At 68.5% G+C, this 230686-nt stretch carries 179 protein-coding genes and 2 tRNA genes (2 of these 181 running past the window's edge); 102 read left to right on the forward strand and 79 right to left on the reverse strand.

Annotation, left to right across the window (positions count from 1 at the left end; translation table 11 throughout):
- Positions 1-71: the 3' portion of an LURP-one-related family protein gene (locus HEP74_RS05045; protein ID WP_185815474.1), read on the forward strand. 517 nt of this gene lie to the left of the window's left edge; 71 of the gene's 588 nt are visible here — the last part of the coding sequence; its start codon lies off the left edge, out of view; its stop codon occupies positions 69-71.
- A 44-nt stretch (positions 72-115) separates the two neighbouring features.
- Here the strand turns inward: HEP74_RS05045 and HEP74_RS05050 are convergent, their stop codons facing one another.
- The 4 genes from HEP74_RS05050 to HEP74_RS05065 all read right to left on the reverse strand — a co-directional run bounded on the left by HEP74_RS05050 (position 116) and on the right by HEP74_RS05065 (position 2910).
- Positions 116-1324, reverse strand: a complete 1209-nt coding sequence (locus HEP74_RS05050) for a sensor histidine kinase (RefSeq protein WP_185815475.1) — start codon at positions 1322-1324, stop codon at positions 116-118.
- 68 nt (positions 1325-1392) lie between these two features.
- Positions 1393-2130, reverse strand: coding sequence for an arsenical resistance protein ArsH (arsH, locus tag HEP74_RS05055; protein ID WP_185815476.1), 738 nt, complete (start codon positions 2128-2130; stop codon positions 1393-1395).
- On the reverse strand, positions 2120-2545 hold the full coding sequence (arsC, locus tag HEP74_RS05060) for an arsenate reductase (glutaredoxin) (RefSeq protein ID WP_185815477.1): 426 nt from the start codon (positions 2543-2545) through the stop codon (positions 2120-2122). Before arsC ends, arsH begins: the two co-directional genes overlap by 11 nt.
- A gap of 32 nt (positions 2546-2577) precedes the next feature.
- Positions 2578-2910 (reverse strand): ArsR/SmtB family transcription factor, encoded by a 333-nt coding sequence (locus HEP74_RS05065; RefSeq protein WP_185815478.1) that lies wholly within the window; start codon positions 2908-2910, stop codon positions 2578-2580.
- Between the two features lie 385 nt (positions 2911-3295).
- Between HEP74_RS05065 and HEP74_RS05070 the strand changes: the two genes are divergently transcribed.
- From HEP74_RS05070 to HEP74_RS05080, 3 genes are all read left to right on the forward strand, one after another.
- Positions 3296-3661: a DUF2946 family protein gene (locus HEP74_RS05070; protein ID WP_185815479.1), complete on the forward strand. Its 366-nt coding sequence runs from the start codon at positions 3296-3298 to the stop codon at positions 3659-3661.
- Between the two features lie 68 nt (positions 3662-3729).
- Complete coding sequence (locus HEP74_RS05075; RefSeq protein ID WP_255423678.1) at positions 3730-5790, forward strand: TonB-dependent receptor; 2061 nt, start codon at positions 3730-3732, stop codon at positions 5788-5790.
- On the forward strand, positions 5790-7277 hold the full coding sequence (locus HEP74_RS05080) for a PepSY-associated TM helix domain-containing protein (RefSeq protein ID WP_185815480.1): 1488 nt from the start codon (positions 5790-5792) through the stop codon (positions 7275-7277). The genes HEP74_RS05075 and HEP74_RS05080 overlap by 1 nt, the downstream gene beginning before the upstream one ends.
- A 402-nt stretch (positions 7278-7679) precedes the next feature.
- Here the strand turns inward: HEP74_RS05080 and HEP74_RS05085 are convergent, their stop codons facing one another.
- From HEP74_RS05085 to HEP74_RS05095, 3 genes are all read right to left on the reverse strand, one after another.
- Positions 7680-8420: a phosphoadenylyl-sulfate reductase gene (locus HEP74_RS05085; RefSeq protein WP_185815481.1), complete on the reverse strand. Its 741-nt coding sequence runs from the start codon at positions 8418-8420 to the stop codon at positions 7680-7682.
- Complete coding sequence (gene cysI / locus HEP74_RS05090; RefSeq protein ID WP_185815482.1) at positions 8417-10141, reverse strand: assimilatory sulfite reductase (NADPH) hemoprotein subunit; 1725 nt, start codon at positions 10139-10141, stop codon at positions 8417-8419. The genes HEP74_RS05085 and cysI overlap by 4 nt, the downstream gene beginning before the upstream one ends.
- A gap of 129 nt (positions 10142-10270) precedes the next feature.
- On the reverse strand, positions 10271-12142 hold the full coding sequence (locus HEP74_RS05095; protein WP_185815483.1) for an assimilatory sulfite reductase (NADPH) flavoprotein subunit: 1872 nt from the start codon (positions 12140-12142) through the stop codon (positions 10271-10273).
- Positions 12143-12364: 222 nt separating this feature from the next.
- On the opposite strand from HEP74_RS05095, the gene cysD reads away from it, so the two are divergent.
- The 3 genes from cysD to HEP74_RS05110 all read left to right on the forward strand — a co-directional run bounded on the left by cysD (position 12365) and on the right by HEP74_RS05110 (position 15855).
- Positions 12365-13273 carry a sulfate adenylyltransferase subunit CysD gene (gene cysD / locus HEP74_RS05100; protein WP_185815484.1) on the forward strand — a complete coding sequence of 303 codons (909 nt, stop codon included), beginning with the start codon at positions 12365-12367 and terminating at the stop codon, positions 13271-13273.
- Positions 13273-15258, forward strand: a complete 1986-nt coding sequence (gene cysN / locus HEP74_RS05105) for a sulfate adenylyltransferase subunit CysN (protein WP_185815485.1) — start codon at positions 13273-13275, stop codon at positions 15256-15258. The genes cysD and cysN overlap by 1 nt, the downstream gene beginning before the upstream one ends.
- A 171-nt stretch (positions 15259-15429) precedes the next feature.
- Positions 15430-15855, forward strand: a complete 426-nt coding sequence (locus HEP74_RS05110; RefSeq protein ID WP_255424004.1) for a hypothetical protein — start codon at positions 15430-15432, stop codon at positions 15853-15855.
- Positions 15856-15968: 113 nt separating this feature from the next.
- On the opposite strand, the gene HEP74_RS05115 is transcribed toward HEP74_RS05110, so the two are convergent.
- Both HEP74_RS05115 and HEP74_RS05120 read right to left on the reverse strand, forming a co-directional pair.
- Positions 15969-17090 (reverse strand): glycosyltransferase family 4 protein, encoded by a 1122-nt coding sequence (locus HEP74_RS05115; RefSeq protein WP_185815486.1) that lies wholly within the window; start codon positions 17088-17090, stop codon positions 15969-15971.
- The gene (locus tag HEP74_RS05120) at positions 17087-17833 is read right to left on the reverse strand and encodes a polysaccharide deacetylase family protein (RefSeq protein ID WP_185815487.1); all 747 of its coding nucleotides are present in this window, start codon (positions 17831-17833) and stop codon (positions 17087-17089) included. Before HEP74_RS05120 ends, HEP74_RS05115 begins: the two co-directional genes overlap by 4 nt.
- A gap of 249 nt (positions 17834-18082) precedes the next feature.
- Here HEP74_RS05120 and HEP74_RS05125 point away from each other — a divergent pair, with 249 nt between their 5' ends.
- From HEP74_RS05125 to HEP74_RS05135, 3 genes are all read left to right on the forward strand, one after another.
- Positions 18083-18637, forward strand: coding sequence for a GNAT family N-acetyltransferase (locus tag HEP74_RS05125; protein WP_185815488.1), 555 nt, complete (start codon positions 18083-18085; stop codon positions 18635-18637).
- A gap of 573 nt (positions 18638-19210) precedes the next feature.
- A complete protein-coding gene (locus tag HEP74_RS05130) occupies positions 19211-20050 on the forward strand; it encodes a C1 family peptidase (protein WP_185815489.1) in 840 nt (279 codons plus the stop codon).
- Between the two features lie 494 nt (positions 20051-20544).
- The gene (locus HEP74_RS05135; RefSeq protein ID WP_524540787.1) at positions 20545-22005 is read left to right on the forward strand and encodes an alanine/glycine:cation symporter family protein; all 1461 of its coding nucleotides are present in this window, start codon (positions 20545-20547) and stop codon (positions 22003-22005) included.
- An 83-nt stretch (positions 22006-22088) separates the two neighbouring features.
- Here HEP74_RS05135 and HEP74_RS05140 read toward each other — a convergent pair whose 3' ends face one another.
- Positions 22089-23153, reverse strand: a complete 1065-nt coding sequence (locus HEP74_RS05140) for a hypothetical protein (protein ID WP_185815491.1) — start codon at positions 23151-23153, stop codon at positions 22089-22091.
- 581 nt (positions 23154-23734) lie between these two features.
- Between HEP74_RS05140 and HEP74_RS05145 the strand changes: the two genes are divergently transcribed.
- Both HEP74_RS05145 and HEP74_RS05150 read left to right on the forward strand, forming a co-directional pair.
- Positions 23735-24574, forward strand: coding sequence for a TrmH family RNA methyltransferase (locus HEP74_RS05145; protein ID WP_185815492.1), 840 nt, complete (start codon positions 23735-23737; stop codon positions 24572-24574).
- Entirely contained in the window at positions 24571-26076 is a 1506-nt protein-coding gene (locus HEP74_RS05150; protein ID WP_255424005.1) for a carboxylesterase/lipase family protein, read from the forward strand. The genes HEP74_RS05145 and HEP74_RS05150 overlap by 4 nt, the downstream gene beginning before the upstream one ends.
- 527 nt (positions 26077-26603) lie before the next feature.
- Here the strand turns inward: HEP74_RS05150 and HEP74_RS05155 are convergent.
- The 5 genes from HEP74_RS05155 to HEP74_RS05175 form a co-directional block, all read right to left on the reverse strand.
- Complete coding sequence (locus HEP74_RS05155) at positions 26604-27674, reverse strand: LacI family DNA-binding transcriptional regulator (protein ID WP_185815493.1); 1071 nt, start codon at positions 27672-27674, stop codon at positions 26604-26606.
- Positions 27675-27740: 66 nt separating this feature from the next.
- Complete coding sequence (locus HEP74_RS05160) at positions 27741-29153, reverse strand: M28 family peptidase (RefSeq protein WP_185815494.1); 1413 nt, start codon at positions 29151-29153, stop codon at positions 27741-27743.
- 63 nt (positions 29154-29216) lie between these two features.
- On the reverse strand, positions 29217-29636 hold the full coding sequence (gene mscL / locus HEP74_RS05165; RefSeq protein WP_185815495.1) for a large-conductance mechanosensitive channel protein MscL: 420 nt from the start codon (positions 29634-29636) through the stop codon (positions 29217-29219).
- Between the two features lie 102 nt (positions 29637-29738).
- Complete coding sequence (locus tag HEP74_RS05170) at positions 29739-30446, reverse strand: fumarylacetoacetate hydrolase family protein (RefSeq protein ID WP_185815496.1); 708 nt, start codon at positions 30444-30446, stop codon at positions 29739-29741.
- A gap of 120 nt (positions 30447-30566) precedes the next feature.
- On the reverse strand, positions 30567-30839 hold the full coding sequence (locus HEP74_RS05175; RefSeq protein ID WP_185815497.1) for a hypothetical protein: 273 nt from the start codon (positions 30837-30839) through the stop codon (positions 30567-30569).
- Positions 30840-31036: 197 nt separating this feature from the next.
- Between HEP74_RS05175 and HEP74_RS05180 the strand changes: the two genes are divergently transcribed.
- Complete coding sequence (locus HEP74_RS05180) at positions 31037-31378, forward strand: Rieske (2Fe-2S) protein (protein ID WP_185815498.1); 342 nt, start codon at positions 31037-31039, stop codon at positions 31376-31378.
- Positions 31379-31385: 7 nt separating this feature from the next.
- On the opposite strand, the gene HEP74_RS05185 is transcribed toward HEP74_RS05180, so the two are convergent.
- The 4 genes from HEP74_RS05185 to thiS all read right to left on the reverse strand — a co-directional run bounded on the left by HEP74_RS05185 (position 31386) and on the right by thiS (position 35190).
- Positions 31386-33254, reverse strand: coding sequence for an SLC13 family permease (locus tag HEP74_RS05185; RefSeq protein WP_185815499.1), 1869 nt, complete (start codon positions 33252-33254; stop codon positions 31386-31388).
- A 122-nt stretch (positions 33255-33376) separates the two neighbouring features.
- Entirely contained in the window at positions 33377-34129 is a 753-nt protein-coding gene (gene trmB / locus HEP74_RS05190) for a tRNA (guanosine(46)-N7)-methyltransferase TrmB (protein ID WP_185815500.1), read from the reverse strand.
- Positions 34130-34139: 10 nt separating this feature from the next.
- The gene (locus HEP74_RS05195) at positions 34140-34934 is read right to left on the reverse strand and encodes a thiazole synthase (RefSeq protein ID WP_185815501.1); all 795 of its coding nucleotides are present in this window, start codon (positions 34932-34934) and stop codon (positions 34140-34142) included.
- Between the two features lie 55 nt (positions 34935-34989).
- Positions 34990-35190, reverse strand: a complete 201-nt coding sequence (gene thiS, locus HEP74_RS05200) for a sulfur carrier protein ThiS (protein ID WP_003477142.1) — start codon at positions 35188-35190, stop codon at positions 34990-34992.
- A 154-nt stretch (positions 35191-35344) separates the two neighbouring features.
- Between thiS and HEP74_RS05205 the strand changes: the two genes are divergently transcribed.
- Both HEP74_RS05205 and HEP74_RS05210 read left to right on the forward strand, forming a co-directional pair.
- Positions 35345-37165, forward strand: coding sequence for an autotransporter domain-containing protein (locus HEP74_RS05205; RefSeq protein WP_185815502.1), 1821 nt, complete (start codon positions 35345-35347; stop codon positions 37163-37165).
- 271 nt (positions 37166-37436) lie between these two features.
- A tRNA-Gly gene (locus HEP74_RS05210) sits at positions 37437-37510 on the forward strand.
- 409 nt (positions 37511-37919) lie between these two features.
- Here the strand turns inward: HEP74_RS05210 and HEP74_RS05215 are convergent.
- Positions 37920-39080 carry a serine hydrolase domain-containing protein gene (locus tag HEP74_RS05215; RefSeq protein WP_221893161.1) on the reverse strand — a complete coding sequence of 387 codons (1161 nt, stop codon included), beginning with the start codon at positions 39078-39080 and terminating at the stop codon, positions 37920-37922.
- 274 nt (positions 39081-39354) lie between these two features.
- Between HEP74_RS05215 and HEP74_RS05220 the strand changes: the two genes are divergently transcribed.
- Positions 39355-41442: a phosphocholine-specific phospholipase C gene (locus HEP74_RS05220; protein WP_185815503.1), complete on the forward strand. Its 2088-nt coding sequence runs from the start codon at positions 39355-39357 to the stop codon at positions 41440-41442.
- Positions 41443-41810: 368 nt separating this feature from the next.
- On the opposite strand, the gene HEP74_RS05225 is transcribed toward HEP74_RS05220, so the two are convergent.
- The gene (locus tag HEP74_RS05225) at positions 41811-44135 is read right to left on the reverse strand and encodes a TonB-dependent receptor family protein (protein WP_185815504.1); all 2325 of its coding nucleotides are present in this window, start codon (positions 44133-44135) and stop codon (positions 41811-41813) included.
- Between the two features lie 295 nt (positions 44136-44430).
- On the opposite strand from HEP74_RS05225, the gene rimK reads away from it, so the two are divergent.
- From rimK to HEP74_RS05245, 4 genes are all read left to right on the forward strand, one after another.
- The gene (rimK, locus tag HEP74_RS05230; protein ID WP_046978031.1) at positions 44431-45324 is read left to right on the forward strand and encodes a 30S ribosomal protein S6--L-glutamate ligase; all 894 of its coding nucleotides are present in this window, start codon (positions 44431-44433) and stop codon (positions 45322-45324) included.
- Between the two features lie 265 nt (positions 45325-45589).
- Positions 45590-46048: a hypothetical protein gene (locus HEP74_RS21890; RefSeq protein WP_255424006.1), complete on the forward strand. Its 459-nt coding sequence runs from the start codon at positions 45590-45592 to the stop codon at positions 46046-46048.
- Between the two features lie 14 nt (positions 46049-46062).
- The gene (locus HEP74_RS05240) at positions 46063-46740 is read left to right on the forward strand and encodes a response regulator transcription factor (RefSeq protein WP_046978044.1); all 678 of its coding nucleotides are present in this window, start codon (positions 46063-46065) and stop codon (positions 46738-46740) included.
- Positions 46733-48079 carry a sensor histidine kinase gene (locus HEP74_RS05245; protein ID WP_185815505.1) on the forward strand — a complete coding sequence of 449 codons (1347 nt, stop codon included), beginning with the start codon at positions 46733-46735 and terminating at the stop codon, positions 48077-48079. The genes HEP74_RS05240 and HEP74_RS05245 overlap by 8 nt, the downstream gene beginning before the upstream one ends.
- Before the next feature lie 247 nt (positions 48080-48326).
- On the opposite strand, the gene coaE is transcribed toward HEP74_RS05245, so the two are convergent.
- Genes coaE through HEP74_RS05260 form a run of 3 tightly spaced genes read right to left on the reverse strand, consistent with a single transcriptional unit; the run spans position 48327 to position 51090 of the window.
- The gene (gene coaE / locus HEP74_RS05250; protein ID WP_185815506.1) at positions 48327-48947 is read right to left on the reverse strand and encodes a dephospho-CoA kinase; all 621 of its coding nucleotides are present in this window, start codon (positions 48945-48947) and stop codon (positions 48327-48329) included.
- 13 nt (positions 48948-48960) lie between these two features.
- Positions 48961-49824, reverse strand: coding sequence for a prepilin peptidase (locus tag HEP74_RS05255; RefSeq protein ID WP_046978035.1), 864 nt, complete (start codon positions 49822-49824; stop codon positions 48961-48963).
- A 6-nt stretch (positions 49825-49830) separates the two neighbouring features.
- Positions 49831-51090, reverse strand: coding sequence for a type II secretion system F family protein (locus tag HEP74_RS05260; RefSeq protein WP_185815507.1), 1260 nt, complete (start codon positions 51088-51090; stop codon positions 49831-49833).
- Positions 51091-51475: 385 nt separating this feature from the next.
- Between HEP74_RS05260 and HEP74_RS05265 the strand changes: the two genes are divergently transcribed.
- From HEP74_RS05265 to pilB, 3 genes are all read left to right on the forward strand, one after another.
- Positions 51476-51883: a pilin gene (locus HEP74_RS05265; protein ID WP_185815508.1), complete on the forward strand. Its 408-nt coding sequence runs from the start codon at positions 51476-51478 to the stop codon at positions 51881-51883.
- Positions 51884-51971: 88 nt separating this feature from the next.
- A complete protein-coding gene (locus HEP74_RS22015; RefSeq protein WP_185815509.1) occupies positions 51972-52382 on the forward strand; it encodes a pilin in 411 nt (136 codons plus the stop codon).
- A gap of 37 nt (positions 52383-52419) precedes the next feature.
- The gene (gene pilB, locus HEP74_RS05275; protein ID WP_185815510.1) at positions 52420-54159 is read left to right on the forward strand and encodes a type IV-A pilus assembly ATPase PilB; all 1740 of its coding nucleotides are present in this window, start codon (positions 52420-52422) and stop codon (positions 54157-54159) included.
- Positions 54160-54313: 154 nt separating this feature from the next.
- Here the strand turns inward: pilB and HEP74_RS05280 are convergent, their stop codons facing one another.
- Entirely contained in the window at positions 54314-55702 is a 1389-nt protein-coding gene (locus HEP74_RS05280) for a sigma-54-dependent transcriptional regulator (protein ID WP_185815511.1), read from the reverse strand.
- 73 nt (positions 55703-55775) lie between these two features.
- Positions 55776-57389 (reverse strand): sensor histidine kinase, encoded by a 1614-nt coding sequence (locus tag HEP74_RS05285; protein ID WP_185815512.1) that lies wholly within the window; start codon positions 57387-57389, stop codon positions 55776-55778.
- Between the two features lie 299 nt (positions 57390-57688).
- Between HEP74_RS05285 and sucC the strand changes: the two genes are divergently transcribed.
- From sucC to HEP74_RS05305, 4 genes are all read left to right on the forward strand, one after another.
- Positions 57689-58852 (forward strand): ADP-forming succinate--CoA ligase subunit beta, encoded by a 1164-nt coding sequence (gene sucC / locus HEP74_RS05290; protein WP_179566646.1) that lies wholly within the window; start codon positions 57689-57691, stop codon positions 58850-58852.
- 173 nt (positions 58853-59025) lie between these two features.
- A complete protein-coding gene (gene sucD / locus HEP74_RS05295) occupies positions 59026-59898 on the forward strand; it encodes a succinate--CoA ligase subunit alpha (RefSeq protein ID WP_179566644.1) in 873 nt (290 codons plus the stop codon).
- A 435-nt stretch (positions 59899-60333) separates the two neighbouring features.
- The gene (locus HEP74_RS05300; RefSeq protein WP_185815513.1) at positions 60334-62433 is read left to right on the forward strand and encodes a pyrroloquinoline quinone-dependent dehydrogenase; all 2100 of its coding nucleotides are present in this window, start codon (positions 60334-60336) and stop codon (positions 62431-62433) included.
- A gap of 634 nt (positions 62434-63067) precedes the next feature.
- Positions 63068-64708, forward strand: coding sequence for an NAD+ synthase (locus HEP74_RS05305; RefSeq protein ID WP_185815514.1), 1641 nt, complete (start codon positions 63068-63070; stop codon positions 64706-64708).
- Positions 64709-64915: 207 nt separating this feature from the next.
- On the opposite strand, the gene egtD is transcribed toward HEP74_RS05305, so the two are convergent.
- Together egtD and egtB are read right to left on the reverse strand one after the other, a co-directional pair.
- Positions 64916-65899 (reverse strand): L-histidine N(alpha)-methyltransferase, encoded by a 984-nt coding sequence (egtD, locus tag HEP74_RS05310; RefSeq protein ID WP_185815515.1) that lies wholly within the window; start codon positions 65897-65899, stop codon positions 64916-64918.
- The gene (gene egtB, locus HEP74_RS05315) at positions 65896-67185 is read right to left on the reverse strand and encodes an ergothioneine biosynthesis protein EgtB (protein ID WP_185815516.1); all 1290 of its coding nucleotides are present in this window, start codon (positions 67183-67185) and stop codon (positions 65896-65898) included. Before egtB ends, egtD begins: the two co-directional genes overlap by 4 nt.
- A 154-nt stretch (positions 67186-67339) precedes the next feature.
- Here egtB and HEP74_RS05320 point away from each other — a divergent pair, with 154 nt between their 5' ends.
- Complete coding sequence (locus HEP74_RS05320) at positions 67340-68536, forward strand: aminotransferase class V-fold PLP-dependent enzyme (protein WP_185815517.1); 1197 nt, start codon at positions 67340-67342, stop codon at positions 68534-68536.
- Between the two features lie 849 nt (positions 68537-69385).
- Here the strand turns inward: HEP74_RS05320 and HEP74_RS05325 are convergent.
- The 4 genes from HEP74_RS05325 to bamD form a co-directional block, all read right to left on the reverse strand.
- Entirely contained in the window at positions 69386-70873 is a 1488-nt protein-coding gene (locus HEP74_RS05325) for an ABC transporter permease/substrate-binding protein (RefSeq protein WP_185816510.1), read from the reverse strand.
- 8 nt (positions 70874-70881) lie between these two features.
- Positions 70882-71619, reverse strand: coding sequence for an ATP-binding cassette domain-containing protein (locus HEP74_RS05330; RefSeq protein ID WP_185815518.1), 738 nt, complete (start codon positions 71617-71619; stop codon positions 70882-70884).
- A gap of 61 nt (positions 71620-71680) precedes the next feature.
- On the reverse strand, positions 71681-72643 hold the full coding sequence (locus HEP74_RS05335; RefSeq protein ID WP_524540768.1) for a glycoside hydrolase family protein: 963 nt from the start codon (positions 72641-72643) through the stop codon (positions 71681-71683).
- Positions 72644-72980: 337 nt separating this feature from the next.
- Complete coding sequence (gene bamD / locus HEP74_RS05340) at positions 72981-73859, reverse strand: outer membrane protein assembly factor BamD (protein WP_185815519.1); 879 nt, start codon at positions 73857-73859, stop codon at positions 72981-72983.
- Between the two features lie 115 nt (positions 73860-73974).
- Here bamD and rluD point away from each other — a divergent pair, with 115 nt between their 5' ends.
- From rluD to HEP74_RS05360, 4 genes are all read left to right on the forward strand, one after another.
- Positions 73975-74982: a 23S rRNA pseudouridine(1911/1915/1917) synthase RluD gene (gene rluD / locus HEP74_RS05345; protein WP_185815520.1), complete on the forward strand. Its 1008-nt coding sequence runs from the start codon at positions 73975-73977 to the stop codon at positions 74980-74982.
- A gap of 238 nt (positions 74983-75220) precedes the next feature.
- On the forward strand, positions 75221-75994 hold the full coding sequence (gene pgeF / locus HEP74_RS05350) for a peptidoglycan editing factor PgeF (RefSeq protein WP_185815521.1): 774 nt from the start codon (positions 75221-75223) through the stop codon (positions 75992-75994).
- The gene (locus HEP74_RS05355; RefSeq protein WP_255423682.1) at positions 75979-76521 is read left to right on the forward strand and encodes a DUF4166 domain-containing protein; all 543 of its coding nucleotides are present in this window, start codon (positions 75979-75981) and stop codon (positions 76519-76521) included. The genes pgeF and HEP74_RS05355 overlap by 16 nt, the downstream gene beginning before the upstream one ends.
- Positions 76508-76951, forward strand: a complete 444-nt coding sequence (locus HEP74_RS05360; protein WP_185815522.1) for a thiol-disulfide oxidoreductase DCC family protein — start codon at positions 76508-76510, stop codon at positions 76949-76951. Before HEP74_RS05355 ends, HEP74_RS05360 begins: the two co-directional genes overlap by 14 nt.
- Before the next feature lie 71 nt (positions 76952-77022).
- Here HEP74_RS05360 and HEP74_RS05365 read toward each other — a convergent pair whose 3' ends face one another.
- From HEP74_RS05365 to otsB, 5 genes are all read right to left on the reverse strand, one after another.
- Positions 77023-78879, reverse strand: coding sequence for a methyl-accepting chemotaxis protein (locus HEP74_RS05365; RefSeq protein WP_185815523.1), 1857 nt, complete (start codon positions 78877-78879; stop codon positions 77023-77025).
- A gap of 316 nt (positions 78880-79195) precedes the next feature.
- Positions 79196-81625, reverse strand: coding sequence for a membrane-bound PQQ-dependent dehydrogenase, glucose/quinate/shikimate family (locus HEP74_RS05370; RefSeq protein WP_185816513.1), 2430 nt, complete (start codon positions 81623-81625; stop codon positions 79196-79198).
- A gap of 303 nt (positions 81626-81928) precedes the next feature.
- A complete protein-coding gene (gene otsA, locus HEP74_RS05375; RefSeq protein ID WP_185815524.1) occupies positions 81929-83296 on the reverse strand; it encodes an alpha,alpha-trehalose-phosphate synthase (UDP-forming) in 1368 nt (455 codons plus the stop codon).
- On the reverse strand, positions 83293-85074 hold the full coding sequence (locus HEP74_RS05380; RefSeq protein ID WP_185815525.1) for a glycoside hydrolase family 15 protein: 1782 nt from the start codon (positions 85072-85074) through the stop codon (positions 83293-83295). Before HEP74_RS05380 ends, otsA begins: the two co-directional genes overlap by 4 nt.
- A 68-nt stretch (positions 85075-85142) precedes the next feature.
- Positions 85143-85895: a trehalose-phosphatase gene (otsB, locus tag HEP74_RS05385; RefSeq protein WP_185815526.1), complete on the reverse strand. Its 753-nt coding sequence runs from the start codon at positions 85893-85895 to the stop codon at positions 85143-85145.
- A 700-nt stretch (positions 85896-86595) separates the two neighbouring features.
- On the opposite strand from otsB, the gene HEP74_RS05390 reads away from it, so the two are divergent.
- Both HEP74_RS05390 and HEP74_RS05395 read left to right on the forward strand, forming a co-directional pair.
- Positions 86596-87156 (forward strand): hypothetical protein, encoded by a 561-nt coding sequence (locus HEP74_RS05390; RefSeq protein WP_185815527.1) that lies wholly within the window; start codon positions 86596-86598, stop codon positions 87154-87156.
- A gap of 119 nt (positions 87157-87275) precedes the next feature.
- Positions 87276-88058 (forward strand): hypothetical protein, encoded by a 783-nt coding sequence (locus HEP74_RS05395; protein ID WP_185815528.1) that lies wholly within the window; start codon positions 87276-87278, stop codon positions 88056-88058.
- 164 nt (positions 88059-88222) lie between these two features.
- On the opposite strand, the gene HEP74_RS05400 is transcribed toward HEP74_RS05395, so the two are convergent.
- The gene (locus HEP74_RS05400) at positions 88223-90661 is read right to left on the reverse strand and encodes a TonB-dependent receptor plug domain-containing protein (RefSeq protein ID WP_185815529.1); all 2439 of its coding nucleotides are present in this window, start codon (positions 90659-90661) and stop codon (positions 88223-88225) included.
- A gap of 237 nt (positions 90662-90898) precedes the next feature.
- On the opposite strand from HEP74_RS05400, the gene HEP74_RS05405 reads away from it, so the two are divergent.
- The 5 genes from HEP74_RS05405 to HEP74_RS05425 all read left to right on the forward strand — a co-directional run bounded on the left by HEP74_RS05405 (position 90899) and on the right by HEP74_RS05425 (position 95818).
- Positions 90899-91378: a DUF3574 domain-containing protein gene (locus HEP74_RS05405; protein WP_185815530.1), complete on the forward strand. Its 480-nt coding sequence runs from the start codon at positions 90899-90901 to the stop codon at positions 91376-91378.
- A gap of 46 nt (positions 91379-91424) precedes the next feature.
- On the forward strand, positions 91425-91886 hold the full coding sequence (locus HEP74_RS05410) for a GNAT family N-acetyltransferase (RefSeq protein WP_255427893.1): 462 nt from the start codon (positions 91425-91427) through the stop codon (positions 91884-91886).
- A 107-nt stretch (positions 91887-91993) separates the two neighbouring features.
- Positions 91994-93592: a hypothetical protein gene (locus HEP74_RS05415; protein WP_185815531.1), complete on the forward strand. Its 1599-nt coding sequence runs from the start codon at positions 91994-91996 to the stop codon at positions 93590-93592.
- A 52-nt stretch (positions 93593-93644) separates the two neighbouring features.
- Entirely contained in the window at positions 93645-94829 is a 1185-nt protein-coding gene (locus tag HEP74_RS05420; RefSeq protein ID WP_185815532.1) for a lysozyme inhibitor LprI family protein, read from the forward strand.
- 155 nt (positions 94830-94984) lie between these two features.
- The gene (locus HEP74_RS05425) at positions 94985-95818 is read left to right on the forward strand and encodes a DUF3014 domain-containing protein (protein ID WP_185815533.1); all 834 of its coding nucleotides are present in this window, start codon (positions 94985-94987) and stop codon (positions 95816-95818) included.
- Positions 95819-96225: 407 nt separating this feature from the next.
- On the opposite strand, the gene HEP74_RS05430 is transcribed toward HEP74_RS05425, so the two are convergent.
- Entirely contained in the window at positions 96226-96930 is a 705-nt protein-coding gene (locus tag HEP74_RS05430; RefSeq protein WP_185815534.1) for a glutathione S-transferase, read from the reverse strand.
- A gap of 304 nt (positions 96931-97234) precedes the next feature.
- On the opposite strand from HEP74_RS05430, the gene clpB reads away from it, so the two are divergent.
- Positions 97235-99820 carry an ATP-dependent chaperone ClpB gene (gene clpB, locus HEP74_RS05435; protein WP_185815535.1) on the forward strand — a complete coding sequence of 862 codons (2586 nt, stop codon included), beginning with the start codon at positions 97235-97237 and terminating at the stop codon, positions 99818-99820.
- Positions 99821-99922: 102 nt separating this feature from the next.
- On the opposite strand, the gene HEP74_RS05440 is transcribed toward clpB, so the two are convergent.
- Positions 99923-100672 (reverse strand): hypothetical protein, encoded by a 750-nt coding sequence (locus HEP74_RS05440; RefSeq protein ID WP_185815536.1) that lies wholly within the window; start codon positions 100670-100672, stop codon positions 99923-99925.
- A 195-nt stretch (positions 100673-100867) separates the two neighbouring features.
- On the opposite strand from HEP74_RS05440, the gene HEP74_RS05445 reads away from it, so the two are divergent.
- Together HEP74_RS05445 and HEP74_RS05450 are read left to right on the forward strand one after the other, a co-directional pair.
- Complete coding sequence (locus HEP74_RS05445) at positions 100868-102154, forward strand: O-acetylhomoserine aminocarboxypropyltransferase/cysteine synthase family protein (RefSeq protein ID WP_185815537.1); 1287 nt, start codon at positions 100868-100870, stop codon at positions 102152-102154.
- Positions 102155-102506: 352 nt separating this feature from the next.
- Positions 102507-103610 (forward strand): sterol desaturase family protein, encoded by a 1104-nt coding sequence (locus HEP74_RS05450; RefSeq protein WP_185815538.1) that lies wholly within the window; start codon positions 102507-102509, stop codon positions 103608-103610.
- Positions 103611-103672: 62 nt separating this feature from the next.
- On the opposite strand, the gene HEP74_RS05455 is transcribed toward HEP74_RS05450, so the two are convergent.
- Positions 103673-103987, reverse strand: a complete 315-nt coding sequence (locus HEP74_RS05455) for a PsiF family protein (protein WP_185815539.1) — start codon at positions 103985-103987, stop codon at positions 103673-103675.
- Positions 103988-104202: 215 nt separating this feature from the next.
- Complete coding sequence (locus HEP74_RS05460; protein WP_185815540.1) at positions 104203-104952, reverse strand: SDR family NAD(P)-dependent oxidoreductase; 750 nt, start codon at positions 104950-104952, stop codon at positions 104203-104205.
- A 97-nt stretch (positions 104953-105049) separates the two neighbouring features.
- Here HEP74_RS05460 and HEP74_RS05465 point away from each other — a divergent pair, with 97 nt between their 5' ends.
- Positions 105050-105421 carry a winged helix-turn-helix transcriptional regulator gene (locus HEP74_RS05465; RefSeq protein ID WP_185815541.1) on the forward strand — a complete coding sequence of 124 codons (372 nt, stop codon included), beginning with the start codon at positions 105050-105052 and terminating at the stop codon, positions 105419-105421.
- A 95-nt stretch (positions 105422-105516) separates the two neighbouring features.
- Here HEP74_RS05465 and HEP74_RS05470 read toward each other — a convergent pair whose 3' ends face one another.
- The gene (locus tag HEP74_RS05470) at positions 105517-106296 is read right to left on the reverse strand and encodes an AraC family transcriptional regulator (RefSeq protein ID WP_255427894.1); all 780 of its coding nucleotides are present in this window, start codon (positions 106294-106296) and stop codon (positions 105517-105519) included.
- Positions 106297-106389: 93 nt separating this feature from the next.
- On the opposite strand from HEP74_RS05470, the gene HEP74_RS05475 reads away from it, so the two are divergent.
- Both HEP74_RS05475 and HEP74_RS05480 read left to right on the forward strand, forming a co-directional pair.
- Positions 106390-107619 (forward strand): MFS transporter, encoded by a 1230-nt coding sequence (locus HEP74_RS05475; RefSeq protein ID WP_185815542.1) that lies wholly within the window; start codon positions 106390-106392, stop codon positions 107617-107619.
- 104 nt (positions 107620-107723) lie between these two features.
- Positions 107724-108614, forward strand: coding sequence for an AraC family transcriptional regulator (locus HEP74_RS05480; protein ID WP_185815543.1), 891 nt, complete (start codon positions 107724-107726; stop codon positions 108612-108614).
- Here the strand turns inward: HEP74_RS05480 and HEP74_RS05485 are convergent.
- The 8 genes from HEP74_RS05485 to ybaL form a co-directional block, all read right to left on the reverse strand.
- Positions 108611-109807: a type III PLP-dependent enzyme gene (locus HEP74_RS05485; protein WP_185815544.1), complete on the reverse strand. Its 1197-nt coding sequence runs from the start codon at positions 109805-109807 to the stop codon at positions 108611-108613. The two genes, HEP74_RS05480 and HEP74_RS05485, sit on opposite strands and share 4 nt — an antisense overlap.
- Positions 109804-111567, reverse strand: coding sequence for an IucA/IucC family protein (locus HEP74_RS05490; RefSeq protein ID WP_185815545.1), 1764 nt, complete (start codon positions 111565-111567; stop codon positions 109804-109806). The genes HEP74_RS05485 and HEP74_RS05490 overlap by 4 nt, the downstream gene beginning before the upstream one ends.
- Entirely contained in the window at positions 111545-112714 is a 1170-nt protein-coding gene (locus HEP74_RS05495) for an MFS transporter (RefSeq protein WP_185815546.1), read from the reverse strand. The genes HEP74_RS05490 and HEP74_RS05495 overlap by 23 nt, the downstream gene beginning before the upstream one ends.
- A complete protein-coding gene (locus HEP74_RS05500) occupies positions 112711-114531 on the reverse strand; it encodes an IucA/IucC family protein (protein WP_185815547.1) in 1821 nt (606 codons plus the stop codon). The genes HEP74_RS05495 and HEP74_RS05500 overlap by 4 nt, the downstream gene beginning before the upstream one ends.
- Positions 114528-115754 carry an ATP-grasp domain-containing protein gene (locus tag HEP74_RS05505; RefSeq protein ID WP_185815548.1) on the reverse strand — a complete coding sequence of 409 codons (1227 nt, stop codon included), beginning with the start codon at positions 115752-115754 and terminating at the stop codon, positions 114528-114530. Before HEP74_RS05505 ends, HEP74_RS05500 begins: the two co-directional genes overlap by 4 nt.
- 253 nt (positions 115755-116007) lie before the next feature.
- A complete protein-coding gene (locus HEP74_RS05510) occupies positions 116008-118059 on the reverse strand; it encodes a TonB-dependent receptor family protein (RefSeq protein ID WP_255427955.1) in 2052 nt (683 codons plus the stop codon).
- Between the two features lie 97 nt (positions 118060-118156).
- A complete protein-coding gene (locus HEP74_RS05515; protein ID WP_185815550.1) occupies positions 118157-118888 on the reverse strand; it encodes an HpcH/HpaI aldolase family protein in 732 nt (243 codons plus the stop codon).
- A 187-nt stretch (positions 118889-119075) separates the two neighbouring features.
- Positions 119076-120755 carry a YbaL family putative K(+) efflux transporter gene (gene ybaL / locus HEP74_RS05520; protein WP_185815551.1) on the reverse strand — a complete coding sequence of 560 codons (1680 nt, stop codon included), beginning with the start codon at positions 120753-120755 and terminating at the stop codon, positions 119076-119078.
- 667 nt (positions 120756-121422) lie between these two features.
- Here ybaL and HEP74_RS05525 point away from each other — a divergent pair.
- Positions 121423-122940 (forward strand): MASE1 domain-containing protein, encoded by a 1518-nt coding sequence (locus HEP74_RS05525; protein WP_185815552.1) that lies wholly within the window; start codon positions 121423-121425, stop codon positions 122938-122940.
- On the opposite strand, the gene HEP74_RS05530 is transcribed toward HEP74_RS05525, so the two are convergent.
- The 4 genes from HEP74_RS05530 to HEP74_RS05545 form a co-directional block, all read right to left on the reverse strand.
- A complete protein-coding gene (locus HEP74_RS05530; protein ID WP_185815553.1) occupies positions 122930-123364 on the reverse strand; it encodes a hypothetical protein in 435 nt (144 codons plus the stop codon). The genes HEP74_RS05525 and HEP74_RS05530 overlap by 11 nt on opposite strands.
- A 313-nt stretch (positions 123365-123677) precedes the next feature.
- Positions 123678-126065: a TonB-dependent receptor plug domain-containing protein gene (locus HEP74_RS05535; protein ID WP_185815554.1), complete on the reverse strand. Its 2388-nt coding sequence runs from the start codon at positions 126063-126065 to the stop codon at positions 123678-123680.
- 309 nt (positions 126066-126374) lie between these two features.
- On the reverse strand, positions 126375-128759 hold the full coding sequence (locus HEP74_RS05540) for a TonB-dependent receptor plug domain-containing protein (RefSeq protein WP_185815555.1): 2385 nt from the start codon (positions 128757-128759) through the stop codon (positions 126375-126377).
- A gap of 247 nt (positions 128760-129006) precedes the next feature.
- Positions 129007-131397 (reverse strand): TonB-dependent receptor plug domain-containing protein, encoded by a 2391-nt coding sequence (locus HEP74_RS05545; protein ID WP_185815556.1) that lies wholly within the window; start codon positions 131395-131397, stop codon positions 129007-129009.
- Between the two features lie 283 nt (positions 131398-131680).
- Here HEP74_RS05545 and HEP74_RS05550 point away from each other — a divergent pair, with 283 nt between their 5' ends.
- Both HEP74_RS05550 and HEP74_RS05555 read left to right on the forward strand, forming a co-directional pair.
- A complete protein-coding gene (locus tag HEP74_RS05550) occupies positions 131681-133537 on the forward strand; it encodes an ABC-F family ATP-binding cassette domain-containing protein (RefSeq protein ID WP_185815557.1) in 1857 nt (618 codons plus the stop codon).
- A 117-nt stretch (positions 133538-133654) separates the two neighbouring features.
- On the forward strand, positions 133655-134167 hold the full coding sequence (locus tag HEP74_RS05555; protein ID WP_185815558.1) for a YcxB family protein: 513 nt from the start codon (positions 133655-133657) through the stop codon (positions 134165-134167).
- Positions 134168-134335: 168 nt separating this feature from the next.
- Here the strand turns inward: HEP74_RS05555 and HEP74_RS05560 are convergent, their stop codons facing one another.
- Positions 134336-134626 (reverse strand): hypothetical protein, encoded by a 291-nt coding sequence (locus HEP74_RS05560; RefSeq protein WP_185815559.1) that lies wholly within the window; start codon positions 134624-134626, stop codon positions 134336-134338.
- Between the two features lie 317 nt (positions 134627-134943).
- Between HEP74_RS05560 and HEP74_RS05565 the strand changes: the two genes are divergently transcribed.
- The gene (locus HEP74_RS05565) at positions 134944-136194 is read left to right on the forward strand and encodes an alpha/beta hydrolase (RefSeq protein WP_185815560.1); all 1251 of its coding nucleotides are present in this window, start codon (positions 134944-134946) and stop codon (positions 136192-136194) included.
- A gap of 87 nt (positions 136195-136281) precedes the next feature.
- Here HEP74_RS05565 and ampR read toward each other — a convergent pair whose 3' ends face one another.
- The gene (gene ampR, locus HEP74_RS05570) at positions 136282-137160 is read right to left on the reverse strand and encodes a LysR family transcriptional regulator AmpR (RefSeq protein WP_185815561.1); all 879 of its coding nucleotides are present in this window, start codon (positions 137158-137160) and stop codon (positions 136282-136284) included.
- 98 nt (positions 137161-137258) lie between these two features.
- On the opposite strand from ampR, the gene bla reads away from it, so the two are divergent.
- Both bla and HEP74_RS05580 read left to right on the forward strand, forming a co-directional pair.
- Positions 137259-138149, forward strand: a complete 891-nt coding sequence (bla, locus tag HEP74_RS05575) for a class A beta-lactamase (RefSeq protein WP_185815562.1) — start codon at positions 137259-137261, stop codon at positions 138147-138149.
- A gap of 252 nt (positions 138150-138401) precedes the next feature.
- Positions 138402-139376 carry an alpha/beta hydrolase gene (locus tag HEP74_RS05580; protein WP_185816516.1) on the forward strand — a complete coding sequence of 325 codons (975 nt, stop codon included), beginning with the start codon at positions 138402-138404 and terminating at the stop codon, positions 139374-139376.
- Positions 139377-139460: 84 nt separating this feature from the next.
- Here the strand turns inward: HEP74_RS05580 and HEP74_RS05585 are convergent, their stop codons facing one another.
- Positions 139461-141611, reverse strand: a complete 2151-nt coding sequence (locus HEP74_RS05585; RefSeq protein ID WP_185815563.1) for a phosphocholine-specific phospholipase C — start codon at positions 141609-141611, stop codon at positions 139461-139463.
- An 84-nt stretch (positions 141612-141695) separates the two neighbouring features.
- Entirely contained in the window at positions 141696-144086 is a 2391-nt protein-coding gene (locus tag HEP74_RS05590; RefSeq protein ID WP_185815564.1) for a TonB-dependent receptor, read from the reverse strand.
- A gap of 322 nt (positions 144087-144408) precedes the next feature.
- Here HEP74_RS05590 and HEP74_RS05595 point away from each other — a divergent pair, with 322 nt between their 5' ends.
- On the forward strand, positions 144409-145659 hold the full coding sequence (locus HEP74_RS05595) for a cation:proton antiporter (RefSeq protein WP_185815565.1): 1251 nt from the start codon (positions 144409-144411) through the stop codon (positions 145657-145659).
- Positions 145660-145802: 143 nt separating this feature from the next.
- A complete protein-coding gene (locus HEP74_RS05600; protein ID WP_185815566.1) occupies positions 145803-146138 on the forward strand; it encodes an FmdB family zinc ribbon protein in 336 nt (111 codons plus the stop codon).
- Between the two features lie 113 nt (positions 146139-146251).
- Here HEP74_RS05600 and HEP74_RS05605 read toward each other — a convergent pair whose 3' ends face one another.
- The gene (locus HEP74_RS05605; protein ID WP_185815567.1) at positions 146252-147220 is read right to left on the reverse strand and encodes a DUF3011 domain-containing protein; all 969 of its coding nucleotides are present in this window, start codon (positions 147218-147220) and stop codon (positions 146252-146254) included.
- A gap of 159 nt (positions 147221-147379) precedes the next feature.
- Here HEP74_RS05605 and aspS point away from each other — a divergent pair, with 159 nt between their 5' ends.
- The 19 genes from aspS (at position 147380) to HEP74_RS05700 (ending at position 163382) form a co-directional block, all read left to right on the forward strand.
- Complete coding sequence (aspS, locus tag HEP74_RS05610; RefSeq protein ID WP_185815568.1) at positions 147380-149137, forward strand: aspartate--tRNA ligase; 1758 nt, start codon at positions 147380-147382, stop codon at positions 149135-149137.
- 3 nt (positions 149138-149140) lie between these two features.
- The gene (locus tag HEP74_RS05615; RefSeq protein WP_185815569.1) at positions 149141-149665 is read left to right on the forward strand and encodes a GNAT family N-acetyltransferase; all 525 of its coding nucleotides are present in this window, start codon (positions 149141-149143) and stop codon (positions 149663-149665) included.
- A 94-nt stretch (positions 149666-149759) separates the two neighbouring features.
- Complete coding sequence (locus HEP74_RS05620; protein ID WP_185815570.1) at positions 149760-150071, forward strand: I78 family peptidase inhibitor; 312 nt, start codon at positions 149760-149762, stop codon at positions 150069-150071.
- A complete protein-coding gene (locus tag HEP74_RS05625) occupies positions 150043-150729 on the forward strand; it encodes an esterase/lipase family protein (protein WP_185815571.1) in 687 nt (228 codons plus the stop codon). Before HEP74_RS05620 ends, HEP74_RS05625 begins: the two co-directional genes overlap by 29 nt.
- A gap of 82 nt (positions 150730-150811) precedes the next feature.
- Entirely contained in the window at positions 150812-151543 is a 732-nt protein-coding gene (locus HEP74_RS05630) for a YebC/PmpR family DNA-binding transcriptional regulator (RefSeq protein ID WP_185815572.1), read from the forward strand.
- Between the two features lie 142 nt (positions 151544-151685).
- Entirely contained in the window at positions 151686-152198 is a 513-nt protein-coding gene (gene ruvC / locus HEP74_RS05635; RefSeq protein WP_185816517.1) for a crossover junction endodeoxyribonuclease RuvC, read from the forward strand.
- Between the two features lie 124 nt (positions 152199-152322).
- Entirely contained in the window at positions 152323-152907 is a 585-nt protein-coding gene (gene ruvA, locus HEP74_RS05640) for a Holliday junction branch migration protein RuvA (RefSeq protein ID WP_179566538.1), read from the forward strand.
- Between the two features lie 52 nt (positions 152908-152959).
- Entirely contained in the window at positions 152960-154879 is a 1920-nt protein-coding gene (locus tag HEP74_RS05645; RefSeq protein WP_179566537.1) for a potassium transporter Kup, read from the forward strand.
- A 131-nt stretch (positions 154880-155010) separates the two neighbouring features.
- On the forward strand, positions 155011-156045 hold the full coding sequence (gene ruvB / locus HEP74_RS05650) for a Holliday junction branch migration DNA helicase RuvB (protein ID WP_185815573.1): 1035 nt from the start codon (positions 155011-155013) through the stop codon (positions 156043-156045).
- Positions 156042-156542: a tol-pal system-associated acyl-CoA thioesterase gene (gene ybgC, locus HEP74_RS05655; protein ID WP_524540769.1), complete on the forward strand. Its 501-nt coding sequence runs from the start codon at positions 156042-156044 to the stop codon at positions 156540-156542. The genes ruvB and ybgC overlap by 4 nt, the downstream gene beginning before the upstream one ends.
- A complete protein-coding gene (tolQ, locus tag HEP74_RS05660; RefSeq protein WP_003478956.1) occupies positions 156539-157315 on the forward strand; it encodes a protein TolQ in 777 nt (258 codons plus the stop codon). Before ybgC ends, tolQ begins: the two co-directional genes overlap by 4 nt.
- A gap of 40 nt (positions 157316-157355) precedes the next feature.
- Positions 157356-157793 (forward strand): protein TolR, encoded by a 438-nt coding sequence (gene tolR / locus HEP74_RS05665; RefSeq protein WP_179566534.1) that lies wholly within the window; start codon positions 157356-157358, stop codon positions 157791-157793.
- Positions 157783-158784, forward strand: a complete 1002-nt coding sequence (tolA, locus tag HEP74_RS05670) for a cell envelope integrity protein TolA (protein WP_058362288.1) — start codon at positions 157783-157785, stop codon at positions 158782-158784. The genes tolR and tolA overlap by 11 nt, the downstream gene beginning before the upstream one ends.
- 228 nt (positions 158785-159012) lie before the next feature.
- Positions 159013-160332 carry a Tol-Pal system beta propeller repeat protein TolB gene (tolB, locus tag HEP74_RS05675; protein WP_185815574.1) on the forward strand — a complete coding sequence of 440 codons (1320 nt, stop codon included), beginning with the start codon at positions 159013-159015 and terminating at the stop codon, positions 160330-160332.
- A 71-nt stretch (positions 160333-160403) separates the two neighbouring features.
- Positions 160404-160922, forward strand: a complete 519-nt coding sequence (gene pal, locus HEP74_RS05680; protein ID WP_185815575.1) for a peptidoglycan-associated lipoprotein Pal — start codon at positions 160404-160406, stop codon at positions 160920-160922.
- A 3-nt stretch (positions 160923-160925) separates the two neighbouring features.
- Entirely contained in the window at positions 160926-161738 is an 813-nt protein-coding gene (gene ybgF, locus HEP74_RS05685; RefSeq protein WP_185815576.1) for a tol-pal system protein YbgF, read from the forward strand.
- 46 nt (positions 161739-161784) lie between these two features.
- The gene (queE, locus tag HEP74_RS05690; RefSeq protein ID WP_185815577.1) at positions 161785-162462 is read left to right on the forward strand and encodes a 7-carboxy-7-deazaguanine synthase QueE; all 678 of its coding nucleotides are present in this window, start codon (positions 161785-161787) and stop codon (positions 162460-162462) included.
- Between the two features lie 115 nt (positions 162463-162577).
- Positions 162578-163243: a 7-cyano-7-deazaguanine synthase QueC gene (gene queC / locus HEP74_RS05695; RefSeq protein WP_185815578.1), complete on the forward strand. Its 666-nt coding sequence runs from the start codon at positions 162578-162580 to the stop codon at positions 163241-163243.
- Between the two features lie 63 nt (positions 163244-163306).
- Positions 163307-163382 (forward strand) — tRNA-Lys (locus tag HEP74_RS05700).
- Between the two features lie 258 nt (positions 163383-163640).
- Here the strand turns inward: HEP74_RS05700 and HEP74_RS05705 are convergent.
- Positions 163641-164549, reverse strand: a complete 909-nt coding sequence (locus HEP74_RS05705; protein ID WP_185815579.1) for a LysR family transcriptional regulator ArgP — start codon at positions 164547-164549, stop codon at positions 163641-163643.
- Positions 164550-164651: 102 nt separating this feature from the next.
- Between HEP74_RS05705 and HEP74_RS05710 the strand changes: the two genes are divergently transcribed.
- A complete protein-coding gene (locus HEP74_RS05710) occupies positions 164652-165269 on the forward strand; it encodes a LysE/ArgO family amino acid transporter (RefSeq protein ID WP_185815580.1) in 618 nt (205 codons plus the stop codon).
- A gap of 99 nt (positions 165270-165368) precedes the next feature.
- On the opposite strand, the gene HEP74_RS05715 is transcribed toward HEP74_RS05710, so the two are convergent.
- Positions 165369-166001, reverse strand: a complete 633-nt coding sequence (locus HEP74_RS05715; protein ID WP_185815581.1) for a TetR/AcrR family transcriptional regulator — start codon at positions 165999-166001, stop codon at positions 165369-165371.
- A 187-nt stretch (positions 166002-166188) separates the two neighbouring features.
- On the opposite strand from HEP74_RS05715, the gene HEP74_RS05720 reads away from it, so the two are divergent.
- Positions 166189-168297, forward strand: coding sequence for a TonB-dependent receptor (locus tag HEP74_RS05720; protein ID WP_185815582.1), 2109 nt, complete (start codon positions 166189-166191; stop codon positions 168295-168297).
- Between the two features lie 307 nt (positions 168298-168604).
- Here the strand turns inward: HEP74_RS05720 and HEP74_RS05725 are convergent, their stop codons facing one another.
- The 4 genes from HEP74_RS05725 to HEP74_RS05740 all read right to left on the reverse strand — a co-directional run bounded on the left by HEP74_RS05725 (position 168605) and on the right by HEP74_RS05740 (position 172472).
- Complete coding sequence (locus HEP74_RS05725) at positions 168605-169105, reverse strand: hypothetical protein (RefSeq protein WP_185815583.1); 501 nt, start codon at positions 169103-169105, stop codon at positions 168605-168607.
- A 175-nt stretch (positions 169106-169280) separates the two neighbouring features.
- A complete protein-coding gene (recQ, locus tag HEP74_RS05730) occupies positions 169281-171089 on the reverse strand; it encodes a DNA helicase RecQ (protein WP_185815584.1) in 1809 nt (602 codons plus the stop codon).
- A 59-nt stretch (positions 171090-171148) separates the two neighbouring features.
- Positions 171149-171685, reverse strand: coding sequence for a hypothetical protein (locus HEP74_RS05735; protein ID WP_185815585.1), 537 nt, complete (start codon positions 171683-171685; stop codon positions 171149-171151).
- 220 nt (positions 171686-171905) lie between these two features.
- The gene (locus HEP74_RS05740) at positions 171906-172472 is read right to left on the reverse strand and encodes a Dps family protein (protein ID WP_255423692.1); all 567 of its coding nucleotides are present in this window, start codon (positions 172470-172472) and stop codon (positions 171906-171908) included.
- 94 nt (positions 172473-172566) lie between these two features.
- Here HEP74_RS05740 and hrpA point away from each other — a divergent pair, with 94 nt between their 5' ends.
- Positions 172567-176754, forward strand: a complete 4188-nt coding sequence (hrpA, locus tag HEP74_RS05745; protein ID WP_185815586.1) for an ATP-dependent RNA helicase HrpA — start codon at positions 172567-172569, stop codon at positions 176752-176754.
- A gap of 261 nt (positions 176755-177015) precedes the next feature.
- Here hrpA and HEP74_RS05750 read toward each other — a convergent pair whose 3' ends face one another.
- From HEP74_RS05750 to pqqA, 7 genes are all read right to left on the reverse strand, one after another.
- Positions 177016-178767, reverse strand: a complete 1752-nt coding sequence (locus HEP74_RS05750; RefSeq protein WP_524540788.1) for a chloride channel protein — start codon at positions 178765-178767, stop codon at positions 177016-177018.
- Between the two features lie 40 nt (positions 178768-178807).
- Positions 178808-179320: a hypothetical protein gene (locus tag HEP74_RS05755; RefSeq protein WP_185815588.1), complete on the reverse strand. Its 513-nt coding sequence runs from the start codon at positions 179318-179320 to the stop codon at positions 178808-178810.
- 151 nt (positions 179321-179471) lie between these two features.
- Complete coding sequence (pqqE, locus tag HEP74_RS05760) at positions 179472-180593, reverse strand: pyrroloquinoline quinone biosynthesis protein PqqE (RefSeq protein WP_185815589.1); 1122 nt, start codon at positions 180591-180593, stop codon at positions 179472-179474.
- Positions 180590-180868, reverse strand: a complete 279-nt coding sequence (gene pqqD, locus HEP74_RS05765) for a pyrroloquinoline quinone biosynthesis peptide chaperone PqqD (RefSeq protein WP_185815590.1) — start codon at positions 180866-180868, stop codon at positions 180590-180592. Before pqqD ends, pqqE begins: the two co-directional genes overlap by 4 nt.
- Positions 180865-181611: a pyrroloquinoline-quinone synthase PqqC gene (gene pqqC, locus HEP74_RS05770; protein WP_185815591.1), complete on the reverse strand. Its 747-nt coding sequence runs from the start codon at positions 181609-181611 to the stop codon at positions 180865-180867. Before pqqC ends, pqqD begins: the two co-directional genes overlap by 4 nt.
- Positions 181612-181636: 25 nt before the next feature.
- Positions 181637-182536 carry a pyrroloquinoline quinone biosynthesis protein PqqB gene (pqqB, locus tag HEP74_RS05775; protein WP_185815592.1) on the reverse strand — a complete coding sequence of 300 codons (900 nt, stop codon included), beginning with the start codon at positions 182534-182536 and terminating at the stop codon, positions 181637-181639.
- A 62-nt stretch (positions 182537-182598) separates the two neighbouring features.
- A complete protein-coding gene (pqqA, locus tag HEP74_RS22090; protein ID WP_206230721.1) occupies positions 182599-182724 on the reverse strand; it encodes a pyrroloquinoline quinone precursor peptide PqqA in 126 nt (41 codons plus the stop codon).
- 210 nt (positions 182725-182934) lie between these two features.
- Here pqqA and HEP74_RS05785 point away from each other — a divergent pair, with 210 nt between their 5' ends.
- Both HEP74_RS05785 and HEP74_RS05790 read left to right on the forward strand, forming a co-directional pair.
- Entirely contained in the window at positions 182935-185091 is a 2157-nt protein-coding gene (locus HEP74_RS05785) for a RelA/SpoT family protein (protein WP_185815593.1), read from the forward strand.
- A 179-nt stretch (positions 185092-185270) separates the two neighbouring features.
- Entirely contained in the window at positions 185271-186683 is a 1413-nt protein-coding gene (locus tag HEP74_RS05790) for a hypothetical protein (protein ID WP_185816519.1), read from the forward strand.
- Between the two features lie 349 nt (positions 186684-187032).
- Here the strand turns inward: HEP74_RS05790 and HEP74_RS05795 are convergent, their stop codons facing one another.
- Complete coding sequence (locus tag HEP74_RS05795; RefSeq protein WP_185815594.1) at positions 187033-189129, reverse strand: glycosyltransferase; 2097 nt, start codon at positions 189127-189129, stop codon at positions 187033-187035.
- A gap of 93 nt (positions 189130-189222) precedes the next feature.
- On the opposite strand from HEP74_RS05795, the gene mrcB reads away from it, so the two are divergent.
- The 5 genes from mrcB (at position 189223) to HEP74_RS05820 (ending at position 196064) form a co-directional block, all read left to right on the forward strand.
- The gene (mrcB, locus tag HEP74_RS05800) at positions 189223-191667 is read left to right on the forward strand and encodes a penicillin-binding protein 1B (RefSeq protein WP_185815595.1); all 2445 of its coding nucleotides are present in this window, start codon (positions 189223-189225) and stop codon (positions 191665-191667) included.
- 16 nt (positions 191668-191683) lie between these two features.
- Positions 191684-192208 (forward strand): tetratricopeptide repeat protein, encoded by a 525-nt coding sequence (locus HEP74_RS05805; RefSeq protein ID WP_185815596.1) that lies wholly within the window; start codon positions 191684-191686, stop codon positions 192206-192208.
- Positions 192209-192370: 162 nt separating this feature from the next.
- Positions 192371-194371, forward strand: coding sequence for a DNA repair helicase YoaA (gene yoaA, locus HEP74_RS05810; RefSeq protein ID WP_185815597.1), 2001 nt, complete (start codon positions 192371-192373; stop codon positions 194369-194371).
- Between the two features lie 77 nt (positions 194372-194448).
- Positions 194449-195150: a tRNA (adenosine(37)-N6)-threonylcarbamoyltransferase complex dimerization subunit type 1 TsaB gene (gene tsaB, locus HEP74_RS05815; RefSeq protein ID WP_185815598.1), complete on the forward strand. Its 702-nt coding sequence runs from the start codon at positions 194449-194451 to the stop codon at positions 195148-195150.
- Positions 195147-196064, forward strand: a complete 918-nt coding sequence (locus tag HEP74_RS05820; RefSeq protein WP_185815599.1) for an ADP-ribosylglycohydrolase family protein — start codon at positions 195147-195149, stop codon at positions 196062-196064. The genes tsaB and HEP74_RS05820 overlap by 4 nt, the downstream gene beginning before the upstream one ends.
- A gap of 63 nt (positions 196065-196127) precedes the next feature.
- On the opposite strand, the gene HEP74_RS05825 is transcribed toward HEP74_RS05820, so the two are convergent.
- From HEP74_RS05825 to gshB, 3 genes are all read right to left on the reverse strand, one after another.
- Positions 196128-199124, reverse strand: coding sequence for a TonB-dependent receptor (locus HEP74_RS05825; protein ID WP_185815600.1), 2997 nt, complete (start codon positions 199122-199124; stop codon positions 196128-196130).
- 817 nt (positions 199125-199941) lie between these two features.
- The gene (locus HEP74_RS05830; protein ID WP_185815601.1) at positions 199942-200823 is read right to left on the reverse strand and encodes an energy transducer TonB family protein; all 882 of its coding nucleotides are present in this window, start codon (positions 200821-200823) and stop codon (positions 199942-199944) included.
- Positions 200820-201770: a glutathione synthase gene (gshB, locus tag HEP74_RS05835; protein WP_185815602.1), complete on the reverse strand. Its 951-nt coding sequence runs from the start codon at positions 201768-201770 to the stop codon at positions 200820-200822. The genes HEP74_RS05830 and gshB overlap by 4 nt, the downstream gene beginning before the upstream one ends.
- A gap of 243 nt (positions 201771-202013) precedes the next feature.
- Between gshB and pilG the strand changes: the two genes are divergently transcribed.
- The 12 genes from pilG (at position 202014) to HEP74_RS05895 (ending at position 222305) form a co-directional block, all read left to right on the forward strand.
- Positions 202014-202415, forward strand: a complete 402-nt coding sequence (gene pilG / locus HEP74_RS05840) for a twitching motility response regulator PilG (RefSeq protein ID WP_003472648.1) — start codon at positions 202014-202016, stop codon at positions 202413-202415.
- Positions 202416-202432: 17 nt separating this feature from the next.
- Positions 202433-202795: a response regulator gene (locus HEP74_RS05845; protein WP_179566488.1), complete on the forward strand. Its 363-nt coding sequence runs from the start codon at positions 202433-202435 to the stop codon at positions 202793-202795.
- A gap of 1 nt (position 202796) precedes the next feature.
- Positions 202797-203327 (forward strand): chemotaxis protein CheW, encoded by a 531-nt coding sequence (locus tag HEP74_RS05850; protein ID WP_185815603.1) that lies wholly within the window; start codon positions 202797-202799, stop codon positions 203325-203327.
- 40 nt (positions 203328-203367) lie between these two features.
- Positions 203368-205404 carry a methyl-accepting chemotaxis protein gene (locus tag HEP74_RS05855; protein WP_185815604.1) on the forward strand — a complete coding sequence of 679 codons (2037 nt, stop codon included), beginning with the start codon at positions 203368-203370 and terminating at the stop codon, positions 205402-205404.
- A 112-nt stretch (positions 205405-205516) separates the two neighbouring features.
- Positions 205517-212647, forward strand: a complete 7131-nt coding sequence (locus HEP74_RS05860; protein ID WP_185815605.1) for an Hpt domain-containing protein — start codon at positions 205517-205519, stop codon at positions 212645-212647.
- A complete protein-coding gene (locus tag HEP74_RS05865; RefSeq protein WP_185815606.1) occupies positions 212634-213992 on the forward strand; it encodes a chemotaxis protein CheB in 1359 nt (452 codons plus the stop codon). The genes HEP74_RS05860 and HEP74_RS05865 overlap by 14 nt, the downstream gene beginning before the upstream one ends.
- 44 nt (positions 213993-214036) lie before the next feature.
- The gene (locus HEP74_RS05870) at positions 214037-214510 is read left to right on the forward strand and encodes a chemotaxis protein CheW (protein ID WP_185815607.1); all 474 of its coding nucleotides are present in this window, start codon (positions 214037-214039) and stop codon (positions 214508-214510) included.
- Between the two features lie 133 nt (positions 214511-214643).
- Entirely contained in the window at positions 214644-219341 is a 4698-nt protein-coding gene (locus HEP74_RS05875; protein ID WP_185815608.1) for an RHS repeat-associated core domain-containing protein, read from the forward strand.
- Entirely contained in the window at positions 219341-219664 is a 324-nt protein-coding gene (locus HEP74_RS05880) for a hypothetical protein (protein ID WP_185815609.1), read from the forward strand. The genes HEP74_RS05875 and HEP74_RS05880 overlap by 1 nt, the downstream gene beginning before the upstream one ends.
- Positions 219665-219724: 60 nt before the next feature.
- Positions 219725-220300: a HEAT repeat domain-containing protein gene (locus tag HEP74_RS05885; RefSeq protein WP_185815610.1), complete on the forward strand. Its 576-nt coding sequence runs from the start codon at positions 219725-219727 to the stop codon at positions 220298-220300.
- A 221-nt stretch (positions 220301-220521) separates the two neighbouring features.
- Complete coding sequence (locus tag HEP74_RS05890; RefSeq protein WP_185815611.1) at positions 220522-221571, forward strand: glycosylasparaginase; 1050 nt, start codon at positions 220522-220524, stop codon at positions 221569-221571.
- A 14-nt stretch (positions 221572-221585) separates the two neighbouring features.
- The gene (locus HEP74_RS05895) at positions 221586-222305 is read left to right on the forward strand and encodes a copper homeostasis protein CutC (RefSeq protein ID WP_185816520.1); all 720 of its coding nucleotides are present in this window, start codon (positions 221586-221588) and stop codon (positions 222303-222305) included.
- 463 nt (positions 222306-222768) lie between these two features.
- Here the strand turns inward: HEP74_RS05895 and HEP74_RS05900 are convergent, their stop codons facing one another.
- A complete protein-coding gene (locus HEP74_RS05900) occupies positions 222769-223860 on the reverse strand; it encodes a sialidase family protein (protein WP_185815612.1) in 1092 nt (363 codons plus the stop codon).
- A gap of 449 nt (positions 223861-224309) precedes the next feature.
- Here HEP74_RS05900 and HEP74_RS05905 point away from each other — a divergent pair, with 449 nt between their 5' ends.
- From HEP74_RS05905 to HEP74_RS05925, 5 genes are all read left to right on the forward strand, one after another.
- Positions 224310-224552: a hypothetical protein gene (locus HEP74_RS05905; protein ID WP_221893163.1), complete on the forward strand. Its 243-nt coding sequence runs from the start codon at positions 224310-224312 to the stop codon at positions 224550-224552.
- 37 nt (positions 224553-224589) lie between these two features.
- Complete coding sequence (locus HEP74_RS05910) at positions 224590-226791, forward strand: hypothetical protein (RefSeq protein WP_185815614.1); 2202 nt, start codon at positions 224590-224592, stop codon at positions 226789-226791.
- A gap of 23 nt (positions 226792-226814) precedes the next feature.
- Positions 226815-227042, forward strand: a complete 228-nt coding sequence (locus tag HEP74_RS05915) for a hypothetical protein (protein WP_185815615.1) — start codon at positions 226815-226817, stop codon at positions 227040-227042.
- Between the two features lie 251 nt (positions 227043-227293).
- Entirely contained in the window at positions 227294-227857 is a 564-nt protein-coding gene (locus HEP74_RS05920; RefSeq protein WP_185815616.1) for a sigma-70 family RNA polymerase sigma factor, read from the forward strand.
- A gap of 158 nt (positions 227858-228015) precedes the next feature.
- Complete coding sequence (locus HEP74_RS05925; RefSeq protein WP_145702145.1) at positions 228016-228249, forward strand: RebB family R body protein; 234 nt, start codon at positions 228016-228018, stop codon at positions 228247-228249.
- A gap of 46 nt (positions 228250-228295) precedes the next feature.
- Here the strand turns inward: HEP74_RS05925 and HEP74_RS05930 are convergent, their stop codons facing one another.
- Positions 228296-228823, reverse strand: a complete 528-nt coding sequence (locus HEP74_RS05930) for a hypothetical protein (protein ID WP_185816767.1) — start codon at positions 228821-228823, stop codon at positions 228296-228298.
- Here HEP74_RS05930 and HEP74_RS05935 point away from each other — a divergent pair.
- From HEP74_RS05935 to HEP74_RS05945, 3 genes are all read left to right on the forward strand, one after another.
- Positions 228795-229226 carry a hypothetical protein gene (locus HEP74_RS05935; RefSeq protein WP_255423694.1) on the forward strand — a complete coding sequence of 144 codons (432 nt, stop codon included), beginning with the start codon at positions 228795-228797 and terminating at the stop codon, positions 229224-229226. The two genes, HEP74_RS05930 and HEP74_RS05935, sit on opposite strands and share 29 nt — an antisense overlap.
- A gap of 40 nt (positions 229227-229266) precedes the next feature.
- On the forward strand, positions 229267-229836 hold the full coding sequence (locus HEP74_RS05940; RefSeq protein ID WP_185815618.1) for a hypothetical protein: 570 nt from the start codon (positions 229267-229269) through the stop codon (positions 229834-229836).
- Between the two features lie 543 nt (positions 229837-230379).
- Positions 230380-230686, forward strand: partial view of a RebB family R body protein gene (locus tag HEP74_RS05945; RefSeq protein WP_185815619.1) — the 5' portion only. 20 nt of this gene lie beyond the right edge of the window; 307 of the gene's 327 nt are visible here — the first part of the coding sequence; it begins with the start codon at positions 230380-230382; the stop codon falls past the right edge of the window.

Raw genomic sequence — 230686 nt, forward strand, 5'->3', positions numbered from 1 at the left:
CGGCCGAGGACGACGTGCGCATCCTGATCATGGCCGCGGTGCTGTGCATCGACATGGTGCTGAAGGAATAACCCGCAGTGCCGCGCGCGCTACGGCGCGCGCGGTGCGGCCGCGCTCAGGCGTTGGCCGCGCTCGCCAGCGGCAGGGTCACCGAGAAGCGGCTGCCCTGGCCCGGGCGGCTGCGCACTTCGACGCTGCAGCCCAGCGTTTCGGCAGTGCGGCGCACGATCCACAGCCCCAGGCCGAGGCCTTCGCTGCGCGGATCGGCCTGGCGAAAGGCCTGGAACAGGTGGCGCAGGCTGTCGCCGTCCATGCCGATGCCGCTGTCGATGATCTCCACCAGCACCTGGTCTCGGCGGCGTCGGCAGCCGATCAGCACCGAGCCGTGCCCGGTGTATTTGACCGCGTTGCCGAGCAGGTTGCCGAGCAACGTGGCCAGCAGCGTGGCATGGCTGCGCACGCGCAGCGTGGTCGGCACGTAGCGCAGCCGCAGTCCCTTGGCCGCGGCCTGCGGCCGCCAGGTGTCCAGGATCGGGCCGAGCAGGTCGGCCAGGGCGACGTCGCGCAGCACCGGCAGGCTGTGCTCGCCGCCGGCGACCGCGCTGGCGGCGAGTTCGTCCAGGCCGGCGGCGACCTGGTTCAGCGCCTTGCGCGCTTCGTCCAGCGGCACGCCGCTGACCGCGTCGAGCTGGCGCTGGACCTTGGCCAGCGCGTAGGAGGCGGTGCGCAATGGCGTCTTCAGGTCGTGGCCGGCGATGGCCAGCAGGCGGCTGCGGTAGTGGTTGGATTCCTGCGCCAGGGCCAGCGCCTTGCGCAGTTCCAGCTGCGCCATCGCCTGCCGCGCCAGCGCGCGCAGCGCTTCGATCTGCTCGTAAGTCAACTGCCGCGCGCGCCGGTCGAGCACGCAGACCGTGCCCAGCGGCAGGCCGTCGGAGGTCTTCAGCAAGGCACCGGCATAGAAGTGCAGGCGCTCTGCGCCGGTGACCAGCGGATTGGAGGCGAAGCGCGGATCCTCGCGCGTATCCGGTACCAGCAGCAGGTCGTCCTCGAGCAGCGCATGCGCGCAGATCGAGGTGGCCAGCGGCGTCTCCCTGGCGCCCAGGCCGATCTCGCTCTTGAACCACTGCCGCTCGCTGTCGATCAGGTTGACCACCGCGATCGGGGTCTGGCAGATCATCGCGGCCAGGCGGGTGATGTCGTCGAAGGCCGGCTCGCGCGGCGTGTCCAGGATCGCGTAGCTATGCAGCGCGTCCAGGCGCAGCGTTTCGTTGCCGGGCTTGGCGGCGCAATAGACCGGGCCGGCAGCGGATGCGACGGAAGACATGCGAACGGCTCGGCGGCGGTAAGTCGCTCAGTCTAGGGTACCGGGCACACATCTCGACGACGCCGTCTTCACGTCGGCGCAACGACCGCAGGCGGTGCCGCGCCCGATGCCGCGGCCAGGGAGTCGGTGCCCGGCCGGCGTTCGCTGTAGCGGTCGACCAGGTACGGCGCCAGGTCGCGGGTGAGCAGGGTGAACTTGAGCAGTTCCTCCATCACGTCCACCAGCCGGTCGTAATAGGGCGAGGGGCGCATCCGTCCGGGCGTGTCGAATTCCTGCCAGGCCTTGGCCACCGACGACTGGTTGGGGATGGTCAGCAGGCGCATCCAGCGGCCGAGCACGCGCATCTGGTTGAGCGCATTGAACGACTGCGAACCGCCGGACACCTGCAGCAGCGCCAGGGTCTTGCCCTGGGTGGGGCGCAGCGCGCCCTGGCTGAGCGGGATCCAGTCAATCTGCGCCTTGAGCACGCCGCTCATCGCGCCGTGCCGTTCGGGAGAAGACCAGACCATGCCCTCGCTCCACAGGGTCAGCTCACGCAGTTCCTGCACTTTCGCATCGCTGTCGGGGGCGGCGTCGGGCAGTGGCAAGCCGCTCGGATCGAACAGGCGCGTGTCCGCGCCCATCGCCTGCAGCAGTCGCGCCGCTTCCAGCGCCAGCAGCTTGCTGTAGGAACGCTCGCGCAAGGAGCCGTACAGCAGCAGGATGCGCGGCAGATGCGTGGCACGGGCGGCGCCCAGCGCCAGCGGATCCGGGCGCACGAACGCGGCCGGGTCCAGGTTCGGCAGCTCGGACAGGTCAACCGACACGGCGGCCGTCCGCGTCGATCAGGGGTGCGCCGTCTTCCTTGGCGAAGGCGCCGCGCTGCGGCGAGGGCAGGATCTCCAGCACCGTTTCCGACGGCCGGCACAGGCGCGTGCCCAGCGCGGTAACCACGATCGGCCGGTTGAGCAGGATCGGGTGCTGCAGCATCGCGTCGAGCAGTGCGTCGTCGCTCAGCGTGGGGTCGTCCAGGCCCAGTTCGGCGTAGGGCGTGCCTTTCTGCCGGATCGCCTCGCGCAGCGGGATGCCCAGCGCCGCGATCAGTGCCTGCAGGGTGGCGCGGTCCGGCGGGGTCTTCAGGTATTCGACCACGGTCGGTTCCGCGCCGCTGTTGCGGATCAGTCCGAGGACATTGCGCGAGGTGCCGCAGGCGGGGTTGTGGTAGATCGTGATGGCGCTCATCGGGGGACTCGGTGCGACAAGGGGGGGCCGCGCTATGGCGTGTGCGCGGCGGCGGGTGCTGCAGCGTCGGTGGAACAGGCGCCGTTGCCGCAGCAGTTCTCGGTCAGGAAGCCGATCAGCGCGTACATGCGTGCGTAGTCGGCGCGTAACCGGATCACCCGGCCCTGGCGTTCGTCGGCGATCAGGCCGGCGCCGCGCAGCACGTGCAGGTGTGCGGTCAGCGTGGCTGCGGGCAGCCCCAGTGCGGCGCGCAATTCGCCCACCGCCATGCCGTCCGGCCCGGCCTGGACCAGCGCACGGTAGGCGGCCAGGCGGTGCCCGTGGGCGAGCGCGCGCAGGGCGGAAACGGTGCTGTCGGCGTTCATCGTTTCGATAATTCCAGAAATTACGAAATGAGGCAAGCGACTGCAGTCAGGTTGCGGCCGGCATGTGGCGTGCTGTGCCCTGTCGGGTGGGACGCGGGGAGCTAGCGTGCGTCGAGCCTCGCGTGGCATGCGGCAGGCGGGGTTGCTTCGAAGGCGCCATCCGGTTCGTTCACGCTTCGCGCGCCGCTGCAATGCGGACGAATCAATTGCGGATGACCAAGCCAGCGGATGGAGGACCGTAGCTGGCCTTGGTGCCCACGGCCGGCGGATGTTCCGCGTGCCGGAAGATGCGCGCTTATGTCGCGTTGGCGTGCCGCGAGGTCTCGACTAGACTGCCGCGGTGATCCGTCGCCGCCAGCCAACGTCGTTCTGGGCAACGCTCGCCATGCTGGCGATCGTGCTGATGCTGGCTGCGCCGTTGCTGAGCCGCTGGCAGCAGGCGCGCTCCGGCGACTGGGCCGCTGCCGCGGCCGGGGCGCTGTGCACCAGCAGCGGCCTGCAATCGGTGCTTGCGTTGCCTGCGGTGTCGTCGCCTGCCCACGCCGGCGCCCATGACGGCGGCGGCATGGCGCACGAACAGGCATGCGATTACTGCCTGCTGGCCGCGCGCCTGCTGCCTTTGCTGGCTGTGCTGTTGCTGGTGTTGCCGTGGTTGCGCCCGCACGCGCCGCTGGCCGCGCCGCGCGCGCCGGTGGTGGACTCTGGCGTCTGGCGCGCTCACGCCGCACGCGGGCCTCCTTTGTTCTCCTGAAACACGAACGGCTGTTCTTTCGTGCCGTGGCATCGCCGCGGTACGTCTTCGTGCTGATGGAGCCATCGATGATCCGTTTCTTTTCCCTGCCGCGGATGGCGGCGTACAGCTGCGTGTGTCTCGCGGCCAGCGTGACCGCGCCGACGCGCGCGGCCGATAGCGGCGTGCAACCTCCCCCCGGCGATTCCGCCCTCACCCTGGGCAAGGTCCAGGTCAGCGCCGATCCGCTGTCCTTGCCGACCGCGCGCAGCGTCCTGAGTTCCGTGGACATCCTCGGCGGCGACCTGCTGCAGGACCAGCACGTGGACTACAGCTGGGAGCTACTGATGCGCGCGCCCGGGGTGCAGGTCACCCAGTTCAAGATGGGTACCGACGCCGGCCGCTTCTCGTTCCGCGGCTTCAACGGCGAAGGCCGGGTCAACGCGGTCAAGCTGCTGATCGACGGCATTCCCAGCAACGACAACGCCGGCGGCATGCCGTACCTGGATGCGGTGTTTCCGCTGGACATCGCCGCGATCGAGATCGTGCGCGGCACCAACGATCCGCGCTACGGCTTGAACGCCATCGCCGGCAATGTCGATGTGCTGACCCGCAGCGGCGGCAACGACGGCCGCGCCAGCGTCACCGCCGGCAGCTTCGGCACGCGCGAGGTGCAGGCCAGTCAGGGCATCGAGCGCGGCGGCTGGAGCCAGAACTACTTCGCCGCGTGGCGCGACGGCGACGGCTACCGCGACCATGCCGACGCGCGCAAGCGCGCCTTCGCCGGCAAGTGGTTCTACACCGCGCCGGACGCCACCTGGCGCGCCGGGCTCAGTGCGCGCTATTACCGCAACGCAGCGCTGGAGGCGGGCTATCTGGACTACGCCAGTGCGCAACGCGCGCCGCGCAGTTCGCCGGACTATGCGCGCGACGACCGCAGCGAACGCCAGACCGGGCAGGTGAGCCTGCATCTGGATGCGCAACTGGCCGATGCCGTGCAGGGCAGCGCCAAGCTGTACTGGAATCGCTACCAGAACCAGCGCTGGGTGCGCTTCACCGAAGCCGGCGCGCAGCAGGAACGCGATACCGACGAAACCCAGCGCGGTTTCCTGGCCAAGGCCAGCTGGCGTCCCGAGGTGGACTGGGCGACGTCGTTCGCGCTGGAAGGCGGCATCGACGGGCAATGGCAGGACAACACGTCGCAGCGCTATCGCACCGTGGCGCGGGTGCGCACCGCGCCGTTGCGCGACTGGGATTTCGATCTGGACACGCGCGGCGCCTATGTGCAGGCGGTGATCCGCCCGTTCGAGCGCCTGCAACTGGTGCCGGGCTACCGCGTGGACTGGGTCGATGGCAGCTTCCTGGATCGCCTTGGTGGTGCGCGCTACCCGGCCTACGCCTATGGCGCGATCAAGCAGCCCAAGCTCAGCGCAGTGTTCGCGCTGACCGCGCAGACCAGTGCTTACGCCAACATCGGCCGCACCTTCCAGATCGGCAGCGGCAACGGTGCTTATCGCAGCCAGCCCGGCAACCTGGCACCGTCGTACAACGACGGCTGGGAAGCCGGATTGAAGTTCGCCGACGCCAAGCGCCTGAATGCGCGCATCGCCTATTGGGAGCAGCGCGCCTCCGACGAGGTGGCGACCATCCTCGGCGTCGACGGCACGGTCGGCACCGGCGAGGTCGGCAACGTCGGCAAGACCCTGCGCCGCGGCTGGGACGCGCAGCTGAACCTGCGTCCGGACGAGCGCTGGACGCTGTGGCTGGCGTATTCGCGGCAGCGCGCGCTGATCGTCACGCCCGACCCGAGCGCGCCGGCCACGCGCGGCAAGGAGATCGAGAACGTGCCGCACTACCTGGCCAGCGCCGGTATCGACTGGCAGGCCACGCCGCGGCTGAAGCTGTCGGCCTGGGGCAATGCGCAGGGCGATTACTACGTGGAGCGCAGCAATACGCTGGGGCGCTACGGCGGTTACGCGCTGGCCAACGTCGGCGCGAGCTGGGCGTGGCGCGCGCAGCGCGAACTGTCGCTGCAGCTGAAGAACCTGACCGACCGTCACTACGTCTACGCCTGGTACGACAGCGGCTCCTCCGGCTATTCGCCGGGCGACGGCCGCGCGCTGTACGCCAGCCTCAGCTGGGGCTGGTGATGGCCATGCCGAACCCGGCAGCGGCGCCGCCGGCGCGCTTCTACCGCGCCGTGTGGCGCTGGCATTTCTACGCGGGCCTGTTGGTGTTGCCGTTGCTGGCGTGGCTGGCGCTGACCGGTGCCGCCTTCGTCTACCAGCAGCCGATCGATGGCTACTTCCATCGTGCGTTGAAGACGGTCGCGGTGCCGGCACAAGCGCAGGCTGTGGCGCCGCAGCGCTTGCTCGCCGCTGCGTTGGCGGCGCAACCGGGACAGGCGCTGCGCTACACCACACCCGCGCAGCGCGACGCGTCGGCAGAAGTGACCGTGGGCACCGCCGATGGACGTCGCGCGGTGGTGTACGTGGATCCGTACCGGGCGCGGGTGCTGGGCAGCTTGCCCGAGCACGGCACCGTGGCGTGGACGATCCGGCGCCTGCACAGCCTCGCCCTGGTCGGGCCATGGGCCAGCGCGCTGATCGAAGTGGCCGCCGGCTGGGCGATCCTGCTGGTGCTGACCGGTGCGTATCTGTGGTGGCCGCGCGGCCGCGGCGGCGGCGTCACCACGGTGCGCGGCCGGCCGCCGCAGCGCGTGTTCTGGCGCGATACGCATGCGCTGACCGGCAGCGTGGTCGGCGCGATGCTGCTGTTCCTGGCGCTGACCGGGATGCCGTGGTCGTGGTTCTGGGGCGCGCAGGTCAACCGTCTCGCCAATGGCCACCACTATGGCTATCCGGCTGGCTTGCGCGTGGACGTGCCGATGTCCACGCAGCGCCTGAGCGACGCAGAGGTGCCGGCCTGGTCGCTGCGCCAGGCGCGGTTGCCGCAGTCGCAGCTGCCGCAGACTGCATCGATGCCGATGCCGATGCCGATGCCCGTGGCGGCGGATGCGGATGGGCCTTCGGCATCGAACGTGGCAGACAACGGCCATGATGCGCATGCGGAGCATGCCGCGCATGGCGGCATGGCGATGGATGCCATGGATGCGATGGCGCCGGAGCCCGGTGCGATCGGCCTGGACGCGGCGGTAGCGCGGTTCCAGGCGCGGGGGATCGCCGCCGGCTACAGCGTGGCGCTGCCGCGCGGCGCGCGCGGCGTCTACACCGCATCGGTGTATCCGCCGGACCTGGCGCAGCAGCGGGTGATCCACCTCGACCAGTACAGCGGCAAGGTGCTGCTGGACATGCGCTACGCCGATTACGGGCCCATGGCGAAGGTCTTGGAATGGGGCATCAACGTGCACCTGGGGCAGCAATACGGTACGTTCAATCAGCTGCTGCTGATCGTCTCGTGTCTTGGCATCCTGCTGTTGTGCGTCAGCGCGGGGCTGATGTGGTGGAAGCGGCGCCCGGCCGGCGGATTGGGCGTGCCGCCGCTGCCGGCGGACCGGCGCACCTTGCGCGGCGTGCTGGTGTTGCTGGCGATCGGCGGCGTGCTGTTCCCGCTGGTCGGGGTGTCGTTGTTGCTGATGTTGGCGCTGGATTGGTGGTGGGTACTGCGGCGGGAGTGAGGCGGTGTTGTTTGGGCACGAGTGGCTCGCGGCCAACACGTTTGATGCACTGTGGGAGGGCTTCGGTCACGATGGCATCGGAAATCCGGGGCGTTCCTCGTTCCGCTCGTCACGACTGAAGTCGCTCCCACAAGGGGCTTGCGGTCAGCTTACCCGGTGCCCTGTGGAAGGGACTTCAGTCTTGACGGTATCCGAAGTGGGAAGGTTCACCGCTTCGTTCGTCGCGGCTGAAGCCGCTCCTACAGGGGAGGCTGCGTGAGGTGCCTCTGGGTGCACTGTAGGAGGGACTTCAGTCCCGACTGTGTCCGAAGCCGGGATATTCGTCGCTTCGTTTGTCGCGGTTGAAACCGCTCCTATAAAAAAGCTTGCGCGGGTCCGCCGAAGACCCGCGGCGCGCCCGCTTCAGATGTCCTCGTGGATGCCGCACTCGCGCTTGAGGCCGAAGAAGCGGGTGTCTTCCTCGCGCATGCCCGGTTCCCAGCGGCGCGTGGTGTGGAAGTCGCCGATCGACACGTAGCCTTCTTCCCACAGCGGGTGGTAGGGCAGGCCGTGCTGCTGCATGTACTGCCACAGGTCGCGGTCGCTCCAGTCGGCGATCGGGTTGATCTTGTAGCGCTCGCCACGCTTCTGCACGAACGGAGTCTGCGCGCGGCTATCGGACTGGCTGCGGCGCAGGCCAGTGAACCAGGTGCCGACCTTCAGTTCGTCCAGCGCGCGGCGCATCGGCTCGACCTTGCGCAGGTTGTTGTACTGCTCGATGCCGACCATGCCCTGTTCCCACAGGCGGCCATGCCGCGCTTCCATCCACGCGCGGCTGACCAGCGGCCGGTACACCTTGAGGTTGAGCTTGAGCTTGTCGGTGAGCGCGTCGGCGAAACGGTAGGTCTCGGCGAACAGGTAGCCGGTGTCGATCAGGATCACCGGGATCTCCGGCAACTGCTGGGTCAGCAGGTGCAGCGTCGCCGCCGACTGCGCACCGAAGCTCGACGACAGCGCGGCCTCGGCCGGCCCGTGTTCGAGCGCCCAGGCCACGCGCTGCACCGCGCTCATCGGCGCCAGCAGCGCGTTGACCGCATCGAGGTCCCAAGCCGTCGCCGGCGCATTGGCGGAATCGTGGTGGGCGGAGGCGGGCAGGGCGCTCATGCGTGCAGTTCCGAAGGAATGAGATGGCGGTGGGTGGGGTAGCCGGGCAGCGCGACCAGGCCGCTGCGGTGCAGGAAGTCGCCGAAGCCCTCGTCGGCGTCGCGTTCGCTGGCGTAGCGCGCGAACAGCGGATCCAGCGCGTCGAGGATTTCCGGCTCGCCGATGTTTTCGCGGTACAGCGTGTTCAGGCGCTGGCCGCGGTGATCGGCGCCGAGCATCAGGTTGTAGCGGCCGGGCGCCTTGCCGACCAGCGCGATCTCGGCCAGATACGGCCGCGAGCAGCCGTTCGGGCAACCGGAGATGCGCAGCAGGATCGGCGCCTCGCGCAGCCCGTGCCGCTCCAGCAACGGTTCCAGCTTGCCGGCGAAGTCGGGCAGATAGCGCTCGGCCTCGGCCATCGCCAGGCCGCAGGTCGGCAGCGCCACGCAGGCCATCGCCGCGCGCGCCAGCGCGGTGCGCGCCTGGTTGCCGGTGTCCAGCGCATGCGCGCGCACCAGGGTGTCGATCGCCTCGCGCTGCGCAGCCGGAATTCCGGCGATGACCAGGTTCTGGTTGGATGTCATGCGGAAATGCGCGCCATCGCCGTCGCGCTGCAGCAGGTCGGCGATCTCGCGCAGGCCGCTGAGATGGCGCGCGCCATCGTCATGGTCGGCGATGCGCCCGGCCGGCAGCGACAGGGTCAGGTGCGCGCGGCCGTCCTCGCCGTCGCTCCAGCCGTAGCGGTCGCCGTTGTGCTCGAACGCGAACGCGCCGGTCGGCTGCAGCGCGATGCCGGCGCGGCGCTGGATCTCGGCGACGACGACCTCCAGGCCATGGTCGTCGATGGTGTACTTGAAGCGCGCGCGCTTGCGCACGGTGCGGTTGCCGAGATCGCGCTGGGTGGTGACCACCGCGGTGGCGACATCGAGCAACTGCTCGCGCGCGATGAAACCGATCACGTTGGCCACGCGCGGGTAGGTCTCGGCGTCGCCGTGGCTGGCGCCCATGCCGCCGCCGATGCTGACGTTGTAGCCAGCCAGTTCGCCGTCCGCGCCGAGCACACCGATGAAGCCCAGGTCGTTGGCGAACACGTCCACGTCGTTGATCGGCGGCAGCGCGAAGCCGATCTTGAACTTGCGCGGCAGGTATTTTTCGCCGTAGATCGGTTCGTTTTCCTGGCCGCTGCCGACCACCTGCTCTTCGTCCAGCCAGATCTCGTAGTAGGCGCGGGTATTGGGCAGCAGGTGTTCGGACACGCGCGCCGCATCGGCGTACAGCGTGGCGTGCGCGCGCGAGGCCAGCGGGTTGGCGGCGACCTGCACATTGCGGTTGACGTCGCCGCAGGCGGCCAGGGTATCGATCAGCGCGGCGTTGATCGCCTGCATCGTCGCCTTCAGTTCGCGCTTGATTACGCCATGGAACTGGAACGCCTGGCGCGTGGTGACGCGCAGCGAGTGGTTGCCGTAGGTGGTGGCGATGGCGTCGAGCTTGAGCCACTGCTCAGGCGTGATCACCCCGCCCGGCGTGCGCGTGCGGATCATGAACTGATAGGCCGGTTCGAGCTTCTGCCGGCGGCGCTCGTCGCGCAGGTCGCGATCGTCCTGCTGGTAGCTGCCGTGGTACTTGATCAGCGTCTGATCGTCCTCGCGCAGCGCCCCGGTGACCGGATCGGCCAGGCTCTGCAGCAGCGACCCACGCAGGCGGCGGCTTTCGGCCTTGATGTCTTCGACGGAGTGGCTCATGGCAGCAGGGATTCGTGATTTGGGATTCGGGATTGGCAAAGCAGACCGACGGGTGAGCACAGCAAAGGATCGCAACACTCCAGAAATGCGCTCTTGCGAATCCCCAATCCCGAATCCCCAATCCCGGCTTCAATACACATCGCGCGCATACCGCCCCTCCCGCTGCAGCGAAGTGAGGTAGGCCGCTGCGTCTTCGGCACTGCGCGCGCCGTGTTCGACCACGATCTGCTGCAGCGTGGCGTGCACGTCCTTGCCCATGCCGATCGCGCCGCACACGTACAGGTGCGCGCCGTTCTGCAGCCAGTCGTAGACGTCGCGGCCGTGTTCGCGCAGGCGCTGCTGCACGTACACCTTGTCCGGCACGTTGCCGTCGCGCAGCGGTTGCACGTCGCGCGAGAACGCCAGGTCCAGGCGCTGCAGTTCGCCGCTGCGCAGCGCCTGCTGCCACTCGGCCTGGTACAGGAAGTCCTGGTTGAAGTGGCGGGCGCCGAAGAACAGCCAGTTGCGGCCGCCGGCACCGCTCTCGGCGCGTTCCTGTACGAAGCCGCGGAACGGCGCCACGCCGGTGCCGGGACCGATCATCAGGATGTCGCGGCTGGGGTCGGCCGGCACCCGGAAGCGTTCGTTGGGTTCGATGTAGACCGGGGCGCTGTCGCCTTCGGCCAGGGCGGCCAGAAAGCCGCTGGCCGCGCCGCCATGGGCGTGGCCGTGCGCCCGGTAGTCCAGCACATCCACGGCGAGATGGACTTCGTCGCCGACCCGCTTGCGGCTGGAGGCGATCGAATACAGGCGCGGGGCCAGGGGCCGCAGCGCCTCCAGCAGCGCACTATGGTCCCAATCCGCCGGCCAGCGTCGCAGCACGTCGATCACTTGGTGATCGGCCAGCAACGCCGCCAGACCGGCGGTCTGGGTAGGATCGAGCAGCTGTTCCAGCGCGGTTGCGGCTGAGCGGCGGGCGACCGCGGCCAGGAACGGCCGCGAGGCCCGGGTCAGTTCGCGATGCGCGGCGAGCCACTCGTGCAGGGGCAGAGTCTCCGCATCGACGGTGACGTCGGCATGACCGTCGAGTCGCGTCGCCGTCAAAATGGCCTCGATCAGCGCCGGCGGATTGCGGTGGCGGATGCCCAGCGCGTCGCCAGGCTCGTAGTGCAGGCCGCTGCCGGCCAGCGACAGCTCCAGGTGGCGCACGTCCTTGTCGGCGACGCCATGCGCGGCATAGCGCGGACCCTTGAAATCGCGGCCGCTGATGCGCTGGTTGGCCAGCACCTCGGCGGCGAACGGGCGCTCGTGGTTCCAGGCGGCCGCGGCGGCGCTGCGCAGCGGGGTCACCGTCGCCGACGGCGCGGCCGCGCTCTTCAGCAGCTCGCGCGCCTGCGCCAGCGCCTGCGTGCGCCACGGCGCGGCCACGCTGTCGATGTCCAGGTCGGCCTCGCCCAGCGGCAGTAGCCGCTGCGCGCCGAGTTCGGCCAGGCGCGCATCGATGCGCTTGCCGATGCCGCAGAAGTCGGCGTAGCTGGAATCGCCCAGGCCGAGCACCGCGTACTTCAGCTCGGGCAACTTGGGCGCGCGGCGGCCTTGCAGGAACTCGACCAGGCCGATCGCGTCGTCCGGCGGATCGCCTTCGCCCTGGGTGCTGATGACCACGTACAGCAGGCGCTCGCTGGCCAGTTCGCGGGTCGGGTAGGCATCGGCACGCAGCAGGCGGACCGTCAGCCCGGCGGCCTCGGCATCGGCCGCCAGTTGTTCGGCGGCGCGGCGGGCGTTGCCGGTCTGGCTGCCGTAGACGATGCTCAGCCGCTGCGCGCTGTGGCTGGCCGCCGCGCCACCCGGCAACACCGCCAGCGACGGCGGCGCATGGCCCTGGCCCTGGGCCAGGCCGGCGGCATAGCCGGACAGCCACCACAGGCTGGCCGCATCCAGCCCCTCCACCGTCCGCGCCAGCAGCGCCTTGCGCTCGTCGGGCAAGGGGCTGGGCGGCAACGCGGGCGAGGCGGCGGTCATGACCGGTCCGGGTGGGAAGAAGGGATGACCGATGTTAGGGATTCGTTGCGCGGGGCAGAAAGGAGCAGGGGTTATCGGCTTATGCCCCCCGCTTATTTCAGTGCCTGCCCGGCCCATCACACACTGCCGGCCCCGGTCGCCCCGGTCGCCCCGGTCGCCCCAGGCGCCGCGGGCACTGTTACCCTCGGCACGCCCCTTCCCATGAGCCTTGCGTTGTCCCCGATGCGTTCTTCCGCCCTGTCCCACCTCGACCGGCTCGAGGCCGAAAGCGTCCATATCCTGCGCGAGGTGGCCGCCGAGTTTCGCAATCCGGTGCTGCTGTATTCGGTCGGCAAGGACAGTTCGGTGCTGCTGCACCTGCTGCTGAAGGCGTTCGCGCCGGCGCCGCCGCCAATCCCGCTGCTGCACGTGGACACGCGCTGGAAGTTCCGCGAGATGATCGCGTTCCGCGACCGCCGCGCCGCCGAGACCAGGGTGGACCTGCGCGTGCACATCAATCCCGACGGCATCGCCCAGGACATCGGCCCGTTCACCCACGGCGCGACCGTGCATACCGACGTGATGAAGACCCAGGGCCTGAAGCAGGCGCTGGACCAGGGCAGGTTCGATGCGGCGATCGGCGGCGCGCGCCGCGACGAGGAGAAGGCGCGGGCCAAGGAGCGGGTGTTCTCGTTCCGCAACGACAAGCATCGCTGGGACCCGAAGAACCAGCGTCCCGAGCTGTGGAATCTGTACAACGCCCGGGTCCATGCCGGTGAGAGCGTGCGCGTGTTCCCGCTGTCCAACTGGACCGAATTGGATATCTGGCTGTACATCTACCGCGAATCGATTCCGGTGGTACCGCTGTATTTCGCCGCCGAACGCCCGGTGGTGGAGCGCGACGGCGCGCTGATCCTGGTGGACGACGCACGGCTGCCGCTGCGCGAGGGCGAGGTGCCGCAGCTGCGGCAGGTGCGCTTCCGCACGCTGGGCTGCTATCCGCTGACCGGCGCGGTCGAGTCGCAGGCCGACACGCTGGAAAAGATCATCGCCGAGATGCTGCTGACCACCACCTCGGAGCGGCAGGGACGGGTGATCGACCAGGATCCGGGCGCGTCGATGGAGAAGAAGAAGTTGGAAGGGTATTTCTGATGGGCCGGGATTCGGGATTCGGGATTGGGGATTCGCAAGAGCGGCGCGTCGCGGCGAACGCGGTAGCGGGAGGGGACGCCGTTGCGAATCCCCAATCCCGACTCCCCAATCCCGGCGGCGACGCAGTCGCCGCCTACCTGCAGCAACACGAACACAAGCCACTGCTGCGCTTCATCACCTGCGGCAGCGTCGACGACGGCAAGAGCACGCTGATCGGGCGCCTGCTGTACGACAGCAAGCGCCTGTTCGACGACCAACTCGCCGCGCTCAGCGCCGACAGCAAGCGCCATGGCACCCGCGGCGGCGAGATCGACTACGCGCTGCTGCTCGACGGCCTGGCCGCCGAGCGCGAGCAGGGCATCACCATCGACGTGGCCTACCGCTACTTCGATACGGACAAGCGCAAGTTCATCGTCGCCGATTGCCCCGGCCACGAGCAGTACACCCGCAACATGGCCACCGGCGCTTCCACCGCCGACGTGGCGGTGGTGCTGGTCGATGCGCGCAAGGGCCTGCTGACCCAGACCCACCGCCACAGTTACATCGTCTCGCTGCTGGGCATCCGCCACGTGGTGCTGGCGGTCAACAAGATGGACCTGGTCGATTTCGACCAGACCAGCTTCGATGCGATCGTCGCCAGTTACCGCGCGCTGGCCGCGCAACTGGGCATCGCGCAGGTGCAATGCATCCCGTTGTCGGCGCTGGACGGCGACAACCTGTCGCAGCGGTCGGCGCGCACGCCGTGGTACGGCGGTCCGGCCTTGCTCGAATACCTGGAAGGCCTGGACCTGGCCGCGCGCGATGCCGACAGCGGCCTGCGCCTGCCGGTGCAATGGGTCAATCGCCCGAACCAGCAGTTCCGCGGTTTCGCCGGCACGCTCGCGGCCGGCCAGGTGCGGCCGGGCGATGCGGTGGTGGTGCTGCCCTCGGCGCGCCGCTCCACCGTCGCCAGGGTGCTCGACGGCAACGGCGACGTGGACCAGGCCGTGGCCGGGCAGGCGGTGACGCTGACCCTGGCCGACGAGATCGACATCAGCCGCGGCGACGTGATCGCCGCCGCCGACGACCCGCCGGAAGTGGCCGACCAGTTCGCCGCGCATGTGCTGTGGATGGACGATGCCGCGCTGCTGCCGGGGCGCCCGTACTGGCTGAAGCTCGGCACCCGCACGGTGTCGGCCAGCGTCAGCGAGATCAAGCACCGCATCGACGTCAACACGCAGGAGCGGCTGGCGGCCAAGCGCCTGGAATTGAACGAGGTCGGCTACTGCAACCTGTCGCTGGACGAGTCGATCGTGTTCGAGCCGTACGCGCGCAACCGTGCGCTCGGCGGCTTCATCCTGATCGACCGGCAGAGCAACGCCACCGTCGCCGCCGGCACGCTGGATTTCGCGCTGCGCCGCGCCGGCAACGTGCACTGGCAGCACCTGGACGTGGACCGCGCCGCGCGCGCGCGGATCAAGGGACAGGCGCCGAAGGTGCTGTGGTTCACCGGCCTGTCCGGCGCCGGCAAGTCCACCGTCGCCAACCTGGTCGACAAGCGCCTGCATGCGCTCGGCTATCACACCTTCATCCTCGACGGCGACAACGTGCGGCACGGGCTGAACCGCGATCTGGGCTTCACCGACGAGGACCGGGTGGAGAACATCCGCCGCGTCGCCGAGGTGGCGCGCCTGATGGCTGACGCCGGGCTGATCGTGCTGGTCAGCTTCATCTCGCCGTTCCGTGCCGAACGGCGCATGGCGCGCGAGCGCTTCGCCGCGGGCGAATTCGTCGAGGTGTTCGTCGACGTGCCATTGCACGTGGCCGAGGCGCGCGACGTGAAGGGGCTGTACGCCAAGGCCCGCGCCGGGCAGATCCCCAACTTCACCGGCATCGATTCGCCGTACGAGGCGCCGGAGCAGCCGGAACTGCACCTGCGCGCCGACGGCGACAACGCCGAGGCGCTGGCGGCGCAGGTGCTGGGGTGGCTGGACGCGCACGACTGAGCGCGGACGCCGCCTCTCGGCGGCTCCAGCCGTGCATGCTGCCGCACGCTGGCCTGCGCGGCGGGAGTTGCCTGCGGCCGCTCCGGTGCGCATCCTATGCGTGCAGGGAGGCGGTGTGGATCCAGGGGCACCCTGGGGCCGAATTCTTGCGGCAACGTTCAGGGGGAACGTGTGGATCCGAAGATGCAGGCCTTGCTGGCCAAGACGAATGTCACCGAGCTGGTCGCGCCAGTAGCGGTGGAAGAGGTGACTCACCAGCCGGTGCGGCCCGAGCCGCCGCCAGCGCAGCGGCCGCTGTATTCCACGGCCGATCCGTTCCAGTACCACCTCGCTACGACCGAGATCGTGGGCAAGCTGCAGGACCGTAAGACCAAGCCGGCAGTGCGGGCGTTCGGCTGGCTGGTGTTCGGCGTGCCGATGGCGCTGTTCGGGCTGATGCTGTTGCAACTGGTCTGGTACGACGCCGCGCTGCATGCCTGGAAGATCCCGCACACCGTCGGCGACGCGCTACGCACGCTGTTCGGGACCGCTTCTGCGCTGGCATTCATCGTGGCGTACCCGTATTTCACCCGTCGCCGCGGTTCCGCCGCCGGCTGATGCATGCGGCGCGTATGCGCGCCGCGTCGCTACTGCTGAGGCTGGCAAGGCGAAGCGGCGCTGGTTGGCGTACGGCCCGTCACGGTTACGCCGCTGGTCGCCGGCGGTCGGCATCAATGCGCGCCGGGTTGCGCCTGGGTCAGCCGCTGCGGCGCGCGCCGCGGCGCTTGCAGCGCCTGCACGAACTGCGCGGCGATCACCGCGCCGGCGAAGTGGCGCTGCACGAACTGGCGGCCGGCCTGTCCCATGCGCTGGCGGCGCTGCGCATCGCACATGCGCAGGATCGCGTCGCGCCAGGCGCGCACGTCGCCCGGTGGCAGCAGTTCGCCGCTGACGTCTGCATCCAGCGTTTCCGCCACGCCGCCGACGCGGCTGGCGAGCACCGGCACTTCGCTGGCCTGCGCTTCCACCGAGACCCGGCCGAAGGTTTCCGGCGCCAGCGAGGGAAACGCCAGCATCGACATCGCGTTGTAGTAGGGCGTAGCGTCGTTGACCCAGCCGACGAAGCGGTGCCGTGTGGCCGTGGCCTGGCCACCGGCCTGCGCGTGCAGGCGCGCCGCATCCGGGCCGTCGCCCAGCCACAGGCAGTGCAGCGCCGGTTCGATCGCCATCGCCGTGGACGCCGCCTCCAGCAACGGAAAGATGCCCTTGCCGTGCTGCAGGCGGCCGCTGTAGCCGATCACGATTGCGTTCTCGGGCAGGTCGAGCAGGGCGCGCATCTCGCGGCCGCGGCGCGGGTCCGGACGCAGGTTGCCCATGTTCACCGGGTTGTACAGCACCTGTACCAGCGCCTCCGGCACGCCGCGGTCCAGGTAGGCCTGCCGCGCATAGCGCGACACCGCGAAGAAGCGCGAGGCCAGGCGCGGGATCGCATAGCCGGAGAAGGCGCGCATCGCCGGCGCGCGGTGCCGGAACAGCGCCACGCGGATGCCGAGCGCGCGGCCGACCAGCAGCAACGGCCAGTATTCCTTGCCGAAATTGCCGACCAGCCAGTCCGGTTGCAGGCGCCGCGCCAGGCGCAGCAGCGGCGCGTAGCCGGCCGGATCCAGCGCGTTGCGGAAGTGGCCGAAGTGCACGCCGACCCCGCTGCGTTGCAATTCCTCGGCGATCAGCCCGCCTTGGCAGGCGATCACCTCGACGCGATGGCCGGCGCCGGCCAGCGCCTGCGCCAACGCCACGAAGTGCGTCGCCGCGCCGGTGTTCTCGGGATTGGTGCCGACGAACAGGAACTTCATGCGCGCCGATCCTCGTAGCCGGTCAAGGCACGCAGCGCGAACTGCGGCAGCAGGTGATGCCGCGCCACCTGGATGCGCGGATAGCGCCAGGGATCGGAGCCAGGCACGGCACGGCCGCGGCGGGTGGTGGTCGCGGCGACATAGCCGGCCTCCTGCACGGTCGCGGCGACGCGCGCGTCCACGTCGCCGTATGGGTAGCAGAACTGGGTGACCGGCTCGCCGAGCCGATCTTCCAGCTCGCGTTTGCAGCCGCCGATCTCCTCGCGCAACTCGGCATCGCTGCACGCGGTCAGTCGCGGATGCGAGCGGGTGTGCGCGCCGATCTCCATGCCGCCGCGGCGCCATTGGCGCAGTTCGGCCAGGCTCATCAGCGGCTTTTCGATGCCGAGCTTGCGCGCATCCCAGGTGTTGTGGCGGCCGATGCTGCCGCTGACCGCGTACACGGTGGCGCTGAAGCCCAGGCGTTGCAGTACCGGCAGCGCCGCATGCAGGTTGTCGAGGTAGCCGTCGTCCAGGGTGACCACCGCGATCCGGCCGTGGCGTTCGCCGCGCAGGTAGGGCATGGCGTCGGACATCGACACACCGCGGTAGCCCAGCCGCTGCAGCAGGCGCATCTGCCGTGCGAAACGCGCAGGCCTGACGTACAGGCTGCGGTACACCTGCAGCTGCCGTGGCGCCTGCGCGATGTTGTGGTACATGAAGATCGGAATACGTGCCGCAGCGGGGGAGGTCGCGGAATGCATCGGGACGGCTCGGGACGATCGCGGAAGGAGGGACGCGTTGCATTAGCGCGCGCGAACCTTTCGGCGGCCTGTCGTGTGCGCCGGCATCGAGTCAGCGCGTGGCAAGACGCACCGCGGCGGCGCATCGTTGCGCTCGTTTGTCGTTGCGCGGTTCTGCGCGGCGCGCACATGCCGCGCGGGAATCGGTGATGCTGCAGGTGAGCGCGATCGCCGGGTATGCTCGGCTGCCGATCTGCAGGAGTGCGGCCTATGTCCGATGACCCCAACGCCATGGCGTGGCGCGCACTGCGGCTGAGCATCGACGGGATGCAGCTGCGCCGCTGGCGCGGCGACGATCTCGACGCGCTGCTGCGGCATGCCGACGATGCGCAGGTGGTGCGCGGCCTCAGCGAGCGGTTTCCGCATCCCTACACCCGTGCCGACGGCGAGGCGTTCCTGGGCGGACGCGTGGTGGACCTGGCGCATCCGGTGCTGGCGATCGAGATCGATGGTGAGGCCTGCGGCAGCATCGGCCTGCGTCCCGGCCGCGGCGAGCGCGCGCACGTCGCCGAGCTGGGCTATTGGCTGGGGCGCCGCCACTGGGGGCAGGGACGGATGACGCGGATCGTCTCCACGTACTTGGACTGGGCGGTCCCCGCGCTTGGGCTGCTGCGCATCGAGACCAGCGTGCTGGACAGCAATCCGGCGTCGATGCGGGTGCTGGAAAAGAATGGCTTCGCGCGCGAAGGCGTACGCCGCAGCGCACTGCGCAAGCTCGGCCGCTTGCACGATTTGCACTTGTTCGGCCGCATACAGGCGCCTTAGTGGGGGTGCCGTACCGCCGCCGGCAATGATGGACGCCTGGATGCGGGTTTTCCGGCTCGCTATGCGGCTGGCGAGGGCGCATGGGCGTGACCACGGGTGCCAGACGCTCTAGGGTCGGCGCGCGTCGCCCGCGCGACGCGGAGGCTTCTGTGGCGGGCGATCGCGTGCGGACAGTGAGCCGGTGCGCCTGTCGAGATGGCTGGGAGTGTCACTTGCGCCCGTCGCATGACGGTTCAGTGCTGTCCGTTGTTGCGGTGTCGCGCGACTTCAAGCGAACACGGCGTTGCCGCCTGCGGCGAGCGCGGCCGTGGCATTTGTCTACGGTTTGTTTCGCATGGGCGTGACGCCAGTTGCGAAGTCGTCGTGACGATATCTCGATTTGCGGAAGTTGTGCTGAATTATCGCGTTTCAAGGCGTATTCGGCCAATCCTTCATTTCGCGCTTCCGCCACGCTTCGCCGCGCCGGCCATGTGCGCGCTCAGCGACGAGGACATGCATGGCCGTTGCGACCGCGACACCTCCTCTGGCAACCGCCGGTTGTCGAAACAATGACTTTTCAACGGAGAGAACATAATGAAGAACACACGTCTGACCTGGTCCGGCCTTATCTGCCTCGCGGGCTTGTCTTGCGCGAGCCTGGCGATGGCCGACAACGCGCGACACGGCATGGGCGCAATGCTGCCGAAGCTGCGGCAGCCGGTGACCATGCCCGAGATGAGCGCCGCGAACATCGCGTCGGCACCGCCGAGCAGCGTCGACCTGAGCCGCTGGGCGGTGGCGATCGGCGATCAGGGCGCTGTCAACTCATGCGTGGGGTGGACCGTCGCCCACGACCTCGCCGGTTGGTATGCCAATTTCAATGGCAAAAGCGTCAACCTGTTCGCCCCGATGTACGTCTATTCCCAGATAAACGGCGGCGTCGACGAGGGGGCTGATCCGATGGACGCGTTTCGTCTCTCGGTCAAGCAGGGGATCGACACCGAGCAGGACTATTTCCAGGGCAACTACGACTGGAACGATCTGCCGACCGACGCCGAGCGCGCGAATGCGGCAAGATTCAAGCCGCAGTTGTTCAAGGACTATACCGTGCTGTTCTCCGACGGCAACGCCAACGGCGGCAGTGCGCTCAGCAACGCGCTGAAGGTGGCGCTGGCGAATCGTCAGCCGGTCGCGATCAGCTTTCCGGTGCGCCCCGGATTCGACAATATGTCTCCCAGCAATCCGGTCGATCGAGACAGCAGCGGCACGATCCGGGGCTATCATGAAGTTCTCGCGGTCGGCTACAACGCCGATGGATTGCTCATCCAGAACCACTGGGGCACGCAGTGGGGCAACAAGGGCTACGGCATCCTCGCCTGGAGCGTGGTGGAGCACGATATCGATCAGGCAATCGTCGCCACAGCGAATCATTGAAGTGAATGCCACGGCTGGTGCATTGCGCACCGGAGCACCGTGCTGAGTACACGCTGTGCATGCGGGATGCGGAAGGATCGGCGCAGGCACGATCCTTCCGTCCGGCCGGTCATGCCGGAGCCGTGATCGGGGGCGTTCCTGCGCTGTCTCGCCGGTTTGGTGAGCGTTCGTGCGGCGGTCTGCCGCGAGCACGATTCCTATCCCGTCTCTCCGCGGCATGCGCATGTGGCCGGATCGCGCGAGCTGGTTGAGTGCCAGGCACGCTTCGGACGCACGAGGATGCGGCGGCGGCCTATGCGCAGCTCGCACTGGCACGGTAGCGCCCGCTCACCGCGTGCACCTCTGGAGCGAGATACGTTTCGCAGTCAGCACCGATTCATGCACAATCGAGCCAGCCCCCGCTCGCGGGGCGTCCTTCTTGTGCTTCGGGGAACTGCGTGGAATCGATCATCACTGCATTGAATGGCTTGATCTGGAGCAAGGCGCTGATCTTCATGTGCCTGGCGGCCGGCCTGTACTTCACCATCCGCACCCGCTTCATGCAGGTGCGCGGCTTCGCCGAGATGCTGCGGCTGACCATCGGCGGGCAGAAATCCGATGCCGGCGTGTCCTCGTTCCAGGCGCTGGCGATGTCGATGGCCGGGCGCATCGGCATCGGCAACATCGCCGGCGTGGCCACCGCCATCGCCTTCGGCGGGCCGGGGGCGATCTTCTGGATGTGGGTGATGGGCTTCTTCGGCGCCTCCACCTCGTACATCGAATCGACCCTGGCGCAGATCTACAAGGTCAAGGACGCCGACGGGCGCTACCGCGGCGGCCCGGCGTACTACATCGAAAAGGCGATGGGGCTGAAGTGGTACGCGCTGCTGTTCGCGCTCGCCACCATCGTCGCCACCGGCTTCCTGATGCCCGGGGTGCAGGCCAACGCGATCGCCGACAGCGTGGTCAACGCCTGCCGCGGCGGTCCGCTGTGCGGCCCGCTCGACGGACTGTGGATGGGGTTGCCGGCGGTGCAGGCGCTGAAGCTGGGCATCGGCGTGACGGTGGCGCTGTTGCTGGCGGTGATCATCTTCGGCGGGGTCAAGCGCATCGCCAACTTCGCCGAGATCGTGGTGCCGTTCATGGCGCTGGGCTACATCCTGATGGCGGTGGTGGTGATGGTGCTCAACGCCGAGCGGGTGCCGGAGATGTTCTCGATCATCTTCCGCAGCGCGTTCGGCTCGCACGCCGCGTTCGGCGCGCTGCTGGGGCTGGCGGTGGAATGGGGCGTCAAGCGCGGCATCTACGCCAACGAGGCCGGTCAGGGCACCGGCCCGCATGCGGCGGCCGCGGCCGAGGTCTCGCATCCTGCCAAGCAGGGCTACGTGCAGGCCTTCGCGATCTACTTCGACACGATGATGGTGTGCACCGCGACCGCGTTCCTGATCCTGGCCACCGGCAAGTACAACGTGTATGCGCCGGGCGGCGGCGAGCCGCTGTTCTCCGGCCTGCGCGGCGTGCAGGAAGGCCCGGGCTATGCGCAGGCCGCGGTGGACGCGATCCTGCCCGGCTGGGGCGCCGGCTTCGTGGCGCTGGCGCTGTTCTTCTTCGCCTTCACCACGATCATGGCCTATTACTACATGGCCGAGACCAACCTCAACTACATCAACGGCAACCGCCGCCGTCCGCTCAGCGTGCTGGTGCTGCGGCTGGGCATCCTCGGCATGGTGGTGTTCGGCGCGTTCCACGACGCCAAGCTGGCGTGGTCGCTGGGCGACATCGGCGTGGGCCTGATGGCCTGGCTCAACATCATCGCCATCCTGATCCTGCAGAAGCCGGCGCTGCTGGCGCTGCGCGACTACGAGCGGCAGAAGAAGGCCGGCCTGGATCCGGTGTTCGATCCGCTGCCGTTGGGCATCAAGAACGCCGATCTATGGCGCGAGCGGCTGGTGCCGCCGGCGCCGCGCGGCGAATGATCGCCACGCGGCAGTAGGTGCCGTGATGACACGCTGCCGGCCTGTGGCCGGCAGCGGTGTCTTGCCCTCGGGACAGGGCGCGATCAGTAGAAGATCGTCGCCGAGGTGGAGGTGGTCTGCACATCGTAGTTGCACTGCACGTCCAGGCCGGAACTGTCGCTGTACGAAACCCATGCCGGCGACGGAACGCGTCCCAGTTTGTAGTCGTACACGCCGATCGAGTTGAAGGTGATGCGACCGTCGGGCGGATACTGGTCGCAACTGTCCACCGAGTACACCTCCAGCGCGCCACCCATCACCAGGTGCGTATTCGAATTGATGTCGTAGGTGGTGCTGAGCCGGACGCTCCTGCCGCTGGTGATGTTGCGTGTGTCGACGTTCCAGTTCGCGCAGGGCCTGCCGTTGTTGCAGGTGGCGTAGGTGTCGCCCACGATCTGGTCGCCGGCTTTGGCCGGAATGAAATCGCTGGACCACACCATGCCATTCTGGCAGCAGTTCCAACTGCTCAGATCCCAGGTGTTGCTGTCGCCGCGGTAGCCCAGCACCGGTTGCAGGATCGTCGGATCGTCGCTCTGCATGCCCGGGAAGAAGTACACCGTCTGATGCGCCACGTTGGTCGGATTCTGCGGCACTTTCCAGCTCGCGACGATGCGGCCCATCTTGGCGCCGGTCACGTCGATAGCCGACTGGACCCAGTCGTGCGTGATCGGTGGCGGCACCGCGCCGCGTGCGCTGGACGCTGTCAGCGCGGCGCTGCTGCGGACCTGCCGACCATCGCTGCCGCGGCCGTCGGGCCGCACCCGCGCGCCGCTGGGAGTGAAGTTGTCCTGGCTACAGGCCTGCGTCTGTTCGCGCACGCCATTGACGTGTTGCAGGCTGCCGTCCTCGAGGATGCGCTCGCCGCTGTGGACTTGGCGGACGCAGGCCGGCGCGAAGTAGCCGAACGGGGTCGCGACGTAGTCGTCCGGGATGCCGGCCGGCTTGTGCATTGCGCTCATGCTGCCGACTCGCGCGAGCCGGGCATCCGGCGCGCCGTCCTGGGTCGCCGCCGACGCGGCGCCGGCCACGCCGAGCAGGGAGAGCAGCATCAATGCGGTGGTGGAACAACGACGCAGTGTCCAGCTTGCGTTGCGGACAGAGGATTTCATTGGGATCGCCTTGTGATGATGAGGCAGAGAGGATTGTTGTGGGATCCCGTTCGGCTCGCTGCATCCGCCTGCACTGAAGCGGTGGTGTCGATGTCGAGGCGATGGTGTCCCGCGATGCGAAGCCGGGTGTTGCGGTCGTGGTTATGGTCGATAGCGTTGTCCGTTGTCGTGCCGAGGTGCGGCGACGATGTGCCTTGCCGCAGCGGCGTGATTGTGAGAATTCGTCGCCTATCGCCGCGAATGCGGCATGGTGCCGGGCAACGGCGAACGGCTTCACGGTCTCAGTCGGGCCGCTATTCCTCTTCTCGGCGCGCTGGGTAGACAATCGATGCGCCGCCGCCGGAAGCCGCCGCCGCGACGGGCGGAAATGCCGGGCCGGACTCCGCGGTCGAACCCCGCTGCGCAGGTTTTGGTCGCGCGAACGACGCCAACCGCACCTACAGGGCAGGGATGAGCGAAAATCACCGGGTCGCGCCGGTACGGTGCGTTGCCATTGCGGTCCAGGAGACCTTTCCCATGCGTCATGACCTTTCTTTCCCGCGCCTTGCCGCCGCATGCGCTGCGCTGCCGAGCGTGCCGCGATGAACAGTCCCTGGGGCAAGAGCCCGCGCGGCCCGCGTCCGCCCGCGCCGCCCGAACGCGCCGCGCCGGTGCCGCGCGCGGCCGACGCCAACCGCGGCGAGCTGCGCCTGTACGGTCTCAACGCGGTGCGCGCGGTGTACGCGCGCCGGCCCGAGGCGATCCGCAAGCTGTACCTGGCCGAGGCGCGGATTCCCGCGCTGCAGCCGTTGCTCAAGTGGTGCGCGGCCAATCGCGTCGGCTACCGGGTGGTGGAGGAGGCCGATCTGAACAAGCTCGCGGCCAGCGCGCACCACGAAGGCGTGGTCGCCGACGTGCTGCGCGCCGAACCGCTGCCGCTGGCGGCGTGGCTGCAGGGGCTGGCGCCGGGTCCGGCGCTGGCGTTGTGGCTGGACGGCGTGGGCAACCCGCACAACTTCGGAGCGATCCTGCGCTCGGCCGCGCATTTCGGCGCCGCGGCGATCCTGCTGCCTGACACCGCGACGCTGGCCCTGTCCGGCGCTGCCACGCGCGTGGCCGAAGGCGGCGCCGAGGCGCTGCCGCTGGTGCGGCTGCCGCCGACGGAACAGGCGCTGGCGCAATTGCGCGCGGCCGGCTTCGCGCTGGCGGCGACGCTGGTCGACGGCGGCGACGACGTGTTCGCCGCCGCGCTGCCGCCGCGCCTGGTGTACGTGATGGGGGCCGAGAGCGAGGGCATGGACCGCGACTTCGCCCAGGCCTGCGAACTGCGCCTGTCGATCCCTGGCAGCGGCGCGGTGGAAAGCCTCAACGTCGCCGCCGCCACCGCGGTGCTGCTCGGCGCCTGGCGCAGCCGCGTCGCGGCGTCGGGAGCCGCGCGGTGAAGCCGGCGCTGCTGTGCCTGCTGCTGGGCCTCGCACCGCTGGCGAATGCGCGCCAGGCGCCCGCCGCCGCCGTGCCTGCGCCGCAGGTGACGCTGGCCGCGGGCAGCGTGCGCGGCCAGGTCCAGGCCGACGGCAGCTTGCTGTTCCGCGCGATCCCGTTCGCCGCCCCGCCGACCGGCGCGAACCGGTGGCGGCCGCCGCAGCCGCCGGCGCGTTGGCGCGGCGTGCGCGACGCCAGCCAGCCGGCGCCGACCTGCGCGCAGCCGGCGATCGGCTGGAACAATGCGCTGGCGCAGCGCTCCAGCGAAGATTGCCTGTACGTGGAAGTGCAGACGCCGCGCCTGGACCCGGCGGCGAAACAGCCGGTGATGGTGTGGATCCACGGCGGCGCCAACGTCGCCGGCGGTGCCGACGTGTTGCCGTCGTCGCTGGCGCAGCAGGGCGTGGTGCTGGTCACCGTGCAATACCGGTTGGGCGTGTTCGGCTTCCTGTCGCTGCCCGAGCTGAGCGCCGAGTCCGCACGCCATGCCTCCGGCAACTACGCCCTGCTCGACCAGATCGCGGCGCTGCGCTGGGTGCGCGACAACATCGCCCGCTTCGGCGGCGACCCGGCGCAGGTGACCATCTTCGGCCAATCGGCCGGCGCACAGAACGTGGGCCTGCTGCAGCTGTCGCCGCTGTCGAAAGGGCTGTTCCGCGCGGCGATCGAACAGAGCGGCACCGCCGGCTTCGGCCTGCCGGCGCGCAGCCTGGGCGAGAACGAGGCGCTCGGCGCGGCGATCGCGCAGCGTGCCGGGATCGGCGCGACGCAGCGCCTGCCGGCATTGCGGCGCTTGCCGTTCGCGCAGTTGTTGAAGGCGGCGCAGGGCGTCGACGTGCCGGCATTGGACGACGACGGCTACATCTGGCTGCAGGCGATCGTCGATGGCCAGGTGCTGCCGCGCGCACCGGCGGCGCTGCTGGCCGACGGCGCGCAGCAGCGGGTGCCGCTGCTGCTCGGCAGCGTGGCGCAGGAACTGACCTATGGCGGCGCTGATGGCGCCGAGGCGCGGCTGCGTCGCGATTATCCAGCCCGTGCCGCGCAGGTGCTGGCGCCGTATCGCGACGCGGCGGCCGAGCCCGATCCGCGCTATGGCGATGCGGCGGTGCGGTTGGCCACCGACCTGACCTTCCGCTGCCCAGCGCTGGCGGTGGCGCGCGCGCAGGCGCGGCAGGGCGTGCCGGTGTGGCACTACGAGTTCGACCTGGCCGCGCCCGGCGGCCGCGTGACCCACAGTGCCGAGCTGCCGTTCGTGTTCAAGGGCCTGCCGATCGGCCAGCCGCCGCTGAACCTGCAGCGCTACTGGGCCGCGTTCGCGCGCAGCGGCGATCCGAACGTCGCCGGCCTGCCGCGCTGGCCGGCGTTCGCGCCGACCCAGGCATCGCTGCGCTTCGACCAGGACGGCGCGCAGGCAGTGACAGGTTTGCGTAGCGAGGTGTGCGCGCTGCTCGATCTGCCGTAGGCGAGATTGCCGCTGCTGCTCATAGCGGCTTGCCGTCGGGGCGGTCCGCCGTGGCCCTTTAATGCGGGTTGCGGCGCCGTGGCCCGATCGCGATGCGTGCGGATCAGATGCAGTTGGATCGCTGCACAACTGGAGTCGACTGTGCCTTGAGCATTTTCGACCCGGATATTCGCAGTCGACCGAATCTTGTGAGCGACGTCAGTCGCGACGAGCGAAGCGGTGGAGGTGCCGCGACCGGACAGTGTCGGGACTGAAGTCCCTCCCACAGTGCACCCAGCGGGCGTCCCGCAAGGTCCTGTAGGAGCGGCTTCAGCCGCGACCAACGAAGTCGGGAACCCTGGCGGTTTTGCTTTTCTGTCGCGGCTGAAGCCGCTCCTACAGTGCACCCTGTGAGCAATCCGCAAGTTTGTTGTGGGACTTCAGTCGCGACGGGCTTTACCAGGAAAGCGCATCGCGACTGATGGCCCGAAGCCACCTGCCGTCGCGCCTACGACGTGCGTCGCCTTTAAACACAGCGAAGAAAAGCGCTAGCCCGCCGCCTGCGGCAATGCCGGGTCCGCCGGCGGCGCGGTCGAGCCGCGGGTCACCAGCGTGTACTTCATCACCTGGTGGATGCCGCGGTTGGGCAGGCCGTCGCGGCGTTGGCGGATCTCGCCGAGCAGCAACGCGACCGCGGCGCGGCCCATTGCGGTGACGGGCTGGTGGATGGTGGTCAGCTCGGGCCAGATCGTGGTCGCCACCGGGGTGTCGTCGAAGCCGGCGATCGACAGGTCCTCGGGCACGCGCAGGCGCAGGCCGTAGGCGATGGCGACCGCGGCGGCGGCCATGTCGTCGTTGCTGCACAGCAGCGCGGTCGGGCGCGGCGCGGCGTGCAGCAGCGCGGTCGCGGCGACCAGCCCGGAGCGATAGGTGAACAGGCCTTCGGCCACGCGCGTGTCGGCGACCGGCAGTCCGGCCGCGGCCATGGTGTCGAAGAACGCGCGGCTGCGCAGCGCGCTCGGGGTGTGCTTGGGATCGCCGCTGATGAAGCCGATGTCGCGATGGCCGAGTTCGATCAGGTGCCGGGTGATCGCGCAGGCGGCCTGGTAGTCGTCGATGCGCACCGAACTGACGCCCTGCATCGGCGTGCCGGTGGCCACGGCCACGACCGGGATGCCGCGCGCGTCCAGTTCCTCGATGGTCTGCCGCGAATCGCACAGCGGCGGCGGCAGGATCACCCCGTCCACGCCGGCGTCGAGCAGGCGCTCGGTGGCGGCGCGCTGGCTGCCCATGTCGTCGCTTTTTTCCACCAGCACCTGGCTGCCGTCCAGGCTGCTCTGCTCGAGGATGCCGAGCATGAACTGGTTGAGATAGGCCGCGCTGGGATTGCTGTACAGCACGCCGATCCGCGCCAGGCTGGCGGTGCGCAGCGAACGCCCGGCCAGGTTGGGACGGTAGCCGAGCGTCTTGATCGAGGCCTCGACGCGCTCGCGCATCGCCGCGCCCACGCGCGGGTGGCGGTTGATCACGCGTGAGGCGGTCATCGGCGAGACGCCCGCGTGCCGCGCCACATCCAGCAGCGTCACCGCGGAGCCTGCACGACCTTGCCGTTTGCCCATCGTGGGTCCTGGCGATGCTGCGAAAGAGGGAAAGCCTGCGCGCATCCCCGCGGCAGGCCAGCCAGCTTACTCCTTGGGCGGTTCCACTGTCTTGGCCTGGCTGCCGAAGCCGCCGTCGGCCTCCGCGGCCAGGTAGGCGAACACCGCGTAGGCGGCGACGTTCTGCGCCAGCGCCTTGGGGTCGATCTTGTCCAGGGTGTCATCGGCGGTGTGGTGCAGATCGAAGTAGTCGCTGCCGTCCTGCGCCAGCCACGCCCAGGCGGCGCCCTTGGCCGCGAGCGGGCCCACGTCGGGGCCGGGGCCGCCGGTGTCGGGCGCGTAGGCGATGCCGAGCGGCGCCAGCGCCTCGGCGATCTGCCGGGTCGCCTCGCGCGAGCCCGCCGCATCGCCCGAGCCGGTGTTGAACGCATAGATGCGGCCGGCGCCGAAGTCGCTCTCGGCGGCGATCTGGTGCAGCGCCACGTCCTTGGCATGCGCCTGCGCATAGGCCTTGCCGCCGTACAGCCCCTGCTCCTCGTTGGCGAAGGCCACCACGCGGATCGTGCGCTTGGGCGCGCGCTTGAGCTGGCCGATCAGGTGCCCGGCGGCCATGCTGATGCCGACGCCGGCCCCGTCGTCGATCGCCCCAGTGCCCAGGTCCCACGAATCCAGGTGGCCGCCGATCACCACCACTTCCTTGGGCTTGCTGCGCCCGGTGATCTCGCCGATCACGTTGTACGAGGTGGCCTGGCCGTCCCAGCCGCAGTCCAGCGCCAGGCGCAGCCGCACCGGGCCGCGCGCGACCAGCCGCGCCAGCTGGTTGGCGTCGGGCACCGCCAGCGCCGCCGCCGGCACCGGGGTCAGGCCCTCGTCGAACCGGGTGATGCCGGTATGCGGCACGCGGTGCGAATCGGTGCCGGCCGAGCGCATCACGAAGCCGATCGCGCCCTTGCGGATCGCCTCCGATGGCCCCTTGCTGCGCACCGCGCCGCCGTTGCCGTAGTCCTTGCCATCGCGCGCCTTGACCATCTGGTAATCGACGAAGGCGATCTTGCCGCGCAGCGAACCGGCGGGTGCGGCCTGCAGCGCGGCCAGATCGGCGAAGCGCACCACGTCGGCCTCGACCGTGCCGGCCGGGCTGCCGCCCAGCGCAGTGACGCTCAGCGGCTGCGCATTGGCGCCGAGCACTTGCGCGTGTTCGCTGCGCCGCTCCCATTTCGGGAACGTCACCGGCTCGGTCCACACCTTGTCGAAGCCCAGCGCCTTGAACTTGGCGGTGGCCCACGCGACCGCGCGCGCATCGGCCTCGCTGCCGGCCATGCGCGGGCCGACTTCGGTGGTCAGCGATTCGACCACCTTCCAACCGGTGTCGTCGGCCAGCGCCTGCTCGCGCAGCGTGGCGGCGGTGGACAGCGCCGCATCCGGGATGCGGGTGGTCTCGGCCGCGGCGGCGGACGCGGCAGCGAGCATGGCGGCGATGACGACGGCAAGACGGCGCATGGAGGACTCCGCGACAGGGGGAACCACGAGCTTAGCAGCGCGTGGCGCGCCTGCGCACGGCACTTACTGCGGGGTGGCGTCGTTCTTCAACGCATCGCGGATCTCGCGCAGCAGCAGCACTTCCTCGCTCGGCGCCTTGGGCGCAGGCGGTTCCTTGCGCGCGATGCGGTTGATCGCCTTGACCACCATGAAGATGGCAAAGGCCACGATCACGAACTGGAGGATGGTGTTGAGGAAATCGCCGACGCCGATCACCACCGGCGGCACTTCCTTGCCGGCCGCGTCCACCGTCGCCGCCTTCAGCGTCCACGCCCAGCGCGAGAAATCCACGCCGCCGGCAAGCATGCCGATCGGCGGCATGATGATCTTCTCCACCAGCGCGGTGACGATCTTGCCGAACGCGGCGCCGAGCACCACGCCGACCGCCAGGTCCAGCACGTTGCCGCGCATGGCGAATTCCTTGAACTCGCGGATCATGCCCATTGGAGCTTCCTCGAACGTTGCGCGGGCCTGTCGCCGCGGTGCAAGCCTAGCGCAATCGCCGTCGTCCGCGGATCACGCTGCGCAACGCAGCCGCGCGTTCGCTCACGCGACGATCGTGCCGTGGCGCTCGGCGACGTTCTCCAGCCGCGCGCTGAAACGATCGCCGGGTTGCAGTGCGGCCACGCCGGCCGGCGTGCCCATGAACACCAGGTCGCCGGCGCGCAGCGCGAACAGCTTGGACAGTTCGTGCAGGATCTCCGGCACGTTCCAGATCATCTGGTCGAGCAGCGATTGCTGGCGCACCTGGCCGTTGACCTCCAGCGACAGGTTCAACGCCTCCAGCGCGCCGACTTCGCCGGCCGGGATCAGTTCGCTGATCGGCGCGGAATGGTCGAAGCCCTTGGCGATGTCCCACGGCAGGCCCTTGGCCTTGGCCGCGGCCTGCAGATCGCGGCGGGTCAGGTCCAGGCCGACGCCATAGGCCAGCACCAGCGACGCCGCATCCTCGACGCCGAGCACGCCGGCCGGCGCATCCTGGCCGAGCGCTACCACCAGCTCCACTTCGTGGTGCAGGTCCTGGGTCGCGGACGGGTAGGGAATGGATTCGCTGCCGATCACCAGCGCATCGGCCGGCTTCATGAAGAACGTCGGCTGGCCGCGCTCGGCCTTGGAGGCCGGAGCGCTGGCACCCATCTCGCGTGCATGGTCGGCGAAATTGCGACCCACGCAATAGATGCGATGCACCGGAAACAGCCCCAGCCCACGCACGGGCACGCGCGGAGCTTCGGCAGCGGCGAAAAGGTCTTTCATGGGCACGCATCCAGAGAAGAACGGGATGCGGCAGTTTAGCGCGTCAGGTTCGACCCGACTCCGGCAGGCGTGCGGATGTCGCTTTCACGAATCCCCAATCCCAACTCCCCAATCCCGGCTTTACAACGGCAACGCCGGCTTGCGCAACACGCGGTACTCGCCATCGACCACATGCTGGCGCGCCGCGGACGGGCGCTTGCCGCGCTGGCTCAGCAGCTTCATCGCGATGCCGCCGAGGATCATCGCCGCACCGACGAACACGCTGACGAACACCAGCCCGGCGAGGATCGCCAGGCCCAGCAAGCCGACGGCCAGTTTCACCAGCGGATGGCGCGGCTTGCGCGGCGCGAAGACATGCCGGAACTGATCGAAATTGAAAGCGCGTACACGCATGGCAGAAGTCTGTGTCAGTTGGAACCGAGGGCGCAGTATCGACGCAGTCTTCTGTGACGGAGTGAAAAGTTCGTTAAGCGAAAAATTAACACTTGCCCGGTCAATGTGTTGCATGTCGTCGCCAGGTGAAGCGCGATGCGGGCGCGAACCGCGGACATGCAAGAATGGCGGCCCTTTCCGCGTTGCCGCCGTTTCCCATGACCGAGTCATCTTCCGCCGTGCTGGCGCAACTGGAGCAGATCGAGTCTGGCAGCCTGGTCGAAGCCGAGGCCTCGATTGGCGGCGAGATCGAATCGCTGCTGCTGTACCGCGACGGCGACGGCGTGCGCGCCTGGTTGAACGTGTGCCCGCATGCGGGACGGCGGCTCGACTGGGCGCCGGGGCAGTTCCTGAAGAGCCGCGAAGGGCACGTGGTCTGCGCCGCGCACGGCGCCACGTTCGAATTGCAGCACGGCAGCTGCGTGTCCGGGCCGTGCCGCGGCCAGAGCCTGCTCGCGGTGCCGGTAGCGGTGCGCGAGGGTCAGGTGTTCCTGGCGTGAGTGGTGCCTAGAACGCGCCCCACCAGGCCATCGACATCAGGTTGACCATCAGCACCACCACCGAGGTGTAGATCAGCGACAGCGGCGCGCCAACGCGCCACAGTTCGCGCGGCTGGTAGTTGGCCGGGCCGGTGATCATCGAGATCACCGGGTTGGACGCGGTCATCAGGTTGTTGGACGCCGACAGCGCCACGATCAGCGCGAACGCGGTGGGATTGCCGCCGGCGGCCAGCGCCAGGTTGACCGCGATCGGCACCATCACGATGGTCGCGCCGACGTGGCTGATGACCAGCGAGAACGCGGTGGTCAGCAGCGCCAGCGCGATCTCCAGCGCCCACACCGGCACGCCCTCGGGTAGCCGCGCGATGGTGTGGCCGGCGACCCAGGCCGCCGCGCCGCTGCTGTCCATCGCCCAGCCCAGCGGGATCAGCCCGGCCATCATGAAGATGGTCTTCCAGTTGATCGAGGCGTAGGCCTCGTCCATGCGCAGCACGCCGGTCAGCAGCATGCCGGCCACGCCGGTCATCAGGGTCAGCGCCACCGGCAGCTTGCTGGTCAGCGCGATCAGGATGGTCAGGGCGAAGATCGTCATCGCGATCTTGAACTTGTGCGGACGGTGCTCGCCCTTCGGATAGTCGGTGACGACGACGAAGTCGCGGCTCTCCGAGGCCTGCGCCAGGTCCTGCCAGATGCTGTGGAACACCAGCATGTCGCCGGCGCGCAGCGGCACCTTGCGCACGTCCTCGCGGATCACCTGCTTGTCGCGGTTGATCGCCAGCAGGCTGATCCCGGCCTGCTTGCGCAGGCGCAGCTCGGCCGCGCTCTTGCCGATGAAGCGCGAGGTCGGCGGGATCACCGCCTCGGAGATGCCGGCGCGGCTGGGATTGAACAGGTCGCCGAGGTTGCGCAGCCGCGAGGACAGACGCAGGAACTGGTTCTGCGCGAAATCGGCGACCTGCTGCCGCGCGCCCATCACCCCGAGCACGCTGCCGACCCAGATGCGCATGTCCGCCGGCGGCGCCAGGCGGGTGTCGTTGCCAGTCTTCAATGCGAGCAGCAGCGGCGCGTCGTGCACCGTCTCGGCCTCGCCCAGGGTCATGCCGACCAGCGGGCTGTCGGCGCTGACGATCAGCTCGAACACGTCGCCTTCGATGCCGTAGGTGCGTGCGAAGTAGCTCTCGGTGCGCGCCGGGGTGACCCCGTTGTTGATCAGCTGTTCTTCTTCCATCAGCGTGCGGTCGCCGCGCACGCGGAAGTAGATCAGCGAGGCCAGCAGCAGCGCCACGCCGATCGGCAGCGGCGCGAACATGCGCAGCGGCTCGATCGTGGCCATGCCCGAGGGCAGGTTGTTGTTGGCCGACTGCAGCAGGTCGTTGAGCAGGATCAGCGGCGAGTTGCCGACCATGGTCAGCGCGCCGCCCATCACGATCGCCGCGGCGATCGGCAGCAGCAGGCGCTGCAGGGTCAGCCCGGTGCGCGCGGCCAGGCGCGAGGCCACCGGCAGGTACAGCGCCATCACCGAGGGGTTCTGCATGAACGAGGAATTGAGCCCGGCGATGCCGGTGGTCAGCAGCATCAGCCGCTCTTCCACGCCGTGCGCGCGGCGCAGCAGCCACGACGCCAGCCGGTTCAGCGCGCCGGTGCGCTCCAGCCCGGCGCCGAGGATGGTGGTGGCGATGATGCTCATCACCGCGTTGCCGGAGAAGCCGCTGAACAACTCTTCCGGCGCGATCAGCCCGGTGACGCCGAGCACCACCAGCACCACCAGCGCGACCACGTCGGCGCGGATGCGCTCGAACACGAACATCGCCATCGTGAAGCCGACCAGCCCGAGCACGAGCTTCATATCGGTGGTCAGCGTCAGCGCGGTGTCCATGGGCGGCCGGGATTGGGGATTGGGGATTCGGGATTAGCTAACGGCGGGAATCGGAGCCGGCCGCGGCAATGGCGTGCCGTGGATGCATCCCGTCCGGAGGGTGGCGGCTTCGCTCTTCATCCCTAATCCCGAATCCCCAATCCCGGCTTGTCGTACAGCAAATCCCACACCCCATGGCCCAGCTTCTGGCCGCGGGTCTCGAAATGGGTCTGCGGGCGCCAGTCCGGGCGCGGCACGTGGCCGCGCGGGCCGGCGCGGTTGACCAGGCCGGCGGTGGCATCGAGCACGTCCCACATCTGCTCGGCGTAGTCGGCCCAGTCGGTGGCCGCGTGCAGGCGGCCGCCGTCGCGCAGCTTGCGCACCAGCAGCGCGGCGAAGGCCGGCTGCAGCAGGCGGCGCTTGTTGTGGCGTTTCTTGTGCCACGGGTCGGGGAAATAGATGCGCACTTCGTCGAGCGCGCCGTCGGCGATCTCGTGCTCCAGCACTTCCACCGCGTCGTGGTGGTACAGGCGCACGTGCTCGCTGCCGTCGGCGGCCAGCGCGTTCAGCACGCGGCCCACGCCGGGCGCGTGCACTTCGATGCCGATGTAGTCGCGGGCCGGATCGTGGCGTGCGGCGAAGCGCAGCGCCTCGCCGTTGCCGAAGCCGATCTCCAGCACCTTGGGCGCGGTGCGGCCGAAGGTGGCGTCGAGATCGCGCGGCTGGCCGCTGTAGTCCAGGCCGAAGCGCGGCCACAGCTCGTCGAACGCGCGCTGCTGGGCAGGCGTGAAGCGGCCCTGGCGCAGCACGAAGCTGCGTACCTGGCGGCGGCCTTCCTCGATGGTGAAGGGCTTGGGCGGGGTCTTGGCGCCGGCGCTGGAGAACGGATCGGTCATGCGCGCGGCCTCAGCCGATCAGCCCGTCGACCGGCGACGACGCACTGGCGTAGCGCTTGCGCGGGATGCGCCCGGCCAGGAACGCCTCGCGCCCGGCCTCGACCGCCTTGCGCATCGCGCTGGCCATCAGCACCGGGTTGCGCGCGCCGGCGATGGCGGTGTTCATCAGTACGCCGTCGCAGCCCAGTTCCATCGCGATCGCCGCGTCCGAGGCGGTGCCGACGCCGGCGTCGACGATGATCGGCACGTTGGCGTTTTCGATGATCTCCAGCAGGTTATAGCGGTTCTGGATGCCCAGCCCGGAGCCGATCGGCGCGGCCAGCGGCATCACCGCCACGCAGCCGATCTCTTCCAGGCGCTTGGCCAGGATCGGGTCGTCGCTGGTATAGACCATTACCTCGAAGCCGTCGGCGACCAGGATCTCGGCGGCCTTCAGGGTCTGCACCACGTCCGGGAACAGGGTGCGCTGGTCGCCGAGCACCTCCAGCTTGGTCAGGTTGTGGCCGTCGAGCAGTTCGCGCGCCAGGCGGCAGGTGCGCACCGCGTCCTCGGCGCTGTAGCAGCCGGCGGTGTTGGGCAGGATGGTGTAGCGCTCCGGCGGCAGCACGTCGAGCAGGTTGGGCTCGCCCGGGTTCTGGCCGATGTTGGAGCGGCGGATCGCCAGGGTAACGATTTCGGCGCCGGCGGCCTCGGTGGCCTGCCGGGTCTGTTCCAGATCGGCGAACTTGCCGGTGCCGGTGAGCAGGCGCGAACGGTAGGGCTTGCCGGCGATCACCAGCGCGTCGTGGGGGGCATGAGCGTTCATCGCCGGATTATCGCCCATCGCACCCGGCGCTGCCGAGTCGGACACCGCGCGGAATTCAGCCGCCGCCCAGCGCGTGCACGATCTCGACCCGGTCGCCGTCGCGCAGCGCGTGCTCGGCATGCGCGCCGCGCGGCACGATCGCGCCGTTGACCTCGACCGCGACGCGGCGCTGCGCCAGCCCTTCCTCGAGCAGCAGGGCGGCGACGGTGGTGTGGGGCTGCAGCGGGCGGACCTGACCGTTCAATTCGATGTTCATGTCATCATTGTGCAGTGCGTGCCGTCTGGCGCGCGATGTATTGCGGCAGTGCAACGTGAGCGTGAGGGGCAGAGGTGAAATCATGCCTGCCATGCGGCTGCGTATGTTCTGGCCGTGCCCCGAGTCACCTTCATTATCGCCCGGGAGGGCATCCATGACTTCGTCCATCCGTCCACTCCGCTCGCTGCTGGCCGCCGCGATCGTGCTCGCCGCTGCGCCCGCGTTCGCGCAACAGACCTATAGCCGCACCGTGTTCTTCGGCGACAGCCTGACCGACGCCGGCTACTACCGGCCGCTGCTGCCGGCCTCGGCGCAGGCGGTGACCGGCCAGTTCACGACCAATCCGGACTGGGTCTGGGCGCAGTACATCGCCGACTACTACCACACCGACGGCCACGCCAACGGCAACGGCCAGATCGGCGACAACTACGCGGCCGGCAATGCCCGCGTCGGCGTGGCCAACCCCAGCGCGCTGGGCGTGGCGCCGTCGCTGGCGACGCAGACCAGCAACTACCTGTCCGCCAACGGCGGCAAGGCCGACCCGAACGCGCTGTACAGCGTGTGGGGCGGCGCCAACGACCTGCTCGCGGTCGCGGCCGGCGCACCGGCCCAGGCCACGATCGGCAACTCGGTGGCCGCGCAGGTGGGCATCGTCGCCAACCTGCAGAACGCCGGCGCACGCTACGTCATGGTCACCACCATCCCCGATGTGGGCCTCACCCCGCGCTTCCGCGCCGGCGGCGCCACGACGATGGCACAGGGCACCGCGCTGGCCGGCAGCTACAACAGCGCGCTGTTCGCCGGGCTGAAGAGCGCCGGGCTGCAGGTGATTCCAGTGGATACCTTCCACCTGTTGCAGGAAGTGATCGCCAGCCCGTCCACCTACGGTTTCAGCAACTCCACCGGCACCGCCTGCCAGCCGCAGATCACCGCGCAGTCGCTGACCTGCAACCCGACCAGCTACGTCAGCGCCGACGCCGCCGACAGCTACGTGTTCGCCGATGGCATCCATCCCACCGGCCGCACTCACGAGCTGCTCGCGCAGTACGCGCTGTCGATCCTGGAAGGCCCGCGCCTGCAGCAGGTGCTGAGCCACTCGGCCGAGGTCACCGGCCGCTCGCGCGCCGACCAGGTCGCCTGGCACGTCGATGGCCGCCCGGAAGCGGACGGCATGCGTTGGTGGGGCAACCTGCGCGGCGACATGCAGCGCTATTCGCACGGCGACCTGTACGACGGCCTGGCCCCGGCCGGCCTGTTCGGCGTGGACTGGTCGCGCGGCGAGTGGGTGTTCGGCGGCTTCGGCGGCTTCGGCCGCGTGGATGCCGACTTCGGCAACCGCGGCGGCGACTACACCCAGGACGACAGCACCCTGGGCGGCTTCGCCGGCTGGTATGGCGAGCACGCCTGGGTCAACGCGCAGGTCAGCTACAGCTGGCTGAGCTACGACGTCAAGCGCAAGGTCAATCTGGCGGCGGCCACCATCGAGCACAACGGCTCGCCGGACGGCAGCAACCTGACCGCGGCACTGCAGGGCGGCTACGAGTTCGGCGAGGGCGCGTTCAAGCACGGCCCGGTGGCCGCGGCGATCTGGCAGAAGGTCAAGCTCGACGGCTACACCGAGAGCAACCCGAACTCCAGCGCGCTGGGCTATTACGACCAGGACGTCGAGTCGCTGGTCGGCCGCGTCGGCTGGAAGGCCAGCCTCGACGCCGGCGCGGTGAAGCCGTACCTGCAGGCGACCTACGACCACGAGTTCAAGAAGGGCGAGCAGGCCACCGCGTGGCTGCAGACCATGCCCGACCTGGGCGCCTACGCGGTGCCGGGCCTGGCCATCGACCGCAACTACGCCTCGGTGGTGCTGGGCGCGCGGACCAAGGTGTGGGGCCTGGAGAGCAATGTCGGCATCGCCGCCACCACCAGCCAGAGCCGCGCGCACGACACCTCGCTGTTCGTGAACTTCGGCGGCAGCTTCTAAGCACGGCATCGCTGCTGCCTGTCGTGCCCGGCCATGCGCCGGGCACGACGGGGACAGCACACCCAGCGACATCGAAAACGCCGCACTGTAGGAGCGGCTTCAGCCGCGACGCTTTACCGATAAGGCGTCGTGGCTGAAGCCGCTCCCACAAAAATCCCATCTGCAAGTATCGGCATTGCGATAGCGTGGGTGCTGGTGCACCATCGCTGCCGCTGGGTCACACCGATTTCTTGCGCAACCGCCGGCCCACCGAATAGACTGCATCGGCGACGCGGGCGTAGCTCAATGGTAGAGCTGTAGCTTCCCAAGCTACTGACGAGGGTTCGATTCCCTTCGCCCGCTCCAGTCGTTGCAAGGCACTCGGCAAATCTGCGCGCTCCGCAATTCGCTGCCAGGCGCGCCCTTGGAACCTAACTTCGTTTCGCACTCGGATCTCGGTCGTATTGATCGATGAATGCCTGCGCTGGGCCTGCGCATCGCGCATGTCTTGAGCCGAATCCGCTTGTTCGTGCCCGATCTTCCCAGTGGGCAGCCCGGCTTGGCCGCGAGAAGCTGGCGGCTTGAGCGTTTTCCTGGTCTGGCTGCGTGCCGCATCGATTACGGGCCTCGAATACGTCGTCAATGGCGGCACAGTGCCAGCGCCCACCGCCTCGTGCTTTCGAAGGCGTTCTCGATCACAGGAAGCCGGCCTGCATTCCACACTGGTGCTCCGGCGTGTCGCGGGATGCGCGCCGCAACTGGCGAGCGCTCGCGCTCAGGACTGCGTAGCGATCGCGAACTCGTCGAGCTGGCGCTGCGACATGCTGCTGTTGTTGAGTATCACCACCGTTTCGCGCGTGTCCAGGCGGTGCGCGAGCAGCGAGCGATAGCCGGCGGTGTTGCCGGTTTCCCAGGCATAGGTGCGGCGCTTGCCCTGTAGCGTCAGCGTCTTCACTCGGCCGCCGAGCGCATATTCCTCCGGCATTTCCACCGTGTTGAGTTGGTGCAGCGACGCTGGCGACAGAAAGCCCTTGTCGTAGACGCGGTGCGCGGCCTGCATCAGGTCCTGTGCATTGCTGAAATACCCGCCCGCCGCGGCGATGAAGCCTGGCCGGTCGTAGGTGCGACGCTCGGGCGGCGACAGCGTCCGATAGGAGGGCACCGTGGTCGGCGCGGTCGCGATCGCGGGACCGGTGCCGGTATGGTGCAGCTCCAGCGGGTCCAGGACCAGGCTGCGGATCGCGTCCACGAAGAGCATGTCGGCGACCGCTTCGACGATGGCGTAGACGACGATCCAGTTGGCGAAGATGTAGTCGAACTTCGCGCCCGGCTCGAACGCGAGGTCGGCGCTGGCGAACCGGCGTACCGCCTCGGCGGCCGGCAGCTCGAGCGTCAGCAGCGATGGATCGGCCTTGGCGGCCGGGCCGTACTGCTCGGTCAGGCCGCTGCTGTTGGACAGCAGGCGCCGCAGGTTGATGCGGGCGCCGGTGTCGGCACGATAGTCTGGCAGCCAGGCGGTGATCGGCCGGTCGAGGTCGAGCCTGCGCCGTTCGACCAGGCGCAGCACCGCCAGCGTCGTGAGCCATTTGGAGATCGAGGCGATGCCGTAGACGTCGTCGAGCTTCGCCGGCCGCTGCGCTTCCACGTCCACGATGCCGAAGGGCCGCGCGTAGGCGACCTTGCCGCCGCGGGCGAGCAGGACCACGCCCTGGAAGGCGTTCGCCTTCGCCCACGTGTCGATGATGGCGGGCGCGTCCTTCGCGGCCGCCGATGCGCGGCCAGGCAACGCGGCCAGCAGCAGCGCCGCACCGGAAGCGGCCAGGAAGGATCGCCGCGGTATCGGCGCAATGATGGGGGCATCGCTCATGGCATCGTCTCCGGATGATCGGTGCCGGCGAAGCACGCTGCGCCGGACGCGACAGTTACTGGCGTCCATGGCGCCAATCGCGCTGCTGCGAGCGGCGCTGTCAGCCAGGCGATGGCGCCAAACATGATGGCAGTACGGGCACCCACTTCCATTCGGTTCCCCTCATCCGGTCTCGGTCCAGCGCAGTAAGCCGACGATGCGCCGATGGCCAAGAGCATAACCGGACCATGGCGCGCGTCGTTGCCCTGCGCGTCCGCCGCGGCGCGGCCTGTCAAACCCGCTTCATCTGCGGCGCCTACGCTGGCCGGTCAGTGAGCGCATGCTCGTCGCCGGTTTCTCCCCCATGGTCGAACACAGTCGTCGCCGTTTCCTCGCCAGTGCATCGCTGGCCCTAGGTGCGGGGGCGGTCATGCCGCTGCTGCCCGGCGCCATTCGCAGCGCGCTGGCGGTGCCGCCGGCGCGGGTCACGGGTACCGTGCAGGACGTGCAGCACGTGGTGATCCTGATGCAGGAGAACCGCTCGTTCGACCATTACTTTGGGTGCCTGCGCGGGGTCCGCGGCTTCGGCGATCCAAGACCGCTGCAGCTACCCAGTGGACGCCCGGTCTGGTACCAGCCCGAGGCTGGCGCCAGCGATCGCTATGTGTTGCCGTTCCGACTAAACGGCAATACCAGCAGCGCGCAGTCGATGGAGGGCCTCGACCACCACTGGAAGGGCTCGCACGAGACCTGGAAACACCACGACGCGTGGATCGCGCAGAAGACGGCGATGACCATGGGCCACTTCCAGCGCGAGGACCTGCCGTTCTACTACGCGCTGGCCGACGCCTTCACCATCTGCGACGGCTACCACGCCTCGCTGTTCGGCCCGACCAATCCCAATCGCATGTACATGTTCACCGGCACCAGCGGCCTGAGCCTGGGCAACGATGGCGAGCAGGCGGTGAACAACCTCGACGACGGTAACTGGACCGCCGACATGGCGCGCGACAATCCCGCGTTTCCGGGCTACACGTGGACCACTTATTCCGAACGCCTGCAGCAGGCCGGGGTCAGCTGGCAGGTGTACCAGGAATTCGACAACTACGGCGACAACAGCCACCCGTACTTCGCCAATTTCCGCAATCTCGACCGCAGTTCGCCGTTGTACCAGCGCGGGCGCGCGATCGTGCCGGGGTCCACCGCCGACAACGCCAAGGCCTCGCGCGGCGAGCACCTGATCGCGGCGTTCGAACGCGACGTGCGCAGCGGCAACCTGCCGCAGGTGTCGTGGATCGTGGCGCCGTACCTGCTCAGCGAGCATCCTCAGGGCACGCCGGCGTATGGCGAATCGCTGAGCGCGCGCCTGCTGGAGACGCTGGCGGCTTCGCCGGAGGTCTGGTCCAAGACCGTATTCCTGATCAACTACGACGAGAACGACGGCTTCTTCGACCACGTGCCGCCGGCGCTGCCGGCGACCGATCCGGCCATCGGCGCCAGCAACGTGGATCTGCGCGGCGAGAACTATCACGGCGTTCCGGTCGGCCTCGGTCCGCGCGTGCCGATGCTGGTGGTGTCGCCGTGGAGCCGCGGCGGCTGGGTCGATTCGCAGGTGTTCGACCACACTTCGGTGATCCGTTTCCTGGAGCGCCGCTTCGGCGTCGCCGAGCCCAACATCGGTCCGTGGCGCCGCGCGATCGCCGGCGACTTGACCTCGGCGCTGGATTTCGCCGGGCACGACGACGCCCGCGTCGCCTTGCCGGACACCCGCGACTTCATCGCCCGGGTCGATGCGACCGCGGCCTTGCCGGTGCCGAAGCGACCCGAGCAGCAGGCCTTGCCGGTGCAAGAGCCGGGCCAGCGCCCGGCGCGCGCGCTGCCTTACGATTTCGACGTGCGCTTGCAGGCGGGAGCGCAGAAACCGACGTTGCGCATGGCCAACCGCAGCAGCGTCGGCGTCGCGCTGAACGCCTATGCCGATGGCGGCAGCGCCGGCCCGTGGTTCTACACGATCGCGGCGGGCAGCGAGTTGCAGGATGCGCGCGACTGGCTCGGCGCGGCTACCGATCCCGGTTACGCGTTGCGCGTGCATGGCCCCAATGGGTTCCTGCGCGAGTTTCATGGCGATGGCGTGAACGATGTCGGGCTGCAGGCCGATGCCGACTACGACGCCGTGAGCCAATGCCTGCTGTTGGAGCTGCGCAATGCCGGTGCGCAGGCGTGCCGGCTACAGATCCGCGATGGCTATCGCGATAGGGCGGAGCAGGCGCTTGAACTCGCGGCCGGCGCACGTCAGCTGCTGCGTTTTCCCTTGGCGGCGCAGCATCATTGGTACGACCTGGAGATCGCGAGTGCGTCCATGCCGCAGTGGCGGCGGCGCCTGGCCGGGCATATCGAGACCGGCCGTCCGAGCATGAGCGATCCGGCGATCGGCCGCGCTGTCGCCGGTTAGCCTCGGTCCATTCAATAAGGCGGCGGCCAGGCCGTGTGTCGCGGCTGAAGCCGCTCCTACAAGGGCGCAGTGTCTGGCTCTTGTGGTGCTGCGCTTGCTCTCCGGTACCCATTCAACACTGCGGCGTCCAACGCCGTTGGTCGCGGCTGAAACCGCTCCTACAAGAGCGCGCGGTGCGTTGGCTCTTGTAGGAGCGGCTTCAGCCGCGACCGATGTCGCCGTCGGCGCGACCTCCAACATCACCACGCACAATCGAAAAAGTCGCCAGATGGCGGCTTCATGCGTGCGATTTTGCAGCGCTCAAACGCAAGGCGCCGCCGCTGCTTCCGCAACGGCGGCGCGATCGCCTTCCCTGGCGAGGCGTCAACTCAGAACTTGCCACTGAAGGTGACGAAGAACTGCCGCGGCGCGCCGGCCATCAGCGTCTGGTTGTAGCCGTTCGGATCGGAGACCACGTAGCCGTTGGTGCCGACGGTGGCGAAGTAGCGCTTGTCGAGCAGATTGGTGACGTTGGCGCTCAGGCCCAGGTTCTGGAACATGCCGACTTCGCCGAAGTCGTAGCCCGCGCTCAGGTCGAAGCGCCAGTAGCTCGGCACCGACGAGTCGTTGAGGTAGCTGATGTAGCGGCGGCCGGTGTACTTGCCGTCCAGCGCCGCATGCCAGCCGGCGTTCTCGTAGGCCAGGCTGCTGGAGAACATCCATTCCGGAATGCCGACCACCCGCTTGCCCGAGGTCGGCACCACGCCGCTGTTGAGGGAATTGCCCTGGTAGGCGGAATCGAGGTAATTGTCCTGGTAGGTGGAGTCGTCGTAAGACAGCGAGTTGAGCCAGCGCAGCTGCGCGATCGGACGCCACATCACCGCCAGATCGGCGCCCTGGCTACGTACCGAGCCGACGTTGTTGAGCGTGGCCGCGCAGGTCTGGATCGCGGTGCACGGCGACGTCACCAGCAGGCGGTCGTCGAAGGTGGTGTGGTACAGCGCCAGCGATGCCTCGACGGCATCGCCGCGCACGCGGTAGCCCAGTTCGTAGGTCTGCGCGGTCTCCGGCTCCAGCGAGCTCTTGATCGCGTCGAATGCCGCCTGCGATTCCTGGAACGGAGTGAAGCCGAAGCCGGCCATGTTCTTGTTGTAGGACGCGTAGATTTCCTGGTGCTCGTCGAGCTTGTAGTTCACGCCCACCTGCGGCAGCAGGTCCGAATCGGCCTTGATCTCGCCGACCGCGTACGAGGTGGTCGGCACCAGCGACTGCGAGGTGGTGTCCACCTGCAGCTTCTTGGCGCCGAAGTTCACGGTCAGGCGGTCGTCGAGCAGGCGCAGCGTGTCCTGCGCGTAGAACATGCGCGTGTCGGTTTCGTAGTGCTGGGAGAAACCGCGCGCGAACCGGGTGCCGGCCTTGTTGAAGTAGAACAGATCGGTGAACGGGCCATCGAGCAGGAAGTAGTTACGCTCCTGCACGGTCTTGGCGTTCTGGTACCAGCCGCCGATCTCGATCTCGTTGCCGGCGACGGTGAAGTTCAGCGACGCGGTGACGCCATGCCGGTTGAGGCGATAGTCGGTGGTGCGCATCGACAGCGGTACCGTGGCCGAGGACGCCAGGTACGGCGTGGTCCATTGACCTTCGCCATTGTTGTCGTGGTAGTAGCCGGTCAGGTTCAGCGTGGCGTTGCCGCCCAGGTTGAACGCGCCGCTGAGCGCGGCCAGGTTGTCGTCGCGCAGGCCGGCGCCGGAGTAATAGGTGGCGTCGGCCTTGCCGTAGTCGGCGGGCAGGGCGTTCAACGACGCCGGGTAGCTGCCGTTGCCGTTGAGCGCGTTGGCGATCTGCACCGCACTGTTCCAGTCCGGCATCAGGTAGTCCCAGTTCCAACCCAGCGCTTTCTGCGAGGTCAGCGACAGGTCCATGATGTCGTATTCCTTGCGCTTGGAGCTGTCCAGGAACAGGCTGACGCGGTTGCCGTCGCCCCACTGGTACAGCGCCTTGACGTTGGCCTGGTTGTACTCGTTGTTGCCGTAGCCTTTCCACTTGTCCACTTCGCCGTGCACGATCGAGGTGTACATCGAGAAGCCGTTGATGTCGCCGATGTCGCCGCGCAGGTAGGTGCGGCGGGTGGAATCGGAGCCGAAGGTCTGGCTGAAGCGGATGCCCGGCGTGGCGTCCGGATCGTCGGAGTAGTAGCGCACGGTGCCGCCGAGGTTGCTGCTCGAGGCGGTGCCCAGTGCGCCGGCGCCCTGCGACAGCTCCACCGAGCCGACATTCTCGGAGATGATCGCGCGGGTCACCTGCAGGCCGTCGCTGACGCCGTAGTTCATGGTGCCCAGCGGCACGCCGTCCAGGGTGAAGCCGAGGCGGCTCTGGTCGAAACCGTGCAGGGTGATCGCGGTCGACCACTCGTAGGAACCCCACGCATCGGCCGACTGGAACTGCACGCCGGGCAGCTTGTCCAGCACCTTCAGCGCGCTGGTGCCGGGCGCGGTGATGCCGATGTCCTCGCGGGTGATGCGCTGCACCTGGCGGGTGGTGCCGGTGGACACCACGGTGATCGCATCGAGCATCGTCGCATCGCTGCTGCCGTTGGTGGCCGTGGCATCGGCGTCGGCCGGTGCGGTCTCGGCCAGCGCGGCAAAGGCCGGCAGCGCGGACGCGACGGCGAGCACCAGCGCATGCAGGCGCAAGGATCTGGAGGTGGGGGTCATCGAAATTCACCAATAAAATAGGGGGAGGCGTCGGGGCCTGGCGTGCGATGCGTGACAGCCAACACACGGCCTTGCGGCCCGCTCGCCACGATGCAACGGTTTTGTGAACGTTTCGGGGCGGTTCCGTGTCGTCTGTGGGACAGCGTGTCTGCAGATGCCGGCGGCCGAGCGGGCATGCCAACGCCGGTCACGCGCCGCCGCCACGTTCGCGCGCGAGCTATCCGGCATGGCGCCGGCCCCGCAGCGCCGATGGCGCAACGTATGATGCCGAGCCAGCCACCGCCGTCGCGCCTCGATGAAGCTCGCCATCCTGTCCCGCAACACCAAGTTGTATTCGACGCGGCGCCTGGTCGAGGCCGGCCGCGAGCGCGGGCATACGGTGCGCGTGCTCGACCCGCTGCGCTGCTACATGCGCATCGCGGCCGGTGCCTTCACCATGCATTACAAGGGCAAGCCGATCACCGGCTACGACGCGGTGATCCCGCGCATCGGCAACTCCGTCACCCGTTACGGCACCGCGGTGCTGCGCCAGCTGGAGATGATGGGCGTACGTACGCCCAACCCGTCCGACGCGATCCTGCGCGCCCGCGACAAGCTGCGCGCGCACCAGTTGCTGGCGGCCAAGGGCATCGACATGCCGATGACCGTGTTCGGCGACAACCCCGACGACACCGGCGATCTGCTGTCGATGCTGGGCCCGCCGCCGCATGTGGTGAAGTTGAACGAAGGCACCCAGGGCACCGGCGTGATCCTCACCGAGAAGACCAGCGCCTCGCGCGGGGTGGTCGAGGCGTTGCGCGGCCTGTATGCCAATTTCCTGGTGCAGGAGTTCATCGGCGAGGCCGAAGGGGCCGACCTGCGCTGCTTCGTGGTCGGCAATCAGGTGGTCGCGGCGATGCGCCGGCAGGCGCCGGAGGGGGACTTCCGCTCCAACCTGCATGTCGGCGGCAGCGCGCAGTTGGCGGTTGCCAGCCGTGGCGAGCAAGAGGTGGCGGTGCGCTCGGCCAAGGCCCTGGGCCTGGGCGTGGCCGGGGTCGACCTGATCCGCTCGCGGCGCGGCCCGCTGGTGCTGGAAGTCAACTCCACCCCCGGCCTGGAAGGGATCGAGGCGGTCTGCGGGCTGGACATCGCCGGCAAGGTCATCGAGCATCTCGAAGCCAGTCTGATTCGAAAGAAATCAGTTACTTAGAGCGATGTTCCGCCCTTCGTTCTGGCTTAACGCGGGTTTAATTCCTGCCTGCGTATGCTTCGTCGGACCGCAGCTCTGCCCTCCTCAGCAGGAACGGTAATCGGGATATATCTTTCGGCCCAAGCGGCCTTGCCGCTTGGGTCTTTTTCTTTGCGCGGGGCATTGCTGTCGGCACAACCCCGAGCCTGAGTCGTACGCAACTTGCGGCCCCGTTCGCGGGGCGGCTACATTGTGATTCACACCACCAATCGCATAGGGGACGGGGATGAAGAAGGTGATCGGTTTGATGCTGGGGATGGCGCTCGCGTGCAGTGCGGCGGCGGCACCGAAAGGTGAGGCGCCCATGAACGTGAAGAAATCGTTCGCACAGCAACTCAGTACAATTCGCCAGCAGTTGGACGATGGCAAGACCTACTCCGAACTCAGCGCAGAAAATCGCAGCAAGGTGGAAGCCGCGCTGTCGCGCATGGCGACGGTGCTCAATTCCCATCCCGACGTCGATACGCTGCGCGAGGAAGACAAGGTGGTGCTGTTCAACGATCAGGAAACGGTCAACACGCTGCTGTCCAAGGCGTCGTCGGACAGCCGGATGATCTGCAGGCGCGAAGCGGTCCTCGGATCGCTGCGTACCACAACGCAATGCAAGACCGTGGCGGAACGCCGCCGCGACAACGAGGATGCGCAGGAATTGATGCGGCGCAATCCAACTGGCAAGTACGACTGACGGGGTAAATGTTGGTGCGAATTCTAGTGATCGAAGACAACAGCGATATCGCTGCCAACCTGGGCGACTACCTCGAAGACCGCGGGCACACGGTGGATTTCGCCGCCGATGGCGTCACCGGCCTGCATTTGGCGGTAGTGCACGAATTCGATGCCATCGTGCTCGACCTCAACCTGCCGGGCATGGACGGCATCGAAGTGTGCCGCAAGCTGCGCAACGAAGCGCGCAAACAGACCCCGGTGCTGATGCTCACCGCCCGCGATTCGCTGGACAACAAGCTGGCAGGCTTCGATTCCGGCGCCGACGACTACCTGATCAAGCCGTTCGCGCTGCAGGAAGTGGAAGTGCGGCTCAACGCGCTGTCGCGCCGCGGCAAGGGCGTGCACACCCGCGTGCTGGAGACCGGCGACCTGGAATACAACCTGGACACGCTGGAAGTGCGGCGCCAGGGCAAGCTGCTGCAGCTCAACCCGACCGCGTTGAAGATCCTGCAGGCGCTGATGGAGGCCTCGCCTGCGGTAGTGACCCGGCAGGAACTGGAAACCCGCGTGTGGGGCGAAGAGCTGCCGGATTCGGACTCGTTGCGCGTGCATATCCACGGCCTGCGCGCGGTGGTCGACAAGCCGTTCGAGGTGCCGATGATCCAGACCCGCCACGGCATCGGCTACCGCATCGCCGCGCCCGATGCCTGAAGCTGGAGAGTTGCCGCGGGGGGTGCGGCGGCGCGGACGCTACCGCCGCCGCCTGCGCAGCCGCATCATCCTGTCCTTCGTGCTGTTGGGCTTCGGCCTGACCGCACTGTTCGCGTTCGCCACCAACTGGGCGCGCGCGCGGGTGGAGAACCAGCTCGTCGAAGTGGTGTTGAACCGCAACATCGACGAGTACTCGCACCGGTATTTTTCCGAACCCTCCAAGAATCCCAATCCCGATCTGCCGGTGCAACAGATGGTCGGCCGGGTGGTCAAGAGCGACCGTTTCGAGGCGCTCAAGCGCGAGCAGCCGGAGTGGTACAACTTCTCCGACGGCATCCACACCGTCTCCGGGCGCGACGAATCGGGCAAGCCGTTCTCCTACAAGATCGCCGTGCGCAAGACGCCGGAGGTGTGGTTCTTCCTCGCCTACGACATGACCCAGACCATCCAGGGCGAGGTGCAGCTCAATCGCACCCTGATCCTGTCGGTACTGGTGTTCAGCGCGCTGTCGCTGGTGATCGGCTGGTGGTCGGCGTCGCGGGTAATGCGCCCGGTCTCCGATCTGGCTGCGCGGCTGCGCGCCTATCGCGGCAGCAGCGATCCCAAGCCGCTGGCGCCGCATTTCCCCGACGACGAAGTCGGCCAGCTGGCCGAAGCGCTGGACGACTATTCGGGCCGGCTCACCGAAGTCGTGCAGCGCGACCGCGAGTTCAACGCCGACGTCAGCCACGAACTGCGTACGCCGCTGGCGGTGATCCGCGGCGCCACCGAACTGCTGCTGACCCGTCCCAATCTCGACGAGAAGGTGTTGCAGCGCCTGCAGCGCATCCAGCGCGCCGAACAGCAATGCAGCGACCTGATCGGCTCGCTGCTGCTGCTGTCGCGCAACGAGCGTGGGCAGGGCAGCAGCAACGTGGCCAAGGTCGCCGAGCAGCTGATCGAATCGCACCGCGCGCAGCTGGGCGGCAAGCCGTTGCAACTGTTGCTGGAAGGCGAGCGCAACCTGACCATCGACGCACCGGAGTCGGCGCTGTCGGTGGCGCTGGGCAACCTGATCGGTAACGCGGTCAAGTACACCCAGGAAGGCCAGGTGGTGGTGCGGGTGCTGAGCGATGCGGTGCAGGTGATCGACTCCGGCCCAGGCCTCAGCGCGGAAGACGCCGCCAAACTGTTCCAGCGCGGCTATCGCGGCACCCATGCCGGACACTCGCAGGGCGGCGGCATCGGCCTGTCGATCGTCAGCCGCCTGTGCGATCTGTACGGCTGGCAGGTCAACGTGCGCCCGGGCGTGTCCAAGGGCGTGGTGGCGACGCTGTGGTTCAGGCCGGCGGCGGGGTGAGGTAGGCTTCGCAGGACCAGTCCGCGGCGTGCTTGGGGGCTTGCTGCCGCCGCACTTGATGCAGATAGATCTAAGGACTCCGATTGGCCTTGGGGTATCAGCTCCGACTTTGTCCGAAGCCGTCGGGTAGACCGCTTCGCTCGTCGCGACTGAAGTCGCTCCCAAAAGCGCTCGCGGTCATCTCGCTGGGTGCACTGTGGGAGGGGCTTCAGCCCCGACGCTCGCAAGGCCTACCGATCGGAACGGCCTAAGCGATCTTCGCCGCCGCCAACGCGCGATAACGCCGATCCAGCGCATCCACCGCGTCCTGCAGCCGCTCGGCGTCGCCATCGTTCGCCACCACATCGTCGGCGATCGCCAGCCGCGCCGCGCGCGTGGCCTGCGCCGCAATCATCCGCTGCGCCAACTCGGCGGTGATGCCGTCGCGCTGCATCAGGCGCGCATGCTGCAACGCTTCTGGCGCATCGACCACCACGATCCGGTCAAGCCACGGATACGCGACGCGCGCACCTATCTCGGTCAACAACGGGATCGCCGCCACGGCATAGGGGCTGGCGGCCTCGCGGCATGCCTGCTGCATCAGCGTGCGAATCGCCGGGTGCGTGATCGCCTCCAGGTCGCGGCGTGCCACTGGATCTTCGAAGATGTGTTGGCGCAACGCGGCGCGATCGAGGCTGCCATCCTCGCGCAGAACCTGCGTGCCGAAACGAACCACGATCTGCGCCAGCGCCGGATGCCCGGGCGCGACCACCGCGCGGGCGGCTACGTCGGCATCGGCCACGACGATGCCCTTGCCCTCGAAGCGGCGGCTCAGCTCGCTCTTGCCCGAGGCCACGCCGCCGGTGAGGCCGACGATGAAATCGCTCACCGCGCCGCTCCGCTCAGCGCAGCCCGGACCAGCGCATGTAGGTATCGATGATTTCCGTGCCCCAGAAGAACACGATCCAGCCGGCGATGGCCAGATACGGCCCGAACGGAATGGGCGTGGCCCGGTCGCGGCCCTTGGCCGCCAGCCAGATCGAGCCGAGCACCGCGCCGACCAGCGAGGAGATCAGGATCGTCGGCAGGATGCCCTTCAGTCCGCACCAGGCGCCGATGGCCGCCAGCAGCTTGAAGTCGCCATGGCCCATGCCTTCCTTGCCGGTGATCTGCTTGAACAGCCACCACACCGACCACAGCGACACATAGCCGACCGCCGCGCCGAGCAGCGCCGGCTTGGCCGGCATGTACAGATTGTCCATGCTGCCGACCAGGCCGAGCCACATCAGCGGCAAGGTCAGCTGGTCCGGCAGCAAGCGAGTGCGCAGGTCGATCCCCGACATCGCGACCAGGAAACAACTGAACACGATCGCGCCGAACCCCTGCCAACCGAAGCCGAAGCGCCAGACGCTGGCGACCACCAGCAGGCTGGTCAGCATCTCCACCAGCGGGTACTGGATCGAGATCGGTGCATGGCAATGCCGGCACTTGCCGCGCAAGGCCAGCCAGCTGAACAGCGGGATGTTCTCGTACCAGGACAGCTTGTGCTTGCAGTGCGGGCAGTGCGACGGCTCGACCACGATCCCGGGCGGTGGCGGATCGTAGATGTCCGGCAGCTCCAGGATCTCGCGCGAATCGCGCTTCCACTGCCACTCCATGCGCTTGGGCAGGCGCAGGATCACCACATTGAGGAAACTGCCTACCAGCAAGCCCAGCCCCGCCGCGGCGGGAAAGCCGAGGCCGGGGTGTTGATCGAGAAATGCCATTAATGCTTATCCAACGACGGAGGCCAGCTTGAAGATGGGCAGATACATGCCGATCACCATGCCGCCGACGATGGTACCAATGAACACCATGATCAGCGGCTCGATCAGGCTGCTCAACGCATCCACCGCATTGTTCACTTCCTGCTCGTAGTACTCGGCCACCTTGAACAGCATCGCATCCAGTGCACCGGCCTCTTCGCCGATGGCGGTCATCTGGATGACCATGTGCGGAAACAGGTTGGCCTGCTTCATCGCCACGTTGACGGGGTAGCCCACCGACACGTCGTCGCGCATGCGCAGCACGACTTTCTCGTAGACGCTGTTGCCAGTGGCGCCGGCAACGATGTCTAGCGCCTCCACCAGGGGGACGCCGGCGCGGAAAGTCACGCCTAGAGTCCGCGAAAAGCGCGCAATCGAGCTGTTGTGCATGATCTGGCCGATGATCGGTACCTTCAGAATCAACCGGTCCATGCCGTGCTGCATCGATGGCGAGCGCTTGTAGGAGAAGATAAAGCCGGCGATGCTGCCAACCAGGATGATCAGCACGATCCACCAGTACGAGACCATGAACCGCGACGCGGCCACGATCATCTGGGTGAACGCCGGCAATTCCGCGCCAAACCCCTTGAATACGTCCTCGAACTGCGGGACTACCCACACCAACAGGATCGAACTGACCAGCAGGGCGACTGCCATGACCATGGCGGGGTAGAACAAGGCTTTCTTGATCTTGCCCTTCAGTGCTTCGATGTTTTCCTTATAAGCCGCAACCGTCTCCAGTACTGTTTCGAGTACACCGGCACCTTCGCCTGCCTTGACCAAATTGCGATAGAGCTCATCGAACTGGACCGGGTGCTTGCTGATCGCCTCATAGAGCGACGAGCCGCCTTCGATGTCGGTACGGACCTGATCCACCATCTTTTTCATGCGGGGGTTCTTATGCCCGCTGCCGATGATCTCCAGCGATCCCACGATGGGGACGCCGGACTTCATCATGGTCGCCATCTGGCGACTAAAGAAAGCAATGTCCTTGGGGGTGATCTTGCTGCCAGTAGAGCCGAACAGAGGTTTGGGCTTCGGCTTGACCACCGAAGGCGTGATGCCTTGGCGGCGCAACTCGGCACGCAACAGATTGGCGTTCCTGGCGGTCTGCTCGCCCTTCATCTTGATGCCGCGCTTGTCCGTCCCCTCCCAGACGAACGGCACCTGCTGGCTGGTATTGCGCGCGATGGGTTCTTTGGGTACTGCGCTACGAGTTGCGGACATCAGATGGGCTCCCCGTCCAGCCATCCCCAGGCGGACATGTAGGCATGGTATCGGTTTCCTTAGCGTCTGGCATCCGTGCCGTGTGGCCAAACTGTGTCGCCGGGGACGTGGGAGCCAAAATTCCGTCGAAGTGACGTTGTGCGTCACTTTATGACATGTCCGGGCACAGGGGAAAGCGCGTCGCAAATCTCTTATTTGCCCATGTCGGGCAGAATTCAATGAGGCATCATGCGCTCCGGGGAGCATAGGGTGGGCGTGAGGAGGTTGGCACGCAGCCTGCTTGTATCACCCGCACGTGGCGCTCTGCCGCGCGGCGTCCGAGGGGGTAAAACGCCCTGCGGGCGGAGTGTCTGCCAACTTAAACACCATCTCTAGGGGATTTACTATGAAGAAGCAGCAGGGCTTTACTCTGATCGAACTGATGATCGTGGTCGCGATCATCGCCATCCTGGCCGCCATCGCGCTGCCGGCTTACCAGAACTACGTCGCCAAGTCGCAGGTCGCCGCTGGTCTCGCTGAAATCACCCCCGGCAAAACGCAGTTCGAAGTGATGGTCAACGACGGTAAGGTCGCCACCATCACCCCCGATCTGATCGGCCTGAAGACCTCCGATCGCTGCACTGTTACCGTGAATGCTACGGAAACCGGCAGCATCACGTGCACCTTGGTGAATTCCAGCCCGAAGGTGAACAATGCAACCATAGTCTGGACCCGTGCTGCTGACGGTACCTGGGCTTGCAGCACGACGGTCAGTGACAAGGCCAAGTGGGCGCCGGCTACTTGCCAGGGCTAAAGCTTAGGCAGTGGTAGAAAAAGCCCCGCAATTGCGGGGCTTTTTTTTGGCACGCAATTTGTAGGGTAATGTGCAGGGGGGACATCAAATGCGCACAAAAGGCTTTACATTGGTCGAAATAATGATCGTTTTAGCGATCGTGGCCGTTTTGGCTGCCATCGCGATCCCGATCTACCAAAACTTCGTAGCCAAGGCGCAATTGACCACAGCGCTTGCGGAGATCGAGCCGGGCCGCTCGATGGTCGAAACTGCTCTGGCAGATGCTGCCGACCCGGCGTTGGTGACTGCCGACTACATTGGGCTTTCAGCCGCTACTGCGCGCTGTGCAAGTATTTTGGTTTCATTGAATGCAGATGGCCAGGCCACGCTGAGTTGCGATGTGATTGGTGGGAGTGTAGTGAATGGGAGAACCCTCTCCCTTCAACGTACAACCGCAGGTGTTTGGGAGTGCGACGCCTCCGCTTTCGACGCAAGATATCGCCCGAGCGGTTGCGAATGAAGCTACTCTAATGAAAGATTTCTAAGGGTTGTTAGCGATGAATGTAGCGACTTCTGCCAATCTCGTCGGCATCACCGGCATCGCGCGCCGCCTGGTTCAGGACGGCGCGCTGGAGGAAGCGGTCGCGCGCACCGCCATGGCGCATGCCGCCGAGGCCAAGATCCCGCTGCCGCAGTGGTTCTCCGAGAAGAAGCTGGTCACCGCGGCGCAGCTGGCTGCCGCCAACGCGGTGGAGTTCGGCATGCCGTTGCTGGATGTCTCGGTGTTCGACGCCAACCAGAGCGCGATCAAGCTGGTCAGCGAGGAGTTGCTGCAGAAGCATCAGGTGCTGCCGCTGTTCAAGCGCGGCAACCGGCTGTTCGTCGGGGTCAGCAATCCGACCCAGACCCGGGCGCTGGACGACATCAAGTTCCATACCAATCTGACGGTGGAGCCGATCCTGGTCGACGAGGACCAGATCCGGCGCACGCTGGAGCAGTGGCAGGCGCGCAACGATACGATCGGCAATTCGCTGGGCGGCGACGACGAGGGCATGGACAACCTCGAGGTCGGGGCCGGCGACGAGGACATGGGCGGCGGCGGCGATACCGGCGTCGATGCCAAGGGCGACGATACGCCGGTGGTCAAGTTCGTGAACAAGATGCTGGTCGACGCGATCCGTCGCGGCGCCTCGGACATCCACTTCGAGCCGTACGAGGACGACTATCGGGTGCGCTTGCGCATCGATGGCCTGCTCAAGAGCGTGGCCAAGGCGCCGGTCAAGCTCAACCAGCGCATCGCGGCGCGGTTGAAGGTGATGTCGCAGTTGGACATCGCCGAGAAGCGCGTGCCGCAGGACGGGCGCATCAAGCTCAACCTGTCCAAGAGCAAGCAGATCGACTTCCGCGTCAGCACGCTGCCGACGCTGTTCGGTGAGAAGATCGTGCTGCGTATCCTCGACGGCAGCGCGGCCAAGCTGGGCATCGACAAGCTCGGCTATGAGGAAGAGCAACAGAAGCTGTTCCTGGACGCGATCCACAAGCCGTATGGCATGGTGCTGGTGACCGGCCCGACCGGTTCGGGCAAGACGGTGTCGCTGTACACCGCGCTGGGCATCCTCAACGACGATACCCGCAACATTTCCACCGCCGAAGACCCGGTGGAAATCCGCCTGCCCGGGGTCAACCAGGTGCAGCAGAACAACAAGCGCGGCATGACCTTCGCCGTGGCGCTGCGTTCGTTCCTGCGCCAGGATCCGGACATCATCATGGTCGGCGAAATCCGCGACCTGGAGACTGCCGAGATCGCGATCAAGGCGGCGCAGACCGGCCACATGGTGCTGTCCACGCTGCACACCAACGATGCGCCGCAGACCATCGCGCGCCTGATGAACATGGGCATCGCGCCGTACAACATCACCAGCTCGGTGACGCTGGTGATCGCGCAGCGCCTGGCGCGGCGGCTATGCAACAACTGCAAGCGGCTGGCCCCGGCCATGCCGGAGAACGCGCTGTTGAAGGAAGGCTTCACCGAGGCCGAAATCGCCGCCGGCATCCAGCTGTACGAGGCGGTGGGCTGCGACGAATGCACCGAGGGCTACAAGGGCCGCACCGGCATCTATCAGGTGATGCCGATGAACGACGAGATCGCGGCGATCGTACTGCAGGGCGGCAACGCGATGGACATCGCCGATGCGGCGCAGAAGATCGGGGTCAAGGACCTGCGCCAGTCGGCGCTGATCAAGGCGCGCGCCGGCATCACCAGCTTGGCCGAGATCAATCGCGTCACCAAGGACTGAAAGGCCGGGATTCGGCATTCGGGATTGGGGATTCGTAAGAGCGGAGCTGCGGCTCCCCCATCCCCGATCCGGCTTCTACCAGGCCGAATTAGCAGAGGAATGGGGCGTCGTGGCTTTTACGAATCCCAATCCCAACTCCCCAATCCCCGCTCCTCTACTCCATCCCCAACTTCTTGAGCTTGTAGCGCAGCGCACGAAACGTGATGCCGAGCTGGGCCGCGGTGCGGGTCTTGTTCCAGCGGTTCTCTTCCAGCGCCTTCTGGATCGCGGCGCGCTCGAGTTGCTCGATGTAGGAGGGCAGGGCGGAGGAGGTCGGGTCGATGTCGACCACGCCGGGCGGCAGCGCGGGAGCGGCTTCGGCCGCGGCGCGGGCGCTATTGCCGGGCTGCGGCAGGTGCAGGTCGGCGGCGCTGATCTGGTCGTCTTCGGCCATCGCCAGGGCGCGTTCGAGGATGTTCTCCAATTCGCGCACGTTGCCAGGGAACGCGTAGCGGTTCAGCGCGTCCAGTGCCGACGGCGACAGCAGCGGAGTGACCCGGCCGTGGCTCTTGGCCAGCCGCGCCAGGATCGCCGCGGCCAGTTGCGGCAGGTCGCCGCCGCGGTCGCGCAGCGGCGGCACGCGCAGTTCGATCACGTTGATGCGGTAGTACAGGTCGTGGCGGAAGCGGCCGTCGGCGACCAGGTCGGCCAGGTCCTTGTGCGTGGCCGAGAGGATGCGCACGTCGGTCGGCACTTCGATCGAGGCACCGACCGGGCGCACCGACTTCTCCTGGATCGCGCGCAGCAGCTTGACCTGCATCGGCAGCGGCAGCTCGGCCACTTCGTCGAGGAACAGGGTGCCGCCGTGCGCGGCCTGGAACAGGCCGGCCTGGTCGGCATGGGCGCCGGTGAAGCTGCCCTTCTTGTGGCCGAAGAACTCGCTTTCCATCAGTTCGGCCGGGATCGCGCCGCAGTTGACCGGCACGAACGGCCCGGCCGCGCGCGCGCCCTGTTCGTGGATGGTGCGCGCGACCAGTTCCTTGCCGACCCCGGACTCGCCGAGGATGTAGACCGGCGCCTGGCTGCGCGCGACCTTGGCGATGGTGGCGCGCAGCACGTCCATCGCCGCCGAGGCGCCGAGCAGGCGACTGGCCTGCTCCGGCGGCGGCGCCGGCGGCGCAGCGCGTTCGTTGTTGTTGAGCTCCAGCGCGTGCCTGACCAGGCCGCGCAGCACGTGCAGGTCCACCGGCTTGCTGACGAAGTCGAAGGCGCCCGCCTTCAGCGCTTCCACCGCCAGGTCCATGCTGCCGAAGGCGGTGATCATCGCCACCGGCGTGCGCGGGTAGTGGCGGGCGATCTCGCTGACCAGTTCGATGCCATTGCCGTCGGGCAGGCGCATGTCGGTGATGCACAGGTCGTAGGGATTGCTGGCCAGCAGTTCGCGGGCTTCGGCGAGGTTGGCGGCGGTGCTGATGCGCAGCCCCATCCTGCCCAGGGTCAGCACCAGCAGCTCGCGGATGTCGCGTTCGTCGTCGACGACCAGGGCGCTTCGGGTTTCGTTCATGTGCGGAAAAGATAGCCCAGGTGCGGGGGTAGCGCCAAATTATCGACGCGACCGGGTCTTGGTGACGTGCGTCTCAACCGGAGAGCATGGTGTGCGGACCAGGCAGGACGACGCGGAAGCAGGCGCCGCCGGCCGGCACCGGGACGTACTCCAGGCGGGCCTGGTTGGCCCGGCACAGTTCGCGGGCGATATACAGGCCCAGCCCGGTGCCGTGCTCGGAGGTGGTGAAGAACGGGCGGAACAGCTGCGCGGCGACCGCTTCGGGAATGCCGGGACCGCGGTCCATCACGTCGACGATCGCGTTGCGCTCCTGCACCGCCACGCGCAGCCGCACCCTTGCTGGTTCCTCCATCACCCGGCCGTACTTGAGCGCGTTGTGCACCAGCGCGCTGAGGATCTGGTGCAGGTGCTTGGGATCGACCAGCGCGTGCACCGGCTGCGGAGCGAGGATGGCCTCCAGGCTGTCGGTCTCGATCGACAGGGTCTGCCGGTATTCGAGCACGAAGCGGCGCACGAACACGCCCAGGTCCAGGTTCTCCGGATTGGAGCGCTCGCGCCGGGCCAGCCCCAGCACGCTTTCGACGATGCCGTTGGTGCGCTGGCACTGCATATGGATGATCTGCAGCAGGCGGCGGTCGGCATCGCCGATCGCCGGCGACTCCTCGAGCAGCTGCGAGGCGTAGCTGATCGCGGCCAGCGGGTTGCGGATCTCATGCGCCAGGCTGGCCGAGAAGCGGCCCAGCGCCGACAGGGTCAGCGATTCGGCGCGCCGCGACACCACGGTCGCATCGTCCAGGAACACCAGGGTCAGGTCGCCTTCCATCAGCAGCCGGGCGAAGCGCGGCTGCACCTCGGGCTGGTCCGGCGACAGCTGCAGCGGGGTCTCTTCCTGGTTCCAGCCGTTGCGCCAGCGTTGCAGCCGCCTGCCCAGCTCGGGCGCGGCGCTGAGCAGGTCCAGGCGGCCGCTGGCGCTGTTGCCGTCGGCGTCGCCGAGCAGGGCCGAGGCGGCCTCGTTGGCCAGGGTGACGCGGTTCTGGGCGTCCACCACCAGCACCCCGGTGCGCATGCGGCGGATGATCAACTCGTTGATTTCGTAGAGATTGGCCACTTCGGCACCGCGCCGGTCGGCCAGCGTCTGGCTGCTGCGCGCGCGCTGCCCGATCTGGTAGCAGATGTAGGACACCGCCAGGTAGCTGGTGGCGAACATGGCCAGTTCGGCCAGGCTGCGGGTGCTCTCGCCGCCGTCCAGCGAGGTCCACAGGTATTCCAGCAGGGTTGCCGCAGCGGCGGTCAGGGCGACGCCGAAGCCGTAGCGCAGCGGCAGCAGCATCGCCGCGGCGGCGACATTGAACAGCAGCATCATCGCGATGCCGGCGCTGGCCGCCGGCAGCGCGTGCGCGGCCAGGGTGGCGGCGGCGATGTCCGCGGTCGCGCTGCAGAACACGATCGGGATCAGGTGGCGTTCGTTGCGGCCCCACAGCAGGAGCAGCAGCGCCACCAGCAGGTAGGCGCCGGCCAGCCCGGTCGCCAGTTGCGGGAAGCGCGGCGCGCCGACCAGCACGCTCAACGGGCTGAACACCAGCGCGGCGATCAGTCCGGCCACCAGCACCCGGTACAGCGCGAAGAAATACAGTTCGCGGCGCGGGATGGATTCGATGCGGTCGATGAGCGAGGCGCTTGTGGGCAAGCCGGACTCCAGCCAGGCGACGGACGGCGCGAGTATAGGCGTCGCGCCGGGGAATGCGATGGCAGGGGCGTACCGGTGGCGGCCGGCGCATGGCCGGGGACGGGCTGCTAACTACCGCCCGAGCCGTGTTGCGACCTCGCAGGGCAGGGTCTGCAGGGCCGCCCGCGGCGGCGCCCGGACCGGCGCTTTTGCGCCGCCGCCCAGGGTCGGCCACAATATGCGGCCCGTCCGTACCATTCCGGCCGCCCTTCCAGGCCCGGATCGCTGCGGGACGGTCGTTCCTCTTCCCACGGTGACGCATGAATTTCCACGAATACCAGGCGAAACAACTGTTTGCCGACTACGGCATCCCGGTCCCGGCCGGACGCGTCGCGTCCACGCCCGAAGAAGCTGTCGAAGCGGCCAATGCCTTGGGCAATGGCCCCTGGATGGTCAAGGCCCAGATCCACGCGGGCGGCCGCGGCAAGGCCGGCGGCGTGAAGTTCTGCAAGACCACCGACGACGTCAAGGCCGCTGCGGCCAAGATGCTCGGCACCTCGATGGAAACCTACCAGTCCGCTGGCGTGGCCCTGCCGATCAGCCTGGTGCTGGTCACCGAGGCCGGCGAGATCGCCAAGGAACTGTACCTGTCGGTGCTGGTAGACCGCGGCACCCAGTCGATCACCTACATCGCCTCGTCGGAAGGCGGCGTGGACATCGAGCAGGTCGCAGCCGAGACCCCCGAGAAGATCCAGACCCTCAACGTCAACTTTGTCGAAGGCCTGCAGCCCTATCAGGCGCGCGAGATCGGCTTCAAGCTCGGCCTCAACGCCAAGCAGGCCAACCAGCTGGCCAAGATCATGGGCGGCCTGTACACCCTGTTCAACGAAAAGGACCTGGCGCTGGTCGAACTGAACCCGCTGGCGATCCTGGACAGCGGCGACCTGTACGCGCTCGACGGCAAGGTCAACTCCGACGACAACGCCACCTTCCGCCACAAGGATCTGGCCGCCATGCGCGACAAGACCCAGGAAGACGAGGCCGAAGTGCGCGCCAGCGAGTACGACCTGAACTACGTGACCATGGACGGCAACATCGGCTGCATGGTCAACGGCGCCGGCCTGGCCATGGCCACCATGGACGTGATCGCGCTCAACGGCGGTTCGCCGGCCAACTTCCTGGATGTCGGCGGCGGCGCCACCAAGGAACGCGTGACCGAGGCGTTCAAGCTGATCCTGTCCTCGGACAAGGTCAAGGCGATCTTCGTCAACATCTTCGGCGGCATCGTCCGCTGCGACATGATCGCCGAGGGCATCATCGCCGCGGTCAAGGAAGTGGACGTCAAGGTGCCGGTGGTGGTGCGTCTGGAAGGCACCAACGTCGAGGCGGGCAAGAAGCTGCTGGCCGAATCCGGCCTGGCCATCACCCCGGCCGACGACATCAACGATGGCGCCAAGAAGGTCGTCGCAGCCGTCGCTGCCTGACGCATTCCTGGTTCGGGACGGAGCCATCTTGCCCCCTTGAGTCAAGGGGGCGGCAGCGCCGCGCAGCGGCGTTGCGGGGGTTGTGGAAGTACGCCTGAGCGGCGTTTCGCATCGCGAAATGCCGCATCGTTCCGAAGCCGACCAAATAGCAGAACTCTCAAGGACTCAAACGAATGTCTGTTTTGATCAACAAGAATACGAAGGTCATCGTGCAGGGCTTTACCGGCCAGCAGGGGACTTTCCACGCGACCCAGATGGTCGAGTACGGCACCCAGGTGGTCGGCGGCGTGACCCCGGGCAAGGGCGGCACCACCCACATCAACCTGCCGGTGTTCAACACCGTGCGCGAAGCGGTCGACGCCACCGGCGCCGATGCGTCGGTGATCTACGTGCCGCCGCCGTTCGCGGCCGACGCGATCCTGGAAGCGGCCTCGGCCGGCATCAAGGTCATCGTCTGCATCACCGAAGGCATCCCGGTGCTGGACATGCTGCGGGTCAAGAACGTGCTGAAGTCGCACCCGGACGTGACCCTGATCGGGCCGAACTGCCCCGGCGTGATCACCCCGGGCGAGTGCAAGATCGGCATCATGCCGGGCCACATCCACATGCCGGGCAAGATCGGCATCGTGTCGCGCTCGGGCACGCTGACCTATGAAGCCGTGAAGCAGACCACCGCTGCCGGCCTGGGCCAGTCCACCGTCATCGGCATCGGTGGCGACCCGATCAACGGCCTGAACTTCGTCGACTGCCTCAAGCTGTTCAACGAAGACCCGCAGACCCAGGGCATCATCATGGTCGGCGAGATCGGCGGCGACGCCGAGGAAGCCGGTGCCGAGTACATCAAGGCCCACGTCAAGAAGCCGGTCGTCGGTTTCATCGCCGGCGCCTCGGCCCCTCCGGGCAAGCGCATGGGCCACGCCGGTGCGATCGCCTCGGGCGGTTCGGGCACCGCTGCCGGCAAGTTCGCGGCGATGGAAGCCGCCGGCGTCAAGACCGTCCGCTCGCCGGGCGACCTGGGCGCGGCGATCGCTTCGCTGGTGAAGTAAGCGACACGGCGGTTGCGGCCTGCGGCGCTCAGGTGCCGCATGCTGCGACTGTTCGCTGGCGGCAATGCCGGTCGGCGTCGAACGGGGCCTCGCGAAAGCGGGGCCCTTTTTTTGTGCCGGCGTTTTTCGGTGGCGCAGCGTTTGGCGGGGGGCGCCACTAGCTTTCAGTTGGGCGGGGCTTCGCCTCCGTACCCTCACCCCAACCCCTCTCTCCCACGGGACTTCCTTCGGTCGCCGGGGGGAGAGGGGCTTGAGGCTGCAGACATTTGCGCGTGGTGTGCGGCGCTGCACTTGGCCGTATGTGTCCGCGCACCAGTCGTCCCTGAGGGACCGCCACTGGTCACTGCCGTGGCTGCCGCCGTCCCTTGGCCGCGGCGGGCGGAGGGGCGCTACGCATACTTGCCGCTCCTTCAAGCGATGACAGGAGCGGTACCGGTGAGCAGCAGATGGCGGGCAGCGATGTGTGGTGCGGGACTGGCGCTCGGCGTCGGCGGGATCTGCGCGGCGGCGCCGGGCGACTGGCCCAGCTATGCCGGCGCGCCCGGCGGCGGCCAGCATTCGCCGTTGACCCAGATCACCCCGGACAACGTGGGACGGCTGCGCATCGCCTGGTCGTTCCGGACCGGCGAACTCGGCGTGGGCCTGCCGGATCCGGAACGGCGCCGCTTCGAGGCCAACCCGCTGGTGCTGGGCGGGCGCATGTACCTGGTCACCGGCACCGGCATCGCCTTCGCGCTGGATGCGGCCAGTGGCCGCGAACTGTGGTCGTTCGACGCCAAGGTGTCGCGCGGCAAGCACTACAGCGATCCGGCCTCGCGCGGGGTGAGTTTCTGGCGCGACACGCAGGCCGCGGCAGGCGCGTGCCGCGAGCGCATCGTGTTCGGCACCCTGGATGCGCGGCTGATCGCGCTGGACGCCGCCGACGGCCGGCCCTGCGCCGGGTTCGGCGCTGCCGGCACGATCGACCTGCATGCCGGCATCGACGTGCACGACAGGCCCAGCGATGATTGGGCCAACTATGCGGTGACCTCGCCGCCGGTGGTGGCGGACGATGTGCTAGTGGTGGGCAGCTCGATCGGCGACAACCGCGGGCATGCGCTGGAGCAGGGCGTGGTGCGCGGCTACGACGCGCGCAGCGGGCGCGAGTTGTGGCGCTGGGATCCGGTGCCGCGCGATCCGGCCGCCGCGGCCGCGGCCGGCTGGCAGCCGCAGCAGGCCGCCACGGTCGGTGGCGGCAACGCTTGGGCGCCGCTGGCGGTGGATCCGGCGCTGGGGCTGGTGTACGTGCCGACCGGCTCGGCCAGTCCCGATTACTACGGCGGCGAGCGGCTCGGCGACAACCGCGATGCGAATTCGCTGGTCGCGCTGGACCTGCACAGCGGCCGCCGGGTGTGGGCGCAGCAACTGGTGCATCACGACCTGTGGGACTACGACCTGGCCTCGCAGCCGGTACTGACGACGGTGCAGACCGCGCATGGGCCGCGCGAGGCGGTGCTGCAGGCGACCAAGACCGGCTTCCTGTTCGCCTTCGACCGCCGCGACGGCAGCCCGGTATTCCCGATCAGCGAAGTGCCGGTGTCGGCGACCGACGTGCCTGGCGAGCGCATCTCGCCGACCCAGCCGATGCCCGAGCCGGCGTTGCGCCTGGCCCGGCACACGCCGCTGACCGCCGCCGATGCCTGGGGGGCGACGCCGGGCGCGCGCCGCGAATGCGAGGCGCTGATCGCCGGGCTGCGTTCGGAAGGCCTGTTCACCCCGCCCAGCGTGCGCGGCACGATCGCGTTGCCGGGCTGGGCCGGTGGCGTGAACTGGGGCGGCATCGCGGTGGACCCGCAGCGCCAACTGGCGATCATGCCGGTGTCGGACCTGCCGATGCAGGTGGCGCTGATCCCGCGCGAACGTTTCAGCGAGGCCGATCACGCGCGGCATCCCGACCAGCAGTTCAACGACATGCAAGGCACGCCGTACTACATGCGCCGCGGCATGCTGGGTTCGTCGCGCGGCATTCCCTGCGTCAAGCCGCCGTGGGGGCGGCTGGTGGCGGTGGACCTGCGCACCCGCAAGATCGCCTGGGAACGCCCGCTCGGCACGCTGGAAGAGCGGCTGCCGTGGCTGCCGCTGGACGTGGGCACGCCGCTGCTCGGCGGCGCGGTGACCACCGCCAGCGGGCTGACCTTCATCGCCGCGGCTGCCGACTCGCGTCTGCGCGCGCTCGACAGCGCCAGCGGCAAGACCCTGTGGGACGTCAAGCTGCCGGCCGGCGGTCAGGCCACGCCGTCGGTCTATGCGGTGGACGGCAAGCAGTACGTGGTGATCGCCGCCGGCGGCCGCGAGGGCATGGGCACGATGGGCGATTACGTGGTCGCCTATACGCTCGACGGCGAGGGCAAGGAGGTGGTGTTCCAGCACGGTGTGGCCGCGCGCATGGCGACGCTGGGCCTCGTCGCGCTGGCGCTGCTCGCGGGCGTGGTGGCGCTATGGCGGCGCTGGCGTCGGCGGCGCCGTGCGCGGGCTGGCAGTCGTGGCAACGGATGAAGCGATGCGCGCCGTACGGCTCCTTGTAGGAGCGGCTTCAGCCGCGACGCGGAGTCTGTCAGTGACCGGCTTCGGAGCCAGTCGGGACTGAGGTCCCTCCTGCAGTGCACCCAGCCGGCACTCGACATGCCCCTCCTTGTAGGAGCGGCTTCAGCCGCGACGCGCGGTCCGTCCGCGACCGGCTCGGGAACCTGTCGGGACTGAAGTCCCTCCCACAGTGCACCCAGCCGGCACTCGGCATGTCGCTCGTTGTAGGAGCAGCGGCTTCAGCCGCGACGCGCGGTCTGTCCGCGAACGGTTTGGAAATCTGTCGGGACTGAAGTCCCTCCTACAGTGCACCCAGCGGGCATTCGACATGCTGCTCCTTGTAGGAGCGGCTTCAGCCGCGACGTGGGGTCCGTCCGCGAGCGGCTTGGGAATCTGTCGGGACTAAAGTCCCTCCTACAGTGCACCCATCCTGCGAAGGGCACAACGTGAGGCGGGCGAGCCGGATCGTCGGCCGCGGTGCGGCGCTACACTGCGCATTGCCGTCGTGCGCATGTGTCGGCTCCGCTGCTGCTGGCGTCGCGCCGTCGGCGGCTGGCATCGGCGCGGCCGCCGCGCTTTTCCCCCTCCCGCTTCTGCAAGGTTGTCCATGTTTTCTTCCCTTCGCATCGCCATGGCCCAGTTCGATTTTCCGGTCGGCGCCGTGGCCCAGAACACCGATCGCATCATCGCGATGATCGACGAGGCCCGGGACGAGTACGGCGCCGACATCGTGCTGTTCCCGGAACTGGCGGTCAGCGGCTATCCGCCGGAGGACCTGTTGCTGCGGCCCGGCTTCCTCGCCGATTGCGAACTGGCGGTGCAGCGCATCGCGGTGCGCGTGCACGGCATCGTGGCGGTGGTCGGCTGGCCGCAGAGCGCCGGCAGCGTGGTCTACAACGCGGCCAGCGTGCTGCGCGGCGGGCAGATCGAAACTACCTACCGCAAGCGCGAACTGCCCAACTACGCGGTGTTCGACGAGCGCCGCTATTTCGATGTCGATCCAGACGGCGGCAGCTGCGTGTTCGAGGTCAAGGGCACCCAGGTCGGCCTGGTGATCTGCGAGGACCTGTGGTTTCCCGAGCCGCTGGCCGATACCGCACGCCACGGCGCCGAACTGGTGCTGGTGCCCAACGCCTCGCCCTACGAGCGCGGCAAGCATGCGCAGCGCGACGCGCTGCTGGCCGAGCGCACCCGCGAGACCGGCGTGGCGCTGGCCTATCTCAACGTCGTCGGCGGCCAGGATGCGCTGGTGTTCGACGGCGCCTCGGTGGTCGCCGACGGCGACGGCAGCGTGCATCCGGCCGCGGCGGCGTTCACCGACCAATGGCTGGTGGTGGACTACGCGACGCAGACGCGTGCGTTCACCCCGTTGCGCTGGATCGACGACGGCGACGAGAGCATGGATGCGCTGGCCTGGCGCGCGGTGGTGCGCGGGTTGCGCGATTACTGCGGCAAGAACCGGTTTTCCAAGGTGTGGCTGGGCCTGTCCGGCGGCATCGATTCGGCGCTGGTGCTGGCGATGGCGGTGGACGCGCTGGGCGCGGACAACGTCACCGCGGTGCGGCTGCCGTCGCGCTACACGGCCGACATGTCCAACGACCTGGCCGACGAGCAATGCCGCGCGCTGGGCGTGAAACTGGAGACGGTGGCGATCGAGCCGGCGTTCGAGGGCCTGCTGCAGGCGCTGGGTCCGTTGTTCGCAGGCACCCAGCCCGATGTCACCGAAGAGAACCTGCAGTCGCGCAGCCGCGGCGTGATCCTGATGGCGCTGGCCAACAAGTTCGGCGGGCTGCTGCTGACCACCGGCAACAAGAGCGAGTACGCGGTCGGCTACGCCACTATCTATGGCGACATGTGCGGGGGCTATGCGCCGCTGAAGGACCTGTACAAGACCGAGGTGTTCGGGCTGGCGAAATGGCGCAACACGGTCGGCGGCGCGCCGGTGATTCCGCCGGCGGTGATCGCGCGGCCGCCGTCGGCGGAGCTGCGCGCCAACCAGACCGACCAGGATTCGCTGCCGCCGTACGACGTGCTCGACGGCATCCTGTATCGCTACGTCGACCAGGAGGAATCGCGCGACGAGATCGTCGCCGCCGGCTACGCCGCCGAGGTGGTCGATCACGTGGTGCGGCTGGTGCGCATCACCGAATGGAAGCGGCACCAGGCCGCGCCGGGGCCGAAGGTGTCGCGCCGCGCGTTCGGGCGCGAACGGCGTTATCCGATCACCAATGGGTATCATCAGGGCTAGCCAGGGCGGCGCGGCGGCCACGCGGCGTCTCTTGGTGGGGGGCGGATCGGCTGCGGTGGGTGTCGGTCGCGGCTGAAGCCGCTCCTACAGGGGGCGGCAGGGAGGCGGCCAACGCGTCTGCCTCGGTGGTCCGTGCCGGGCGGCGCGCTACCGGTTCGCGCGAATGCGCTTGCCAATCCCGACTCCCGATTCCCCAATCCCGGTTCTTCAAACCGCCTGCAGCAACCGCAACCCGAACGCATCGTCCTGCGCGTTCCAGCCGTGGCTGACGCGCAGGCCGGCGGCCGCGGCCATTTCGCCGAAGCTCTGGTCGCTGTACTTGTGGCTGTATTCGACCTGCATCGCTTCGCCGGCGGCGAAGTCGAAGCGGTGTCCGGCCACGTGCACCTGTTGTGCGCGCTGGCTGACCAGGAAGGTCTCGATGCGCTGGCGCTCGCGCGCGTACACCGCGTGGTGGCGAAACTGCGCCAGGTCGAAATCGCTGCCGATCTCGCGGTTGAGGCGGCGCAGCAGGTTCAAGGTGAACTCGGCGGTGACGCCGGCCGCGTCGTTGTAGGCCGCTTCCAACACCGCAGGATCCTTGTCCAGATCGATGCCGATCAGCGCGCAGCCGTCGTGGTGCATGGTTTCGCGCATCGAGCGCAGCAGCTGGATGCCGTCGTCACGGGTGAAGTTGCCCAGCGTGGAGCCGGGAAAGAACACCAGGGTGCGGCGCGCGCTGCGCTGCGGCGCCGGCAGCGCTACCGGTGCGGTGAAGTCGGCGCAGACCGGCAGCATCTGGATGCGCGGGAAGCGCTCGGCCAGGCGCGCGGTGCTGGACATCAGCATGTCGCGCGAGATCTCGATCGGGGTGTAGGCTACCGGCTCGCGCAGGCCTTCCAGCAGCAATTCGGTCTTGCGCCCGCTGCCGCTGCCCAGCTCCACCACGTGCGCACCTAGGCCCACCGCCTGCGCGATCGACGGCATCCGCGCTTCCAGCAGAGCCAGCTCGGTGCGGGTCAGGTAGTACTCGGGCTGGCGGGTGATCGCTTCGAACAGGCGCGAGCCTTCGGCGTCGTAGAAATACTTGGACGGCAATTGCTTGGGACTGCGCGACAGCCCGGCGATCGCGTCGGCGGCGATGTCGTCCGGTTGCGGATGCAGGTCGGTGAGCGCAGCTTCGGTCAGTGCGCGGGCGGTCGCAGCGTTCATGCGGGATCCTTGGCCAGGCGTACGCCGGCGAATTGCCAGCGCGCATCGGAGGGAAAGAAGTTGCGGTAGCTGGCGCGGATGTGGTCGTGCGGCGTCGCGCAGCTGCCGCCACGCAACACCCACTGCGCGTTCATGAATTTGCCGTTGTATTCGCCCAGCGCGCCCGACCACGGGCGGAAGCCGGGGTAGGCCAAGTAGGCGCTGCCGGTCCATTCCCAGACATCGCCGAACAACTGCTGCAGGCCGGCCTCGCCCTGCGCGGCGGACTGCGGATGCAGCGTGTCGGCATCGACGAAATTGCCGTCGATGGCCACACCGGTGGCGGCCTGTTCCCATTCGGCTTCGGTCGGCAGCCGGGCGCCGGCCCAGCGCGCGTAGGCGTCGGCTTCGAACAGGCTGATGTGGCAGACCGGCGCATGCGGATCGCGCTCGCGCCAGCCGCCCAGGGTGAACTCGCGCACGCCGTCGGCATGCCAGTACAGCGGCCGCTGCCAGTCCTCGGCGTTGCGCCGCGCCCAGCCATCGCTGAGCCACAGGGCGACGTTGAGGTAGCCGCCGTCGGCGATGAACTGCGCGTACTCGGCATTGCTCACCGGACGGCTGGCCAGCGCATGCGCCGGCACCAGCACGCGGTGCCGCGGCGACTCGTTGTCGTAGGCGAAGGCCGCGTGCGCCGGCCAGCCGGGCGCGCCGATCTCGCACAGCTGTTCGTCGCGCTGGATCCAGCGCAAGGTTCGCGCCGGCGCGTGCGCCATGGCCAGGTCGTCGCGATAGGCCGGGGCCAGCGGGTTGCTCCAGAACGCGTGCTTGATGTCGGTCAGCAGCAGCTCCTGATGCTGCTGCTCGTGGTGCAGGCCCAGTTCCAGCACCTGCAGCGTCTGCGCCGACAGGTCGCCGGCCTGCAGCCGCGCCAGCACCCGCGCCTCGACCTCGGCGCGGTAGTCGCGCACCTGCGCCATGGACGGGCGCGACAGCACGCCGCGGCGCGGCCGCGCATGCATCGGGCCGACGCTCTGGTAGTAGCTGTTGAACAGGTAGTCCCACTGCGGATCGATTGCGCGGTAGTCCGTGTCGGCGGCCAGCACGAAGCGTTCGAAGAACCAGGTGGTATGCGCCAGATGCCATTTCGCCGGACTGGCGTCGTCCATGCTCTGCACCATCGCGTCTTCCTCGCTCAGCGGCGCGGCGAGCAGGCTGGTGTGCTGGCGCACGCTGCGGAAACGCGTCGCCAGCGGCACGCTGGACGCTGCGGGCGAGGGGGATGCCGCCGGGGAGGTCGCTTGCATCCGGCAAGCTTAGGGGAAGACCGTGAACATGCCGTCATGCGTGGTGGAACGTCGCGTTACGCTAGCGCCTGTTCATGCGATGGGAGCCTTCCTCTCCCGATCGCGCCAACCGGCCCGACCGCACATGTCCACGCCAGACCCATCCCACGCATTCATGCCCGCATCCGCGGCCGGCGCCGCCGCGCCGGCCGGCTTGCTCGACCTCGCCGAGGCGGCGCAGGCCTTCGTCCTCCCCGAGGGAGTGCGCTATCTGGATACCGCCAGCAAGGGCCCGCGGCTGGCCAGCGTGCTTGCCGCCGGACAGGCGGCGCTGGCCGCTTCGATCGCGCCGTGGACGCTGTCGTTCGACGCCTGGCGCGCGCAGATCGAGACCCTGCGCGGCCTGGCCGCCGCCACGCTGTTCGAAGGCGACGTCGACGGCTTGGCGATGCTGCCCTCGGCCGCCTACGGCCTGGCCACCGCGGCGCGGCAATTGCCGCTGGCGGCCGGTGACGCGGTGCTGCTGCTCGACGGCCAGTTCCCGTCGAACCTGTTGCTGTGGCAGCAGCGCTGCGCCGAGACCGGCGCGCACCTGGCGGTGGTGCGGCGCGGGCCGCAACAGGACTGGACCGAAGCGGTGCTGGCGGCCTTGGACGCTGAGCCGCGGGTGCGCATTGCGACACTGCCCAATGCCTACTGGCGCGACGGCGCGCTGCTGGACCTGGACCGCATCGCCGCGCGCGTGCATGCGGCGGACGCGGCGCTGGTGCTGGACCTGAGCCAGAGCCTGGGCGTGCTGCCGGCGCGGCTGGCGGCGTGGCGGCCGGACTTCGTAGTGGCGGTCGGGCACAAGTGGCTGCTGGGGCCGATGGGGCTGGCTTGGTTGTGGGCGGCGCCGCATTGGCGCGCGCAGGGCGTGCCGATCGAACACCATTGGCAGGCCCGCGATCCCGGCGCCGACTGGAATTTCCCGGTCGAGGCGCCGCCGCCGTTCCGCACCGGCGCGCGCCGCTTCGATGCCGGCGGCGTGGCCGAGCCGCTACGGCTGGCGATGGCTACTGCGGCGCTGCAGCAGCTGCAGCATTGGCAGCCGGAACGGATCGCGGCGCGGCTGGGCGCACTCGGTGCGGCGTTCGAGGATGAGTTGCAGGCGCAAGGTGCCGGCGATTGGACCGTGCCTGGACATGCGCCGCACCTTGGCGCGCTGCGTCCGCCTGCAGCGGCGATGCAGGGGTTGCTGCCCTGGCTGCAGCGCGCGCAGGTGATCTGCACGCATCGCCACGGTGCGTTGCGCATCGCGCCGTACCTGCAGCTGACGCCGGAGGCGATGCGTGGGCTGGCGCGCGAGATGGTCGCTGCGGCGCGCGGGTGAGCGGTGGCTTTGATCGTTTCTGGAAGAATTTTTGGCTAGCCTGCTGGGTGAACTGTAGGAGGGGCTTCAGCTCCGACAGATAGCCGAAACCACGCGAGTTCCAACTTTGTTCGTCGCGACTGAAGTCGCTCCCACAGGGAGTTTGCGGTGGGCTTGTTGGGTTGCACTGGGGCGAAGGTTTTTCAGCCCCGACAGTGACCGGCCTGGGCAGGTCTGTCACTTCGTTCGTCGCGGCTGAAGCCGCTCCTACAGGGACTGCGGTGCCTGATGGTGCACTTGTAGGAGGGGCTTCAGCCCCGACAGATAGCCAAAACCACGCGGGTTCCGACTTCGCTCGTCGCGACTGAAGTCGCTCCCACAGAGGCTTGCAGTGGGCTTGATGGGGTGCGCTGGGGTGGAGGTTTTTCAGCCCCGACAGTGACCGCCTGGGCAGGTCTGTCACTTCGTTCGTCGCGGCTGAAGCCGCTCCTACAGGGACTGCGGTGCCTGATGATGCACTTGTAGGAGGGGCTTCAGCCCCGACAGATAGCTGAAACCACGCGGGTTCCGACTCCGCTCGTCGTGGCTGAAGCCGCTCCTACAGGGACTGCGGTGCCTGATGGTGCACTTGTAGGAGGGGCTTCAGCCCCGATAGATAGCTGAAACCACGCGGGTTCCGACTCCGCTGGTCGCGGCTGAAGCCGCTCCTACAGGGGGCCTGCGGCGAGTCGGCTGGGTGCACTGTGGGAGGGACTTCAGTCCCCACGGGTTCCGAAGCCGATGGCTCGTCGGTGCCATGGTGTGATCGATGGCCGAGCGCACGAGTGCTTTCGCTGTCGCGCCGATGAGCGGCGCCTGGACGCGCCGGCCTCAGCGCCGCGCCGCCAGGCGCAGGCCGCGCGGGGTCAGCCAGCGCTCCAGGCCCTCGAACAGCGCCTGCACCAGCAGCGCCAGCGCTGCCGCCGGCACCGCGCCTTCCAGGATCAGGCCGATGTCGTCCAGGCGGATGCCGGTGAGGATCGGCTGGCCGTAGCCGCCGGCGCCGATCAGCGCGCCCAAGGTGGCGGTGCCGACGTTGATCACCGCCGCGGTCTTGATCCCGGCCAGGATGGTGCGCAAGGCCAGCGGCAGTTCGATCCGCCACAGCCGGGTGCCCGGCGGCAGGCCGATCGCCGCGGCGGTCTCGCGCAACTCGCGGGCGATGCCGGTCAGGCCGGCATGGGTGTTGCGCACGATCGGCAGCAGGCTGTACAGGAACAGCGCGGCGATCGCCGGTTTGGCACCGATGCCGAACAGCGGGATCATGAACACGAACACCGCCAGCGACGGCAGCGTCTGCAATACCCCGGTCAGCGACAGCACCACCTGGCCGAGCCGCGGCCGATAGGCGGCGAGAATGCCCAGTGGCAGCGCCACCAGCAGGGCCAGGCCCAGCGACAGGCCGACCAGCGCCAGGTGTTCGCGCGTGCGTTGCAGCAGGCGCGTCAGCCTGGTGTCCTGCGCCGGCGCGGCGATGCCCAGCCAGCGCGCGGCGATCGCGCTTTCGGCGCGCTTGTCCAGCTTCGCCTCGGCATTGAGCCGTTGCATCGTCGCCGCGTCGATGCGCCCGCCCAGGCCATCCAGCGCCTGCACGAAGCGCGGCGCGCGCTGCGCCAGGTCGCTGCGATACAGGAACACCGCGGCGTAGCGCGGAAAGTAGCGGTGGTCGTCCTGCAGCACCAGCAGGTCGTGCGCCGGGATCTCGGCGTCGGTGCTGTACAGGTCGGTGAGGTCGATCGCGCCGCTGTCCAGCGCGCGGTAGGCCAGGTCGTGGTCCAGCCCGGTCGGCGTCTGCGGCAGCCGGTAGGCATCGCGCACCCCCGGCCAGCCGTCGGCGCGCGACACGAACTCGTTGCTGAGCCCGAGCTTCAGCGACGGATGCGCGGCCAGGTCGGAGATGCGGGCGATGCCCAGCGCCTGCGCGCGCTGCCGGCGCATGCCGAACGCGTAGGTGTTGTCGAAGCCCAGCGGCGCGCTCATCGCCAGGCCGCGCTGGGCCAGGGCGCGGCGCAGCGCGGCATCGTCGGCATCGGGCAGTTGCAGCAGTTCCGTGGCCAGGGTGCCGGTGTATTCGGCATAGGCGTCGATCGAGCCCTGCTCCAGCGCGCGCCACAGGATGCGGGTGCCGCCGAGCTGGCGTCGGTGTTCGACCTCCACTCCGGCCTGGCGTCCGGCGCCGGCGGCGATCTCGCCGAGCACCACCGCCTCGGTGAAGTTCTTCGAGCCGACCACCACCTTCTCCGGCGCCGCCGCAGCGCTGCCGGCGAGCAGGGCGAGCGCCGCCGCGAGCACGAGCAGCGCGGCAACGCGGCGTCGCATCGAGGCCATCACCGCGCATCCTCCAGCGTGCGCTGCGCGTGCAGGAACTGGCCGACGAACGGCTCCGCGGGCGCATCCAGCAGATCGCGCACGCTGCCTTCCTGCACGACGTGGCCGTTGCGCATCAGCACCAGGGTGTCGCCCAGGTAGGCGGCCTCGGCGACGTCGTGGGTCACCAGCACCACGGTCTTGCCGAGCAGCGCGAACAGTTCGCGCATCTGCGTCTGCAGTTCGTGGCGCACGATCGGGTCGAGCGCGCCCAGCGGTTCGTCCAGCAGCAGCACCGGCGGGTCCAGCAGCAGCGCGCGGATCAGGCCCACGCGCTGGCGCTGGCCGCCTGACAGTTCGGCCGGATAGCGCGCCAGCAAGGCCTCGGGCAGGCGGCACAGCGAGGCCAGCTCGTGCAGCCGCGCGTCGATCCGCGGCCGCGCCCAGCCCAGGGTCTGCGCAAGCAGGGCGGCGTTGTCGCGCGCGCTCAGGTGCGGGAACAGCCCGCCTTCCTGGATCACGTAGCCGATGCGGCGGCGCTGCGCCAACAAGGTGTCCCGGCGCAGCGGTTCGCCTTGGAAGCGCACCTCGCCGGTGTCCGGCCATTCCAGCCCGAGCAGCATGCGCAACACGCTGGACTTGCCGGCGCCGCTGGGCCCGATCAGCGCGGTGGTGCGGCCCGGGGCGATGCGCAGATCGACCCGGTCCAGCGCAAGTGCGTCGCCGTAGCGGCGGGTGACCCGATGCAGTTCGAACATGCGCCCAAGCATAGCCGGGCCGCGGCGCATGGCGCGCGAAGGCAGCGCGCGGCTGGCGCGCTCAATCGGCGAAATCGGTCAGCAGCTGCAACGTCGGCTTCGGCCGCGCCAGGTCGTACATCAGCCCGAAGTGGCTTTCCACGCCCTGCAGATTGGTCTGGTCGAGCAGTTCGTAGAGATTGATCTCGGCGACCACGTCGGCGTAGTCGCTCTGCAGCGTGCGCACGATCTGCGCCACGCTGTCGTAGCAGGCGCCGTCGCCGGCATGGCCGCCGTCGCTGTTGCCGGCGTAGACCTCGGCGCAGTTGACCTCGTTGAAGAACACCTTGCCGCCGTACTTCTGCGCCGCGCCGCGCATCTGCCCCAGGTACAGGTCCATCCAGTAACCGCGATCGTGGTGGAACGGGTAGTAGTGGAAGCTGATGTGGTCGAAATCGAAACCCGAGGCCTTGGCCATGTCCAGGAACCACAGCGAGCCGCGGCGGTCGCCGGGGCAGCGCGCGGTCGCCGAATGGTCGTCGCTGTTGCAGGCGGTGATGTTGATGGTGAATTCCAGGCCGGCGCCGAGTTCGTCGGAGGCCTGTTTCATGCCGCGGTACATCGCGGTCATCGCATCGATGCGCGCCTGCGCGCCGTCGCGGCTGTAGTCCTGCTCGTTGCCGATCTCCCACAGCTTGATGTCGGCGGCATAGCGCCGCGCCAGCTGGTAGCCGATCTCGCGCGACATCGGGTACACCATCGGCCGCAAGGCGATGCGGTACTGGCGCGACAGCGCCACCAGCCGGTCGAGCACGGCGAAGTTGCGCGGGTCCACGTCGAAGCGGTAGCTGCGCAGATTGCGCCGGTCGAGCAACTGGAACACCGCCTCGGCTTGGCTCAGCGGATAGGCGGGGCGGTCGTCGTGGCCGTTGATCCCGAACACGATGGCCGGCGCGGCGGCGCTGCGCTCGGCGGCGCCGGCGGGCAGGGCGCCGGCGGCGAGTGCGACTAACAGGAGTAGCAGTGGGGCGGACAAGCGGGGCATGGCGCGTCTCCTGGCAGGGCCGGCGAGCGCTGTGGCGACGGGCGGTGCCGTGGGGACACAGCGGCGGCGGGTGGGTCGGTCGAGCCTAGCAAGCGGCGGTTGCGCTCGGCGCGCAGCGGCTGGGCGCTGCACCACAGATCGCGCCACTGGTGTCGGCCTGCGCCAGTGGCCGGGGGCGCATGTCCAGGCCGCTGTCGCTGGCGGCTGCCCGGACAGCCGCGGTCCTGCCTGGACGCAGGCGGCGCAGCCGGGCCGGCGACCGCGCGCCGGCATGCCTTGGCGGCCAAACGAAAAAGGGGCCTCACGGCCCCTGTTTTCTTGCACCCGGCAGGCTGGCTCAGTTGGCCATCTGCGAGTTGGACTGCCCGGTGGAGGCGGACTTCTCGCCGGCGAACGGGTTCAGCTTGCGGATCATCCACGGGTACTTCGGCCAATGGCCGGTCAGCCACGGATGCTTGGGATCGTTGAGTTCCAGCACCCGGCGCGCGTCGTCGGCCAGCGGCTTGTTGCCCAGGTGGGTGTAGGCGTCGGCCAGCACCGCCACCGCGTCGTACTGGTAGGCGCTCTGCGGGTAGGTTTCCAGCAGGTAGGTGGCGCGGCCGGCGGCCGACACCCAGGCGTTGCGGCGCAGGTAGTACAGCGCGTTGTCCAGCTCGTGCTGGGCGAACACGTTGCGCAGCGCGATCATGCGCTGGCGCGCGTCGGCGGCGTAGCGGCTGTTCGGATAGCGCTCGGCGACGATGTTGAAGTCGGCGTAGGCCTGCTGCGGCGTGGACAGGTCGCGGCGGCTCGGGTCCAGCGACCACACCCGGCGCAGGAACACCGTGTCGCGGTTGGAGTTGGACAACCCGCGCAGGTAGTACATGTAGGAGATGTTGCGGTGGGTCGGGTAGGTGCGGATGAAGCGGTCGATGCTGGACACCGCGTCGTCGTGCTTGCCGGCCTTGTACTGGGCGTAGGCGGACTCGATCATCGCCTGTTCGGTGTACTGGCCGTAGGGGTATTGCGCGATCAGGCGCTTGAAGCTGCCTTCGGCGCCGGCCCAGTTGCCGGTCTGCATCTGCGTGTGCGCCTTCTGGTACAGCTGTTCCACCGGCATCCCTTCTTCGGGATTCTTGTTCTTCTGGCGGTGGCAACCCGTTGCCACGACGACCATGACCAGCATCAGGGCGATGAAACGGACGTGCGCGGAGAGCGGGACGGAGCGTCGGATCATGGGTTCGGGCAGGACACGTCAGGAATACGAAGGGGCGATGATAGCCTAGTGGCCTGTCCGGCGACTGACTATGGCCGCCGCGACCCTCCCTTTCCGACGTAGCCGTGCCCTTTTCATGCCCAATACCCTCCCGGACACCCCTGAGGACGCCGTCTCCGACGGCCCGCGCCAGGCGCGCGTGCCCGATCACGCCGCCGGCCGCCGCTTCGACGCGGTCCTGGCCGAGCTGTTTCCCGAATTCTCGCGTTCGCGCCTGGCCGAATGGATCAAGTCCGGCGACGCGCTGCTGGACGGCGCCCAGGCGCGGCCGCGCGACGCCCTGCGCGGCGGTGAGATCGCCAGCCTGCATGCGGTGCTGGAGACCCAGACCCATGCGCTGCCGGAGGACATCCCGCTGGAGGTGCTGTACGAGGACGACCAGGTCATCGTGCTGAACAAGCCGGCCGGGCTGGTCGTACATCCGGGCGCCGGCAACCCCAGCGGCACCCTGGTCAACGCCCTGCTGTACTTCGATCCGTCGCTGGCGTCGCTGCCGCGCGCCGGCATCGTGCACCGCCTGGACAAGGACACTAGCGGCGCCATGGTGGTGGCGCGGACCCTGCCGGCGCACACCTCGCTGGTGGCGCAGCTGTCGGCGCGCGACGTGCACCGCCAGTACCTGGCGGTGGTGGCCGGGCCGCTGGTCTCCGGCGGCACCGCCAATGCGCCGATCGACCGCCACCCGCGCGACCGCCTGCGCATGGCGGTGCGCGAGGACGGCCGCGACGCGGTCACCCATTACCGGCTGCGCGAGCGCTTCCGCGCGCATACCGCGCTGGAATGCCGCCTGGAGACCGGGCGTACCCACCAGATCCGCGTGCACATGGCGCATCTGAAGCACCCGATCATCGGCGATCCGCTGTACGGCGGCCCGCTGAAACTGCCCAAGGGCGCGACCGAGGAGCTGATCGCCGAATTGCGCGGTTTCAAGCGCCAGGCGCTGCATGCCGAGACGCTGGAGTTCAAGCACCCCACCCACGGCGAGCCGGTGCGCGCCACCGCCGCGGTGCCGGCCGACCTGCTGCGCCTGCTGGCCGCGCTGCGCGTCGATTCGCGGCTGGCCGCCGAGCAGGCGCGGCGCTGAGCATGGCGCCGGTAGGCGAGGGCAGGCCGGACGCCTTGCAGCCATTCCCGAGCGGACCTGCTTGGAAACGGGCGACACGACTTGGCGTGCCGGTGCAAAAGGCGGCCGCGCGTGGCTGGCGTAGTGGTTTCCGCTACGCCCGCGCAGCAGTCGTAGCGCGGGCGGTCGCCGCCGGGAGCGCGCCGCTGCGCCTGATCGCGGCGATTGCCGGCGCTGCCCCGACGCGGGCCGAACGCGCATGACCGACTTCGCCCTCGCCGCCGACTGGCCGGCATCGCCGCGGGTGCGTGCGCTGACCACGCTGCGCACCGGGGCCGGGACGTCGTCGCCGCCGTTCGACCGTTTCAACCTGGGCAACCGCAGCGCAGCCGACGGCGACGATCCGGCCACGGTGCAGCGCAACCGCGACGAACTCGCCGCGCGCCTGGCGCTGCCGTCGCCGCCGCACTGGCTGCGGCAGGTGCACGGGGTGCAGGTGCTGCGCTTCGAGCGGCCGCCCGCCGCGGCCGGCATTGATGCTGAGCCGACCGCCGATGCCGCGGTCACCGCGGTGCCCGGGGTGGTGCTGGCGATCCTGACCGCCGATTGCCTGCCGGTGACCTTCGCTGCCCGCGACGGCAGCGAAGTCGGCGCCGCGCATGCCGGCTGGCAGGGCTTGGCTGGCGGCGTGCTGGAAGCCACCGTCGCCGCCCTGCGCACGTCACCGGCGCAGTTGCAGGCCTGGCTGGGCCCGGCCGCCGGGCCGCAGGCGTACGAGATCGGCGAGAACGTGCGCGATGCCTTCCTCGGCCACGATCCGGCCGCGGCCAGCGCCTTCGTCGCCACCCGCCCCGGACACTGGCGGGTGGACCTGTATGCGCTGGCGCGGCAACGCCTGGCCGCCGCGGGGATCGACCCGGCGCAGGTGCACGGCGGCGGCCTGTGCACGATTTCCGACCCGCAGCGCTTCTTTTCTTATCGGCGCGACCGCCGCAGCGGGCGCATGGCGACGCTGGCGTGGATCGCGCACTGAGTACGCCGCTGTTCGCGCAGCTGCTGGGGCCGGCGTTCGCGCGGCTGCCGCCGGCGCTGCGCACGTTGCATTCGGTGCCGCAGCGGCAGCGCTACCGCGGCCAGGCCGAAGTGCGCCGCGGCCGGCATCCGTTGCTGCCGCTGTGCGCGTGGTTGGCGCGCCTGCCGCCGGCCAGCGCCACGCTGCCGATCGAGGTGACCTTCAGCGCCGACGCGCAGGGCGAGCGCTGGCAGCGCCGTTTCGGCACGCACGCGATGCCGTCGCGGCTATGGCTGCAGGACGGTCGGCTGCGCGAGCGCCTGGGCGCGGTCGAATTCGAATTCGCGCTGCGCGTGGACGGGGCCGCGATCGTCTGGAGCGCCGCGCGCGCCTGGGCGTTCGGCGTGTTGCCGCTGCCGCGGCGCTGGCTGGCCGGCGTGCATTGCCGCGAAAGCGAGCGCGACGGCCGCTATGCGTTTCTGGTCGAGGTGGCACTGCCGTGGATCGGCCCGTTCATCCGTTACGAGGGCTGGCTTGAGCCGGCCTGATCCCGCGCGCGACGCGGTGCCCGCGGCGGGCGCTGACAGCGCGATCGTGGTGTTCGACGGGGTATGCCTGCTGTGCAGCCGCTGGGTACGCTTCCTGCTGCGCTTCGACCGCCGCGGCCGCTACCGGTTCGCGTCGATCCAATCGGCCAGCGGCCGCGCATTGCTGGTCGGCAACGGGCTGGATCCGGACGACCCGCTGTCGTTCCTGTTGCTGACGCCGCAGCGTGCGTTGACCGATTCGGACGCGGCGATCGGCGTGATCGCCGGCCTCGGCGGCGCATGGCGCGTCGCGGCGGTGTTGCTTCTGTTGCCGCGACGCTGGCGCGATGCCGGCTATCGGGTGCTGGCGCGCAACCGCTACCGCTGGTTCGGTACTTCGACGCAGTGCTTCCTGCCCGATCCGGAGCAGCGGTCGCGGTTTCTGGAGTGAGCGGCGTGCGGCCGCTGCGGGTCTAGCTGCGCGACGTCGCGTCTGGACCCGCTTGCCGCATACGCCCCAGCTCAGCGGGCGCCGCGCAGCAGCGGGGTGACCTTGCCACCGCCCGGCTGCGCGCGATTGGTTTCGATCCGGAACACCGCCACCGCGGTGGCCAGGCCGCCGGCCTGTTCTTCCATGCTGCGCGCCGCGGCGGTGGCTTCTTCCACCAACGCGGCATTGCGCTGGGTCACTTCGTCCAGTTGCATCACCGTGCGGTTGACCTGCTCGATGCCGCTGGATTGTTCGGCGCTGGCGGCGCTGATCTCGCCGATCAGCCCGGTCACGCGCTGCACCGAGCCGACGATCTCGTGCATGGTGGCGCCGGCGCGGTTCACCAGCCCCGAGCCCAGCGTCACCTTGTTCGTGGAGTCCTCGATCAGGTGCTTGATCTCCTTGGCCGCATCCGCCGAGCGCTGCGCCAGCGAGCGCACTTCCGAGGCGACCACGGCGAAACCGCGGCCCTGCTCGCCGGCGCGAGCGGCCTCGACTGCGGCGTTGAGCGCGAGGATGTTGGTCTGGAACGCGATCCCGTCGATGACGCTGATGATCTCGCCGATGCGCCGCGACGAGGTGCTGATCGCGCTCATGGTGGCGACCACCTCGTCCATCACCTTGCCGCCGGACTGGGCGATCTCGCCGGTGCCGTGCACCAGGCCGTTGGCCTGCTGCGCGTTGTCGGCGTTCTGCTTCACCGCCGAGGTCAGTTCCTCCATCGAGCTGGCGGCTTCCTCCAGGCTGGCCGCCTGCTGCTCGGTGCGGTCGGACAGGTCGGTGTTGCCGGCGGCGATTTCCATCGCCGCGCGGCGGATCGCCTCGACCGCGCCCTGGATGCCGACGATGATCTCGGTCAGCTTGGCCACGGTGCGGTTGGTGTCCTCGCGCAACTGCGCGAACACGCCCTGCGCGTCGCCGTCGACGCGATGGGTGAGATCGCCTTCGGCCAGCGCCGCCAGCGCGCTGGCCAATGCCGCCAGGTTGCTCTCCACCGAATCGGAGATGCGGTTGACGCCTTCGGCCAGCGACTTGAGCACGCCATCCATCGACGCGGTATCCAGGCGGCGGCTGAAGTCGCCATGCGCGGCGGCGTCGATCACCGCGGTCAGCGCCTGCTCGGCATTGACCTGCGCGGTCACCTCTTCCCACTGCGCGATGGTGCCCAGGCGTACGCCGTCGGCGCCGGTGATCGGGCTGTAGACGAAGTCGATCTGGCGGCCGAAGAACGGCGCGCGCACGCGCTTGGAACCGGTCAGCGCGCGCATGCGGTCGATCGCGGCTTGGCTGTCCGGATAGATGTCGCCGATGCTGCCGCCGACGAACTGCTCGGCGCTGAATTCGGGGCGGAAGCTCTGCACGTCGGGCTCGATCGCGCGCAGCATCTGCAGCAGCTTGCGGTTGGCGAAGTGCACGCGGCCGTCGTCGTCGGCGATGCGGACCATGGTGTCCAGGTCGTCCAGCGCCTGGAGCACGAAGCGGCCGCGGCGTAGTTCAGCCTCGGTCTCGGCCTGGCGTGCGGCCAGCCGCGCCTGCGCCGTCTGTATCGCGCGCAGCAGCGCGGCGTCGGCCGCGTCGCCGGCGGGTTCGAGGCGTTGCTCGAAGCGGCCTTCGCCCAGCGCCTGCACCGCCTGCAGCGCGCGCTGCGACGGCGCCGCGCGCCGCGTGCCGGCCCAGGACAGCGCCGCCACCAGCAGCGCCGCGGCGGCCAGCGCCGGCGCCAGACGCGCCAGCGCCGGCCCGTTCGGCCCGAGCTGGCGGCCGAGGTGCAACGCGTACAACGCCATTGCCAACAGGCCCAGCGCATAGGCCAGGGCGAACAGCAAGGCGCGCGGGGGCAGGCGCGAGCCGCCGATTGGGCGAGGGGATGCGGCGTCTGGCAAGGTCATGGCGGCTACCGGCTGGAGAGATCGGCGCAATTCGTGCGCGTCGAAAAATAGATGAATGTGCCTTCCAGTATCGGCCGGCAGGGTCTCGGGCTTGACCGCGGTAAAGACCGCTCGTCGGAAATATCGCGCCTGAATAGGCGAGATAGGTCGCTGAAAACACTGTATTTTTTGCTGCAGTGCAATAGACCGCCCGGCGACGGCTGCGCCCGCAACGCGGACATGCGCGAACGCGCCGCCGCTGGCTGGCAGCGCTCCGGGCACAAAAAAACCGGCCGTCTTGCGACGGCCGGTCGGGTCCAGCGGAAGCGGGCCGACGTTACTTCGCCGGCGCGGCGTCCGGCAGGGTCCAGGCGATCACGCTGTCGCCGGGCTTGGTTTCCATGCGGTCGTGGCCGCCGATCGCGGCGACGATGTACTGCTTGCCGTTCACCGTATAGCTCAGCGGCGCGGCCTGCGGGCCGGCCGGCACCCGCACTTCCCACAGCAGCTTGCCGGTCTGGGTGTCGTAGCCGCGCAGGAAGTTGTCCAGCGCCGCGCCGATGAAGGTGACGCCGCCGCCGGTGGCTAGCGAGCCGCTGTTGTTCGGCGTGCCCAGCTCGAACTTCATCTTCGACGGGATGCCCATCGGGCCCTGGTCGTAGCCGGTGCCCAGCGGACGCCGCCAGATCACCTGCTGGGTGCGCAGGTCCACGCCGGAGACGTAGCCCCATGGCGGGGCGATGCATGGCGTGTTCAGCGGCGACATCCACGGTTCCTTGCGCGCGCCGTAGGCCAGGCCTTCCTGCGCCATGTAGCCGGGGGTCTTGCTCTTGCCGTTGAACACCGAGACCACGCCCAGTGCGTTCATCTCCTGCCGCGGGTAGACGTGTTCGGTGTAAGGCAGGCGGTTGCTGTTCATCACCATGATGCCGCGCTGCAGGTCCACCGATACGCCGCCCCAGTTGATGCCGCCGTGGTTGCCGGTGAACGACAGCGATCCCTGCAGGCTGGGCGGGGTGAACATGCCTTCGTAGCGCAGCTGCTTGAACTGGATGCGGCAGGCCAACTGGTCAAACGGGGTGATGCCCCAGGCGTCGGATTCGACGATGGTCTCGTAGCCCTTGCTCGGCGCGCCGACGGTGTTGGGCATGCCCGGCGACACCGGCTGGGTCTTGGCGGTCCAGTCGCCGTGGTCGGTGCCCTGCGGCACCGGCAGTTGCTGCACCGGCATGATCGGCTTGCCGGTCTCGCGATCGAGCACGAACACCTGGCCGGACTTGGTCGCCTGGATCACCGCCGGGCGCGTGCCGCCGCCGGGAACCGGGAAATCGACCAGGTTCGGCTGCGGGCCGATGTCGTAGTCCCACAGGTCGTGGTTGACCGTGCGGAAGTGCCAGCGCTCCTTGCCGGTGGCCGCATCCACGGCGACCAGCGAGGCGGTGTATTCCTCTTCCTGCGGGGTGCGGCCCTTGCCGAAGAAGTCGCCGGAGGCGTTGCCGGTGGGCAGGTAGACCAGGCCCAGTTCGTCGTCGGCGGCCATCAGCGACCACACGTTCGGGGTCGAACGGGTATAGGTCTGACCGGCCGGCGCCGCGGCGTCGATGGACGGATTGCCCAGGTCCCAGGCCCAGCGCAGCTGGCCGCTGATCGCGTCGAAGGCGCGCACCACGCCGGACGGCGCATCGCGTTCCTGGCCGTCGCGGACCTGGCCGGTCGGCTGGATCACCACGCCGCGCATCACCACCGGCGGCGAGGTCGGGCCGACGAAGCCGGGCTTGGTGTTGCCGGTGTCCTTGTTCAGATCCACATAGCCGTGGTCGCCGAAGCTCTCGCACAGCTTGCCGGTGGCGGCGTCGAGCGCGCCCAGGCGGCCATCGACCATCGGCCAGAAGATGCGCTTGGCGCATTCGGCGACCGGGGTGGTGGCCTCGAAATAGGACACGCCGCGGCAGGTGGTGGCGGCGACGCCGGCCATCGCCTTGGGGTTGGTCTTGGGATCGAAGCGCCAGCGCTCCTTGCCGGTGCTGGCCTCCACCGCGATCACCTTCTGCGTCGGGGTGCAGATGTAGACCAGGTCGCCGACCTTCAGCGGGGTGTTCTGGAACGCGTAGCCGAGCTTGGAGCCGGCGGGCTTGAGGTCGCCGGTATGGAATTCCCAGGCGATCTTCAGGTCCTTGACGTTGTCCGGGGTGATCTGCGCGCCGGGGCTGTAGTGGTTGGACAGGTTGGAGCCGGCGTAGGCGGTCCAGTTGCCGGCGTCGTGGTTGGCGGCGACGTTGCCGTCGGGGCTGCTCACCGTGGTGCGGCTGAAGGCGGCCTGCGGGCGTTGCGCGGCCAGCGCGGGGTCGGCCAGTTCGACGGTGCGCGGGAAGAACAGCGGCACGAACACCAGCAGCGCGCCGAGGACCGGCAGCACGCCGGTGACCAGTGCATACCCCAGCCCGGACAGCGGCGCCAGGCGCCGGCGCGCGACCTTCCAGAACGGCAACAGCAGCAGGCCCAGCACCGAGATCATCGCCAGACGCGGGATCAGCGCCCAGCCGTCCAGGCCGACTTCGGCCAGCGCCCAGGCGATGGTCGCGGCCAGGGTCAGGCCGAACAGCCACAGCCCGGCGCGGCGGCCGAGCGCCAGCAGCACGCCGGACACGGCCAGCGCCAGACCGGCCAGCAGGTAGTACCAGGAGCCGCCGGCGGCGACGAGTTGGCCGCCCATCGCGGCCAGGGCGGCGCCGATCAGGGCGATGACCACGGCATAGGCGACGAACAGCCAGCTGCCGGGTCCGTGTTTCGGAGAATGAGCGTTCATGGAATAGGGTCTGCAGAAGATCCGGCGGCGCCATGCTGGCGCAGGGAGATCGTGGAGGGGATCGAGCGCTGGTTCGGCTGCATCGGCGGCGACCTGGCGCTCAACGAGCACGCCACGCGCCCCTCCCAGGGTTCCGATGCGCGGCGTATGGGAAGCAATTTTAAAGGGATCCGCGTGGGCGTTCCGTGACCGCGCAGAAACCTGCGTTCTGCATGCGGTGGCGTGCCTGCCGCGAGCGGCGACAACCGCCGTGGCAGGCGCGGATCAGCGTCGCTCCAGCGCCTGCAGATAGCGCTGCCGCCACACGCCGATGTCGTTCTTGCGCAGGTGCTCCATCATCGTCTGCCAGCGTTCGATGCGCTTGGCCTTGGGCAGCGAGGCAGCGGTGGCGATCGCATCGGCGACGCCGTCCAGGTCGTGCGGATTGACCAGCAGCGCTTCCTTCAGTTCGTCGGCGGCGCCGGCCAGCAGCGACAGCACCAGCACGCCGGGATTCTCCGGGTCCTGTGCGGCCACGTATTCCTTGGCCACCAGGTTCATGCCGTCGCGCAGCGGCGTCACCAGGCCGACCTGGGCGGCGCGGTAGAAGCCGGTCAGGGTGGCGTGGGTGAAGTTGCGGTTGACGTAGCGCAGCGGCGTCCAGTCCGGCTCGGCGTGGCCGCCGTTGATGTGCCCGGCGATCTGTTCGAGCTGGTTGCGCAACTGCTTGTATTCGGTGACGTCGCCGCGCGAGACCGGGGCGATCTGCAGATAGGTCAGGCTGCCGCGCTGGTCCGGATGCCGCTCCAGGTAGCGCTCGAAGCCGAGGAAGCGTTCGGGCAGGCCCTTGGAGTAGTCCAGCCGGTCCACGCCGATCGCCAGTTGGCGATCGCGCAGGCTGTTGCGCAGGTCGCGCACCGCCGGCTTGGCCACCGCCGCGCGCGCCTGCTGCGCGATCAGTTCGGTGTCGATGCCGATCGGGAATTTCTCGGCGCGGAAGCGGCGCCCGCCCGGCGCTTCCAGCACGCCGTCCTTGATCACCTTGCCGCCGCCGAACAGGCGCACGTAGGCCTGGAAGCGGTCCACGTCGCGCTGGGTCTGGAAGCCGACCAGGTCGTAGGCGTAGAAGCCGGAGAACAGCCGCGCATGGTCGGGCAGGGCCTGGATCAGGTCGGCCGAGGGGAACGGCACGTGCAGGAAGAAGCCGATGCGGCAGCCGATGCCGCGCTCGCGCAGCAGCGAGGCCAGCGGGATCAGGTGATAGTCGTGGATCCACACCGTGTCGTCTTCGCGCAGCAGCGGCGCCAGCTTCTCGGCGAACATCGCGTTGACCCGGCGGTAGCCCTCGCGGGTGGCGCGGTCGTAGTCGACCAGGTCCAGGCGGAAATGCAGCAGCGGCCACAGCGTGCGGTTGGCGAAGCCGTTGTAGTACGCGTCCAGATCGGCGCGATTGAGGTCCATGGTGACGAAGCGGATGTCGCCCTGGGTCTGCTCGTGCATCGCGCCGCTGTCGCCGCGCACGGTCTTGCCGCTCCAGCCGAACCACACCCCGCCGCGTTCCTTCAACGCGGCGAGCAAGCCCACCGCCAGGCCGCCGGCGCGGTTCTCGCCGGGCAGGGCCACGCGGTTGGATACCACTACGAGTCTGCTCATGAAGCCTCCTGCCAGCTGCGCGACAATCGCATCGCGGCGATGATCAACCCGACATGCGAGTAGGTCTGCGGGAAATTGCCCCAGGCCTCGCCGTTGTCGAAGGCTAGATCCTCCGACAGCAAGCCCAGGTGATTGCGGCGCGCGAGGATGCGCTCGAACAGCTCGCGCGCTTCGTCCTTGCGCCCGATCGCGGCGAGCGCGTCGATGTACCAGAACGTACAGATTGTGAAGCTGGTTTCCGGCGCGCCGAAATCGTCCGGCGCCACGTAGCGGTACAGCGCGTCGCCGTGCTTGAGGTCGCGGCCGATCGCCTCGACCGTGGCGACGAAGCGCGCATCGTCCGGGGCGATGAAGCCGATGTCGGCCAGCAACAGCAGCGAGGCGTCCAGGCGATGGCCGTTGAAGGTGTCGGTGAAGTGGCCGCGCTCGGCGCTCCACGACTCGGCCAGCACCCGCGCGTGGATGCGGTCGGCGCGTTCGCGCCAGTACGCCACGCGTTCGTCCAGGCCCAGCCGCGCGGCGATCTTGGCCAGGCGGTCGCAGGCGGCCCAGCACATCGCGCTGGTGTAGGTGTGCACCTCGGCGCGGCCGCGGAATTCCCACAGCCCGGCGTCGGGGACGTCGTGCAGCGCGAACGCGTGTTCGCCCAGCGGTTCCAGGCGCAGGAAGGTGTCCTTGTCGCCGGGATCCTTCAGGCGCAGGTCGAAGAACAGTTGCGTGGACGCCAGCACCACGCTGCCGTACACGTCGTGCTGCTTCTGGATCCAGGCCAGGTTGCCGCGCCGCACCGGGCCCATGCCGCGGTAGCCGGCCAGCGACGGCACTTCGTGTTCTTCCAGCGCCGCCTCGAAGCCGATGCCGTACAGCGGCTGCAGGCTACCGTCGGTGGTGGCGATGTTGAAGATGTAGCCGAGGAACTGCTCCATGGTGCGGGTGGCGCCGAGCCGGTTCAGCGCGCGCACCACGAAGGCGGCGTCGCGCAGCCAGCAATAGCGGTAGTCCCAATTGCGCGGGGTGTCCGGCGCTTCGGGGATGGAGGTGGTCATCGCCGCGATGATCGCGCCACTGTCCTCGTACTGGCATAGCTTCAGGGTGATCGCGCTGCGGATCACCGCGTCCTGCCAGTCCAGCGGCACCGACAGGTAGCGCACCCACTCGCGCCAGTATTCCTCGGTGCGTTCCTGCGCTTCCTGGATGTAGCCGGTCAGCGAACGGGTCAGCGATTCGTCCACGCCGAGCATCAGGTTGACCGGGTGACTGAGCACGAACGGCAGTTCGTCGCGGATGAAGCGCACCGGCACGTCGGTGGTCAGGCGCAGGGTGAAATCCGGCAGCAGCCAGCGCACGTGGTTGCTGCCCCAGGTGCTTTCCGGCTTGCGCGCGCCCCAGTCGGCCAGCGGCCGCGCCAGCACGCGGATGCGCGGGTTGCCGGACAGCGGCCGCACCTGGCGGATGATGCTGACCGGGCGGTAGAAGCGGCCGTTGTTGCGCCAGCGCGGCGCGAAGTCGATCACTTCCACCGCGCCGCCGTGCGCGTCGCGCAGCACGGTGCGCAGGATCGCGGTGTTGGCCAGGTAGTGCTGTTCGCTGTCGGCGAAATCCTCCAGCTCGATGCTGAAATCGCCGCCGTCGTGGTCGCGCGGGGACAGCAGCGCGCAGAACGCTGGGTCACCGTCGAACGCCGGCAGGCAACTCCACACCACGCGGGCCTGCTTGTCGACCAGCGCGCCGAAACTGCCATTGCCGATCACGCCGAGGTCGAGAGTGGGGGAGCTCATGGAGGAAGCGGATCCTTGTGCGCGGTCGGGGAGGGGGCGAAGCGGGGCGTTGCCGCTGGGCGCGGTACTCATGCGGCGTTGTCGCGCAACCAGGCGTGTACGCCGTGCGGATCGGGCAAGGCGTACGTCGCCGCGCTGTGGTCGCGCGTACCGACCAGCACGCTCCAGCCGCCGGCGGCATTGGCCGCGGCGAAGCCGAATTCGTCGGTGAGGTCGTCGCCGACGAACACCGGGCGGCGGCCCTGGAATGGCGGCTGCTGCAGCAGCGCGGTCAGCGCCAGGCCCTTGTCGCTGCCCTCGGGCACGAACTCGACCACGTGGTCGCCGGGCTGCAGGCGGTAGCCGGGCAGCGCCTCGATCTGTGACTGGGCGAAGGCCAAGACCTGCGCGCCGGCTTCCGGCGCGGCGCGCCAGTGCAGCGCCAGGCTGGCGCCCTTGTCTTCGACCAGCACGCCGGGATGTGCCTGGCGCAGGTGCGCGGCGCGTTGGTGTAGGCCGTGCAGCCATTGCGAGGTATCGGCCGGCATCGCTGCGCGGGCATTGATGTCGCTGCGCAGTTCATGGCCGTGCAGGCCGGCGGCCGGCAGGCGCAGGGGCGCGAACAGCGCGTCCAACTGCGCCAGCGGGCGGCCGCTGACCAGTGCCAGCGCGCCATGCAGGCGGTCGCTGATGCGGCCGATCGCCTCGCGCACCTCGGGCAGCAGGTGCACGCCGTCGGGACGATCGGCGAATTCGATGAGGGTGCCGTCCACGTCCAGGAACAATGCGCAGGCATCGTCCAGGCGCGGCGGCGGCGGTCGGAGGGGGAGCGCGTCTGCCATCCGTTCATGATGAACGAGACAGCGTTAGGGCCAGGTGGAGTGGCCGGGATTGGGGGAGTGGCAGGGGCGAACGCGTGCCCAACTCGTGCCGACCTTGCAGGACGAAGAAGCGCACCCGCCCGCCGAACTGGAGGAGCAGGACTGCCTGGGCGTCATCCAGTCAAGCACCGACCAGGCTGCGACCGAAGCCAATCGCTATGACGACTGCCGAGACATCCGGCCTGGGCATTCCCAAATAAGTTTCATGCGGACTGTAATGCCGTGCTTCCCGGCTTGGGCGCAAATTGCACTTAGTAGGAAGACCGCTGCACGATTCCCAAATGAAGCGTCTGCGCACCCCGATTTCGCTGCACTGTTAACACTTGCATTCTGTGCGCTTCTCTAAATGGCTTGTCGCTCGCTTTCAGCGACAGCCGATGTCTTCTGCTTCCAAGCCGGCATGCCGCGCCTGGTGTGAGCGGCATGCCAGGCGCGATGACCAGGCCGCAAGCGTCCATGCCATCGCGCCAACCCGCAGCTTCTATCGGCTGCCTTGGGTCGTCTCCCGTCGTAGACAAATTGAAATTTCCGAGCCCATTCCAATTGTTTGCAGAAGTGCTCGCTAGTAGCGTTTTTCCGCCGGTTTGGCTGTCAGTCTGGCCGCTGCATGGCCAAGTTGGATAGTGGCTAATTTATTCCAACTCGTAGAGAAGGAGTTCTTATGAAATGGCAATTGACTGTCGCCTGTATGGTGTTGGGCCTCGGTATTTTTTTGGGCGATTCCGCCTCGTCGCAGGCGGCCCAGGTCGGCGATGGCGCCGCCGAGGATGTGGCCGCGCAGCTCAGCAGCAACTATAACGAGCAACAGAAAATCCTTCGAAAAAATGCTCCAGTGCATTCAGCGGCACAGCTTGCCGCGTACCTAGCTGGGCCCAAGAGCAGCGATTCGCCGCTCGATTCGCTTTCTCCCGCAGCGCGTGCGCGTTTCGTCGACTCGCTCAAGTTCAACGAAGGCGGCGTCACGTCGTTCTACTACGCCGACATCGAGTCGGAGCTGACCGGCAGCCAGGCATACGCGCTGTTGTCGCTGTTCGGCTTGCAGGGGACGCTGCAATTCATGCCGAACATCCGGGTCGACAGCGACAGCGACCGGGAGATCATGCGCGCCTTCGGTAGCGGCACGCCGGGCATTCCGCTCCCTGAGGACCATAACGACTACTGGTGCAGCGGCCGCGCCACCTGCTCGCGCAATATCGGTTCAATTTGCACGGGTAACTGCTGATGCGATTTGCAGCATGCGTTGGTGCCGCCATCTTCTGGGTGGCGGTGCTTTTCGCGTCCGCTGTATCCGCTGCGCCTGGGGATGCGCCTGCCGATACACTGTATGGGCAGTTGGCCGACTTGAACGCACAACTGCGTGGCGAGACCGGACAATCGCGCGGCGATGCGGTGGTGCGCCTCTATCGCCGGCTGACCGCCGATGTTCATCCGTGCACTCAGGCGGCGGCTGGCGATTTCAACAACGATGATCTCTTCAGGGCAACGGCGTTCGCGGAACTGTATTCCCTCGATGCCGCCGACGTCGACGCACTGGGCTGCCTGTATCGCAAATTGGCGGCTGCCGGCGTTTCGACCAACTGGCATGCGCAAGCCTATGCTGGCGCACTGGCGACCGTCTCGCGCTATGCCGAAGCCAACGCACTGCGTCAGCGTGCCGCGGCGCCAGGCTTGCCGGTGTTGCCGCAGTTGAAGGTTTCTTGGGCCGATGCCCGCCAGGGCTGGCGCATGCTTTCGATACAGGATCGTCTGCATGCACAGGTGCAGGCATGGAATCCGGACGCCCACCGTGCGCATATCGTTGCCGTGGTCCATCCGGCTTGCGCCTTCTCGGTCCGTGCCTTGTCGGAGATAGACCAGCGAGCGGAACTGCATTGGCTGCGCGACAATGTGCTGTTGGTCGTGCCGCCAGATGCATCGCTGCCACTCGACGGCATCCTTGCCTGGAACACGGCGCATCCGCGCCTGCCGATGCACCCAATGTACTTGCGTGCGGACTGGAAGGCCTTGGCCAGTCTGGATACGCCGACCTTCTACGTGGTTCGCGACGGACAGGTGCTCGAGTCTTTCGAGGGATGGCCGAACCCGGCAGGCGTGGCTGCGTTGCAGGCAGCCGTGTCGCGCTGACGGCGACACGGCTGTCAGCGCGCGATAGGGTCCGCGGCTGCGGCAACCGGCATGGAGAGCGGAAGCCAACATGCCGCTTTGCCGGATCCCCGGCGCTCACGTCGACGTATTACCCGCCGACGTGAGGCGCTCTTGCGAATCCCCAATCCCCAATCCCACCTTCGTCAGAAGGTAAACCGCACCCGCCCATAGTAATAAGCGCCATTGCTGCCGACCGGCGACAGCACGTCGTAGGGCAGGTTGCCGAAGTAGTAGATGTCGGTGTTGGAGCGGTCGGAGTAGTTGTCGGTGAGGTTCTGCCCGCCCAGCGCCACGCTCCACTGCGCGGTGATGTGGTACTCGACCTCGGCGTCGAGTTGCCACTCGGCGCCGTAGGTCTGCCGCGGCACGAAGCCGCCGCCGAAGTCGAACACGCGGGTGGCGCTGCCGTAGCGGCTGACCCGGGTCTGTAGCGCCCAGCGGTCGTTGTTCCAGTTCACCGCGAACTGGGCGCGGGTGCGCGGCGCGGCGTCGGTCAGGGTGTTGCTCTCCTCCACGCCGAACAGCACGTAGTCCGGATTCAGCGCCAGCAGCTGCGGCGGCGTGGCGACCAGGTTCTTCAGTTCGGTCTTGGCGTAGCTCCAGGTGCCGGTCAGCTGCAGTTGGCCGTCGCCCAGCGCCTGCCGCCAGTTGCTGACCAGTTCCGCACCGCGGGTGCGGGTGTCGGCGGCGTTGACGAAGAAGCTGGCGCTCTGCAGGCCGGTGACGCCGAAGTTTTGCGCCACGAATGCGGTCAAGGCATCGCCGCCGATGTCTTCGGATAGCGCGATGCGGTCGTCGATGTCGATCTGGAACAGGTCCAGCGACAGGTCGAAGTGCGGACCGATACGGCTGGTGAAGCCCAGGCTGTAGTTGACCGACTTCTCCGGCTTCAGTTCCTTCGCGCCCAGCGCCTGCGCGATCGGGTTGTTGACCGACAGCAGCCGGCCCTGCAGCAACTGGCCGGCCGCGTCGTAGCCGCTGGAGGTGGCTTCGTAGCCGATCTGGCTCAGCGACGGGGCGTGGAAGTTGTTGGAGATCGCGCCGCGCAGCGCGAACGCCGGCACGAACTCGTAGCGCGCGGCCAGCTTGCCGGTCAGTTCGCCGCCGAAATCCTGGTAGTGCTCGTAGCGCGCGGCCAGGTCGGTGGAGAACTTGTCGCCGAACTGGCTGGACACGCTGGCGTAGGCGCTGGCGACGTTGCGCGACAGGTCGGCGGCATCCTGCGGGGTCAGTCCGCCGCCGGCCTGGGCGCCGGTGGGGCGATCGGTGTAGGCGCCGGCGGCGTAGCTGGCCGGGTCGCCGGGACGGGTGCGGTAGTGCTCGCGGCGGAATTCCACGCCGCTGCCGACGGTGTGGGTGGCGCCGGCGGCGTCGAAGCTGCGGCTCAAGTCGAGGTTGGCCACGCTCTGTTCGAAGGCGTAGTCGCCGGTCTTGAAGCGGGTCGGGCTGCCCGGGCCGAGCGAGGCGTTGAGCGAATTCTTCAACCGGTAGGTGAAGTCGTTGCGGCCGTAGTCGAAACTCGCGTCGTAGGCCCACTCGCCCCATTGCCCGCGCGCGCCGACCACGCTCTGGATGTCGCGGTTCTCGCCCAGCGACACCGGGCGGTAGCCGTTCGGGTAGATCTCGGTCCAGTTGGCGTCGCTGTCGGGATAGCGGAAGTAGTTTGCGCCCTGCGTGTCGCGCTGGTTGTAGGTGCCGAAGAAATAGAACTCGCTGCTCTGGCCGAACGGCAGCTTGCCGTTGATCCAGGCGTTGAGGTCCTTGCTGGCGCCGTCGCCGAGCACGTAGTTGCGCTTGCCGGCCAGGGCCAGGTTGGCCGGCGTCTGCGCCTCGAACGGCGGGATCTGGTCGTAGCCGGCGCGGTTGGTGCCCTCGCGGTTCTTCAATTCCAGGCCGACCTTGAAGAAGCCGCCGTCGTCGCCGAGGCGGGTGCCGACCTTGGCGCTGGCGTAGCCGGTCTGGCCGTCGGTGACGGTGCGGTCGATCGGCTTCACGTCGGTGTGGTTGGCGCCGAAGCTGGCCTCCAGCGCGCCGCTGTCCGGATCGTCGTCGAGGATCACGTTGATCACCCCGGCCACCGCGTCCGAGCCGTACTGCGCGCCGGCGCCGTCGCGCAGCACTTCGATGCGCTTGATCGCGCTGATCGGGATCGAGTTGAAGTCCACCGGGGTGGTGCCCTTGCCGATCTTGCTGTCGGTGTTGACCAGCGCCGAGGTGTGGCGGCGCTTGCCGTTGACCAGCACCAGCACCTGGTCGGGCGAGAGCCCGCGCAGCTGTGCGGCGCGGATGTGGTCGGCGCCGCCGGAGTTGGACTGGCGCGGGAAGTTGAACGACGGCAGCAGCGCCTGCAGCGCGCTGCCCAGTTCGCCGTTGACCACGCCGGCCTTGCGGATGTCCTCGGCGCTGAGCACGTCCACCGGCGCGGTGGACTCGAGCACGGTGCGGCCGCTGGCGCGGGTACCGGTGACGATCACCGTGTCCAGATTGGTCGCGGTGCCGGGATCGGCTTGCTGGGCCAGGGCGGGGGCCGACAGGGCCAGTGCGATGGCCAGGCTCAGCGGGCGGGCGAACGGATACGACATGGGGGCTCTCTCCTGCGGTGACGCAAAGACCGCTGCAGCGGTCGTCCGTGCCGCGCAGGCGGAATAAAATTCGGGTACATCCATCCGGATGAAGCGATATATTATCTTATCGTTAACGTGGCGGCGAGCCGTCCGTGCCACCGCGTTCGGCATGAGCTGATGCCCGGCGGTTATCGGGCGCGCGCTGCCGCGGTCGCCTACCATCGCGTCCTTCCGTTCCGTTTCCGAGACTTGCCGATGCTGCTGCGTGCCCCCTTGCTTGCCGTGTTCCTGGCCCTGACCGCCTGCGCCAGCGTGGCGCCGTCCGCTTCCACCGCGCCGGCCAAGGTCGCTGCCGCCATGCAGGGCGATGCCGCGCGACCGGCGCAGGCCAGCGGCTGGGTGCGCAGCGAGCTGTACTTCGGCGTCGGCGAGGAGAGCGGCCCGGCCGATCGCCCGCAGGCCGAGCCGATCAGCGAGGCGCAATGGCGCGCGTTCCTGGACAAGCAGGTCACCCCGCGTTTCCCCGATGGCCTGACCGTGTTCGACGCCTACGGGCAGTGGCTGTTCCGCGGCGCCAAGGAGCCGAACCGGCTCAGCACCAAGGTGCTGGTGATCCTGCACGAGGACACGCCGCAGCGCCGCGCCGACATCGAAGCGATCCGGCTGGCGTGGAAGCAGGCGACCGGGCACCAGTCGGTGCTGTGGGCGCGCTCGCCGGTGGAGGTGTCGTTTTGAAGCTGGGATTCGGGATTGGGGATTGGGGATTCGGAACAGCGGGGCGGTGACGTTTTCGATCCGCCGGGACGATCTGTCTGGTGAGGCGGTGCGCGCGTTGCTCGCGTATCACCTGCAGCAGATGCATGCGCAGTCGCCGCCGGGCAGCGTGTATGCGCTGGACCTGTCCGGATTGCAGCGTCCGGATGTGACCGTGTGGAGCGCCTGGCGCGGCGAGGCGTTGGCCGCGGTCGGTGCGTTGCGCGTGCTCGACGACGGCGGCGGCGAACTGAAGTCGATGCGCACCCATCCGGATTTCCTGCGCCAGGGCGCGGCTGCGGCGCTGCTGGAGCACATCGTGGCCGCCGCGCGCGCCGCCGGCCTGCACCGGCTGAGCCTGGAGACTGGCAGCGGCGCGGCGTTCGAGGCGGCGCTGGGCCTGTACCGGCGACGCGGCTTCCGCAATGGATCGGCGTTCGCTGATTACGTGCCGAGCGCGTTCAACCAGTTCCTGCATCTGACGCTGTAGCCGCGTCGCACGCGCGCAGGCCGGGATGCTGCATCCCTGTTCGCGCGCCAATCCGCAAGCGCCGCTTCCATTACCATCCATCGATCCCTCACCAAGCCATCGCCCGCATGCCCAGCACTGCTCCTGTTTCGTCGCGCCCGCGCTGGTTCGTCGCCGGCGACCTCAACGGTTTCTTCGGCCTGGTGGTCGACAACCTGTCGATCCTCGGCTTCATCACCCTGGCCTTGGTCGGCCTGTTCCAGTTCCCGGCCGAGGTGATCTATACGCGGATGATTCCCGGCACCGCGTTCGGCGTGCTGATCGGCAACCTGCTGTACACCTGGATGGCGCGCCGGCTGGCCGCACGCAGCGGGCGCAGCGACGTCACCGCGATGCCGCTGGGCCTGGACGCGCCGACCAGCATCGGCATGGCGCTGCTGGTGCTCGGCCCGGCGTTCGTGCGCTACAAGCAGCAGGGCCTGGACCCGCAGGCCGCGGCGCTCGCCACCTGGCACCTGGGCATGGCCGCGCTGGTGGTGATGGGCCTGCTGAAGACCGTGCTGTCGTTCTTTGGCGACGCGGTGACCCGCGCGCTGCCGCGGGCGGCGCTGCTCGGCTCGATCGCCGGCATCGCGCTGGTACTGATGGGCTTCCTGCCGCTGCTGGAAACGCTGCGCGCGCCGCTGGTCGGGCTGGTGGTGCTGGGCCTGCTGCTGTACGTGCTGATCGCCAAGGGCCGGCTGCCGTATGGCCTGCCGGGCGTGCCGCTGGCGCTGGTGCTGGGCACCGCGCTGTACTACTGGTCGAACGCGGCCGGTTTCGGCATTCCCGGCTACCAGGCGCCGCAGTGGGTGGCGCCGCAACTGGTGTTGCCGTGGCCGAGCCTGGGGTTCGTCGCCGGCCTGGCCGACACCGTGCCGTTGCTGCCGCTGTTGCTGCCGTTCGGCCTGCTGATGGTGGTGGGCGGCATCAACGTCAGCGAAAGCGCGCGTGCCGCCGGCGACGACTACCGTACCCGCGACATCCTGCTGGTCGAGGCCTGCTCGACCCTGGTCGCCGGCGTCTGCGGCGGCGTCGCCCAGACCACGCCCTACATCGGCCAGCCGGCGTACAAGCACATGGGCGCGCGCAGCGGCTATACGCTGCTGACCGGACTGTTCATCGGCCTGGGCGGCATGCTCGGGCTGGTCGCCGGGCTGGTGCAGTGGCTGCCGCTGGCGGTGCTGGCGCCGATCATCGTGTACGTGGCCATCGACATCACCACCCAGGCGTTCCAGGCCACGCCCAAGCGCCATGCCGGGGCGATGGTGCTGGGCTTCCTGCCGTCGGTGGCCTATCTGCTGGCGATCAAGGCGCCGGGCTGGATCCCGGCGGACAAGCTGGCCGCGCTGACCACCACGCTCGACGGCCACGGATTGCCGGAACTGGCGGTGATCTTCACCCTGGGCAACGGCTTCATCATCACCGCGATGCTGTGGACCGCGGCGGTCGCGGCGATGGTCGATGGGCGCCTGCGCCGCGCGGCGGTGTTCCTGCTGGTGGCGGCCGCGCTGACGTTGTTCGGGCTGATCCATTCGGTGGATCAGCGCGGCGGCATCTACCTGCCGTGGACGCTGAACGGCCTGCCCAAGCTGATCGCCTGGCAGTTCGTCGGCGGCTACGTGGCGCTGGCCGCACTGCTCGGCCTGCTGTCGCTGCAGAAGCCGCGCGCGGTGCTGGTGGACTGAGCGTTCCGCGACCGGCATGCTCGTCCACCCAAACGCAACACGGACGTCGCCCATGACCCCACGATTCCATTCTCTGGTTGGCCTTGCCCTGGCGACCCTGCTGCTGGCGCCGGCCGCGTCGGCCGCCTCCTTCGATTGCGCCAAGGCGGCCAGTCCGATCGAGCGGCTGCTGTGCAGCGACGCGACCCTGGGCCACCAGGACGAGCAACTGGCCAACGGCTACGCCGCACTGCTGCAGAGCGCGCCGCGTGCCGAGGTCGCATCGCTGCGCAGCGCGCAGCGCGCCTGGCTCACGCAGCGCAACGCGTGCCTACAGCAGGCGCGGCCGGCGGCCTGTGTGCAGCGCGCCCTGCAAGTGCGGATGCAGCAGTTCGACACACAGACCGCCGCACAGGCGGCACGCCTGGACCGCATCGTCGCCGGTATCCCGGCCGCACCGGGGGCCGCCGCCGCGCAGCTGCGCGACTACGACGGCGGGCTGGCCTCGGCGTGGCTGGTCTATCTGCAGCGCTTCGAGCCCGGCGCCGGTGTGAGTGCCGATGAAGCGCGCAAACGCTATGCCAGTGCCGCCGCCGCGTTGCGCGCACAGGACGATTTTGCCGCATCGCTGCTGGACGATATCCGCAAGGATCCCAAGGAACCGGCGGGCAAGGCCGAGTTGATTCTGCTGCGCAACTGGATCGAACTCAGCGGCTACGACGGGCTGTCGCGGCCGTACGTGCATTGCTTCGTATTCGTACGCCAGGGCGAACTGGCTTACGCGGCGATGGGGCCGTTGTACGGCTCCACCCGCGACGGCAGCGCGCCGCTGTGCGCGCCACAGGGCGGCCTGTTCGATCTGCCTGCCTGGAAGCAGTTGCAGGCGGCGTTCGAGCCGGCGATCGGCAATGCCTCGCAGAACGCCGGCACGATCCGCTTCGCCAGCTATGCGGGGTGGAGCGCGCAGGAGCTGCGTGCGACGCTGTCGCCGCTGGATTTCCTGCAGGCCGCGAAGGTGCCGTTGGCGGCCGATCCGGCGCCGGCCATCGGCGCCATGCACGACGACAAGCTGTGGCCGTCCGCTGCGCGCAAGGCCGCGCTGGCGGCATTGCCGGCCGCGCGCGCCGCGACCGCGGCGTGGCTGCGGCAACACAAGGGGCTGCCGCCCAAACAAGCCGATGCCGTCGCCGCAGCGATCGTCGCCGACTGGGCCGGCTTGCGGCTAGGATTCATCGACGAAAATACGCAGGATCAGTAGCGTGCAGGCAGCGACGGGGTGTGCGCAGCGGTCGGCCGACACGGCGCCGCTGACGTCGCTGCGCCGGGCCTGGCTTAACGCAGCCGCACTCGCTGCGGAACCTCGGCGGCTGCGGCGGGTCACAGCCCTGTGTTCCCGACGAGACCTGGATGCCGATGCAAACCCAACAATCGCGCTGGCCTTGGGTGCTGGTGGCGTTCGCGGTGCTGGCCGCCGCGGCGTGGCTGTTCCGCGACAATCTGCGCGGGCTGATGCCGCCTTCCGCGCCATCGTCCGCCGCCACGGCGCCGGCTCCTGCAGCGAGCGCGGCGCCGCCCGCGCCCGTGGCGGCACCGGCAGCATCGCCGCCGCCGATCCAGCATCCGATCGATCCCGCCGCCGCGGCCGATGCGGCGATCCCGGCGCTGGCCGACAGCGATGCGGCGGCGTGGGCCGAACTGGCGACGCTGGCCGGCAGCGACGCGCCGCTGGCGCTGTTGATCCGCGACCACTTGATCCAGCGTGCGGTGACGATGATCGATAACCTGCCGCAGCGCCGCGTCGCTGCGCGCACCCTGGCGCTGAAGCCGGTGCCCGGGCAACTGCAGATCAGCACCGATGCCGCCGGCACCAGCGCCATCGCCGAGGCCAACGCGCAACGCTACGCCCCGTACGTGCAGGCCTTCACCCAGGCCGATGCCGGCGCGATGGTGGCCGCGTACCGGCGCTTCTATCCCTTGTTTCAGCAGGCGTATGTGGAGCTGGGCTATTCCAAGGGCTATTTCAACGACCGCCTGGTGCAGGTGATCGACCATCTGCTGCAGGCGCCGGTGCCGGCAACGCCGCCGGCGGTGGTCGCCGATGCGCGCACCGGCAAGTACCGCTTCGTCGATCCGGCGCTGGAGTCGCTGTCGGTCGGACAGAAGGCGCTGCTGCGCCTGGGGCCGACGCAGGCCGAGGTGGTGCGCAAGCAACTGCAGGCGATCCGTGTGGCGTTGGTGCGGACCTGAGGGCTGTTGGCTCGATAGGCACACGCCTTGCCGGTGGCAACACTGGACCGCAGCGACGATGCGGCTGACATGCGCGCACCAGCGGGCACCCCAGGCCCCATGTAGGAGCGGCTTCAGCCGCGACGAACGCAGCCTGTAAGCCGGCCGATTCCGGAAACGGTCGGGGCTGAAGCCCCTCCTACAGTGCACCCGGCCAGCGCACGCACAGCTCGTGTAGGAGCGGCTTCAGCCGCGACGAACGCAGCCTGTAAGCCGGCCGATTCCGGAAACGGTCGGGGCTGAAGTCCCTCCTACAGTGCATCCGGCCAGCGCGTGCTCAGATCCTGTAGGAGCGGCTTCAGCCGCGACAAACGAAGACGGCAACCGCATGCCGTCGACCAAGTGTCGATGCCGAAGGCCTGCAGTCATCACCCATCCAGCTCCGGATAACGCCGGAAAATCCCGTTGTCGTTGAACGGCAGGCGCCGCTCCGACGCCAGATACGCGGCGATGGCCGGGCGTTCGGACACGCGCTGCTGCAGCGCGCGCAGTTGCGGCAGCTTCGGCGAGAGCTTCTTCATCGCGCTGGGGAACGCGTAGTCCAGTCCGCTCATCAGCTGGAACAGCGACAGATCCACGTAGGAATGCTCGCGCAATGCATGGCGCCCGCCGCCCTGGCTCATGACCTGTTCGAAATAGCCGAGGAACTTGGGCAGCCGCTGCCTGCGCAGGTCCTCGGCGCGGCGCCGCGCCTCCGGCTTCTGGTCTTCGTAGTACAGCGCGCTGCCGATGGGATGGTGGCTGTCGTGGATCTCGGTCACCAGGTCGGCGATGGTCAGCTGCAATTGCAGCGCCTGCATGCGCCGCGACTCGCTGTCCGGCACCAGCCCCAGCGAGGGACCCAGGTAGTGCAGGATGTTGGCGACCTGCGCGATCACCAGCCGCCCGGCCTTCAGGAACGGCGGCGCGAACGGCCGCGCGCCCGGCTGCTCGCCGTCGAGAAAGGGCTGCAGCACCGCGTCGCCTTCCTCGCGGGCGACGTCGCGGTAGGCCGCGCCGGCATCCTCCAGCGCCAGTCGCACGAACTCGCCGCGGCCCTGGATGCCGGTCCAGTAGTAGAGGTCGTAGTGCATTGCGGCTCCTGTGCGGGAAGGTTCGAACGCCGAGGGTAGGGGCTGTAGCGGTAGCGGCGTGTGACCGTGCTGCGACTGGGCCAGGGAACCGCGCGCAGGATTAGGGTGCTGTGCCGGCCAGCGGCCCCGGCATGGCACGCGCGCATCGCAGCCGTCGCAGCGCACGGCGCGGAGCCCTTCGCCATGCGGTCCGCCAGGCGGCGCAGACGTATACAGACAGCCCCGCGGCCTTGAAACATGCCGCGCCAACCGCATTTGACTAGCATGCCGGCGCGGCCGGCCCCCTTTCCAGAGGAACTTCCCGATGCGGATGGACAAGCTCACGTCGCGTTTCCAGCAGGCGCTGGCCGACGCCCAGTCGCTGGCCGTGGGCCGCGACCACACCATCGTCGAGCCGGTGCACGTCTTCACCGCGCTGCTCGACCAGTCCGGCGGCAGCACCCGGCCGCTGCTGGCGCAGGCCGGCGTCAACGTGCCGGTGCTGCGCGAGCGGCTGGGCGAGGCGCTGGACAAGCTGCCCAAGGTCAGCGGTCAGCCCGGCAACCTGTCGATCGGCAACGATCTGAGCCGGCTGCTCAACCAGACCGACAAGCTGGCGCAGCAGCACAACGACCAGTTCATCGCCAGCGAGTGGTTCGTGCTGGCCGCGGCCGACGATGCCGGCGCGCTGGGCCTGGCGCTGCGCGCCGCCGGCGCCGACAAGAAGAAGCTCGAAGCGGCCATCGACAAGCTGCGCGGCGGCGAGACGGTGCAGTCTGAAGGCGCCGAAGACCAGCGCCAGGCGCTGGAGAAATACACCATCGACCTCACCGCGCGTGCCGAGAGCGGCAAGCTGGATCCGGTGATCGGCCGCGACGAGGAAATCCGCCGCACCATCCAGGTGTTGCAGCGGCGCACCAAGAACAACCCGGTGCTGATCGGCGAACCCGGCGTCGGCAAGACCGCCATCGTCGAGGGCCTGGCCCAGCGCATCGTCAACGGCGAAGTGCCCGAAGGCCTGCGCGGCCGCCGCGTGCTGTCGCTGGACATGGGCGCGCTGATCGCCGGCGCCAAGTTCCGCGGCGAGTTCGAGGAGCGGCTGAAGGGCGTGCTCAACGACCTGTCCAAGACCGAAGGCCAGGTCATCCTGTTCATCGACGAACTGCACACCATGGTCGGCGCCGGCAAGGCCGACGGCGCGATGGACGCGGGCAACATGCTCAAGCCGGCGCTGGCGCGCGGCGAGCTGCACTGCATCGGCGCCACCACGCTGGACGAGTACCGCAAGTACATCGAAAAGGACGCGGCGCTGGAGCGGCGCTTCCAGAAGGTGTTCGTCGGCGAGCCGACGGTGGAGGACACCATCGCGATCCTGCGCGGACTGAAAGAGCGCTACGCGGTACACCACGGCGTGGAGATCACCGACCCGGCGATCGTCGCCGCGGCCACGCTGTCCAACCGCTACATTGCCGACCGCCAGCTGCCGGACAAGGCCATCGACCTGATGGACGAGGCCGCCAGCCGCATCCGCATGGAGATCGACTCCAAGCCCGAGGAACTGGACCGCCTGGAGCGGCGCCTGATCCAGCTCAAGATCCAGCGCGAGATGCTGAAGAAGGAAAAGGACGAGGCCTCGCGGCAGCGTCTGGCCGATCTGGAAAGCGACATCGACAAGCTCGAGCGCGAGTTCTCCGACCTCGACGAAGTGTGGCGCTCGGAGAAGGCCACCTTGCAGGGCGCGACCAGGATCAAGGAGCAGATCGAGCAGGCGCGGGTCGAGCTGGAAGCGGCGCAGCGCCGCCAGGACTACGCCAAGATGAGCGAGATCCAGTACGGCCTGCTGCCGAACCTGGAGAAGCAGCTGGCCGCGGCCGGCGATGCCGAGCATCACGATTTCAAGCTGGTGCAGGACCGCGTTACCGCCGAGGAGATCGCCGAGGTGGTGTCGCGCTGGACCGGCATTCCGGTCAACCGCATGCTCGAGGGCGAGCGCGACAAGCTGCTGCGCATGGAGGACGAACTGCACCGGCGCGTGGTCGGCCAGGAAGAGGCGATCAAAGTGGTGTCCGATGCGGTGCGACGCTCGCGCGCCGGCCTGTCCGATCCGAACCGGCCCAGCGGCTCGTTCCTGTTCCTGGGCCCGACCGGCGTCGGCAAGACCGAGTTGTGCAAGGCGTTGGCCGAGTTCCTGTTCGACAGCAGCGAGGCGATGATCCGCATCGACATGAGCGAGTTCATGGAGAAGCATTCGGTGGCGCGGCTGATCGGCGCGCCTCCGGGCTACGTCGGCTACGAGGAAGGCGGCTACCTGACCGAGGCGGTGCGGCGCCGGCCGTATTCGCTGATCCTGCTCGACGAGGTGGAGAAGGCGCACAGCGACGTGTTCAACATCCTGCTGCAGGTGCTCGACGACGGGCGCCTCACCGACGGCCAGGGCCGCACCGTGGACTTCCGCAACACCGTCATCGTGATGACCTCGAACCTGGGCTCGCACCAGATCCAGGAACTGAGCGGCGACGGCTCGGCCGAGGCCTACACGCAGATGAAGGCGGCGGTGATGGGCGTGGTGCAGGCGCATTTCCGCCCGGAGTTCATCAACCGCCTGGACGACATCGTGGTGTTCCATCCGCTGGACAAGGCGCAGATCAAGTCGATCGCGCGCATCCAACTGGGTGGTCTGGACAAGCGCCTGGCCGAGCGCGGGCTGAAGATCGAACTCAGCGACCGCGCGCTGGAACTGCTCGGCAACGTCGGCTTCGATCCGGTATACGGCGCGCGGCCACTGAAGCGCGCGATCCAGTCGCAGCTGGAGAACCCGTTGGCGCAGCAGATCCTGTCCGGGCAGTTCCTCAGCGGCGATACCATCCATGTCGGCGCCGAAGGTGGGCGCCTGACGTTCGAGAAGACCTGAGGCACGGCGAAGCGCTGTTTCGCTCCCTCGCCGTCAGGTCCGCGAAGTCGACGCCGGCCATCATTCCGGCGTCGGCTTGCTGCAGGTAGCGGTACGTGGTGCCTATTTTTCCAGGGACAGCGTGATTTCCGCCACGCACGCCGCCTCGGGATGGGCGCGTTGTTCGACGAACCGTCCCTGCAGGCTCGCTTCGACGGCAACGTTGCCGCGCTGGAAGCTGGCGCTGACGCCGTAGTCGGATTCCGCAAACTGCCCGCTGGGCGGCTCCAGGGAGTCGTACTGTTTGGAGAATCCGGCAGCGGCGAGCTTTTCCGCCAATTGGCCGAGCCGCAACGGGCATGCCTGGCCCATGTCGCGATAGCGGTATCCCGGCTCGTCATCCGCAAACACCGGGGCGTCCTCGTGCGAACTGATGGACAGCGCGAGCGACGCCTGTTCTGGCGTGTAGGTCGCTTCGAGCCTTTGCTGAAACGTTGAGCCCGGCGCGTCCACGGATGCGAAGAAGACGCTGCCGACCGGTTGCGGCGGCGAGGGATTCCACGGCTCGGCGCGTGCGGGCGGCAGCACGCCAGGAAAGAAATCGACGTCGAAGCGATCGCACAGATGGGCGAACTTCAAGGCCGCCTCGTCGCCGGCGATCACCTCGTCGAGCACGCCGAGATAGCGTTGGGTCAGGACCTGCGCGGAAACGCCGGCGCCGGACGCGTGATCGGCAGCATGCCGTCGCTGCGGCGTCTCGCAATTGGCTGGCTGGCTCCATTGCTCCATGACGTAGGACGGCGGCGCAGCCCGCGTGAACGCCGGCAGGACCAGGAGCAGCAGCGAGAACGAGCGGATGGCGGCGTGTTTCATCGGGGAGCTTCCTGCGTGCGGACCAGCCAATGATACGAGGCGCTTGCACACCGCCGCATCGGCGCCACTGCTCAGTCGCACAAGCGCCCGGGTCGAACGCGCTGACAACCCAGCGGCATGGCCTCATAACCGCAGGTTTGCATTCCGTGCCGCGCAGGGCGCTATCGTCTCGGCTCCTCTTGCCGAGACCCGCCCATGTCCGACCCGAACTGGAAGCTGGAAACCATCGCCGTACATGGCGGCTACCGCCCCGATCCGACCACGCGCGCGGTGGCGGTGCCGATCTACCAGACCGTGGCCTATGCCTTCGATGACACCCAGCACGGCGCCGACCTGTTCGACCTGAAGGTGCAGGGCAACATCTACAGCCGCATTATGAATCCCACCACCGACGTGCTGGAGCAGCGCATCGCCGCGCTGGAAGGCGGCATCGGCGCGCTGGCGGTGGCCTCCGGGCAGGCCGCGGTGACCTATGCGATCCAGACCATCGCCGAGGCCGGCGACAACATCGTCTCCTCCAGCGCGCTGTACGGCGGCACCTACAACCTGTTCGCGCATACGCTGCCGCTGTCGGGCATCGAAACCCGCTTCGCCGACTACCGCGATCCCGGCGCGTTCGCCGGGCTGATCGACGCGCGCACCAAGGCGATCTTCGTCGAGTCGATCGGCAATCCGCGCGGCAACGTCACCGACCTGGAAGCGGTCGCCGCGATCGCGCATGCGCACGGCGTGCCGCTGATCGTCGACAACACGGTGCCCACGCCGTACCTGCTGCGGCCGATCGACTTCGGCGCCGACATCGTGGTGCATTCGCTGACCAAGTACCTGGGTGGGCACGGCACCAGCCTGGGCGGGGCGATCGTGGACTCGGGCAAGTTCCCGTGGGCGGCGCATGCGCAGCGCTTCCGCCGCCTCAACGAACCGGACGTCAGCTACCACGGCGTGGTCTATACCGAGGCGCTGGGCGAGGCGGCCTACATCGGCCGCGCGCGGGTGGTGCCGTTGCGCAACACCGGCGCGGCGCTGTCGCCGTTCAACGCGTTCCAGATCCTGCAGGGCATCGAGACGCTGCCGCTGCGCATGGACCGGATCAACCAGAACACGCTGGCGGTAGCCCGGCACCTGCAGAGCGAGGCCAAGGTGGAGTGGGTGAACTATGTCGGCTTGCCCGGGCATCCGGAGCATGCGCTGGCGCAGAAATACCTGCGCGGACACGGCTCGGGCGTGCTCACCTTCGGACTGCGCGGCGGCCGCGCCGCTGGTGCGCGCTTCCTCGACGCGCTGCAGCTGTTCACCCGGCTGGTGAACATCGGCGATGCGAAATCGCTGGCCACGCATCCGGCCTCGACTACGCACCGGCAGCTGTCGCCAGAGGAACTGGAACGCAGCGGGGTCAGCGAGGACACGGTGCGGCTGTCGGTCGGCATCGAGCATATCGACGATCTGCTCGCCGACCTGCGGCAGGCGCTGGCGCAGGCCTGATCCCGGCCCGCTCCATGGCGGCAGCGGCGACGTGGACGCCGCCGCCTGGAGGATCGCTCCCGACAGCGTGCACCCGCGCGCGGACAGCCAGGCGAAAGGATCGGCCGCCACGCTAAGGCGTGTCGTCCATCCTCGAGCGGGTCGCGTCGGGGTTTGGCAGGCCGTCGGCGGGCGGTGCGCGGCGTAGCGCCAGACTGGGCGGTCGGGTCGCGCCGCGCGCCGCCAGACGGTGGCCTGCCAAGTCCACGCCGCAGCTCCGTTGTCGGCGCGCTCTGCGCGGGGATGGACGACACGCCCAGATGCCCGGCAGCCGCGCCGGCGTCGTCGTGTCCGCAGGCCAGGAGCCGTCGTCATGTTGTCCATCGCGCATACCTGGTCTGTCGTCGTCGCCGCGGTGGCCGAGCATGCGGTGGCGCCGCTGCTGGCGGCGTTGCACCTGACCGGACTCAGCGACGATCCGCGCGAGATCGCCGCCTCGTTGCTGATCGCGGCCTTGCAGCTGTGCATCATCGGCCTGCTGTTGCGCCCGCTGGAAAGCCTGTGGCCGGCCGAGCGCTGGGAGCATCGGCGCCTGGCCAGGATCGATTTCCACTACACCTGGCTGATGCTGGTCGGCGTGTTCCCGCTGTTCTCGTTGCTGATCCTGACCCCGCTGGCCAATGCGCTGGGCGGTGCCGATGCGAGCGCCGCGTCGGCGCCTGCCTCCGGCCTGCGCCACGCCTGGCCATGGCTGGACCGGCATCCGCTGGCGCTGTTCGCGCTGTACTACCTGACCTACGACTTTACCTACTACTGGATGCACCGCGTGCAGCACTGGCTGCCGTGGTGGTGGGCGATGCACAGCATGCACCACAGCCAGCGCCAGCTCAGTTGCTGGGCCAACGATCGCAGCAACTACCTGGACGGCGCGCTGCAATCGTTCGTGCTGGCCGCGGTGGGCGTGGCGTTCGGCATCGCCGCCGACGAGTTCGCCTGGCTGATGCTGCTCGGCGAACTGGTGCAGAACCTGTCGCACGCCAATGTGCGCTTCGGGTTCGGGCCGGTGCTGGACAAGCTCCTGGTCGATCCGCGCTTCCACCGCCTGCACCACATGCGCGTGGATCCGCAGCGGCCGAACCTGCACAACTGCAATTTCGGCCAGGTGTTCGCATTCTGGGACGTGCTGTTCGGCACCGCGTTGTACGGCGAGCCATTGCGTCCCACCGGGGTCGGCGATCCGATGGTGGACCGCGACAACGAATTGGGCCTGGTCGCGCTGCAACTGGAGGGGTTGAAGCGGTTCTGGGGCGCGGTGCGCCGGCGTGCCGGATGGCGGCCGGGCGAGGTCGCCTTCAGCGAGGACTACGTGCCGATCCCGGTCGAGCACGTTCCGGTCGAGCATGTCGCGGTCGATCGCGCGACGGTGCAGATCGACCGCGTCGCGTCAGCGGGCCGCGTCGCCGATCCTGCGGCTTAGCATTGGCAGACGCTGGACGCGGCCTGTTCGCAGGCCGCATCCACGGCGCATGCGCCGGCCGATCACGATTTCTTCAGACAGCCGCTCATGAAGGTCTTGCGCGCGTCGCCCTGCAGTTTCTGCGTGGCCGCCTTGGCATTGCAGTCCTTCATCCGCTGCTGCGAGGCGTTGCCCGATGCCGGCGCCGCACTGCCGCCGCTGAGGCAGGCTTTCTGCGCGGTCTTGTAGTCGTCGCCTTTCTTGCCCTTGTTCTGCGCCGAGCACTGGGCCATCAGCGATTGCTGCGCGGTCTGCGGCTTGGCCGCGGCGTCGGCCAGCAGCGGCATGGCGCTCACGCTCAGCAGCAGGCACATGGCGAGGGAAATGGAACGGGTCATGGCGGTGTTCCGGTCGGGTGGTGCGCGCATCCTGCGCCCGCGGCGCTGACCGAACCGTGACACTGCTCACGGGCTGGCTGGGGGGGCGGCCCGAACTGGCGCTCGAACCGTCGTAGCCGAGCGCGCCCGCCACGTCGATGAGGCAGCCAGCCGTTCCAGCCTGCGGCAGAGGCGCTGCGGTCATCGGCCGCCGCGCTTCTGCCGCCAAGTCGCAATCAAACCTGCGCGAACCCGCCATCCACGAACACTTCGCTTCCCGTCATGAAGCTGCTCTCGTCCGATGCCAGGAACAACGCGGTCGCCGCTACTTCCTCCGCCCGGCCAATCCGGCCCAACGGCAGCTGCGCGATCATGCCGTCGACGATCGCCTGCTGCTGGCCGGTGCCGGACAGCGCGAGGTCCAGGCCCGGCGTGGAGATCGGCCCGGGCGACAGCACGTTGACGCGAATGCCGGTGCCTTTCAGGTCCAACGCCCAGCTCCTGGCGAAATTGCGCAGCGCGGCCTTGGTGGCGCTGTACACGCTGAATGCCGGGGTGCCCATGGTGCCGGTGGTCGAGCCGGTCAGGATCACCGAACCGCCGGCGCGCATCAGCGGCAACGCCTTTTGCACGGTGAACAGCGTGCCTTTGACGTTGATGCCGAAGGTGCGATCGAAGGAGTCTTCGGTGATCGAGCCGAGCGGCTGGAAGTCGCCCAGCCCCGCATTGGCGAACAGCACGTCGATGCGGCCCTTGTCGGCTTCGACCTGGGCGAAGACGCGGTCCAGATCGTCCAGCTTCGAAATGTCGCCTTGAATGGCGATGGCGTCGGCACCGATCAGGCGCAGTGCCTTGTCCAGTTCGTCCTGCCGGCGTCCCACGATGACGACCTGTGCGCCTTCGGCCGCAAAGCGCACCGCGCTTGCCAGACCGATGCCGCTGTTGCCGCCGGTGACCACTGCGATCTTGCCGTTGAGCCTGCCCATGATGCGCTCCAGAGAATGTCGAGGCGCAACTGTAGATATGGGCTATTCTTTTGAATAGTATGCACCATAAGGTAAGTACCTTCGGAGCGATCGGATCATGGCCAACACCACCTTCAATTGCGGTCTCGAGGCGGCCCTGGCCGTGATCGGTGGCAAGTGGAAGCCGCTGGTTCTCTACAATCTGGCGAAGAACGTGCACCGCTACGGCGAATTGCGCCGCGCCATCGGCGGCGTGACCGACAAGGTGCTGATCCAGCAACTCAAGGAGCTGGAGCGCGACGAAGTGGTTGCGCGCATCGACTTCCAGGAAATCCCGCCCAAGGTCGAGTATTCGCTGACCCCGTTCGGGCAATCCCTGGCGGAAGCGATGGCAGGTCTGTGCGTGTGGGGCACCGAACACATGCAGACGGTCGAGCGCATCAGCCAACGCCGCGCGTCCGTCGTTTCCAAAGCTCGATCCGCTGCCTGATCCTGCGGACCAGCCGTGCAGGGCGGTGGCGTCGGCCGGCCCGGCAGCGCGTGCGACGCCGATGCGCCGCGGCTTCGCTCTCGCCAGCGGCGCCGCTAGCGGAAGAACTGGCTCGGCGGCTGGCCGAACTGGCGCTTGAACATCGCGGTGAACGCGCTGGGGCTGTCGTAGCCGAGTTCGACCGCCACGTCGATGATGCGGTCGCCGGCGGCCAGCCGTTCCAGCCCGCGCAGCAGGCGCAGTTGCTGCCGCCACTGGCCGAAGCTCATCTGCAACTCGCGCCGGCACAGGCGCTGGATGGTCTTGACGTCCACGCCCAGCCGCGCCGCCCAGGCGTGCAGGGTGGTGGTATCGGCGGGGTCGGCATCGAGCGTGGCAGCGATGCGCAGCAGGCGCGGATCGTGCGCTTGCGGCAGGTGCAGCGGCAGCGCCGGCAGGGCATGCAGCTCGTCCAGGATCAGCCGCATCAGGCGCCCGTCGCGCGATTCGGCGGCATGGTCCCAGGGCACGCTGGCGGCGCTGCGGATCAGCGCTTCCAGTAGCGGTTCCACCGCCATGACCGTGGGCTGCGTGGGCATGCCGGCGATCGCGCCGGGGCGGATGTACAGGCTGCGCATCGCCAGCGTGCCGACGCAGCGCACGCTGTGCACGGTGCCGGCCGGCATCCACAGCGCGCGGGTGCTCGGCACCACCCAGTGACCCTGGCCGGAACGCACCACCATCAGCCCGTGCAGCGCATAGACCAACTGGTGGCGCGCATGCCGGTGCGGGGCGATGGCGGTCTCGCTGGGATAGTCGGTGGCCTTGCACACCACGTCGGCGGGCGCATCGTCGATGCTCCGCGCGGGCGGCGGCGCGGCGCCGGCGCTGGCCATGTCCTTTTCTCGACGAGTGGTGGGCATGTTGCGCAGGAAGGTCGAAGCGGGCCAGCCTACCATGCGCGCCGTGCCCCCACTGCCCGGTCCGCCATGTCGAGTTTGCGTCCTGCCGCCGTCCCCGTTCCTGCCGCCGCCGCGCCCCGCCCGGTGGTGACCGGCGTCCTCGCCGCGATCACCTCCTCGCACCTGATCAACGACATGATGCAGTCGCTGATTCTGGCGCTGTACCCGGTGCTGAAAGGCCAGTTCCAGCTCAGCTTCGCCCAGGTCGGGCTGATCACGCTGACCTACCAGCTCACCGCCTCGCTGTTCCAGCCGCTGATCGGCTTGCGCACCGATCGCCGCCCGGCGCCGTACTCGCTGCCGCTGGGCATGACCTCGACCCTGTGCGGCCTGTTGCTGCTGGCGTACGCGCCGAGCTTCGCGATGGTGCTGCTGGCTGCGGCGCTGGTCGGGATCGGCTCGGCGATCTTCCATCCGGAATCCTCGCGCATCGCGCGGTTGGCCTCGGGCGGGCGGCATGGGCTGGCGCAATCGGTGTTCCAGGTCGGCGGCAATACCGGCACCGCGCTGGGGCCGCTGATCGCCGCGGCGGTGATCGTGCCCAACGGCCGCCACAGCGTGGCCTGGTTCGGCGCCGCGGCGCTGCTCGGCATCGCCCTGCTGTCCTACGTCGGCCGCTGGTACGCGCTGCACCTGCAGGCGGTGCGCGCCGCGCCGCGGCCGGTCGCCACGGCGCCGGCACTGCCGCGCAAGACCGTGCTGCGGATCATGGCGATCCTGCTGCTGCTGATCTTCTCCAAGTATTTCTATATCGCCGGGCTGAGCAGCTATTACACGTTCTACCTGATCCAGCGCTTCGGGGTGTCGGTGCAGAGCGCGCAGCTGCACCTGTTCGCGTTCCTGCTGGCCTCGGCGCTGGGCACGCTGATCGGTGGTCCGGTCGGCGACCGGATCGGGCGCAAGCCGGTGATCTGGGTGTCGATCCTGGGCGTGGCGCCGTTCGCGCTGGCGCTGCCGTACGTCGGCCTGCATGCGGCGACCGCGCTGACCGTGCTGATCGGCTTCGTGCTGTCCTCGGCGTTCTCGGCGATCCTGGTGTACGCGCAGGAAATGATGCCCGGCCGCATCGGCACCATCTCCGGGCTGTTCTTCGGCTTCGCCTTCGGCATGGGCGGGCTGGGCGCGGCGGTGCTCGGCTTGCTCGCCGACCGCGAGGGCATCGTGTTCGTGTACCAGGCGATGTCCTATCTGCCGCTGCTGGGCATCGTCGCGGCGCTGCTGCCGAGCCGGCGTCCGCTGCCGGCGCAGGCGCACTAGGCGCAGCCCGCAGCGGGGCGACCGTGCTGGGCGATCGGCGCAAGATCGGGAACGCGCGGCGCCGCGCCGCGCGGCACACTGGCCCGACCTTGCGGAGAGCGGCCATGCACCAGACCCGGATGTCTTCCCAGCAGCGCGGCATCGAACGCGCGCTCGCACACCTGCAGCAGCGCGTGCAGGCGCGCGCGGCCTTGCCCGACCTGGCCGAGCTGGCGGCAGTGGCGCATCAGTCGCCGTTCCACTTCCATCGCGTCTATCGGGCCATGACGGGCGAAACCGTCGGCCGCACCGTGACCCGGCTGCGCCTGCTGCATGCATTGCGGTTGCTCGCCGACACCGCCTCGATCACCGAGATCGCGCTGGCCGTGGGCTACGAGACGCCGCAAGCGCTGGCACGCAGTTTCCGCAATGCGCTCGACGCCAGCCCCAGCCAGCTGCGCGCCGATCCGGCGGCGCTGGCCGCGCGAACGCAGGCGTTGGCGCAGCCGTCGCGGCAGACCGCGGATGCGCCGCCGGCACCGTTGCAGATCGCCGTGCAGACCCTGGCGCCGTTCGAGGTGGTGGTGCTGCGCCGGCGTGGCGCCTTCGATGCGCTGGATGCCGGCTTCGGCCGCCTGTTCGCCTGGGCGCAGCGCGCCGGCGTGGCCGAGCGGCTGCAGGCGCTGGTCGGCATTCCGCTCAGCGACCATCGCGATGTGCCCGCGCGCGCGCACGTATTCGAGTGCGCGATGGGTTTCGACGCCGCGGTGTCGCCGCCGGCGCCGTTCGCGCGGCGCACGCTGGGCGGCGGCGACTACGCGCTGCTGCGCCAGGTCGGCAGCTACGCGCAGCTGGAGGACGCGCTGGATCGGGTATTGGCCGACTGGCTGCCGGACAGCGGCTATGCGTTGCGCGATGCGCCGCTGCACTATCTGTATCTGGACGATCCGGAAGCGGTGGCCGAAGCCGAACTGCGCGCCGACATCTGCGTGCCGGTGCAGCGCGACGCCAGCTAGCCCACCGCGTCCACGAACAGCATCTGCGGCGGCGGGTGCATCAGGAACTGCTGGTGCGAGATGTTCCAGGCATAGGCGCCCGCCAGCGGGAACGCCAGGCAGTCGCCGGGCGCCAGGGCCGCGACCGGTTGCGCGCGCGCCAGCACGTCCTTGGGCGTGCACAGCTGGCCGACCAGGGTCACCCGTGTGCCGCGCAGCACCGGTGGTTGCGTGCCGCGCAGCACCAGGAACGGATGGTCGTGAGCTTGCGCGGCTGGGGTACGGAAGTGATGGGTGCCGCCACGGCCGATGGCGAAAAATTCGCCATGGCTGCGTTTGATGTCGAGCACCTCCATCAGGTACCAGCCGCAGCTCGCGCTGACGTAGCGGCCCGGCTCCAGGCGCAAGCGCAGGCCGTCGCCATGCGTGCGCAGTAGCGCCGGCAGGCCGGCGCAGAATCCGGTCCAGTCGAACGAGGCCGCCGCATCGGCGTAGTTCACGCCGAAGCCGCCGCCGGCGTTCACCGTCAGCGCACCCAGCGCGTAAGCCTGGCGCCAGCCCTGCACGGTCTGCAGGTAGCCGGCGACCAGGCGCAGCTGCGCCTGCGCGTCGCACTGGTGCGACATCAGGTGGAAGTGGAAGCCGGCGAGCTGCAGCGCCGGGGCGTCGCGCAGCAGCTGCATCGCCGCCTCCAGATCCAGTGCATCCAGCCCGAACGGCGAGGGCCGCCCGCCCATCACCAGGCGCGTGTCCTGCATGCCGGGTACGGCGATGTTCATGCGCAGGAACACCGCCACGCGACGTCCGGCCTGCGCGGCGATGCGCGCCAGCCGCTGCAGTTCGCCCAGGCTCTCCACGTGCAGCGTGCATTCGCGCAATGCCACTGCCAGCTGCAGTTCGGTGTCGAGCTTGCCGGGGCCGCCGAACAGCAGCGGCCGCCCCGGCTGGTGGTCGTGCAGCCACTGCAGTTCGCCGCCGGACGCCGCCTCGAAGCCGTCCACCGATGGTGCCAGCGTGCGCAACAGCGGCGGCTCGGCATTGGCCTTGGCCGCGTAGTACAGCTCGCACTCGGCGGGCAGCTGCGCGCGCATCGCTTCGGCATGGCGGCGCAGCGCCGCCAGGTCGTAGACGTAGGCGCACACTGGCCCGTCGGCACGTTCGCGCAACTGCGCCAGCGTCGCCGCCAGCGGCGCCGGATCGATGCGCAGGCTCATGCCGCGGCCTGCCGTTGCGCCGGCATGACGATCGGATTGGGCAGCAGGGTGTAGTCGGCATGGCGGTCGGCGCGTTGCAACAGGCGCAGGCGCAGGTTGTTCTTGGCCGGCAGCGGCGCGCCATCGAGCAGCGCCTGCAGTGCCGGTTGCGGGCCGTGGCGCTGCTGCCAGGCCTGGGCGATGTCGCCGACGATGCGCCACAGCTGCCGCTCGCGGCGGTCGTGGCCGTCGGCCAGATGGAAGATCGCCTCGGCCAGGTTGTTGACCAGCGCGCAGTAGGCGATCCGGTTCCAGCCCTGTTCGGCGCTGTAGTACAGCGACTGCCGCGCGGTTTCGGACATGCCGTGCAGACGCGCGGCCGGCCAGCGCGCCGGCAGCAGCTTGGTGCCTTCCAGGTCGCGGATCCAGACCCGCGCCGGCAAGCCGTCCGCGCAGCCGATCACGGTGTTCTGCAGGTGCGGCTCGAGCACGATGCCGTAGTCGAACCACGCGCTCCAGACGCCGTCCAGCAGCAGCCGCGCATAGGCATGGAACCAGGCCGCGGTGGCCGCATCCAGGCTGCCGTAGCGCCGTGCCAGCGCCTGCAGCGGCGCGGCGCAAGCGGCATCGCCGCGCGCGTCGCGGGTGAACAGCGCGCCGGCCACCTGCGGTTGGAAGCGCAGCCGTTGCGGCGCGGGGATGGCCTGCCGGTAGAGCATGCCGAAGCTTTCGCCGAGGTCGCGGCAGGCGTGCGCATCGCCGCCCAGCGCCGAGAAGTCCAGGTCGGTGGCGGCCGGTTCCAGCAACACCTGGAAGCCCGGCACGCGCTGCGCCAGGTCGCGCCAGGCCGGCGCCAGCAGGCGGGTCAGCGCGACCGCGCTTTCCAGTTCGTACCAGGCGTTCTTGCGCACGCAGTTGGTCAGGCGCACATGCACCGACAGCTTGAGGAAGTAGTCCAGTTCGGCGTGGTAGAGCGTGCGCACCGACGAGGTCGGGCGCAGCGCCAGGCCGCGTTCGCCCAGCGGTTCGATCCAGCCGCGCGCCTGCGCCTGGCGCAGCAGCGGATGCGCGAGCACGCGCTCGGCTTCCCACGGGTGGCACGGATACAGATCCGCTGCACCGCCGGCCTGCGCAAGGGTGGCGCGCACGTTCTGGCCCTGCGCGCGGTACAGGCGCGGATCGATGCGGAACCAGAACAGCGGGAAGCGGCTGCGCGCTTCCGGCGCGCAGGCCAGCACCTGCGCCAGCGGCACGCCTTCGCGGCTCTTCGGCGTCGGGTGCAGCGCGTGTCCCCACAGCATCGATTGCTCGGCATCGATCATCGCCTCGCCGCTGGGTGCGGCGGCGTCGGCGCAGCGCAGCAGCTGTGCGGTCACCGCGATGCTGTTGTCGCTCTGCGCGAGCAGTTCGGCGTTGAACGCTTCGCCGTCGGCCAGTTCCTGCAGCAACAGGCGCACCAGCGCCGTCGCGTCCAGGCAGTGCCATGGCTGTCCGTTGGCTTTCAGGTACGGCGCCGAGTCGAAACGACAGCGGCCAAGCGTGTCGGCCTGGGCCAGGCGGATGCACAACACCGCGCCGGAAGGCAGGTGCAGGCGCAGCCAGCGCTCGCCGGCGCTGGCGATGCCGGGGCGGTCCAGGCCGCGGTAATCGAAGTCGGCCTGGCCGCGGCCGATCGCCACTTCGCGCAGGTAGCAATTGAGCCAGCAGGTGATCGCCTGCGCTTGCGCCAGGCTGTCGTACCACGGGTCGTGCAGCGGTTCATGCGTCGCGAGCGGGGACATGCGCGGTTCTCCGGACGGAAGTGAGCGATAAGGCCGGCGCCAGCGCCAGCAGGGCCGCGGCGGTCGCGGCGAGGAACGGCACGGCCAGGCCGTGGCCTTGCACCAGGACGCCGGCGAGCGCGCCGCCGGCCACGCCGGCGTATTTGCCGAATGCGTCGAAGCGGCCGAACAACTGCCCGGCGGCGTGCGCGCTGGCGATGTCGGCCAGGCTGCGGTTGAGTCCGCGCAGCGCCATCCACATGCCCACGCCGAACAGCAGGCGCGCGGCGATCAGCCATGCCGGCGCATGCAGCAGCGCTTGCAGCAGGCAGGCCAGCGCGAACAGCGCCAGCCCGGCCGGCAGCGGCGAGGCACGGTGTTCGCTGCCGCGCCAGCACGGCAACAGCACCAGGTAGACCAGGTGCGGCAGGCTGTACAGCAGGCCCGCCGCGGCCGCGTTGCCGATGCCCTGCGCCTGCGCGTAGGGCAGGAAATACGGAAACGTCACCACCATCGCGAAGCAGAACAGGAATTGCGTGCTCCACAGCGCCCAGCGCTGGCGGCGGCTGGCGTCGTCGTGCGCATCGCTGGCCGTTGCCGCCGCGGCATGGCGTGGCCGCGGCGGATCGGCGGGCAGTCGCCAGCTCAGCGCGAAGGCGAGCAGCGGCAGCAGCGCCAGATAGCGATACAGCGATTGCGCCGGACCCAGCGCGCTGGCCAGGCCGAGCAGCGCCGGCGCGGTGACCATCGCCAGCCGCGCCGAGAACTGGGTCCAGTCCAGCGCGCGCGCCAGCGGCCCAGTCCGCGCCTGCGTGGTCAGATAGGCATTGGTCGCGGCCAGCGAACCGCCGCAGGCGCCTTGCACCATCAGCCCGGCCACCAGCCAGCCAAGGTCGGGCGCGAAGCCGGCCATCGCGAAGCCCAGCGCCAGGCCCAACTGCGCGCGCAGCAGCGAGCGCTTGCGTCCGTAACGGTCGGCCAGCCGGCCCCAGGCGCTGGCGGTGAGCGCGGTGCACAGCGTCGGCAGCACGTACAGCACGCCGCTCCAGCCGATCGCCGCGCCCGGCGCCAGCTGGTGCAGCACCTGCGGCAGGAACAGCGGCATGCCCAGCGCGGTGAACGCGGCCAGGTAGTGCGCGGCCAGCACCGGGCCGAGCACGCGCTTCATCGCGATGCTCCGTGCGCGAACGCCGCCTGTGCCGGTATCGCGACAGTGGGCATTGCCGCGGCGTCGATCTCCTCGCGCAACAGATTGGGCGCGCTGTCGCCGTAGAACTTGTTGATGTCGGCGGCGCCGGTGATCTGCTTGCCGAGCAGGCTGCCGGCGCTGAGCAGGTACTTCACCGGCAGCCGCGGCGCCGCCAGCAGCGCTTGCGCCGGCGCGGTATCGATGCCTTCGGCCTGCAGCTCGCGCAGCGTGCCGTGCAGGCGCGCGCGCAGTTGCGCGTACAGCGGCGCGCGCAACGCGGGCCGTGCTTCGGCCAGGCCTTCCAGCACCGCCTGCAGGTCCAGTTGCAGGATGATGGTGCAGAACATGCGCGCCAGCGCGGCCTCGTCTTCCACCGCGATGCGCACGTCGCGCGGCGGTCCGAGTTGCGCCAATTCCGGCCGCTGCGCATACAGCCGCGGCAACTTCACCCGCGCCGCATCGTTGTCCTTCAGCAGCAGCCGCGGCGCGCGGCCGGGCGCGTAGATCATCACGCTGTTCTGCTGGTTGGCTTCCAGCGCGATGCCGTAGCGCAGCCACAGCCGCAGGTGCACCTGACACATCAGCGCGAGGTAGGCGTCCCACCACGCGTGCAGGTCGCCGCCATGGAAGCGTTCGGCCAGGTGCAGGGCCAGCGGGCGGCCGTCCGGCAGCGGCGCGCACAGGCCGGCGACCGGCACCAGCGTCGCTTCCGGCAAGGGCGGATAGCGGCGCAGCAGATAGGCCAGGTGGCGCGCCTCGCCGACCTGGCCGGCGTGGGATTCGTCCACGTGCAGGTAACGTTCGTCCAGGGCCGGATCGTGCGCGGCGATGGCGCGCAGCACGCGTTCGAACCAGTGCCCGTCGTACAGCGTGGAGGGCTTGATCAGGCGCAGGTTGAGCGCGCCCAGACTGCGCATCGGCATCGGCAGTTTGAGGTGATGGTCGGGATGGTCCAGCGGGATGACGGTGCGTACTGACAGCGACGGGCGCACCTGCAGCCATGGCTGCGGTGCGGCGATGGCGCCGTCGGGCAGCGCGAAGTCGGCTTCGCCCAGGCGCGCGAAGGTCAACGGGTGCAGCGGCCAGGCGATATGGCTGGTGTCCAGCGCCGGCGCCAGGCCAAGCTGGCTTGGGCGCGGCCAGAACGCCGGCGGCGGCGTGGTCTGCGCCACCGCGGCCGCCGGCAGCGCCAGCCAGCGCAGCGCGAAGCACGGCGCGAACTCGGGCGCATGGTGCGGTAGTTGCGCGTCGTCCAGTCCGACCTTGGCGCGTGCGGTCGGATAGAACGGATGGTCGCGATGGCTGGCCAGCTGTTCGCAGCGGTAGGCGCGTTCGTGCGCATCGGCTGCGTCCAGCGCGGAGGCCAGCAGCGGGCGCTGTTGCGTGTAGGCCTGCCGCGCCAGCGCACGCTGGCGCACGGCGCACTCCGCTTCGTCGGCATAGGCGCGATGCAGGCGCTGCGTGTCCGCGTCCAGCCCGGCGCTCATCCGTGCCAGCCAGGTGGCGGCGCCGGATTCGAAGGCGATGCGCTCGCCATCGCGCAGCAGCCAGCCGTCGCTGCAGGCGCTGAGCTCCTGCAGGTAGCCGCGGCGCTGCAGCGGCAGCCACAGTTCGCCATCGGGCAGGTGCGCGATGCGCCACCACAGCGCGTTCGGCAGTGGCGCCGGCCAGGCCGCCAGCAGCGCCGGCGACGGCGTGGCTGCGGCGCCGCGGCTGACGATGCCGCGCAGGTCTTCGCGCAGGCAGGCGTCGATGATGCGCAGCTCGACGTAGCGGCGGTCGTCGTCGTGATTCATCGCTGGGCTCCTGCGCTGCTCTCGATCCGCCACTGCAGCGGCGCCTCGGCCGCGGCCAGCGCGAGCGGCAGGTCGGATGCGGCGTCGGCGAGCACATCCAGCGCGCCCAGGTAGTCCTTGTTGGAGTGGCTCAGGCGGATGCTGTCGCCGGGTTGCCGCAGGCGTCGGTAGCGCGCTTCCCAGCGTACGTCGTCGCAGGCCTGGTCGTCGCTGGCCATGGCCAGGGTGCCTTCGGCGTCGGCGACGTAGTAGCGCACCAGCGCGTGTGCGCGTTGCGCGCGCAGGGTCGGCAGCGGCTGTCCCAGGTGCAGGCCGAGCACGCTGTCGAACCAGCGTCCGCCGAACATGCGGTCGAGCAGGAATTCGCGGCCGTCGCCGATGCTGCGGTAGTTGATCTCGACCAGCACCGGCCCGTCGGCGGTGAGGATGAATTCGCTGTGGCAGGCGCCGAAACCGATGCCGAACGCCTGCAACTGCGCCAACGCCTGGCGCAGCGCCGGCGTCTCGGCATCGCCGCGCCAGTTGGCTTCGCATTCGACGAAGTGCGGCGGCGCCGATAGGCGCACGTCGAAGCCGCCCAGCGCCTGCAGGCGCTGCCCGTCGCCGAGCGTTTCCACGGTGAACAACGGCCCTTGCAGCACGCTCTCCAGCAACACGCTGCGCTGCGGATGGCGCTGCCAGAAATCGTCCAGATAGGCCAGCAGCGCGGCGGCGTCGGCGCAGTGGCGCACATCCAGGCTGGCCACGCCTTCGCGCGGCTTGGCGATCAACGGCCACGGCGCCTGCGCCGGTAGCGCGGCACCCGGCGCCAGACTGCAGAACCACGGCGCCGGCAGGCCGCGCGCGCGCAGCCGCTGGCGCATCGCGGCCTTGTTCTTGGCGGCATAGCAGATCTGCCAGTCCTTGCCCGGCAGGTCCAGCGCGGCGGCGACCAGCGCGGCGCTGGTCTGCAGATGATCGCTGTTGCTGAACACCGCGCGCGGTTGCACTTGCAGGGTGCTGAGCAGGTCGAGCACGCCGAGCGGATTGAACACGTCGCACTCCAGGATCTGCAACGGCACCGCGGGTGGATGCCGGCGGAAGTGCGCCAGGTGGTCGTGGCGGTGGTCGCTCAGCAGCAGCACCGGCACGCCCAGGCGCTGCGCGGCGGGGACGAAGCCATCGGTCACCGCCGGATGGCAGACGTGGCTCAGGATCAGCAGGGGAGCGTCATGCGGGGTCATGATCGGTTCTCGTTCGGAAGACGGGGATGGACGCACGCGACGGCGCGCGCGGCCGCGATCTGCGGACACGGGGAGCACAAGGCCGCGGCTGCGGCGCCAAAGGGACTGCCTGGCGCACGCATCGGGCGCGCGCTGGGTGCGTGGCGAACGCGGCCGCGTTCGCCTTGAAGGCCCGCGTCTCCCGCGGGCGGCGGCGCGCCAGGAGGCGCGCGGTGTTGCGAACGCTACCGTCGTCGTTCGACGGCAGCGGCGATCAGAAGCGGTATTCCAGGCCGAGGGTGACGCTGCGGCCCGGCGCCGGCTGCCGGCCCCACGGACTGGTGTCGATGCCGCGGTACCAGTACTTGCGGTCGAACAGGTTGTTCACTGCCAACGAGGCGCTGAGCTTGCCGCTGTCGCGCTCGCTGAGCACCTGGCTCAGCTGCGCGTTCCAGACCCAGTACGCCGGCAATTCGCCGACCGAGCCGATCGCATTTTCCTGCACGCTGTTGGCGGCATCGCTGAAGGCGCGGCTGAAGTAATAGCTGGACACTGCGACCGTGGTGTGACCGGGCTGGTAGGACGCGCCGAGCGTGAGCTGGTTACGCGAGGTGTAGGGCACCAGCTTGCCGTCGTAGGCGCCCGATTCCTGGCGTGCATCCAAATAGGCGTAACCGGCGTTGAGGGTCAGCGCACGCAGCTGCGCCGGACTCCATTGCAGTTCCACCTCCCCGCCCTGGTGGCGGGTCTTGCCAAGGTTGCGGTAGGTGCGGGTGGTGTTGTCGAGCTGGATCTGCTGGTCGAAATCGATCAGGTAGCCGCCGAACTGCACGCGGGTGCGGTCGTTGGGCTGGTAGCGTGCGCCGGCCTCGTAGTTCCAGGCCAGTTCGGCGTCTAGATTGTCGCCGAAGATGATCTGGGTGACCTGCGGCGCGCGCAGGGAGCGCTGCCCGTCGGCGTACAGGTACCACTGCGGCGTGGCCTGGAAGCCCAGGGTCAGGCCGGGCAACACATCGCTGGTCTTGTTGCGCGTGCTGGCACCGCTGGCGAGGTTGTAATAGCGCGCATCCACCCGCTCGTAGCGCAGCCCGGGGGTGATGGTGACGCGGTCGTCGGCCAGCCCGATCGCATCGCTGACGTAAGCGGCGGCGCCGCGGTCCTTGAAGCGCCAGTCGCGCACCAGGGTGTACAGCCCGTCGCTCAGCCGCGTGTTGCCGACCAGGAAGTCGATGTCCTCGCTGATCGCGCGCGCGCCGACGGTCCACTGCTGGCTCACCGCACCGGAGTCCATCTTCCAGCTCAGCCGCGGCTCGCTGCCGTAGACCTTGAAATCGCGCGGCGCGCTCTGTCGCAATTGCGGCGGCAGATCCGCACGCCAGGTCTCGCTGGACGCCGAGCGCATGCCGACGACGAAGTTGCGGCTGCTGCGCGCGCTGAAGTTGCTCCAGTCCAGGCGCAGGTCCTGGAAGGGCCCCAGGTCGCCGAAGTCCTGTTGGTAGACCAGCGAGGCGCGCGTGGTGCGGCCGGTGAATGCGTCCAGCGGCCGTGTCGACTGGCGCGGGTCGCGCAGATAGTCGGCGGTCGACAAGGCGCCGGCCATGTCCATGTCGGCCACGTAGCGCTGCACGCTGGCCTTGAGCAGCTTGTCCGGCGCCAGCCACCATTCGGCGCGCAGGCGCAGGTTCTTGATGTCGGTGTCGCTGTGCTCGCGCCAGTACTCGCCCTTGGTCCAGTTCGCGTCCAGTTGCAGGCCGAACGTATCGCTGGCGTAGCCGCCCGTGCTGATCGCGGTGTCGCCCAGGTAGTGCCCGGCGCCGCCGGCGGTGACTTTTTGTCCCAGCGTGGTGGTCCAGGTCGTGGGGATGTCCGGACTGATCAGGTTGATCACGCCGCCGACGTTGTTGGGGCCGTACTGCACCGCCGCGCCGCCGCGCACGATGTCGATGCGGTCGACCTGGTTCAGGCCGACCGGGAACAGCGACAGGCTGGTCTGCCCGTACGGCGCCAGGGCCAGCGGAATGCCGTCCTCGAGCACCTGCACACGGCCGCTGCGGCTTTCGTACAGGCCGCGCAGCATGATCTGCGGCAGCGCGCCGGTGCCGGTCTCGTCGAACACCTTGATCCCGGGCACGCGCTGCAGCGCGTCGTCCAGCGAGCGGTTGGCGCCGTTGCGCAGCTGCGCGCTGTCGATCACCTGGCGGCTGCCGGCGTAATGCTGCACGTCCTGCACGGTGGAGCGGCCGAGCAGGCTGCCCTGCACCTGCACGGTATCCAACTGGCGGATCCGCGCCGCCGCGTCCTGTGGGTCCTGCGCTTCCTGGGCGATGGCCGCGGACGGCGCGAGCAGGGCGAGGCCGACGGCGAGGGTCAGCAACGAGGGGGAAAGCGAAACGATCAAGGCGAAGACTCCGGAGAAAGAAAGATCAAGGCGCGCGCAGGTCGGCGGCGTGCTGGCGCAGCGCGGATTGCAGCAGCGCGCGGTCTTCGCCGGCGAACAGCCACTGCAGGTCCGCCTGCGCCAGCCAGTGCCGGCGTTGTGCCGCGTCGCGCGGATTGGGGCAGAACGGGATGCCGGCGTCGCGGCAGGCCGCGGCGATCGCCAGCAGCTGCGCCCACACCTGCGGATGGGTCGGTTGCGGGCCGACGCCCAGGTCCAGCGCCAGATCGAGCGCGCCCTCCATCACCAGCGACACCCCCGGTACCTGCAGGATCTGCGGCAGGGCGCGCACGCCGGCGGCGCTTTCGATCATCGGCACCACCCGCAGCGTGTGCCGGGTGCGTTCGATGTAGTCGGCCAGCGCGAGGCTGCCGAAGCCGGTGACGCGGCCGCCGCAGATGCCGCGCCGGCCGTGCGGCGGAAAATGCGCGGCAGCGACCGCGCGCTCGGCCTGCTCCGCGCTGTCCAGCCCGGCCAGCACCACGCCGCGCGCGCCGGCGTCGAGCACCCGGCCGATCAGCTTGGCGTCGACCTCGGGCACGCGCACCCAGGCTTCGCAGCCGCCCAGTTCGCAGGCGCGGATCGCGTGTTCCAGTTCCGCCGGCGAGCGCAGCACGTGCTCCAGGTCGAGCACCGCGAAGTCGTAGCCGAGGTGGCCGAACATCTCGCACAGCAACGGGCTGGGCACCGAATTGAGCAACCCGATCTTGCAAGCCATGGGGGTGGGCGAGCGGGGCTGGGAAGGGGCTGCAATCCTGGCTTAAACGATAATGATTATCAAGTAGGTCTTGTGCCGCTGCCGCTGCATTCGTGTAGACGCTTTTTGTGCGCGCCGACATGCGTGCGGCACGCCGCGCCGCGCGGATGCCCGCGCGGGTCTTCTTCAAACGAACGGCGTGCGCGTTTCAGCCCGGCGCGGTGCGCATGGCGCGGTATGGCGGCGTCGCCATCACCATCTCGGCCAGCGAATAGGCCAGTTCGCGCTCGGCCATCACCGTGCCGTCGGCGCCGTGTTCGAGCAGATGCTTGACCTCGGCATCGCTGTGCGCGCGCGCCAGCAGGGTCAGCCCCGGATTCAGCGCGCGCAGCTTGGCCAGCGCCTCGCCGGCCTCCAGCGGCTGCGGGATCGCCAGGATCGCGATCTTGGCCTTTTCCGGATGCGCCTCGGCCAGCACCCGGTCGGCGGCGGCGCTGCCGCGGATGCCGGGAATGCCGTCGGCATGCGCGCGTTCCACGTGCTCGCGGTTGTCGTCGATCACCAGCACCGGCACGCCGCGTTCGCGCAGCACCGCGGCCAGGGTGCTGCCGACCCGGCCGTAGCCGATCACGATGGCGTGGTCGACCAGATCCAGCGACGGCCCCGGCGGCAGTTCCACCTCCAGCGTCACCGGCGCTTCCACCGCCTGTCGGGCCTGCCAGCGGTCCAGCCAGGTGAACAGCAGCGGGTTGGCGATGATCGACAGCAGCGCACCGGCCAGGATCAGGTCGCGCCCGGTCTCGGGCAGGATCGCCAGGCTCACCCCGAGCCCGGCCAGGATGAAGGAGAACTCGCCGATCTGCGCCAGGCTGGTGGAGATGGTCAGGGCGATGCCGGTGGGATGGCCAAACGCGCGCACGATCACGAATGCGGCCAGCGACTTGCCGACGGTGATGGTCAGGAACGTGGCCAGCACCTGCCACGGATGCTCGAGCAGGATGTGCGGGTCGAACAGCATGCCGACCGAGACGAAGAACAGCACCGCGAACGCATCGCGCAGCGGCAGCGAATCGCTGGCCGCCTTGTGGCTGAGCTCCGATTCCTTCAGCAGCATGCCGGCGAAGAACGCGCCCAGTGCGAACGACACTCCGAACAGGGTGGCCGAGCCGAACGCCACGCCCAGCGCGATCGCCAGCACCGACAGCGTGAACAACTCGCGCGAGCCGGTCGCGGCGACCTTCTCCAGCACCCACGGGATCGCGCGGCGCCCGACCACCAGCATCACCACCACGAACGCGGCCATCTTCAGCAGGGTGATGCCCAGCGCACCGAGGATCGCGCCGGTGCCGGCGCCCTTGCCGCCGAGCGCGTCGGCCAATGCCGGCAGCAGCACCAGCGCCAGCACCATCACCAGATCCTCGACGATCAGCCAGCCCACCGCGATGCGTCCGCGCAGGGTTTCCAGCAAGCGCCGTTCCTCCATCGCGCGCAGCAGCACCACGGTGCTGGCCACCGACAGCGCCAGGCCGAACACGAGCCCGTGCAGGGTCGGCCAGCCCATGCTCCAGGCCAGCCCCCAGCCGAGCAGGGTGGCGACCGCGATCTGCGCCAGCGCGCCGGGGATCGCGATCCACTTCACTTCCATCAGATCTTCGAGCGAGAAATGCAGGCCCACGCCGAACATCAGCAGCATCACCCCCAGTTCCGACAACTGGTTGGCCAACGCCTGGTCGGCGACGAAGCCGGGAGTGAACGGGCCGACGCAGATGCCGGCCACCAGATAGCCGACCAGCGGCGAGAGCTTGATGCGGTGGGCGAGGGCGCCGAGGACGAAGGCGAGGGCGAGCCCGACCGCGATGATGTCGATGAGACTGGTGTCGTGATGCATGCAGATTCGCGGAACAAGATTGCAAGGAGTGTGGCCGATGCGGCTTTTATCGGCAAATCAGGGCGTTGGCTTCATGCGGGGGCGATGCTTGTCGGGCGCTTCATGACGCGGTGACCGGATTCGCGTCATGCAACCGATTTGCGCATCGGAAGGCCGCTCCTGGTTATCGAGCGACGATGTCGCACGACCGTGCCTGGGGGGGGGGGCGGTAGCCAGCACGATCTGCGCTGCACGAGGGCGATGCAGAGCGTGTCAGGCAAGGTCGGGTCGGGCGGCTTCGGCTAGACATGCGTCGCGTTCCCATTTCCCCGCGTTCCGCCGCCTCTGCCGAGAGTCGGCCGCTCCGTCTGATTCTAGTCAAGCCGCGCCGCTCCGACAAAACACCGACATCGCGATACCGCGCCAATGCAGGCGCTCGCGTCATACGCTGCAAGCCCAATGGTGGCGGCACTCTCACGCCCGCGTGATACGCGAAACCGGCAAAATTGCGCGGGTCTGGGGTCGCGTCGAATGAGATGCCGGTCCCAGCATCTCCGAAATCCCCGCAAACCCCCGCCGCGCAAGGCGTTGCCGCCGTATTGCACCGCGCAAACTGTCTACTGTGCGCGCTTGCGCCGTGCTGTATGTTTGCGCCAATTGGGCACCCCCTGCCAAGGATCAAGGTGGCATGGCTACACTGAAAAAATTCGCTGGCGGCATCCTTCTGAGCGCGGTCTATTGCGCGCTCTACGTGTTCGTCTGGCACTGGTCGATGGACCAATGGTTCCTTCCGGCTGGCGTGCGCGCGGCGGCATTGCTGTTCCTGCCGTACCGGTTCTGGCCCTATGTGTTCCTGGGCGATGCCGCCGCGTTGTTGACGATGCGCTTGCCGATGGCCAACCACAACGGGGTCAGCGAGCTATGGGCGTACCTGAGTCCGTTCCTGGCGGCGCCGTTGTTCGCGTTGCTGCCATGGGCTTTTCGCAACCGTTTTCCCGCTTCGTCGGCGGTGCAGCGCTGGTTGCCGTTGCTCGCGCTGGGCTTGGGACTGTGGGGCTTGCTGGTCAACAAGGCGGTCAACGCGATGTTGGACGGGCCTGCCGCCTTCCTCACCCTGGAAACCAGCGTCAGGTACTGGATCGGTAGCTATCTGGGCATCCTGATGTTCTTCCTGCCGACCTTGCTGTGGCTGCATCGCAAGGCCGACAAATCCTTGTCCAGAAAATTGCTGCGCGACTCGGCGATCGCGGTCCTCGCCGTGGCCGGCATCTTTGCGCTGGCGATGCGGACACCGGGGTTGCTGCACCAGTTCATCCTGCTCATGTTGTTGGTACCGGGCGCCTGGCTCACGCTGTCGTATGGCTGGCGTGGATCGGCGGTCGGCGTGGTGCTGGCCAATCTGGCGGTCGCGATGTCGCTGCCGCGCTCGAACTATGCGGGTGCCTACGACCAGCAGACGTTCGACGTGCAGATGCTGATCGCGTTCGCGGCGACCCTGCTGTTCGTGCTGGGGGTGAAGATTTCCAGCGCCTTCCGCCAGGCGCGGCACTTCGGCTATGCCGAGCAGCAGGCGCTGCAGGTGGCGCAGGCCAGCTACATGTCGGCCGAGCGCACGCTGCGCAACCGGGTGATCGAGTACACCGATATCCATACCCACCTCAACAAGCTGCGCCGCGACATCGCTTCCTCGCTGAAAGAGCGCGGCCATTACGCTGCGGCCATGGAAATGAACCGCACCGGGGTGATCCAGGCGCAGCTGATGGACGACTACGTCGCCGCGCTGTATCCGCTGGACATCGAAACCCACGGGTTATACGGCGCACTGAGTTCCATCGCCTTCGCCAATGCCTGCGACACCGAGGTGGAGACGCGGTTGCGCGGCGAATCGCGGCAGGTGTCGATCGGCCTGCAGTTGGCGGCATACCGCTGCGTGCTCAATGCGATGGAGGTGCTGCCCAGCGGCAGCCGCCATCGGATCGCGGCGCGGGTGTGGAAAGCGCGTGGCCGGCGCGGTCTGGTAGTGACGATCGCCGCCGATCCGCAGCTGCTGGTCGCCAGGAACGCAGCGGACAAGCGCGTGGACGAGATCGAGTGGGAGTTGGCGAGCCGGCTGAAAGCCCACGACGGCACCTGTCGGCGCCGCCATGAGCTGAAGATCAGCTTCCTTGTCTCCGAACCGTCGGAGCGGCGCCCCGTCACTTCTTGATGGTGACGGTCCACGCGTCGCCGCTGGTGGTGCTGGCTCGTTGCACGGTGAAGTAGCGCGCATCGTAGACCACGGTGCCGCGACTCTGGTCCAGTGCTTCGACGATGCTGACCCGATCCACGTCCTTGCCCATCGGCGTCACCCAGGCGGTGTTTTCAATGCGTCCGATCGCGCCACGCACCTGCCCATTCGCGTCGTTGATCTGCAGGTAGGTCACCCCGTTGCGCTCGAACTGGTAGATGCTCACGGTCGCGTTCGCCGACAGATCGGTTGCGGCCGGTGCACTTTCGCCGAAGCCTTGCCTGGCGATCTGGCTACCGCCCCCGGTGGGGCAGCAGCTCTGCGCATGAGCGGCTGTTGCAAACGCCGAGCACAGCAAGATGCCCGACGCCAGCGCCGCGATTTTCGACATATTCCATTCCATAGCTTTTCCTTCCCCTGCTAAGGGTCTATCGCCTGCCGTTCAGGCGGTTCCACCTTACGCGAGTCGCAGAGGCCAGCTGTTGACAAATATGCGGTAGATACACGGCGTGCAGCGATATGCCGTTGATAGTTTAGGGATTGCACGATTGTCTACAGAAGTAACTTCCTGCAGTTCTTGATTTGTGCTATTCGCTAACGTTAATCGGTAGCCGTTGTGTGCCGATTAACTGGCGATCGCCGCCTGCGCGTGGCACACCATAAAAAAGCCCCGGCGGACCGGGGCTTTTTTCGCATCGGTCAGCGCCGCGCGCGCATCACCATTTGTAGTTGACGTTGGCGTAGGCGAGTGCGCCGTTGAACCCGAACGGCGAGGAGGTGCTGTAAGGCAGGTAGGTGCGGGTACCGGCGCCGGCACGCGACTGGTCGGGATATTCGTTGAGCACGTTGTCGCCGCCGATGGTGAAGTCCCAGTTGCCCAGCTTGTAGCTGGCGGCCAGATCCAGCGTCCACTTCGCCGCATAGGTCTGGTCGGCCGCGGCGGTGGTGCCGAAGTCGGTGAACTCGCCCCAGCGCGTGGCGGTGGCGGTGAACGTCCAGTTGCCCGGCGCCCAGACGCTGCTCAGGAAGAACTTGTCGCGCGGCGCGCCCTTGGTGATGCGGCCGATCTCGGCGCGGCCGATGCGCACCGCGGTCGGGTCGATCGCCTCCAGCACCGCCGGGTTTTCGGCGATCTTCTCGATCTCGGTCTTGTTGTAGTTGTAGCCGGCGGTCAGGTCCAGATTGCTGTCGCTCAATGCGATCTTGTAGGTGCCGACCGCGTCGATGCCCTGGGTCTTGGTGTCGATCGCGTTGGTGAAGTAGCGGCCGCCGCCGATGCCGGCATAACCGTTGGCCTGCAGGTAGTTGCGCACCGCGGTGGAGGTCAGGTTTTCCGACAGCACGATGCGGTCGTCGATGTCGATGCGATAGGCGTCGACGGTGACGTACAGCGCATCGACCGGCTGCAGTACCAGGCCCAGGCCGTAGTTCTTCGACTTCTCCGCCTTCAGCGGTTCGGCGCCGAGCGCGACCGCGGCCGGATTGTCGGTGCGGAAGGTGCCGATCTCGAACGGCGTGGCGGTGATGCTGCCGTCGGGCTGGGTGACGTTGATGAAGTTGGTGGCGATGGACTGGAAATACTGCTGTTGCAGCGACGGCGCGCGGAACCCGGTGGAGGCGGTGGCGCGCAGCGCGATCTTGTCGGTGAACGCGTAGCGCAGCGACAGCTTGCCGGTGCTGGTGTCGCCGAAATCGCTGTAGTTCTCGTAGCGCCCAGCCAGGCCGGCGGAGAACTTGTCGGTGATGTCGCCTTCCAGGTCCACGTAGGCCGAGTAGCTGTTGCGGTCGTAGTGGCCGGAGTCGCTGGGCTTGAAGCCGGCGAACACCTGCGCGCCCGGCAGCAGGCTGCCGTTGGCCGACGGCACGCCGCCGTTGACGTAGGAGGCCGCATCGCCCGGCGATTCGTTGAACTTCTCGCCGCGCCACTCGCCGCCGAAGGCCAGCGTGACCGGATAGGCCAGGCCAACCTCCAACGATTTGGTGAAGTCGGCATTGAGCAGGTTCTGGGTGACTTCCAGGGTGCCGGCATAGAAATCGGTCGGACTGGTGGTGCCCAGGCTGTTGTTGAGGCTGTTCTTGACCTCGAAGCTGAGGTTGTTGCGGCCGTAGTTGTAGCTGATGTCGATGCCCAGCCCGCCCTCGGTGCTGGCCTTGAAGCCGCCGACCCAGGACACGTCCTTGCTGACGTTGTAGATCTGCGGCAGGAAGCCGCCGGGATAGATCTCCGGGCGGTTGCGGTTGTCGCCGGACCAGCGGAAGTAGCCGTTGGACAGCACTTCGCGGCGGCTGAGCATGCCGTAGGAATAGAAGGTCAGGTACTCGGCCGGGCTGTACTGGCCGTTGTAGGAGAACGCGCCCTGGTCGATGTCCGGGTCGCCGTAGCGCTGCTGCACTTCGCCCTGGTACGGCTTGGCGCGGTCGGTCTGGTCCTGGTGGCCGGCCTGCGCGGCGAAATGCACGCTGCCGTTCTCGCCGAACTTGACCCCGGCGTCGCCGGACAACTGGTACTGCTCGCCGTCGCCGGCGCTGTACTTGCCGTAGCGCGCGGCGATGCTGCCGCCTTCGCCGCTGCCCTTGAGCACGATGTTGATGACCCCGGCGATGGCGTCGGAGCCGTATTGCGCCGAGGCGCCGTCGCGCAGCACTTCGATGCGTTCGACCGCGGCGATCGGAATGGTGTTGAGGTCGGCCGGCGACGAGCCGCGGCCCTGCGCACCATTGAGGTTGACCAGCGCGGTGGTGTGGTAGCGCTTGCCGTTGACCAGCACCAGCACCTGGTCGGGCGAAAGTCCGCGCAGCTGCGCCGGGCGCACCGCGTCGGAGCCGTCGGTGATCGCCGGGCGCGGGAAGTTCAGCGACGGCACCGCGCGTGACAGCGCGGTGGCCAGTTCGGTGGTACCGGTGGACTGCAGCATTTCCGGCGAGATGATGTCGATCGGCGAGGCCGATTCGGCGACGGTGCGGTCGGCCACGCGGGTGCCGGTGACGATCACGGTATCCAGCGTTTGTGCGCTGGAGGAGGAACTCTGCGCGAGCGCAGGCGCGGCGGATGTGGCCAGGGCGAGGGCGACGGCAGTGGCGAGAGGGCTGAACGTGCGGGTCATTGGCGGGACGGCTCCAGGATGGGGGAAGAGTCGGCGCCGCCGCATTCGCCATCACCCCCTCCCGGGTGTTGCGCATATGGCGAATGTTGCGGCTGCGGCCATGGGTTACCGGCATATGTCGGGTGTGTCAATGTTCTGTTAAACCCGTGCGCGTGGTTGCATTTGCAACGACCGCTGCGGCACTTGCGGCAGAATCGATGCCGCCTTTTATCGAGGTCGTAGACAAAAACGAAGGCCCCGCGTTGCGGGGCCTTTGGGGTGTGGTCCAGTTCACGGATCGCGCCGCATGCAGCGACGCGACCCCCGCGATCACCAGCGGTAGTTGATCCGCCCATATACGTAGGCGCCGTTGAAACCGTACGGCGAGTAGTTGCTGTAGGGCAGCATGCCGTAGGTGGAGTTGACCAGATTGGTGGTCTTGTCCGGGTACTGGTCGAGCAGGTTGTCGGCGCCCAGGGTCAGTGTCCAGTTGTCGCTGGGCTTGAAGCTGGCCGAGGCGTCCACCACCCAGCTCGCGTCGTAGGTCTGGTCGCGCGCGGCGCTGGCCGAGTTGCGCACGGTGAAATCGCCGTAGCGGGTGGCGGCCAGGTTGAGGTCCCAATGCTGCAGCTTCCAGGTGCCGCTGAGGATGATCTTGTCCTTCGGGAAGCTGTCCTCCAGGCGCCCGATCTCGTCGCGGCCCAGGGTGGTCTGGGTCGAGCCGATGTCCACCAGCGCCTGCGGCTGCTCCACCGCATGGGTGATCTCGGTCTTGCTGTAGCCGTAGCTGGCGGTGAGGTCCAGCGAGCTGGCCGCGAACGGGATCGTGTAGGTGCCGACCAGGTCGACGCCGCGGGTGCGGGTGTCGGCCGCATTGCTGAAGTAGCGCACGCTGGTGACGTTGGAATAGCCCAGGCTCTGCAACTGCGCGAGCACGGCGGCGTCGTTGAGGTTGGAGGACAGCAGGATGCGGTCGTCGATCTTGATCTGGTACGCGTCCAGGGTCACGTACAGGCGCTCGACCGGCTGCAGCACCAGGCCCAGGCTGTAGGACAGCGAGGTCTCCGCCTTCAGCGGCGCGGCGCCCAGCGCCTGGGCCACGGCGCTGTCCACCGGGAAGGTGCCCGATTCGAAGAAGCTGCCGTTGATGTAGCTGCTGGTCACCGCCTGGTACTGCTGCTGCGCCAGCGACGGCGCGCGGAAGCCGCTGGCCACGGTGCCGCGCAGGGCGACCTTGTCGGTGAACGCGTAGCGCGCCGACAGCTTGCCCGAGCTCTTGCTGCCGAAGTCCGAGTAGTCCTCGTAGCGGCCGGTGAGGCCGGCGGAGAACTTGTCGGTGAAGTCGGCTTCCAGCCCGGCGTAGACCGCGTAGTTGTGGCGGTCCGAATGCACGGCATTGGCCGGCGAGAAGCCGGCGAAGCCCTGCGCGCCGCCGGTGGTGCCGGTGTAGGAGGCCAGTTCGCCCGGCGACTGGTTCCACTTCTCCTGGCGGTATTCGGCGCCGAAGGACAGCGTCACCGGATAGGCCAGACCCCATTCCAGCGGCTGGGTGAAATCGGCATTGACGATGTTCTGGGTGTACTCCAGCGCGCCGTCGTGGAAGCTGCTCGGGCTGTCGCTGCCGAGGCTGTAGTTGATGCTGTTGCGGGTGTTGAAGTCGATCTTGTTGTAGCCGTAGTTGTAGCTCACGTCCCAGCCGAAGCCGCCTTCGGTGCTGCCCTTGAGCCCGGCCACCAGCGAGCGGTCCTTGGAGTACTGCTCGATCTCCGGCACGTAACCGTCGGGGTAGGTCTGCGCCAGCAGCGCGCTCTGCCCGTTGTGGTTGCGCGAGCGGTAGAACGCGAACGAGGTGATGTCGCGGTTGCTGGCGATGGCGGTGGCGTAGCCGGTGACGCGGTCGCTGAAGCGGAACTCGCCGTTGGCCGAGACCGCGGTCGCATCGACCTGCGGATCGCCGTAGACGAAGGTGGTTTCGCCGATGCCCGGGTAGTTGCCGGTGTTCGGCGCGCTGCCCTGGTACGGGCCGGCGCGGTTGGTTTCGTCCTGCTGGCTGATCTGGCCGGCCACATGCAGGCTGCCGCGGCCGTCGCCGAAGCCGACCCCGGTATCGCCGGAGAGCTGCGACTTGGCGCCGTCGCCGGCCGAGTACTGGCCGTGGTCGATCGCCAGGCTGCCGCCTTCGCTCGAGCCCTTCAGCACGATGTTGATCACCCCGGCGATGGCGTCGGAGCCGTACTGCGCCGAGGCGCCGTCGCGCAGCACTTCCACGCGCTCGATCGCCGCGATCGGGATCGCGTTGATGTCCACCGCCGAGGCGCCGCGGCCGATGCTGCCGTTGACGTTGATCTGTGCGGACGTGTGGCGGCGCTTGCCGTTGACCAGCACCAGCACCTGGTCCGGCGACAGCCCGCGCAGCTGCGCCGGACGGATGCCGCTGGTGCCGTCGGTCAGCGCCGGGCGCGGGAAGTTCAGCGAGGGCAGCACGCGCGACAGCGCGGTGGCCAGCTCGGAGGTGCCGGTGGACTGCAGCGCTTCGCTGCTGATGATGTCGATCGGCGACTGCGACTCGGCCACGGTGCGGTCGCTGACCCGGGTGCCGGTGACGATGACGGTGTCGAGCGTGCTCGGGGTGGCGGTGGTGGTCTGGGCCAGCACCGGAGGGGCGGCGAGGGCGGCGAGCACGGCGCTCGCCAACAGGGACAAAGGACGGTTCATGGAAAACTCCAACAGATGCCGAAACGGCAAAGGGGGGCGGTCGCTGTGCGACGCCGGCCATGCGGGCCTGCCCCGGGGATCGTTATTATTATTTAACAATCGCGCCGCAGCGCAGCATGTCTCAGCATGTTCTTATGCTTTTCGGTTCTAAGTGGAATGGCGGCTCGCCCCAATGGCACAGGCCGCCCGCGCCCTGCGGCGGAGCGGCCTGTGCCGGGTGCGGCAGTACGGCTGGCCTGGAGGTTGCCTAGAAGCGGTAGCTCACCCGGCCGAACCAGTAGCGGCCATTGAAGCCGAACGGGGATAGCGACGAGTACTGCAGGCCGCTGGGGCGGTCTTCGTAGATGTTGTTCGGTGCCGACCGGGTCGGGTACTGGTTGGTGAGGTTGTCCGCGCCGACGCTGAAGGTGAGGTCGCGCCAGGTGTAGCTGGTGGACACGTTCAACAGCCAGCGTGCGGCGAAGCTCTGGTCCTGGCTACCGTCGGCGTTGTCGCCGCGGCGGGTGACCGCGCCGTAGCGGGTGGCGTCGCCGCGCACGCTCCAGCCGGCGCGGTTCCATTCGGCACTGAGCACGTACTTGGTGCGCGGGGTGGCATCGGTCAGCAGGCCCTGGCTGGCGCGCCGGAAGTTGGGATCGGAGACTTCCAGGATCTCGGTCTTGTTGTAGTTGGCGCTGAGGCTCAGGTTGAGCGTGCCGGCCTGCTCCAGATCGAGCAGATAGTTGTTCACCCAGTCGACGCCGCGGGTACGGGTGGTGGCGCCGTTGACGAAGAACTGCACCGCGGTGACCTGCCCGATCGGCACCTCCAGCGACAGCTGGTCCGAATACAGGATCTGGTCCCAGATGCGGATCTGGTACAGGTCCAGGGTGGAGCTGAAGGCGGTGCCGGCCTGCCATACCGCGCCGATGCTGTAGTTGCTGGATTTTTCCGGGGTCAGCGGCTTGGCGCCGAGCGCGATGGCCACCGGGTCGGAGGTGCGGTAGGTGCCGATCTGGGTCAGTTGCCCGTTCTGCAGCAGGGTCACCACCGAGGCGTAGTTCTGCTGCGCCAGCGAGGGCGCGCGGAAGCCATTGGAGACGGTGCCGCGCAGGGCGAAGGCGTCGCTGAGCTGGTAGCGCGCCGACAGCTTGCCGGAGCGGGTGGAGCCGGCATCGCTGTAGTCCTCGTAGCGCGCGGCCAGGCCGCCGGAGAGTTTCTCGGTCAGGTCGGCCTCCAGGTCGGCATAGACCGCCTTGCTGTGCCGCTCGAAGTCGCCGGCCACCGCCGGCGACAGGCCCGGGAACACCTGCGAGCCGCCCGGATAGGCACTGCCGGTGTCGGGGTTGAGCGTGGTCGGGTCGAAGAAATACGAGTCCGGCGAGCCGGCGTTGACCGCGTACTTGTCCTGCCGGTATTCGGCACCGAAGGCCAGGTTGACCGGATAGGCCAGGCCCCAGTCGAAGGACTTGCTGAAGTCCGCATTGAGCACGCCCTGCCGGTTGCGGAAACCGCCGGCATTGAAGCGGGTGGGCGAGGCACCGGTGGTCCAGTACAGATTGGTGTTGATGGTGTTGAGCAGGTTGAAGGTCACGTCGTTCTCGCCGTAGTCGGCGGAGACGTCCCAGGTCCAGTCGCTGTCGGTGCTGCCCTTGAGGCCGAGCACCGCGGCGCGGTCGTTGGACGGGTTGTAGATCTGCGGCAGGAAGCCGTTGGGGTAGATCGCCTGCACGTTGCGGTCGCTGTTGTCCCAGGCGCGGTAGTAGCCGTTGGACACCACCTCGCGGCGGCTGAAGTTGGCGTAGCCGTACAGGTCGATGCGCGGGGTCAGCGCATAGCCGAAGCTGAGCAGGCCCTGGTAGGTCTTGACCGCGGGGTCGCCGTAGCGCTGGTACGGAATGCCGCTGGGATTGTCGGCGCCGGCCACGGTGGTGGCCTTGTCGGCGTTCTCGGCGCGGTTGGTGTTCATGGCGTTCTGGTAGTTCCAGGACAGCCGCACCCAGCCGGGCGCTTCGCCGTCGTTCGCACCGCCGAAGGCCAGGCCGTACGAGCCGTCCACGCCGTTCTGCGCGCCGTCGCCCTTGTCCATGATGCCGCCGTTGACCGAGACGCTGTTGCTGCCGGGCTTGGCGCCGTGCTTGAGCACGATGTTGATCACCCCGGCGATCGCATCGGACCCGTACTGCGCCGAGGCGCCGTCGCGCAGCACCTCGATGCGCGCGATCGCCGACATCGGGATCGAATTGAGATCGGCGGGCGCCGAGCCGCGGCCGACCGACGGGTTGTAGTTGACCAGCGAGGTGGTGTGGTAGCGCTTGCCGTCCACCAGCACCAGCACCGCGTCGGGGGACAGGCCGCGCAGGGTCGCCGGGCGCAGTGCGTCGTTGCCGTCGTTGATCGCCGGGCGTGGGAAATTCAGCGATGGCAGCAGTTTGCCCAGGGCGCTGCCCAGGTCGCTGGCGCCGGTCGCCTGCAGCGATTCGGGGCCGATGATGTCGATCGGCGATTGCGACTCGGCCACCGTGCGGTCGGCGATGCGGGTGCCGGTGACGATGATGTTGTCCAGGGTCTTGGGTGCCTGGTCTTGCTGGGCGAAGCCGGTGCCGGAGGCGAGGGCGAGCAGGATGGCGCTGGCCAGGGGGAGCGGGCGGTGCTTCATCGTACGGAGACTCCAGTGGCTGGGGGAATGGCGTGGGTCTGAGTGCCCGGAGGGCAGGTGCGGCATGCTGCAGTGCAGCAATGAATCGCCCCGATTGAAATATTTTTTTCATCTGGCCGCGTATACAAAAACGGTATTGGATCCAGTTGCCGGGTGCCGGACGGGTCCCGATCCGAGGCCCGCGCAGCGGGGTCCGATGGCCGGCCGCGGCCCGGATCCGGGGTGGGCCATCCGGGACGAAGCGGATACACTGCCGCCTCGAACGTCGAGTGCCCCCCATCCCGTGATTTCCCTCAGAAACTTCGCCATGCGCCGCGGCGAGCGGCTGCTGTTGTCCAACGTCGATCTGACCCTGCATGCCGGCTACCGCGTCGGCGTGGTCGGGCGCAACGGCACCGGCAAGTCCAGCCTGTTCGCGGCGATCCGCGGCGAGCTGGAGGCGGACAAGGGCGATGTGGAACTGCCCGGCAAGCTGCGCACCGCCAGCGTCGCCCAGGAAACCCCGTCGCTGCCGGATCCGGCGCTGGACTTCGTGCTCGGCGGCGATACCGAGGTGGCCGCGGCGCTGCAGGCCGAGGCCGATGCACTGGCCGCGGAGGATTGGGAGGCGGTCGCCGCGGCGCACGTGCGCCTGGAAGAGGTCGGCGGCTACGACGGCACCGCGCGTGCCGGCAAGCTGCTGCACGGCCTGGGCTTCCCGGCGGCGACGCATTCGCGCCCGGTCAAGGACTTCTCCGGCGGCTGGCGGGTGCGGCTGAACCTGGCACGGGCGCTGATGATGCCCTCGGACCTGCTGCTGCTCGACGAGCCGACCAACCATTTGGACATGGACGCAGTGCTGTGGCTGGAGCAGTGGCTGCTGAAGTACCCGGGCACGCTGCTGCTGATCAGCCATGACCGCGAATTCCTCGACAACGTCGCCACCCACACCCTGCATTTGCACGGCGGCGGCGCCAAGCTGTACGTCGGCGGCTATACCGATTTCGAGCGCCAGCGCACCGAGCAGCTGCGCCAGCAACAGATCGCGCACGACAAGGAACAGGCCGAGCGCGCCCACCTGCAGAGCTTCATCGACCGCTTCAAGGCCCAGGCCAGCAAGGCCAGCCAGGCGCAGAGCCGGATGAAGCGGCTGGCGAAGATGGCCGGCACCGAGGCGGTGCGCGCCGAGCGCGAGTTCCGCATCGAGTTCGCCCAGCCCAACCGCCTGCCGCATTCGCTGATCCGGCTCAACCATGCCGACTGCGGCTACGGCAGCGAGGTGATCCTGCGCCAGGCCGGGTTCGGCCTGGAGGCGGGCGACCGCATCGGCCTGCTCGGCCCCAACGGCGCCGGCAAGTCGACCCTGGTCAAGAGCCTGGTCGGCGAGATCCCGCTGCTCAGCGGCGAGCGCAGCGCGCATCCGGACCTGCGCATCGGTTACTTCGCCCAGCACACGGTGGAGTCGCTGCACGAAGGGCAGTCGCCGATCGACCATTTCCGCGAGATCTCGCCGGACGCGTCGATCCAGGCGTTCCGCGATTTCCTCGGCAAGTGGAATTTCCCCGGCGACCGCGCGTTCGAAGTGGTGGACGGCTTCTCCGGCGGCGAGCGCGCGCGCCTGGCGCTGTCGCTGATCGCCTGGCAGCAGCCGAACGTGCTGTTGCTCGACGAGCCGACCAACCACCTGGACCTGGAGATGCGCGAGGCGCTGGCCGAGGCCTTGAGCGATTTCGAGGGCGCGATCGTGATGGTCTCGCACGACCGCCACCTGATCGGCCTGGTCTGCGACACCTTCTGGCGCGTGGCCGACGGCGTGGTCGAGCCGTTCGCCGGCGACCTGGACGAATACGCGGCGTGGCTGCGCAGCCGCCCGGCCGCGCAGGGCACCAAGCAGAAGATGGCCGAGGTCGCGCCGACTCCGCCGCCGCCGGTCAAGCCGCTGCCGGCGAAGAAACCGCCGAACCCGCACAAGCTGGCTGCCGCCGAAAAGCGCGTCGGCGAGCTGGAAGCGGCGCTGGCCGAACTCGACCGCCAGCTGGCCGATCCCAAGCACTACGCCGATGCGGAGAAGATGGCGGTGCTCGGCCGCGATCGCGAAGCCACCGCGCAGCAGCTGGCGCAGGCCGAACAGGGCTGGATGGAGTTGATCGAGGGCGCATAGCGCGCCGCGCCTATGTTGCGATCGCAGGCGCAGTCCGTTGCGATGCTGTGTGCCCAAGCGCGTTCATGCCGACGCCGATAAGCTTGTGCCGATGACAGCGAACGGGGCCAGCCAACCATGATCAGCGGCATCATCAGCGTGGACGACTATCTTGTCGCGCAACGCTTGCACCACGGGCGCCTGTTCCGGCGTGCATTGATGCTGATGGCGGTGCTGCTGCTTGTCGGGATGCCGCTCTTGCTATTCGGTAGCCCCGATTCCATCCGAAGTCTGATCGGCGGCGTGCTGGTCGGCATGGGCGGCGGCGGTCTGATCGGCTTTCCCTTGCTGTACAAGTGGAAAATACCGCGCAAGGTGCGGCGCCTGCATGCGCAGCAGGCGACGCTGCGGCATGTCATCACCTATGCCTGGGACGAGGATGGCTTGGAGGTGTCGTGGTCGGGTGGACGGGCGCGCCGTTCCTGGGCCGATTTCATCCGCTATCGCGAGAGCCCGCAGGTGTTGCTGCTGTATCACAACGACATGTTGTTCGACATGGTGCCCACCTCCTGGTTCGTCGATGCCGCCCAGCGCGAGGCGTTTCGGCGGTTGGCGTCGCGGGCGGGAAACGGCGCTGCCCGCGCGGTGTAGCGACCGCTACGCATGAGCCTGGGGCGGACGCGAACGGCGATGCCGCGTGGCTGATGCACGACGATCGTCTACGACATGGCCAGAACGCCTGGCCAGGAAGCCAGGCGCCTACTTCACGCTTGCCGGCTTCACGCTTGCCGGCACGATGCCGGCGTGCTTCGGCCTGGCTCAGGCGGCGGCGCTGGCCACCACCAGCAGGCCGCCGGCGATGGCGGCCCAGTCCAGCGGCGTACGCGAGCGCAGGCCGCGCAGCGACGGGCGTGCCGTCGGCGTCGGCCGCAAGCCGGCCTTGATCCCCATCAAGGCCAAGCCGGCCGCGCTCAGCGCCCAATGCCATTCGCTCGCGCCGCTGCGCAGGAAATAGGCCAGGTGCAGCACGCACAGGCAGGCCAGCACGGCGGCCAGGACGATGTCGCGCGAAACCAGGGCCGGACGAGCGGCCATGACGAAACGGTTCATTGCGTGTTCCCCCCAAGAAACAGGATTGCCTTCCCCAGGCACACATTACGACTGCGACTCTGATCATAGTTCTGCTTCTGGATGGTCGCCAAGCGGCAGTGCACAAATTCTTCACATCTCTTGGCCTGTGTGCCGTGCGCCTCCCGGTCTCCATGCCGGTGCGGCGTCTACCAGGTGCGGCGGCGGGGCTGAAGTCTTGTGCGATGGCCGGAACCGGCCCCGGTATGCGTTGAATCATGAGATGTGGACGTGGGGACGGGTGCCGGTGGATGCGCTGCACTGGCGGCGGCCTCTGGAGGCGACTCAAGGAGAACGGCATGAACCGAGTCATGGCAACGACACTGCTGTTCGCGTTGCTGGCCGGCTGCGCCAGTTACGGCCAGCAACGGACGCAGCGGGCGAGCTGCCGAGAGGTCTCGCCCCTGGCCAGCGAATGCAAGGCGGCGGAATTCATCGTGCTGGATGGGGATGGCACGGCGCCAGCGCCGGCGCCGGCGCTGGCCTTCGTCGAGTTCGACCAGAAGGGCGTGCCCTACGATCCAGCGTCGATCGACAACGTCATCGACAAGATCGCCGCGAGCGCCGCGCAGCCGCCGCAACGCCTGCTGCTGGTCGTGTTCATCCACGGCTGGAACCACAACGCGGCGCAGAGCGACGGCAACGTCATCGCCTTCAAGGCCTTCCTGCGCCAGCTGCAGGCGCAGGAACAGGTGCTGGCGGTGGGCAAGCGGCGTGCGGTGGTCGGCGTCTACCTGGGTTGGCAGGCCAAGGCTTCGGACAACAGCTTGCTCGAATTGCTCTCGTACCGGGACAAGAAGGAGTTGGGGCTGACCACTGGCGTGGAGGGCGTGCGCGGCGTGCTGGCGCGCCTGGCCGAGTTGCGCCGCGCCGCGCCGGAGAGCCGCCTGGTGCTGATCGGGCACAGCTTCGGCGGCGGCGTGTTGTTCGCCGCAGTCAAGGACCGCATCGTCGCCGCCGTCGGCGATCCGCAGGCGCGTCGGCAGACGGCGTATGGCGATCTGGTGATCCTGCTCAATCCAGCGATCGAGGCCGAACAGTTCGTCGCGCTGCACCAGGCTGTCGCGCAGACGACGTTCCGTGCGTGCGAGCCGCTGGCGATGGCCAGCTTCACTTCCGAGGCCGATACCGCGCTGTCCGGCGAATTCCCGCGCGGCATGCGTCTGTTCTACCCGCAGCGGCTGGCGGCGGCGAGCGCGGACCAGGCCGCATTGATCACCACCGCGTACGGCTTGTATCCGCCGTTCTCGCGCTATCGGCTGCGCGTGCTGCCGGGAGCGACAGTGCAGACCGCGCTGACCCCGGCGGCGTTCACCGCGGCGGCACGGACCTGGGGCGGCTTCAGGGCCGGCACCGGCGCATTCGCGCTGGGCGGGATCGAATTGGCGTCCAGTGCGGCACAAGCGCCGCAACCCTGGGTGCCGCTGTTGAACGTGCGCGTGGACAAGGCGCTGATCCAGGAGCACAACGCGATCTGGGATCCCAGGTTCGCCTATTTCATCCGCGGCCTGGTCGGCATGGAATTCGCCAAGGGCGACGCTTGCCGCTGAGCCTGCGGCGCGCGCGACATCGATCGTGTGCGGGCCGTCGCGCGCTGGCATCGTGGCGCACGGCCGAGCTTTCCGTGCGCGCTTCGCTCAGCTTGCCGCGTGCTGTCGCTCGGCCAGCAGCCATTCGCGCAGGCGCCGGCCGGCCTCGCTTTCCGCGCGCGAGCGTAGCCGGGTGAGCCAGTAGCGGCCGGCGTCGATGCGGGTCGGGAACGGCGCCAGCAGGCGTCCGGCGTCCAGGTCCTGGGCGAACAGGCGCAGCGGCAGCAAGGCCACGCCGGCGCCCGCCGCCGCGGCGCTGGCCAGGGTCAGCGACGAATCACAGATCGGTCCGCTGGCGACCACTTCCGGCGCGCCGGCGGCCTGCAGCCAGCGCGCCCATTCGTCCAGCCGGTAGGAGCGCAGCAGCGGCACGCCGCCCAGGTCGGCCGGCACGCGCAACGATCGCGCCAGCGCCGGCGCGCACACCGGCGCGAACGGCGCGTCCAGGATCGGCGTGGCGCACTGCCCCTGCCAGTCGCCGTCGCCGAAGCGGATCGCCAGGTCCAGGCCTTCGCCGGCCAGATCGACCCGGTTGTTGTGGGTGTGCACGCGCAGTTCGATGTCCGCATGCGCGGCGTGGAAGGCGTCCAGCCGCGGCAGCAGCCAGCCCACCGCGAAGGTGCCGACCACGCCGATGCTCAGCGTCTCGCGGTAGTGGCCGCCGGAGAAGCGCTGTAGGGTGGCGGCGATGCGGTCGAAGGCCTCGGTCAGTACCGGGTGCAGGCGCTGGCCTTCGTCGGTCAGGGCCACGCCGCGCGGCAGGCGCTGGAACAGGACCACGCCCAGGCGCGCTTCCAGTTGCTTGATCTGGTGGCTGAGCGCGGCCTGGGTCACGCACAGCTCGGCGGCGGCGCGGGTCAGGTTCTGGTGCCGTGCGGCGGCTTCGAAGGCACGCAGGGCGTTCAGCGGCAGCTGTGGGCGGATCATCGTGCGCCATTAGTTATTTTCATGATTGCGATTGAATAACCTCGCTGGTGGGCCGCGGTCAAGCTGCGCATGATCGACGCTTCAGACGGAGGTGGACGATGCTGGCGAGACGACGATTCCTGCAGGGCATGGGGCTGGCGGCGGCCGCGCTGGCGGTGGCGGCGGTGGACGCGAAAGCGCCGAAAAACCAGGCGGCGACGCTGGCGCAGCGGCTGGCCGGGATCGAACGGCGCACGGGCGGACGGCTCGGCGTGACCCTGCTCGACGGCAGCGGCGCAGTGCTCGGCGGGCAACGCCAGGACGAGCGCTTCCCGATGTGCAGCACCTTCAAATTTGTATTGGCGGCCGCGGTGCTGCAGCGGGTCGATCGCGGCGAACTGAGCCTGCAACAACCGGTACAGATCCGCGCCGCGGATATGCTGGCGCACGCGCCGGTCACCGAGCGCCATGTCGGCGGCGCGCTGAGCGTGGCCGAGCTGTGCCGGGCGACGATGATCTTCAGCGACAACCCGGCGGCCAACCTGCTGTTCCCGCTGGTCGGCGACCCGCCCGGGTTGACCCGTTTCCTGCGCGGACTCGGCGATCCGGTGACTCGCAGCGACCGCCACGAGCCGGAGATGAACCGGTTCGCCGCCGACGACCCGCGCGATACCACCACGCCGGCGGCGATGGCCGCGACCCTGCGCACGCTGTTGCTCGGCGATGCGTTGCGGCCGGCTTCGCGCGAGCAGCTGACCGCGTGGCTGATCGACAACCGCACCGGCGGCGACTGCCTGCGCGCCGGCCTGCCGCCTGGCTGGAAGATCGGCGACAAGACCGGCAGCAACGGCACCGACACTCGCAACGACATCGCCATCGTGTGGCCGCCGGGCCGGCGCACGCCATTGCTGCTGACCGCCTATCTCAATGGCGCCAAGGTCGATGACGCCGCACGCGACGCGGCACTGAAGGCGGTGGCGGTTGCGGTGCGAGAGACGCTCGCGGGTTGAGCGTTGCGGCGCCGCTATGCCGCACGCGTTCGCGGCGTATCCACCGCGCGCTCGGTAACTGTCGTGGCCCAGCGGATGTCCGCCGATGGCTGGCGGCATCGCGCATTCCCAGCTGGGCGCGGCAGCCGCGCACGCATTACAGATCACGACATCCAGGCGCATGCGCTGCCAGGCCTGCAATCGGACGCATCGCGTTTTCCACGCATCGCATCCACTCCTCTCCCATCCTCGCCATCCACTGGACCACTGCCAATGCGTAATCCGCTTCTTTTTGCAGTCGCAGCCGCCGCGCTTGTGCTCGCTCACGCACCGGCGCAGGCGGAGATCTGGCAACCAGCGCCGGGCCATGTGCAGGTGCCGATCTGGCCTGGCAAGGTTCCCAATGCGTTGCCGCATCCGAAGCCGGAATCGGTCGGTCCAGGCGAAGGGCACACGTGGTGGGCCAGGGCCAACGATGTCAGCCAGCCGACGATGACGGTGTATGCGCCTGCGGGCCGCAACACCGGCGCGGCGGTGGTGGTGTTTCCCGGCGGCGGCTATCAGGTCCTGGCGATGGATCTGGAAGGCACCGAGATCTGCGATTGGCTGACATCGCGTGGCATCACCTGCGTGTTGCTGAAGTACCGCGTGCCGAATTCGGGGCCGACCTGGGTCAACGGCAGCCGCTACTACCCGAAAGTGCAGACCGCGCTGCAGGACGCGCAGCGCACGCTCGGACTGGTGCGCCTGCATGCGGCGGAGTGGGGGATCGATGCGCACAAGATCGGCGTGATCGGGTTTTCCGCGGGCGGGCACCTGGTCGCCGCGGCCAGCACGCATTTCGCAAAGCGCACGTATGCGGCGGTGGACGCCGCGGATGCGGAGAGTTGCCGCCCGGACTTCGCCATCGCCGTCTATCCCGGCCACCTGTGGGCGCACGAGGACGAGGATCGTGCCGAGCGCGATCCGACTCACTTGGAGCTGCGGCCGGACATCACCGTGACCGCCGACACGCCGCCGACCTTCCTGCTGCAGGCCGAGGACGACGAGGTGGATGGCGTCACGCAATCGTTGGCCTACTACGTCGCGCTCAAGCAGGCCGGGGTGCCGACGGAAATGCATCTGTATGCGCAGGGCGGCCATGCGTTCGGGCTGCGGCCGAGCACGTTGCCGATCGCGCAATGGCCACGGCTGGTGGAAACGTGGCTGGGGACCATCGGCGTGCTGGACGCGGTTGCGGCGCACTGAGCGACGCTGCATTGCTGGCGGGGCATGCTCCACACGCAGAATCCCGCCTTGCGCGCCGCCATTGCGCTGCGCAAGGCGGCTCGCTCAGCCGAGCGCGCCGATCGCGATCGGGTCGTCCTGATAAAGCCGCGCCGGCCCGCCCATCGCCGGATCGGTGACGCCGGGTTTTCCGGTTTCCACACGCCCGGCCAGACGCTGGCGCGCGCCGTCCTGGATCAACCACAGGTCATACCAGCCGCCGCTCGGCGCGGCGCTCCAACTGCGCCGCTGTTCGGTGCCGGGCGCCAGCGTCACGCTGTCGTGCGGTTGCGCCTGCGCATAGGCGCCGGGCTGCAGTTCCACGCGCAGCGTGCGGTTGCCCGGGTTGCGCAGCAGCAGGCACAAGGCGTGCGGATCGCGCGCGTCCTGGGCGATCTCGGCCTGCAGTGGCGCAGCGTCGAGGTCGCCGCGGTAATGGCGGTGGAAGCCGTTGGGGCCGAGCAGCCACAGGTCGTAGCGGCCGTCGTAAGTGGTCCAGGTGGCGTCCAGCGTGGCGCCGGCACCGAGCGTGTAGCGACGCGGAATCGCGGCCAGGTCGTAGCGGTCGTAGACGTGCAGCACCGCGGCGGCGCCGGCATTGGCCATGCGCAGCAGCACTTCGCCGCGTGCGTCCACGTGCTGCAGTTGCACCGTCGGGCGATACGGCAACGCGCGCGAGCGGCGCACGCCGAACGGCTGCTGCGGCGCCTGCACGGTGGCCGGCAGCGGCGGCAGTACGTGCTCGTGCAAAGCGGCCGCACGCGTGGCGGCGGCGCTGACGTCGGGCAGCGCGGCGAAGAACGGGCGCGTATCGGCCTGGCGGAAATCGAAGGCATCGACCAGGTCGCCGCAGACCGCGCGGCGCCACGGCGTCAGCCCGCTAGCGGCGACGCCGAAGCGGCGTTCCAGCAGGCGCAGCACCGAGGTGTGGTCGTAGACCTGCGAATCGATCCAGCCGCCGCGGCTCCACGGCGAGATCACGTACATCGGCACCCGCGGGCCCAGTCCGTAGGGCCGGCCGCGCAGTTCGGGCAGATCGGCCTTTTCGTCGCCCGGCGCGGGGTGCAGGTGGTATTCGCCGTCGGTGCTCACCGTCGAGGCGCCGGCCCAGCCGCCGGCCGCGGCGGGGTCGGGCGAGGGCGGCGCCGGCGGCGGCACATGGTCGAAGAAGCCGTCGTTCTCGTCGAACATTAGCAGCAGTGCGGTGCGCGACCAGACCTTCGGATCGGCGGTGAGCGCATCCAGCACGCGCGCGGTGTAGGCCGCGCCCTGCGCGGGGCTGGACGGATCCGGATGCTCGCTGCCGGCGGCGTCGGCGATGATGAAGCTCACCGCCGGCAGCCGCGCGCCGAGCACGTCCTCGCGCAGTTGCGCCAGCGTGCGCGTGCCGACACCGCGTTCGCGCAGTTGCGGATCGTGTCCGGGCGCGTCGCGCCAAGCGGCGCGAAACGGGGCGAAGCCGGCCAGCGGGTTGTCGGTGAAGTTGTCGGCCATGTCCTGGTAGATCTGCCAGGACACGCCGGCCTTCTGCAGCGCTTCCACGTAGCTGGGCCAGCGGTAGTCGTCGGCATGCCCGCCCAGTTCGGGGAAGTTGTCGTGCGAGTTGGCGATCACCGGCCCGCCGGCGCGCGCCTGCGCATCGTTCTGTCCGGTCCACAGGAACACGCGGTTGGGATTGGTGCCGGCCTGGATCGCGCAGTGGTAGGCGTCGCACAGGGTGAAGGCCTCGGCCAGCGCGAACTGGAACGGCAGGTCGTCGCGTTCGAAGTGGGCCAGCGCATGATCGTGCTTGGCTGCGGCCCAGCGGCCCATGCGGCCATGGTCCCAGGCCTGCTGCGCGTTCGGCCAGGTGTGCGGGGTGCCCTGCACGCGCATGCTGCGGAAATCGCGTGCGGTGTGCAGCGGGAACGGCGTCAGCAACCGGCTGCCGTCTTCGCTGGGTTGCAGCCACACGTTGCGCGGGGCGATGCCGGGCAACGGCGGCGCCGGGATCGGGAAGCGGTCGCCGAAGCCGCGTGCGCCGGCGAAGCTGCCGAAGTAGTGGTCGAAGGCGCGGTTCTCCTGCATCAGGATCACCACGTGCTGCAGGTCCTGCAGGGTGCCGCTGCGCACGTCCGGGGCGATCGCGGCGGCGCGGGCGATGCTGGGCGGCAACAGCGCGGCGGCGGCGCCGGCGACGCCGGCATGGAGCAGGCGGCGGCGGGGAAGATCGGTCATGGCGCGGGCACCGGCAGGACATGAAAAGAGGGCTCGCCGGCGGCACCAGGCCGCCGGCGAGGACGCAGCATGGCGGCTGCGCGATTACAGATCCAGCGTCAGGGTCAGGCCGACCGTGCGCGGTGCGGCGATGAACGCGCTGTCGCTGCCGTCCACGCCTTCCAGGTAGCGCTTGTCGGCGAGGTTGCTGACGTTGAGGTCCAGCTTCAGGCCCTGCAGCTGCGCCGACAGCTGCGACAGGCTCAGGCCCAGGTGCGCGTCGAAGGTGGTGACGCCGTCCAGGCTGTTGCTGTTGGACGCATCCAGGTAGCGCTTGCCGAGGTAGTGCCCGGAGATGCCGAACGCCCAGGCCTGGCCCTGCCAGTCGGCCGAGGCCACCAAGGTGTTGCGTGGCTGGCCGATCACCTGCGAGCCGGGGGTGATCTCCAATGCCGTGTCGCGCGCCGCGTCGCCGCTGCCCAGGTAGGTCGCCTTGTTGAAGGTGTAGGCGCCGTTGACCCGCCAGCCGTTGTCCCAGCCGTAGCCCAGCGCCGCTTCCACGCCGCGCGCATGCACGCCGCCGAAATTCTCGTAGACGCCGTCGGTCTCGCCGAGATAATCGATGCCGCTGACGAAGTTGGCCGGCACGTAGACGATGCGGTTGTCGAAGCGGATGTCGTACACGGTGACGCTGCCGGTCAGCGGCCAGCGGCTCATGCGCAGGCCCAGCTCGATGTTGTCGGCGGTCTCCGGCTTGACCCGGCTCAGCGCCACCGGGTCGGTCTCGCCGAGTACGCCGGAGGGAATCGCGGCGAAGTTCTGCGAGTAGCCGGCGAAGGCTTCCAGGCCCTTCACCGGGGTGGTCCAGGTCAGGCCGGCGGAGAACAGCGGATCGGAATGCGAGTCCGACTCGACGTGTTCGCTGTCGCCGATGCGGCGGTCGCGGGTCTGGTCGACGAAGAACTGCTTGACGCCCACGCGCCAGGCGAAGTTGCCGTAGCGCATCACGTCTTCCGCGTAGTACATGCGCTCGTCGGTGTCGTAGTTGTCCTTGAACTGCACCCAGTACGGCACGTGGTCGAAGGCGATGTTGCTGCCGACATCGAGCAAGCGGTGCCAGTCGCGGGTGACGCTGCGCTGGTATTTTTCCAGCCACACGCCGCTGCGCACGGTGTTGTCGATCGCGCCCAGGTCGGTGCGCCATTCTGCATCGGCGGTGAAGCCGGCGCGGTCGTTGTCGTAGTGGCTGTGACGGTAGGACTGCACCGCCTGCGAGCCAGCCGGGTAGCAGGCCGCATTCGACTCGGCCGGCACCGTCGCGCTGCCGCTGCAGCCGGCCAGCATCGTCGCCGCCGCGCCGGTGGGGGTGACGAAGTAGATCTTGCCCAGGTCGCTGCCGCCGTAGACGGTGCGTCCGCCGGTGTATTCGGATTCGGGCTTGCCGCTGCCGTCGTCGGTCACGTCCACCAGGTACGGCGGGATCCAGTCGCCGCGGCCTTCCATGCGGTGCGCGTAGCCGGCGAGGGTGGCCTTGAAGCCATTGCCGCCGTCGAACGCGCCGCGCAGGTAGCCGAAGGTGTTCTTGCGCAGCGCGCGCGAGCCGGAACGGTAGTTCTGGTCCAGATATGGAATGCCGGTGAGGGTGCCGGTCAGCAGGTCGTGCTCGGGATCGCGCGCGAACTGCTCGGGGGTGACGCTGCTGTACTCGGATTCGTCGGCGTCGTCGTAGGACAGGTAGCCGCTGAGCTTCCACGCGCCCAGGTCGCTGTCGAACTTGCCGGCGAGATGATCGCGGGTAGTGTGGCCGCTGCCGTCGATCCAATCGGTGTTGCTGCTGTGCGAGGCGCTGATCCAGGCCTTGCTGCTGCCGATCAGGCCGGTGTCGTAGCGCGCGTAGTACTTGCGCGCATCGTTGTCGCCGATGCCCACTGCCATGCGCACGCGCTGCGCATCGAGCGGTTCGCCGGTCAGGTAGTTGAGCGTGCCGCCCAGCGCTTCGTTGGAGCGCGACGCGATGTCGGCCGTGCCCTGGCTGACTTCGACCGTTTCCAGATCCAGCGTGTCGATGAAGCGGTTGGCCTTGGAGCCGCCGCCATAGGCCGAGCCGCCGTTGGGCAGGCCGTCGATGGTGGTGCCGATCTGCTGCGTATCGCGGTTGCTGACGAAGCCGCGCATGCTGATCTGCGTGCCCCAGTCGGAGGAGCCGAACGCATCGGCCTCGGTCACGATCACCCCGGGCAGTTCGTTGAGCACGTCGTTGACGCTGCCCATCGCGAACTGGCGGTCCAGCATCTCCTTGCTGACGCTGGTCTTGGCGTAGGTGGTGGCTTGGCCGACGACCTGCACCTGGTCCAGGGTTGAGACCTGCGCATCGGCATCGGCATCGGCGGCGGGAGCGCTGGCGTCGTTGGCGGCCTGGGCGTGGGCGACCATCGCCGACAGTAGCAGGGCGAGTGTCGTGCGCCGCGGAGCACGGAAACTTTTCGGAAAATTCATCAAGGGTGAACGCTTGTGTGGGGGCTGTGATGGTGTCGACACATGGTTGCGTGTGTGTGACTGCCTGTTTGCGGCAGGCGCCATTTAGTGCGCGTATCCGAAAGACGGCATAAGCGGTGCGCGTACTCGTGGCGAGGGGAGCGGGCACGCATCGTCGCTGCCGATGCAGCCGGCGCCACGCGGGCCTTGCCGCCTGCGCGCACGGCAGGTCGGGGCAGGTGCCGGTGCTGGCGCCGGTGCGCCGTAACGGCACTCACGCACGCCGCGCGGCATCATTGGCGCCGCTGCCGCCGGTGGCCCCCCTCGATGGACGCACTGCCCGATGAGCCACGAACTGATCTACCTGCTGCTGATCTTTGCCCTGCTGGTGATCCCGCGCGCGCTGCAACGCTTCAAGCTGCCGGCGCCGCTGACCTGCCTGCTGTTCGGCATCGTCGCGATGCTGGCGATGGGCGAGCGCGCGCACGATGCGGTGATCGCGCTGCTGGCCACGCTCGGCATCTCCTCGCTGTTCCTGTTCGCCGGGCTGGAGGTGGACCCGAAGGCGTTGCGCCGCGGGCTGTGGCCGCTGCTGCTACATCTGCTGGTGCGCGGCGGCACCTTGGTCGGGGTCGGCTGGCTGGCCTGGCGCTACGCCGCGCTGCCGTGGCAGGCGGCCGGATTGCTGGCGCTTGCCCTGCTGACCCCGTCCACCGGCTTCATCATCGATTCGCTGGGCCGGCTCGGGCTCAGCGAGGATGAGCGCTTCTGGGTCACCAGCAAGGCCATCGCCGGCGAATTGCTGGCGCTGGCGGCGTTGTTCGTGATCCTGCAGGCCGGCGATCCCTGGCGGATGGGCTTGTCCAGTCTGGCCTTGCTGGCGATGCTGGTCGGCCTGCCGCTGCTGTTCGTGGCGCTGGGACGCTGGGTGGCGCCGCAGGCGCCCGGGTCGGAGTTCTCGCTGCTGGTGATGGTCGGGCTGATCGCCGCCTACATCACCTATTCGCTGGGCGTGTACTACTTGGTCGGCGCGTTCATCGCCGGGCTGGTCGCGCGCCTGCTGCGCCAGCGCATGCCGCTGCTGGCCTCCGACGAGAACCTGCACGCGGTGCGCCTGTTCGCCTCGTTCTTCGTGCCGTTCTACTTCTTCAATGCCGGCACCAAGGTGCCGAGCGGGGCATTGAGCCTGCAGGCGCTGGGACTGGGCCTGGCGCTGACCGCGTGCGTGCTGCCGTTGCGCATCGGTATCGTCTGGCTGCAGCGGCGGTTGCTGTTCGGCGAGGACGCGCGCAGCAGCCTGCGGGTGTCGCTGGCGCTGGCGCCGACCCTGATCTTCACCCTGGTGCTGGCCGCGATCCTGCGAGAGCGCTTCGCCATCGCCGATGCGCTGTTCGGCGCGCTGCTGCTGTATGCGGCGCTGAGCACGCTGCTGCCGTCGCTGTTGTTGCGCATGCCGTTCGACGTGGACCCGGTCGAGGCCGCGCCGCTGCCGGCGGCACCGGCCCAAAGCCTGCTCGAGGCGCCGGCTGCAGAAGATCCTGCGGCAGCCCCAGTCGATCCGCCGCGGCCGGGGTTGCCGCAGCCGGCCGTTTGAGCTGCCCGCGGTTCCAGAGCCCGCGCGGCGGCGTCGCGGCCGACTGGAGAATGCAGGCCCGGGCGCCAGGCGCCGGTATCGCTTGAAAGCCGGCGCCCGGGCCCCATACTGGCTGCCTCCGTTCCTTTCGCGTTTTTGCCGCCATGCCGATCTATGCCTTCCAATGCGCCGAGTGCGGTCACAGCTTCGACCGCCTGCAGAAACTGTCCGATCCCGATCCCGAGGCCTGTCCGTCGTGCGGCGCTCCCGCGATCAAGCGCCAGCTGACCGCGCCGTCGTTCCGCCTGTCCGGCAGCGGCTGGTACGAGACCGACTTCAAGAAGGACGGCGACAAGAAGCGCAACCTGGCCGAATCCGGCAGCGGCAGCGCCGGCGAGGCCAAGCCGGCCGCCGCGGCCGCCTCCACCGACAGCGCGGCCAAGCCTGCCGCAGCACCTGCGGCCACGCCGGCACCGGCCGCCAAGCCCGCTGCCACCTGAGCGCGGCGTCCCGGAGCGGGGCGTCCCGAATTGGGGCTTCCCGGGGCGGGGCGTCCCGAAAATGCGAACGGCCCGGAGTCGCCTCCGGGCCGTTCGCGTTTCTGCCTGAGATCTTAGCGGGCGCCGAAGCGGGCCCGGCAGCCTTCCTTGACCCACACCGCATTGCCCTCGTAGCCCCAGTTGCGGCCTTCGACGCAGGTGGTGCCGGACAACTGCTGGATCACCGCCGGGCGGCCCTGGCGGCGGTCCCAGGCGCAACTGCGCAGGCGCTTGTCGTCGCTGCTGCAGGTCACCGAGTAATCGCTGCCGGACGGCGGGCGCCCCGGACCCCAGCCGCCACCGCCACCGCCCCTGCCTTCGGCGAACTCGCCGCGGCAGCCATCGTCCACCCACACCGCGCCGTCGCGCTGGCCCCAGCTGCGGCCTTCGATGCAGCGGGTGTCGGACAGCTGCCGCACCAGCACCGCATTGCGCCAGCCGGTGTTGCAGACGCGCTGGCGCTGGTCCTGGCTCTCGCAGCGGATGGTGCCGCCCGGGCCGGGACCTGGGCCAGGACCCGGCCCGGGGCCGCCGCCGTCGCCCCAACCACCGCGACCTTCGGCGAAGCGGCCGCGGCAGCCGCGGTCCACCCACACCACGCCGGGGCCGGAGCCCCAGGTCTGGCCCTCGATGCACGGCGAATCCGACAACGCGCCGACCAGCCGCGCGCGGCCGCGGAACGGCGTCGCGCACTGGCGGCGCTTGCGGTCGTTGCTGGAGCAGGCGATGGTCTGCGCGTTGAAGCCAGGCTGCGGCCGCCACTGGCCGCTGCTGCCGCGCAGCGAGGTGGAGATGTCCTGCTGGATGCGGCCGAAGCCCCAGCCGCGGTCGACCTGGTCCAGGTAGAACTCCAACTGGTCGTCGGGGATCTGCCGTCCGCGGGTCTGGTCGGCGTATTCGCGCTCGATCACCCGCACCCGGCTCGGCACCGACAGCTGCCGCAGGTCCTCCGGCGCATAGGCGCGCGCGCTCTGCGCGGCCACCGGCCCGCTGGCCAAGGCCAGCCCGGCCACCAACAACCAACCGCTCAGTTGCTTCAACATTGGGTCCCCTCCGACGCCCGTGACTGTGGGCGGACTATAGCCTCACGGAAACTTAAGGCCAGGTGAGTTGCGGCCGGATTTGCCCGGGCCGGCGCCGCGCCGCAGAATATCCGGCTTGCCGGCGCGTTCTGCGCCGGCGGCCCCACCTTGGAGTTTGCGATGCGTACCCACTTCTGCGGCCTGGTCGACGAGACCCTGATCGGCCAAACCGTCACCCTGGCCGGCTGGACCGATGTCGCCCGCAATCTCGGCGGGGTCTGCTTCATCGACCTGCGCGACCACGAGGGCATCGTGCAGGTGACGGTGGAGCCGGAGAGAGCGGAGGTGTTCGCGGTCGCCGCCTCGCTGGGCTACGAGGACGTGCTGCAGGTGGAAGGCGTGGTGCGCGCGCGGCACGCGGTCAACGACAAGCTGCGCAGCGGCAAGGTCGAGGTGATCGCCACCCGCATCACCATCCTCAACAAGGCCGCGCCGCTGCCGTTCCATGCGCACGAGAACCCGGGCGAGGAAACCCGCCTGAAGTACCGCTACCTGGATCTGCGCCGCCCGGAGATGCAGCGCATGCAGCGCACCCGCATCAAGCTGGTGCAGGGGCTGCGCCGCTACCTGGACGAGCGCGGCTTCCAGGACATCGAAACCCCGATCCTGACCAAGGCCACCCCGGAAGGCGCGCGCGACTTCCTGGTGCCGGCGCGCATGCATCCGGGCGAGTTCTACGCCTTGCCGCAGAGCCCGCAGCTGTTCAAGCAGATCCTGATGGTGGCCGGCTTCGACCGCTACTACCAGATCGCGCGCTGCTTCCGCGACGAGGCGCTGCGCGCCGACCGCCAGCTCGAGTTCACCCAGCTCGACATGGAGTTCGCGTTCGTGCGCGAACGCGACGTGCAGGACGCGGTGGAACAGATGATCCGCCACATCTTCAAGGAAGTAGTGGACGTGGAGCTCGCTGCCGAATTCCCGCGCATGACCTGGGCCGAGGCGATGCGCCGCTTCGGCTCGGACAAGCCGGACCTGCGTATCGGCCTGGAACTGGTCGACGTGGCCGAGCTGGTCAAGTCCAGCGAGTTCCCGGTGTTCACCGCTGCTGCCAACGATGTCGACGGCCGCGTCGCCGCGCTGCGCATTCCTGGCGGCGCCACGCTGTCGCGCAAGCAGATCGACGACTACGCCGCGCACGCGGCCAAGTACGGCGCCAAGGGGCTGGCCTACATCAAGTTGTCGGAGACCGGCGAAATCAGCTCGCCGATCGCCAAGTTCTTTTCCGAAGAAGCTTTCGCCGCATTGGTCGCGCACGTCGGCGCCGGCAACGGCGACATCGTGTTCTTCGGCGCCGGCGGCTACAACAAGGTCTCCGACTTCATGGGCGCGCTGCGCTTGAAGGCCGGCAAGGACTTCGGCCTGGTCGCGCAGGGCTGGGCGCCGCTGTGGGTCACCGATTTTCCGATGTTCGAATGGGACGATGAAGCGCAGCGCTACGTCGCCCTGCATCACCCCTTCACCGCGCCGGCGGTGGACGACATCGCGCAGCTGCGCACGCATGCCAGGACCGCGGTGTCGCGCGGCTACGACATGGTGCTCAACGGCAACGAGATCGGCGGCGGCTCGATCCGTATCCACCGCCCGGAAATGCAGAGTGCGGTGTTCGAACTGCTCGGCATCGGCGCCGAGGAAGCGCGCGCCAAGTTCGGCTTCCTGCTCGACGCGCTGAACTACGGCGCGCCGCCGCACGGTGGCATCGCCTTCGGCATCGACCGCATCGCCGCGCTGATGGCCGGCACCGAATCGATCCGCGATGTGATCCCGTTCCCCAAGACCACCGGCGCGCAGGACCTGATGACCGACGCGCCGTCGCCGATCGCCGACGCGCAGCTGGCCGAAGTGCACGTGCAGGTGCGCGCCAAGCCGGTGCAGGGCTGAGCGATGGCATTGGCGATCCGCCAAGCCACGCCGGACGACGCCGCCACGCTGGCTGCGCTGGCCGCGGCCACTTTTACGGAAACGTTCGGCCACCTGTATTCGCCGGAAGACCTGCACGGGTTTCTCGACGAGCACTACACCGCGGCGCGGCAGCGCACGATCCTGCAGCATCCCGACTACGCGATCTGGCTGCTGGAAGACGACGGCGTGGCGGTGGGCCATGCCGCGGCCGGCCCCTGCGGCCTGCCGCATGCCGAGGTGCAGCCCGGCGACGGCGAACTGAAACGGCTGTATCTGCTGCGTTCGCACCAGAACAGCGGCTGGGGCAGCCGCCTGTTCGAAACCGCGCTGGCCTGGCTGGAACGCGAAGGCCCGCGCACGCTGTGGATCGGCGTGTGGTCGGAAAACTTCGGCGCGCAGCGCTTCTACGCGCGCTACGGCTTCGAGAAGGTCGGCACCTACGAATTCCCGGTCGGGCAGACCCGCGACCTGGAGTTCATCCTGCGTCGCGTGCCGCAGACGGCGTAGTCCACGTGGCGTGCCGAGTGCATGGCCGAACGGGCAGGGCTGGTGGCGGGACGCAGTAAACTGGCCACTCCTCCGTCCCTGACAGGAGATCGCCATGTCGCGACTGATGAAATGCGCCGCCGCCTTGCTGCCGCTGCTGGCCGCGTGCGCGCCAACCGCTTCATTGCAATCGGCGAGTAGCGGGCCGGCGGTGCAGGGCGATGGCCGCTGCCAGGCCGAGCCGGTGGCGTGGGCGGTCGGTCAGGTCGCGACCGAGGCGACCCTGGCGCGGGTCCGCCAGGAGAGCGGCGCCGGCCAGCTGCGGCCGATCGCCCCCGGCCAGGCCACGACACGCGACCTGCGCCCGGACCGGCTCAACGTGTTCGTGGATGCGTCCAATGCCATCGTCCGCATCACCTGTGGCTGAGGCCGGGCGCACGCTTGCCGCGGACGCCGCGGTCGACCCCTTGCCGCAGGTCCTGTTGCTGCATGGGATCTGGAACGGCCGCGTCTGGCTCGGGCCGCTGGCCTGGCGCCTGCGCCGCGATGGTTTCCGGGTCGCCAGCTTCGGCTATTCGACCGCGTTCGGCGGCGCCGAGGCGGCGCTGCCGCGGTTGCAGCAGCGGATCCAGCGCCTGGCGCAGCAGGGGCCGGTGGCGCTGGTCGGGCACAGCCTGGGCGGGCTGATCGCGCTGCAGGCCTTGCGCCAGGCGCCGCAGTTGCCGGTGACCCGGGTGGTGTGCCTGGGCGCGCCGTTGGCCGGCAGCGCGGTGGCGCAGACGCTGCTGCGACGCGGCCTCGGCGTGGCTCTCGGGCGCAGCGCGGCCTTGCTGCAGCAGGGTCTCGGACACTGGGACGGTCGCGCCGCGGTCGGCATGGTGGCCGGCAGCGTCGCGTTGGGGCTGGGCAACCGCATCGCCGCGCTCGGGCCGGAATCGGACGGCACCGTGGCCCTGGCCGAGACCCGCGTGCCGGGCCTGCACGACCATTGCCTGGTGCGCGCCAGCCATAGCGGCCTGCTGTTCTCGCCGCTGGCCGCGCGCCAGACCGCCGCGTTCCTGCGCCACGGCCGCTTCGCCGCCTGAGCGGGGCGCGTCGCCGATGCGGGCGCGGCGGCGCAATCGAGTAAAATCCGCCGCTTGTCCTTACTGATGTCCGGAACGCCCCATGGGTAGAGGCCCCTCGATCGAAGCCCGCAAGAACGCATCCGATGCGAAGCGCGGCAAGATTTTCACCAAGATCATCCGCGAGATCGGCGTCGCCGCGCGCGCCGGCGGCGGCGACCCGTCCAACAACCCGCGCCTGCGCGTGGCGATGGACAAGGGTCTGGCCTCGAACATGTCCAAGGACGTGATCGAGCGCGCGATCAAGAAAGCCACCGGCGAGCTGGAAGGGGTGGAGTACGAGGAGATCCGCTACGAGGGCTATGCGCCGGGCGGGATTGCGGTGATCGTCGATTGCCTGACCGACAACCGCGTGCGCACCGTGGCCGACGTGCGCCACGCCTTCAGCAAGTGCGGCGGCAACATGGGTACCGAAGGCTCTGTGGCGTTCATGTTCAAGCGCCTGGGCGTGCTCAGCTTCGCCGCCGGTGCCGACGAGGAAACCATCACCGAAGCGGCGATCGAGGCCGGCGCCGACGACATCGTGGTGTATCCGGAGGACGGCGCGATCGACGTGCTGACCTCGGCGGACGCGTTCCACGCGGTCAAGGACGCGATGCAGGCCGCCGGCCTGGCCGCCGACCACGCCGAGCTCAGCTTCCGTGCCGACAACGACATCGCGGTGGAAGGCGATACCGCGCTGCAGGTGCGCAAGCTGCTGGACATGCTGGAAGACCTGGACGATGTGCAGGCGGTCTATTCCAATGCCGATCAGTCCGCGTTGAGTGGCGGCTGATATGGCGACGGCCGGGACTCGGGACCCGGGACTCGGGACTCGGAACAGCGAGTCGACGGGGCCCGACGGATCGCCGGCGCCCCGGGGCGTACCCGCGCAAGCCGGCCGTGTCGCCAGCGCTTCGAGTCCCGCAAAAGTCCGCATCCTCGGCATCGATCCGGGCTCGCAGCGCACCGGCGTGGGCATCATCGACATCGACGGCAGCGGTCGCACCACCCATGTCCACCACGCGCCGCTGCTGTTGCTCGGCGAGGGCGACTTCTCGCAGCGGCTGAAGCGCCTGCTGCACGGGCTGGGCGCGCTGATCGAGGAATACCAGCCGCAGGAAGTGGCGATCGAGCGGGTGTTCATGGGCAAGAGCGCCGACGCGGCGCTGAAGCTCGGCCACGCGCGCGGCGCGGCGATCTGCGCGGTGGTGCTGCGCGACCTGCCGGTGCACGAGTACGCGGCCAAGGAGATCAAGCTGGCCATCGTCGGCAAGGGTGCGGCCGAGAAGCAGCAGGTGCAACATATGGTCGGTTTGATGCTGAGCCTGACCGGAAAACTGCAGGCCGACGCCGCCGATGCGCTGGCGGTGGCCATCACCCATGCCCACGTGCGCGCCACCGCGCAGCGCCTGGGCGTCAGTACGCAACAGGCTTGGAGCAGGAAATGAGTGGAGCAGGGATTCGGGATTCGGGATTCGGGATTCGTAAGAGCGGGGTGCCTGCGCCTGCGCGCGGCTGTACCCAATCCCCAATCCCCAATCCCCAATCCCGGCGCCTCGCACGAGGCGCCCAATGATCGGCCGTCTGCGCGGCATCCTCGCCTACAAGCAGCCGCCGTGGCTGGTGATCGACGTGGGCGGGGTCGGCTATGAGCTGGAGGCGCCGATGAGCACCTTCTACGACCTGCCCGACGTCGGCCGCGACGTGATCCTGTTCACCCACTACGCGCAGAAGGAAGACAGCGTGTCGCTGTACGGCTTCCTGCGCGAGGGCGAGCGGCGCCTGTTCCGCGACGTGCAGCGGGTCACCGGGATCGGCGCCAAGATCGCGCTGGCGGTGCTGTCCGGGGTCAGCGTGGACGAGTTCGCGCGCATGGTCACCAGCGCCGACGTCACCGCGCTGACCCGCATCCCAGGCATCGGCAAGAAGACCGCCGAGCGCATGGTGGTGGAGCTGCGCGACCGTGCCGCGGACTTCAGCGGCGGCGCGCCGGTCACCGGCCAGCTCGGCACCGATGCGGTGTCCGAGGCCACCGTGGCGCTGCAGCAGCTCGGTTACAAGCCGGCCGAAGCGGCGAAGATGGCGCGCGATGCCGCCGCCGACGGCGACGAGGTCGCCAGCGTGATCCGCAAGGCCTTGCAGGCCGCGTTGCGCTGACCGCGCGCCGTACCTCCTTCTTCACGCCTCGCGGCGCTAACCTGATCCCCACATGTCCACCACTCCCGCTCCGTCCCCCGGCTCCGGCCATTCGGCCGATGCCTCGCATGGAAAAGCCGGCTTTGCGCTGATCATCGGCGCCATCGGCGTGGTGTTCGGCGACATCGGCACCAGCCCGCTGTACACGCTCAAGGAAGCGTTCTCGCCGCACTACGGCCTGAGCAGCGACCACGACACCGTGCTCGGCGTGCTGTCGCTGGCGTTCTGGTCGCTGATGATCGTGGTCACGCTGAAGTACGTCACCATCATCATGCGCGCCGACAACGAGGGCGAGGGCGGCATCATGGCGCTGATGGCGCTGACCCAGCGCACCATGCGCAAGGGCTCGCGCTCGGCCTACGTGGTCGGCATCCTCGGCATCTTCGGCGCCTCGCTGTTCTTCGGCGACGGCGTGATCACTCCGGCGATCTCGGTGCTGGGCGCGGTCGAAGGCCTGGAGGTGGCCGCGCCGGGGCTGCACGCGTTCATCGTGCCGATCACCGTGGTGGTGCTGGTGATCCTGTTCCTGGGCCAGCGCTTCGGCACCGAGAAGGTCGGCAAGGTGTTCGGCCCGATCACCTGCCTGTGGTTCCTGTCGCTGGCGGCGATCGGCATCTGGAACATCGTCGACGCGCCGGAAGTGCTGAAGGCGTTCAATCCGTGGTGGGCGATCCGCTTCTTCCTCGACCACGGCTGGCACGGGGTGTGGATCCTGGGCGCGGTGGTGCTGGCGGTGACCGGCGGCGAGGCGCTGTACGCGGACATGGGCCACTTCGGCGCGCGCCCGATCCGCCATGCCTGGTACTTCTTCGTGCTGCCGTGCCTGGTGCTGAACTACCTGGGGCAGGGCGCGCTGGTGCTCAAGCATCCGTCGGCGCTGAAGAACCCGTTCTTCGAGGCGGTGCCCGGCTGGGCGCTGTATCCGATGATCGTGCTGGCCACGCTGGCGGCGGTGATCGCCTCGCAGGCGGTGATCACCGGCGCGTTCTCGATCGCGCGCCAGGCGATGCAGCTGGGCTACATCCCGCGCATGCTGATCAAGCACACCTCGCACGACACCATCGGCCAGATCTACATCCCCGGCATCAACTGGCTGCTGATGGTGATGGTGATCGCGCTGGTGCTGATCTTCCGCAGTTCCACCAACCTGGCGGTGGCCTACGGCATCTCGGTGTCGGCGACGATGCTGATCGACACCCTGCTGCTGGCGCTGGTGGCGCGCGCGCTGTGGCCGCGCTGGCGCAACTGGGTGCTGCCGCTGTGCGTGGTGTTCTTCGTCATCGACGCCGCGTTCCTGATCGCCAACGGCGCCAAGCTGCTGCAGGGCGCCTGGTTCCCGGTGGCGCTGGGCATCGTGATGTTCACCATGATGCGCACCTGGCGCCGCGGCCGCGAGCTGTTGCGCGAAGAGATCCGCAAGGACGGCATCCAGATCGACAGCTTCCTGCCCGGGCTGATGCTGGCGCCGCCGGTGCGCGTGCCGGGCACCGCGGTGTTCCTGACCGCCGACGCGACCGTGGTGCCGCATGCGCTGATGCACAACCTCAAGCACAACAAGGTGCTGCACGAGCGCAACGTGTTCCTGACCGTGGAGACCTTGCCGGTGCCGTATGCCTCGGCCAAGCAGCGGCTGAAGATGGACGCCATCGGCGACGAGTTCTACCGGGTGATCGTGCGCTTCGGCTTCATGGAAACGCCCGACGTGCCGCTGGCGCTGATGCGCTCCTGCGACCAGGGCGGCATCTACTTCGACCCGATGGACACCACCTATTTCGCCAGCCGCGAGACCATCGTCGCCAGCGCCAACCGCGGCATGCCGATCTGGCGCGACAAGCTGTTCGCGGTCATGCACCGCAACGCCGCCCCGGCCACCGGATTCTTCCGCATCCCCGGCAACCGGCTGGTGGAGCTGGGGGCGCAGGTGGAGATCTGAAGCCGCCTGCGGCGGCCGGGATTGGGGATTGGAGATTCGGGATTGGTCAAGGCCATAGCGCCGAAGCCGTCCTGCAGTCGATACTATTGCGCTACCAATCCCGAATCTCGATTCCCCAATCCCGGCTCTAAATGGACCGCATCATCGCCAGCAGCGCCACCCGCGAAGACGACGCGGTCGAGGCCAGCATCCGGCCCAAGCGGCTGGCCGACTACCTCGGCCAGCAGCCGGTGCGCGAGCAGCTGTCGATCTATATCGAAGCGGCCAAGGCACGCGGCGAGGCGATGGACCATGTGCTGATCTTCGGGCCGCCGGGCCTGGGCAAGACCACGCTCAGTCATGTCATCGCCAACGAGCTGGGGGTCAACCTGCGCGCGACCTCGGGCCCGGTGATCGAGAAGGCCGGCGACCTGGCGGCGCTGCTGACCAACCTGCAGCCGCACGACGTGTTGTTCGTGGACGAGATCCACCGCCTGTCGCCGGTGGTCGAGGAAGTGCTGTATCCGGCGATGGAAGACTTCCAGATCGACATCATGATCGGCGAGGGCCCGGCCGCGCGCTCGATCAAGATCGACCTGCCGCCGTTCACCCTGATCGGCGCCACCACCCGCGCCGGCCTGCTGACCGCGCCGCTGCGCGACCGCTTCGGTATCGTGCAGCGCCTGGCGTTCTATACCCCGGAAGAACTGGGCAAGATCGTGCGCCGTTCCGCCGCCATCCTCGGCATCGCCTGCGACGCCGACGGCTGCGCGGAGATCGCGCGGCGCGCGCGCGGCACCCCGCGCATCGCCAACCGGCTGCTGCGGCGGGTCCGCGATTTCGCCCAGGTCCGCGCCGGCGGGCTGATCGACCTGGCCGTCGCGCAGGCGGCGATGCAGATGCTCGGGGTCGACCCGGAAGGCTTCGACGACCTGGATCGGCGCCTGCTGCGCACCATCATCGACTACTTCGACGGCGGCCCGGTCGGGGTCGAGTCGCTGGCCGCCTCGCTGTCGGAAGAGCGCGGCACCCTGGAAGACGTGATCGAGCCCTACCTGATCCAGCAGGGCTACCTGATCCGCACCGCGCGCGGGCGCATGGCGACCAACAAGGCATATCTGCACTTGGGCTTGCCGCCCAAGCGGGATTCGGGAATGGGGATTGGGGATATGGGGGCGCTGTTTTGACCGCGAGCCATCAGGACCCGCCTTTGCTCGGCGAATCCCCAATCCCGAATCCCGAATCCCAGCCTCTATTCAGTTGGCCGACACGCATCTACTGGGAAGATACCGACGCCGGTGGCGTGGTCTACCATGCACGCTACGTCGCCTTTCTGGAGCGGGCGCGCACGGAGTGGCTGCGCGCGCTGGGCTACGGACAGGAACGCCTGCGCCTGCAGCACGATCTGGTGTTCGCGGTGCGCGCGATGCAACTCGACTTCCTGCGCCCGGCCCACCTGGACGATACGCTGCAGGTCGGCGTCGCGCTGACCCAGTGCAAGCGCGCCAGCCTGCTGTTCGCGCAGTCGATCCATCGCGACGGCGAGTTGCTGTTGCGCGCGCAGGTGAAGGTGGCGGCGCTGGGCGCCGGCAGTTTCCGCCCGCGCGGCATGGACGACGCGTTGTACGACATTTTGAAAGCTCTCGAAATCACTGAAGCAGCATTACTGAGGAACGACGGATGATCGCATTGCTCCTGGCCCTGCAGGACACGGTGGCGGAGGCGCTACCGCAGGACGTGACCCAGACCGCCGCGCAGGCCGTCGCCAGCACCGCCGCCCATGGCGGCATCAACTACCTGGATCTGCTGATCAAGGCCAGCCTGCCGGTCAAGGTGATCGTGCTGCTGCTGCTGCTCGGCTCGCTGATCAGCTGGGTGATCATTTTCCGCAAGGCGCGGGTGTTCAAGCAGGCCAACCGCGACGCGGACGACTTCGAGAACCGCTTCTGGTCCGGCACCGACCTGACCAAGCTCTACGCCGGGGCGGCCGACCGCAACCGCGTGGTCGGCGGGCTGGAGGCGATCTTCGAGGCCGGTTTCCGCGAATTCACCCGCCTGCGCGACAAGCGCAAGCTCGACGCACGCATCCAGCTGGAAGGCGCGCAGCGGGCGATGCGCGCCACCTATGCGCGCGAAGTGGACCGCCTGGAGCGCAATCTGGAACTGCTCGCCAACATCGGTTCCACCGCGCCGTACGTCGGCCTGGTGGGCACCGTGTTCGGCATCATGGTGACCATGCACGACATGCTCAACAGCGGCCAGCAGGCGGGCATCGCCGCGGTCGCGCCGGGCATTTCCGAGGCGCTGTTCGCCACCGCCATCGGCCTGTTCGTGGCGATCCCGGCGGTGTGGGCGTACAACCGCTTCACCACCCGGGTCGAGCGGATGGCGGTGCGCTTCGAGACCTTCTCCGAAGAGTTCAGCTCCATCCTGCAGCGCCAGGCCAGCGGCGACTGAGCGCCGCCGCGCGCTCCGCCCACGACCCCAGGATTCCCGCATGACTGCCGCCATTTCCCGCCGCAAACGCCGCAAGCTCAAGTCCGAGATCAACGTCGTGCCGTACATCGACGTGATGCTGGTGCTGCTGATCATCTTCATGGTCACCGCGCCGCTGCTCAGCCTGAGCGTGGACGTGGACCTGCCCGATTCCACCGCGCGCTCGGTGGAAAGCAAGAAGGACCCGGTGATCGTCAGCGTCGACGCCGAGGGCCGCTACACGCTGACCCTGCAGGACGGCAAGCCGGAGAAGATCGGCGCGCCGGAACTGAAGGCGAAGATGCAGGCCTTCGTCAGCCAGAACAAGGATGTGCCGGTGTTCGTCGCCGCGCCCGGCAATTCCAACTACCAGCTGGTCATGGACACCATGGTCATGCTGCAGCAGGCCGGCGTTCCCAAGGTGGGCCTGATGAGCCAGCCCGGTACCAATGCACGCTGAAGCCGATTCCCGACCGCCCCGCGAACAGGACAGCGACCAGGGCCTGATCGTCGGCGTGCTCCTCGCGCTGGCCGTGCACGTGCTGCTCGGGCTGCTGTTCTTCCTTGCCTGGTGGTGGTCGCCGGTGCGCGAGGTGGAGCCGGCGGCGGGTTCGCCGATGGTCGAGGCCTCGCTGGTCGTGTCGGCCGCCGACGTGCGTTCGGCGCAGAAGGCGGTGCAGGATGCGCCCAAGCCCCTGCCCGAACCGCTGCCCGAACCGGTCAAGGACGTCGCCGAGGACGACACCGTGCCGCCGCCGCAACCGGTGCCCGTGCCCAAGCCGCAGCAGGCGCCGACCGAGCAGCAGCAGAAAGCGCAGGACTTCATCCCGGTGCCGGACAAGGTCGACCAGGACCGCGCCAGCCGCACCGCGATCTCGCAGGAAAAAGAGAAGCAGGAGCAGGAAGCCAAGCGCCGCCAGGAGCAGATCGACCTGACCGAGCAGAAGCGCCAGCAGGAGGCCGAGCAGAAGCAGCGCCTGGCCGCGCAGCAGGAAGAGGAGCGGCAGAAGAAGATCGCCGACATCCGCAAGCAGCGCGAGCAGGCCGATCGCGAAGCCAAGCTGGCCGAGCAGAAGCTGCGTCAGTTGGCCGACGTGCGCGCCAAGCAGGCCTCGGCCACCGCCGCGTCCACGCCGCAGGCCGCGCCCGGGCAGAACGGCACCAATACCGACCTGTCGGCCAAGTACGCCGCGGCGATCCAGCAGGCGGTGCTGAGCCAGTGGGTGCGCCCGGATTCGGTGCCGCTGGGGCAGAAGTGCAAGATCGCGATCAAGCAGATCGTCGGCGGGCAGGTGATCGAGGCCAAGGTCAGCCCCGACTGTCCCTACGACGAAGCGGGCCGACGCTCGATCGAGGCCGCGGTGCTGCGGGCGCAGCCGCTGCCGTACCGGGGCTTCGAATCGGTGTTCGCGCGCGACCTGACCTTCAACTTCACTGCGCAGGATCGCTGAGAAGCCGGGATTCGGGATTGGGGATTCGGGATGCGTACGCCCCTGTCCCGGGTCCAAAAAGCCCGCGTCTGGGCCTGGCGAGGTCCGGGAACTCCCCGGGCGGCGGTGCGATAGGCGATAATCCACGCTTCCTGCCATCGGCTTCACACCTCGATGGTTCATGATTGCGAATACGTTCACCCGCGCATTGCTATCTCTTGCGCCTTCCCGAGTACCGCTGAGCGACCCATGAAGAAACTGCCGCGCTGGCTTGCCGTCCTGACTGCCCTGTTGCTCCCCTTGGCCGCCTCCGCTCAGGACAAGGGCCTGGAAATCGACATCGTCGGCGGCAACGCGTCGGCGACCCCGATCACCGTCGTGCCGATGCCCTACCAGGGTTCGGCGGCCGCACCGTCCACCGACGTGTCCGCGGTGGTCCGCGCCGACCTGGACCGTTCCGGCCAGTTCCGCAACCTGCCCGAGGCGCAGATCGTCGAGCGCCCGACCCGCGGCAGCGAAGTGCAGTACGCCACCTGGCGCGCGCTGAAGCAGGATTACCTGGTCGCCGGCCGGGTGATGGATGCCGGCGAGGGCACCTACCGGGTCGAGTACGAACTGTTCAACGTGGCCAAGGGCGAGCGCATGCTCGGCCTGGCGATGACCGCGCGCGCCAGCGCGATGCGCGACGTGGCGCACCAGATGGCCGATGCGATCTACGAGAAGATCACCGGCGTGCGCGGCGCGTTCTGGACCCGCATCGCCTACGTCACCGCCAGCGGCAAGGGCGGCGCCATGCGCTATGCGCTGATGGTCGCCGACTCCGACGGCTACAACCCGCAGACCATCGTGCGCTCGGCCGAACCGCTGCTGTCGCCGAACTGGAGCCCGGACGGCAAGAAGCTGGCCTACGTGAGCTTCGAGCGCGGCAACTCCTCGATCTACCTGCAGGACATCTCCACCGGCGCCCGCCAGCTGGTGTCCAGCTTCCGTGGCATCAACGGCGCGCCCTCGTTCTCGCCGGACGGCCGCAAGCTGGCCCTGGCGCTGTCGCGCAGCGGCAACCCGGAGATCTACGTGATGGACCTGGGCAGCAAGCAGCTGACCCAACTGACCAACCACTTCGGCATCGACACCGAGCCGACCTGGGCGCCGGACGGCAGCAGCATCTACTTCACCTCCGATCGCGGCGGCCGGCCGCAGATCTACCAGGTGGCGGCGACCGGCGGCAGCGCCAACCGGGTGACCTTCCAGGGCAACTACAACGCCACCGCCAGCGTGTCCTTCGACGGCAACAAGATCGCCGTCGCCCAGGGCAGTGGCAACACCTACAAGATCGCAATGATGGACCGCAGCCTGGGTTCGCCGCGCTGGAGCACATTGTCTACGGGGTCGCTGGACGAATCGCCGAGCTTCGCCCCGAACGCCAGCATGGTCCTGTACGCCGCCCGCGAAGGCGGGCGAGGGGTGCTTTACGCGGTCTCGGCCGATGCCCGCGTGCGCCAGCGCCTGGTCCTGGCCGACGGCGACGTGCGCGAGCCGTCGTGGTCGCCGTATCGGACTGCGCGTTGACACGTAAGTTTGATGTTAATATTTCGCTGCGTTGAACCCCCTTTCGGCTCAGGAGCCATATAGGTATCCCCATGAACAAGACCACCCGCGTACTGCTTGTTTCGCTGTTGTCCGTTGCAGCTCTGGCCGGCTGCTCCAAGAAGGTCAAGGAAGTTCCCCAGACCGACACCACCGGCACCACCGGTTCCACCACCCCGACCGGCCCGTCGACCTCCGGCCTGTACGGCCCGGGCGATCTGGATACCGATGCTTGCCTGCGCCAGCGCGTGGTCTACTTCGATCTGGACCAGGACTCGCTGAAGCCGGAGTTCCAGGCGATCATGGCCTGCCACGCGAAGTACCTGCGTGACCGTCCGTCCTCGCGCATCACCCTGCAGGGCAATGCCGACGAGCGCGGTGCGCGCGAGTACAACATGGGCCTGGGCGAGCGTCGTGGCAACGCCGTGTCTTCGGCGCTGCAGGCTGCCGGCGGTTCGGCTGCGCAGCTGACCGTGGTCAGCTACGGCGAAGAGCGTCCGGTGTGCACCGAGTCGGGCGAGTCCTGCTGGTCGCAGAACCGCCGCGTCGAGATCGTGTACACGGCTCAGTAATAGATGCGTATCGGTGTCCTCACATCGATGATCGTCGCGGCGGCCCTGGTGGCCGCCGCGCCGGCTCATGCGCAGCGCGCAAGTCTTGCCGATCGCGTGTCCGCGCTCGAGCAGCAGGCAATGAACACCCAGGGCAACACCGACATGCTGAACCAGCTCAACCAGCTGCGGACGCAGGTGCAGTCGCTGGAAGCCACGATCGAGCAGTTGCAGCACGATAACGAACAACTCAAGCAGCGCGCCAAGGACCAGTATCTGGACCTGGACGGCCGCCTGAACCGGATCGAGGGTGGCGCGACGCCGCCGTTGCCGCCGGCTGGGGCTGCCGCACCCGCCGCTTCCGCACCCGCTGCCAAGCCGGCTGCCGCCGTTTCCGAACGGCCGCCGTCGGTGCATGGCGACGCCGGCACGCTCGCCGCCAGCGGCGACGAGCGCACCAGCTACAACGTCGCCTTTGATGCGCTGAAGGCCGGCAAATACGCCGACTCGGCGAATCTGTTCCAGAGCTTTCTCGAGCTGTACCCGAACGGCGTCTACGCCCCCAATGCCTTGTATTGGCTGGGCGAGAGCTATTACGCCACCAAGAATTTCCCGCTGGCCGAGGCGCAGTTCCGCGACCTGATCGGCCGCTACCCGACCCACGACAAGGCCTCCGGCGCCCTGCTCAAGCTGGGCCTGTCCCAGTACGGCGAAGGCCGCGCCCAGGATGCCGAGCAGACCCTCCAGCAGGTGATCAGCCAGTATCCGGGATCGGATGCCGCGCGCACCGCGCAGGACCGCCTGCAGTCGATCCGCATCGGCCAGCAGCTGCGCTGAGCCCCCGAACGCTGCCGCCATCGTCGCGGGGGCATACTTTCCCGCCATGGCCGCCGTTCCCAGCGATATCGTACAAAGCCCGCTGCCGCGCCTGAAGCTGACGGAGATCTTCCTGTCGCTGCAGGGAGAGGCCGAGAGCGCCGGCTGGCCGACCGTGTTCGTGCGCCTGACCGGCTGCCCGCTGCGCTGCAGCTATTGCGACACCGCCTACGCCTTCCATGGCGGCCAGTGGTGGGACATCGATGCGATCCTGGCCGAAGTGGCGCGGCATGGCGTGCGCCATGTCTGCGTGACCGGCGGCGAGCCGCTGGCGCAGAAGCGCTGCCTGCGCCTGCTCGAGCAGCTGTGCGACGCCGGCTACGACGTATCGCTGGAAACCTCCGGCGCGCTGGACATCGCCGAAGTGGACCCGCGTGTATCGCGGGTGCTCGACATCAAGACCCCGGCCTCGCAGGAAGCGCATCGCAACCGCTGGGAGAACCTGCCGCTGCTGACCGCCCGCGACCAGATCAAGTTCGTGCTGTGCGGTCGCGCCGACTACGACTGGGCGCGCGCGATCGTCGCCGAACACCGCCTGCACGAGCGCTGCACCGTATGGTTCTCGCCGAGCAAGAGCGAACTGGCGCCGCGCGACCTGGCCGACTGGATCGTCGCCGACCGCCTGCCGGTGCGCTTCCAGATGCAGTTGCACAAGCTGCTGTGGAACGACGAGCCGGGCCGGTAAGAAGCCGGGATTGGGCATTCGGGATTGGGGATTCGCAGAAGCCCTCGCCGACGTCCGATCGCGTGCTGTAGCTTTTGCAAATCCCCAATCTCCAATCCCAAATCCCGGCCCCCCAATGAAAAACGCCGTCGTCCTACTCTCAGGTGGCATGGATTCCGCCGTCGTCGTCGCCATCGCCCGCGAGCAGGGCTATGCCGTGCATGCGCTGAGCGTCCGCTATGGGCAGCGGCATACCTCCGAACTGGACGCGGCCACGCGCGTGGCCGCCGCGCTCGGCGCGGTGGCGCACAAGACCGTCAACGTCGACCTGCGCAGCATCGGCGGCTCCGCGTTGACCGACGACATCGAGGTGCCGGACGCCGGCGGCGAGGGCATCCCGGTGACCTACGTGCCGGCGCGCAACACCATCATGCTGTCGGTGGCGCTGGGCTGGGCCGAGGTGCTGGGCGCGGCGGACATCTTCTGCGGCGTCAACGCGGTGGACTATTCCGGTTACCCCGACTGCCGTCCCGAGTTCATCGACGCGTTCCAGACCCTGGCCAACCTGGCGACCAAGGCCGGCGTCGAAGGCGCCGGCCTGCGCGTGCACGCGCCGCTGCAGCGCATGAGCAAGGCCGACATCGTGCGCGAAGGCGAGCGTCTGGGCGTGGATTTCGGCCTCACCGTGTCCTGCTACCGCGCCGATGCCGACGGCCGCGCCTGCGGCCACTGCGACGCCTGCCGCCTGCGCGCCGCCGGCTTCGCCGATGCCGGCGTGGCCGACCCGACCCGCTACGCCTGATTTCGCGTTGACGCGGGGCTGGGGTAGAATACGCACCCCGGCGCAAGGCCGGGGTGTTGTTTTGGGCCGTTAGCTCAGTCGGTAGAGCAGAAGACTTTTAATCTTTTGGTCGATGGTTCGAATCCATCACGGCCCACCAATTCGATCAGCGATTCAAGCGTCGTCTTCGCTGGTTTCGCCACCGCCTCTTGAAATCACGCCTGAAAACGCTGGCGGTGAACGGGCACGCGGAACTTTGGTTGCCGCAGTGAGTGCAGCGCCGGAAATACGTCGAGCAAATCCGCAGGCAGCTTTCGTTAGTCGAAGCCTCTTTGCCGTGCATCCAGACGCCTGACCGCAAGTCACTGTGCGAAAGGCTTCGGTCGCGACACATGCAGCAACTGAGCATGTCCTCGGTTCAAGCGCGTTGCCGGTCGCCCTGCATGCCGCGCGCCGCCGTGCGCAGCGCCTGGCCGATGTGCTGCAGCACGCTTGAGCGCACCGCCGCGTGCTGCCAATACAGCGGCACGTCGAGCCAGCGCTGCGGATCGATGACGACGATCCGCTTCTCGCGCAATCCGGACGTGAGCATCTGCTCGGGGGCGAGGCACCATCCGAGGCCGCGCGCGGCGGCTTCGACGAAGCCGGTCGAGGTCGGCAGGTAGTGGATCGGCGGGCTCAGGCGGGTGCGGGTGATGCGCCGCACGAAGCGGGCCTGCAGCGCATCCTTGCGGTTGAACACCATCATCGGTGCCTGTGCCAGCGCGGCCGCTGTGAATCCTGCGGCGAAGTGGCGCGCGACGAACGCCGGCGAGGCGATCGCGTGGTAGCGCATGCTGCCCAGGGCATGCACGTTGCAGCCCTGCAGCGGCTTGCTCGCGGACGTGACCGCACCGAGCACAGTGCCGTTGCGCAGCAGTTCCAGCGTGTGGTCCTGGTCGTCCACGTGCACGTCGAACAGGAAACCGTGCGCGTCGTGCAGGGCCGACAGCGCGGCGAGAAACCAGGTCTGCAGCGAGTCGTCGTTGACCGCGATCGCGATGCTGCGCGCGGGTCCGGCGTCGGCCGCGCTCGGCCGGAAATCGGCCATCGCCTCGGCCTCCAGCGCCTGCATCGGCCGCACCCGGCGCAGCAGCGCTTCGCCTGCAGGCGTCGGCCGGCAGGGCGACTGGCGCACCACCAGCACCTGCCCGAGGCGGTCCTCGAGCGCCTTGATTCGTTGCGAGATCGCCGACGGCGTCAGCGACAGCCGGCGCGCGGCGGCCTCGAAGCTGCCTTCGTCGAGCACGGCGGCGAATGCCGACAGTTGCGGATGAAGCAGGTCCATGCATTCGGCCGATTAGAATTTCTTCATAGCCTACAGAATATTTAGTTTGGCTAATCACCCTGCCCAGGCCAGCATGCGCTTCCCGCAGTCCTGGCCATCCTCATGATTCTCGAAGCATCGCTTGCCGGCTTCATCGCCGGTGCCGGCTTGATCGTCGCGATCGGCGCGCAGAACGCGTTCGTCCTGCGCCAGGGCTTGCAGCGGCAGCAGGTGGGCATGGTGGTGGCGGTCTGCGCAGTCGGGGATATCGCCTTGATCGTGCTCGGGGTCGCCGGCATCGGCGCGCTGGTGCAGCAATGGCCCGCACTGCTGCAGGTGCTGCGCTATGCAGGCGCGGCCTTCCTCGGCGTCTACGGCCTGATGGCGGCGCAACGCGCATGGCGCGGTGCCGGCGCATTGAAGGCGCAGGGCGAGACGCCGGCGAACTGGCGCCGCGTGCTGCTGACCTGCCTGGGCTTCACGTTTCTCAACCCGCACGTGTATCTCGATACGATGGTCCTGCTCGGCAGCCTGTCCACCCGCTATCCGGGCGCGCTGCGCTGGGCGTTCGCGTGCGGCGCCTGCCTGGCGAGCGTGGCCTGGTTCTGCAGCCTGGGCTATGGCGCGCGATTGCTGCAGCCGCTGTTCCGCAAGCCCGGCGCATGGCGGGTGTTGGACGCCTGCATCGCGGTGTTCATGCTGGTGCTCTGCCTATTGCTGCTGCTGCGACCGCTCGGCTGACGCGCTCGGCCGCAATGCGAGGTACTGCAACGGCACGCGCCGGGTGCGGTTACGCCAGCGGCAAGCAGCCGCAAGCCAAGCGCCGGCCACGCGTGGTCGCTACGCGGAGGCGGGCGCGCTCCTGAGCATCCCGGCCAGGCTTTCGCTCAGGATCATTTGCAGGTGCATGCGCTTGAGTTCCACGCCCATCATCATCAGTTGCAGGCCGGCGCACATCGCCGCGACCGCGTAGACGCGCGCCTGGAATTCCTGCTCGCTGCCGTTCCAGCTGCCGTGTTCGCGCAACAGCCGCTTGAGCATGTTGCCGAGATGTTCGACCAGGGAGACGGCCAGACGCCGCGCATACGCGGTCAGCTCGGGGTCGCGCGCGGCGGCCAGGTCCATTTCCAGGTTGAACCTCAACCGCCGCTCGTCGACCTCGGACAGCAGCCATTCTTCCAGCGTGCCGGCGATGAAGTCGGTCGCGTCCAGGTGCGGCGGCCGTTCGGTCGTCCACATCGCGCGCAGCGACCTCTCGTAGCTGCGCTCCATCAGCGCCCGCACCAATCCGCGCCTGTCGCCGAAGCGCCGGCGCAATGCGCTGCAGGAGACGTCGCTGGTCTCGGCGATCAGTTCGAAGGTGGTCGCGCCGACACCCTTGTCGGCGATGCACTGTTCGGCCGCGTCCAACGCGGCGTCGTAGCGGCGTTGCTCGCGTTCCCTGGCGCTGCGCAGGTCAACGAGGTTGGACATGGAGATCGATCCTGGACGGGAATGTACATGGTGACGCGGTTGTGCCGTTGGCGCCATGCCGGACCAGCGCGAGTGCGGAGTTGCGCTACGGGGACGACGGCGGCCGAATCATGTCTTCGCGTATAATAATCATTCTCGTTAATGGGCGGCGCCTGGATGGTGCCGTCTCGTGCCCAAGGACCCGTTGATGCGTTTGCCGCTTTCCCTGTTCGCCGCGATGTTGCCGGCGACGGCCGCCATTCCCGATGCCCGGGCGCAGTCGCCCGCCACGCAAACGCTGGACGCCGTGGTCGTCAGTGCATCGCGTACCGACCAACCCGCGGACACGGCGCCGCAGACCGTGGTGGTGATCGACCAGCAGGAGATCGCCCAGCAGCTCAGCATCAGCAGCAATTCGTCGGATCTGCTGTCCAGCCTGCTGCCGTCGTATACGCCCAGCCGCGGCAAGATGAACGGCAGCGGCGAGACCTTGCGCGGACGCACGCCGCTGATCCTGGTCGATGGCATCCCGCAGTCCAATCCGCTGCGCCCGACCGGGCGCGAAGCGCACACCATCGACTATGCGATGGTCGAGCGCATCGAGGTGATCCAGGGCGCCAACGCGATGAATGGCCTGGGCGCTACCGGCGGCACCATCAACCTGGTCACGCGCCGCCCGCAGCCGGGCACGCTCAACCAGCATGTCGAGGTGCAGGCCACCGTGCCGACCACCGACGTCGACGCCGAGACCACTAGCTACAGGACCAGCTACCGCATCGACGGGCGCCGCGACAAGCTCGACTACCTGCTCGCGGTCGGCTACGAGGACCAGGGCCTGTACCTGGACGGCGACGGGCGCGCGATCGGCACCGACGTGACCCAGGGCGATCTGATGGCCACGCGCGCCTACGACGTGCACGCCAAGCTGGGCTACTGGATCGACGACCGGCAGGAACTGCAGTTCAGTTCAAACCGCTACCGGATCAAGTCCAAGGCCGAGTACCTCGGCGTGGCCGGCGATCGCGATCTCGGCATCCCGACTACGTCGGTGCGCGGCCGGCCCGAAGGCACGCCGCCGTGGAACGACGTATGGACCACCGGCCTGTCCTATGCCCATCACGACCTGGCGGGCATGGAACTGAAGGCGATGGTGTTCAACCAGGAATTCGAAGGCCTGTTCGGCGCCGACAACTCGGCGACCTTCCAGGATCCGCGTATCGCGCCCAACGGCACGCTGTACGACCAGTCGCGTTCGGTCGCGTCCAAGTGGGGGTCCAAGACCAGTCTCGGCAAGGACGACCTGTTCGACGGCCGGCTCAAGCTCACCGGCGGCTTCGACACCCTGTGGGACAGCGGCAAGCAGGACCTGTACGGCACCGGCCGCACCTATGTGCCCGAGTCGGAGTACCGCGACCTGGCCGCGTTCCTGCAGGGCGAATACCGGCTGCTGCCGCAGCTGACCGTGCATGGCGGCGTGCGCCACGAAGACGCGAAGCTGAGCATCGACAGCTACCAGACCCTGGCCCGCTACAACCGGGTGCAGGTGCAGGGCGGCAGCCTGTCCTTCGCCGAGACGCTGTACAACGCCGGCGCGGTGCTGGCGCCGAGCGAGCGCTTCAATGTCTTCGCCAGCTATTCCGAAGGCTTCGGCATGCCCGACGTGGGCCGTGTGCTGCGCTCGATCAACACGCCCGGCACCAGCGTCGCCAGCCTGAGCGCGCTGCAGCCGGTGCTGACCCGCAATATCGAACTGGGCACGCGCCTACGCGGCGCGGCGTGGGATGTCGATGTCGGCGTGTTCCAGTCGCGCTCGGACTACGGCACCCGCGTGATCGCGGTGGACGGCGCGTTCCAGATGGCGCGGGAGAAGACCCGCATCGAGGGCGTGGACGCCAGCGCCAAGTACCGGCTCAACGAGCGGCAGCGCCTCGGCCTGGCCTATGCGTACACGCGCGGGCGCTACGACAGCGACGGCAATGGCAGCCTGGACGCGCATCTGGACGGGCTGAACATCGCGCCCAACCGGGTCATCGGCAGTTGGTCGTCGCAATGGACGCCGCGGCTGTCCAGCTTCGTGCAGGCGCAATACGCGTTCAGCCGCAGCTTCGACGATCCGCAAAAGCGCTTCAGCGGCTACGCGCTGGTCGATGCGGCGCTGAACTACCGGCTGCGCCAGGGCGAACTGCGCCTGGCCGTGGCCAACCTGCTCGATCGCCAGTACATCACCTACTACTCGCAGAGCGCGCTGGTCGAACCGGACCGCTACTTCGCCGGGCGCGGGCGCACGCTGACGGTGGGCTACAGCCTGGATTTCTGATCTGCGTGGCGGCTGCTGCGCGGCGCAGGCGCGGAATGTGCGGGGTTCGTGTGTTGCTGCTGGCACGTCGCGACGTGCTTTGGTCTGGCGACGGATGCGGGATGCGGCGGAAGTGGACGTTCCGCCTGCCGATCCTGCCCCAGCGAATTCTCTTGCGCGTCGCGACGCTGGAGCCTGGCTTGGCGCACACGCTGGCTGGCGCGCGTGCCGAATCGTTGGTTGCCTATGGACCTCGGCGTGACGGGTGCGTGCTCGCGCGATGCTGGCGCAAGCACATAGCCTCTACTGCGTAGTGGCTGGCTAGCGGCTACCAGCCGCCGTAGGGATAGCCATAGCCGCCGCGGCCGTAATAGCCGCCATGGCCTTCGCTCTGGCCGACGCTGATGCTGATGCCGACTTCGCGCGGCTTGCCGTCGTCGTTGTAGTAGGTCTTGCACAGGTTGAGGTTGGCGGCCTGGTAGTTGCTGTTGCCGCCGCGCGAGGAATAGCCGAAGCCGGTGGCGACGCTGCCGTGCACGTCGCCCTTGCAGCGGTCGGCGCGCGCCTGCTCGGCCTCGGCCAGGGCCTGTGTGGCCGCCGCCTTCTGCGCCGAAGCCGAGGTGCCGCTGGTGTCGCCGTAGTAGGCGCCGGGCGGATCGGCCTTGTACACCGGGTCGGTGCCGTAGGTGATCGGCTGCTGCGGCACGCTCAGGTCCAGCGCGCGCTTGGCCGCTTCGCTGTCGCTGCTGCCGGAACCGCCGTCGGCGGAGGTTTGCGCCATTGCCGGGCCGGCGAGCAGGGCGCAGGCAAGCAGAAGGGATCGTTTCATCGGACGTACGCCAAGGAAAGAGGGACTGGATGGCGGCAGCCGCCGCTGCGCGCCGCCATGAGCCGACGCTATCAATATCACGTTGAACCCGGCCTGTCGGCGCCGGGGAATTTTCTTGCCGGCGCCGGCCATCTTTCGCGATGCGGCGGCAAGCGCCGTCTTCCGCCTACTGCCGCTAGCCCTGCTGCAGCACGATATCGACCAACTGCTGGCCGTAGCGGGCCAGTTTGGTGCCGCCGATGCCGCCGACATGGGCCAGTTCGTCCAGGCTGGTCGGGCGCTGTTCGGCGATATTGCGCAGGGTGCTGTCGTGGAAGATCACGAACGCCGGCACGTTCTGCTCCTTGGCCAGGCCGGCGCGCAGGTCGCGCAGCGCGTTGAACAGGCTCAGGTCCTGCGGCTGCACCGGCACGCCGGTGCGCGGGCTGCCGCTGCGGTCGCCGCGTTCGCGGCCGCGGCTGGGCGCCTCGCGGCGCATCATGATCTGGCGTTCGCCCTTGAGCACCTGGCGGCTGGCGTCGGTCAGGCGCAGCCCGCCGTAGGCGTCGCTGTCCACTTCCAGCAGCCCGGTGGCGACCAGCTGCCGGAACACGCCGCGCCAGGCGCGCGCGTCCAGGTCCTTGCCGATGCCGTAGGTGCTGAGCTGGTCGTGGCCGAACTGCTTGATCTTCTCGCCGTCGCTGCCGCGCAGGATGTCGATCAGGTGGCCGACGCCGAAGCGCTGGCCGCTGCGGTAGACGCAGCTCAGCGCCTTCTGCACGGCCACGGTGGCGTCCCAGGCCGCGGCCGGGGTCAGGCAGTTGTCGCAGTTGCCGCAGGGCTGCGGATAGGTCTCGCCGAAGCCGGCCAGCAGCACCTGGCGGCGGCATTGCATCGATTCGCAATAGCCCAGCAACTGGTCGAGCTTGCGCCGCTCCACCCGCTTGCGGTCTTCGCCGGCTTCGCCCTTTTCGATCATCTGCTTGAGCAGCACCACGTCGCCCAGGCCGTAGCACAGCCAGGCCTCGGCGGCTTCGCCGTCGCGCCCGGCGCGGCCGGTTTCCTGGTAGTAGCCTTCCAGCGACTTGGGCAGATCGGTATGCGCGACGAAGCGCACGTCCGGCTTGTCGATGCCCATGCCGAAGGCGATGGTGGCGCACATCACGATGCCGTCCTCGCGCAGGAAGCGGCGCTGGTTGGCGGCACGCACCTCGGCCGGCAGGCCGGCGTGGTAGGGCAGGGCGTTGAGTCCTTCCTTGGCCAGGAACTCGGCGGTCTCCTCGACCTTGCGCCGCGACATGCAGTAGACGATGCCGGCGCTGCCGCGGTGCACGCGCAGGAAATCCAGCAACTGGCGCTTGCTGTTGTCCTTCTGCACCACGGTGTAGCGGATGTTGGGACGGTCGAAGGAGCTGACAAAGTGGCGCGCCTGGGTCAGGTCCAGGCGTTCGGCGATCTCGCGCTGGGTCGGCGGATCGGCGGTGGCGGTCAGGGCGATGCGCGGGATCTGCGGCCAGCGCTCGTGCAGCACGGTGAGCTGCCGGTACTCGGGGCGGAAATCGTGGCCCCATTGCGACACGCAGTGCGCCTCGTCGATCGCGAACAGGGCGATGCGGCTGCGTTCGAGCAGCGACAGGAAGCGCGGGGTCAGCAGGCGTTCGGGAGCGACGTACAGCAGGTCCAGCTCGCCGGCCAGCAGCTCGCGCTCGACCCGCTGCGCGGTTTCGCCGTCCAGCGTGGAATTGAGGTATTCGGCGCGCACGCCGAGCTGGCGCAGCGCTTCGACCTGGTCCTGCATCAGCGCGATCAGCGGCGAGATGACGATGCCGGTGCCGTCGCGCAGCAGCGAGGGGATCTGGTAGCACAGCGACTTGCCGCCGCCGGTGGGCATCAGCACCAGCGCGTCCTGGCCGGCAGCGACGTGTTCGACGATGTCCTGCTGTGGACCGCGGAACTGGTCGTAGCCGAACACGCGGCCGAGTACGGAATGGGCGGAAGATTGCATGCGCCTAGGATACCGCGTAGGTCAAGCGCGGCAGTGCGCCGCTGCCACGCAGCGCGATGTCAGGCGCCAGCGGCCGCGTGCGTAGGCATCGACCGACGCGCGCGGCGCCTGCCGATGAAGTGGCCGATCAGCAGCACCGGCAACGCGACCAGCAGCGCCACCGAGCAGGCCAGCACCGGCGCGATCATCGCCAGCACTTGCGCGGTATCGTCGGCGTCGTATCCGCGCGCCCGCACCGCCATCGCCACCAGGCCCAGGCCGCTCAGCAGCACCAGCAGCGCCAGTGCGGTCATCTTCGGCACGCTGCGCTGCTGCGGCTGGCAGCAGTCCACTGCCAGGGCCAGGGCGACGCACGCGGCCCATACCCCGGCGAACCAGTTCAGCGCGGGGACGAGAAAACTGATGCTGTAGCCGATCGCGGTGAGCACGGCGAGCAACAACGCGACCAGGCCATGTCCGCTATTGGTGGGCACGCCCGAGTCGCCGAGCTGCCACAACGCATAAAAGCCGGCGGCCAAGCCAGCCGCGATAGCGACGACGCATCCCAGCACGATGGCCAGCAGCGGGCGACGCAGCGAGGGATACGCAGCACTCATCGAACGTCCATGTGGGCGGGCCGCGACCCTGGTGCGTCAGTATGCAGGATGTACGTGAGGCAGGAGGCCTCTTGCGCAGAAGCTTCCAGCGTGCAAGCCCCCTTGAGTCAAGGGGGCGCGCCGACAGGCGCGGGGTTGTGGCAGGCGAGTGAGCAGGGGCCCAAAGTTTCGCCATCGGCGAAACTTTGGGTAAGCCCGCCAGGGGGCGAAGCCCCAGGGCTTATTGCAGCAGCGACCGCAGCATCCACGCGTACTTCTCGTGGGTCTGCAGGCGCTGGGTCAGCATGTCCACCGACGGGTCGTCGCCGGCATCGTCGGCGGTCTTGAGCGCCTTGCGCGCGGTGCGGCACAGCGCCTCGTTGCCGACCACCAGCTGGCGCACCATCTCGCGCCAGTCGGCGCTGTCGCTCAGGCCCGGCTCTTCCGGGATCGAGGTCAGCGCGGCGAATTCCTTGTACGAACCCGGCGCGTTGAAGCCCAGCGCGCGGATGCGCTCGGCGACGTCGTCCAGCGCCGCCCACTGCTCGGTGTACTGGGTCTCGAACATCAGGTGCAGCGAGTTGAACATCGACCCGGTCACGTTCCAGTGGAAGTTGTGGGTCTTCAGGTACAGCGTGAACGCGTCGGCCATGAAGTGCGACAGGCCGTCGGCGATCTTCTTGCGGTCGCCGCCACTGATCCCGATATCGATGTTGGGCGCGGACGGCGCCAGCGCCGCCAGCGGCGTGGTGGACGCGGCCTGCTTGGCGGGGCTCTTGGTCTTGCCGGGGGTCTTGCTCTTGGCCATCAGGGAATCCTCTTGAGGGGTTGGGAACGATATGGCGTCACAATAGACAGACTAAAGCATGCGCTGTTATTCAAAGTTCAACGGCACCCGATTGATGAGCACTATCGAAAAACACCTGGCCACCCGCCTGCGCGAGCGCCGCGACGCGATCGACGGGGCGCTGACCCGCGACCGCGGCCGCCTGTTCGGCCTATGGTCGCGCTGGCAGGCCGCGCCCGGCAATCCCGCATTGGAGGCAGCGTTCGAGCAGGCGCTGGGCCAATCGCGGGCGCGCTGCGAGGCGCGTGCGGCAGCGGCGCCGGCGATCACCCTGGACGAGCAGTTGCCGATCGCGCGCGAGGCCGAGCGCATCGTGGCGCTGATCCGCGCACACCAGGTGGTGGTCATCGCCGGCGAGACCGGTTCGGGCAAGACCACGCAGCTGCCGAAGCTGTGCCTGGCCGCAGGCCGCGGCGCCGCCGGCATGATCGGCTGCACCCAGCCGCGGCGCATCGCCGCGCGCGCGGTGGCCGCGCGCGTGGCCGAGGAGCTGCGCACGCCGGTGGGCGGCGCGGTGGGCTTCCAGGTGCGCTTCAACGACCGGGTCGGCGAGGAGACCCGGATCAAGTTCATGACCGACGGCATCCTGCTGGCCGAGATCGCCAGCGATCGCTGGCTGTCCAGCTACGACACGATCATCGTCGACGAGGCGCACGAGCGCAGCCTCAACATCGATTTCCTGCTCGGCTACCTCAAGCAGCTGCTGCGCAAGCGTCCGGAGCTGAAGGTGATCGTGACCTCGGCGACGATCGACACCGCGCGCTTCGCCGAGCATTTCGACGGCGCGCCGGTGATCAGCGTCGAGGGCCGCACGTTCCCGGTGGAAGTGCGCTACCGGCCGCTGGAAGAGCCGGGATTGGAGAGTGGGGATTCGGGATTGGCAGAAGCGCGAGAAGGCCAACGTTCGCCGCGAACGGCCGTTGCGACTCCCGACTCCCGACTCCCCAATCCCGGCCTCACCGTCAACGATGCGATCGTGGCGGCGGTGGACGAGATCACCCGGCTCGACCCGCGCGGCGACGTGTTGCTGTTCCTGCCCGGCGAGCGCGAGATCCGCGATGCGCACCAGGCGCTGGAGCGGCGCAAGTACCGCGAGACCGAAGTGCTGCCGCTGTACGCGCGGCTGTCCAACAGCGACCAGGACCGGGTGTTCAATCCCGGCCCGCGGCGGCGCCTGGTGCTGGCCACCAACGTCGCCGAGACCTCGCTGACGGTGCCGCGGATCCGCTACGTGGTCGATCCCGGCTATGCGCGGGTCAAGCGCTACAGCCCTCGGCAGAAGCTGGACCGGCTGCACATCGAACCGATCTCGCAGGCCAGCGCCAACCAGCGCAAGGGCCGCTGCGGGCGCGTGGCCGAGGGCATCTGCTACCGGCTGTACGCCGAGGCCGATTTCCAGGCGCGGCCGGAGTTCACCGATCCGGAGATCCGCCGTTCCAGCCTGGCCGGGGTGATCCTGCGCATGCTGCAACTGGGCCTGGGGCGGATCGAGGACTTCCCGTTCCTGGAGCCGCCGGACGAGCGCGCGGTGGCCGACGGCTGGCAGCAGCTGGTGGAACTGGGCGCGGTCGGCGAGCCCGACCGCCATGGGCTGCGCAAGCTGACCGAGATCGGCCGCAAGATGGCGCGGCTGCCGGTGGACGTGAAGCTGGCGCGGATGCTGGTGGCCGCGCAGCAGCACGGCTGCCTGCGGCCGATGCTGGTGATCGCCGCGTTCCTGGGCATCCAGGACCCGCGCGAGCGCCCGCCGGAAGCGCGCGAGGCGGCCGATAACGCGCACGCCAGGTTCGCCGATGCGCGCTCGGAATTCGTCGGCATCCTGCGCCTGTGGGACGGCTACCGGCAGGCGCACGAGGAGTTGACCCAGTCCAAGTTGCGCGACTGGTGCGGGCGCAACTTCCTCGGTTTCCTGCGCATGCGCGAATGGCGCGAACTGCATCGCCAACTGCACCTGCTGTGCGAGGAACTGGGCTGGAGCGAGGAGCCGGCGGCGGCCTCGCTGCTGCCGTTGCTGGCCGGCGCCGCGTCGCCGCCGCCCACCCGCGATGCCGAGACCAACGCGCGCACCACGCGTGGGCAACTGCATCGCGCCGCGCGGCTGGCGCGCGAAGGGCGCAGCGAGCCGGCGGCGGTTGCGCCAGTCGCTCCCGCGCCCGCGCCGCCACCCGTCAGCGAAACCGACGACGCGCCACGTGCCAGCGAGCGCGAGCGCGCCGCCGCCTACCAGGCGCTGCACCGCGCGCTGCTCGCCGGCCTGCCGACGCAGGTCGGCCATCGCACCGAGAAGGGCGATTTCCTGGCGCCGCGGCAGCGCCGCTTCCTGCTGTTCCCCGGCTCCACGCTTGCCCGCAAGCCGCCGCCGTGGGTGCTGCCGGCCACGCTGCTGGACACGCAGAAGGTGTGGGGCATGACCAACGCCGCGGTCGAGCCGGACTGGGTCATCGCCGAGCTGCCGCACCTGCTGGCGCGCAAGCATTTCGACCCGCATTGGTCGCGCGCGCAGGGGCAGGTGCTGGCGTCGGAGCAGATCAGTCTGTTCGGGCTGGTGCTGGCGCCGAAGAAGCCGGTGCATTACGGCCGCATCGACCCGCCCGGCGCGCACGAGCTGTTCGTGCGCCAGGGCCTGGTGCCGGGCGAGATCAACACCCGTGCCAGTTTCGTCGCCGACAACCAGAAAGTGTTGGCGCAGGCGCACGAGGAAGAAGCCAAGCTGCGCCGCGCCGGCATCGTCGCCGACGAGGACTGGCAGGCGCGCTGGTACCTGGACCGGATTCCCGGCGAAATCCACTCGGCCGTCGGCCTGGACGCGTGGTGGAAGGCGCTGCCGCCGGAGCAGCGGCGCGCGCTGCACTGGTCGCTGACCGATCTGCTGCCGGGCGAAGGCAGCGAGGCCGACCGCTATCCGAAGTATTTCGCGCTGGGCGACGCGCGGCTGGCGCTGCATTACAAATTCGAACCCGGTGCGGCCGACGACGGGGTGACCCTGGAGGTGCCGCTGCACCTGCTCAATGCGCTGGATGCGGCGCGGCTGTCGTGGCTGGCGCCGGGCTTCGTCGCCGACAAGGCCGCGGCGCTGATCCGCAGCCTGCCCAAGGCGTTGCGCCGCAACTACGTGCCGGCGCCGGACTTCGCCCGCGCCTTCTACGAGGCGTTCCCGCAGCCCAGCGCCGACGACATGCGCGGCGAGCTGGCGCGCTTCCTGCAACGTGCCACCGGCGCGGCGCTGAGCGCGCTGGACTTCGACGAAAGCGCGCTGGAACCACACCTGCGCATGAACCTGCGATTGCGCGACGACGCCGGCAAGGTGCTGGCCGAAGCGCGCGACCTGGACGCGTTGCGCGCGCGCTTCGGCGACCGCGCCGGGCAGGCGTTCGCCGCCCGCGCCGGGCGCGAGATGGCCGCGGACGGGCTGCGCGAGTTCCCGTCCGCGCCGATCCCGCTGCAGGTACCGGGCGAAGCGGGGGTGCCGGCGTATCCGGCGCTGGTGGACGAAGGCGAGGCGGCGGCGCTGCGCATCTTCGCCGACCGTGCGCAGGCCGAGGCGGCGCATCCGCGCGGCGTGCGCCGCTTGCTGGAAATTGCGCTGGCCGACAAGGTCAAGCAGGCGCGCAAGCAGCTGCCGGTGTCGCCGAAGACCGGGCTGCTGTATGCGGCGATCGAGTCGCAGGAGCGCTTGCGCGGCGATCTGGTCGATGCGGCGTTGAATGCCTTGCTCGAAGATGGCCTGGATGCGATCCGCGACCCGGGCAGCTTCGCCCAGCGCCGCGATGCCGCCGGCAAGCAGTTGTTCGGCGAGGCGATGGAGCGGTTGAAGCTGGCCGAGGCGATCATGGGCGCGGCGGCGGAACTGAAACCGCAGCTGGAATCGCCGCTGATGGGCTGGGCCAGCGGCAACCTCGACGACCTGCGCGCGCAGCTGGCGGCGCTGGTGCATCCGGGCTTCCTGCGCGAAACGCCGGCGACCGCGCTGGCGCAGTTCCCGCGCTACCTGCGCGCGATGATCCTGCGCGCCGAACGCGCCAAGCGCGATCCGGCGCGCGACCAGGCGCGGATGCTGGAACTCAAGCCGTTCGTGGATGCGCTGGCCGCTGCCGCCGCGGCCGGGCGCAGCGCCGACCCGCAGTGGCAGGCACTGCGCTGGGACCTGGAGGAATTGCGCGTGTCGCTGTTCGCGCAGGAACTGGGCGCCAAGCCGGGGATCTCGGCGAAGAAGCTGGCGCAGAGAGTTACGGCGTTGAGGTGAGACTCGGGACTCGGGACTCGGGACTCGGGACTCGGGACGACAGGATGATGTTCCTGCGCAAATCGCTGTCAAGCGATTTGATGAAAAAAGTGCCGCTTTCTTTGAAGAAAAAGCGACTTTTCTAGCTGTGGATCATTCGCTTTTCTGTAGGAGCGGCTTCAGCCGCGACGCGTTATCGGTAAAGCGTCGCGGCTGAAGCCGCTCCTACAGAAAAGCAAACATGCGGCGCACTTGCGAAAATCCCGAGTCCCGAGTCTCCGATCAATCATCCACCCGCTCGCCCATCAGCTCGCGCTGGCGCTTGTCCAGCTCCTCGGCGTAACGCTTGCGTACGAAGCTCTCGGTCAGCACGCCGAGGACCTTGCCGTCGGCGTCGACCACCGCCAGTTCGTCGCTCTGGGTCAGGTCGAACTGGCGCATCGCGGTGACCACGTCGGTCTCGGCGCGTAGCGCCACGTCGCGGTTGCCGGCGTAGTCGGCAATGGCCGCGTCGGCGTTCACGCCATCGGCGTAGGCCGCGGCCAGCGTCACCAGCCCGGCGTAGTGGCCGTGTTCGTCTTCCAGCACCACGCGCACGCCCGAGCCGAGCGGGAAACGGCGGCGGAACTCGGCCACCGAGGTGCCGGCGGCGAGCGGGTGCACGTCCTGGCGCATCATCCGCCCGGCGCTCAGGTGCTTGACCCAGCCTACGTCGCGCGCGCTCTTGATGGTCTCGCCGCGCAGGTGCAGGCGCCAGGTCGAGAACGAATAGCCGAATACCTGGCGCACGATGGTGTTGGCCACCAGCACCGCCACCATCACCGCGCTGGCCAGCACGAAATCGTGGGTGCCCTCGAGCACCAGCATCGCCATCGTCATCGGCGCGCCGACCACCGCCGCAGCCAGCGCGGCCATGCCTGCCAGCGACGCGGCGGTGCCGTCGACCAGGGCCATGCCGGTGCCCAGGTTCAACAGTCCGGCGAACAGGCCGCCGACCAGCGAGCCCATGAACAGCGAGGCGAAGAACAGGCCGCCGCGGAAGCCGAAACCCAGGGAAATGCCTGAAGCCAGGCACTTGAGCAGCAACAGCACGCCCAGCCAGCGCAGCGAGGTCGGGCTGGTCAGGTCCAGGTGCAGCGCGCCGTGCCCGGAGGAGAGCACCTGCGGAGTGATCAGCGCCAGCGGGATCAGCATCAGGCCGCCGGCCACCGGCCGCGCCCAGCGCGGCAGCGGGCTGCGGTTGACCGCCTGCTCGATCGCGGTGACCAGGCGCATCACCGCCACCGCCAGCAGCGCGCAGATCACGCCGAGCAGCGCGTACAGCACGTAGTCGCGCGCTTCCAGCGCGGACGCCGCCGAAGCCGGCAGCAGATACGGCTGCACGCCGGCGGCCTGGGCCACGAACACCGCGCCCAGCGAGGCCACCGCCACCGGCGCCAGCGCCGATGGCGAATACGCGCCGATCACGATCTCGAATGCGTAGAACGCGCCGGCCAGCGGCGCGCCGAACGCGGCGGCGATGGCCGCGCCGGCGCCGGCGCCGACCAGGGTGCGGATGTCGGCGCGGCGCAGGCGCAGGATCCGCCCCAGGTGCGAGCCGCTGCCCGCGCCCATCTGCGTGTACGCCGCCTCCAGCCCGACCGAGGCGCCGCAGCCGTTGGACAGCAGGGTCTGCGCGGACACGATCAGGTTGTCGCGCATCGACATGCGCCCGCCGTACAGCGCATTGGCTTCGACCGCATCGATCAACTGGCGCTTGCGCGCGCGTGCGGCCATGCCGAGCAGGCCGACCAGCAACCCGCCCAGCGGCAGCACCAGCAACTGGCCCAGGCTCAGTTCGGGCATCGCGCTGAGCCGGGCATCCACGTCCAGGCCGTACAGCCAGGCCTGCGCGCCGTGCGCCAGGCCGCTCTGCAGCAGGGTCAGCAGGCCGGCGACCAGGCCGACCAGCAGGGCCAGCGCGATGAACCAGACATCGCTGGCGCGGAAGCGCCGGCGCAGCGCGTCGGCGAGGCTGTGCGAGGCGTCGGCCAGGCCAAGCCGCGGATGCTGGCGTACGTTCACGGCACGCGCCTTACTTGACGCGGCGCACCTTGGCCTGGGTGTTGTAGTTATCGACCTGCATGTACCACACGCCGGCGATGCCCGGCTTGATCCGCACCTTGGGCGCACTGCGGCGCACGCTGCTCAGGCTGGCGGACTCGGTCTGCTCCCATTCCTGGCCGTTGGCCAGCACGTAGCGGCGGCCCTTGGAGAAGCCGGTGAATTCGCCGACCAGGGTGCTTTCGATCGGCTCCTGGCTGCCGAAGTCGAAGAAGCCGCGGTTCTTCACGATCACTTCCTGGCGGCCTTCTTCCTTGGCTTTCTCCAGCGCCACCGCGGTCTCCTTGGCGACCTTGCCCTGCAGCCAGTCGTTCAGTGCGGTCAGTTCCTGCGGCGACAGCTTGTCCAGCCCGGCGGCCTTGAACTCCTGCGCCGACATCTGCGTCTGCAGGTCGCCGGCGACGGTGCGCTGGGCGGCGGCGGGAGCGGCGGACACGGCGAGCGCCGCGCACAGGACCAGGGGAGTGAGGCGCGCAAGCAGCATGGCGGGATCCGGGCAGTGGGATGCGGGGTAGTGTAGTCGCAAGCCGCACCGCCGGTGCCGGGTGCGTGGCGGCGCGCCGTCATGCCGGGTTGCGCGCCATCCACGCCGCCGTCGATCGCCGCTGGCGCAGGCGGACAGGGCGATCCGACGCTCAGCCAGTGTTTGGCTCGGTGGCGGCGTGCGGCCGCGCCGGACGCCGGTACACGAATTCCGGCGCCGCGCCGGCCGCCTCGCGCTGGGCCAGCGCCTGCAGGTCGGCATGCTCCGGCGCGCGCTCGCAGACCGGGTCCAGCGTGGCCGCGTCGCCGCTCAGCGCCAGCGCCTGGCAGCGGCAGCCGCCCCAGTCGATTTCGCGTTTCGGACAGCCCTGGCACACCTCCGGCATCCACGCCGTGCCGCGGTAGCGGGCGAACGCCTCGCCGTCCTGCCAGATCGCCGCCAGCGGACGCTCGCGCAGGTTTTCGAACACCATGTCCGGCAGGGTCTCGGCGGCGTGGCAGGGCAGCACGTCGCCGCGGGGAGAGATGTTGACGAAGCGCTGGCCCCAACCGCCCATGCACGCCTTGGGCCGGTGCGCGTAATAGTCGGGGGTGACGAAGTCGATGGTCAGCCGCTCGCGCAGCCGTTCGCGCGCCGCGGTCACCGCGACCACGGTGGCGTCGATCTGCGCGCGGCTGGGCATCAGCGCGGCGCGGTTGCGCAGGCCCCAGCCGTAGTACTGGGTGTGGGCCACTTCCAGGCGTTCGGCGCCCAGTTCCAGCGCCAGCTCGATCATCGCCGGCACCCGTTCGGCGTTGTGGCGGTGGATCACCGCGTTGATCGTCAGCGGCAGGCCGAGCGCGGTGACCGCGGCGGCGAAGGCGCGCTTCTTGGCCAGGCTGTCGCGGTAGCCGGCGATGAAGTCGGCGCCGGCGGCGTCGGCGTCCTGCACGCTCAGTTGCACGTGTTCCAGCCCGGCGGCGGCCAGTTGCGCCAGCATCGGCGCGCCACCAGCCACGCCGGAGGTGATCAGATTGCTGTACAGGCCCAGCCCGCGCGCATGCGCGACCAGCTCCGGCAGGTCCTTGCGCAGCATCGGTTCGCCGCCGGAGAAATGCGCCTGCAGCACGCCCATCGCCGCGGCCTGGTCCAGCGCCGAGCGCCAGCCGGCGGTGTCCATCTCCTCGCGCAGGGCGGCCAGGGCGATCGGGTTGGAGCAGTACGGGCAGGCCAGCGGGCAGCGGTGGGTCAGCTCGAGCAGCAGCGACAGCGGAGGCGGCACGGTCGCGTTCATGCGCGCAGCAGGCGCTTGCCGTGCAGGTCCGCGGCCAGTTCGAGCACGTCGCGCTCGACCTCGGCCGGATCGGCATCGAACTCCGCGGCCAGTTCCGCGGCGATCGCCGCCAGCGAGCGCGCGCCGTCGCAGCGCGACACGATCGCATGCGCGATCTCGTCCAGTTCGACCACTCGTTCCGGCGCCAGCAGCACCCATTGCGCGCGGGTGCGGTCGTGCTGCAGGCGCACGCCGGCCGCCAATCGCGGGCAGCTGTCGGGCGCCAAGGCGCTCATGCCGCCGCCTGCGCCGGGATGGCGACGAACGCGTCCGGCCAGGCCACGCCGGGTTGCACGTAGGCGAAGTGCAGCGCGTCCAGCTGCGACCACAGCACGCCGCACTTGAAGCGCAGCGCGTCCTGCACCAGTTGCTGCTTTTCCACCGTGTCGGCGTGGCGCTTGACGTAGTCCAGGGCGAAGTCCGAATCGCGCGGCGCCTCGTGCAGGCGGTGTTCGAAATACGCCAGCGCCTCGCGCGAGACGAAATCGTAGTGCTGCAGCATGCCGGCGACGCGGCGGCCGATGATGCCCGGCGCGAACAGCTCGGTCAGCGACGAGGCGATCGCCTCCAGCAGGCTCTTCTCGCGCACGAAGTGCAGGTAGGCCTGCACCGCGAAGCGGGTGCCGGGCAGCAGCGCGCGGCCGGATTGCACCAGCTCGCGGTCCAGGCCCAGCGCGTCGGTCAGGTGCAGCCAGCGCGCGATGCCGCCTTCGCCCTCGGCGCTGCCGTCGTGGTCGACGATGCGCTGGCGCCAGATCCGGCGCAGCGCCGGATCGTCCATCCGCGCCAGGATCGCCGCGTCCTTCAACGGGATACAGCGCTGGTATTCGTAGCGGTTCAGCGCCCAGGCCTGGACCTGGCCGCGTTCGAGCCGGCCGCTGTGCAGCAGCGCGTGGAACGGATGCTGGTCGTGGTACAGGCGCGCGCCGATCGCGCGCAGTTCCGCTTCCAGCTGCTCGGGGCTCAGCAATGCGTTCACGGGCGGATGCTCGCAGGTGGAGTGTTCACAGGGTGATGGCCATGCCGTCGTGGGCGACGTCCCAGCCGTGCGCGGCCACCGCCGCGCGCTCGGCCGAGCCGGCGTCGAGGATCGGGTTGGTGGTGTTGATGTGGATGAAGACCTTGCGTGCCACGTCCAGGTCGGCGAACGCACTCAGCGTGCCGGCCTCGCCGTCGATGCTGAGGTGGCCCATGCGCTGGCCGGTCTTGGCGCTGACCCCGAGCTGCACCAGTTCGTCGTCGCGCCACAGGGTGCCGTCGAAGAACACCAGTTCGGCGCCGCGCAGGCGCGTCCGCAGCGCGTCGGTCACGGCTGCGCAGCCGGGAATGTAATGGAAGCGATGGCGGCCATCGTCGATGGTCAGCCCCAGGGTCTCCTCGTCGGAGCCGGCCAGGTCGCCGCTGTGGCGGCTTTCCATGAACAACGGCACCTTGCCCGGCACCGCGAACGGGGTCACCTGCAGGCCGAGCAACGACAGCGGCGTGTCCAGGGCGAAGGCATGGCGCTGCACGTAGGCCGGGTGCAGCGCGTCGAAGATCGGATTCTGCGCCAGCAGGTCGAGCACGCGGCCGCTGGCATGCAGGTCGAAGCGCTGGCTTTCGCGCATCGACAGCAGCCCGGCGATATGGTCGATCTCGCCGCTGGTCAGCAGCACGGCTTCGATCGGGGAATGGCGCAGGTCGCGTTGCGGCCACAGCGCCGGGGTCGCCAGCAGTTGCTGGCGGAAATCGGGGGAGGCGTTGATCAACAGCCAGCGCTGGTTGTCGGCGCTGACCGCGATGCTGGCCTGGGTACGACGTTGGGCACCCGCAAGCTGTTGCCATGCCCGCAGGCTCGCGGGTGTGTGGCAGTTCCATTGCGGGTGCCCGCCGCCGGCCGCCGATCCCAATACGATGAGGTGCATCCGGCCTCCGTCTACGGCGCCTGGCCGGTCACACATCGTCTCGGGAACGGGGCGTCACGCGATCAAAGCTCGCCGGAGGCGTAACAGTTGATTTCCGCACCGACGCAGATTTCGCGGATCACAGGCTTGTTCCACTTCTTCATGGGCGTTCCTCTTCGGGTGGGATCACAGGGCGACGACGGCGACATCGGTTTCAGCGGAGCGCGGCGTCGGTTTCGAGAATAGGCTTGCCCTTTACGGGTGATGTGAAATTTCCGGTAAGGCCGGCCAAGTCGCAAGCCGGTCACAATGAGCTTCCGGTGCGTATGCGGTCGCGGCGGTCCGCGTGGCGCGCAATTGTGGGCAGGCGCGCAAGCGCGCTAGTGTAGGCAGCACCGCTTCGTCACGACCATCCGTCCTTGAATCACTCTCCCCATCCCGGCCTGGAGGCGCTGCTGCAGCGTCCGGCCGCCGCTGCGCTGGCGCCCGCGCTGCGCGAGGCACTGCTGCAGGCCTGGCAGGCGCAGCCGGAACAGACCGCGCGCGCGCCATGGCCGGTGCTGGCCGATACGCTGGACGCGCTGGCGCTGCTGTCCGCCGACGAAGCGGCGCTGCTGGCCGCGCTGCTGTTCGACCTGCCCGGCTTGCGCGCGCAGCTGGCGCAATTGCCGGTGGCGCCGCCGGCGCGGGCGCAGGCGGTGGTCGGCCTGCTCGACGGCCAGGACGCGGCCGACCAGGTCTGGGCGCTGCACGCCGGGCGCGAGGCCGGGCGCAATAGCGAAGGCCTGCGCCGGCTGCTGCTGTCGATCGTGCAGGACCTGCGCGTGGTGCCGATCCTGCTGGCGCGGCAGCTGGCGAAGATGCGCGTGGCCGACAAGCTGCCCGAAGCGCAGCGCCGCGCGCTGGCGCAGCTGACCCGCGACATCCACGCGCCGCTGGCCAACCGGCTGGGCATCTGGCAGCTGAAATGGGAACTGGAGGACCTGGCGTTCCGCCATCTGGAGCCGGACACCTACCGGCGCATCGCGCGCGAGGTGGACGAGAGCCGGGTGGCGCGCGAGCGCTACATCGAAACGGTCAAGAAGCTCCTGTCCAAGGCGCTGGGCGAGCAGGGCCTGCAGGCGGAGATCAGCGGCCGGCCCAAGCACATCTACAGCATCTGGCGGAAGATGCAGAAGAAGCGGCTGGCCTTCGACCAACTGTACGACCTGCGCGCGGTGCGGGTGATGGTCGACGACGTCGCCGCCTGCTACGCCGCGCTGGGCGTGGTGCACGCGCTGTGGGCGCCGGTGCCCAGCGAGTTCGACGACTACATCGCCCGGCCCAAGGCCAACGACTACCGCTCGCTGCACACCGCCGTGGTCGGCCCGGAAGGGCGCACGATCGAGGTGCAGATCCGTACCCACGAGATGCACGCGCAGGCCGAGCTGGGCGTGGCCGCGCACTGGAAGTACAAGGAAGGCGGCAAGGGCGCGGAGAAGGCGTTCGACCGCAAGATCACCTGGATGCGGCAGCTGCTGGAGCAGTCGCAGGACGGCGAGCAGGGCGGGCTGGCCGGCGCGCTCGACGCCGAACTGGTCGAGGACCGGGTGTATGCGCTGACTCCGATGGGCGAGGTGATCGACCTGCCGCAGGGCGCCACGCCGCTGGATTTCGCCTACCACGTGCACACCATGGTCGGGCACCGCTGCCGCGGCGCCAAGGTCAACAACCGCATCGTGCCGCTGACCCACAAGCTGCGCAGCGGCGACCGCGTCGAGATCCTGACCGGCAAGGAGGCCGAGCCGCGCCGCGACTGGCTGCTGCCGGCCAACGGCTACCTGGCCAGCGGCCGCTCGCGCGACAAGGTGCGCGCCTGGTTCCACAAGCTCGACCGCGCGCGCAACGTGCAAGCCGGCAAGGACCTGCTCGAGCGCGAACTCAAGCGCCTGGGCCTGCAGCATGCCGATCTGCTGCCAGCGGCGAAGAAGTTCCATGCCGACGGCATCGAGGAGCTGTACATCCAGGTCGCGCTGGGCGACGTCGGCCCCAGCCAGGTCGGCCGCGCCCTGCACGAGGCCGAACGCGCCGCGGCGCAGCCGTCCGCGCCGGCGCTGCCGCGGCCGACCGCGCGCCGCAGCGGCCTGGCCAAGTCCAAGTTCACCGTGCAGGGCGTGGGCAACCTGCTGGTGCAGCTGGCGCGCTGCTGCCAGCCGGTGGCCGGCGAGCCGATCGCCGGCTACCTGACCCGCACCCGCGGCGTCACCGTGCACCGCGTCGATTGCGCGTCCTTCGCCCGGCTCGCCGCCAGCAACCCGCAACGGGTGCTGCCGGTGGAGTGGGGCCAGGCCGGCGGCGGCTACGAGGTGGACGTGCTGGTGCGGGCGATGGACCGGCGCTGGCTGCTCAAGGACATCACCAACCTGATCGCGCAGGAGGACGCGCACGTGCTGGAGATCAACAGCGACAACGTGCGCGACAGCGGCCGCACCCAGTTGCGGCTGCGGCTGAAGGTCGGCGACTACGGGCAGCTGTCCACCTTGCTCGGCAAGCTCGACGCGCTGCCCGGGGTGGACGAGGCGCGGCGCCTGGGTTGACCCGGGCCACGCGCTGCGTGCGCATGCATGGTCTTGCCATGCACGCACGCTAAGCTTGCGCGGTGAGCAAGCCGCCAGATCAGATCAAGGACGAACGCCGGCGCCCGCAACGGTCGGTGCCGCTGTGGCGCGACCGTCGTGTCTGGCGTTGGGCGCTGGCGGCCTTGCTGCTGGTGGCGATGACCCTGGTGGTGTTCCGCCGCCCGCTGGCCGATCTGCTGTGGCCGGAAACGCGTATCCAGCAACTGCTCGACCAGGGCAACGCCGCATTGCGCGCCGGCCGCCTCAGCGCGGCCGACGGCAGCGGCGCGCGCGAGCGCTACGAGGCGGCGCTGGCGCTGGACGGCGACCGCCTGCAGGCGCGGGCCGGGCTGGCCGCGACCGGCCGCGCCGCGCTCGGCCAGGCGCGTGCGGCGCTGGCCGCCGGGCGCTATGCGCAGGTGCGCTCGGCGTTGGCGCTGGCGCGCGCGCTGCAGGTACCGCGCGCCGATGCCGATCGCATCGACGCCGCCTTGCGTCAGCGCGAGGCCGCGCATGCCGGGCTCGACCAATTGCTGCAAAAGGCGGCGCAGGCCCAGCGCGAGGGCCGCCTGGACGGCACGCCCGACGCGGCGCTGCCGCTGTACCGGCAGGTGCTGGAGTTCGCCCCGGAACGGACCGAGGCGCTGGAAGGTCGCGAGGATGCCTTGTCGGAATTGCTGCAGCGCGCGCAGGCGGCGCTGGCGCGTGGCGACGTGGCGGCGGCCGCGGCGCTGGTGGACAGCGCCCGCGACTACGACCCTGGGCACGTCGACCTGCCGGCGGCGCAGGCGGCGCTCAATCGCGCACTGGAAGCCTTGCAGCGCGAAGCCGATGCCGCGCTGCGCCGGCAGCGGCCGGACGCCGCGGCGCGCGCCCTGGCCAAGCTGCGCGCCGCGGCCCCCGATGCCGCCGGCGCGCGCGATGGCGAGGAACGCGTGGCCGCGGCATATGCGGCGCAGGCCACGCGCGCCGCTGCCGATTTCCGTTTCGCCGAGGCCGAGCGCGCGCTGCAGAAGGGGCAGGCGATAGCGCCCGACAACCGTGCGCTGGCCGACGCGCGGCAGGCGCTGACGCGTGCGCGGCAGAGCCAGGCCACGCTGCACTCGCCGCTGTCGCCTGCCGCGCGCGCGCGGCGTCTGCAGGCGTTGCTGACCGAGCTGCAGGCGGCCGAGGCGCGCGGCGACTGGCTGACCCCGCCCGGCAGCAGTGCCTACGACGCGCTGCAAGCGGCGCAGGTGCTGGCGCCACGCGATGTGCGCGTGCGCAGTGCCGAGCAGCGCGTGCTGGCGGCGCTGCGGCGCTGCTTCGACGACGAGTTGCGCGGCAATCGGGTGCTGGCGGCGAGCGCGTGCTATGACGCCTGGCATGCGCTGGCGCCGGGCGGCAACGGCGTGGCCGCGGCACGCCGGCGCCTGGCGCAGCGCTGGCTCGCGGTCGGCGACGAGCGCCTGAGCGCCGGCGATGCCGACTTCGCGCGCGAAGCCCTGCGCCGCGCCCGCGCGATCGATCCGGGCACGCCGGAACTGGCCGCGTTCGAGCATCGCTTACGTAGTCTGTCGCCTGGGCGTTGAGCGGTTTTGTGTCGCGCCCGACCTTGCAGGAGGCTCCAGTGCCAGCGACGCCGAAGCTTGCTGTTTCTGTCGCGGTTGATTACCCGAGAACGCCGCAACCGCTCCTGCAGAAGCTGGCCGGCATACTGCTTGCGCTTCTTCGGACGCAATCCGAAACCGTTGGATCCACCGCTTCGTTTGTCGCGGCTGAAGCCGCTCCTACAGTGCACCCAGCAAGTTCGCGGCAAGCTTCTGTAGGAGCGGCTTCAGCCGCGACGGGTTACCGGGAAGAGCATCGTGTCGATGACCCAATGTCCGCCAGAGCCGCTGCTGTTCGCCCTGCCGGGGGCGCCAACGAATCGCAGTCTTCCTAGTCCAGAAACACCTGCCGCACCGTGGCGCGCGCCGCGTCCAGCGAGAAGTGCGTGGCAATGTTGCGCAGGCCTTTGGCCGCCAGCGTGTTCCACAGCGCTTCGTCGGTGTACAGCTGCGCCAGCGCGGCGACGAACTGCGGGGCGGTCTCGGCGATCAGCACGTCCTCGCCGTGGCGCAGGTGCATGCCCTCCACCGCGCAGGGCGTGGCCACCACCGGTTGCCCGTGCGCCATGCTCAGGTTGACCTTGCCCTTGACCCCGGCGCCGAAGCGCAGCGGCGCCACCGCGATGCGGATCTCGTCCATGTAGGCGACGATGTCCGGCACGTAGCCGTGCAGTTCCACTCCGGGCGTGGCGGCGCCGAGACGGCGGATGTCGTCGGGCATGTCGGCGCCGATGCAGTGGAAGCGCAGGTCCGGCAGCAGCGCGCGCAGCGGCGGGAACACCTCCTGCAGGAACCAGCGCACTGCATCCACGTTCGGCGCATGGCGGAAGCCGCCGACGAACACCAGGTCGCGGCGCTGCGCCCACGGCCGGCCCGGTCCGGCCACTTCGTGCAGATTGGAGATCAGCGCGGTGCGCACCTGCGGCGCTTCGCGCTGCAGCTGTTCGCGCTCGACGTTGCTGACCAGCACGGTGACATCGACCTGGGCCATCACTTCTAGCTCGCGCGCGCGGGTGCGTTCGGCCTCGCGCAGCAGCCGTGCGTCGCCGGCCAGCTCGGCGCCGCGGCGCTCGCGCAGGTAGTGCAGATCGACGGTATCGAACAGCCGCCGCGCCTGCGGCGCGAAGCGGCGCAGCAGCGGCAGGCAGGCGTGGGCGACATGGTGGCGTACCAGCAGCACCGCATGGAAGCGTGCGCCGTGCTGCTGCAGGAATCCGCTCACGCTCTTCAGGTACGGCGCGTACCACACCTCCACGCCGAGCCGCTGCAGCGCCTCGCTGTGGCGGCTGGCGTACTCGCGGCCGCTGGGCACGAACACCACGTGCGCGCCTTCCTGCAGCAGCAGGCGGATCAGGTTGAGCTGGCGCAGCGAGGCCGAGTCGCGGTCCGGCTGCGGCACCGCCTCGTCGAGGATCAGCACCTGGCGCTGCCGCCGGTGCAGTTGCGCCGGGGTCGGCGTGGTCCCCGGCGGCAGCTGTTGCGCCAGCACATCGGCCCATTTGGCCGCGAACACGCCGCGGTTGCGCACCTGATAGGCCTTGATGCCGCTGCCGGTATCGGTGCCGTTGCTGGTGCCCTCGTCGTGCACCACTTGGCTGGCCGGCTGCAGCAGGGTGCGCAGTCCGGCCTTGCGCACGGCGAAGGCGAGGTCGGTGTCTTCGTAGTAGGCCGGCAGGTAGCGCGTGTCGAAGCCGCCCAACGCCAGGAAGCGTTCGCGCTCGATCGCCAGCGCCGCGCCAGCGCCGTAATCGATGTCGCGCAGGTAGGCGTAGCGCGGATCGTCCGGCGATTCGAAGCGGCCGTAGCTCCAGGCGCTGCCATCGGCGAAGACCACGCCGCCGGCTTCCTGCAGGCGCCCGTCCGGGTACAGCAGTTGCGCGGTGACCAGGCCGGCCTGCGGCACCTGCGCGAAGGTGTCCAGCAGCGCATCCAGCCAGCCCGGCTGCGGCACCGTGTCGTTGTTGAGGAACACCAGGTAGCGGCCGCGTGCGCGCGCCGCGCCGTCGTTGCAGGTGGCGATGAAGCCGCCGTTCTGGCTGCGCACGTGGTAGTGCAGGCCCTGGAGTTGCGGCAGCCAGTGCACGGTCTCGTCGCTGCTGCCGTCGTCGATCACCAGGATCTCGCAGGCCGCCGCCGGCGGGTGCGCGGCCAGAGCGCGCAGGCAGGCGAGGGTATGCGCGACGTGGTTGTAGACCGGGATCACGATGCTGACCAGCGGCGCGTCGCTGGCCGGCACGGCGAAGGCGGCGAACGGCTGCGGCGCGACCGCGAACAGCGTGCGCCGCGGCGGCGGCAACGGCTGCGCATGCACCCGCAGCCGTTGCCAGGTGCTGCGCCAGCCGCGCGCGCGCAGGCTGGCCAGGCCGCGCCGCAGCAGGCCGGCAAAACGGTTCAGGGCGTAGCGCAGGTTCGCCCAGGACATCGACATCCGTTGCAACTCCAGCTTAAACAAATGGGACCCCGCGCCGCGCTGCCTGCTGGCCTGCGCTAGACTCGCCGGAATTTACATTCTCGCATCCCCGTGCCACGACGCTACGACGACAACGACACCGACGATCAGGACACCGACGATCTCGACAGCGGCGCCTCGCCCTGGCGCCGGCGCCTGCTCACCTGGGGGCTAGCCGCCACCGCGCTGGGCCTGGGCTTCCTGATCCCGTACACGGTCTATCTGAACAAACAGGTGACGCAGCGCTTCGGCGAACTGCGCTGGCAGATTCCGACCCGGGTCTACGCCCGCCCGCTGGGGCTGGCGCCGGACACGGCGATGGATGCGCAGACGCTGAAGACCGAACTTGACGCGGCCAGCTACCGCGAGGATGCCGGTGCGCAGCGCCCCGGCACCTACCAGCAGGACGGCAGCCGCTTCGTCATCGCCAGCCGCGGCTACATCGACGTGGACGGCCGGGTCGCGCCCAAGCGCGTGGAAGTGAGCCTGTCCGGCGGCCGCGTGGCGGCGCTGCGCGATGCGCAGACGCGCAAGTCGCTGACCGCCGCACGGCTGGATCCGGCGCGCATCGCCACCTTGTACGGGCAGAAACAGGAAGAGCGGCGACTGGTGCGGGTGGACGAAGTGCCCGAGCTGCTGGTCACCGGCCTGCAGGCGGTGGAAGACCGCGACTTCAACTACCACCACGGCATCGACCTCAGCGGCATGGTGCGCGCGGCGTGGGTGATGGTGCGCTCCGGCGGCAAGAGCCGGCAGGGCGCCAGCACCCTGACCCAGCAGCTGGCGCGCAGCGGCCTGCTCGGCATCGGTAAGGAACAGACGCTCACCCGCAAGTTCAACGAGATCCTGTACGCGCTGATCATGGAAGCGCGCTACGACAAGCGCACCATCCTCGAGGCCTATCTGAACCAGGTCTACCTGGGCCAGCGCGGCAGCCAGGCGATCCACGGCGTGGCTTCGGGCGCGGAATTCTGGTTCGGGCGCGAGCTGGATTCGCTGCCGCCGGAGCAGGTGGCGTTGCTGATCGGCCTGGTCAAGGGGCCGTCCTACTACGATCCGCGGCGCTTCCCCGAGCGCGCGATGGACCGGCGCAATTTCGTGCTCGGCAAGCTGCGCGAGAGCGAGCTGATCGACGAGCCCACCTACCGCAAGGCGCTGGCCGCGCCGTTGGGCGTGCCGGCCAATCCGGGACTGGTCGCGGCCAACCGCTTCCCGGCCTACGTGGACCTGGTGCGCCGCCAGCTGGCGCGCGACTACCCGGAAAGCGCGCTGCAGGGCGCCGGATTGAGCGTGCTGACCGGCATGTCGCCGTCGGCGCAGGCCTATGCCGAAGGCGCGGTGACCCGCACCCTCACCGCGCTGGAAACCAACAAGAAGCGCCCGCCGCTGCAGGCCGGGCTGGTGCTGACCGACACCCACAACGGCGACGTGCTGGCGGTGGTCGGCAGCCGCGACGTGTCGCAGCCCGGCTTCAATCGCGCGATCGAGGCGCAGCGCCAGGTCGGCTCGCTGCTCAAGCCGTTCGTGTACCTGCTGGCGCTGGCGCAGCCGGACCACTACTCGCTGGCCAGTTGGGTCGACGATTCGCCGGTGACGGTGCAGCTCAGCCGCGGCAAGCGCTGGACCCCGGGCAATTCCGACAACCGCAGCCACGGCACGGTACGCGTGGTCGATGCGCTGGCGCATTCGTACAACCAGGCCACGGTGCGGATCGGCATGCAGGTCGGGCCGGAGCGGGTGGCGCAGCTGATCAAGGTGCTGGCCGGGCTCGAGGCCGAGAACAATCCGTCGCTGATCCTGGGCGCGACCGACCAGAGCCCGTACGCGATGACCCAGCTGTACCAGTTCCTCGCCTCCGGCGGCGAGATCCAGCCGCTGCACGCGGTGCGCGGCGTGCTCGATCCGCAGGGCAAGCTGCTCAAGCGCTACGACAAGGCTCCGGCGCCGGCGCAGGAAGGCGATTCGGTCGCCGCCAACTTGGTCGGGCTGGCGCTGCAGCAGGTGGTCAGCAACGGCACCGCGCGGCAGCTGCTCGGCGACGGCCTGGGCAAGCTGACCCCGGCCGGCAAGACCGGCACCAGCAACGATGGCGTGGACAGCTGGTACGCCGGCTACACCGGCGATCATCTGGCGGTGATCTGGATCGGCAACGACCAGAACAAGCAGACCGGCCTGTACGGCGCCACCGGCGCGATGCGGGTGTGGTCGGGCATCTTCGCGCGGCTGCCGAGTTCGCCGTTGAAGGTGCAGGGCAAGGGCATCGACTGGCAATGGATGGACCCGGCCGGCAGCAACAGCACCGATCCCAGCTGCCCCGGCGCGCGCCAGTTCCCGTTCGTGGTCGGCTTCGCCCCGGCGTTTGCGCCGTGCGCGCCGCCGCAGGCGCTGCCCGAAGAAGGCCAGCCCGCCGCCGAGGGCGAGCAGAGCCGTGGCGGCGGCTGGCGCAGCTGGTTCGGCCTGGACAAGAAGAAAGAAACGCCGCCCGCCGACGCGGCGTCCACCCCTCCGGCGCAATGATCCACGGATGCCTGCCATGACCCGATACGCCCCCACCGTCGCCATCGCCGCGCTCAGCCTGCTGCTGGCCTCCTGCGTCAGCGCGCCGCCGCCGCCCCCGCCGCCGCCGGTGGACACCACCACCCCGGCGCAGCGCGTCGCCGCGATCGATGCCAGCGGCGGTGCCGACGACACCGAACTGAGCGTGCAGCCGTTGCGCGATCCGCAGGTCGAGGACCTGCGCGACAGCGCCAAGCGCAAGCGCGCGGCCGGCGACCTGGCCGGCGCCGCGGCGGCGCTGGACCAGGCCCTGCAACTGGTGCCGGAAGATCCGGCGCTGCTGCAGGACCGCGCCGAACTGGCCTTGCTGCTGAAGGACGACGCCGGCGCCGAGGCCTTCGCCAAGCGCGCCGTCGACCTGGGCTCGCAGACCGGCCCGCTGTGCCGGCGCCACTGGGCCACCATCGAGCAATCGCGGCTGGCCCGCGGGCAGAAGGAGAACGCGGCGTCCGCGCATGCGCATATCGAGGGCTGCACGGTGGCGGGGATCAAGCGGTATTGATGAGCCGGGATTGGGGATTGGGGATTCGGGATTGGTAGAAGCGACGGCGGTTCGGTTGTTTGTGGCGGGCCGATATCGCCGCTTCGGTGGGCGCACTAAATAGCGAAACCGACGTGCCGCTCTAACGAATCCCCAATCCCGAATCCCCAATCCCGGCCCCCAATGTCCCTCGCCCACGCCAGCACCGAAGCGCTCAGCGAAGGCGGTGCGCTCGCCCGCCAGCTGGATGCGTTCGTGCCGCGGGCGGCGCAGCTGCGGTTGACCGCGGCCATCGCCGAGGCGTTCGAGCAGCGCGACGTGCTGCTCGCCGAGGCCGGTACCGGCACCGGCAAGACCTATGCGTATCTGGTGCCGGCGCTGCTGTCGGGATTGAAGACCATCGTCTCCACCGGCACCCGCGCGCTGCAGGACCAGCTCTACCACCGCGACCTGCCGCGGGTGCGCGCGGCGCTGGGTGTGGGCCTCAACAGCGCACTGCTGAAGGGCCGCGCCAACTATCTGTGCAAGTACCGGCTGGAGCAGGCCAAGGGCGAGCCGCGCTTCACCTCGCGCGAGCAGATCGCGCAGTTCCAGCGCATCGTCGCCTGGGGCGGGCGCACCCGCTTCGGCGACATCGCCGAGCTGGAGGCGCTGCCCGACGATTCGCCGCTGCTGCCGATGGTCACCTCGACCATGGACAACTGCCTGGGCACCGAATGCCCGTTCTGGGGCGAGTGTTTCGTGGTGCAGGCGCGGCAGCGCGCGCAGGCCGCCGACGTGGTGGTGGTCAACCATCATCTGCTGCTGGCCGACCTGGCGCTGAAGCAGGAAGGCTTCGGCGAGATCCTGCCCGGCGCGCAGGTCTTCGTCATCGACGAGGCGCATCAATTGCCGGAACTGGCGGCGAACTTCTTCGGCGAGAGCTTCGGCATGCGTCCGCTGCAGGAGCTGGCGCGCGACTGCCTGGCCGAGAGTCGCCACGTCGCCGGTGCGCTGGCCAGCCTGCAGGCGCCGGTGCAGGCGCTGGAGCAGGCCTTGCGCGAACTGCGCGCGGCGATGGAAGGCTTGCCCACCCGCGGCACGCAATGGCGGCTGCTGGCCAAGCCGCAGGTGCGCGACGGTTTCGATGCGCTGCTGGCGGAACTGGCGCGGCTGCAGGAGAGCCTGGCGGCGCTGCGCGAGGCCTCGCCTGGTTTCGACGCCTGCGCGGCGCGCGCGCAGGAGATGCGCGCGCGCCTGGGCCACTGGCTCGGCGACGACGCGCCGATCGCCGATTTCGACGCCGAGCCGGAACCGCCGTCCAACGATGTGCTGTGGTACGAACTGAGCGCGCGCGGCTTCCGCTGCCAGCGCACGCCGCTGGATGTGTCCGGCCCGTTGCGCCTGCATCGCGAGAAGTCACACGCGGCCTGGGTGTTCACCTCGGCGACGCTGGCGGTGAAGGGCGATTTCGAGCACATCGCCACGCGCCTGGGCCTGAGCGATCCGATGACCCTGCTGCAGCCCAGCCCGTTCGACTGGGCGCGGCAGGCGCTGTGCTATCTGCCGGCGCTGCCGGATCCGAACGCGCGCGGTTTCGGGACCGCCTTGATCGCCGCGCTGCATCCGGTGCTGCAGGCCTCGCAGGGCCGCGCCTTCCTGCTGTTCGCCTCGCACCGCGCCTTGCGCGAAGCCGCCGAGGCGTTACGCGACGGGCCATGGCCCCTGTTCGTGCAGGGCGAGGCGCCGCGCGCGAGCCTGCTGCAGCGTTTCCGCGAGTCCGGCAACGGCGTGCTGCTCGGCTCGGCCAGCTTCCGCGAAGGCGTGGACGTGGTCGGCGATGCGCTGAGCGTGGTGGTGATCGACAAGCTGCCGTTCGCCGCGCCGGACGATCCGGTGTTCGAGGCGCGGCTGGACGCGATCCGCCGCGACGGCGGCAACCCGTTCCGCGACGAACAGCTGCCGCAGGCGGTGATCGCGCTGAAGCAGGGCGTGGGCCGGCTGATCCGCAGCGAGACCGACCGCGGCGTGCTGGTGCTGTGCGATCCGCGCCTACTGTCCAAATCCTACGGCCGCACCTTCCTGGAATCGCTGCCGCCGTTCGCGCGCACCCGCGATGTCGAGGACGTGCGCCAGTTCTTCGGCGCCGGCGCCGCCGCGCCGGTGGATAATCACGAACACGTCGCGTCGTCGCCGTTCGACTAGCCGGCGCACGGCATCCGCTTTTGCTCATCGCTGCGCTTTTTCGAATCCCCAATCCCGAATCCCCAATCCCGGCCCCAATGAAAATCCTCGCCTTCGAAACCGCCACAGAAGCCCTCTCCGTCGCCGTGCATGTCGATGGCAAGGTCCTGGAGCGCTTCGAGCTCGCGCCGCGCCGGCATGCCGAGCTGGCGCTGCCGTGGGCCGAGCAGTTGCTGGCCGAAGCCGGCATCGCCCGCAGCCAACTCGATGCCATCGCCTTCGGCCGCGGCCCCGGCGCGTTCACCGGCGTGCGCCTGGCGATCGCGCTGGCGCAGGGCATCGCGCTGGCGCTGGACCTGCCAGTGTTGCCGGTGTCCACCTTGCATGCGCTGGCCTTGCGCGCGCCGGCCGACGCGCCGCAGGTGCTGGCCGCAATCGACGCGCGCATGGGCGAGATCTATGCGGCGGCGTTCGTGCGCGATGCCGATGGCCTGCGCGCGCTGACGCCCGAGCAGGTGCTGATCCCGGACGCGTTCGTGCTGCCGCAGACGGACGCGCCCTGGCACGGCGTCGGCACCGGTTTCGCCGCCATCGACGCGACGCTGCAGCGGCGCTTGCATGCGCAGTTGCGCAGCGTCGATGCGCAGGCCTTGCCGCATGCCGCCGACGTGCTGACCCTGGCGCTGGCCGCCCATGCGCGCGGCGAAGCGATCGCGCCGGAGCGCGCCGAGCCGGCCTATCTGCGCGACAACGTCGCGCTGACCCTGGCCGAGCAGCAGGCGCAGCGGGCCGTACGATGAGCGCGGCCGAGAGCGAACGCGCGCGTTTCCGCGGCTGCCTGCTGGGCCTGGCGGTCGGCGATGCAGTGGGGACAACGCTGGAATTCAAGGCGCCCGGCAGCTTCGCCCCGATCGACGACATGGTGGGCGGCGGTCCGTTCGAGCTGCAGCCGGGGCAGTGGACCGACGACACCTCGATGGCGCTGTGCCTGGCGCACAGCCTGCTGTACCGCGAAGGGTTCGACGCCGCGGACCAGATGAACCGCTATTGCAACTGGTACCGCCATGGCTACCTGAGCAGTACCGGTGCGTGTTTCGACATCGGCAACACCGTGCGCCAGGCGCTGGAGCGTTATCTGGACGGCGGCCCGGCGTTCAGCGGCAGCGACGACCCGCGCGCGGCCGGCAACGGCTCGCTGATGCGGCTGGCGCCGGTGGCGATGTACTACGCGCATCGCCCCTCAGTGTTGGCCGAGCGCGCGGCGGACAGTTCGCGCACCACCCATGCCGCCGCCGAGGCGCTGGATGCCTGCCGCCTGTTCGCGTTGCAGTTGCGCGCGGCCATGCTCGGCGGCGATCGCATACAGGTGCTGCAGGCGCCGGATGTGGCGCTGGACACGCCGGCGCTGCGCGCGCTGGCCGTGCGCGAGCATGCCGCGGTGCCTGCAACGCAGATTCGCGGTACCGGCTACGTGGTCGATGCGCTGTCGGCGGCGCTGTGGTGTTTCGCGACCACCGAGTGCTTCGCCGATGCGGTATTGCGCGCGGCCAACCTCGGCGACGATGCCGACACCACCGCGGCGATCTGCGGCCAGCTGGCCGGCGCCTTCTACGGCATCGACGGCATTCCCGCCGCCTGGCGCGCGCGTGTGCAGGACGCGGCGGAGATCGTGGCGCTGGCCGATCGCCTGCACCAGGCCAGCGTGGCGGAATGAACGCATGCGGGGAGGCCGGCGATGGCTCGCCGGCCTCCCCGCGTTGCGACCGCGCAGTCGCGGTCAGTAGTCGTAGCTGACGCTCAACCGCAGCGAACGCGGTGCCTGACGCAGCAGCGCCGCGCCGTACACCGGATCGCTGTTGCCCGGATCCGTTTCCGAATACGGGTACTTCCACAGCGTGGCCTGGCCGTTGAAGGCGTTGAACACGTCCAGGTTGAAGGCCAGCTTGTGGTCGGCGTAGGCCGGCCGCCACGACACCCCGAGATCGAGCTGCTTCAGCCACGGCAGGCGGCCCTGGCTGCCCGGAGGCGCCGCTTGGCCCTGGTAGTAGTGGTAGGCGATGCCGTAGCCGGACGGGTCGCTCTGGTCGGCGCCGTACGAACCCAACGCACTGAACGGCGTGCCGGACACCAGCTTCAGATTGGCCGACACCAGCCATTCGGGAGTGAACTGGTAATAGCCGTAGAACTTGAACTGATGGGTATGGTCGTTGCTCTGCGGGCCGTTGGTGTGTTCCATCAGCTGCGCGTAGTCCCAGGCCTGGGTGGTGGACACCGCGGTCTGGCCGATGCCCGACAGCAGCTGGCCTTCGGTGGTGCCGTAGCTGCGCGACCAGGTGTAGTCGAAGCGCCCGTACCAGCGCTGGTCGAACGGATGCTCCAGCGACAGGTTGAGCCCGTAGTAGTTGCGCTTGAACTTGGGAAAGCCGAGTTCGGCATTGCTCAGCGGCACGCTGACGTAGTTGCCCGAGGTGTCCACCAGGGTGAAGGTGTTGGACTTGCCCGGATTGATCAGCCAGCAGCTGACCGGATTGCTGTCCAGGGTCACCGAATGCCCTTGCGCCGCTGCTGCGGCGAACACCGTGTCGCTGTCGCAGTAGTCGTCCACGCCGCTGCGCAACACGCGGTAAGTGCCCTTGGCGCCGTAGACCCAGCTGTCGCCCCAGGCCTTGGTGAAGCCGAGGATGAACTCGTCCTGGAACGAGGGCTTGATGCCCTGCGTGGCCACGGTCTTGGCATCGGGCAGGATGCCGTAGTTGTTGTTGGAGGAGACCGCGCCGGAGATCTGGGTCAGGTCGGTGGGGTAGCCGTTGCCGTCGATGCCGCCGTAGGTGTAGTAGGTCGAGGTCGCCAGGGTCGCGCCGGCGGCATTGAATGCCGGATTCAGCGGCAGCGCCAGGTAGTAGCGGCCGGCGTTGCCGTAGACCTTGAAGCGCGCGTCGCCGTCGACGTCCCAGCTGAAGCCCAGGCGCGGCGCCCACTGCCCGCTGGTCTGCTTGATGTAGGCGTCGCCATCGCGGTTGTAGTTGGTGAACTGGTCCAGGCGCAGGCCGAGGCTGAGCAGGAAGCGGTCGCTGACCTGCCAGTTGTCCTCGATGTACTGCGCGCGCTGCACCGCGCGCACCGAGGCCAGGGCGCTGTAGACGTAGCGGCGCACGTAGTAGCCGTCCTCGCCGTTGGCGTAGCCGCCGGTGGCCGGCACGCCGAGTCCGGTGTTGATCGGTATGTTCGGGTTGGACTGGCCGTAGATCCACTGGTACCCGTCGCCCGAGGCCACCGAGCCGCGGTTGAGCGCGCGCGCGTTCTGGTTGTCGATGCCGACGGTGATGCTGTGCTCGCCGATGACGTAGTTCAGGTCCAGCCGCAGGTTGTCGGTGCGGTTGCCGCGGTCGGGATCGATCAGCAGCGCGGTGGTCTGTGCGTTGGTGATCGGGGTGCCGCCGGTGTAGGCCGGATTCTGGAACGAGGTGCCGCTGAGGTAAGTCAGCCCACTGTTGTAGTTGGGGTTGCCGGTGTAGTCGTCGGTGCGCTGCTTGCCGTACTGGGCGCTGAAGGTCAGGCGGTCGGTGAGGTAGCCGGTGTACTTGGCGGTCCACAGGTCGCCGCCGGTCTTGGTGGTGTCGGCGCTGCCGCGCAGGTCGCCGATGTCGTGGCCGCTGTACTCGTAGTACTTGCCGCGGGTGATGTAGCGGCTGGAGGCGCCGGTGATCTCCAGCAACTGGTTGTCGCTGATGTTCCAGTCGAGCTTGGCGTACCAGCTCGGCCGGCGATAGTGATAGTCGTAGTAATACTCGCCTGGGGTGGTCTCGCGTGCACCGTAGAACCTGTCGCCGTCCTGGCGCTGCAGTTCGTAGGAGCCGAAGAAGAACAGCTTGTCCTGGATCAGCGGGCCGCCCGCGTACAGGCTCTGCGTGCTGAGCGTGGAACTGCTCTTGCTGTCCGGCCGGTACAGGCTGCCGTCGCCAGGCGCGTAGACGTCCTTCTGCGAGGAGCGCAGGCCGTCCGGTTCCCACGTCGCCTGTCCGCCGAAATGCCATTCGTTGCTGCCGCGCTTGCCGACCGCGTTGATCACGCCGCCGTCGGAACGCCCGTACTTGGCGCTGTAGCCGCCGGTGTAGACCTCCAACTGGTCGATGCTGCCGTAGGGCAGGGTCAGCCCGCCCAGCCCGCGCAGCGGGTCAGTGGTGTTGAAGCCGTTGATGTAATAGGCGTTCTCCGCGGCCGAGGAGCCGCCGAAGCTGAGCAGTTGCGCGCCGGTCGGACCGGTATAGGTGCCGCTGCCGCTGTTGCCGGCCACGCCGGGCGCCAGCTGCGCGATCGCCTCGGCCGAGCGTCCCAGCGGCAGCCGCTGCAACTGTTCTGCGTTGATCACCGTGCGCGAGTCGACGCTGCTGACGTCGATCGCGGCGGCGGCGCGGTCGGCGCTGACGGTGACCCCGGTCAGGCTGGTGACCGCGGCGAAGGAGACGTCGGTGACCGCGCCGACGGTCAGGCCCACGCCCTCGCGGCTGCCGAGCACGGCGTCGTCGGCACCCTTGGCGACGACGGTGTAGGTGCCCAGCGGCAGCTGGCCGATGCTGTAGCGGCCGCGCGCATCGACCGCGACTTCGCGGCTGAGGCCGCTGTCGCTGCGCACCTGCACGCGTTGCGCGTTGGCCGGCGCCTGGCCGGCGACGGTGCCGGTGGTGGACTGGGCCAGGGCGGCCGGCGCAGCGAGGGCGGCGCTCAGCGCCAGCGCGAGCAGGGCGGGCCTGCGAAGGAGGAGGGACTTTTTCATGGAGGAGGCGGCTCGGGTGGTGGGGGCGGGGATGCGCCGCGCCGGCTTCCGAGTCACTCGTCCTTGGCGATGCGGTGTGCGCGGTAACGTTCCCCGCCACCATTAACCTTAATGTGATGCCTATTCAGAAATGCCGCGTCGTTATGTCGGTGGCACGAATGGTTATCTCGATCTGTGCTGTGGGCGTACATGCGGTGCCGTGAGGGCAACTCCTTCTCCCGTCGGGAGAAGGTGCCCCGAAGGGGCGGATGAGGGTACGGGGCGCAGCCTCGAAATGTTCAGTGCCGTCAGGCGGTCCGTGGCGGCCTTACCCTCACCCCAACCCCTCTCCCGATGGGAGAGGGGCTCGGTTTGTCCCTTCTCCCGTCGGGAGAAGGTGCCCCGCAGGGGCGGATGAGGGTACGGGCGCAGCCTCGAAATGTTCGGCGGCGCCAGGCGAGCCGTGGTGGCCGTACCCTCACCCCAACCCCTCTCTCCCACGGGGACTCCCTTCGGTCGCCGGTGGGAGAGGGGCTCGATTTGTTCCTTCTCCCGTCGGGAGAAGGTGCCCCGCAGGGGCGGATGAGGGTACGGGCGAAGCCTCGAAATGTTCATTGCCGCCAGGCGGTCCGTGGCGGCCGGACCCTCACCCCAACCCCTCTCCCGATGGGAGAGGGGCTCGATTTGTCCCTTCTCCCGTCGGGAGAAGGTGCCCCGAAGGGGCGGATGAGGGTACGGCGAAGCCTCGAAACGTTCGGTGCCGCCGAGCAATCCGTGCTGACCGTACCCTCACCCCAACCCCTCTCCCGATGGGAGAGGGGCTTGTCGCCGCGCGCGCTCAGCGGTCGTCGCGTAGCGTGCCGCCGGGCAGGAACACCCAGGTACGGGTGACCTGCAGGATGTCGATGTTGTCTTCGGTATGCGGCAGTGGCGGGAACGGTTGCGCCAGTTGCACCACCCGCATCGCCGCGGCGTCGAGCATCGGCACCCCGCTGGAGCGCAGGATGCGGCTGCTCTCGATGCTGCCGTCGCGGCGCACGCCGACGCTGATCACCACCTGGCCGCCCAGCCGCTGCCGGCGCGCCTCGTCGGGATAGTTGAGGTTGCCGACGCGCTCGGCGCGGTCGACCCAGGCGCGCAAATAATTGGCGTAGGCGTATTCGCGGGTGCTGGCCGAGACGAACTTGCGGTTCGGGCGCTTGGCGTACTGCTCCGACCGCAGGTGCACTTCGGCGGCCAGGCGCGCCATCTCCGCATCGCGCTGCTCGCGCTGCGCATCCACCGGCTGCGTCGGGGCGTCGGTGCGCGGCTGGGTCTGCGCTGCCGGCTGCGGCTGCTCGCCGCGCGCGCTGCTGACCACGCGCGGGGTCGGCTCGGGTGCCGCCGCCGCGGTCTGCGCGCGCAGCGCCTGCGGCGCCAGGCCGTCGTGCTGCTGCGGCACGATGCCGGGCTGGCTGTCGCGCGGGCGCTGCGCCTTGTCGTGGTCGCCGCCGCCCTGCTGGTTGGCCTGGGCCAGGAAATCGGCCTGCTTCGGCGTCAGCGGGGTGCTGGTCTGGCTGAAGATCACGTCCAGGGTGGGTATCAGCGGCGCGTCGTCGTCGATCGCGAAGCCCACCCCCAGGATCAGCAGGCCGTGCACGATCAGCGACAGCACCAGGGTGGCGCTGAGCCGGTCGCGCTCGCCGATGCGCGGCGCGGGCGTCGCGGCGGCCGCGCTCATCGCGCCGGGTAGGCCTCGATCGCGTCGAACAGCAGCCCGGCGATGTTCAGCCCGAACTGCGCGTCCAGTTCGCGCACGCAGGTCGGGCTGGTGACGTTGACCTCGGTCAGGAAATCGCCGATCACGTCCAGGCCGACGAAGCGCATGCCGCGCCGTTTCATCTCCGGGCCGACCTGGGCGGCGATCCAGCGGTCGCGCTCGCTCAGCGGGCGGCCTTCGCCGCGGCCGCCGGCGGCCAGGTTGCCGCGGAATTCGTCGCCCTGCGGGATCCGCGCCAGGCAGTAGTCCACCGGCACCCCATCCACCAGCAGGATGCGCTTGTCGCCGGCGCTGATGTCGGGAATGAAGCGCTGCGCCAGGGCCAGCGTGCGGCCGCCGTCGGTCAGCGTCTCCAGGATCACGTTGAGGTTGGGGTCGCCGGTGCCGCTGCGGAAGATCGAACGCCCGCCCATGCCGTCCAGCGGCTTCAGCACCGCCTGGCCGTGTTCGAGCACGAACGCCTTCAGCGCGGCCGCGTCGCGGCTGACCAGGGTCGGCGGGCAGCATTGCGGGAACAGCTGCGCAGCCAGCTTCTCGTTGAAGTCGCGCAGGCCCTGCGGGTCGTTGACCACCTGCGCGCCGGCGCGCTGGGCCACGCTCAGCACGTGGGTGTCGTACAGGAATTCCGAATCGAACGGCGGGTCCTTGCGCATCAGCACCACCTGCCCGGTACCGAACGCCAGCTCGGCGAACGCGCCCAGTTCGAACCAGCCGCTCTTGTCGTCGCGCACCTGCAGCGGCGCGGCCTGGGCCAGCGCGCGGCCTTCGCGCAGCGACAGCCCGCCGGGACGCACGTAGTGCAAGCGGTGCCCGCGGCGCTGCGCTTCCAGCAACATCGCGAAGGTAGTGTCTTTGGCAATCTTGATGCTGGCGATGGGATCCATCACCACGATGACATCGAACGACATGGCGTTACCCGGGGGACTGATCGGAGGATGGTAGCGGGTCGGCGGCGGGGGTGCGCAAGGGCCGCGGCACGGGGCCGTGCGGTGACCTGCGGCGGCAATCAAACTGTGACATAGTTAGCGCTGGAAAGTGACACAAAGCAGAGCCGTGGCGGCGGCCTTGACAGTCCGAGCGGGTCTTGGGATACATGTCGTTTCGCAGCGACGTCGGAACCGATGAAGCGTCGCGCGCCTGGGGGCAAGTGAATGAGTGAAAACACGACTGCGGGTGGGGAACTCGCAGGACTGAGGGTCATGGTGATCGATGACTCGAAGACGATCCGCCGTACTGCCGAAACGCTGTTGAAGCGCGAGGGATGCGAGGTGGTCACCGCCACCGACGGCTTCGAGGCCTTGGCCAAGATCGCCGATCAGCAACCGCAGATCATCTTCGTGGACATCATGATGCCGCGGCTGGACGGCTATCAGACCTGCGCGCTGATCAAGGGCAACCAGCTGTTCAAGGCGACGCCGGTGATCATGCTGTCCTCCAAGGACGGCCTGTTCGACAAGGCGCGCGGGCGCATCGTCGGTTCCGAGCAGTACCTCACCAAACCCTTCACACGCGAAGAACTGCTGGGCGCGATCCGTACATACGTCAACGCCTGACCAGGGGGAAAGGCACCATGGCTCGAATCTTGTTGATCGAGGACTCACCGACCGACCGGGCGGTGTTTACGCAGTGGCTGGAAAAAGCCGGGCACGAGGTGCTCGCCACCGACAACGCCGAGGACGGGCTGAAGATCGTCCGCGAGCAGGCGCCGAGCCTGGTGCTGATGGACGTGGTGCTGCCGGGGATGAGCGGCTTCCAGGCCACCCGCGCGCTGTCGCGCGACGAAGCCACCCGGCACATCCCGGTGCTGATCATCAGCACCAAGAGCATGGAGACCGACAAGGTCTGGGGCATGCGCCAGGGCGCCACCGACTACATCGTCAAGCCGCCGCGCGAAGACGAGCTGATCGCCCGCATCAACCAGCTGGTCGGCTGACGTGCGTTCGCCCTTCGACATCCTCGAGGCCTACGAGCAGCGCAGCCTGGCGCACGCGGTGCAGATGCCCGAGCGCGAATTCGACGAGGACATCTGGCGCGGCGTCGGTTTCCGCGTCGGCAATCGCCATCTGGTGTCCGACTTCCGCGAGGTGGTGGAAATCGTGCGCATGCCGCCGATCATCCCGGTGCCGGGCGCGCAGCCGTGGCTGCTGGGCGTGGGCAACCTGCGCGGCAACCTGTTTCCGGTAGTCGATTTGAAGCAGTTCATGGAAGGCCAGCGTACTTCGCTGCTGGAAGGCCAGCGCGTGCTGATCATGCGCCAGAGCGGCGGCGACGTGGCGCTGACCATCGACGAGCTGTTCGGCCAGCGCAGCTTCGCCGAATCGCAGGCGGTGGAACCCGGCGAACTGGCGCAGGGCCGCTACGCGCACTTCGTCGACCGCGCGTTCCGCGGCGACACCCACGACTGGGGCGTGTTCTCGCTGTCGCTGCTGTCGCGTACACCCGAATTCCGTCAAGCCGCCGCCTGAGCGCGCGGCCTGCCTTCGCATCGAAGATCGAGGTCGAATCATGAGTACTGCACCGGACGCCCCCAAGGCCAGCAAGCTTGGCAGCATGGGGACGAGTTTCTGGCTGGGCCTGTTGGCGCTGTCGCTGATCGTGTTCGGCGCCAATACCGGCGTGGCCACCTGGCAGGGCAACCGCCTGGCCGGCGCCAGCACCGGCGCGGCCGACCTGCAGGTGCTGTCGCAGCAGCTGGCCAACCAGGGGCGCGATGCGGTCTCCGGCAACGCGGCCACCTACAAGCAATTCAAGCAGACCAAGGCGCGGGTGGAGAGCACCGTCGCCGCGCTCAACGCGCGCTACGCCAACGAGACCGGCATCGCCGGCCCGCTGGAGGAACTCAACCGCACCTGGACCCCGCTGGGCAAGAACGCGCAGCAGGTGGTGGACAGCGAGCCGGCGGTGCTGGCGCTGGCCGGCAACGCCGAACGCTTCGTCGGCGGCGTGCCGCAGCTGCAGGCGCAGTTGAACGAGGTGGTGCGCGCGATGACGGTCGGCGGCGCGCCCGCCGCGCAGATCTACAACACCCTGCAACAGGTGGTGGTGGCCGGCACCATGGCCCGCCGCGTCACCGAGATGCGGGCGGGCGGCAGCGGCGCGGCCAGCGCCGGCGATGCGCTGGCGCGCGACTCGGTGGTGTTCGGGCAGATGCTCGAAGGCCTGCGCAACGGCAACGAGGAACTGGGCATCGCGCCGGTGCGCAACGCCGCCGCGCTGGCCGCGCTGGAGCAGTCGCAGGCGCAGTGGGCGGAAATGAAGAAGGACCTGGACGCGTTGCTGGCCAGCTCGCGCAGCCTGTTCGCCGCGCAGTCCTCGGCCGCGGCGCTGACCGCCGGCTCGGACAAGATGCTCGACGACAGCAAGAAGCTGTTCGACGCGTTCTCCGCGTTCGGCTCCACCCGCGACACCCGCCTGTTCCCGAATTTCTGGCTGGGCGTGGTATCCGGCCTGCTGGCGCTGCTGTCGATCATCGGTTTCGTCTGGACCTCGGTGCGCAGCCGCACCCGCGACCAGGAAATCCGTTACCAGACCCAGGTCGAATACAACAGCCGCAACCAGCAGGCGATCATGCGCCTGCTCGACGAAATCAGTTCGCTCGGCGAAGGCGACCTGACCGTCAAGGCCTCGGTCACCGAGGACATGACCGGCGCCATCGCCGACGCGATCAACTACGCGGTCGACGAGCTGCGCCACCTGGTCACCACGATCAACGACACCTCGGCCAAGGTCGCCATCTCCACCGAGGAAACCCAGGCCACCGCGCTGCAGCTGGCCGAGGCCGCCGGCCACCAGGCCGAGCAGATCGGTTCGGCGTCCGAGCGCATCAACGAAATCGCCGCCAGCATCGAGCAGGTCTCGCGCAACTCCAGCGAGTCGGCCGAAGTGGCGCAGCGCTCGGTGGTGATCGCCGCCGAGGGCGCCGGCGTGGTCCGCGAGACCATCCAGGGCATGGACCAGATCCGCGACCAGATCCAGGAAACCTCCAAGCGCATCAAGCGCCTGGGCGAATCGACCCAGGAGATCGGCTCGATCGTCGAACTGATCAACGACATTTCCGAGCAGACCAACATCCTGGCGCTCAACGCCGCGGTGCAGGCGGCCTCGGCGGGCGAGGCCGGCCGAGGCTTCGCGCTGGTCGCCGACGAAGTGCAGCGCCTGGCCGAACGCACCTCCGGCGCCACGCGCCGGATCGAAGGCCTGGTGCAGACGATTCAGGCCGATACCAACGAAGCGGTCAGCTCGATGGAGCAGACCACCTCCGAAGTGGTGTCCGGCGCGCGCCTGGCCGAAGACGCCGGCACCGCGCTGACCGAGATCGAGCGCGTCTCCAACGCGCTCAACAACCTCATCAAGAACATCTCCATCGCCGCGCACCAGCAGTCCGCCGCGGCGACCGACATCACCCAGACGATGGACGTGATCCGCCGCATCACCGGACAGACCTCGCAGGGTGCCGGCCAGACCGCCGAATCGATCGGACGGCTGGCGCAGCTGGCGGCGGATCTGCGGCGCTCGGTCGCCGACTTCAAGCTGCCGGCGTGAGCGGATCGGAACAGGGTGGAAGGAAAGCGCACATGACGTACCGTGAACACTCCCTGCTCACCGCCGCCGCGCTGGCGACGCGCGGCGCGTGGCCGTCCGCGGGAGCGCCGCGATGAGCGCGCTGCGCGATGCGATGAGCCATGCCGCCCTGGGCTGGGTCAAGCCGGAGCTGGACGAGACCCTGCGCCAGGTGCGCGGGGAGATCGAATACTTCGTCGAGGACCCGGCCGACACCAGCCGCATGCGCTTCTGCGCCGGCTACCTGCACCAAGTGCAGGGCACCTTGCGCATGGTCGAACTGTACGCGCCGGCGATGGTCGCCGAAGAACTGGAACTGCTGGCCATCGCCGTGCAGAACGGCCAGGTGCCCGACCGCGACGAGGCCTGCGCCACGCTGATGCGCGGCACCGTGCTGCTGCCCGATTATCTGGAGCGTCTGCAGGACGGCCATCGCGACATCCCGATCGTGCTGCTGCCGCTGCTCAACGAAATACGCGCCTCGCGCGGCGAGCCGGGGCTGAGCGAAGGCGCGCTGTTCGCGCTGTCGCCCGACGCCAGCGCCGCCACCGAGGCCGAGCTGGACCATGCCCGTGGCAGCCTCAGCGGCCGCAACCGCGAACTGCTCGACACCGTCGGCACCGCGATCAAGGAAGAACTGCTGCGGGTCAAGGACGCGCTCGACCTGCACCTGCGCACCGGCGGCGACGTCGCCGCGCTGCAGACCCAGGTGGACGAACTGGGCAGCGTCGCCGACACCCTGGGCGTGATGGGCCTGGGCGTGGCCCGCGGCGTGGTGGTGCAGCAGCGCGATGCGCTGCGCAGCATCGTCGAGGGCGAGCGCCAGGCCGACGAGGGCCTGTTGCTGGATATCGCCGGCGCGCTGCTGTACGTGGATGCCTCGCTCGACGACCAGGTCGCCTATCTCGGCGCCAGCGCCGGCATCCACGACGATGCCAGCGCCGCCGAGGCGCGGCGCACGGTGGAAGTGCTGGCGCACGAGGCGATCGCCAATTTCGCCGCTGCGCGCGAGCATTTCGTCGCCTTCATCGAGACCAACTGGGAACACGAGCGCCTGACCGAAGTGCCGCGCCTGCTCGGCGAGGTCGCCGGCGCGCTGCGCATGCTGGAACTGCCGCAACCGGCCGATTACCTGGAAGGTGTGCGCCGCTACGTGGCCACCGAACTGATCGGCAAGCGCCGCGTGCCCAGCGGGCGCCAGCTGGACACGCTGGCCGATGCGATGGCCAGCCTGGAGTATTACCTGGAAGCGCTGCGCGAGCGCCGCCCGGGCCGCGAGGAAATCCTCGACATCACCCGCACCAGCCTGGAAACGCTGCGCTACTGGCCGTTGCCCAGCGAGGTGCCGGCGCCGCAGGGCGTGGTGCCGCAGGCGGCCGATGCGCCGTCGCTCGCGCCCGTGGCGGAGCTGGATGCCGCGTCGGCCGACGACGTGGCCGATGTGCCGAGGACGGTGTCCGCGCCGCCGCCGGTGCCGTCCTGGGATCTGGCGCCGGTCGCTGACGCGCCGATCGCCGCGAGTGTGCCGCCGCCGCTGCCGGGCGAGACGCTGCAGGCGCCGCAGTGGACGTTGCACGAAGACACCGACGTCGTCGCGAACGCCGAGGCTGCCGAGCGCATCGACGCCGAGCCGTCCGTCGCGGCGGCCGATGCTGCGGACAACGCCGATGCGTCCGTCGTCGCCTCGTCGCCGATCAGCTTCGATCCGGTCGCCGCCGAACAGGAAGAATGGTCGACCACCGTCGAGCCGCTGCAGATCAGCACCGACACGCTGGCGTTGGAAGGCGATGCGTCGCGTTGGGAGAGTGCCGAAGCGTCGCCCGAGCAGGCCGTCGCGCCTGGCGAGGTTGCGCCCGCGATCGACCAAGCGCCTGCCAACTACGGTTTCGACCCGGTGGCCGCCGAATACGCCGAACTCGAAGCCGCCGCCGCGCACGACGATCCGGCCCTGGTCGTCGTCGACGCCCCGGTGGCCGCACCCACCGACAACGTCCACGACGATGTACTGGTGATCGAACTGGAGGATGCGCCGGCCTTCGCCGATGCCGCGTCCGACGAGGTCCACAGCATCGCGTGGGACGAAACGCCGGCGACCTTGGCCGACGACGACAGCGACGCGGTCGCCGAGCCCGCCACGCCGACCATCGACCTTTCGTCGAGCGATACCGTGTTCGTGGCCGAGGCCGAGAGCGACACAGCCCCGCACGCGGATGCCGGCGAAACCGAGCATACCGACGCCGATGCAGGCGCCGAACAGAGTCCGTTCGTGGACCTGGCCTGGCCGGAGCCGACCCCGGAGCCGGAAGCGCCGGCGCCCGGCGTGCACAAGGCCAGCATCCAGCCGATCGAACTGGATGCCGCGTCGGCGGCATTCCTCGCCGAACTCGACGCCGCTGCCGCACAGTTCGATGTCGCCGCGCCCGCCGCTAGCGAGTCCGCCAGCGCGGCCGAGCCTGATGCCGAGCACGCGCAAGCGCCAGCCGAGGCGCCCGTGCCGGTCGCCATCGATGGCGGCTTCGTGGACGACGGTGGCGAGATCGACGCCGACATCCGCGAGGTGTTCCTCGAGGAATTCGACGAGGAACTGGTCAACCTCGGCACCCTGCTGCCGGCATGGCGCGCCTCGCCGAATCACCTGGAAAGCCTGCGTCCGATCCGGCGCGTGTTCCACACCCTCAAGGGCAGCGGCCGGCTGGTCGGCGCGCGCGTACTCGGCGAGTTCAGCTGGAAGATCGAGGGCATGCTCAATCGCGTGCTCGATGGCACCCGCGTAGCCAGCCCGGCCGTGGTGACCATGGTCGAACTGGCCTACGAGGTGTTGCCGCAGCTCAACGCCGCATTGCGCGGGCACGGCGTCATCCATGCCGATCTGGACGCGATCCAGGCCGTCGCCGACCGAATCGCGGCAGGCGAGGACGCCTACTATTTCGCCGCCGCGCCGGCCCCGGCCGTTGCCGCGCCGCGCGCCGGCACGCCGGCCTCGGTGGACAGCGTGCTGCGCGAGATCCTCGAAGCCGAGGTCGGCACGCACCTGGAGACGGTCCGCGACTGGCTGCAGCATGCGCCGCAGCCGGCCACCGAGGCGCTGCTGCGCGCGGTGCACACGATGAGCGGCGCGTTCGCGATGACCGACGTGCCGGAAATCACCGACGTCACCGGCCCGGCCGAGAGCTACGTCAAGCGCCTGCTGGCCGCCGCCGTGGTGCCTGACGCCGACGGCGTGCGTGCGCTCGACGACGCCGCGCAGGCCATCGCCGCCACCATCGAGGAACTGCAGGCGCCGTCGCCGGTGATCCCGCCGTTCACCGAACTGGCGCAGCGCCTGCAGGCCCTGGTCGCCACGCTGCCGGAAGTGCAGTGGCCTTCGATCGCGCACGACGAAGAAGACGAGGACGAACCGCAGCCGCACGCCGATGCCGGGCTGGACGCGCAGTTGCTGCAGGCGGTGGAACTCACCTCGGCCGACGACCTGTCGGCGTACCTGGGCGATGCCCGCCATCTCGAAGCGGCCGGCAGCACCAATGCGGATCACGCCGCCGCCGCGCCTGTCGCCGAAAGCGCCGATGCCGATGCCTCGGTGGCGCCTGCAGCCGACGCGCCATCGGCATTCGATGCCGCGCATCCGCATGTGCCGAGCGAAGAAGTTGCCGACGACATGGGATCGTCGGCGCCTGCGTTCGACGTACACGACGCATCCGCCCACGACGAGCGCGACAGTGCCGCATCCGACGTTGCATACGATGCGGACGGCGCAGCAGAGGAAGCGGACGCGGTCGCCGCCGCGCCAGCCGACAGCGAACCTGTCGCGATCGACGCCGACGAGCAGGCACTGCTGGCGCAGGACGGCAAGCTCGACGAATTGACCGTCGAGGCGCCGCTGGCAGAGGAGCGCGTGCCGGCGGACAGCGAGCTGCCGCCGCCTGTGGAAGCGACGGTCGAGACGCAGGAGCAGGACGTAGCGGCCGACGAGGGCGCGACGCACGACGAAACTCATCACGACGAGCACCAGGAAGACCCGCAAGGCGCGCACGACCAAGCCGGGCACACCGAAGGCGAGCCGGTCGAAGGCGAGCACGACCAGGGCGAGCACGACCAGGAGCGCGATCCGCAGGGGTATGCGTTCAACGCAGAGCCGGTGCAGCCGTCCACGCATTGGCACGGCAGCGAGCCGGTGTCGGCGAACGACGATGCCGAGCCGCTGCCCGTGGCGGACGACGCGGCGGCGCATGCCGACACCGCGGCGCACGCGCACGACGACGTGGATGCCGCAGCGCAATCGCAGCACGAGACCATCGACCAGAACGTCGATGGCCACGCCGCGCAGGCCGACATCGAAACGCATCCGGCCGACGCCGAAGCGGTCGAGGCGACCGACGCGCACGATCACGCGCCGACGCCGCACGCCGAAGATGCCGCACCCGAATCTGCCGATGCGGAAGCGGACGCAGCGCTCGGCGCAACGGCCGACATCGAACACACGCATTCGACCGACACCGCCGACGCGCCAGAGCACCATGCCGGGCACGAAGGCGACACCGGTTCCGACCCGGCACCGGTCGAAGCGCCGCATGCCCACGAGACGCACGCCGACGACCCGCAAACCAGCGACATTGCCGACTTCACATCGGACAACGCCGAACATGCGGGCGACGCGGTGCACCCCGCGGACACGGATGCCGAGCCGGCACACGCCCAAATCACCGAGCCGTCCGACACCGCGACTGACGACGCGGATCACGTGCCCGCCGACGTCGCCGACGCGCCGTCGTTCGCCGAATCCACCCAGCACGACACCGCCTCGGCCGAATCCGTCGACCTGGCCGCGGTCGACCTCGGCCCGCTGGACTTCGCCGATCTGGACCGCGAACTGGTCGATATCTTCGTCGAGGAAGGCAAGGACCTGCTCGACCATTGCGACCGCCTGATCGCCGAGCTCCGCGCCGCGCCGCAGGACCGCGACGCGCTCGCCGGCCTGCAGCGCGACCTGCACACGCTGAAGGGCGGCGCGCGCATGGCCGGGGTCAACCCGATCGGCGACCTCGGCCACGGCATCGAATCGCTGCTGGAGGCGGTGGCCGCCAACCGCACCGAACTCGATCGCAGCGACGTGCAATTGCTCGAACGCGGGTTCGACCGCCTGCATCAGTTGCTCACCCTCACCGGCAACCACCGCGCGGTGGCGATGCCGTTCGATCTGATCGGCCGCTTCGACGCGCGCGCCCACGGCCGCAGCCTGCCGTTCGCCGCTGACGGCATCGACACTGCTGCCAATACCGAGACCGATGCGGATGTGGCGGCGATGATCCAGGCCGCGGTCGATCCGGAGTCGGTGCCCGCACCGGCGCCGGCGCCGCTGTCGGCACCGCTGCCGGTGGACGGCACGCTCGACGAAGAGTCGATGATCGCGCGGCCGATGCAGGAACAGGTGCGCGTGCGCGCCGACCTGCTGGACCGCCTGGTCAATCACGCCGGCGAAGTGGCGATCTACCGCTCGCGGCTGGAACAGCAGCTCGGCGCATTCCGTGGCGCGATGTCCGAACTGGATCGCACCAATGCGCGACTGCGCGACCAGCTGCGCCGCCTGGACCTGGAAACCGAAGCGCAGATCGTCGCCCGCTACCAGCGCGAACAGGACCAGACCCAGCAGAGCTTCGATCCGCTGGAACTGGACCGCTTCTCCACGCTGCAGCAGCTCAGCCGCGCGCTGAACGAATCGGCGGCCGACTTGGGCGGCCTGCAAGGCGTGCTCGACGACCTGGCGCGGCAGTACGACGGTTTGCTGCAACAGCAGTCGCGCGTGAGTTCGGAACTGCAGGACGGACTGATGCGCGCGCGCATGGTGCCGTTCGACGGCCTGGTGCCGCGGCTGCGCCGCGTGGTGCGGCAGGCCGCCAGCGAGACCGGCAAGCAGGTGCATCTGACCCTGGAAGGCACCCACGGCGAACTCGACCGCAACGTGCTCGACCGCATGATCGCGCCGCTGGAACACATGCTGCGCAACTCGGTCGCGCACGGCCTGGAAACGCCCGAACAACGCCGCGCCGCGGGCAAGGCGGAGGAGGGCAGCATCGCCATCCGGCTGCGCCGCGAAGGCTCGGAAATCGTGCTGGAAGTGGCCGACGACGGCGCTGGCCTCAATCGCGACGCGATCCGCCACCGCGCCGAACAGCGCGGCCTGATCGCGATCGGCGCCGCGCTGTCCGACGAAGAACTGGATTCGCTGATCTTCGCTCCCGGCTTCAGCACCTACGACCAGGTCAGCCAGCTGGCCGGCCGCGGCGTGGGCATGGACGTGGTGCGCAACGAAGTGCGCCAGCTCGGCGGCTCGGTGGATATCCACTCGGTGTGGGGGCAGGGCGTCACCTTCACCCTGCGCCTGCCGCAGACGCTGGCGGTCACGCAGGCAGTATTCGTGCAGATCGGCGAGACCACCTTCGCCGTGCCGGTGGCCTCGGTCAGCGGCATCGGCCGCATCAGCCGCGAGCGTTTCGAAGCGGCCGACGGCGGTTACCACTACAGCGGCGAGGAATTCGCGCTGCACGACCTCGGCTCGCTGGTCGGCCAGGCACCGGCACGCGCCGAAGGCCAGGCGCAGGTGCCGCTGCTGCTGGTGCGCGCCGGCGACCTGCGTGCCGCGGTGGCGATCGACCAGGTGCTCGGCAACCGCGAAATCGTGGTCAAGCCGGTCGGCCTGCAGATCGCTTCGGTGCCCGGCATCTACGGCGCCACCATCACCGGCGATGGCCGCGTGGTGGTGATCCTGGACGTCGCCCCGCTGGTGCGCCGCTACCTGGCGCAGCCGGCGCGGCCGGTGGTGGAAGCGGCGCCGACCGAACAGCGGCGCGTGCCGCTGGTGATGGTGGTCGACGATTCACTGACCATGCGCAAGGTCACCGGCCGCGTGCTGGAACGCCACAACTTCGACGTAATCGTCGCCCGCGACGGCATCGAGGCGCTGGAGCGTCTGGACGAACGCGTCCCCGACCTGATGCTGCTGGATATCGAGATGCCGCGCATGGATGGCTACGAACTGGCGACCGCGATGCGCGCCGACCCCCGCTACAAATCGGTGCCGATCGTGATGATCACCTCGCGCAGCGGCGAAAAGCACCGCCAGCGCGCCTTCGAGATCGGCGTGCAGCGCTACCTGGGCAAGCCTTACCAAGAGTTGGATCTGATGCGCAACGTGTACGACCTGCTGGGGATCGCCCGTGTTCGCGAATGACGGCGCCGCCAGCGGTACCCCGGTCGCATTGCTGGCGCGTCCCGGTCAGGCGCGCGAGCGCCTGCGCGAGGCGCTGCACCAGGTCGGCGCGTCGATCGTGCTCGAGGACGACCCCGGCGCGATCGATGCGCAGACCCTGGCCGACGCCGCGCCCGATGCGGTGCTGATCGCGCTGGAACCGGCGATCGAGGACGCATTGGAACGGCTGGATGCGGCGCTGGACCTGCCCGGCCTCACCGTGATCTTCGACGAGGCCGAACTGGCCGCGCGCCGCGAGGGCTGGGAAGCGCAGCGCTGGGCGCGGCACCTGGCGGCCAAGCTGCAAGGCCACCAGGACGTGCTGCCGCCGGGGCGCGAAACCGACACTGGTTTGCAGCCCGAACCGGGCCTGCCGGCCACCCCGGCGCAACTGCACGAAGGCGCGCCGATCGGCTTCCACGTCGAGGAAGCGGCCAGTTTCGCCACCACCGTGCCCGGCGACAGCTTCTATGCCTGGCAGCCGCCAGCCGATGTCGCGCCCGGGTTCGAGGATCTGCAGTTCTCGCACGATCAGATCGCTGCCGGCGATGTGGCCACGCCTGCTGCGGTCTCCGCAACAGTGACGGCGACCGAGGCGGCATCCGCCGCTGCACCGGCCAGCGCACCGCCGCCGCTGCCGGCCAGCGCCTGGTCGCTGGTGGACGACGACGCGCCGCTGGTGGTGCAGGCGCGCGCGCCGCTGAGCCAGATGCAGATTTCCACCGAAGGCCTGTCGCTGGTCGCGCTGGATTCCGAGGAAGAGCCCACCACCGAGAATGCCGCCGCGGCAGTCACGGTCGCGCAGGGCGCGGTGCTGGTGATGGCCGGCATCGGCGGTCCCGATGCCATCCGCCGCCTGCTCGCCGCATTGCCGGCGGATTTCCCGCAACCGCTGTTGGTGCAGTTGCGCCTGGACGGCGGCCGCTACGGCAACCTGGTCAAGCAGATCGCGCGCGTGTCCGCGTTGCCGGTGGTGCTGGCCGAAGCCGGCCAGGCGGTCGGCGTCGGCAACGTCTACATCCTGCCCGACGACGTCGGCGTGCGCAGCGGCGAAACCGCCGGCCTGCGTTTCGTCGCCCAGCAGGCCGGCGCCTCGGTGGTCGGCGGTTTGCCGGCCGCGCACAGCGCCGTGCTGCTGCTCAGCGGCAGCGACCCGCAGCAGGTCGAAGAAGTTCTCGCGCTCGCCGCACAAGGCGCCTGGGTCGCCGGCCAGACCGGCGACGGCTGCTACGACCCGGCTGCCGCCGCACAGCTGATCAGCCACGGCCACCCCAGCGGCGATCCCGTGCAGCTGGCGCAGGCCTTGTCCGCGCGATGGGGCGGCTGAGCCGCCGCCCGCGCGTTTTTCCCGGTTCCAGGACGACGTAATCCATGAGCAGCTACGCCAGCAACGACGAAATCCGCGGAGTCCTGATCCAGGCCGGCAGCGAGCGGGCGCTGCTGCCCAACGCCACCGTCGCCGAAGTGATGTCGCGCGTGCCGGTCGAACCGCTGCCCGACGCCCCGCACTGGCTGCTCGGCCAGATCGCCTGGTACGGCTGGAAGGTCCCGCTGCTCTCGTTCGCCCGCCTCACCGGCCTGGGCAGCGAAACCGTCGCCTCCAACAACAAGATCGTCGTGCTGAAGGCGTTGGGCGGCAACCCCGACCTGCCGTACTTCGCCCTGATCACCCAATCCTTCCCGCAACTGATCTCGGTTCCGCGCGATGGTTTGCTTGCTGACGCCTCCGAAGAAACCCTGCCCGCTGGTGTGCATATGCGCGTGCTGCTGGGTGAGCAGAGTGCGCTGCTGCCGGATATGGAGGCGATCGAGGGGATGATTGGGGAGCGGTTTTCGGTTGGGTGAATTTAACCGGCTTATTGTAGTTTCAAGTTATGTGTGTCGCGCTTTGGCTGCGAAAGTTAAGTGGATTAATTGGTTTTTGTCACATCGGTAATTAACTGGAATAGGCGCCTTTGAGGCGCAAAAAGGAATTGAGATGCGTGACGGTCTGCTCCGGTTTTTTGCGGCATCAATGCTTGTCTTGAGTGCTTTTGCGCCGAAAGCAATGGCCATTGAGCCGTCGAGATACTGCTATGAATCAGTATGCTTCAATAGTTTGGAGGGGGCCGAGGCAGAAATGCGTTCTCAATACGCATATGGTCAATACATGCGTCGTGAAGGAACCTATGTAGATGATGTAAATGGGATAAAAAGATTCAGCTATCGATATACAGCCCCCGATAGGCCTCCGATTTATTTCAGCGCTCCCGGCTATTTTGTTGGAGGGTGGGGGTATGAAGCAATTCCTGGGTTTTGTCAAGAAAGTTCAGGTATAACAGGGGCCTGTGCCGATGAAGCCGAAGCGGTGCAAAGTTTCGAGGCTTATTTTGAGAGAACTTATTCTAACTGCCAATTTACAAACATTCGCATTGAAGGTGAGTATGGTAACCCCTTCGTGCGTAGTTATGCCTCGGGAAATACAGGTCGATTGGACTTTTTGACCCCGGAAGGTCGATGGTTGAAGCATACAATTTTTTGTCCGGAATGGGATGATCCAACGCCTTCGCCTAGAGAATACCAGCTTATAAAAACCCAATACTACATTTGTCCGACCGGTATGTGGCCGATATGGGGCTTTAATCCGCCTTACAATGACTCTGGCAACCCTGATTATATTGCCATATGGCCCAATTTATGTACTGCTGGGCAGAACGTAGCATGGATCCGTGGCTCTGTGGATACAGGCATTAGTCAGACCAAGTCTTGCCCCGCGAATGAAAATCCGTGCTTCCCAGCCACTGGCGATAAGTTTCGCAAAGAAGAAGATTTTGAATTTGGTGGGAAAGCTTTTTCTCGTTATTATCATTCCCTTAAGCAAGTTCAATTAAATAATGCTGTTGGAACAGGCTGGACGCATAGCTATGTCGAGCAAATTGGTTTGGCTGGAGGAATATCACCTTATCTCCTGAGTGAAGAGGGGTATTACGAATCCTTTAAAAAGGTTGGGGAGGGCATATACCGTGGGCAGCGAAATTATTCCGATCTTCTTTCTAGGCGCCCTGATGGTGGCTGGATACGTACTACCGGCGATGGTGAGCGACGGATTTATGGCCCGACCGGGATGTTGCAAGAAGTGCTCTCTGTCACTTCTTCAATTCATGACATTACCCTGTCTTATGACTCAGTAGGGCGTCTTGCCGCGGCCACTGAAAAAACTGGTCGACAATTAAAATTCATCTACGACTCTTACGGAAAACTTATTTCTGTTAACGTTGATGATGATGCATTGGCTTTCTATCTGTACGATGCGAGCGATAATTTGACGCAGGTGAGATATATAGATGGCACTCAGCGAGCCTACCTTTACAACGAATCAGGCGCAGCTCCTGCTGATCGTCTAAATCTGTTGACTGGGATTAGCGAAAATGGCACTCGATATGCGTCTTTTGCATATGACACTGATGGTCACGTTGTCAGTAGCTCTTTGGAGGCTGATAGACCTGTCGATACAACTGCAATATCGTATTCAAGTGGTATCGCTTCTGTAACCAAGCCTTTAGGAAGTGTTTACCAATATACGCTAGGGGATGGTAGTTTTAAACAAGTTATAGCTATTGCAGGTCCGAACGGGTCAGATGCTAGAAGTTATAGTGAGGAGGGGCGCCTACTTCAATTCATAGATAGAAACGGGACTGTTAATGCTTTTTCGTATGAGGATGCGCCCGATGGGTCGGCTTCTTTGACGACTATTGATGCAGTGGGTGCTTCTTCAGAAAGAAAGACCATCCTCATTCGAGGAGAAAATAATTTGATTTCTGAGCGGCGAGTTTTGCAGTCGGGGACGCCGGTTTCATTAATTAAATATGTGTATGATAGTGATGGAATGCAAGTATTCGAATGTCGGATAGACCCCAGTAGTGCTCCTGCTTTATCCTATGTTTGCGGTAGCGGTGCAACTCCTCCATTAGGTGTTCGGCAGAGCGCTTTTACTTATTGCACTGCTTCGGATATTGCCGGTGCTGGTTCGCTATGCCCATTTGCGGGGCTGTTAAAGCAGGTGAATGGTACGAGGGATGGGACATTAGATACTATTAAATATGCGTATTATGGCTCGGATGCTCCAGAGTGCTCATCTGTAGCCACTCTGTGTATATACCGCAAAGGCGATCTATGGAAGGTCACCAATGCTTTGGGCCAGGTGACCGAATACCTGTCCTACGACGGCGCCGGCCGCGTGCTGTCGATCAAGGACGCCAACGGCACCATCACCGATTACACCTACCATCCGCGCGGCTGGCTGACCGCCAGCAAGGTCCGCGGCGCCGATGACGCCAGCGAGAGCGACGACCGCATCACCCTGATCGACTACTGGCCGACCGGGCTGGTCAAGCAGGTGACGCAGCCGGACGGCGCGTTCACCGTCTTCACCTACGACGCGGCGCACCGCCTGACCGATATCGCCGACAACGCCGGCAACACCCTGCACTACATGCTGGACAATGCCGGCAACCGGGTCAAGGAAGACACCAAGGACGCAGCGGGCACGCTCAAGCGCACGCTGTCGCGGGTCTACAACCAGCTCGGCCAGTTGGCCACGCAGGCCACCGCCAGCGGCGACCCGACCGACTTCGGCTACGACGCCAACGGCAACACCACCGGCGTCACCGATGCGCTCGGGCACAAGACGCAAAACGACTACGACCCGCTCAACCGCCTGGCGCGCACGCTGCAGGACGTGGGTGGCATCAATGCTGAGACCAAGTTCAGCTACGACGCACTCGACAACCTGACCAAGGTCACCGACCCCAAGGGCCTGGACACCACCTACGCCTACAACGGCCTGGGCGATCTGACCAGGCTCACCAGCCCGGACACCGGCGTCACCACGTATACCTACGACAGCGCCGGCAACCGCGCCACGCAGACCGATGCGCGCAACATCAAAACCACCTATAGCTACGACGCGCTGAACCGGCTGACCAAGGTCGCGTATCCAACCACCAGCCTCAACGTCACCTATACCTATGACGTGAGCCAGACCACCTGCGCCAGCGGCGAGACCTACGCGGTCGGCCGCTTGGCCCGGATGCAGGACACCACCGGCACCACCGACTACTGCTACGACCGCTTCGGCGATCTGGTGCGCAAGGTGCAGACCACCAACGGCAAGGTGTTCGTGCTGCGCTATGCCTACACCAAGGCCGGCCAGCTGAGCCGGCTGACCTATCCCGACGGCGCGGCGGTGGATTACGTGCGCAATGCCCAGGGCCAGACCACGGAAGTGGGCGTGACCCCGGCGGGCGGCCCGCGGCAGGTGTTGCTGGGCAATGCGACCTATTACCCGTTCGGCCCGGTGGCGAGCTGGTCCTACGGCAACGGCCGCCCGATGCAGCGCGTGCTGGACCAGGACTACCGCCCGCTGGCGATCAGCGACACGCGCAGCGACGGCCTGAGCACCGGCTTCGCCTTCGATCCGGCCGGCAACCTCAGCGCCCTGACCGCCGCCGGCAACACCGCACCGGTGGTCAGCCTGGACTACGATGCACTGGGTCGTCTGACCGCGTTCAAGGACGGCCCGACCGGCACGGTGATCGACGGCTACAGCTACGACGCCACCGGCAACCGGCTCAGCGCCAAGGTCAACACCACCACGCAGAGCTACACGTACCCGACCACCAACCACCGCCTGAGCGCGGTGGCCGGCACCGCCCGTGCCTACGACGCGATCGGCAACACGCTCTCCATCGGCGGCACGGCGCAGGAGTTTGCCTACGACGCCACGGGCCGGATGAGCCAGGCCAAGCGCGCGGGCACGGTGGTGATGAAGTACGGCTACAACGGCCGCGGCGAACAGGTGCGTCGGGTGGACAAGACCAACACCTACACGTTGTACGACGAGAGCGGACACTGGTTGGGCAACTACGACGCCAACGGCGCGTCGCTGCAGCAAGCGATCTGGCTGGACGACCTGCCGGTGGGCGTACTGGCCAAGAACAGCCTGCGCTACGTGCAGCCCGACCATCTGGGGACGCCGCGCGCAGTGATCGACCCGGTGCGCGACGTTGCGATTTGGAAATGGGACCTCAAGGGCGAAGCCTTCGGCAACACCCCACCGGACCAAGACCCAGACAAGGACGGCACCGCGTTCGTGTTCGACATGCGCTTCCCGGGGCAGCGCTACGATGCGGCGACGGGGTTCAACCAGAACTACTTCCGGGACTACGACCCCGGGACCGGGCGGTATGGGCAGAGTGATCCCATTGGGTTAGAGGGCGGCTTCAGCACTTACTCATATGTTGAGGCTGCACCATTTCGCTATAGCGATATCTTCGGCCTTGTAAAGCATACTTCTGGTCGCTGGATAGATTGCGGAAAAGGCTGCAGGATAAGGATAGATTTTACATACGATGAGAAGACAGGAAGAAAGGCAAGGCACTTGCATTGGGAGTGCAAAGGTGCGGAGGGGGAGTGTGGTGAATATGGTGGAGAATCTCATGGCGGAACATGGGATGATGCTCCTAAATCCATTAAAGAATGTGCTCTAAGGAACGGTTTCTCAGGGCAGTCAGTCACTAATGAAAATTACTCTCCCATGGTTCAATCGCCGGAAATTAGCGCTGGTGCAAAAGCTGCAATTTATGTTGGTGGGGCTGTTATAATAATATTTAGTGCCTTAACGGGAGCGGGAAGCTGATGGAGATTGATTTTCTAGAATTGGATCTGCATGATGCGATAATCGATCGTGTGTCATTTGAATTTGGTGATTGTTCGATCGAGGTTGGGTTGCGTTATTATAAATCTTCTTCCAGTAAAGAGAGGAGTGTTGGTAAAATAGTGTTTATTGGAGTTGCTTTCTCCTCCTGTTCCATGGATTTTTTGGGAATAATTAATAATTCAAGGTCTGGAAATATTAATTCTTGGGTGCCTACGGCCGCAGGCGGTGGTGCGTATTTTTATTTTGTGGATGGGTGTCTTCAGATTAAATCAGATGAAATAAAGTTTTTTGTTGAAGAGTGATTTCTGTCTGGGACCTATGATCTGTGGCGGATAGTGCTTTACGGACGGGTAGGGGCCGCAATGGAGATTGCGTTGAGGGTTTCTGATAAATCTTTCGATGAATTAATGGCATTGTTTTTTTGTGAAATATCAGATGATGACGATTTCTACGATATTGTCGCTGTTCAGCTGGCGGCAGGATATCGGCAGCAATTGGAAATGATGCTAGACAGTCTTTCTGTCAAACGGCTGCGTGCAGGAATATGTGGCTTGGGAATAATTTCTTCTGCCGAAAGTGATTCATTTATAAAAAAATTCATCAGCCATGATGAGCCTTTGATAGTCGCTGCTGCTATTGACGGACTCAGGCTTATTGGTGCTGCGGATTGGTCTGCAGTTTCGTGGCAGCTGCAGCATCCTTCTCCGTTTGTTCGCGGCGCTACCCTTCGCTTTGCAAAAGACAGGCTGGGTGAAGAAGCTTTGCCTTTGTTGTTGCGTGGGCTTCATGATGAAGACGCGATCGTGCGAGAAAATGCAATTGATGAGTTGGATGGGCTTATTTCGTCTAATAGTGCTTATCTCATAAGTCCTTATCTTGATGACCCCTCAGCCCATGTTAGGCAGGCAGCCAAGTCTCTATTGGACTCTATTGACTGACAAAGTGAAGATCATTAGTCGGCTATTGGCCGCACTGTGATCGGATGCTGGTAGATGGATCGTCCTGCGGCAGCCATGGATGTAGTTGATCTGCGTCTGACTCGCCACGGGCAATTCGATGACGCATCACCCATTCAATCCCACCCCGCTCTGCCGCATGATGCAAGGCCAACCGCGCGCGCTTTGCGCTGCGCCATCCTTCCCCGCGCCGGAGCCACCCAATGCACCAACGCCGCCACTTCCTCAAGACCGCCGCCTTCGGCGCCCTCGCCACCGGCCTAGCTGCCGCGTTGCCGCGCGCACGAGCCGCCACCAGCGACGGCATCGCGCCGCTGCCGCGCGGCGCGGCGCGGGTGATCTCGACCTGGGACTTCGGGATCGCGGCGAACCAGGCGGCGTGGCAGGTGTTGTCGCGCGGTGGTGCGGCGCTGGATGCAGTGGAGGCCGGGGTACGGGTGCCGGAGGCTGACCCCGACAATCCGACGGTGGGGTTGGGCGGCTATCCCGATCGCGATGGGCGGGTCACGCTCGATGCCTGCATCATGGATCACACCGGCGGCTGCGGGTCGGTGGCGGCGCTGGAGGACATCGTGCATGCGATCTCGGTGGCGCGGCGGGTGATGGAGAAGACGCCGCACGTCATGTTGGTCGGCGACGGTGCGCTGCAGTTCGCGCTGGCGCAGGGCTTCGAACGCACCAATCTGCTCACGCCATCGTCGGAGAAGGCGTGGAAGGAGTGGCTGAAGAAATCGGAGTACAAGCCGGAAGCGAACATCGAGAACCGCGCCTACCAGAAGGGCACGCTGCCCGGTGGCAAGGATAACCACGACACCATCGGCATGCTGGCGCTGGACGCGCACGGCAATCTGTCCGGGGCCTGCACCACCAGCGGCATGGCGTGGAAGATGCACGGGCGGGTCGGCGACAGTCCGATCATCGGTGCCGGTCTTTACGTCGACAACGAAGTGGGCGGCGCGACCTCGACCGGCGTCGGTGAGGAGGTGATCCGCAATGTCGGCAGTTTCGCGGTGGTGGAGATGATGCGCCAGGGCAAGAGCCCGGCCGAGGCCTGCCGCGAGGTGGTGATGCGCATCGTGCGGCGCAAGCCGCAGTTGACTCGCGACCTGCAGGTTGGCTTCCTGGCGATGAACAAGCGCGGCGAGGTCGGCGCGTTCGCGATCCAGCCCGGTTTCAGTTACGCGGTCTGCGATGCGCAGCGGCAGGATCTGTTGCTGCCGGGGCAGAGCCATTTCGCGAAGCCGGCCGCATGAGCCAGGCCGTGCCGATGGGACTCGAAGTGGCCGCCGATTCGATCGGTTCGGCGCTGGCGGCGCAGGCCGGCGGGGCGAAGCGGGTGGAGCTGTGCGGCGGCCTGGACGGCGGCGGGCTGACGCCGTCGTTCGGCACGCTTGCTGTGCTGCGCGATCGCTTGACCATTCCGTTGTACGTGCTGATCCGCCCGCGGGTCGGCGATTTCGTGTTCGACGCGGCGGAAGTGGAGGCGATGCGCCGCGACGTGGAGCAGTGCGTGCGATTGGGGTGCGACGGGGTGGTGCTGGGGGCGCTGGATCCGGCTGGGGACGTGGATATTGCGACGATGCGGGTGTTGATTGCGGCGGCTGGGTCGCTCGGGGTTACTTTTCACCGCGCCATCGATGTCAGCGCCGATCCGCGGAGTGCGTTGGAGGATGCGATCGCGCTGGGTTGCGAGCGGGTGCTGACCTCGGGTGCGCGCGAGACGGCGGAGGAGGGCGCTGCGCTGATCGCCGAACTGGTGAAGCAGGCCGGCACGCGCTTGAGCGTGATGCCGGGGTCGGGGGTATCCGATACCAATCTGGCGCGGCTGCGTGCGCTGACCGGCGCGCGCGAGTTCCATGGGTCGGCGCGTGGGCCGCTGGCGTCGCGGGCGCTGATGCCGCATCCGCATGTGCGCAGCCTGGGTGGGGATCGCATGCAGACCGATGTGGAGCGGGTGCGGCGGATGGTGGCGTTGCTGGCGGAGTAGTCGGGCGCTGGTGGTTTGTGGGCGGGAGTGATTCGCCCGTAGCGACCGAATGGGGCGGAGCGATCTGGTTGCCGCCGATATGCGGGTTGCAGTCAGCGTCCGCGACATTGCAGGAGGAGCTTCCGCACCGACCGATCATCAAACCGGTGGGGTGACAGGCTCCGTTCGTCGCGACTGAAGTCGCTCCCACAGGGACTTGCGACCGGGCTGCTGTGTGCATTGTGGGACGAGCATCAGCCCCAACTGGTTGCCGAAGTCTGCTGCCTCGTCGTGGTCTGTGTCGCGGTTGAAACCGCTCCTACAGGGAAGCTTGCGATTGGCTGGCTGGGTGCACTGTAGGAGGGGCTTCAGCCCCGACAGACGGCTGCCGGAGCCTGCTATTTCGTCGCGGTCTGTGTCGCGGTTGAAACCGCTCCTACAAGGAAGTTTGCGGTTAGCTGGCTGGGTGCCCGCGCGAACAACCTCACTCCTTGCCGCCCGACTGCGCCGCGGCCGCGCTCAACCGCTTCGGGTCCAGCACCACGTGCTTGATGCGGGTGCGTTTCCAGGTGTAGCTGATGTGCACCAGGCCGTCGCGGGTCTGGATCACTGCCGGATAGGAGAATTCGTCCTTGGCGCTGTCTTCCAGGGTCAGCACGCGGGTCCAGTGGCTGCCGTCGGCGGACAAGGCGACTGCCAGGGTGCCGCGGCCGTCCCACCAGTCCTTGCCGGCTTCGGTGGGGTTGTAGACCAGCAGCGAGCGGCCGTCGGCCAGCACCACGGCGTCGGTGCCGGAGTTGGGGTTGGCCAGGTCGAGCAGGGTCATCGGCCCCCAACTGCGCCCGTGGTCGTGCGACCAGGTGCTGAACACGTGGTTCTGCTGGCTGCGGCCCACCGCCTGCACGCTGCCGTCCGCGTGCACCAGCACGCTGGGCTGGATCGCGCCGATTCGCGCCGGGTCGTTCAAGGCCGGGCCGCGGGTCCAGTGCGCGCCGTTGTCGTCGGACCACTCCATGTGCGCGACCCAGCCGGCGTCCTCGCTGCTGCTCGGGCTCAGGATGCGGCCGTCGGCCAGTTGCACCGGCTTGTTCTTGATCGGGCCGAGGATGCCCTCGGGCAGGCGCTCGGGCGCAGACCAATGCGCACCGCCATCGCCGGAGGTGATCTGCATGCCCCACCAGCGTTTCGGGTCCGGGCCGACCTTGTAGAACAGCCGCAGCGGTCCCTTTGCCGGCTGGAACAGCACCGGGTTCCAGGCCGGCAACGGCGCGCCCTGCGGCTGCTTGCCGTCGGCCACGCGCTGCGCCGGCTGCCAACCATGCGCGTCGCGCCGTGCGACCCAGATGCCGACATCGTCGGCGCCCTCGTGGCGCCCGCCGAACCACGCGGCGAGCAGGCCGTCGCGGGTTTCCAGCAGGGTCGATGCATGGCACTGCGCGGTCGGCGCCGCGGCGTTGACGAATTCGCTGTAGACGATCGGCGAGGGCGGGCCGAGCGTGGGCGTGGTCGGCGCAGGCGCGGCGATCGCGCGCACGGCGAACAGCGACAGGAGCGGGAGCAGCGTTGGGTACATCATGGTGGTCCGGTCCTGTGCCGGCTGTGAGAATACCAATTTATCATCAATTTAATACCAAATTCTGAAGGTGCTGGCAGCAAACAGTTGCCCGACGACTGCGAGGAACTGCTCCGTCCAACTGCGCGCTCGCTCCGATCCGCTGGCTGGCCCCGCCCGTCTGCGCCACGCATAGGCCGCGCCCCAGTCGTCCGCCGGGCGCGCCTTTTTCACATCGCGACGAAGGCGGCGTTTAGGACAGTGTCGCCGAGCATCGCGCGATGCCCGCCGCGCGCTGCGCGGACAAGGCATGTGCGAGCCGATGGCGGCGTGTTCCCAAACGGAGAATCGCCATGGTCAGCAGGGCAGGTGGAAACCGCTCCCGTTTCCGATCGGCATGGACACGTTGCAGGATTCGGCGCCGCGCGCGTCTGCGTCAGGCATGGTGCGTGGCGCTGGCGTGCATTGCAGTGATGCTGGCGCCGTCGTGGGATACGCGTGCGCAGCCGCTGCCGGCCATGGCCGAGGTTTACCGCGATCCATTGCGGATCGTCCGCGAGCCGCCGATCACGACGCGGCATCCCGGCGCGCCGCTGGCGCCGACCAGGCGCGACGATTCGATCGATGCGCTGCAACGTGTCGCGCTCGCTGCCGGCCGTTCCCGCTCGCGCTGCGCTGCGGACTTCGAGCGATCTGGCTTTCATTCTCGTCCCTAAGCGGCGGATGCCGCCGTCTCTTCCCAAAGGAACCGCCATGGCCTATTTCAAGCTCGCCGAACAAACCCAGCTGACCCGCTACGTCTGCGATTACCACAGCCACTTCACCGGCATCCTGCCGACCCAGCGCAAGCAGGACGACGCGGCCGGTCCGTCGCTGGCGCAGTTGCTGGCGCAGCGCTTCTATCCCAACCATGCGCACAGCCTGGCCAAGGGCGAGCTGCTGCTGTTCGACTATGCGCTGGCGCTGATGACCGATCCGGCCAGCAATCCGTTCGCACGGCTGCTGCGCAAGGCCAATCGCGCCGAGTACGAGCGCGCCGAGTGCGTGGCGGAAAATCTGTACATCGCCTGCCAGGTGCTGGCGGCCAACGCGGGCTATCTGCAGGAAGAACTGGCCCTGCCGCCGCAGTCGCCGGCGCTGTATGCGCTGGTCGGCCGCGAGATCGTCGCCCCGGCGCTGGCTTCGGCGGCGGGACCGAACGCGCGCTTGCGCGAGCTTGTGCGCTACTTCAACAACAAGCTGTACAGCGCCAGCAAGTACACCCCGTTCGACGATGCCTACAAGCTGCGCGGGAATTTCGTGAAGCAGCTGTGCCAGGGCGACCCGGCCCGCTATGGCAGCTGGAGCGAAACGCAGCAGGCCGACTACCGGCTGTGGGTGACCGCGACCTTCGACTACCTGCGCGAGGACGGCGTGCTGCTGACCCAGAGCGCGGCCACCGAGGACGAGATCCCGCAGCTGGCCGCGCTCGCGCAGCAGTACAACGCGCAATACGGCACCGACTACCGCCTGCTGGTGCACACGCCGCACCAGTACATGCCCGATGGCGCGCTGACCAAGTATCTGACCGACAAGGTCAAGCCGTTGCTGGCCGGGCCGGGCGACGGCTACGCGACCATCGTCGGGCTGGATCTGCTGGGCGCGGAGAACAAGGTCGGCAACTACGGCGAGCTGTTCGCCTGGTTGCAGGCCAATGCCGATGCGTTGCGCGGCAACTTCGGCAGCGGCGACGGTACGCGGGCGCTGCGCGCGATCGTGCACATCCATTGCGGCGAGGGCAGCGGCTTCGGCGCGGAGAACCGCTCGCTTACCGGCTACTACATCCATCAGGCGGGCGAGCCGGACCAGGCGTTCTACTCGGCGCTGTCCGCGCATGTGCTCGATGCCTGGAACGCGGCGCAGGCCAAGCGCCGCGACACGCCGCGCGGCACGCGTGGGACCGCCACGCCGCAGGGCCTGTTCGAGGAACTGTTCACCAATACCGCGTTCGGCCATGCCGGGCACGTGCTGCGCCGTTTCGACATCAATGCGCCGTTGTCGCGCGAGCTAGCCGGCTACCACGCCAAACGCAACGTGATGGCGCTGAGCGAGGCGCTGGACCAGCCATCGGCGCCTTCCGCGCCCGACTTCTACAGCGCCTTGGTGCAGGACAATCCGCTGTACGCGTTCCGTCTCGGCCACGACTACTACTACCGCAGCTACATGGTGTCGCGCTATCCGTGGCTGGCCTTCGACACCAACCTGGGCAGCAACGCGATCACCGGCGCCTCGGCGCTGTTCGATTCGGTGCAGGGCTACCGGCTCAATCGCGGCTATCGGCATCTGGACGGCTACATCGATACCGACGTGCTCGCGGCGGTCGGCAACGCGGTGCTGAGCATGGAGGCGCAGGGGCTGAGCCGCGCGCAGGTCGCCACCTTCATCGGCCTCAGCCGGCCCGAGGATCTGGCCGCGACGCTGCAGCAGAACCGGGCCGCGCTGCAGCCGCTACTGACCGACGCGCTGGCGCCGATCCACGATCCGGCGCAGGACGATTTCATGTTCGACACATACTGCAAGCTGACCCTGTACTGCGCCGGCGACGACCCATCCGCCGCCTCGCGCTATCAGGCGATGGTGCGCAGCTTGCTGGTGTTCCAGAACTGGCGCTCCTATCTGCTCGGCGCCGATGGCCAGGGCGTGGAGCATACCGGCGTGCAGCACGAGTACCTGCGCATGCTGGTGCTGCTGATCTACACGCTGCTGCCGAACAACCAGAACGATCTGCAGGTGGACCTGTTGCAGACCGTGGCCGCGCTGCTGCGCAAGCTCGCGCTCGGCTACTGGCGGGCGACCATCGGCCAGCCGGGCATGCTCGAGGTCAACGCCGATCCGCTGGGCCTGGAATCGCTGGATGGCTTCAAAGGTCCCGCCTCGGTGGTCGTGGTGCGGCGCACGCCGCCCGCCAAGCCGTGACCTCCGGGCAAGGGGACAGTGCGATGGACGAGATCACCGAGTACCTGTGGCAAGAGCAATTGGCGCGACCGCCGGCCGTGGCGGCAGACACGCCGCAGTCGGACGCCGCCGCGGCGGCGCCGTCGCAGTCGCCAGTGCCACCGCCGACTGAGCCCGAGCAGCCTTACCAGCCCAATCTGGAGCAGCTGCTGCGTGCATTGAGCAATCCCGACGTGCGCGAGGCCTTGGTCAAGCTGCTGCAGCCTCGCTGATCCACGCCGCCACGTTCCGATCCGGGCCTGACTGCACGCGCAGCAGGCCCTTCTTTTTTGCATTCGCGCGCGGCAAGGAAAACACGGCCGCTGCGGCGCACGCGCGGATGCATTCGTAGACAAAGCAACGCGGCGTGCCGCATGTGGCGCGGTCGGCCGCCGATGCGGCGTGGCGTTGTCACCCAGGGAACAGCTATTGCTTGCGGGCCCCGCAGAGACTCGTTGCACAAGGGACTTCGGGAGTGCGTGCGATGGATGTGGCAACGGGGAAAGAAGAAGGGGATGCCGGCCGTTTCGCCAGGGCCGACGAACTGTTTACCCGGGCATGGCGCAACGCCTTGCCGGATTTGCGCAGGCGTGCGTTGCGGCTGGCCAACGGGCGCATGGATGCGGCGGAAGACCTGCTGTCGGATACCGCGGTGAAGGCGCTGCTGTTCATGCGCCGCTCGCCGGAGGCGATGACCGATGCGCAGGGATTCCTGTTCGTGGTGCTGCGCCACGTGTTCCTGGACGCGGTCAGGCGTCGTCGTGGCGGCGAGCCGCTGGATCGGCAACACGAGGCGCACGACGTGGACACGGTGGCCGACCAGGGCATGACCACGCTGCAGCGCGCCGAGTTGAGCGATCAGATGGAACGCGTGGTCGCCGCGGTGGCGGCGCTGACCCGCGAACAGCGGCGCCTGTTCGGCTACCGCTTCGTCGAGGAATTGCCGTATCCGGTGATCGCCAATCTGCTCAGCATCAACCAGCCGCTGGTGCGCAAGCGCGTGGAGTTGCTGCGCAAGCGCCTGCGCCTGGCGCTGGTGGCGGAGTGAGCGCGCACGGCCACGGTTTCACAAGCCGCCCACGGCGGCGTTTTCATTCAACGCCGGGCCGGCGCGGGCTGCGGCATCGCGGGTGCTGCGGCTGACCCACGGCTCGTCCGTGACAACCGCAGCGCCTCCCGGCAGGCGACTTACGAAGGAACAGGTTCATGGCAGACAACACGCTCGTCAATTCGCAGATCACCGATGCGGTCACCCAGACCAACGTCAAGGTGGTGGCCGAGGCGCCCGCCCAGGCGATCGCCTCGCTGTACCAGGTCTCCAGCCACTCCACCGGGCTGGCGTTGCAGAACGCGGTGTACAGCCAGCAGGCGCTCAACCAGATCTCCACCGCGGTGGTGTCCAAGGCGGTGGCGCTGATCATGGCGATCGGCGAGAAGTGACGCGGTCCGCATAGCGCCGGGCGATACCGCGGCGTCGTTCCATCCTTCAGGAGAGTGGCATGTGGCCTTTCAACAGCAAGACCAACCCGCCGCCAGCGGCCGCCGCAGCGCCGGTGCCCGCGGCAGCGTTGCCGGCGACAGGTGCTGCGGTGGTATCCGGCGCACCGGCAGCGAGCGCTGTGACGACAGGCGCGCCAGCGCCGACAGTGGACGGCGCAGTGCCATCCGCGCCCGCCGCATCCGCATCCGAATCCACCGCTGCTGCTAGCGCGACCGCTGAGGTGGTGCCTGCCGCCGCATCGACGGCTGCGCCGACGGAAAGCGCTGGCATCGCCGATGCAGGCGGTGCCGGCGCGGCATCCGCATCGAACGCCGCGGACACCACAGCGGCCAGCGCAGGTAGCGCTGCGGCTGCCCCGGTCAGCGATGGCGCGTCGTCGTCGCCGGCAACATCGACCTCGCCACCGCCACCGCCACCGCCGCCACCAACGCCACCGCCATCCATGCTGAGGACGTTCAACGCGCGCATGCTGGAACAGTCCTCCATGCCGACGCCGGCCAGCGATGCGCTCAACAGCAAGATCGTGCAGGCGGTTCGGCTCACCAATGCCGAAACGATGGCGTACGCGCCGTCGCAGATCGTGATCGGTTCGGACATGCTGATCAGCCAGGCGGCCGGTCTGGTCGCACAGTCGGCGGCGGTCTATTTCGACGGCGTCAGCAAGATGGCGCTGGCCAGCCAGGGCGTGCTGATCAAGCAGATGACCGAGAACCTTGCCGAGAACAAGCTCGAGCAGGCCGCCGAGGATGCGCTGGGCGTGCTGGCGACCGATGTGCTGGTCGGCGCAGCAGCGGCGGTGGCGGCCGCGGCCGGCGCGCTGGAAGCGGAGTCGGCCAGTTTCGCCATCGACAAGATCGACCAGAGCATCGCCAAGTACGCCGACCTGATGCGCGGGCGCAAGTCGGCCAGTAGCTGAGCGCGCGCACCGCGCGAGACATCCGCCATCGGGAGCCACCATGCAGGACACCCCAGAATCCGAACTCGATCCCCTGTACGGCTTCGCTCAGCGCTGGCTCGGGCGCGAACTGAGTCCGGTCGAACGCGTGCAGTTGCAGGCGTTCGCGCAATCGGCCAATGCAGCGCAGAGCAAGCCGTCGGCCAAGGCGCGGGAGATGTCGAAATCGCTGATCGACGCGGAGCGCCAACGCGTGGACGGCTTGATCGCGCAGATGATGCACGGCATGCAGGACGCTGCGCGCGGCGTCGAACTGGCCGACGGCGCCAGCGGGCAGGCGGTGCTCGATGCCGTCGCTGCCGCGCCGTCGCTGGACGCGCTGCGTCCGAGCCGGCTGCGGCAGCCGCAGAGCGGCGAGACCATCGGCACTCAGCTGCTGGTGGCGCAGATCGCCGATCGCCTGGGCAACCTGGTGAGCAAGGAAGTGCAGGCTTGCTTCGATCGCGAGTTCGGCAATCTGGCGCAACAGATGCAGGCGGTGGTGGACGCGGCGCGCGCGGCCGGATTGGTCGCTGCGTCGCCGTCGGCGGAGACGGGCGAAAGTACGCCGGCAGCGCCCGCTCCGGGCTGATCCATCCGAACGCGCATGGCCGTGCATGTCCGCTTTTCCGGCGGATGTGCGCGGCCGTGCGCGTTTGCGTATCTGCGGTGCGGCAGTGCTGCGGTATGTGCTGCGCAATTCGTGCGGAATGCGCTTGCGTGCGTATCTGCCGCAGCAGTGGCGATACGACGATGGCCGCCGCGCTCGATGGTGCACAGGTCGGCACTGCTTGGGCTGCACCGAATGCAATGCTTCGGTGGCCGCCTGCGGGCATCGCATGTGTCTTTGCAGCAGTCGCCATGGCGCCAAGCGCACGTGGCGATACCTGGGCGTCGCGAGGCAGCCGGTGCAGTCGCCAAAGCGGCGGTGTCGCAGGCCACGCAGTTCGATCGCACTACTGCCGCCGCCGCCGATCCGGCGCGACAGTGCGCACGCGGTTGCCGATGCCCACCGGCCTGCACCAAACCTGGCAGAACAGCGAGACAAGTGCGGCGCCTGCTTTCACAGCCCCTGCACTGCGCCGTTTTCAGTGATCGTACGGCGTGGGCCGTACGCCAACCCAGGAGCGAACACATGGCATTTCCAACCGCCGTCAACGACCAGATCACCGATGCGGTCACCCAGTCCAACGTCAAGGTCATCGGCGAAGCGCCGGCCTTTGCGATGGCGTCGATCTACCAGAGCATGGCGCACTCGACCGGCATCCTGTTCGAGAACGCCGTCTCGGCGCAGCAGCAGCAGAACACCCTGGCCCAGGCTGCGGCCAACCAGGGCGTGATGCAGATCTACAGCCTGGATACCACCGCCGCCGCCGGCGCCACCGAGAAGGTCGCGCAGACCGGTGTCTCCGACAACCTCACCAGCCTGCTGACCGTGCTCC

Source organism: Xanthomonas sp. SS (genome assembly GCF_014236835.1).
GTDB lineage: Bacteria > Pseudomonadota > Gammaproteobacteria > Xanthomonadales > Xanthomonadaceae > Xanthomonas_A.

Bases quoted from the DNA above. Each gene is read 5' to 3' on its own strand.
- HEP74_RS05050 (WP_185815475.1), bottom strand. From the start codon at position 1,324: ATGTCTTCCGTCGCATCCGCTGCCGGCCCGGTCTATTGCGCCGCCAAG.
- arsC (WP_185815477.1), bottom strand. From the start codon at position 2,545: ATGAGCGCCATCACGATCTACCACAACCCCGCCTGCGGCACCTCGCGC.
- HEP74_RS05065 (WP_185815478.1), bottom strand. From the start codon at position 2,910: ATGAACGCCGACAGCACCGTTTCCGCCCTGCGCGCGCTCGCCCACGGG.
- HEP74_RS05070 (WP_185815479.1), top strand. From the start codon at position 3,296: ATGCTGGCGATCGTGCTGATGCTGGCTGCGCCGTTGCTGAGCCGCTGG.
- HEP74_RS05075 (WP_255423678.1), top strand. From the start codon at position 3,730: ATGATCCGTTTCTTTTCCCTGCCGCGGATGGCGGCGTACAGCTGCGTG.
- HEP74_RS05080 (WP_185815480.1), top strand. From the start codon at position 5,790: ATGGCCATGCCGAACCCGGCAGCGGCGCCGCCGGCGCGCTTCTACCGC.
- HEP74_RS05085 (WP_185815481.1), bottom strand. From the start codon at position 8,420: ATGAGCGCCCTGCCCGCCTCCGCCCACCACGATTCCGCCAATGCGCCG.
- cysI (WP_185815482.1), bottom strand. From the start codon at position 10,141: ATGAGCCACTCCGTCGAAGACATCAAGGCCGAAAGCCGCCGCCTGCGT.
- HEP74_RS05095 (WP_185815483.1), bottom strand. From the start codon at position 12,142: ATGACCGCCGCCTCGCCCGCGTTGCCGCCCAGCCCCTTGCCCGACGAG.
- cysD (WP_185815484.1), top strand. From the start codon at position 12,365: ATGCGTTCTTCCGCCCTGTCCCACCTCGACCGGCTCGAGGCCGAAAGC.
- cysN (WP_185815485.1), top strand. From the start codon at position 13,273: ATGGGCCGGGATTCGGGATTCGGGATTGGGGATTCGCAAGAGCGGCGC.
- HEP74_RS05115 (WP_185815486.1), bottom strand. From the start codon at position 17,090: ATGAAGTTCCTGTTCGTCGGCACCAATCCCGAGAACACCGGCGCGGCG.
- HEP74_RS05120 (WP_185815487.1), bottom strand. From the start codon at position 17,833: ATGCATTCCGCGACCTCCCCCGCTGCGGCACGTATTCCGATCTTCATG.
- HEP74_RS05125 (WP_185815488.1), top strand. From the start codon at position 18,083: ATGTCCGATGACCCCAACGCCATGGCGTGGCGCGCACTGCGGCTGAGC.
- HEP74_RS05130 (WP_185815489.1), top strand. From the start codon at position 19,211: ATGAAGAACACACGTCTGACCTGGTCCGGCCTTATCTGCCTCGCGGGC.
- HEP74_RS05135 (WP_524540787.1), top strand. From the start codon at position 20,545: ATGTGCCTGGCGGCCGGCCTGTACTTCACCATCCGCACCCGCTTCATG.
- HEP74_RS05140 (WP_185815491.1), bottom strand. From the start codon at position 23,153: ATGAAATCCTCTGTCCGCAACGCAAGCTGGACACTGCGTCGTTGTTCC.
- HEP74_RS05145 (WP_185815492.1), top strand. From the start codon at position 23,735: ATGAACAGTCCCTGGGGCAAGAGCCCGCGCGGCCCGCGTCCGCCCGCG.
- HEP74_RS05155 (WP_185815493.1), bottom strand. From the start codon at position 27,674: ATGGGCAAACGGCAAGGTCGTGCAGGCTCCGCGGTGACGCTGCTGGAT.
- HEP74_RS05160 (WP_185815494.1), bottom strand. From the start codon at position 29,153: ATGCGCCGTCTTGCCGTCGTCATCGCCGCCATGCTCGCTGCCGCGTCC.
- mscL (WP_185815495.1), bottom strand. From the start codon at position 29,636: ATGGGCATGATCCGCGAGTTCAAGGAATTCGCCATGCGCGGCAACGTG.
- HEP74_RS05170 (WP_185815496.1), bottom strand. From the start codon at position 30,446: ATGAAAGACCTTTTCGCCGCTGCCGAAGCTCCGCGCGTGCCCGTGCGT.
- HEP74_RS05175 (WP_185815497.1), bottom strand. From the start codon at position 30,839: ATGCGTGTACGCGCTTTCAATTTCGATCAGTTCCGGCATGTCTTCGCG.
- HEP74_RS05180 (WP_185815498.1), top strand. From the start codon at position 31,037: ATGACCGAGTCATCTTCCGCCGTGCTGGCGCAACTGGAGCAGATCGAG.
- HEP74_RS05185 (WP_185815499.1), bottom strand. From the start codon at position 33,254: ATGGACACCGCGCTGACGCTGACCACCGATATGAAGCTCGTGCTCGGG.
- trmB (WP_185815500.1), bottom strand. From the start codon at position 34,129: ATGACCGATCCGTTCTCCAGCGCCGGCGCCAAGACCCCGCCCAAGCCC.
- HEP74_RS05195 (WP_185815501.1), bottom strand. From the start codon at position 34,934: ATGAACGCTCATGCCCCCCACGACGCGCTGGTGATCGCCGGCAAGCCC.
- thiS (WP_003477142.1), bottom strand. From the start codon at position 35,190: ATGAACATCGAATTGAACGGTCAGGTCCGCCCGCTGCAGCCCCACACC.
- HEP74_RS05205 (WP_185815502.1), top strand. From the start codon at position 35,345: ATGACTTCGTCCATCCGTCCACTCCGCTCGCTGCTGGCCGCCGCGATC.
- HEP74_RS05215 (WP_221893161.1), bottom strand. From the start codon at position 39,080: ATGGACGCCAGTAACTGTCGCGTCCGGCGCAGCGTGCTTCGCCGGCAC.
- HEP74_RS05220 (WP_185815503.1), top strand. From the start codon at position 39,355: ATGGTCGAACACAGTCGTCGCCGTTTCCTCGCCAGTGCATCGCTGGCC.
- HEP74_RS05225 (WP_185815504.1), bottom strand. From the start codon at position 44,135: ATGACCCCCACCTCCAGATCCTTGCGCCTGCATGCGCTGGTGCTCGCC.
- rimK (WP_046978031.1), top strand. From the start codon at position 44,431: ATGAAGCTCGCCATCCTGTCCCGCAACACCAAGTTGTATTCGACGCGG.
- HEP74_RS21890 (WP_255424006.1), top strand. From the start codon at position 45,590: ATGAAGAAGGTGATCGGTTTGATGCTGGGGATGGCGCTCGCGTGCAGT.
- HEP74_RS05245 (WP_185815505.1), top strand. From the start codon at position 46,733: ATGCCTGAAGCTGGAGAGTTGCCGCGGGGGGTGCGGCGGCGCGGACGC.
- HEP74_RS05255 (WP_046978035.1), bottom strand. From the start codon at position 49,824: ATGGCATTTCTCGATCAACACCCCGGCCTCGGCTTTCCCGCCGCGGCG.
- HEP74_RS05260 (WP_185815507.1), bottom strand. From the start codon at position 51,090: ATGTCCGCAACTCGTAGCGCAGTACCCAAAGAACCCATCGCGCGCAAT.
- HEP74_RS05265 (WP_185815508.1), top strand. From the start codon at position 51,476: ATGAAGAAGCAGCAGGGCTTTACTCTGATCGAACTGATGATCGTGGTC.
- HEP74_RS22015 (WP_185815509.1), top strand. From the start codon at position 51,972: ATGCGCACAAAAGGCTTTACATTGGTCGAAATAATGATCGTTTTAGCG.
- pilB (WP_185815510.1), top strand. From the start codon at position 52,420: ATGAATGTAGCGACTTCTGCCAATCTCGTCGGCATCACCGGCATCGCG.
- HEP74_RS05280 (WP_185815511.1), bottom strand. From the start codon at position 55,702: ATGAACGAAACCCGAAGCGCCCTGGTCGTCGACGACGAACGCGACATC.
- sucC (WP_179566646.1), top strand. From the start codon at position 57,689: ATGAATTTCCACGAATACCAGGCGAAACAACTGTTTGCCGACTACGGC.
- sucD (WP_179566644.1), top strand. From the start codon at position 59,026: ATGTCTGTTTTGATCAACAAGAATACGAAGGTCATCGTGCAGGGCTTT.
- HEP74_RS05305 (WP_185815514.1), top strand. From the start codon at position 63,068: ATGTTTTCTTCCCTTCGCATCGCCATGGCCCAGTTCGATTTTCCGGTC.
- egtD (WP_185815515.1), bottom strand. From the start codon at position 65,899: ATGAACGCTGCGACCGCCCGCGCACTGACCGAAGCTGCGCTCACCGAC.
- egtB (WP_185815516.1), bottom strand. From the start codon at position 67,185: ATGCAAGCGACCTCCCCGGCGGCATCCCCCTCGCCCGCAGCGTCCAGC.
- HEP74_RS05320 (WP_185815517.1), top strand. From the start codon at position 67,340: ATGCCCGCATCCGCGGCCGGCGCCGCCGCGCCGGCCGGCTTGCTCGAC.
- HEP74_RS05325 (WP_185816510.1), bottom strand. From the start codon at position 70,873: ATGCGACGCCGCGTTGCCGCGCTGCTCGTGCTCGCGGCGGCGCTCGCC.
- HEP74_RS05330 (WP_185815518.1), bottom strand. From the start codon at position 71,619: ATGTTCGAACTGCATCGGGTCACCCGCCGCTACGGCGACGCACTTGCG.
- HEP74_RS05335 (WP_524540768.1), bottom strand. From the start codon at position 72,643: ATGCCCCGCTTGTCCGCCCCACTGCTACTCCTGTTAGTCGCACTCGCC.
- bamD (WP_185815519.1), bottom strand. From the start codon at position 73,859: ATGATCCGACGCTCCGTCCCGCTCTCCGCGCACGTCCGTTTCATCGCC.
- rluD (WP_185815520.1), top strand. From the start codon at position 73,975: ATGCCCAATACCCTCCCGGACACCCCTGAGGACGCCGTCTCCGACGGC.
- pgeF (WP_185815521.1), top strand. From the start codon at position 75,221: ATGACCGACTTCGCCCTCGCCGCCGACTGGCCGGCATCGCCGCGGGTG.
- HEP74_RS05365 (WP_185815523.1), bottom strand. From the start codon at position 78,879: ATGACCTTGCCAGACGCCGCATCCCCTCGCCCAATCGGCGGCTCGCGC.
- otsA (WP_185815524.1), bottom strand. From the start codon at position 83,296: ATGAGCAGACTCGTAGTGGTATCCAACCGCGTGGCCCTGCCCGGCGAG.
- HEP74_RS05380 (WP_185815525.1), bottom strand. From the start codon at position 85,074: ATGAGCTCCCCCACTCTCGACCTCGGCGTGATCGGCAATGGCAGTTTC.
- otsB (WP_185815526.1), bottom strand. From the start codon at position 85,895: ATGGCAGACGCGCTCCCCCTCCGACCGCCGCCGCCGCGCCTGGACGAT.
- HEP74_RS05390 (WP_185815527.1), top strand. From the start codon at position 86,596: ATGAAATGGCAATTGACTGTCGCCTGTATGGTGTTGGGCCTCGGTATT.
- HEP74_RS05400 (WP_185815529.1), bottom strand. From the start codon at position 90,661: ATGTCGTATCCGTTCGCCCGCCCGCTGAGCCTGGCCATCGCACTGGCC.
- HEP74_RS05405 (WP_185815530.1), top strand. From the start codon at position 90,899: ATGCTGCTGCGTGCCCCCTTGCTTGCCGTGTTCCTGGCCCTGACCGCC.
- HEP74_RS05415 (WP_185815531.1), top strand. From the start codon at position 91,994: ATGCCCAGCACTGCTCCTGTTTCGTCGCGCCCGCGCTGGTTCGTCGCC.
- HEP74_RS05420 (WP_185815532.1), top strand. From the start codon at position 93,645: ATGACCCCACGATTCCATTCTCTGGTTGGCCTTGCCCTGGCGACCCTG.
- HEP74_RS05425 (WP_185815533.1), top strand. From the start codon at position 94,985: ATGCAAACCCAACAATCGCGCTGGCCTTGGGTGCTGGTGGCGTTCGCG.
- HEP74_RS05430 (WP_185815534.1), bottom strand. From the start codon at position 96,930: ATGCACTACGACCTCTACTACTGGACCGGCATCCAGGGCCGCGGCGAG.
- clpB (WP_185815535.1), top strand. From the start codon at position 97,235: ATGCGGATGGACAAGCTCACGTCGCGTTTCCAGCAGGCGCTGGCCGAC.
- HEP74_RS05440 (WP_185815536.1), bottom strand. From the start codon at position 100,672: ATGAAACACGCCGCCATCCGCTCGTTCTCGCTGCTGCTCCTGGTCCTG.
- HEP74_RS05445 (WP_185815537.1), top strand. From the start codon at position 100,868: ATGTCCGACCCGAACTGGAAGCTGGAAACCATCGCCGTACATGGCGGC.
- HEP74_RS05450 (WP_185815538.1), top strand. From the start codon at position 102,507: ATGTTGTCCATCGCGCATACCTGGTCTGTCGTCGTCGCCGCGGTGGCC.
- HEP74_RS05455 (WP_185815539.1), bottom strand. From the start codon at position 103,987: ATGACCCGTTCCATTTCCCTCGCCATGTGCCTGCTGCTGAGCGTGAGC.
- HEP74_RS05460 (WP_185815540.1), bottom strand. From the start codon at position 104,952: ATGGGCAGGCTCAACGGCAAGATCGCAGTGGTCACCGGCGGCAACAGC.
- HEP74_RS05465 (WP_185815541.1), top strand. From the start codon at position 105,050: ATGGCCAACACCACCTTCAATTGCGGTCTCGAGGCGGCCCTGGCCGTG.
- HEP74_RS05470 (WP_255427894.1), bottom strand. From the start codon at position 106,296: ATGGCCAGCGCCGGCGCCGCGCCGCCGCCCGCGCGGAGCATCGACGAT.
- HEP74_RS05475 (WP_185815542.1), top strand. From the start codon at position 106,390: ATGTCGAGTTTGCGTCCTGCCGCCGTCCCCGTTCCTGCCGCCGCCGCG.
- HEP74_RS05480 (WP_185815543.1), top strand. From the start codon at position 107,724: ATGCACCAGACCCGGATGTCTTCCCAGCAGCGCGGCATCGAACGCGCG.
- HEP74_RS05485 (WP_185815544.1), bottom strand. From the start codon at position 109,807: ATGAGCCTGCGCATCGATCCGGCGCCGCTGGCGGCGACGCTGGCGCAG.
- HEP74_RS05490 (WP_185815545.1), bottom strand. From the start codon at position 111,567: ATGTCCCCGCTCGCGACGCATGAACCGCTGCACGACCCGTGGTACGAC.
- HEP74_RS05495 (WP_185815546.1), bottom strand. From the start codon at position 112,714: ATGAAGCGCGTGCTCGGCCCGGTGCTGGCCGCGCACTACCTGGCCGCG.
- HEP74_RS05500 (WP_185815547.1), bottom strand. From the start codon at position 114,531: ATGAATCACGACGACGACCGCCGCTACGTCGAGCTGCGCATCATCGAC.
- HEP74_RS05505 (WP_185815548.1), bottom strand. From the start codon at position 115,754: ATGACCCCGCATGACGCTCCCCTGCTGATCCTGAGCCACGTCTGCCAT.
- HEP74_RS05515 (WP_185815550.1), bottom strand. From the start codon at position 118,888: ATGGCTTGCAAGATCGGGTTGCTCAATTCGGTGCCCAGCCCGTTGCTG.
- ybaL (WP_185815551.1), bottom strand. From the start codon at position 120,755: ATGCATCACGACACCAGTCTCATCGACATCATCGCGGTCGGGCTCGCC.
- HEP74_RS05525 (WP_185815552.1), top strand. From the start codon at position 121,423: ATGGCTACACTGAAAAAATTCGCTGGCGGCATCCTTCTGAGCGCGGTC.
- HEP74_RS05530 (WP_185815553.1), bottom strand. From the start codon at position 123,364: ATGGAATGGAATATGTCGAAAATCGCGGCGCTGGCGTCGGGCATCTTG.
- HEP74_RS05535 (WP_185815554.1), bottom strand. From the start codon at position 126,065: ATGACCCGCACGTTCAGCCCTCTCGCCACTGCCGTCGCCCTCGCCCTG.
- HEP74_RS05540 (WP_185815555.1), bottom strand. From the start codon at position 128,759: ATGAACCGTCCTTTGTCCCTGTTGGCGAGCGCCGTGCTCGCCGCCCTC.
- HEP74_RS05545 (WP_185815556.1), bottom strand. From the start codon at position 131,397: ATGAAGCACCGCCCGCTCCCCCTGGCCAGCGCCATCCTGCTCGCCCTC.
- HEP74_RS05555 (WP_185815558.1), top strand. From the start codon at position 133,655: ATGATCAGCGGCATCATCAGCGTGGACGACTATCTTGTCGCGCAACGC.
- HEP74_RS05560 (WP_185815559.1), bottom strand. From the start codon at position 134,626: ATGAACCGTTTCGTCATGGCCGCTCGTCCGGCCCTGGTTTCGCGCGAC.
- HEP74_RS05565 (WP_185815560.1), top strand. From the start codon at position 134,944: ATGAACCGAGTCATGGCAACGACACTGCTGTTCGCGTTGCTGGCCGGC.
- ampR (WP_185815561.1), bottom strand. From the start codon at position 137,160: ATGATCCGCCCACAGCTGCCGCTGAACGCCCTGCGTGCCTTCGAAGCC.
- bla (WP_185815562.1), top strand. From the start codon at position 137,259: ATGCTGGCGAGACGACGATTCCTGCAGGGCATGGGGCTGGCGGCGGCC.
- HEP74_RS05580 (WP_185816516.1), top strand. From the start codon at position 138,402: ATGCGTAATCCGCTTCTTTTTGCAGTCGCAGCCGCCGCGCTTGTGCTC.
- HEP74_RS05585 (WP_185815563.1), bottom strand. From the start codon at position 141,611: ATGACCGATCTTCCCCGCCGCCGCCTGCTCCATGCCGGCGTCGCCGGC.
- HEP74_RS05590 (WP_185815564.1), bottom strand. From the start codon at position 144,086: ATGAATTTTCCGAAAAGTTTCCGTGCTCCGCGGCGCACGACACTCGCC.
- HEP74_RS05595 (WP_185815565.1), top strand. From the start codon at position 144,409: ATGAGCCACGAACTGATCTACCTGCTGCTGATCTTTGCCCTGCTGGTG.
- HEP74_RS05600 (WP_185815566.1), top strand. From the start codon at position 145,803: ATGCCGATCTATGCCTTCCAATGCGCCGAGTGCGGTCACAGCTTCGAC.
- HEP74_RS05605 (WP_185815567.1), bottom strand. From the start codon at position 147,220: ATGTTGAAGCAACTGAGCGGTTGGTTGTTGGTGGCCGGGCTGGCCTTG.
- aspS (WP_185815568.1), top strand. From the start codon at position 147,380: ATGCGTACCCACTTCTGCGGCCTGGTCGACGAGACCCTGATCGGCCAA.
- HEP74_RS05615 (WP_185815569.1), top strand. From the start codon at position 149,141: ATGGCATTGGCGATCCGCCAAGCCACGCCGGACGACGCCGCCACGCTG.
- HEP74_RS05620 (WP_185815570.1), top strand. From the start codon at position 149,760: ATGTCGCGACTGATGAAATGCGCCGCCGCCTTGCTGCCGCTGCTGGCC.
- HEP74_RS05625 (WP_185815571.1), top strand. From the start codon at position 150,043: ATGCCATCGTCCGCATCACCTGTGGCTGAGGCCGGGCGCACGCTTGCC.
- HEP74_RS05630 (WP_185815572.1), top strand. From the start codon at position 150,812: ATGGGTAGAGGCCCCTCGATCGAAGCCCGCAAGAACGCATCCGATGCG.
- ruvA (WP_179566538.1), top strand. From the start codon at position 152,323: ATGATCGGCCGTCTGCGCGGCATCCTCGCCTACAAGCAGCCGCCGTGG.
- HEP74_RS05645 (WP_179566537.1), top strand. From the start codon at position 152,960: ATGTCCACCACTCCCGCTCCGTCCCCCGGCTCCGGCCATTCGGCCGAT.
- ruvB (WP_185815573.1), top strand. From the start codon at position 155,011: ATGGACCGCATCATCGCCAGCAGCGCCACCCGCGAAGACGACGCGGTC.
- tolQ (WP_003478956.1), top strand. From the start codon at position 156,539: ATGATCGCATTGCTCCTGGCCCTGCAGGACACGGTGGCGGAGGCGCTA.
- tolR (WP_179566534.1), top strand. From the start codon at position 157,356: ATGACTGCCGCCATTTCCCGCCGCAAACGCCGCAAGCTCAAGTCCGAG.
- tolA (WP_058362288.1), top strand. From the start codon at position 157,783: ATGCACGCTGAAGCCGATTCCCGACCGCCCCGCGAACAGGACAGCGAC.
- tolB (WP_185815574.1), top strand. From the start codon at position 159,013: ATGAAGAAACTGCCGCGCTGGCTTGCCGTCCTGACTGCCCTGTTGCTC.
- pal (WP_185815575.1), top strand. From the start codon at position 160,404: ATGAACAAGACCACCCGCGTACTGCTTGTTTCGCTGTTGTCCGTTGCA.
- ybgF (WP_185815576.1), top strand. From the start codon at position 160,926: ATGCGTATCGGTGTCCTCACATCGATGATCGTCGCGGCGGCCCTGGTG.
- queE (WP_185815577.1), top strand. From the start codon at position 161,785: ATGGCCGCCGTTCCCAGCGATATCGTACAAAGCCCGCTGCCGCGCCTG.
- queC (WP_185815578.1), top strand. From the start codon at position 162,578: ATGAAAAACGCCGTCGTCCTACTCTCAGGTGGCATGGATTCCGCCGTC.
- HEP74_RS05705 (WP_185815579.1), bottom strand. From the start codon at position 164,549: ATGGACCTGCTTCATCCGCAACTGTCGGCATTCGCCGCCGTGCTCGAC.
- HEP74_RS05710 (WP_185815580.1), top strand. From the start codon at position 164,652: ATGATTCTCGAAGCATCGCTTGCCGGCTTCATCGCCGGTGCCGGCTTG.
- HEP74_RS05715 (WP_185815581.1), bottom strand. From the start codon at position 166,001: ATGTCCAACCTCGTTGACCTGCGCAGCGCCAGGGAACGCGAGCAACGC.
- HEP74_RS05720 (WP_185815582.1), top strand. From the start codon at position 166,189: ATGCGTTTGCCGCTTTCCCTGTTCGCCGCGATGTTGCCGGCGACGGCC.
- HEP74_RS05725 (WP_185815583.1), bottom strand. From the start codon at position 169,105: ATGAAACGATCCCTTCTGCTTGCCTGCGCCCTGCTCGCCGGCCCGGCA.
- recQ (WP_185815584.1), bottom strand. From the start codon at position 171,089: ATGCAATCTTCCGCCCATTCCGTACTCGGCCGCGTGTTCGGCTACGAC.
- HEP74_RS05735 (WP_185815585.1), bottom strand. From the start codon at position 171,685: ATGAGTGCTGCGTATCCCTCGCTGCGTCGCCCGCTGCTGGCCATCGTG.
- HEP74_RS05740 (WP_255423692.1), bottom strand. From the start codon at position 172,472: ATGGCCAAGAGCAAGACCCCCGGCAAGACCAAGAGCCCCGCCAAGCAG.
- hrpA (WP_185815586.1), top strand. From the start codon at position 172,567: ATGAGCACTATCGAAAAACACCTGGCCACCCGCCTGCGCGAGCGCCGC.
- HEP74_RS05755 (WP_185815588.1), bottom strand. From the start codon at position 179,320: ATGCTGCTTGCGCGCCTCACTCCCCTGGTCCTGTGCGCGGCGCTCGCC.
- pqqE (WP_185815589.1), bottom strand. From the start codon at position 180,593: ATGAACGCGACCGTGCCGCCTCCGCTGTCGCTGCTGCTCGAGCTGACC.
- pqqD (WP_185815590.1), bottom strand. From the start codon at position 180,868: ATGAGCGCCTTGGCGCCCGACAGCTGCCCGCGATTGGCGGCCGGCGTG.
- pqqB (WP_185815592.1), bottom strand. From the start codon at position 182,536: ATGCACCTCATCGTATTGGGATCGGCGGCCGGCGGCGGGCACCCGCAA.
- pqqA (WP_206230721.1), bottom strand. From the start codon at position 182,724: ATGTCGCCGTCGTCGCCCTGTGATCCCACCCGAAGAGGAACGCCCATG.
- HEP74_RS05790 (WP_185816519.1), top strand. From the start codon at position 185,271: ATGACCCTGGTGGTGTTCCGCCGCCCGCTGGCCGATCTGCTGTGGCCG.
- HEP74_RS05795 (WP_185815594.1), bottom strand. From the start codon at position 189,129: ATGTCGATGTCCTGGGCGAACCTGCGCTACGCCCTGAACCGTTTTGCC.
- HEP74_RS05805 (WP_185815596.1), top strand. From the start codon at position 191,684: ATGACCCGATACGCCCCCACCGTCGCCATCGCCGCGCTCAGCCTGCTG.
- yoaA (WP_185815597.1), top strand. From the start codon at position 192,371: ATGTCCCTCGCCCACGCCAGCACCGAAGCGCTCAGCGAAGGCGGTGCG.
- tsaB (WP_185815598.1), top strand. From the start codon at position 194,449: ATGAAAATCCTCGCCTTCGAAACCGCCACAGAAGCCCTCTCCGTCGCC.
- HEP74_RS05820 (WP_185815599.1), top strand. From the start codon at position 195,147: ATGAGCGCGGCCGAGAGCGAACGCGCGCGTTTCCGCGGCTGCCTGCTG.
- HEP74_RS05825 (WP_185815600.1), bottom strand. From the start codon at position 199,124: ATGAAAAAGTCCCTCCTCCTTCGCAGGCCCGCCCTGCTCGCGCTGGCG.
- HEP74_RS05830 (WP_185815601.1), bottom strand. From the start codon at position 200,823: ATGAGCGCGGCCGCCGCGACGCCCGCGCCGCGCATCGGCGAGCGCGAC.
- gshB (WP_185815602.1), bottom strand. From the start codon at position 201,770: ATGTCGTTCGATGTCATCGTGGTGATGGATCCCATCGCCAGCATCAAG.
- pilG (WP_003472648.1), top strand. From the start codon at position 202,014: ATGAGTGAAAACACGACTGCGGGTGGGGAACTCGCAGGACTGAGGGTC.
- HEP74_RS05845 (WP_179566488.1), top strand. From the start codon at position 202,433: ATGGCTCGAATCTTGTTGATCGAGGACTCACCGACCGACCGGGCGGTG.
- HEP74_RS05855 (WP_185815604.1), top strand. From the start codon at position 203,368: ATGAGTACTGCACCGGACGCCCCCAAGGCCAGCAAGCTTGGCAGCATG.
- HEP74_RS05860 (WP_185815605.1), top strand. From the start codon at position 205,517: ATGAGCGCGCTGCGCGATGCGATGAGCCATGCCGCCCTGGGCTGGGTC.
- HEP74_RS05870 (WP_185815607.1), top strand. From the start codon at position 214,037: ATGAGCAGCTACGCCAGCAACGACGAAATCCGCGGAGTCCTGATCCAG.
- HEP74_RS05875 (WP_185815608.1), top strand. From the start codon at position 214,644: ATGCGTGACGGTCTGCTCCGGTTTTTTGCGGCATCAATGCTTGTCTTG.
- HEP74_RS05880 (WP_185815609.1), top strand. From the start codon at position 219,341: ATGGAGATTGATTTTCTAGAATTGGATCTGCATGATGCGATAATCGAT.
- HEP74_RS05885 (WP_185815610.1), top strand. From the start codon at position 219,725: ATGGAGATTGCGTTGAGGGTTTCTGATAAATCTTTCGATGAATTAATG.
- HEP74_RS05890 (WP_185815611.1), top strand. From the start codon at position 220,522: ATGCACCAACGCCGCCACTTCCTCAAGACCGCCGCCTTCGGCGCCCTC.
- HEP74_RS05895 (WP_185816520.1), top strand. From the start codon at position 221,586: ATGGGACTCGAAGTGGCCGCCGATTCGATCGGTTCGGCGCTGGCGGCG.
- HEP74_RS05900 (WP_185815612.1), bottom strand. From the start codon at position 223,860: ATGATGTACCCAACGCTGCTCCCGCTCCTGTCGCTGTTCGCCGTGCGC.
- HEP74_RS05905 (WP_221893163.1), top strand. From the start codon at position 224,310: ATGCTGGCGCCGTCGTGGGATACGCGTGCGCAGCCGCTGCCGGCCATG.
- HEP74_RS05910 (WP_185815614.1), top strand. From the start codon at position 224,590: ATGGCCTATTTCAAGCTCGCCGAACAAACCCAGCTGACCCGCTACGTC.
- HEP74_RS05915 (WP_185815615.1), top strand. From the start codon at position 226,815: ATGGACGAGATCACCGAGTACCTGTGGCAAGAGCAATTGGCGCGACCG.
- HEP74_RS05920 (WP_185815616.1), top strand. From the start codon at position 227,294: ATGGATGTGGCAACGGGGAAAGAAGAAGGGGATGCCGGCCGTTTCGCC.
- HEP74_RS05925 (WP_145702145.1), top strand. From the start codon at position 228,016: ATGGCAGACAACACGCTCGTCAATTCGCAGATCACCGATGCGGTCACC.
- HEP74_RS05935 (WP_255423694.1), top strand. From the start codon at position 228,795: ATGCCGACGCCGGCCAGCGATGCGCTCAACAGCAAGATCGTGCAGGCG.
- HEP74_RS05940 (WP_185815618.1), top strand. From the start codon at position 229,267: ATGCAGGACACCCCAGAATCCGAACTCGATCCCCTGTACGGCTTCGCT.